Below are 230,686 nucleotides of genomic sequence, written 5' to 3'. Positions count from 1 at the left end.
AAATAACCGTATCGATCAGCGGCAGACACAACTCATGGATTGGGATCGCTACAGCCTATCAAGAGGCTGTGGATGCGATGGAATATAAGATGGTGCTTGGCAAGAGCGGGATCATCCAGCATGAGGATATCCGAATAGAGGGTGTCCTAGAAGATCAATACGGCTACTACTATCCGCTGCAGGTCGAGCAGCAGCTGATTAATCTGATTAAGGCCGGAGAAGTAGATCAAGCGACCGATTATATGAAAGAAATAACAGACCGCAACTTTAACAAGCCGGTAATGTCCTTAACGATTGCTCGGTGTCTGATGTACAACCTTGCTGCAACAATGATGAAGGCGATTAACGAGGTCGATCGGAGCATAATGGAGAGAAATCCGCGCTTCATTGAACACATTACCGATTGTGATACGATCCAGGAGATGCGTAAGGCGCTGGAGTCACTGTTAGAAGAGGTTTGCTCTTATGCAGCAGCCAAGCGTGCACTTAGTATCACGCAGGAGAGAGAAGACAGCCTGATGCGTTTAACGGCACAGGTCACGAGCTACATCGAAGAGAATTACCAGGATATGAATTTGAATGTCAATTCAATTGGAGAGCATTTCGAGCTGAAGGGGAGTTATCTGTCCAAGCTGTTTAGATCGCAGACAGGAGAAGGTCTGCTTGATTGCATCCACAAATATCGGATCGAGCAGGCCAAGAGGATGATTACTGCCAAGCAGGATTCGATCAATGATATCTCCAAGCATGTAGGCTATAACGATGCTGCAACATTCATCAGAGTATTCAAAAAGTACGAAGGGATTACGCCTGGCAAATACAAGGAGCTCTATTAGAAAGGAGGCACATGAATGGGAAGCTGGCTGCTACGATATCAGAGAGGTTGGATCGCTGCTCTAGCTGCTCTAACCATGCTCATGCTGTCCGCCTGTATGCTGAATACAGGAAAAAATGAATTTTCTCTAATGAGTATGGCTGAACTTGATCAAACTGATCCGGATGAGGTCTTGGATGACGAGGCGAGTCTAACGTATTGGGCAGGCCTAAGCAATAACGCAGCAAGTATCAAATCCAATCTGGAGGATATTCCTTTTTTTCAGGAGTGGAAGCGGAGAACGGGCGTGAATCTTACGTATATTAATCCGCCCCTCAATCAAGGAAAGGAAGCATTTAATGTGATGATCGCATCCGGTCATTTGCCGGATATGATCGAGTATGAATGGATGAACTATCCTGGGGGACCGGAGAAAGCGATTCATGACGGCATTATCCTTCGATTGAATGAGCTTGTTGAGGAGCATGCTCCTCATTTCAAACAGTTTCTTGAAGACCATCCGGACATCGATCGTCAAATCAAGACGGCAGATGGAAGCTATTATGCCTTCCCGTTCATTCAGGCAGATGATAAGCTGCGAACCTATCAGGGCCCTATCCTACGGAAGGATTGGCTGGATGAGCTTAGGCTGCCTGTTCCTGAGACGATCGAGGAGTGGCATGCAGTGCTGACAGCCTTCAAAGAGCATAAGGGAGCCCCGGCTCCGCTTACCATCCTCGGTAATTCAAGCCCATTATCGGGAATCGAGGGCGGAGGCTTCGTTGGAGCCTACGGTATAAGAAAAGGCTTCTACATGGAGGAAGGAATAGTGAAATTCGGGCCCATGGAGCCTGAATATAAGCAGTTTCTGGCTTTATTCCAATCGTGGTACGCGGAAGGACTCATCGACAAGCATTTTGCAACAACCGATACCGAGACCCAGGATATGAACATGACCATGGAGAGGAGCGGTGCAGCTATATGGAATGCAGGAGCGGGTATTGGGACGTGGCTGCCGAAGATCAGAGAAGAGACGCCTTCTGCAGAACTGATCGCAGCTCCTTATCCAGTCCTTCGTGAGGGGATGCGCCCCAAGTTCGGGCAGCTTGCTCCTGTGGTGGGCAGCAGCGGCGGGGTAGCGCTGTCAGGCAGCATTCAAAATGCAGAGGCAGCGGTACGAATGCTTGATTACGGTTATGGAGAAGAAGGACACTTGCTGTTTAACTTTGGAATTGAAGGCTTGAGCTATGAAATGATCGATGGATATCCGACTTACACGGATCTTATTCTGAACAATAAGGATAAGCTCTCCCCGTCACAGGCGCTCGCAATGTACACGCGTGCCAGCTATTTTGGACCTTTCGTACAGGACATTCGTTATTTGGAGCAGTATTACACATTGCCTGAACAGAAGGAGGCCATCCAGATCTGGGCAGATACGGATGCCTCACTTCATCTTCTGCCTGCACTGCCAAAGTCGGAGATGGAGAATGCGGAGCTGTCCGCAATTATGCAGGAGGTGAACAAGCACGTTGATGCAGTGTCTCTCAAGATGATCATGGGTATTGAGCCTCTTTCCGAGTTTGACAGCTATATACAGCAGCTGAAATCAATGAATATTGAGCAGGCCATTGCTATTCAGCAGCAAGCGCTTGACCGTTATAACAGCAGTGTGTGTATTCCTTAAAGAAGCCTTAGTTCGTTATTAAACGAATTAAGGCTTCTTTGTTGATTAAATGGTGACTCATAATGTTACTTTTTGCATTTTATTGGACGATATATTATTCATTGGTGCTTATGACAAATGAAAGAGGGACTTCCATGGAACACAATGAACATTCTGTTGACCAATTGCTCGTATTATTCTCGTATCTGATCGCTGTAGTCTCATCCTACAACGTATTGACCTTGGCGGGAACCCTTAACAGGTCGAAGAGAGCAAACCGGGCCTGGCTTGTGTACGGAGCCATTGTCTTGGGGCTGGGTGTATGGTCCATGCATTTTGTTGGTACAATGGCCGGATCTAATCACCTAACCATTAACTATGATTTAATGCTTATTCTGGCTTCTATTGTGGTCGGTATCGGCGCTTCGTTTGTCACCTTGTATCTAGTAGTATATGGATCATTGACCAAAACGCGATTATATCTGGGAGCAAGCATCATTGCAGCTGGGATCGCCTCTATGCATTATATGGGGATGGAGGCTATGGATATAGGTCTTTATTACAACCCGGTTTATATTGTTCTATCCGTTCTCGTTGCTTTTCTGGCTTCTGTTGCTGCCCTGTGGCTCTCCTTTTATTTTGTCAAACATACAAAGTATACGAAGAGCTGGTATTTGAAAAAACTCGGTGGTGCGTTCTTCATGGGAGCTGCGATCTTCGGTATGCACTATATCGGCATGATGGGAACAGAGTACGACATGAATCATACGCATATGAACCGAACGGGAGCCCAGCTCAATCAAACATGGCTTGGTTATCTCATTGCTGGCGGAGCCTTGCTTACACTGGGTCTCTCTATGATCGGGCTGTATGTGTCACGAAGATTCTCCACTCAGGAGATGGAAAGACGGGAACAAGAACGATGGTATAAGTCCCTCTATGATAACAATCAGGATGGAGTAATCTCGGTTAATTTGGACCATTACATTATTGGATTTAATCCTGCGGTCGAGCGAATCACGGGGGTAAGAGGAGAAGAGCTGAAGAACCTGCATATTAAAGAGATTCTTCCCATTTTTGACCCTGGTGAGCGAGAGAGAGTTCGGGAGATGTATAAGAAATCCGTTGCAGGAGAGAAGCTCAGCTACGAATCGGTCATCTATAATCGAATGGGAAGCCGTGTTGATCTTAACATGGTGCATGTGCCTGTCATCATTGAGGGGACAGTTACGGGGCACTACATCATCGTCAAGGATGTTACCTATGAGAAGCAAGTGAAGGAGAGAAATCAATTTCTTGCATTTCACGATGATCTGACCGGATTGCCTAATCGAAGAATGTTTAATAAAGTGCTTGCTGATCTCATTGACAAGGAGAACAGTGAGACACAGCCATTTGTATTAATGGTAATGGATCTCGATCGGTTTAAGATCATCAATGATTCGCTGGGACATTTATACGGGGATCTCCTTCTGAAGGAGATGAGCAAGAGGATTGTTCATCATACCATGGACAAGAGTGTGGTAGTGGGGCGAATCGGCGGAGACGAGTTCTCCATATTGTTGCTTGACTATTCAGATGAGTCAGATGCTGCAGAGCTGGCTGAACGGTTAATGGCAGTGATTAGTAAGCCTTATGATATGAAGGGAAACAGCTATTACGTCTCGACCAGTATTGGAATTACGGCATATCCCGTCCATGGGAAGGACGCTATCCAGCTAATGAAGAATGCCGATACGGCCATGTACGAAGCGAAGAAGAACGGGAAGAACGGCTACCGTTTCTTCTCCTGTGAGCTGAATGCCCAGGTGGAACAGCGGGTAGAGCTGGAAGCTGACCTGCGCAGAGCATTGGAGCGCGATGAATTTTTACTTCATTATCAGCCTCAGATCAGGACCGACGATGAATCCATTATCGGGGTCGAAGCCCTTGTAAGGTGGAATCATCCGACGAAGGGTATACTGCCTCCAGGCCTCTTCGTTCCTGTAGCAGAGGATACCGGATTAATCATGGAGCTGGAGTCTAGGGTATTATACGAGGCGTGCCGCCAAATGCAGTCTTGGCATGAATCAGGTGGGCCGCTGATTTCAGTAGCCGTCAACCTGTCATCTCATCAGTTCTATCATTCGGGCCTGACACAGCAGATTAAGGATGTCATTGAGAAGACCGGACTTGAGGCCAAGTACTTGGAGCTGGAAATTACCGAAAGCCTGATGATGAATCCGGAGATATCCAGCGGAGTGCTCAAGGAACTAGCCAGCCTGGGCATTAAAATAAGTCTGGATGATTTCGGAACCGGCTACAGCTCGCTAAGCTACTTAAAAAAACTGCCCATCAACAAGTTGAAGATCGACCGTTCCTTTATTCAAGATATTGCCCACAATGATAACGATAAAGCGATTGTCGCGAGTATCATTGATATGGCGCATCATTTGAATTTGAATGTCATTGCGGAAGGAATCGAAACGAAGGATCAGCTGGATATTCTATGCCGGCATAATTGCAGAGAGGTTCAAGGGTATTACTTCAGCCGTCCTCTGCCTGCAAGTGAGCTGGAAAGAGTCTATCTTACTCCATGATCGTCAAACCGTTCTCAACAATCAAAATTTTGCATAAATCCATATCAATATAAAAGGTATTAAAGGAAATTTTGAAAATTTTGTAACCTCAGCACTGGTCTGAGTTGGATAAGAAAGTGATTGAACCGCTCACTCAGCTTCATGTGCCTCAAGATGAGCTGTTTGTCCGCAAGCTGGTGAATGCAACGATTATTCGCGGCGAGTTGTATGAGCATACGGCTAACGAATCTGAAGATGGACATCGTCATTTCATCTATGTGAAGAAATTCAACTCGGACGAATACAGCTATGGAAAAGCGCTGTATGAAGCCGCATTCGATGCTTATCAAGTATCGTCTGGCAGTATTGCTTGTGAATATACGTTGTGGAAGGGGCGTTCCTTCCAATCGACAGAGCTGAATATCCCTCGATTAGAGGCGGGAATGAAGCAGCAGGGGTATACATGGGCAGCAAGCTGCTTGGGCTGTGCATTATTGTAGCTATGGTCTCCTTCAGCACGCACTCTAGGGTGGATATGCTGATCTGGTCTGTCGTAGGTATTGTTGTACTTATTCTTGTATATCTTATATTTGATTTTGTAACGCCGAAGTTCAAAGTATGTGAAGAAATTGAGAAAGGCAATATGGCGGTGGCTCAATTACTTCGTTCAATTATTATCGGGGTATCCCTGGTAATAGGAACGTTTTTGTTATAAGTTAGACCTTATCCGGTACAATGGAGTACCGGATTTTTTCTTATTTCATCATCCTGTGGCAGATCGCTTACTGATACATATACAAGCCCATTAGCCATTCGGCTCTTACGCAGGTAATTTTACATATAGGATTTCCTTTTCATTTTAAGGCCGAAGGTTTATATTAAAAAGGAAATAGATACATATTTTTCAAGGGAGGAATGGCACGCATGAAGTACCGGAGATTAGGTGGCAGCGGTGTGAAGGTCAGCGAGATCAGTCTTGGAAGCTGGCTCACGTATGGAGGATACGTTGAGCAGGAGAATGCAGTTCGTTCCATTGAAACCGCATTCGATGCCGGGATTAACTTCTTTGATTCAGCCAATGTATATGAACGCGGAGCAGCAGAAGAGCTGCTGGGCAAGACGCTAAAGAATTACGCAAGGGAATCCTATGTGCTGGCTACCAAGGTATTCGGTAAGATGGGCGAAGGTCCGAATGATCAGGGCCTCTCCCGTAAGCATATTATGGAGCAATGTGAAGCAAGCCTTAGAAGGCTCGGCACTGATTATGTAGATATTTATTATTGCCACCGGTTCCATTCGGAGACGCCACTGCTGGAGACATTAAGAGCGCTGGATGATCTGGTTCGTCAAGGCAAAGTGCTGTATGTTGGAGTCAGCCAGTGGACAGCAGCTCAGATGGAGGCAGCGCTTGGTCTTGCGGATCGTTATTTGCTTGATCGGATCGTTGTGAACCAGCCTATTTATAATATGTTTGAGCGTTACATTGAGGATGAGATTATTCCGCTTGGAGAGCAGAAGGGGATCGGACAAGTCGTATATTCTCCGCTGGCACAGGGGCTGCTGACAGGTAAATATAACGTAACAGACCGCATTCCGGAAGACAGTCGCGCCGCAAAGCTTGGATGGGATGATAAGAAAATGAGCCCTGAGCGGATTGAGAAGGTTCAGCAGTTAATCGACATCGCTGGTGAGCTTAATATTAAGGTGGGGCAGCTGGCCCTTGCCTGGATTCTGCGTCAGCAAAATGTATCCAGTGCACTCGTGGGTGCAAGCCGTCCGGAGCAGGTGAAAGAAAATATCGACGCTTCTGGAATTGAACTGGAGGCGGATGTTCTGGAACGGATCGAAGGAATTCTCACCAGAACGTCAGTAAGTGGTTAATGCATAGAATTGTTCATTAGCTCAGCGTATATAAGCAGAAGCTTCCTGAAATATTCAGGAAGCTTTTTTGTCGTTTTATGAATCCATACATAAAGTAAATACTGGATGGTTAGAATCAGTATATACGTTTTTTGGAAGTGAGGGGAGCAGCATGAAGCGTCATCGTCGCAGTGAATATTTAAAAAAGCTCAAACCGAAATCGTCCAATGACCAACATACGACAGATTCAAGCGGGGATTCAGTCCAAAATAAGGAGCAAGGAACATCTCAGCATATAAGCAGCGATAACAGTCAGGACTATGATCAAAACGCAGCCCAGTCCGCGGAGGCTTCCACGGAGCAGCAGTCTCAGCAGCAGCTGGACGAGTCAGGGAGTCCTGTTATCCCAAATAACGAAGCTTCATCTGGCTCACCAGTTCCTCCAGACTCTCAAGCTCCTCAAGTTAAGCTAGATGAACTCAGCGGAAACCTTAACCAGATGCTTGACGGGATCCTTATCCAAAATGGGAACAGCAGTGATGTCACGGTTCGAAGGCTGGAGGTTGGAAGTCATCCCAGTATCGCAATTGCGATCGTATATATCAGTAGTTTGGTAAAGGAAGAAACGATTAATGACTTTATTATTCGTTCTTTACTGAATACTGAATTTAAGATAAATGAAATCACCGAAGGTAAAGATAGCAAGAGTATTCTGAAGGAAGGGCTGACGAAAAGAGTATTCAGCCTGGGTACTGTGGAGTACTGCAAAGACTGGGCAGATATGATGGACAAGCTGCTGCTTGGAAACACTTTGGTGTTGACCGAGGATAGCACGGATGTGCTTCATATCGTTACAGCCGGCGGAGAATTCCGTGCCATTACAGAATCACAGACGGAGTCCGTAGTCCGTGGACCGAAGGAAGGGTTTGTTGAGACTTTATCGATCAACGTATCCCTTCTGCGCAGAAGAATCCATAGTCCGGATTTGCGAGTTACCTACAAAACGATCGGCTATAAGTCCAACACACGTGTCGCCATTGTTTATATGGACGGAATTGCAGATGAAGATGTCGTGGCCGAGGTATTTCGGAGACTTGATGAAATTCAAATTGACGGGATCTTTGATTCTACCAACATAGAGGAGCTTATTCAGGATAAGGCGGTAACGCCGTTCCCAACGGTGTACAGCACGGAGCGGCCTGACACGACCGCAGTCCGTCTACTTGAAGGGCGGGTCGTTCTTGTTGTTGATGGGAGCCCATTTGTACTGATTGTTCCTACTGTGTTTATCCACTTTTTTCAAAGTGCAGCAGATTATTCGGATCGGAACGATATTGCGACACTGCTCCGCCTGTTGAGAATTATCAGCTTCATCATTTTGCTGCTGGGGCCTTCGCTGTATATCGCCATGACGACCTTTCATTATCAGCTGATTCCAAGCTCGCTCTTGTACAGCCTTATATCTCAGCGCGAAGCAATACCCTTCCCATCCTTCGTTGAGGCGATTATTTTGGAGACCATCTTCGAGCTCCTGCGTGAAGCAGGGGTGCGAATGCCGCGCGTCGTGGGTCAGGCGGCCAATATCGTCGGCGGTCTTGTGTTAGGTCAAGCGGCAGTAGAAGCAGGTATTGTGAGTCCACTACTCACCATTGTTATCGCGATGACAGGCATTGCGAGCTTTGCAATCCCCACCTATACAATGGCAATTGCAGGGCGCATATTCCGCTTCGGGTTTATTGTACTGGCTGCAACCTTTGGCTTGTATGGCATCATGCTTGGACTGATTGCACTGCTCGCCCACATGAATAGTCTGAGATCCTTCGGTGTTCCGTATATGACACCATTCAGTCCCTTCGTGCTTAAGCAGCAGAAGGACGCGGTGCTTAGGCTTCCTGTTTCTCTGATGAAGCAGAGACCTGGCAGCCGGAGTGGTGAATATAACGTGGTAACAGAGGATGGACCTGTTACAGCGGATAAAACGGATGATAAGAATGAAAGTGCAAGGAAAAACAAACAGAAAGGATCTTGATATGAAACGGAAGCTGCTGCTTATTTTCAACCTCATCTTGATGTCTGCCAGTCTAACCGGTTGTTGGGATGCGGTTGAGCTGAAGGATCGCCTGATTCTTTCCGGTTTTGCTATGGATCGTGGCGATGCTCCGGGACTATATGAATTTTCCTTTCAGGCCGTAGTGCCGAATGAGGTGTCAGGCAATAGGGGAATCGGCACAACGCCAGCTTTTATGTTCTCTGACCAAGGAAGATCCATGCAGGAAGTAATCAGTAAAATGTCGCAGAAGATTCCAAGGCGTTCATCAGGCTCTCATGCTGAAGTCGCCATTATCAGTGAGGATATGGCAAGGGATGTAGGGATCGGTAGATTTATCGATCTTATTGAGCGCGATCCAGAAACGCGAATGACGATGCAGATTCTGATAGCAAAAGGCTCCAAAGCTAAAGACGTGCTTGCCGTTACAAGTCCTGTAAGCCCGATTACAGCAAATAATATTGCGGAGAAGGTAAGGTTCTCGTCCAATCAATATTCTCATAACTTCTCTTCTGAGGTGGATGATACGATCCGGGGAATGATCGTTCCGGGCGGTGGACCCACGATCAGCGGTGTTAAGGTAAAAGGGGATAAAAGAGTAGGCACACAGAGAAAAAATACAGAGAGCTCCTATATTTCTGCCTATACGGAATTGGATGGTATGGCCATGTTCAAGGGAGATAAACTGGTTGGCTGGATGGAAGAAGACGAGCCCTTAGGTCTTGCAATTATTAAGAACAGATCGAAGAAATCAATGACCAATCTGACCTGTCATATCGATCCCGCTGAAGTGGTTGCGATTGAAGCCAACTTCTATAAATCCAGTATTAAAGCATCAGTTATCGACGGGACACCCCATTTTCATATTGATGTGAAGCAGGAAGGCACGATTAATGAGGTGACATGTCCTCTGAAACTGGATGAAGGCAAGGTTATAGAGATCTATGAAAAAACCTGGAGTGAGAAGACCAAAGAGATTGTCATGTCAGCTGTAACCGCAGCACAGAAGGCAGGCACGGATGTGCTTGGTTTTGGCTATGCGCTTGAGAAGGAGTATTCTCCTGAATATAAGGCTTGGGAAGAAAGTGATGACTGGTCAGAGAAATTTTCGAAAAGTGAAGTTGAAGTGGATGTAAAGTCGGTCATTATGAACACATTAACACGTACGAATCCATATAGCAGCGGAGGAGAGGATTAAGGGATGAATAGAAACCAGATCAGTACGGGGCAAATGATTTCCTTAATGTTTATGTTCGAAATAGGGGTCGCTGCGGTTCTTAATTTAGGTTTTTCGGCAGGCAGGGATGCATGGCTCGCTTCACTTATCGGTATGTTCTTAGGAGCAGCATTGTTCTGGTCCTATGCATCTATATCCAGGCATTTCCCTACACTTCCCTTGACGGCGATTAGCCGGAAATTGCTGGGTAAATATGTGGGGGTCGCCATCGGTTTATTGTATGTCATCTATTTCATGTACATTGGCTCCCGAAATTTACGGGATGGGTCCAATCTCATAAACATCATTTTGCTGAACAATACGCCCCTTGTCATCATTACAACACTCATGGTTTGCTGTGTGGCTTATGTAACCTATTTAGGCTTTGAGGTATTGGCACGAACAGCAGTACTATTGATGGTTTTTATTTTATCTATTTTCTTCATTATCAATATCCTGCTGTTTGCTTCGGATTCAGTTCATATCGATTATGTCCTTCCGATTCTGGATGATGGGATTGGACCCCTGTGGGAGGCCATTACGACGGATACACTCATCGTTCCCTTTGGCGAAATGATTCTCTTTTTGATGCTGCTGCCTTATATGCGCAGACCTGAGAAAGGAGGCTATATCGGCGTAATTTCCATCATAATCGGAGGTTTGCTCATCTCGCAGACGATGTTTCTGAATATTGCTTCTTTGGGAGTCAATATAGCGAAGGGATCGCCTTTTCCCATATTATCAACAATTAGTACCATTCAAATCTCCGACTTTATCCAGCGGGTAGATATTTTGGTCGTGATGACGATGATTATTACTAACTTTTACAGAGTTGCATTATATTTCACAGCTGTACTGATCGGAGCATCGGATATTTTTAATGTCCCTTACCGTAAGCTTGTCATTCCGGTGGCCTTCATTTTCTTGGTATGGTCCTACGGCATGGCGAGAAACTATATCTTTCAGATCGAGTTCGGTGTACTCGCATTCTACTATGTTCACCCTTTATTTTTGTTCCTTTTTCCCAGCCTGCTGCTTGTAGCCGCTTGGATTCATAAGCGAAGACAGCGGGGGAGCATTGGAACGTAACGGTTTGTTGATTAGTTTAAACAGATATAACAAACCTTTACCTATAGGCTTACCACAGAAGTGTAGGAAGACGACAGCCCCGAAAAGCTTCAGCGTGTTTTTCTCTGCCGGGCGGAGAATATAATTATCAATATTAAAGGCAGAGTCAATTGAACCGTGTCCGAAGAAGAGATCGGTGGCAATATCAAATGCGATGGTAAGCAAGGACAAAACAATAAAAGCGCCTGCAGCTTTGAGCATATGTGCATCTCCTCAATTTGGTTATGTGAATCCGGAAGGTTTGTCAGCCTATTTTTTGTGTTCATAATGGGATTTATACAGGGATTGACTACCTATGATATTAGATTTATACTTAATCTAAAAATAAGTTCTTTTCATATAGAAGGAGATCTGATGATCTTATGGCTAAAACATTAAATTTGACGACGCAGCGTCAAGCGGTTTATGATGTCGTGCGCAAATCACATAGTCACCCTACGGCAGCCGAAGTGATGACGATGCTGTCCCAAGAAGGATATAACCTGGCGTATGGTACGGTGTACAATTCACTTCGATATCTGGTGGAGAAGGAATTGATTCAAGAGCTCAAGCTGGGCGAAACAGCCAGCAGATACGATGCTAGAACAGATGATCATCAACATATTATTTGTGAAGTATGCGGCAAGGTTGACGAAGTGATGACGGATGTGCCTGACAGCTGGACTGAATCGGTAGCGAAAGAGACAGGTTATGAAATTGATTATGCACATGTTGTATTTGGAGGTGTATGTCCAGAATGCAAAAGCAAGCAGAAATAGCGAACGTAAATCAGTATCCTTACGCTTCAATTCGTATATCACAAGACAAGGCCGTTCAAATGTTTAATCTAGCAGAAGAACCTGTGGTGCCGTTCTGTGCTGTGACGAAGCGTATCCTGCTGGTAAGTCCCGTGCTGAATCAAGTTCACGATCTGGTGAAACTGCTGACGGATCGCTGCTTTGACGTAATGATGTTCCATCGGCTCGAACCAGATCTATACGGAAGCATTCCCCATGACCTCTTGATCTATGATGTGACGTCATATGATGAGATGGATGCACTTGATTTGCAGCTCAAGCTGAAGAATTCAACTTCTGGACAGACCTTGTTCTTGGTTAGTGAGAACTTCATTAGAGGAGCAGCTCCGGAGCTGCTTCAGGAAGAGCTGCTTGTTTGGCCTGGGCGTCCCCATGAGGCGCTGTATCATGTTCAGCGGATTATTAGCCGCGGGACACCTCGGAGTCACCAACCAGCCAAGCCGAACAGCAGTGATTGCATCGTCTGCAAGGACCTCAGAGTAGACACGGAACGCATGCTTGTGTATAAGCAGGACAACCAGATTCATTTGACCAAGACCGAATATGATTTGCTGCTCATTCTCATGAATGCGAGGGGTTCTGTCGTTTCTCGCGAGGAAATGCTCTCAAGAGTATGGGAGACGGACTTTACCGGAGGCAGCAATGTCGTTGATGTTCATATCAAGAGTCTACGCAAGAAGCTTGGTGATCAAGCAGTAGCACCTAAATATATCATTACCGTAAGAGGAGTCGGCTACCGGCTTGCCGACTAGAAGGAAGTCTTTAGATGACAGTTCACTCGACTGTTCATTTAAAGACTTCTTTTTATTTTTGTGAACTGGGGATATTCATGAAATTTCCATAATCTTCACCATTCTTCATGTGATACAAATAAGGTTCATGCACCGCTCTCAAAAGTTCATTTGTTCCTCATGCAAGCCGATCGGCAGCCATGCTACAATCTATACATAAATTTAGATCAGATCTAAATACACATATAAATAAACTAAAATTAGAGAGGTGCAGCAGAATGACAAACCAACGTTTAACGACGAGCTGGGGTGCTCCCGTAGGAGACAACCAAAACTCAATGACTGCAGGCCATCGTGGGCCAACTTTGATTCAGGATGTGCATTTGCTTGAAAAACTGGCTCATTTCAACCGTGAGCGTATTCCTGAGCGTGTCGTACATGCCAAAGGCGGCGGAGCATTCGGTACTTTTAAAGTTACAAATGATATGTCCAAGTACACAAAAGCAAAGCTGTTTAACGGTGTGGGCAAAGAAACAGATATGTTCATTCGTTTCTCTACTGTAGCAGGTGAGCTCGGTGCAGCCGATACTCAGCGCGATCCACGCGGATTTGCTGTGAAGTTCTATACAGAAGAAGGTAACTACGATCTGGTAGGTAATAATACGCCTGTATTCTTCATCCGTGATGCGATCAAATTCCCTGATTTCATTCATACCCAAAAGAGAGATCCGCGCACACACTTGAAGAACCCGAACTCCGTTTGGGATTTCTGGTCTCTGTCTCCTGAAGCATTGCATCAAGTGACGATTCTGATGTCTGACCGCGGTATCCCTGCAACTTGGAGACATATGCATGGATTCGGAAGCCATACCTTCAAATGGGTGAATGCTGAAGGTCAAGCGGTATGGGTTAAATATCACTTCAAAACGAACCAAGGGATCAAAAACCTGGATAACGCTACAGCAGAACAAATTGCAGGCGTGAATCCTGATTATCATACAGAAGATTTGTTCAACGCGATCGAGAATGGGGACTTCCCTTCCTGGACGCTGTATGTTCAAATTATGCCGATTGAAGATGCGAATACGTATCGCTACGATGCGTTTGATGTGACCAAAGTCTGGTCTCAAAAAGACTATCCTCTGATTGAAGTTGGAACGATGACGCTTAATCGCAATCCAGAGAACTATTTTGCTGAAGTTGAGCAGGCTACCTTCACGCCGGGTTCATTTGTGCCTGGTATTGAGGCATCTCCTGACAAATTGCTTCAAGGTCGTTTGTTTGCATACGGTGACGCACACCGCTATCGTGTAGGTGCGAACCACAACCAATTGCCAGTAAACGCTCCTAAATGCCCGGTTCATCATCATCAGCGTGACGGCTTCATGGCGACAGGCGATAACGGTGGCCGTTCGATGTATTACGAGCCAAACAGCTTCGGTGGACCATTCGAGGATCCTAGCGCAAAACAAACTCCGTTTGAAGTTACAGGAGAAGCAGCACAAGTATCCTACAACAGTGATGATCATTACTCTCAAGCTGGGGATCTCTACCGTCTGTTAAGCGAAGATGAGCGTACTCGCTTGGTCGCGAATATCGTAGGTTCGATGATGCCGGTAGAATCCGATGAGATCAAACGCCGTCAAATCGAGCACTTCTACAAAGCAGATGCCGAATACGGAGCACGTATTGCAGAAGGACTGGGTTTATCTGTTGAAGTGAAAGTAACCGAAGAAGTTTAATTAAATCTATTAGAATCTATTTCATATATCTCTTGATGATAGCCACTAGTGCATTATGAAATGGACACATTATTAAAATAGCCATGCGGGAGATCCAATTCCTGCATGGCTATTATTGTTTGTCTCATACGGTTGACAACAGATCATATGACATTACAATGAGTAGTGTGGAAGGGGTGTGCCATGAAGATAAGTCACTTCAAAGTTGGAGAGCAGGGACTGAACCGTTTTTTTGGACCGCTGGAAGCAAGGATTATGGATGTATTGTGGAGTCATGGACCGCTTAGCATCAAGGAAGTGCAGATGAAGCTGGTCGAGGATAAGGTAATGAACTTTAATACCGTGATGACCGTCATGAACCGGCTTGTTGATAAGGGTGTGCTCCTGAAGAAAATGCAGGGAAGAACATCGATGTATGCTCCTGTCGAGAGCAGAGAAGAGTTCATGAACACTCAATCCAAGGAGCTTACACAGGAGCTTATGGATCAGTTTGGTTCCATTGCTGTTGCTCATATGCTGGATGCCGTCGAAGAGGCTGACCCAGATCTCATATCACGGCTGGAGCAAAAGATTGAACAGTGGAAGAAGGAGATACAGTGATGTGGACCCATCGTTCTCTCGCCTTATTCTCTGTCGGCATGGCGATCATGGCTGCGATTTTTACTCAGATGGGGCTGTACGGTCTTCATATGTTATGGGATATTCCTATTTCATTTAATTTGTTGACCTGGTGCACGCACTGGATGAATGAGCTTGGCTTATGGTCTCTGATTCACTTGTTGAATGTATTGGTAATGAGCACGTTCTTTCTCATGGGATTCTATATGTTCAAGCATGCTGTAAGAACAATGAATGTGCATAAGTACATACGGTGGCTTAAGGATGATACTATGTCCAAGAAGCTGGTTTCACAGTATAAACATCTTCACTTGGAGCATCAGCTGATCGTCATATCGGGTGCCGAGCCTGTTGCGCTTGCATTCGGTATGTTTCGTAGAAGAATCGTGTTGTCTACCGGGCTTATTGACATGCTGGATGAGCAGGAATTAACCGCAGTACTCTATCATGAATACTATCATCTGCGTCATTATGACCCACTCAAGACTTTTTTGCTTACGCTCAGTGTATCCATCCTTGGATATGTACCTATACTAAAAAACATATTATCTAATTATAAGATTGTCAGAGAGATACTGGCCGACAATTATGCGATCAAGCAGTCAGGCTCTGCCGTTGGAATCGGAGGCGCATTAATCAAGATGATTAAATCTGATGCAGCTCGCCGGGATCACCCCATGTTTACTGGAGCCGTCGTTTCCCCATTCGCTGCAGATGTATCCATTAATGACCGAATCTCCAGAATTTTGGAGCCTGACAAAGAGCTGTTGCTTCCTTATTCCAAACGGAATATCGCAATATCCCTTATTGTCATGACTGCCTTATCCATACTGTTCAATTATGTACATTATTAACAAGCAGAAGGAGGAAATGAAATCAAATGTATAATAACAACAATTATAGCCATACCCGCAACATGGAGATTGGACTGTTGATTACCAGGCTGGTGCTGGGATTAATCTTCTTGGCACACGGAGTTGTCAAATTTCAGGGAATGGAAGGGACGGAGAGCTATTTTGTGACCCTTGGCCTTCCTGGCTTTATGGCAACATTCGTCGCTTTAGCTGAATTTTTCGGCGGGCTTCTGCTTATCATCGGACTGTTTACGAGATGGATCAGCCTCATTTTTGTCATCATTCTGGTTGTGGCTATCTTTACCGCGAAGACGGGTGCTCCGTTTGTAGGCGGGTATGAGCTGGATACCGCTCTAATTGGGATGGCGTTGACACTCGCGGTAGCGGGCAGCAGATATGTAGCAGCGGACAGCCTGTTTAGAAGACGAAGCCGCAGATAATCACATTTTATATAGCGTAATGGGAGACTCTGCATTGGCAGAGTCTTTTTTTTTTTGGTTTTTCATAATTCAATTTTGTTAAGCTATGCAAAATCTCTGTTTGCATAAATTGCTGCTAATGGTTGCATGCTATCTTTCAGAAAATGGATGAAATTTAGAAAATTCGCCGCAACAAGAGAGGTGAGCAGTCATGAGCAGCGAGAAGGACGAAGTGAAGCAAGGCTCCGAGGATCAAGTTTCAGAGAAAGAGAAACAATCAGAGAAGCATGATTCAGGAGAGTCAGGTTCCGAACAGGAGAATTCGAAGCAAGCTGCGGATACCTCAAATGAGGACAAAGGAGTTCCCGAGCTTCCACAGTTGAAATTACCTATTGTACAGGATTTGAAGTCGAACCTTGAGGTTCTTCAAGAGGTGTTCAAGGATTGCTCTGACTTCGTGTTCCGCGAGATCAAGCATGACGGATATCCTGACGTATGTCTTTCGTATTTGGAAGGAATCGTTAACTCTCTTGAAGTACAGGATCATATCATACTGCCTCTCGTAAGAGGAATTGATCTGGCAAATGATCAGGGAGCATCTCAGGACATCGAGCTTGAGAAGGTTCCTATTTCGCTGTCGCATGTGAAGAAGGCCAATATCTGGCGTGAAGCTGTAGATGGTGTAACCAATGGCTGTGTGCTTGTGCTGGTTGAAGGTAATGACGAAGGACTGCTGTTTGATCTAAAGGGTGGGCTTCGGCGTACAGTACAAGAGCCACAGACAGAGGGTGTTGTCAGGGGGCCGCGTGAAGGGTTCACTGAAATGATTCGTGCGAACACGGGGCTGATCCGATTCAAGCTGAAAACGCCCATGCTCAAAATGGAAAATTTCACGCTCGGGACGGAAACGAAGACAAGTGTCGTGCTTGCTTATATTAAAGGGATCGCCCGTGACGAGTTAATCGATGATGTTCGGCAGCGTGTTAAGAAAATTAATATTGATGGGGTGCTTGAATCAGGCTATATCGAGGAATTGATCGAGGATCATCCATTTTCTCCATTTCCTCAGCTCCACTATACGGAGAGACCAGACACGGTGGTTGCCAACTTGCTGGAAGGAAGATTCTGCATTTTGGTAGATGGGACTCCCTTTGCCTTACTCGGACCTGTAACGATGTGGCAGATGCTTCAGGCGAGTGAGGATTATTATGAACGATTCTTTATCAGTAACTTTTTGCGGTGGATCCGTTTCTTCTTCATGATGGTGGCATTATTTCTTCCTGCTCTATATATCGCGATAACAACCTTTCATCAGGACATGCTGCCGACAACGCTGATTATCAGTATTGCGGCTGCCCGTGAAGCCATCCCTTTTCCGGCACTAGTCGAGGCCATGGTCATGGAAATTTCGTTTGAAGCCTTGCGGGAGGCCGGCGTGCGCTTGCCAAAAGCAGTCGGACAGGCCGTGAGTATTCTCGGGGCGCTTGTGATCGGTCAGGCAGCTGTGACGGCAGGCATCGTGTCTGCTCCAATGGTTATCATCGTATCTATGACAGGGATCGCCTCCTTCACCATTCCGAGGTTTAACTTTGCGATTACGCTTCGGCTGCTTCGGTTTCCGATAATGGTGTTGGCTGGAACCTTAGGTCTATTCGGAATCGTTATTGGTACAGTCTTAATCTCGGCACATCTGACACAGCTCACTTCATTTGGTCAACCCTACCTGCTTGGTTTGAGTCCTTACCGTAAAGGCGAAACAAAAGATATCATTATGCGGGTGCCTTGGTGGAAAATGGTGTTTAAGCCGTCTTCTACACCCAATCATGAACGCAAGCGCATGAGCAAGGGAATGAACGGGTCTCCTAACTCGGATGAAGGGTGGTAAGTGGGCTGATGAACAGATTGTCCAAAGCTATAGTTATAGTGCTTCTATGCACATTAGTAACAGGCTGCTGGGATCGCAGAGAGATTAACGATATCGCCTTTGTTGTTGGTACAGCGCTTGATAAAGAGGAGGATAAATATCGGGTCACCCTGCAAATCACCATCCCCGGTATGCTCGCGGGATCAAACGGGGGGAGTGGAGGTGGAGGTGGAAACAAGAATCCATGGTTCCTGAAGTCAAATGTCAGTGAAACCGTAAGGGGAGTAATTTTAAAGGAGCAAACGAGCACATCTCGCAAGCTGTATTTCTCCCATCGCAGATCATTACTGTTTGGAGAGGGGCTGGCCCGTGAAGGAATAGCGGAGGCCCTGGATTCTATTGGGCGCCTTCCGGAGAACCGATTATCCGCTCTTCCTGTCGTAACGGAAGGAAATGCATACGAAGTGCTTAATGGAGAACCAACCATTGAGCAATATCCGGGTGAAGTCGTGCGCGAGCTTGTCTTCTCGTACCTTAGCAAGCCTTGGACGCTCAAGACCGTAGTCAATCTTATGCTTGAAGACGGAATTGATCCGATTATGCCACTTGTGGAAACGGTAAACAGTGTGCCGGAAAAGATAGACAAGCCCCATAAAAATATCGGAATTGGTGGAGTCGCTGTGTTCCATGACGATAAATTGACGGGGATTATCAAGAAGCAGGATACTCATGGCATTCTCGTGGCGATGGATCAGGCCAGAACACTGGAGCTTCCGATAACAGTACCTCGGGGAGAAGGAAAAGTCTTCTTTCTAATCAGAGCAAATCATACGAAAATCAAGCCAATTGTGAACGGGGAAGATATTCATTTTCATATTTACACGGGTGGAAGGATGTCCATGACGACGAATGAATCCAACTACGATACCAATAACGAGGGTAATATTATGGAGCTTGAGCGGAAAATGAATAAACTGATGAAAGAGAAGATTTCTCATGATCTTAAGCTGCTTCAAAACTATAAATCTGATGTACTGGGTCTGGGTCGAATTATTAGGACGGAAAAGCCGCAGGTATGGTCCAAAATACGAGATCGCTGGTACGAAATTTATCCGAACATCACTTTTGATGTAGAGGCAGACTATCGGCTTGAGAATAATGGAGCGGCCACAAGTCCATTTGCTGTGAAAAAGGAGGATATTGAGAGATGAACCTCTTGGCCCTGTCGGCAGTGCTAGTGTTTAGTCTGATTATCGTGCTGAAGGATCACAAGAATTTGAAAAACTATAGGCCGATAAACCGCGTGATCTCTTATGTAATTATAGGATTAAGCATCGGAATATGGATCTATACGCTATCACCGTTTCCGGTAATCCATCCGGCATATCTGATCTCGCAGTGGATGTACCCCTACATTCCCGTCCCATCTGAGTAAGAAGAAAGGTAGGTGCAAATTTAATGAGTGAAACAAAAAAACAGGTCAAGAAAAATGATGCAAGGCCTATAACAGAAAGGCAGCTTGTTCTCATGATCATCATGGTCACACTGCCGATGACCTTGGTTCACTCTCCATCCGACATTGTGCAATTTGGACAGCAGCATGCCTACTTATGCATTATTCTGGTGTATCTCATCCTCCTGATTTGCATCTGGCTGCTGTCGAAGACACAGCGCCGCTTCGGCAGCCAGAATTTGTTTCAGGCTATGATCGGACGCCAGCCATTTATTGGAAGAGTGATTGTAGTGTTGTACATCTTCTATTATTTCTACATTTTGGCAAGGGATGCGAGACTGCTGACCGAATATGTGGATACTACCCTTCTGCCGCTTACTCCAGTCATGATTATTTTGCTGTGCATCTTCTCTATGTCCGGTTTTATTATTAGGGGCGGGATGAAATCGGTTGTCGGCATGACAGAAATTTTTATGCCCATTCTAATCATCACTATATTCACCATACCACTCTTTGTATCTGGAGCACTTGATTTTCACTATTTGAAGCCGTTCTTTCCTGTGGATATGGTCGGAGTCATGAATGGTGCATGGTATTATTTCTCATACGCAGGAGAGGTCATTATATTGCCTTTTATTTTCGGTAGAGAGAGCTTTAAGCTGAAATCTGCTGTAAAAGGCGTCTCCTTCGCTTTTTTCCTTCTTGTTTTAGATATTATTATTATGATTCTGATTATCGGATTGCCGATCATCCCCAGAATCACCTATCCGTCACACGAGCTTGTCCGTCAAGTACAGATCAGTGACTTTTTGGACCGGTTCGACATGTTTCTGGCTGCTGCGATTCTCCCTATACATATGACGAAGGTTGCTTTTAACACGTATGTTATTTGCTACGGTATGGGCAGTCTGGACAAAAATATATCAGGACGCATGATGCAGGGGCCGATTATATTGCTCGGATATGTATGTGCCTTCTGGTTCTTCAAGGATTCCATACAGCTGTTCAAGTTCGATCGGGAATGGTCAGCTATCGTGCTCTTCTTTACTGTAGTCATGCCTGTGCTGATCTTCCTTATCTTCTGGCCGTCCAAGAAGAAAAAGAACGAGACTAATCCGAATAAGCAGTCTGCTCAGAACGAGTCGTCTCAGAACCAGCAGTCCTACCAAAAAGGTAAAAACTCATAAAAAGGGGGCGCAAACCCGGCTTCAGGCTCTCAAGGCTCTTCATGAATCCATATATAACTTCTGGAATTACTTTCTTCTGGGCCAAGCTCCTTATATACTAGATACAAGACTTTGTATAGCTGTATAGAGAAGGGGGGTAAAAAACATGGCTCAGAATTTGCTAGGCAAAAAAGTAGCGCTGGCAGGTCCTCGAAAGTCAGAGGAAATGTCGATGATTATTGAGAAGCTGGGCGGAACTCCGGTGCTGCGGCCGGCGCAAGGTACTGTTTTTCTCGATGACGAGCATCTGGAGAGCAGCATAAAGGCCTGGGTAAAGCATCCGCCGGAATGGACCTTGTTGACAACGGGAATGGGGCTCGATGCTATCTTTAGTAAGGCGGAACAAATGGGCGTAGAGGAGGCTCTTACTGCGGCGCTCTCGAAGTCCCAAATTGCTGCAAGAGGATACAAGACCGTGAATGCTTTGCGCAAAAGAGGGCTTAAGCCGGTTGTAAGGGATGACGATGGAAGCACTTCAGGCCTTATTCGTGAGCTAGCGGCATATCCGCTTGAAGGCAAAAGAGTTCTTGTTCAGCTGCATGGTGAATCAGCGCCGCGCCTTATGGCATGGCTCTCCGATCAAGGGGTACAGGAGATTATTCAGGTCTTGCCTTACCGGCACGTTCCACCTGAGGAGTACGACCTTGCTCTATTGTTATCCGAAATTCTGGATAAGCAGATTGATGCAATCACCTTTACCAGTGCGCCCCAAATCCGTTTTTTGGTGAAATATGCTGAACAGCATGGGAAGCTTGAGCAGATGAAACAGCGGCTTGAACATGACATTGTAGCGGCGGCTGTAGGCAAGGTGACAGCTCAGGCGATGATCGAAGAAGGGGTTGAACCCAAGGTCATCCCGGCTGAGGAGCGAATGGGGAGTATGATGGTTGCGCTGGGCAAGTATTTTGCAGAGCAGAAGAAGACAGTATAAGGAAGCAGGCTTTGTCACATGCTATTCCTTATGACACCTTACCTGATGTTCAAGAGGTGAGGTGTTTTCTCTATTTTTCTTAGTACAGTAATCCTGGTTTGATGACTCAAAGTTTAAAGATCCTGTATTTGTGTTTAGAAATGAGTAAGAATTAGAATTCGATTTCATATTACCTTGAAAAATATACATATTTCGACGGATGACCTGATCTACCCGATATAGGCGCTGTCAGATTTATTGATATCTCTGGGAGGTGCAACCCTTGTTATTTGACATCATCGTCATCCTCGTGCTTCTAGTGGTCAATGCTTTTTTTGCTGCATCTGAAATGGCATTGATCTCCATCAATGATAATCGCATTCGGGTCCTATCCCTGGAAGGAAATAAGCGAGCTCAGAAACTCGAGAAATTAGTAGAGGAGCCGACAGGCTTCTTATCCACGATCCAGATCGGGATTACGCTGGCCGGGTTCTTGAACAGTGCCTTTGCGGCCGATAAATTCGCGTCCTTGCTGGTCAATTATTTGATCTCAATCGGAGTGGATGTTGCTCCTTCTCTTCTGTCTTCGATCTCTGTTATTGTCATTACACTCATTCTGTCATACTTCACGCTTGTATTCGGCGAGCTTGTGCCTAAACGGATTGCGATGAAAAAGGCAGAGTCGATCGCGCTTGCCGTCGTTGGACCGCTTAGTATGCTGTCGAAGATCGTGGCTCCATTCGTCAAGCTGCTCACTGCATCAACGAACGTAACCGTACGTTTGTTCGGAATTGATCCGAATTCGGAGGAGGAGGAAGCTTCTGAGGAAGAAATTCGGATGCTGGTGGATACCGGTCTTGAACGAGGCACAATTCAGCAAAGTGAGAAAATGATCATTCACAATATTTTTGATTTTGATAATAAAACGGTATCCGATATGATGACACACCGTACAGACATGGTTTCCATTTCCGTTGATACGCCTTTTGATGATGTGCTGGATATGGTTCAATCTGAGCAGTATACACGCTTCCCGGTATTTGAGGAACGCATTGATAATGTAATCGGGATCTTGCATGTGAAGGACCTGATTATGCAGTTCAAGAAGGATAATACGAATCCAAGACAGCTTAAGGATATCATTCGGCCGGCTTACTTTGTGTCAGAAACCAAAAAGGGTGATGATCTGCTTGAAGAGCTTCAGCAGAATCATGTGCATATGGCCATCGTGGTTGACGAATACGGAGGTACTGCCGGTATCATTACCATTGAAGACCTCATCGAAGAGATTGTGGGCTTGATATACGATGAATATGATGAGGATGAATCTATTTATGAAGCCATAGATGAGGTGACCTACTCGTTTAACGGAACAGCCCGTCTGGATGAAGTGGCTGATATCGTTAGAGCCAGCTTGCCTGAGGATGAGTACGAGACCCTTAGCGGCTTCATGATTGGAACGCTCGGAAGAATTCCAACCAAGCAGGAGCATCCAGAATTCGATTATCGCGGATTCCGTTATAAGGTCGAGGAAGTGGGCAAGCAGCGAATCCGCAAAATTCTCGTCAAGAAGCTTCCCGATGGTGATGTGGAGAATGAACTCATAGAAGCTTGATGAATTCATAGATATTAAAGGAATAAGGGATTCATTCGCGAAATTAGATACGAACCGGCTAAGGTATAAGCCCAGCTTGGTTCGTATTTTTCATGTGAATCAGCCGAATACAAATGGTGGATTTAGCTTATCGATTGAGGCTATACTAGGCTCTATGGGCTCACGGCTAAGAAAGAGCAAGGAGGAATGAAGAATGGAACGAAAGAAAGCATTGCTGTTAGGAGATTACACACACCCGATGTATCATCCATTGCAAGGCGTGGACGCAGAAATTAGTCATATTTTGCAGGAAGTGATGACGGTTCAGTGCAGTGAGAATCGGAACTTATTGCTCGCCGAGCACTTATCGGGCTACGACCTGCTAATTTCATATCTGGATGATTGGAAGGGAGCCATTGCACCACAACAGACGGCGGGTCTGCTCAGCTATGTAAGCGGAGGAGGGGCACTGCTTGTGCTGCACAACGGAATCTCCATGCACAATCGGTATGAGGCGGCTCAGCTGCTCGGGGGAAGATTTACAGGACACCCGGCACCACGGAAGCTTGAATTTAAAGTGGCCGCAGAGGGTCACTCCATCGTTGAGGGGGTAAATAGTTTTACAATGGAGGAAGAACCGTATCGATTCGAATTTGATCCATTCTCGGAGAAGACGGTCTTGCTTGAATATACAGATGGTGAAGGAACATGGCCTTGTGCCTGGGCCCATGTTTATGGGATGGGCAGAGTCGTATACCTCATGCCAGGGCATGACGTGCCTTCCTTCTCCGCCCAGCCCTTCCGCAAGCTGATTGTTCAGTCCGCGATGTGGGCAACACGTACAAAGATAAGAGTATAAGATGGCAAAAGCAGATATAATAAGAGAGGAAAATAAAGGAGGTCATCGTAATCATGAGCGACTTGTTCAAGAAGGCAGTATCCCTTGGCGTAGGATTTACCCTTTACAGTAAGGAGAAAATTGAAGGTGCTGTAAATGAGCTTGTTAAACGCGGAGAACTTGCTCCGTCCCAATCCAAGGCAGTCATTGATAAGCTGATGGAACGTGGAGCCGAGGAATCGGCCGGGATCAGGAAGGCCATATCGGATCAAGTGGAGAAGGTGCTTGTAGATCTTGGTGTGCCGACAAGAGCGGATGTAGCGAGACTTGAGAAGCGTATCGCTGAGCTTGAAGCTCAGGTTGCACAGCAGAAGCCGGCCGCAGATCCGGATTTGCCGAATAAGCCCCTGCCGGAAACGCCGATGCTTGAAGAAACAACGCCTGACATGCAGCCTCCTACCAAAGAGATCGAATAATGGCTGTTCGCGTGCAAAATGCAGGACGGTACAGAGATATTGCCATGGCGCTGATGCGTCATGGCTTCGGCTATATGGTGGAGGAAATGGGCTTCTTTCAAGCGTTGTCACTGCCTAGACGATGGATTATGCGGGAGGGCATTCCTGAATCGAAATCGCTGGGCGAACGAATACGCCATGTACTGGAGGATCTGGGTCCTACCTTTGTGAAGCTGGGCCAGCTAGCAAGCACTCGCTCTGATCTGCTTCCTCCGGGTATTGTACAGGAGCTGACCAAATTACAGGACCAGGTCCCTCCCTTCTCCTCCGAGATGGCGAAGGGGATTCTGGAGCAGGAGCTGTCTGTACCCCTGGAGCAGGTGCTCAGCCATTTTGATGACGCGCCTCTAGCCGCAGCCAGCATAGGACAAGTCCACGTTGGCAAGCTGGTGACAGGAGAGAAGGTAGCGATCAAGATACAGAGACCGGGCATTTCGCCGATTATAAGGCGAGATCTTGATATACTGAGGGACTTTGTTGCGCTTGCCGAGCGCAGGTGGGAGTGGGTGATCAGGTATCAGCTTCGGGAGATGGTCGAAGAATTCGCGGATTCTCTGCTCGCCGAGCTCGATTACAGCCATGAAGGAAGGAATACAGAAAAAGTAGGACAACAATTTACCGATAATCCGCATATACATATCCCCAAAATATATTGGGACTACACCAGTGCCAAGGTGCTGACGATGGAATATATGGACGGAATTATGCTGAATCAGCGCGAGGTGCTGCTTAGCCGGGGATATGAGCTGAAAGGAATAGCCCAGAAACTGGTTGACTCCATGCTGAACCAAATTTTTATTGAAGGCTTCTTTCATGCCGATCCGCATCCCGGAAATCTCATGATTATGAAGGATGAGACGCTGGCGTATCTCGATTTTGGCATGGTAGGGCGCCTCCATGGCGATATGAAGGAGCACCTGGCATCGCTGATCATAGCCTTGATGCGCAAGAACACAGACAGCATGGTACGAGCCATAGATAAGCTCGGCATGATTCCGGAAGGAATCAATATGAGCGTGCTGCACGGTGATCTGGATCGGCTGCGTGATGAATACTATGACATTCCCTTCTCCAGAATCAGCATAGGCAAGGCACTTAGTGATCTTTTTGGTGTGGCGCAGCGTCATCAAATTACACTTCCTCCGGATATTATCCTGCTGGGCAAGGCGCTGGTCACATTGGAAGGGGTTATCGAGCATCTGGACCCGAACATCAGCATTATTGATATGGCGGAGCCTTTCGGACGCAAGCTGGTGCGTGAGAAGCTCAATACTAGGCGCCTGCGTGGGAAACTGTCCAGTGGTGTGAGTCATCTTGTTGAGTCCATTATTGAATTGCCGGGGCAAGCCCGGCTTCTGACCTCGATAATAAACAAAGGAAAATTAAAATTAGAGGTGAGCGTTCCAGAGGTCGATCAGGTGATGAAGAAGCTTGACCAGATCAGCAATCGGCTATCCTTCAGTATTGTACTGCTTGCGTTCAGTATTTTGATGGTCGGGCTTATCGTCGGGGCTGCCTTAAGTGATCAGAAGTGGAATATTCCGATTGTGGAGATTGGGCTCGTGGTCGCGGGCCTTATGGTGGTATGGTTCATCATCCATATTATCCGTTCAGGAAGATTTTAAAGTAAGGGTGGTTATCACGAATGAACGGGATTAATGAAATTGTACAGAGACAAAAAGATTATTATAGCAGCGGAGCGACTCGCAGACTGGAATTCAGACTGGAGCAGCTGAGACTGCTTAGAGAAGGCATTGTACGGCGCAAATCTGAGATTCTGGAGGCTGTTAGAATCGATCTCAACAAGAGTGAACAAGAAGCGATCATGACCGAATATGGCATATTGCTGGAGGAGATTGATTTTATCAAGAAAAGGCTTAAGGGCTGGATGAAACGAAAGAGGGTAAAAACGAGCTTGAAGACGCACATTGGAAGCAAGGGATATATTGTGGCCGAGCCTTATGGCACAACTCTGATTATCGCCCCGTGGAATTACCCGTTCCAACTGGCATTGTCTCCGCTGCTTGGGGCTATAGCTGCCGGTAATACAGCGGTAATCAAGCCATCAGAGCTGACACCGCACGTTTCCGCTGTCCTTAATTCCTTGATTGGGGAGCTCTATGATCCGGCATACATTACAGTTGTTGAAGGCGCAGTGGAGACCAGTCAAGAGCTGCTGCGCCAGCCTTTTGACAAGATCTTCTTCACCGGCAGTGTAGCGGTGGGCAAGGTCGTCATGAAGGCTGCAGCTGAGCAGCTGACTCCACTCACGCTGGAGCTGGGCGGCAAGAGCCCCTGCATCATTCATCAGGACGCCCATGTGAAGCTCGCGGCCAAGCGGGTTGCCTTCGGCAAGGTAACGAATGCCGGTCAGACCTGTATTGCTCCGGACTATCTGCTTGTGCATGAAAGTGTCAGGGATGCCTTTGTAGAAGAGTATGCGAAGGCGATCAAGTCTTTTTACGGCAAGGACCCTGTGGAGCATACGGATTACGGAAGAATCGTATCTCCCAAGCATTTTGAGCGGCTGCAAGGATTTCTACAGACAGGCTCTATTGTGCTGGGCGGGGAAGTGAACGAAGAATCACTGAAGATTGCACCTACTATCCTGGAAGGGATCAGCTGGGAGGACCCGGTCATGCAGGAGGAGATCTTTGGACCGATTCTTCCCATGATGACATATCAGCACCTGGATGAGGTGGTGCATAGGGTCAATGCGCGTCCTAAACCGCTCGCCTTGTATCTATTTACGGAGAATAAAATGGTGCAGGAACGCATTATCGAACAAATTTCTTTTGGCGGAGGGTGTATTAATGATACACTGATGCATGTTGCCACACCGCATCTTCCTTTTGGCGGAGTCGGAGAGAGCGGGATGGGCAGCTATCATGGGGAATCGAGCTTTGCCGCTTTTTCCCACATGAAGAGTGTGCTTAAGCAGACGAATAAATTCGATATAAAGATGAAATATCCGTCAAAAAACAATTTGAAAATCATACGCAAAGTGATGAAGTAAAGCTTTGAGCGAATGGATATCATGAGGTGACTATTTTGAGTTTTGAACAATTAGGAATTTTGCCGGAATGGAGCGAGGTTCTGCGTCAGCAGGGAATTGCGAAGCCAACGCCGGTACAGGAGAAGTCGATTCCACTGGCCCTTGCGGGCTCGGATGTGATTGCAGAAGCACAGACAGGAACAGGCAAGACCTTTGCATTTATGCTGCCTATTCTGCAGCGTATCCATGCGGAGGATCGCGCCCCGCAGGCGCTCATCGTTGCACCGACCCGAGAGCTGGCACTGCAGATTACGACCGAAGCGAAGAAGCTGACGGAAGCGAACGAAGCGATTCGAGTGCTTGCCGTGTATGGCGGCCAGGACGTAGAGAAGCAGCTGCACAAGCTGAAGGGTGGAGCCCAAATTATTATCGGTACGCCAGGCAGGCTGATTGATCATCTGGGCAGAGGAACCCTTGTACTGGACAAAGTCAAGATTCTCGTTCTGGATGAGGCAGATCAAATGCTCCATATGGGATTCTTGAACGAGGTGGAGACGTTGATCAAGGCATTGCCTTACAAGCGTCAGACGATGCTCTTCTCTGCGACCATGCCGACAGGCATTCGCAGACTTGGCCGCACCTACATGAAGGAGCCAATTGACGTTAAAGTCAAATCCGATTCGGTTATTCCCATTAAGCAGATTCGTCAGCTGGTCGTAGAATGTACAGATCGTACGAAGCAGGAGGCGCTCATTGGAGCGATTGAGCAGTATCGCCCATACCTGGGCATTATTTTCTGCCGTACCAAGCGTCGTGCTTCTGCGCTGAATTCAGCGCTTCAGGACTTGGGATATGCGAGTGATGAGCTTCATGGCGATCTCTCTCAAGCGAAGCGCGAGACGGTGATGAAGGCGTTCAGAAACGCCAAGCTGCAATTGCTCGTTGCTACAGATGTAGCAGCCAGAGGACTGGATGTGGAGGGTGTAACCCATGTGTTTAACTATGACATTCCACATGACCCGGAGAGCTACATTCACCGGATTGGCCGAACAGGACGAGCGGGCGGCAAAGGTCTTGCTCTTACCTTTGCAGCACCGAAGGACAAGCCGGAGCTGGCACGCATTGAGCAGGGAACTGATCAGCGTCTGGATCGTGTGGGTTGGCAGAGCGGTTATGCCGGCGAGCCGGGCTCGCTCCAGAAGTTCAGCGGCGGAGGTACCACCATTGATACGCGGAAGGTTCGTTCGGATGCGAAGCGTGAGGGTGGCCGCTCCGGCGGGCAGGGCAGCGCTCGCAGATCAAGGGACGATGGCGGTGAACGTGGTCGCAAAGATGCAGGCGGGCATTCAGGCGAACGCCAAGATAAATCCCGGGGGTCACGCAGAGATAGCGGAGCCGGCGGCCGTGAAGGACAGAAGCGTGCGGATAAGGATCGTCCATGGCGCGCAGATAGCAAGCCTAGCTCTAGCAGAGGCACTGGCGGTTCTACTGGACGAAATGGAAGAGATGGACGAGGCGGACAGCCTTCATCCGGCCGCTCCGGCAAGCAGGCAGGTGGCCGCTCGGGGCAGCCATCAGCCAGAGGCGGCTCTGCTGCAGGACGTGACAGCCGCAGGGACGGCGGACGTAGAGGCAGGTAATGCCCTATTTAGATGAAATAACGGTGTAATGTGACTGACACACCTTCTAATTCCAGGCTTAAGATGAACTCTTTAGCTCACATTAGAAGGTGTTTTTTGTGTGGGTTCCTATTGCAGCACTTGACAAATGATAATGATTATCAGTATCTTTAAATAGAGTTTTAATTTACATCGATTGAATCAATTACATATCTCAAGGTATTATGAAATTGATTCGTTATCATTAATAATTCATCTTATCTTCATAAGAACTTCATTTCATTTACATACATCCAGGATTTAAGCTTCTGATGACCAACCATTCTAAGGAGATGATCGCTCATGTTTCGTTTAGAAACGACCGGACTGTCCATAGCCTACGAGGATAGACTTATAGTTGAGGATTTGAATATCCAGATTCCGCAGGGGAGAATAACAGCCCTTGTGGGAGCCAATGGATCGGGGAAATCTACGATTCTCAAAACGATGGCACGTTTAATGCAGCCGAAGGCGGGTCATGTATTATTGGACGGCAAATCCATCCATAAGCAATCGACGCGTGAAGTGGCGAAGCAGCTGGCTATTCTGCCACAGAATCCAACGGCCCCGGAAGGTCTGACGGTAACTGAGCTTGTATCCTATGGTCGTTTTCCTTATCAGAAGGGCTTTGGTTCACTCAAGGAGGAAGACAAGAAGATGATAGAGTGGGCGATTGATGCGACAGGATTAAATGAGTTCCATGACCGTCCCATTGATCAGTTGTCCGGTGGTCAGCGGCAGCGTGCATGGATTGCGATGGCACTTGCTCAGGATACAGATATCCTGTTCCTGGATGAGCCGACAACATTCCTTGACATGGCGCATCAGCTTGAGGTGCTTCAGCTGCTGGAGGAGCTTAATATCAGCTCGCAGCGGACCATAGTCATGGTTGTGCATGATCTTAATCATGCTACACGTTATGCGCATCATATGATTGCGATCAAACAGGGTAAGGCAGCGGCGGTTGGATCTCCGCAAGAGGTCATGACGACAGAAGTGATGCGTGAAGTGTTTGGGATCGAGGCGGATATTATTACAGATCCTCGTACAGGTGTTCCGCTCTGTCTGCCGTATGCACTTGCAGGTAGAGACAATGCGGGTCTTGTGGGGGCAACCAACTCGATTCATACACAGATTCGTCAAGTGGCGGGTGTGTAATCAAGGCACAGTTCATTCGCATGGGATAAATATTTAATAAGGCTTTCTTGCCAATGCAGGGAGCTTTTTTTATTTATTGGAATTGTTTTGATATGATTAGAGCTGTAAGACGCACAGGTAATTTGTATTGAGAATAAGAAGGAGGAGTTAGATATGTCAGTATATGATCACACTGCAGTCACGACCGCCAATCAGGAGGTCCCTCTTGATATGTACACCGGGAAAGTGCTGATAATCGCGAATACAGCGAGCAAATGCGGGCTAACGCCACAATATGGTGAGCTTCAGCAGCTCTATGATCATTACAAGGATCAAGGTCTTGTTGTACTTGCATTTCCTTGTAATCAGTTTGGCGGACAGGAGCCGGGAACCAGTGGGGAAGCTGAGGAGTTCTGTCAGATCAATTATGGTGTGAACTTTCCGGTCTTTGCAAAAGTAGAGGTGAATGGAGAGAACGCACATCCATTGTTCCAATACCTCAAAGAGCAGAAGCCTGGTGCTAACGAGACCAGTGATATCCAGTGGAACTTCACGAAGTTTGTCATTGACCGGGATGGACAGGTGGCTGAGCGCTTCGAGCCGAAGCAATCTCCGGAGGAGATGACCCAGCTGATCGAGAAGCTGCTCTAAGATGGTTTAATACGAAGGTGAAAAAGAGGCAATCCCACTGTTGATAGGCTCTTGGGAAACCAGATTCAGTGGGACAGCCTCTTTTTAGTATGATTCGTTTGTATTATTCCCAGTTGAACTGCTCATGCTTACAAGTTCCTGCTCAATATGCGCTCTTAAAGCAAGGTGAGCTGCCAGGATACGCCGAACTGATCGACAAGCCAGCCGAATTTGCGGCTGAACCCGTAGTTACCTAGGGGCATGAGATCAGCACCACCTTCACGAAGCTTAGCATGCAGAACATCGATTTCCTCTTCTGTATCACAAGTGATGTATATAGAGAAAGCAGGGGTAAATGTGAATTCATGCTTGATATTGCTGTCGATACACATGAATTGTTGTCCTTTGAGCGAGAATGAAGCATGCATTACCGTTCCTTCTTGTCCAGGCTCATTGGGAGCGTATCGGGTTAAGCTCTCAATTCTAGAATCTTCAATAATCGACGTATAATAATTCATTGCCTTCTCAGCCGTACCATCTTGGAACATTAGCAAGGGCGTTACCTTCATTCTGCAATCCTCCAGTAATCGTTATTTAGGGAATCCACGCGGGTAACCGTATGTTATCCTTTGTAAGAGATAAATCCTTCTTCAAGCAGCTGTTTCAGGCCCATGAACATAAGGTTCCAGCCATGCTCTGTGCCGTCATGGTATTCGCCAAGTGCCGCAGCAAGATCAGATTCATTCCACTGCTCTTCATGAGGCACCACAATATTTTGAGTAAAACGCATCTCACAGCTCTGGCCCATCGGCTCGATCTCTACAGTGATCGTATCAACCGTGTCGCTGAACTGCGGCATTTCGAAGGTGAAGGCAATCTTGGTCGGGGGTTCAATCTCCAGGTATTCTCCAATAGCCCGGTAGTCTTGCCCACCTCTGTGATCCACGATCTCCCAGCTTCCTCCCGCTCGAGGGTCATTCGTACACACCTTGTTCGTTCCTTCCAAAGTAAAAAACCATTTTCTCATCATTTCGGGATTCAGCCATGCATCAAATACGCGTTCGGCAGGAACCTCGAATTGACGGGTCATTTGAAGTGTCGTTATTGAAGATTCTTTTTTCAAAATTAATGCTCCTCCTTCTTTGCCTTTATCAGCTCTGTTTCCAGAAGATCGAACCGTTTATTCCAGAATTGTTCGTACACCCTGAGCCAAGAGGTCGCCTTGGATAAGGCCTGTCCATCCAGATGACAGATGTGGGTTCTCCCTTGAACCTTCCTATTAAGCAAGTGTGCCTGTTCGAGTACCTTTATATGCTTGGAGATAGCGGCTAGCGACATATCAAAGGGCTCAGCAAGCTCGCTTACGGTTCGTTCTTTGTCAGCCATCATCCTTATCATCTTTCTGCGTGTTGGATCAGCCAAAGCATGGAAGATCTGATCCAGTTCGTTTGTATGTTCATTGTTAACCATGTAGTTAAATATACACAACCGTTTGATAATATTCAACCTTTTGGTTTAATATCTTGCAGATCAACAGATTCATAATAAAAAAGCCCGACAACGATGAATCGATAATGATGATTCACTGGCGATGACGGGCTGTCTAAATAGAGATATGGGTTTCCATATATCGTGTTGAATTGAAACGGCTGATTTGTAAATGCTAATACCGATCCACCTGTTTAAATACGGGTGAAGAAGATTTGGATAGGGCATAATTATTGCTTCTCCTGCTGCGTATGATCATCCAGGCAGCGATGAGAAGCACAAGTCCGTTGAGGACGAAGATCCAGCGGATCGGCATCAGGCTTCCGAGCAGACCGCCGATAATGGGACCTGCCATTGTCGCGAGCTGTGACGCGGATTGGTTAAGGCTGAAGGCCCTTCCTCTAAATGCGGAATCCGTCGTTTCAACGATAAGGGCATTAATGGTTGGATACACAGCGGCAAAAAATAATCCGTAGCCAAACCGAAGCAGGCCGAAGCCGATATAATCGCTTACAAGAATCTGAAGCATATTACCGATACCGCCGCCGACAAGCCCAATTATGAGTATTTTGGAGTAGCCGATTCGCTGTCCAATCTTGGCCCACCTTGGAGCCATGATGATAGTGGCGATACCGACGGAAGAGAAAATAATTCCGGAAGTAAGGGAGGCTTCGTCTACAGATACACCCATCTCCATGACGTATACGGTGAGAAGCGGCTCCAGAATCATGACAGAAAAAGTCGTCACTGCCATAATGGCGAGCAGCGCCATAAATGGTTTATTGGCGGATGCCTGCTTAATATCATCCCGTACTCTTGAACGGGTGGCAGAACGATTGAAATTATGCTCTTTGACAAAAAACGTAGCGATGAGTGCAGAGACCAACACGATCAGGGCAGAGAATAAAAAAGCGTTGCGGTTACCATAGTAATGGCTGACAACACCGCCTATTAAGGGTCCGATGATGCTGCCTGTAGCTCCGGCGGTCGACATGACCCCGAGAGCATACCCGGTTTTGGCTTCTGGCGTGTTCGTGGCCACGAGCGCAATGGAAGCCGGCACGAAGCCAGCGAGCAGACCCTGAAAGATGCGGACTGCAATGAAGACATAAGGATCGTGCACGAAGTAGCTGATCAAATAAAGGAAGGCGAGTGCAAATCCTGATCGGATCAGCATCGGCTTTCGTCCGTATTTATCAGCAAGAGAGCCCCAGTAAGGGGATATCAGTGCACTGGCGAGAAAGGTAATTCCAAAAGCAACACCTGCCCACAGTTCGATATAGTCTTCTCCGACATTTAGCTCGGTATTCATAAAAATGGGCAAAAAAGGGATGGAGATGGAATAAGCTGTGCTGCAAAAAAATACGCCGACCCATAGCACAAACAAATTCCGTTTCCAAGAGAACTTCATAGCATACAACTCCTTTCATAAGAAAATAAACCGTATTTCGCGGCCGATCCGCTAACAGGTCTCATTCTACTCCTAAAATTTGTAATAGCCAATGGACGCAGAGTGAATGTAGATATGTTAAAGAAAGGAATCACTCTAAACGATCCCTTTGTAATCAAGGTTTTTTGGCTCATTTGTTTTCTTTAACAGCGTTATAAACAAAATTTTTTGTAAAAATTTAAACTTAGGCTTGAATTGTGAAATTAGTCACATTATAATAAAGACATAAGACATAGTGAAATTAATCACAAAACAATATGCAGAAATGCTTCAGGGCAGGAATTCTACAGTTAGCACTTTAGCTTGACGAAATGAGAGCCCTGCATTTTTAGTAATATAGTAGTGAATTATTTCACAGCATAGCCATTCCGCTTTTTTCTATCCTTAAGGAGGTATTTTAGAATGAAAGTAGCCGTTATTGGATGTACACACGCTGGGACAGCAGCCATTATTAATACAGCAAAGCTTTATCCGGATGCCGAAATTACAGTTTATGAACGCAATGACAATGTTTCCTTCTTATCCTGTGGAATTGCACTATACGTTGGCGGGGTCGTTAAGGATCCTCATGGATTGTTCTATTCTTCACCTGCACAGCTGCAGGGGCTGGGCGTCAAGATGCATATGCTCCATGAAGTAACCGAAGTGGATACCAAGGCAAAATCGCTCAAAGTGCGCAGCTTAAACACAGGTGAGGAGCTCGTGGACACTTATGACAAGCTGATTGTGACCACAGGATCGTGGCCGATTATTCCGAATCTTGATGGGATCGATCTGAACAACGTGCTTCTGTGCAAGAACTATGAGCACTCCAACACGATTATCGCCAAATCCCAAGACGCACGTCATGTGACCGTTGTAGGAGCAGGCTATATCGGTATCGAGCTGGTAGAAGCGTTTCAGATGAATGGTAAAGAGGTAACGCTGATTGATGCTGAGGACCGTATCCTAAGCAAATACCTGGATGCTGAGTTTACCGACCGTATCCAGTCTGACCTCACAGACAAAGGCATTCAGCTTGTGCTTGGTGAGAAGGTGAGCCGCTTTGAAGGGGAAGAGGGAAGTGTCCGCAAAGTCGTTACTGATAAAGGCACTTATGAAACAGATCTGGTCATTCTGTGCATTGGCTTCCGTCCTAACACCGAGCTCTTGAAGGGGCAGGTTGACATGATGCCGAACGGAGCGATTCTGGTGGACCGTTACATGCGCACGAGCAATCCCGATGTCTTTGCAGCTGGAGACAGCAGCGCAATCTATTACAATCCAACTCGACAAGTGTCCTATATTCCTCTTGCGACCAATGCTGTACGGATGGGTACTCTTGTTGCCCGTAACCTAAAGGCTCCTGTGACACGTTATATGGGAACCCAAGGTACATCAGGTATTAAGATTTATGAGCAAAACATTGCGGGAACAGGCCTGACGGAAGCGGGCGCAGCGGCAGCAGGTCTTAAGGTTGAGAGCGTCACTCTGGAGGACAGCTATCGTCCAGAGTTCATGCCTACGGCGGAGAAGGTTCTGATTAAAGTGATATTCGAGCAGGAATCCCGCCGAATCGTCGGCGCACAGCTGATGAGTGAAGCTGAGCTCACGCAATCCATTAACACCTTGTCCGTATGCATCCAGAATGAGATGACTGTAGATGAGCTGGCGTTTATCGACTTCTTCTTCCAGCCGCACTACAACAAGCCGTGGAACTTCCTGAACAGTGTAGGACAGAAAGCGCTGAAGCCGGTTGATGCTAAGGCTCAAGAGGAGAAGGAAGAGGTCCTTGTTTAGAAAAGGGAATATTCTCTTGCTCTTTAAAAAAGGGTAAGCTGATCATGACGGACCGTCAGAGCATAATGCTCTGGCGGTTTTTTTTCATACACGTCAAATATTTGTGACTTTATTGTAAGTCTCCTGATCGTCACATCTGTAAGTAAAGAATAGTCTTCCAGCACAAGCACATCTGCATTGTGAATTTATTAACAATCGATAATATGAAAAAGCATTACAATGGAGGTAGTATTACCAATCTGATTCGGGGCGCTTGTTTTCCCTATTGGCCTGGTGCTGGTATTGATCGCCGGAGGAGAGCTTCTGACAGGCAATATGATGGCTGTATCTCTGGCACGATTGCGAGGGAGAATCTCTACGCTTCTTCTTATCCGAAATATGGTGCTCGTCACGTTGACTAATTTTGCGGGAGCTCTTTTTGTTGTTTACTTTTTCGGACATGTGCTGGGACTCACAGGTGAAGGCATCTATCTGGATCAAGTGGTGGATATGGCGGGACATAAGCTGGAGGACAGCTTCCTGCAGGCCTTTATTTCGGCAATAGGCTGTAACTGGCTTGTCGCCCTAGCGGTATGGCTGTCTTATGCGGCAGATACGATGAGTGGAAAATTGCTGGGGATATGGATTCCGACAGCAGCGTTTGTCGCGATTGGGTTTCAGCACGTTGTCGCCAACATGTTTCTCATACCCGCTGCGATATTTGAAGGACATTATTCTTGGAGCATGTACCTGGCTAATTATATTCCGGTTTGGCTGGGCACAGGTGGAGCCGTGTTTGTAGCAGGTGCCTACTATTTGGCGTACCTCCATGAACAGCCGCAAGGTAGGAGTCTTGCTGAGGGAGCCAAAGATCATACTAAAATTCGCCATGTCTAGGTTCGGGGGAACGAAACCTTTACATGACGAATTTTCGGGAGTGGTCTATGATACGGCACTTGGAGGAGGGGTCTTCCTAACTCCTAACTGCCTTGATTTTTATTACCCTTGCCTATAGATGATGAAACAAGCGTAAAAAAATATTTCGATTGAAATGTAACGACTTAGAATGAATTCAGCAGGATACGGTGTAAGTGCGCGAGAGGTCGTATTTATACTTGTAAGCAGCTCATGTTTAGCGGTTACCGCCAGTGACGGGAGCTGCTTTTATTTTTTGTCACACTTTGACGATTCTGGAATCCGGAATTATGATAAAGGAACTGGTTTGAGCGAACTTGAAACATAAGAAGTGGCATGGGAAAGGAGAGTAAGACGTGATGAATGAACAGAATGGAATATTTCCTGCCGTCTGTCCGCTGGATTGTCCGGACACCTGCGGTCTGCTCTTGCATAAGAAGGAAGGCAAAATCGTGAAGGTAACAGGCAACCCGGATCATCCGATTACGAAGGGCGCCATTTGTAACAAGGTCCGAAACATGACAGAACGCATCTATGATGAGAAGCGTCTGCGGTATCCTCTGCGGAGAACGGGTCTCAAGGGCGAGGGCAAATTTGAGCGGATTACCTGGGAGGAAGCGATCAGCGAGATTACAGGACGTTTGAAGGCTATATCGCTGGAGTACGGAGCAGAGGCTATTTTGCCTTACAGCTTCTATGGAAATATGGGAATTCTCGGCGTGGACGGGATGGATCGGCGCTTCTTTAATGCGCTTGGTGCAAGTCGGCTGGAACAGACCATATGTAATGCAGCTGGCACCACTGGATGGAAATATACAATGGGTGCGAACCGAGGGACGGTGCCGGAAGAAACAGAGTATGCTGATGTTATTATCGTGTGGGGCGGAAATATTATCAGCACGAACATGCATCAAGTAGTACTTGCAGAGAAAGCGCGTAAAGCAGGCGCCAAGGTCATTGTGATTGATGTCCACCGCAACCGCACGGCACAGTGGGCGGATTGGTTCATCCCGCTGTATCCCGGGACCGATGCTGCACTTGCGCTCGGGATGATGAACGTGCTGTTCGGGAAGGGGCTCGTGGACGAGGCATTCTTGCAGCAATACACGGTAGGTCACGAAGAGCTTCGCGAGCATGTCAAGGCCTATACACCAGAGCGGGTATCTGTTATTACCGGTGTTCCGGTTGAGGATATTGTGAAGCTGGCAGAGACATATGGTCAGGCCAAAGCGGGCTATATCCATATTGGCAACGGTCTTCAGCATCATGATAATGGGGGGATGAATGTACGGGCTGTTGCATGTCTCCCTGCACTAACAGGAGCTTGGGCGAAGCTTGGGGGCGGAGCGTCGAGATCGAACAGTGGGTATGCCAGCTTAAACAGCGACCTACTAGAGCGCCCTGATCTCAGAGAGAACCCGGATGCACGAAGCATTAATATGAACCAGATCGGTGCAGCCCTTCACGATGAAGAGCGGCCGATTAAAGGGATGTTTGTATACTGCTCCAATCCGCTCGTGGTCGCTCCGGATACGAAGCGGGTAGAGCAGGGCTTTGCACGGGAGGATCTGTTTACAGTGGTTCATGATCTCTTCATGACAGACACGGCCAAATATGCGGATATTGTGCTTCCGGCCACCTCTAATTTCGAGAACACCGATTTGTACAGCTCGCCGTGGCACCAATATGTGCATATCCAGGAGCCGGTCATTGCGCCGCTTGGCGAAGCCAAGAGCAATGTGGAGCTGTTCTCGCTGCTTGGACGAGCTATGGGGTTTGATGAAGCAGCCTTCAGTGAAACGGAGCTGTCTATGATCGAGGGAGCGCTGGGTTACCCGGACAATCCGTACTTGAATGGGGTAACGGTGACTAAGCTTATGGAGCAGCGCTTCGTGAAGCTGGACATGTCAGAGTATGAACATTTTCTTGAACACCTGCCTACTCCCTCCGGCAAAATTGAGCTGTATTCCGAGGTGATGCTCGAGGCCGGTTTGTCACCCATGCCTGTCTATGCGCCGCTTCATGAGGGATATGACGGCGAGCATCCGGCAGGAAGGGAAGACAAGTATCCACTTATGTTTCTTTCGCCGCCGAATCATAACTTCTTGAATTCGACGTTTGCCAATGTAGAAAAGCATCAGAAGATGGAGAAGCATCCGATGCTGCATATCCATCCGCGAGATGCAGAGGAGAGAGGCATTGAGGAGGGAGATCAGGTCGTTGTATATAATGACCGGGGAACCTATCAGTTAACAGCCAAGGTAGGTGAAACCATGCTTCCCGGGACGGTCATCAGCCAAGGTCTCTGGTGGGAAGGAGCGGGAGGCAGGCAGCGTGCTAATATGCTAACGCCGGACCGATTGTCGGACATGGGCAGAGGGGCTACCTTCTTCTCAACAACGGTTCAAGTCATCAAGCAAGATAAGTAATCATTCGAAGTTAATGACAACGCGGGAGAACAGAACATGAAATGGCTTGAACAATATCCGAAGGAAGTAAAAATATTTTTGATCGCTAGCCTCGTAAATGCTACCGGCAGTTCACTAATGTGGCCGCTCACCACGATGTATGTATTTGATGAGCTGGGCCGGAGCATGTCACACGCTGGCTTTGTTATATTGATTCAATCGCTGGGCGGCATCTTCGGCCAGCTTCTCGGCGGAGGCTTATATCATAGAGTAGGTGTGAAGAAGCTGATCGTCGGCTCGCTGCTGCTGAATGCCATCGGGCTGTTCACTCTGCCATGGATCAGTGAGGTATGGTGGCTGTTTGTGGTCATGATGGGCTTGATCGGGCTGTTCAATTCCTTGTCCCTGCCTGCCATTCAAGCCTTTGTCGGCTTTCGCTTTGCTGATCGCAGAGGCGAGCTGTTCAACGTCATCTATGTCGCTCAAAATATCGGTGTTGCGCTTGGAACAGCACTCAGCGGATTCCTCGCCGATATATCCTATCATTTAAGCTTTATTATGAACGGTGTCACTTCAGCTATATTTGGCGGCTACTTCTTTATGTATTTGAGCAGGGTTGACCGGGAGCAGGGAACGACATTTGTCCCGACACAGCAGAAGCAGTTGAAGCCGCAGGAGGATAGAACCTGGTATCTGCTTCGCAACGTTCGGTTGTACCTTTTTATCAGTGTGGGTTCCCTATTCATCCTACTCGGTAACTCCATATGGAACACGGGGGTATCGCCCTTCATTATTGAAGAGGGGATGGAGAAGAAGGCGTACAGCCTGCTATGGACGCTTAACGGTATCCTTATTTTTGTGGCTCAACCGGTTACCTCACTTATCAAAAGATGGTTTGCGCAGACTTCGTCTGCCCAGCTGATCGTAAGCGCCGTATTCTACACGGCAGGCTTTGCTGTTATTGCGCTGTTTCAGCATTATCCCGGCATGATTCTGGCGATGATTCTCATTACGCTTGGTGAGATGCTGATCTCGCCTGCTACACCAGCGTTTATCTCTGAGCATGGAGGAAAGGCAGCTCCATTTTACTTAGGTGTATCAGGGGGCATTGCTGCCATTGGACGGGTTGCGGGTCCTTACGCAATGGGAGTCATGTATGATGCAGGAGGACTATCTCCCGTTGCCTGGTTCGCTGCGATTACAGCAGGAATCAGCATTGTCGCTTTTGTCATTCATGCCAAAGTGAATGCTTCAAGTAGACATGCTCTCCAAGAGGAATCAGCAGTTCTATAAAACTCTTGAGCTATATATCATTTGTATCCATCGAATCAGACTGTTTCTGACGAGTCCACCGGACTTCACGAAACAGTCTTTTTTATGCGGGGAATCACACATTTTTCACCCTCTATAGCAATAATTTATCCCTTATCTTCCCTATTGTTTGCTGTTTAAATACTAGGTGAGGATTTGTAAATTCCCTGTAAACTCTGGATGAAGGACCGTCTTAGAATGGAGCGTCCAAGGGAAGGGTCCGATTAATTAATGAAAGGAGTGACGATGTAAGGCCGCATGAGCACGAATAGAGCCCCTATCTTTGCTCGAAAGATTAATAGAATTAGTACAGGAGGGATTTTGCTTGAATCAGGCTGTTCAATTCCGCCGTGTGATGACAATCGCTATGGTCATTCTTCTCATTCTTCCGTGGCTTGCACCAAGAGCTGACGCTGCTGCAGAGTGGCAGGCAGGGATCGCATACAAGAAAGGAGATATTGTCACATATCAGAACAAGAATTATGAATGTATTCAGGCTCATACAGCCCTAACCGGGTGGGAGCCGCCGAATGTGCCGGCGCTGTGGAAGTATATCGGCGATGGATCGGGAGAGAACCCGACCCCGGCTCCGGATACGACACCGCCTTCAGTTCCAACCGGACTCGCTTCAACACTCGTTACGGAGACATCCGTTCAGCTGATCTGGAACGCTTCGACAGACAATGTGGGCGTAACCGGGTATGAAGTGTACCGAAATGGCAGTCTGACCGCCAGTACGACATCGGCCTCAGCCGCAATCAGTGGATTAACCGCCGGTACGACGTATAATTTCACTGTGAAATCCAAAGATGCGGCAGGCAATCTGTCCGCTGCAAGCAGTCCTCTCAGTGTAACCACCTCTACAGGATCTACAAATCCGGGTCCTGCGCCAACCGGCAGCAAATGGCTGATCGGATACTGGCATAACTTCGATAACGGATCTACTAACATTCGACTTCGCGACGTTTCACCAGCCTATGACATCATCAATGTTTCTTTTGCTGAACCTGTCTCCCATGGCAGCGGAACGCTCGCTTTTACACCGTACAACTCCACCATAGAACAATTCAAATCCGATGTTGCTTATCTCCAAAGTCAAGGCAAGAAAGTCCTTCTCTCCATGGGAGGCGCAAACGGGACCATCGAGCTCACCGACGCGACCAAGCGTCAGCAGTTTGAAGAATCACTCAAATCGATTATTTCCACTTATGGCTTTGACGGTCTTGATATTGATCTCGAAGGAAGCTCGTTATCTCTTAATGCCGGAGATACAGACTTCCGCAATCCAACAACCCCTAAGATCGTGAATCTAATCAACGGAGTCAAGGCAGTTAAAGCCCATTTTGGCACTGAGTTTATTCTGACCGCTGCACCTGAAACAGCTTACGTACAAGGCGGATATTTGAGTTATGGCGGTCCATGGGGCGCATACCTTCCAGTAATACATGCCTTGCGTAATGATCTGACCCTCCTGCATGTACAGCATTACAACAGCGGCTCGATGGTGGGCCTGGATGGACGCTCCTACTCTCAAGGAACAGCCGATTTCCACGTCGCCATGGCTGAAATGCTGCTGCAAGGATTTAATGTAGGCGGAAGCGGGGGGCCCTTCTTCAGTCCGCTGCGTCCAGATCAGATTGCCATTGGTGTCCCTGCTTCTCAGCAAGCGGCAGGAGGGGGCTATACTGCACCAGCCGAGCTGCAAAAAGCAATGAATTATTTGGTTAAGGGTGTATCCTACGGCGGTTCATACACGCTCCGTCAACCTGCAGGGTATGCAGGAATTAAAGGCATTATGACCTGGTCTATTAACTGGGATGCCTATACGAACAACCAGTTCTCCAATGCACATCGTCCGTTCTTAAACGGACTTAGCACGCAAACAACGAAGGAGGTCGTATACTAATGCCGAAGTTTCGTAACCGTAACGCATTTGCCAGAGCCGCCAAGCTATTTCTTGGCCTGTCTATGATCTTATCTATTATTGTTCCTTCTCTTGCGTTAACTACAGATAAAGCGGAAGCTGCTGATAATTATAAGATTGTCGGATATTATCCTTCCTGGGCAGCCTATGGCAGAACTTATAACGTATCGGATATTGATCCAACCAAAGTAACACATATCAATTATGCATTTGCTGATATTTGCTGGAACGGTATTCATGGTAACCCGGACCCGACGGGTCCGAATCCGACAACCTGGAGCTGTCAGGATGAGAACAGTCAGACGATCAATGTTCCGAACGGAACGATTGTGCTGGGCGATCCTTGGATTGATACAGGCAAACGGTTTCCAGGTGATGTCTGGGATCAGCCTTATGCAGGCAATATCAATCAGCTGAACAAGCTGAAGCAGATTAATCCGAATCTGAAGACGATTATCTCTGTCGGCGGCTGGACGTGGTCTAACCGTTTCTCCGATGTCGCGGCAACTGCGGCCACAAGAGAGACTTTTGCCAATTCGGCAGTAGATTTCCTGCGCAAGTATAACTTTGACGGTGTGGATCTGGACTGGGAGTACCCGGTATCAGGAGGTCTGGACGGCAACAGCAAGCGCCCTCAGGACAAACAGAACTACACCCTGCTGCTTAGCAAGATCCGCGAGAAGCTGAATGCAGCGGAAGCCGTGGATGGCAAAGACTATTTGCTAACGATCGCAAGTGGAGCTTCTCCGACTTATGCTGCCAATACGGAGCTGGCAAATATCGCATCGATTGTGGACTGGATCAACATCATGACTTACGACTTTAATGGCGGGTGGCAAAAAATTTCTGCACATAATGCACCTCTGTACAATGACCCGGCAGCAGCTTCCGCAGGCGTACCAGACGCTAGCACGTTTAACGTGGCAGCAGGAGCGCAGGGACATTTGGATGCAGGTGTGCCTGCAAGCAAGCTTGTACTTGGTGTACCTTTCTATGGCCGCGGCTGGGATGGATGTACTCAGTCGAATAATGGGCAGTATCAGGCATGCTCAGGCGGTTCATCTGTAGGAACATGGGAGGCAGGCTCCTTTGATTTCTACGATCTGGAAGCAAACTACATTAACAAGAATGGATATACACGTTATTGGAACGATACAGCGAAGGTTCCTTATCTGTACAATGCAACCAATAAGCGATTCATCAGCTATGATGATGTGGAGTCCATCGGACACAAGACAGCTTATATCAAGAGCAAAGGGCTTGGTGGAGCGATGTTCTGGGAGCTGAGCGGTGATCGTAACAAGACACTTCAGAACAAGCTGAAAGCCGATCTGTCTACCGGAGGCACAACACCACCTCCTGTGGATACGACTGCGCCAAGCGCTCCATCGAATGCTCGTTCTACCGCGGTAACGGCAAGCTCTGTAACGCTTGCATGGAATGCTTCGACAGATAATGTAGGTGTTACTGGATATAACGTTTATAACGGTGCTAGCCTGGCAGCAACGGTGACAGGTACCACTGCTAGTGTGAGCGGTCTTGCGGCGAACACTTCTTACACCTTTACAGTGAAAGCGAAGGACGCTGCCGGCAACTTATCTGCAGCCAGCAATGCGGTAACTGCGAAGACTTCCGGCACGACACCGCCTCCCGATACGACAGCTCCAACAGTACCAGCTAATCTGTCATCCACAGCCCAAACGACCTCCAGTATCTCACTGAGCTGGACGGCTTCAACAGACAATGTAGGTGTAACAGGATATGAGGTATACAACGGAGGGGCTTTGGCAGCGTCAGTGACCGGAACTACAGCGACAATCAGCGGCCTTGCGGCAAACACCACGTATACTTTTACAGTGAAGGCGAAGGACGCTGCCGGTAATCTATCTGCGGCAAGCAGTGCGCTTAGTGTGAAGACGAAGGCGGAAACAGGAAATCCAGGCGCAACGCCTTGGCAAGCGAATGTAGCTTATACGACGGGACAGCTGGTGACCTATAATGGCAGCACGTATAAATGCCTGCAAGCCCATACTTCCTTGCCGGGCTGGGAGCCTGCGAACGTACCGGCCTTGTGGCAGCTCCAGTAGCGGCGTAATCATAACCATTAGAGATACTCCCGGATCTTTCTTCGGGGGTATCTCTTTTTCATGCGTGTTAATATAAGGCGTTATCTGTCATTTCATCTGTAAATCTGTCAAAAGCCTGTGATAGAATAAGAAAAAACGCTTATGCTAGTGGCGTGGTTCATTCGAGCTGAAAGAGCGTGAATAGAAGGGTTGGATTCATGTGATCATTATCCAGGAGGCAATAGAGGTCCGGCTTTCGCATCTAAGAGATGCAAGACAGCTTATGGATCTGGATGCGCTTGTATGGGACGAGCATACCGCACCTGGACCGGTTCATTGGGAATCCAGGGAGCAGTATTTGCATGCTTGCCCGCCAGGGAGCCAGATTATTGCGGTTATGGACACTCGTGTTGTCGGCTATGTTGGATTCAGATCACCGACTGGACTGAGGAGCAACTCGCATGTATTGGAGATTCATATCGCCGTCCATCCCGCTTACCAGATGCGGGGAATTGGGAGCATGCTCATGGATTCGGTGAAAGAGCTAGCGAAAGAACAACAAGTGAAGAAGCTCCGTTTAAGAGTGCTGTCCCATAATAAGAGAGCACTTGCTTTCTATCAGAAATGCGGCTTCATTGAAGAAGGCCGGCTGATGAATGAATTCTGTATCGGCGGCAAATACATAGATGATATATTTATGCGCTATTTGTTGAACTAATGGATGGACTGTATTCTTTAATTGGCGTAAAACATTAGGCAACCGTCTGATTCTTTTTGTAAGAAGCAGGCGGTTTTTTGCTGCGGTGAGAAGAAACAGGAGTTTAGGAATAGTTGAAAAATGAACCGATTTTTGCCCTCGATTGTCTATAAAGCATCAGGTGAAGAGAGGAGTGCAGTCATTGACCGAACGAGAGCTGTTTGATTCGTACCATAAAGATGTGTACAGAACATGCTACTACATGCTTCAGCATGCACAGGATGCCGAAGATGCATGCCACGATATTTTTATAATGGTATTTCGTCAGCAATGGAGCAGCGTAGAGCATATCAAGGCATGGCTCATGCGGATCACGATGAATCATTGTCTAAATGTACTGAAGAAAAAGAAGACGAAAAGAGACAAGCAGAAGCTGGTGCAAATCCAGCATGACCAGTCAGCCGGACTAACCAAGACCCCGGATGACATCGTAATAGAGCGGGCGGAGGCAGAGGAATATGCCACGCTGCTTCACCAGCTTCCAGACAAGCTAAGGGCTGTCGTTACGCTTCGCTACAGCAGTGATATGTCTACAGCGGAGATTGCGGAGACGCTCCATATTCCTGCAGGTACAGTCAAGTCCCGGCTTCACAAGGCGCTGAAGCTGCTCCGAAGGGACATGGAAACGAATGATAGGCTTCATATGAAAGGAGAGAAGACACTTGGAATCCATTGAGAAAAAGCTGAAAGATGAAGTGCAGCGTACCCCCGTTTCTTATCCTGATTTTGATCAAATGTTTGAGAGTATTCAGCGTGGAGAGCTTCGTGATAAGGATACAACGCTGGAAGGCACTAGAAGCAGGAGGAAGCGTAAAGCAGCCATAGCGGTGAGCATTGCTGTAGCTCTGACGGCTGCGCCTGTCTACGCTGCAATCAACTATGATTGGACGGATGTTCTCTCTACACGAACGGGTATACAGACAGCGCTGGAACAGGGACTCGGTCAAAGTATAGAGCAGTCGGTGACTAAGAACGGAATAACCTTGACGGTCCATACCGCTTTTACAGATGAGAACCGCACCGTTCTCCTATACAGTCTCAACCCGGGTCAGGGGAACAGCCAGCATATTTACTATGAATCCATGCAACTGGTAGATAGTAAGGGAACGCCAATTGAGGGGAATTACGTACAGCGCTGGAACGAAGAGCTGGGTATGTATCAAGGGTATTTTGAAACAGATTGGGTCATGAGCACGCAGAATACCGAGATGGATTTTGAGCTGAAAAATATCCGCTGGACAGAGGACACATCGTATCCCATCGCTTTTGATCCCAAGCAGCAGAGTAATCAAACCTTCTGGGTACAAAAGGACGGCATTGACACCCTCAGCATCAATGCGTTCGAGCAATCCGAGGATAAGCTGCTAGTGAAATCCTCTGTATCTCTAATCGACCCATCTGACAAAGACTGGTCCTGGTATCGCTTGGAAGCAAGGAAGGGGAGCGGAGAGGTCATTGCAGAAGCAGAGCCATCTGTATTCGGAACGCCGGGTCTAAAGCAGGAATACACGACACAGCAAATTTATAACACGACCGAAGTAAATGAAGAGGGCACTGAGTTTAGACTTGTCTATGACCGAGAGGTCAATAGATCGGATGGAGAATGGACTCTTCATTTCTCTTTGTCCAAGAAACAAATGGAGAGCGGCACAGTGAAGAAGCAGCTGGATATTCCCATTGAAGAGATACCGGGAGGCAGTAAAATTACGGAGATGATTGTCACTCCGACCCAAATTCGTATTGTGCTGCAGCATGAAGAGGAGTACACGAGGGTGCCTTACCTGAATTATCATCTCGATATAGGTGGGAAGCGAATCACGGGCTTTGATGCTTATCAGGAGGACAAATACAAATCGGAGCTTCGGTTTGAATTATCACCTGATATCGAGCTCTCCTCTATTGGAGCAAGTCCGATAACTCTAATCGCGGCACATCGAGCTGACGAGCTTAAGGGAAGCGAGGAGCCGGTGCTGTTAACTGGAATTTCAGAGGAGAAGCAGAGCTTTACACAAGATTATGAAGGTTATCCGGTCACCTGGACTTACTATACGAAGGATAATAATCTATATATCGAATCAGAAAGCAGTGACCTCAAGTTTGGCGGCATTAACCAGACCTATTACGGTCAAGGAAAGGACAAAGTGTATGGGGTCCCTTCCATCCAAGACTTTGCTGGTAATGGGAAGAACAAAAGTATCGATGTATACGAGAATTATACAGGAGCGAGTGAGCTCGAGATTTATGCATTTATGTACCGAACTGAACAGCCTGAAGCTGAGCTCCGCGTCACGCTCACTGACGGAATGTAAATATATTACTTCATAGCTATTTCAGGACGCAACAATAGGGGAAGCAATTCTAATTCAACATGAAGCGAGGCTGTCCACAAGCAGGACAGCCTCATTGTTTATGTCTTATTTTAAGTGTTGCTTATCCCGATATCTTGTTTCGTGCATTGTCTGTAGCAGCCTGCTGAGGTCCGAACTCCACCTTGGCGGAGATCCTTTTGTTTGATGCCTGTGTTTTCTCCGTGTCTGAGTTTAGCTGCGCTTGATTGCTGTATGGACTTGCATTCAGCGCCATTCCCATCGTTAAAGTCATCGCAAGTGAGCTGGACATCACCCATTGCGACATGGTCTTATTCATGTGTTCATACCTTCCCTTCCTAATGTGGGGACATCTATACCTTAACCAAACGGGATGAAGTCAGGATGAAGGGAAGCTTAAGTTCACATTAAAAATATAAGACCTGTGCGGATGTCTGCACAGGCCTTATCATGTTCATTATGTAGTATAGATAGTATAGCTAGCTAACGGAGCAGCTTCCATTCACTTTGCAGCATGCCATAAACGGCATGGTTTACATAACCATGAGGCAGTCTTTCCGCCTCCCGGACAATACCCTCCAGGACAAATCCGAGTCTTTCCGGAATTCCACGGCTCTTGTGATTACCGGTAGCGCAGCGGATCTCCACCCGGTTCAAATCAAGCTTAATGAGCGCATAATCAACAAGTGCGCGGCAGGCCGAGCTCATCAGGCCCTGACCTTCATGATTCTTGCCAAGCCAGTAGCCTATGCTCACAGATCTGTTATTCCAGTCGATCTCATGAAAGCCGATGACGCCGGCAAGCTCGTCTTTGACCCAGATGCCGGCGGTAAATCCACCGTTGTCCGACCCTTGCTTGAGCGCATTTTTGATAAAATTAACGGAATGCTGTTCTTCTACAATCTGATCTACCCATGGCAGCCATTCACGCAGCCGCTCTCTGGATCGATCTGTAAGATTGAATAATGCGCCGGCGTGCTCGAGTGACAGCGGTCTTAATTCAATATCTTCATCGACCTTGTATGCAAACATCATCAAACCTTCTTTCATCCATAGAGTAAAATAGATAGATCATAAATGCAGCGTTAAAATGTTTATAAGATTAGATTCATCTTGATAACGGGATTTTTTTCTCCAGTGCATATATATCGTCTTCCATGGATACCATCCGCTGATTGACGAGTGTGCGGCAGTCGCTGAGCGCCTGATTATATATATAGGGAGAGAGTGATGTCAGGAAGAAATCAAGCATGCTGTCTGCTGCCAGATCACCGATGGTTTCTCCCCGCTCGGCTTCAAAATGCTGCTGGATTAGACGAATCATCTGCTCTTTCTGCTCTTTGGGCAATTTGGTAGCTTTCATCTGATATACTCCTTTTACACCTCATTTTCCTTCATGCTACCTTATATTAGGCGAACCGTCAAAATGACATTTACCGATAATTAAGATGAATATAATTCTGAGAGGAAGTGCCGGATATGCCTATGCGAGCCTCTACGAAAGTACTGCTCTGGCTGTCGATGATTAGTATGCTGGTCACTTTGGTTATGCTGTGGATGACAAGAGGAAATATATTAGTAGTCATATTCATTCCTATGATTGTGGCAGCTCTTTACGCTCCGAACGGCATGCTCAGCAGTATGCTGTCCTGGGTGATTCTTGTATCAGGGTATCTGCTGCTGTTGGCAGTTCTCATACTGGACATGTACCTTATTCGTTGTATCGCCCGTGTGGTGCAAGGGATAATGAGAGGGGGGAATTCCCGCCTATAAAGAAGTGCTGAGTATGTGAGAATCATTGCGGAGCGCTGGAGTTACAGGTATATTTAATAGATCAGGATTATGCATCATTCGATTACTAAGATATAGTCGATTGAATTTACGACAGAGAAAGGTTGATAATTGTGGAGAAGCCTTTAACACCCTCCAATTTTATAAAAAACGTGATCTCCGAGGATCTTCGTGCAGGCAAAGTGAAGGAAGTGGTCACTCGGTTCCCGCCGGAGCCGAATGGATATCTACATATCGGACATGCCAAAGCGATCTGGATTAATTTTGCGCTTGCCGAAGAATTTGGTGGCAGCACTAACCTGCGCTTCGATGATACGAATCCGGCGAAGGAAGACGAAGAGTATGTGAAATCCATTCAGGAAGATGTGAAATGGCTCGGCTATGAATGGAAGGAAAAACGGTTTGCATCGGATTATTTCGAACAAATGTATAATGCCGCCGTTATCTTGATTAAGGAAGGCCTTGCTTACGTCGATGATCTGAGTGCTGACCAAATTCGCGAGCTGCGCGGAACATTGACCGAGCCAGGCAAGAACAGTCCATACCGTGATCGCAGCATCGAAGAAAATCTGGAGCTGTTCACACGGATGCGTAATGGCGAATTCAAGGATGGCGAGCGCGTGCTGCGTGCCAAGATTGACATGGCTTCCCCAAACATTAACCTACGGGACCCTGTAATATACCGAATTGCTCATGTGACTCATCACAATACCGGAGACAAGTGGTGCATTTATCCGATGTATGCTTTTGCTCATCCGCTGGAAGATGCGATCGAGAATGTGACCCACTCCCTCTGTTCCTTGGAGTTCGAGGATCAGCGTCCATTCTACGATTGGGTTATTGAGCACTGCGAAATGAATGCAGAGCCTCATCAATATGAGTTCGGCCGTCTCAATCTGGCCCAAACCGTAACGAGTAAACGTAAATTAAAGCTGCTCGTGGACGAAGGGCATGTCGATGGCTGGGATGATCCGCGGATGCCGACGATCTCCGGACTTCGCCGCAGAGGCTATACACCGGAAGCACTTCGGGAGTTCGTGTATGAAACAGGGATCTCCAAGAGCCAGGGTCTCGTCGATCTGCAAATGCTGGAGCACTTTATCCGTGAGGACTTGAAGCTGAAGGCGCCTCGTACGATGGCTGTGCTTGATCCAATCAAGGTGGTCATTACGAATTATCCAGAAGGCCAGTCCGAAATGCTGGAGGCAGAGAATAACCAAGAGAATGAGGAGATGGGCACTCGCCAAATTCCGTTCTCCCGCGAAATCTACATTGAGCGCGAGGACTTTATGGAGGACCCGCCGAGTAAATATTTCCGCTTGTTCCCTGGCAACGAGGTTCGTTTGAAGCATGCCTACTTCATTAAATGTAATGATGTTATCAAGGACGAAGAGGGCAACATTGTCGAGATCCACTGCACTTATGACCCTGAAACGAAGAGCGGCTCCGGCTTTACCGGCCGTAAGGTGAAGGGTACGATCCACTGGGTGGAAGCAAGCCAAGCAATTCCTGCGGAATTCCGTTTGTTCGAGCCGCTGATCAACAAGGAAGAGCCCGAAAGCGATACCGAGCTTGAGGAGGAAAAAGAAGCTGCAATGGCAGCACCTAAGTCATTCCTTGATGAGCTGAACCCGAATTCACTGACCATCATTCATGGCTATGTCGAGCCGAATATGGTGAATGCCAAGCCGCAGGACAAGTTCCAGTTCTTCCGTCATGGCTACTTTAATGTAGATTCCAAATATTCGGAGCCAGGCAAGCCTGTATTTAACCGGGTTGTGTCGCTGAAGAGCTCCTTCCATTTGCCGAAGGCGTAAAATGGAAGGAGTGAAGTAAATGATTTGCAACAGCAAATGAAAGCTTCAACCGCAGATTGTCCCTAAGGTCACTGTTGCTTTTTGAATTTATGGATTGGACTAAACATGAAGCGGGATAAATTCAAAAGCAAAGGAAACGCCGTTCTCTAACGTACAGAGAACGGCGTTTTTTTGTTAGTGAAGTTGGTTCACCCTAAGCTATGGCATGAGGGTGCTGTAAACAATTATTTAGTTTCCGACCTTATAGTTGGAAGGCAGAGGAGGCTGGTATCCGTATTTTTTCACGATATAAAACATGATGCCAAACCCAATGATTCCGATGACGGACAGGATGACTCCGTATTGATACATAACGGATGCGCCGAAATTCTGGAACATGAATCCCCCGAAGATTCCTGCAATAACGCCGGATACTCCTCCCCAGGAGAGTGTATAGAGCGCTTGCCCGGATGAGCGGTAGGGTCTCGGGATGAAGAGCATCGTTAGCTGGGTGCCTACGTAGAAATATCCCCCGAACGTTACAGAGTGAAGCAGCTGAATTAATGCGATCTGCAGCGGATCTGTGGCCAGCGCCATCAGCTCCCAGCGCACCGCGAAGAGGATGCTGACCACGGTCAGACAGCCCAGCATAACGGTCATCTTCCGCTTGAGAAGCCGATCAAATAAGAGGAACACCGCCACTTCCAATATGGACGACATAAATACGGCAAGTCCAACCATCTGCTTGCTTCCTCCAAGCTCAGTAATGTACAGCGAGACGAAAGCACTGTTCATTGCATTAGGAACGGAGACCAGAACGCCGAGAATAATAAAAGTCATGAAATAAGGATTAAGCGCCACTTGACCGAATCCACGCATACTGACCACCGGGCCGTCGGAGGTTCTCTGCAGCTGAGGCAGAAAAGCAGCAAAGAGGATGGCCGTCAGCAGCAGCACACTGAATACGATGGATATGCCGCGATCACCGAGCCGATCCATCACAGGACCAGCGGCAACCGCGGTCAACGCCCAGCCAAGAGAGCCCCATAGGCGGAACGAGCCAAATTTATGGTTAGTCCCATCGATGTATACCAGGATCATGCTGTTAGTTTGTGCGAATAAGGGACTCTGGAAAAAGTAGAAAAAGATCATCGCTGCGAAAATAAGGCTATACGTCGGAGCAAGGAATACAGCTTGTACGAATAACAAAGTCCCTGTTAACATGAGAAGAACCGTCTTGCGGATATTTTGCGAGCGGTCGCTCATGAAGCCCCAAAAGGGGTTGGCGAAGAGTGACACGAAAGGGCCGATCGCCAGGAGTGTTCCGATCTGAAGCTTGGTTAACCCAATATTCTGGAGATAAATTGAGAAAAAGCTGGTGAACACGGCGACAGCACCGTACACGAAGAAGTTATACAGCTTCAGCTGCGATAATGTATGCAAAGGGATGCCATTCCTTTCATTTCAGGTGGACCTAGACATTTTTATTACACTTTAGCATGTACTTGTAAGGGGATACAATCATTTTGTTGATCAATTGCAATTATTTTCATGAGAAGCAGGTGAGAAGGATGAGGGTTTCAGGAATTATTTTGGCAGGCGGGCTCTCCAGCAGAATGGGGACTGACAAGGCACTGCTTCCACTGGGAGAAGGAAATGTCATTCAGGTGATCGTCTCTGAATTATCTAAAGCCGTTGATGTTGTGAGTATTGCTGTCGGCAAAGGATATAGGGAAGAATTTGCAGAGCTTGGTCATGTGCAGGCGGTTGATCTATACCCGGAATGCGGCCCGCTTGCAGGATTGCATGCAGGCCTGACAGCAAACCGGGGCGCCCGCCCCTCTGGGGCCGGAGGCTGGAGCTTGTCTGTTCCATGTGATACTCCGCTTGTCCGCTCAGAGCTGTTCAAGGCATTAATCAAATATGCAGAGCAGCAGGAGAACTCCTGCTGTCAGGCCATCGTCCCTGTAATTGAAGGGCAGACCCATCCCTTGATTGCAATGTACCAGGATAGCGTCATTCCTATACTTGAGCAGCAGCTTGAGGCGGGTAAGAGAAGGGTCATGGATATTCTCTCTCAGATCAGCGTTAGATACATTACAGAGCATGAGCTGTCAGTAAACGCTGGACTTCCATGGACGGCGCCTAGGGTATCTGAGATGTTTGTAAATATGAATCAGAAGGAGGATTATGAGCGAATCAAGAAGCGCTATGGTCTGAAGGGAATTTAGTAGACAATTCAGCCTTAATTTGCTCTAGAATCTGCTCCTTTTGATCTTCTGCGACAAGGTCGAAATTTAGTGCATACAGATCTCGCAGGACAGCCGCGTGTCCCCGTTACTCAGCTTCTGCTTCACCGTCTGGCATATCAATGATTAAAGCTGTCTTGAACGGGATGCGCATAAATGATCAGATGCTTTATGGTTCGACCTCCTCCTATTATTTTTGAAATAATTAAGGTATAGCGAGAAGAGAAGGGAGATTCGTGATGGAATCCCCCTTCTCTTATTGTTCATATTAGAATCTTCTTACGCTTTAGAAATTGAAGTTGTCTGGATCGGAACCAAAACGTTCATTTTTGTTAAGTCCGTTAATCGTGTCCATATCCATGACAGACAGCTCGAAATCGAAAATATCCGCATTCTCTTCGATCCTGCTTGGAGTAACGGATTTAGGAATCGTGATGGCGTCATTTTGAATATGCCAGCGCAGAATGACCTGAGCTACCGATTTATTATATTTATCAGCGATGACTTTGATCGTAGTGTTATCCAGCAGCTTACCGTTGCCAAGCGGAGACCATCCCTCAAACAGAATGCCCTGTGCTTTGCAGAATGCACGCAGCGGCTCTTGGGAGAGCTGTGGATGAAATTCAACCTGATTGACCGCTGGAACAACAGTGGCATCCGCGAGCAGGTCCTCCAGATGGTGGATATGGAAGTTGCAGACGCCGATGGCACGCACTTTGCCATCCGCATAGAGCTTCTCCAGCGCCTTCCATGTATCTTTATATTTGCCAGCTACCGGCCAGTGAATGAGGTAAAGATCAAGGTAATCAAGTCCGAGCTTCGCGAGGCTCTCATCGAACGCACGCAGCGTGGATTCGTAGCCTTGGTCGCTGTTCCATACTTTAGTTGTAATAAACAACTCTTCACGAGGAACGCCTGAATCCTTGATGGCTTGGCCAACGCTTTCCTCGTTCTTGTAAGCTGCAGCGGTATCAATGGCACGGTAACCGTGTGTAATCGCATGCTTAACCGCATTATAGGCTTCATCGCCTTCCTTTACCTTCCATACACCCAATCCAAACTGCGGCATGTTAACTCCATTATTAAGTGTGACGGTATCTTGTAGATGTGCAATAGTCATTGTTAATCCCTCCGCTTTGTATTTTTGCTTGGAATTCAGCCAGATTGCTCAGCTTATGAGACGAGCACCATAATTCATATTACACTGAGTCAATTTCATAAAACCAGTTAATGGAATTGATTCACCTTATTTTAAGATTTTTAACGAGGAATAGCAAGCAGCTACATTTTCGAAAGCCATCAGAATCGCATGATCATTCATCAGGATACAGCAAGCTCTCGCATAATTCGGGCCAGCGTTACGATTCCTGTTTGAATTTCGGAGAGCGATGCAAAAGCGTAGGACAAGCGGATATAATCCTGCTCCATTCGGTCATATATATTTCCGGGATTGATAAGAATCCTCTCAGCGAGCGCTCTTCGGAACAGTTTGTCTGAACGGATACCACTGCTGAGTCTAATCCACATATAAAATCCCCCTTGGGGGACATTCCATTCTGCCAAGCCTGCAAAATGCAGCTGCAATAGCTCTAGAACATAGTCTCGCCTGTGCCTAAGCCCCATTCGAATTCGATGTAAATGGACATCATGATATCCTTCTCTAAGCCACAGTTCGGCAGCATCCTGTGCGAGGCTGCTTGCACCATAGTCGGTTTGCATTTTTAGATCAGCCAAACGTTTAATAACCGGCAAGGGGCCCGTAACCCATCCGATTCGCAGACCTGGGCTCACGGTCTTAGACAATGTTCCCATATGAAGGACATAACCGCCAGGATCGAGTGCTTTGAGCGAATGGGGAGGCGCTGTATCAAACCATAGCTCGCTATAGGCGCTATCCTCCAATATAGGGAGCCCTGTATTCTGAACTATATTCATTAATTGGCTGCGTCTAGCCGCGCTCATCACCGTTCCTGTCGGGTTTTGAAAGGAAGGTATCGTATAGAGCAGGGAAGGGTGATATTGCTGCACATAATGCTGTACACGATCTGCTCTCAAGCCTTCATGGTCCATCGGCATGCCAATCATGCGTACACCTGCAGACTGAAAAGGATGGATCGAGTACAGATAGGAGGGCTTCTCAACCAGTATTGAAGCACTCCTTGGCAGAAGCCCGATCGCAATGAGCTGCATCGCTTGAATGGAGCCGGACACGACGAGAATGGAGTCAGGGGAAGCCGAGATGCCTTGTGCCGCCAAATGGGAGGATATCGCCTCACGGAGCCCTGGGGAGCCTAGCGGCTCAAGATATCCCAAATGATGAGCCGGTCGTCTGGCCAGCTCTGCGTAGATTTTACTGAATTCGGCGTGCGGAAGAAGTTCGGATGACAATTCCCCTGTGCCGAGTCGATTTATACGGGTACTAAATTCAGTATCATTGATCTCCTGTACTTCAGGAAGGTTAGGATAATGTGTGCCGCTCTCTGCGTAATCCTCCCAATCTGGAATCGTCACAGGCATCCCATTCCAGCCTGCCCGTGATACGAACGTCCCTCCGCCGTAATTTCCTTCGATGAAACCGCTGGCCCGAAGCTCATCCAGTGCAGCGATAATGGTGCTCCGGTTGACCTTGAAGGATACGGCCAGTGCCCTTTGAGAGGGCAGCCGAATGCCCTTTGTCCACTCACCCTGCATGATCTTTTCTTTGATATATTGTTCAATCTGCTGATACAGCGGGATGGGTAGCTCGGGGTCGGGCTGCCAATGGATATCCTGTAATCTCATAAGGGAGCAGGCTCCTTTCGTCATATATGATGTGTAACTATATCATTTGGCTGGGTATAGCATCAACCAAATGGCTGGGTACAATTCAGCAGTGGTGCTGTAGGATGAATGAGAATCAGACAAGAGAAGGGCAGGAGAACAATTGAAATGATGCAGGAAGTCATTATCCATGCGGTGTTATTGGCATTTGGGCTCATATTACCGCTGGGAGCTCAGAATTTATTCATCTTTAACCAGGGAGCAACCCAGCCGAAATGGATCTACGCATTGCCTTCGGTCATCACTGCAGCGCTGTGTGATACCATCCTTATTATTCTTTCGGTTGGAGGCTTGTCCGTCATCTTGGCGGGTCGAGAGGGGCTCACCGAGTTCATTTATATTGGGGGCTGCATGTTTCTATTATACATGGCCTGGACGCTATGGCGGGCAGACAGCAGGCAGGGGGCCGAGAGAAGAGCTTTGTCGTTTCGCAGACAAATCCTGTTTGCGCTGTCCGTATCTATTCTTAATCCGCATGCCATTATCGATATTCTGGGAGTAATCGGCACGAATTCTCTGGAGTATGAGGGGACTGAGCGAATGACGTTTACGATTGTGACGATTCTTGTTTCGTGGATGTGGTTCATTCTGCTGTCTGCAGCAGGGAGACTCATAGGCAGATGGGATGAGAGAGGTAAACTATCATTTTATATGAATAAAGCCTCTTCACTAACCATGGCATTGCTGGCGTTGTATATGCTGTACAAGATTGTCTAGAGGCTCCAACAAATTACAACTTCAGCCGAATCCATTTCATATCTGCTCGATAAGTTATGAAATGGATTCAATGTTAATTAAGATGATCAAAAAAAGGATGGTCGATAAGACCATCCCTTGCTCTATTTATCCGCCAATTTGGGACATTCGTCGAACTGTCGGTGTATGGCTCTGTGCCTGCTGCTCCAGGGCGAGCGCCATCTCGTGGTTCTTCGGCTTGTTGCCGAGTGCCTTCAGAAATAACGCAGCCGTCGCCTCTTGATCTCCGGCCACTTTACGGACATTATATTCATCAGACCAGTAGAGACAGGCTTTGATATGACCATCTGCTGTTATACGCAGCCGGTTGCAGTTATCACAGAAGTGATCGCTGATGGGGTGGATCAGGCCAAAGGTGCCCTGGGCTCCCCGAAGCTTGCGATATTCGGAAGGGCCATTACCGTTCGGACCCGATGTATCCTCTACTTCCCAGCCCTCTTCCGTACAGGCATTCAGTACCGTAGACAGCGGCAAGTAGGATTTGCGCCATGAATCATTGGCATGTCCAATCGGCATATATTCGATAAATCTGACATGAAGCGGAGCATCCTTGGTCAGCGCAATGAAATCCTTGATCTCGTCGTCATTGATACCCTTCATCAGTACGACGTTCAGCTTGATGGGATCAAGCCCAGCCGCTTGGGCAGCTTCAATGCCTCGTAGCACTTTGTTCACGTCACCGCCGCGTGTAATCATGGAGAAACGGTCCTTGCGCAAGGAATCGAGACTAATATTAATTCGGGTCAGACCGGCGTCCTTCAGCAGCTGAGCTTTTTTCTCAAGAAAAATAGCGTTCGTTGTCAGGGCGATATCCTCGATCCCGTCGATTACGGATATCATGGCGACCAGTTTATGCAGATCTTTGCGTACCATGGGTTCACCGCCAGTCAATCGGACTTTACGAAGTCCCATGGGTGCAAGCACCTTAAGAATTTGCGTAATCTCTTCAAAAGTCATAATGTCCTCATGAGGCGCGAATTCCATGCCTTCCTCAGGCATGCAATAAACACAGCGTAAATTACAGCGGTCCGTAACCGAAATTCGTATATAATCGTGAATCCGGCCAAAAGGATCTTGCAGCAGTTCCATCCCAGATCCACCTTCCTTAACGAATATTATTATACGCTTTGTTAAAATCAATCTATAATATTACCATAGCATACAATGCCCCTTCATTTATAGACAAGGATTTTCATTTATGAGGAGTGGGAGAGATAGTGGAACCGATACAAGTAGGCATTTTGATATTTGATGATGTAGAGCTGCTCGATTTCGCAGGGCCGCTTGAGGTGTTCTCTCTGGTCGCTACGACGAAGGCGAGCGGACAAGATTACTTGTTGGAGCCTTTTCATGTGACGACAATCTCACAATACGGGGGACAGGTCACAACTCGAAATGGTCTCAAGGTCCTGGCAGATTATAGACTTGAGGCAGCACCTCAATATGATATCTTGATTGTACCGGGAGGGTATGGCACGCGCAAGCTGGCACAGAATGACAAGGTTCTTGAATGGATTCGCCAGCAAGCCTTTAAGGCGTGCTGGGTGGCTTCCGTATGTACGGGGGCCTTTGTTCTTGCCGAAGCCGGTCTCCTGGATGGTAAACGTGCGACCACAGCTCGAGCGAGCTTGGAGCGGATGCGCATGACCTACCAGGACAGAGATATCCGTATTGAAGATAGCGTTAAATATGTGGAAGATGGAAACATCATCACCTCAGGCGGTATCTCGACCGGCATCCCGATGGCCTTATATCTCGTTGAGAAGGTGCTTAGCATCGAGGCAGCCCTTACTGTCGCAAAGGATATGGAATTCGACCTTACTATATTTGAAGATAGAAGGATATAAAGAACGCAACCAAAGGTATGATGAAAAATGATCCATGCGAGCTTAGAACATCCCTTTACATAAGCTGAACCTTAATCTGCCGCTTAAGCAGCTCCACATCTGCGAGTGTTACGATGCCCGCCTCCTTATGAAGTGCAGCTCATCTTCGGCGATGCAGGGGCCCGCCTCGATGAGCTCGGTCTGGGTGCTCGCCATAGGGTCGAGCACCGTGATGGCAAGCCGCGTTTCTCCAATCGCGGCTGCCACGTGGTCTGCTGCAATCCCTTCGGCCTGCAGCAGATCCAGCAGTTGCCGGCCCGTGTGTCCGGCAACAAATCCGGCCCTAGCGCACCGGAACGGAGAGCGCGCGCAGTACCCGGGCGGCATTGATGCCCTTGCCGCCCGGTACGGTGACCGCGCTGCCGATGCGGTGCACGCGGTCAAGGGCATAATGCGGCACGGTGGTTACCACGCCGTTTCGATAGCTATTCTTCATGTCTCATATAAAAAAGCTCCAAGAAACAGAGGAGACCCTGTTTCTTGGAGCTTATACCAACAGATTGAAATTTCATAAGGATGCGCATGGGCTTGTTCCAGAATGGAATGATAAGATCAATCCAATCTGCCCATTAATCTTCAATCCGTTTTTTCTTGAACTTGGAGATAATTTCATACACAATCGGCACGATGACAAGTGTCAGCAATGTGGAGCTGATCAGACCGCCGATTACTGTAACACCAAGTCCTTTAGAGATAATACCTGCGCTGTTTTCCCAGCCAAAGACGAGCGGCAGAAGCGCACCGATGGTCGCAAGTGCAGTCATCAGGATTGGACGAAGACGAGTTGTTCCCGCTTCAAGCAAGGCATCTCTTGTAGACATTCCTTCATTTTCTTTATGAATAACACGGTCGATCAAGACAATCGCGTTCGTTACAACGATACCAATCAGCATGAGTCCGCCCATGAGGGACGATACATTGAGTGTCTCTCCGGTAATGAGCAATCCAACAAGCGCACCGATAACGGTGAACGGCAGGGAGAATAGAATTGCAAATGGAGCAAGACCTCCGCCGAAGGTAACGACGAGAACGAAATAGACAATGGCAATCGCTGCCAGCATGGCAAGGCCAAGCTGTGAGAAGGTCTCATTAATCTGCTCAGTTACACCGCCGAATTCGACATGAACGCCTTCAGGCAGTTCCATGTTGTTAACGGCTTCTTCTACTGTACCTGAAGCAGCACCGACGTCAGCGGTCAGGATGTTTGCTGTTACCTGTACCACTGTTTCACCATCAATTTGCATAATGGATGCTGGGGCTGTTCCTTCTTCTACAGTAGCCACTTCACCGATTGGAACCTCAATTCCCAGTGGGGAAGTAAGTGTTTCTTCTTCAATTTCAGTAATGCTTGCGTATTGTTTCTCTTCTGTTTCGATATACACATTATAGTTCTTGCCATCAACTTCAATTTCAGTCAAGACAGGACGCTCATTTTGCGGAGCAAGCGCCATTGCCAGCTGACCTGCTGTCAGTCCAAGAGAGCTCAGTTTTTGTTGATCCGCTACAAGTGTATATTGGTCATATCCTTCTTCAAGCGTGGATTCCGCTTTTTCGAAGTTCACGGTATCTGCTTTTACGACTTCGAGAATGTCGTCAGACACAGGCTTGATCTGTTCCACATCGTCACCGAATATGCTGACGGTCAGTGTGTTGCCACCCATGCCGGCTGCCATATCCAGAGTGGACCATTCACCTTCTGGCACACGCTCTTGAAGTCCTTCGATAATAGGTTCTGTCGCTTCAGATACGCTTACGCCATCTTCAAAGATCAGGTAGAAGAGACCGGAGTTGGACGATCCGCCCATAGCTGCCATTGGGTTACCGCCGCCTACGGAGTACTGCATGCTCTCCACGCCTTCAGAATTCAGAATGAATTCTTCGACTGCAAGCGTACGTTCTTCAACCGTTTCTTGTGTTGCACCTGGCTCTGGGCTGTAGGTTACCAGTGTATAGTTCGTGCCTTGTTCAGGGATGAAGCTGGTACCAATGAAGCGGGTCAGGAACAAGCTGCCCACGAGCAGAAGTACAGCTGCAATGATGGTAATGGACTTATGGTTCAGTGTCCAATTCAGAATTTTCTTATATCCGCCAGCCATTTTGCCTGGCTTCTCATCATGATTGACTTTGTTCTTAAGTCCGCCTCTGAAAAGGGAATGAGCCATTGCCGGAACGATCGTAATCGCCACGACCAAGGAAGCCAGCAATGCAAATACCATAGTCAGTGCAAACGGCATAAACAATTCACCAACCATACCGCTGACAAGTGCAAGCGGAAGGAACACGGCAATCGTAACAATCGTTGAAGACATAATCGGCACGAACATTTCACGAGTCGCGGAGAGGATCAATTCACGACCCTTCAGCTTCTCACCGGAAAGCGTAAGCCGTCTATATATATTCTCAATGACGACAATGGAGTCATCGACAACCCGGCCGATCGCTACGGTCATCGCACCCAGGGTCATGACATTAAGCGTGATATCCATCATGTTCAGTACTGTAAGTGCAATAAGCAGGGACAGTGGGATAGAAATGACGGAGATCAGCGTGGAACGCCAGTCGCGCAGGAAGATCAGAATAATGATGATTGCGAAGAGTGCGCCGTATAATGCTTTGGAGAGCATGGTATGAACGGAATCCTCAATCGGTTGACCTTGGTCAAGCAGAACATCCAGGTTAATGTTATCGTACAGGCCTTCAAGATCAGCAGAAGCATCCTTAACGCCATTGACAACATCAACGGTATTGGCATCGTTCGCTTTCACAATGGAGAAACCAAGAGATTCTGCTCCGTTGGTACGAGAGATCGACTCGGCCTGGCCAACAACTTCAATTTCAGCAATTTCACTAAGCTTAACAGTTGGTATTCCGGCTGCAGCGCCAGCACCCGCACCTGAGCCAGCACCCGCACCTGAGTCAGTACCTGCACCTGCGCCAGCACCCGCATCAGTACCTGCGCCCGCACCAGCACCTGCGTCAGAACCTGCACCTGCGCCAGCACCTGCGTCAGTACCTGCACCTGCGCCAGCACCTGCGTCAGTACCCGCATCTGCACCAGCACCACCAGGAACAGCTGGAATTTCAATGTTCTCCAAATCTTCAATACTAATGATGTTGCCGTCTACAACGACTGCTTTCTCGGCATCATCCAGGTTAAAGAGTCCGAGAGGAGCGCGCATAGAGGAAGCTTGAACGATATTTTGCACCGTTTCTTGTGTAAGTCCAAGCTCTGCCATCTTGGCATCATCGAAATTCAGTGTTACTTCTCTGGTATATTGACCGGAAATTTGCACGGAAGCAACGCCATCCACGTCCTCAAAGGCAGGGGCGACGTCATTCTCGGCAATACGGGTCAAGTCCTCCAATGATTCTCCATTCTTACCAGATAAGCTGATGGAAGCAACAGGGAAGGAGTTGATACTGAATTTGGAAATACTTGGCTTCTGCACATCGTCTGGAATCTGAACATCATTCAGCACCTCGCGGACGGCAGCAGTCGCATTGTCCAGATTGGTTCCATAATCAAACTCAATATTAACAGAAGCAACATTCTCCATAGAGGTTGATGTTATATTCTTGATCCCCTCAACATTACGGAGTGTTTCTTCAAGCGGCTTGGTAACTTCTTCGACCACAGCCTCAGGGGCTGCACCCGGATATACGGCATTGACGCTCAGGAAGGGTACGTTGATATTCGGCATCGTTTCCTGCTTCATCGTGAGACCGCTGTACAAGCCGGTTAAGATCAGGATGATCGTCAGAATCCAAATCGCTAATTTGTTTTTTAGCGAGAAATTTATAATTCCTTTCATTCTTTAGTTTCTTCTCCTCTCTCTTTAGCAAAAAGTTGTAAGCATGTTTCTATTCTCTCCACTTCAAATACATATCGAACACTTGATGGAGCTCCTGGACAAGCTCTTGGATGCCCGCCACCTGCTTCAAATTGGCAATCATACCAAGAATGATGGCACGTCTGGGCTTGAGCTCGAAGAACTCGTCTTCCAGTATAGAAAGCGAATCATGCGTGTCCTCACGGAGGCGTTCCTCCAATTCTTCGCTGCTCCGAACCGCATGTCGGATTTCCTTGATGAGGAACAGAGGGTGTTTTCGGGAGTCATGCTTGTGAAGATTTTCTTCCACCCACGGAAGCCATAAGTCTTTTGGAATAAAAGGCTCACGCTGATCGCGAATTTTGGCCTCGGCAATAATATCCAGCGTTTCTACCAAATACTCGGCCATCCGATGAAGATGAATGGACAACAGCTCCGTAACAATCAGCTTCAAGTAAGATCCCATCATACTGTGAAGCTGGAGCGCAAGATCAACCGAGTAAGGAAGCACTTCTGGGCCGTATATATCCACCATCTTCTGGCTGAACAGCTTCATGGCGTGGGCGAGCATACCCTCGGGCCATTTTTCCAGAGGAAATCCCTTATCCCCCCGGTTCGCCATATCCAGCATCTGAGCAATGAAGAACTCTCTCAATTCCAGGAAATTCTCCAGCAGGATCTCAATCTGTCTACGCAGCTTGTCACGCGGGGGCAGCTCGCGTTCCCGTTCCACAATGGCAATCTTGTCGTAGATCGTTTGAATGCAGTAGCTGACCACACTTTCCTGAAGCTCTTCCTTGGATTTGTAGTGGAGATACAGTGTCCCTTTGGATATGCCACACAACTCAGCAATCTCCTGCATGGACGTAGCAGCAGGGCCTTTCGTAGAAAAGAGCTGCAGAGCGGCGATTAAAATATGCTTTTTCTTATCCGTGGTTGAGTTCGACAATAGTTGGATCACCTCTTTTAAGAACTCCACGGTTCTTAATCTGACTAATGGGTCAGGAAAATTATATCTTAAAAACCCAGGAGAAACAACTTTGAATACGTATCGGCCCCCATCAGCAAATAATCAAAAAAAAAGACAAGGGTGCATGCAGGAGAATTCTCCTGTAACGCCCTTGTCATATGGCTGATTCTTAACCGATCAGCTTTAGTCCGACAGCGGAGCACAAGATCATTGCAATAAACAATACGCGCTTCGCTTCTTTTGGTTCCCCAAAAATCAACATTCCAACTATTGTACTTCCGACGGTGCCGATACCAGTCCATACAGCATATGCCGTACCCATTGATAAAGACTGCATCGCATAGGAGAGGAGGGAGAAGCTTAGCAGGAAGCTTACACCCATCAGCAGGAAGTATTTTTTTCCTTTGCCGGATGACATCCCTTTGATCCCGATGACACCCAGTATTTCACTGAGCCCGGCAAAAATAACAGCTGCCCATGCCATTTAGGTCAGGCCTCCTTTCGATTCTTGCTTCGACGTTTGGTCTGTTACGAGCTTGAGTCCGACTACACCGGCTAGCAATAGTGCGATTAAGAGTACTTTGGACAGGCGGAAGGGCTCTCCGAATAAGAGCATTTCCACAATGACTGTACCTGCGGTACCCAGTCCTGTAAATACGGCATAGACCGTGCCGACAGGCAGCCGCTTGGCAGCCTGAATTATAAGCCAGAAGCTCACAGCAATGGCTACAACAGTAGCGATCCACTCCAGCGGTGTTTCTGCATGCTTCAGGCCTGAGACCCAAATGACCTCAATGACTCCTCCGAGGATGACATATAACCAGTTGCGGTTCATGAAGATGACTCCTTTGTATTAAAAAGTTGAAGCCCATGCCAAAACACGGGCCAGGCGGCTTTGACTCGCTTCTGATAACGCTCCATGCCCCCGTACAGCAATTCAACGGTTGTGCCGTCAACCAGTGTCATATAGCTGATTGCGATCTGAGCTGCGTGACTGTGTTCATAAGATTGACGAACCAGGAATTTGGCGAGAGCACTCTCCAGACCATCCAGAAACGGATACACCATATGGGTAACTTCATTATTCAAAGATGGCGGTGGAAAATAGCTGACCCGCATAAGCAGCTTGGCAGCGTCCTGAGACTCGAATTCTTTTCCAAACCAATCAAAAAATCCATGAAGGCATTCTTCAAGCGTACTGTTCTTATTGAATTGCTCCTGAAAATAAGTCAGTATGCGTCTGCGTTCCAACTGGAACACATATTCCACGACATGGATGAACAGGTCGTCCTTATTCTTATAGTGAGCGTAGATTGACGGCTTCTTGATTCCGACTTCATCTGCAATTTTGCGGAGGGAAGCTCCTTCATAGCCTTCGAGCGCAAACTGACTTAGCGCGGCTTCTTTTATCCTATCTGAGCTCATAATCATTCACCTACCTAACGATCGTTAGTCTAATGCAATTTACGTTCCATGTCAACTATTTCAGATGAAAATATATGGAGGATAAGAATTTGAAAAAACCGCCGAATGTTCGTTCAGCGGCTATTCATTGCTCCTGATAAGTGGTCACATGAACGGATGACGTTGTTTCTTCGAAGTCAATGTAGCTGGATAAAGTCGTTATGTCTATTTTTTATCAGAAAGTAGTAAAGCCGAGGGCATACTGGATTTTGTACAGAATGCCGGTCCAGAACGTAGTAGAGTCCTCATAGGCCGACAGATGAAGGGTGAATTCGCCGTCCTGATTGCTCCACAAACGATTAAAATATTGAGATACATCAACGGCGATTTTACTGTCTGAAGGAGCCTCGACCCATAGATTGTTTTCTAGATTGTAGTTATTCAAATTACGGGGAGTGAAGTTGGTTGATCCCCCTAGCATCATATGGTCTCCAGAATGACGCTCCAGATACAGGAGCTTGGTATGATATTGTTCCTTGGTCGTGTTATACCATCTGATGTTGATGCTGCCCTTGGACTTCTCCGTCAGCTCTTCGGCAACCGGGCGGTTAGGAATACCGATCTTCTTCTGTCCAAATGCATTCTCGTTCGGATCAAGTATGATCCTTACCTCAACTCCCCGCTCCGATGCTTCCAGCAGGACATTCTTCACCGCTTTGTCCGCCAAATAAAACATCCCCATCCATAGTGTATCTCCTGACTGAGACTGCTCTATTAAGGATATCGCATGCTTCGCAATTTTCCCTTCGGTCAGATAACGCACACGAATAGGTCCTGACTCGGGGCTCTCTGGTGCGGTATACTCGGGAAGCTTGCCAGCTGAGGATAAATCCATGGCAGCCTGTTCGGTCTTAAGAATATCTCCGATGATCGCACCTGAGACTTCAAAGGCGATGTTGGAGTGATAGACGCTCGCGTCGTGAACATTGGCGGAAGCAACAATGGCTGTCTGTTCGCTGGCTACAAGCTTGCGATGATTGGCCTTCACATTAAGCAGCTTGAGATAGGTGCGTAATGTAACATCCGGACCATCTGTAGCCATGAGGTTCGGCAGCCAGCCGGTTCCCTGTTCACCAAACCATTGTAAATAAGTACGCCATACAGCCGAATAGAAGGGGATCGAATCCCTGAGGGGATCAACATTCGTGACCACGACACGGATTCCACTGGCTTTCATTTGCTCCAGCAAGGCGTTGGGATGAGAGTTATAATTGGTGTTGATTTCATCCGTAATGAATACGATATTTATGTCGGGATTCGCTTGCTTTTTCTTGATCAGCAGATTGGCGAAACGCTTGCTCACTTGGGGAAACGTCTGGTTTGCATGCTCATAATGGTTGAACAGAAACATATCGATGACAAGAAACTGCTCTGCTTCTTGAATAATTTGCTCCATCCGCTTAATAATTTGCTGTTCATGCCGCTCGGTCCCCTCGGATGCTTCCGGATCGGGATACGTCAGATCAGCAAGAAACTCAACATGTTCTACATGATGGACAGGTCCCTCGAAGGATACGCCTTGAGGCAGAGGTTTATTCATTTGGTATACCATGACGCCGCAAAGCCACAGCACGTTAAGAATAACAAACCAAAGCATGAACTTTTTTAGAGAGAATTTTTTCTTGGGAACAGCTGAGCTTGACGCCTGCGAATGATGAGGATGCTGTGGATTGGTCATTTATGAGGACTTCCCTTCATGTGTATAAGATGAGATGATGAGTGACGAATCAGGATTTCTATATCCTGCACATTATTAACACTAACATACGAGGGATGAAGCAAATCAGCAGGCTTACTTGTGGTAGATACATCGACAAGGGTGTTTGGTTTGTGTATAATAACGGTACTTTATCTTCATTTAATGCAAATCAATAATTAACCTACCGGTGTAAATAATTTGGTTATATATCTTTAGAGAGTATATTTTGGAAAGTCTATGAATATTGTCTAGCATAACCGCCAATCTTAATAAATACATAAAAAGGTGTGCCTAATACGATGCCTGTACATAAGAACAAGCAAGCCAGTGTTATTGAAGCAGGGCCCGGCGGTTTGGCAGCAACGATGCTGTTATCAGGGCAAGGCTATGAAGTGGATGTAGTATGAGAAGCAGTCTGTAATCGGGGGGCGTTCTGCAAGACGATCCCTCGGGGATTATAAGTTTGATCAAGGTGCTACTTTCTTGGATGATGCCTCATTTAATTGAAGAGATGTTCACACAGGCGGACGTTCGCTCAAGGGTTATGTAGATATGCAGCAGCTCGACCCGCTCTATACTCTTGGCAAGCTGACAGATTATCTTAAATCAGGTGCAGTCAAAGCTCTGCCTTATTTGCATTTGAACGATACCGTGTACGGAAGATTATCCCGTTACTTCAACGATGAACGTCTTTTCTGGGGCTTCACTTTTCAGGCGAAATATCTAGGTATGTCTGCTTGGGATTGCCCGGGTACCTTTACAATTCTCTCCTATATAGTATAGATACGAGAAAATTCGAAACAAGAAGTATTCTTGTTTCAGGCGCTATGCTCTGAATAAAAAGATTGATCTGGCTCATCATTCTGTTCATTTTGCAGCGGATTATCGGAAGAATGTTGATGAGATGACCGTACACTAAACGCTGTTAACAGATCCTTCTATCTATATACATAACCCTTCTGTGCTGGACCTGACACGGGCTCCTCCGGGAAAATCTTCGCTGTAGGTCATATCGATAAGATGTACTCATTTCGTTATAATAGATCAGGATAATATAGAATGTGAATTAATCTCACAACTCTTTGAAACGATGAGAGGGGAAGAGAGAGAATGCAGAAAAGACCCGATCAGGATCATGATGATAAGAAGAACATGAATGAATTTCGGGTTAGCGAGCATCTGCTGCCTGAGATTCCAACCGGGGAACGGAAAATGGAGCATGTCAGGTTATGCCTGAATGAGGATGTGAACGGTCAGGGAATATCCACCGGATTAGAGAATTATCGATTCCGTCATTTGGCGCTGCCCGAGCTTAACTTCTCAGATATCAGTCTGGCTGCCACCTTTCTAGGAGAAGAGCTGCGTACGCCGCTGCTGATCAGCTCCATGACCGGTGGAAGCAAGACAACAGGCTTAATAAATGAACGTCTTGCTGCAGCAGCAGAAGCCAGAGGCTGGTCACTCGGTGTCGGTTCTATACGTGCAGCAGTTGAGAAGCCAGAGCTTAGTGATACCTTTGCTGTACGAAGATTTGCGCCTACTATACCTGTCATTGCGAATCTGGGAGCTGTGCAGCTGAATTACGGCTTTGGCGCAGAGGCCTGTCAGCGGGCAGTAGACATCGCAGGTGCATCCATGCTGGTGCTTCATCTGAACAGTCTGCAGGAGGTATTTCAGCCGGAAGGAAACACTGATTTTAGCAGCCTGCTGCAGCGAATTGAAGCTCTATGCAAGAAGCTTGAGGTTCCGGTCGGCGTTAAGGAAGTGGGCTGGGGAATTGATGGTAGTACTGCAGCCCGGCTATATTCGGCCGGGGTTTCATTTATTGATGTTGCCGGAGCAGGAGGGACAAGCTGGATTCAGGTGGAGAAGTACCGCAATCAGGATCCGATGCGCCGAGCCGCAGCAGAAGCTTTTGCCGATTGGGGAATTCCTACCAGTGATTGCATCCTGGAGGTTCGAGAGTACAATCCGGCCAAGGCGTTAATTGGGAGTGGCGGGCTGACTAATGGAGTAGATGCTGCCAAAGCGCTTGGACTAGGTGCAGACCTGGCGGGGTTCGGGAGATCCTTGCTTGAATCCGCAGTCCATTCAGAGGAGGCGCTTCATCAGAGGCTGGCACAGGTCGAATTCGAGCTGCGTGCTGCCATGTTTGGTATAGGCGCAAGAACTATTGCAGAACTTCAGGGTACATCAAGACTCATTAAAACATTGAATCAGTCAGGAAGGTGGATTGGATCGTGATTGAGCTTAATGCAATGAATGAATTGGAGTACGAGAAGTTTATGTCCTTTACATTGAAAGAATATGCTCATGAGAAGATTATTGCCGGGACCTGGCTGCCTGAGAATGCCGAGAGCCGGGCATTCGAGGACATGCACCGGATTCTCCCGGACGGCTATCTTACCCCGGATGCCTATTTCTACAATCTGATTGATTCAAGTGCAGGAGTTGGACAGGTCGTCGGATTTATTTGGTTTAATATCTACTTGCGAAATGGAGTAAGAGAGGCTTTTCTGTATGACATACATATAGCCGAGGAATATCAGGGCAAGGGCTACGGCACACAGACGATGGAGCTGCTGGAGAGGGAAGCTCGCAAATTTCATGCTGAACGGATCGGACTTCATGTATTTGGTCATAATGACCGGGCTAAGAGACTGTATATGAAAATGGGCTATGATACCAAGAGCATCACCATGTATAAGGAATTGTAGGCTGCTTCATACGATCAGGAAATAATGTGCAAGCAGAGGACTTAAGCGCTTCTTGTCTTGATGCACTTTGGCATCTCATATATAATTAGTGGGATTGTCACGAAAGTTTATACTCGTAAATTGCATTCATTCGAATGAATTTCATGATATCTTCGTTTATATAACATTATGAAATGCGTTCTTTTCAGCGAACACGCTGCAAACAAATATTTATTTGAGGAGTTGTAGGAATACATGGCTTTGAAAGCAGGGATTGTCGGACTTCCGAACGTAGGAAAGTCGACTCTTTTTAATGCGATTACCCAGGCAGGTGCGGAGAGCGCGAACTATCCTTTCTGTACGATTGATCCAAATGTCGGTGTGGTTGAGGTTCCTGATGAGCGTCTGGACAAACTTACAGAGCTGGTACAACCGAACAAGACCGTGCCTACGGCATTTGAATTCGTCGACATTGCAGGGCTTGTTCGCGGTGCGAGTAAGGGTGAAGGGCTCGGCAACAAGTTCCTGGCTCATATTCGCGAAGTAGATGCGATTGTGCATGTTGTACGTTGTTTTGAAGATGAGAATATCACACATGTTGATGGCAAGGTAGATCCGATATCGGATATTCAAACGATCAATCTTGAGCTGATTCTGGCTGATATCGAGAGTGTCGAGAAGCGTATTGATCGTGCCCGCAAGAATATGAAGGGCGGCAACAAGCAGGGCACTCAGGAAGTTGAAGTTCTGGAGAAGCTGAAGGAAGTTCTGTATGAAGACAAACCGGCGCGCAGCCTGGAGCTGACAGAAGACGAGCGTCTCGTCGTTCGCGATCTTCACCTGCTTACAATGAAGCCTGTACTATATGCGGCAAACGTTAGTGAGGATGAAGTGTCTACTGCGGACGAGAATCCGTATGTGCTGCAAGTGAAGGACTTTGCAGCAGCGGAACATGCTGAAGTTGTACCGATTAGTGCCAAAGTGGAAGCCGAGATTGCCGAGCTTGAAGGGGAAGACAAGGAAATGTTCCTTGAAGAGCTGGGGCTTGAGGAATCCGGTCTTAACCGTCTAATCAAGGCTGCGTATCGCCTCCTCGGTCTGTACACTTACTTCACTGCAGGTGTTCAAGAAGTTCGAGCTTGGACAATCCGCAAAGGTACGAAAGCGCCTGGCGCAGCGGGTGTGATCCACTCTGACTTCGAACGCGGGTTCATCCGCGCCGAGGTTGTATCCTACGATGATCTGATGGCGGCAGGCTCCATGAACGGAGCGAAGGAACGTGGTCAGCTGAGACTGGAAGGTAAAGAATACATCGTGCAAGATGGCGATGTAATGCATTTCCGTTTTAACGTTTAATCATGAAGGGACCCTGTCTTTCCTTATTGGAAAGGCAGGGATTTTTTTATCTGAAACCACAGACAGCAGTATTCCCCCAAACATCCTCACAGCAGTATCTTCTCAAGCGCTTTGCCGTATGATATAATAAAGAGTCGAACAGACTTGTTGTTAATTGATAGATATTTTGCAGCTGCCCGGTGATTGAGCGGTGTCTTGCTGTATATGACGAGTCTGTATGTATAACGTATGATTTTAATAATGACAAAGGATTGATGACGTTGTAGCGATATCCTCATACAACCTTTTGAACCTTATAATATAATGTCGGATACGAACGAATATGAAAGATGCTTAAGAAGAGGTGATTACTATGTTGGATCGTTTACAAGCCCTTGTGGATCGTTATGAGAAGCTTAGTGAGCTGCTCTGCGACCCGGATGTGGCCAGTGACAGCAAGAAGCTGAGAGATTATTCGAAGGAACAATCGGATTTGCAGCCTGCATATGAGGCTTATACAGAATATAAGACCGTCGTTGAAGAGCTGGATGCAGCTAAACAAATGCTGAACGAGAAGCTTGACGATGAGATGCGTGAAATGGTGAAGATGGAGATTGATGAGCTGGCTCCCCGCCAGCAGGAACTTGAGGAGAAGATTCGTATTCTGCTCCTGCCGAAAGACCCGAACGATGACAAGAACGTGATCGTCGAGATCCGTGGTGCGGCAGGCGGAGACGAGGCTGCGCTGTTCGCTGCAGATCTCTACCGGATGTATACGCGCTATGCGGAATCCCAAGGCTGGAGAGTCGAGCTGATGGACGTGAACGAAAGTGATCTTGGCGGATTCAAAGAGGTTATCTTCATGATTAACGGCCGCGGCGCTTACAGCAAAATGAAATACGAGAGCGGTGCTCACCGCGTACAGCGTATTCCTGCGACGGAATCCGGCGGACGGATTCACACCTCCACTTCTACAGTAGCAGTTATGCCTGAGGCAGAGGACCTTGACATTGAAATTCATGATAAGGATATTCGCGTCGATACGTTCTGCTCCAGTGGTGCAGGCGGACAGTCCGTCAACACGACAAAATCGGCGGTACGGGTAACGCATGTTCCTACCGGAATTGTAGCTACTTGTCAGGACGGCAAGTCTCAGAACTCGAATAAGGAAAAAGCACTTCAAGTGCTGCGCACACGTATCTTCGATATGATGCGCCAAGAGGAAGAAGCAAAATATGCAGGTGAGCGGAAGAGCAAAGTCGGTACGGGCGATCGCAGTGAACGGATTCGCACATACAACTTCCCGCAGAGCCGTGTAACGGATCATCGGATCGGTCTAACCATGCATAGACTGGATCAAGTGATGAACGGAGAGATTGAAGAAATTCTGTCAGCTCTGACGATCGCAGAGCAGGCAGAACTCATGGAAAAAGGGGAATAAAGCTTTGATGCGGTTGCATTTTGAACTGCCGCAAGGAAGCAGCAATCGGGAAGCCTTTCTTAAGGCTTCCTCTTTTTTAGAAGACTGTGGTGTGCTGGAGCCGCAGAATAATGCACGTTTGCTGCTGGAGTACGTTCTTAAGCTCGAGGGGGCTGCTTATTATATGGCTCTGCCGGAAGCTTTTCCGGTAGAGCAGATTCCGGCATACGAAGAGGCCGTGAATCGTAAGGGCCGGGGGGAACCGGCCCAGTATATTATAGGGCGGCAGGAGTTCTACGGCCTGCCGTTTAAGGTAAGTCCCGCCGTGCTGATTCCGAGGCCCGAGACCGAGCTGCTCGTCGAAGCCGTTATGCTGCACGGCGACAGGCTGTGGCCAGGCGGAACACCGCTGGCCGCAGATATTGGCACAGGCAGCGGCGCGATTGCGGTGACGCTGGCGGTGAAGCGGACGGGCTGGCATGTTGAAGCAAGCGACATCAGCCCAGAGGCGCTTGCCGTTGCTGCGCAGAATGCAGCGGCGAACGGCGCAGCCGTACGGTTTCGCGAGGGCGATTTGCTCGCGCCCTTCGCGGGGGAGAGGGTCGACATTCTGGTGTCGAACCCTCCCTATATCCCGGCGGATGATATCGCCGGGCTGCAGCGTGAGGTGCGCGAGCATGAGCCGCGCACTGCGCTGGACGGAGGTCCGGATGGGCTCGGCCCGTACCGGACCATGATGGCGCAGCTAGCCTTGCTCGCTGCGCCTCCGCGGCTTATTGGTTTCGAGCTTGGCCAAGGCCAGGCGGAGGATGTAGCCGAGCTGCTGCGCAAGGCCGGCCACTGGGATGAAATCAAGATTGTGCCGGACCTCGCCGGAATTGACCGTCATGTAATAGGGATTCAGAATAAGGGATAGGGATCGATTAAAGGGATTACGAAATTGTAATCCCTCTTGGTTTTCTTTTTCCGAAACTATCCCTTACAATAGATGAAGTGTGTAATATTATGTCGAATTTAATGTTTCAGGTCGGATATTAAAGACAGAATTATTGAATGCGAAAGGTTGTTGAATAGCGCTGATGGGGCGCGTTTTAGGGGGGCGGATTCATGCTGCAGAAGTTTAAAAAGATGGATGCTTCCATCCTGGTCATCATCTGCCTGCTTATGGTCATTAGTATCATGAGCTTGTACAGTGCAACGCACGGCACCAATTTAGAAGGTCATCATCTTCGGATGCTGGCTTATTATGTGCTTGGCTTTGCGGCACTGTTTGCGATTACGCTGGTCGATTATCGGCTGTTGGTCAAATATGCTTTGTATATCTATTTCTTCGGACTGGCTACACTGCTTGCAGCGAACTTCTTCGGAAGCAACTTGAATAATGCGACCGGCTGGATTCAGCTCGGACCGTTGTCTATTCAGCCGGCAGAGCTCTTTAAGCTGGTATTGGTTATTTTCCTCGCCTCTGTGCTTATTAAGCGAGACAAGTCGAAGCTGGATTTCTGGAAAGACGTCGTGCCGATCGGCCTTCTGACTTTTTTGCCGTTTGCCCTTGTCATGCTACAGAATGACCTTGGGAACGCGCTGGCCTATGTTGTCATTCTGATTGCCCTATTGTGGATCGGGAATGTTAAAGCGTCTCATGCGCTCATTGGTTTTGTTATTGTAGCAGTTGTTATAGGCGGCGGCATCAAGCTGTATACCGTATATCATGACTCCATCTACGATTACCTGGATAAATTGGGACGTACCCACTGGGCAGAACGTCTTGACCCTTGGCTCGTTCCCGAGAAGGCGACAGCCAAAGCCTCCTGGCACACCGATAATGCCAAGCTCGCCATTGGTTCTGGCGGGATTACGGGTAAAGGTTTCATGGACGGCTCCTCTGTTCAATCCGGACGGGTCCCTTACACCTACTCCGACTCCATATTTGTCCTGATTGCCGAAGAATTCGGGTTTGTGGGTTCCTCGGTACTATTACTGCTGTACTTTATATTGATTCACCGAATGATCTTGATAGCACTGGAGACAAAGGAGAGGACCGGGCCTTACATTATTGTTGGCGTGGTGGCGATGTATTTGTATCAGGTATTTGTCAATATCGGTGCCTTCATTGGGATCATGCCGCTCACTGGAATTACGCTCCCCTTCATCAGCTACGGGGGGACATCGCTCATGATCAATATGGCAAGTATCGGCTTAATCATGAGTATTCGGGTGCACGGACAGGAGATCGATGATGATATACCGTCTCCTTCCAATAACGAGCAGAAGAAACGCTCTTTTAGCCGCAAGGAAGCAAGAGCCTAGGTATGATGACTGCGATTAGAAGCAGAGCGTTACAATATTAAGTATCAATTAGAGAAGTACGGACTGCGGGCGGGAGAATTGCTCTGCACAGGCTGTACTTCTTTTTCTATATTCACAAATGCTCACTTAACCATTCTATGAACTCTATCGATTTAATCTCTTAAAAATTTCAATTGCTAGGTTTAACTCTAGTAAATGGGGACATACTGATAGACATGAAGAACATTGGTTGAGAGGGAGACGGGGCATGCGGAAGAGTATGAAGCAGTTTCTAATGATCGTGGTGGTAATGATGATTGTCATGATGAGCTGGGAAGGTCAAAAGATGGATGCTGCGCTACATCAAACACTCATTCCGCAGGAGTCCATCCGGCTGCGAATACTGGCGAATTCCGATATGCCCGGTGACCAGCTCGTCAAAAGAGAGATTCGGGATGCTGTCGTCATGCAGATGAATGAGTGGGTCCCCGAGCTCGATAATCCAAATAGTCTGAATCAGGCAAGAGCCATGGTTCAAGAGCATATTCCTCAGTTAAAAGAATTGGTAGGCGAGGAGCTTGCAGCTCGCGGACTGAATTATGATTATAATGTAGAGCTGGCGGTCGTTCCTTTTCCGACAAAGATGTACGGCAAGCTGATCTATCCGGCAGGTGATTATGAAGCGGTTCGAATTACGCTCGGTGAAGGCGAAGGACAAAATTGGTGGTGTGTATTGTTTCCTCCTCTATGCTTTGTAGGCGGCAGCAACGGCGATCTTGCGGATAAGGATGCAGCAGATGCAGCAATTTCAACGGATAGAGATGATCAAACCACAGAGGTAGCTGCTGCAGAGGGCTCTTCTGAGCCGCAAGTCCGATTTTTCTTATGGGATTTATTGGTTAAAGTGTGGAACTGGGCAGGCAGCATGTTTGCTTAACTGATAACGATCAACGAGGAATATAGTTCTGGATGGGGTCCGTCAGATGGCATTGGAATGAACAGGAATCTCGACAACCTGTGATATACTATAAACAATTTAACGAATACAAAGAATGAGACTGGATGATTACAAATGACAATGGATTCAAATAAAAAAAAGACCTCTTATTGGCAGGTGTCGCAGCAGAACAGCAGTGACCAGGGCGGTTGGCAGGAACAAAATACGATACAAGCGATGGAACATCTGGAAGAAGCCGCGAAGCTCCTTCGGGACGGTTTCATTGTTGCGTTTCCTACAGAGACGGTGTACGGGCTGGGTGCCGATGCAAGGAATACGACAGCGGTGGAAGCCGTGTTTGAAGCCAAAGGAAGACCTTCGGACAATCCACTGATTGTACATATCGCGAATCGCGAGCAACTGAGCGAGTTTGTGAGTGAAATAAATGAATTGTCTGAAGCATTAATGAATGCTTATTGGCCGGGACCTTTGACGATTATTTTACCGCTTAAGCCAGAAGTCTTGTCAGCGCGGGTTACTGCCGGGCTAGATACGGTCGGCGTCCGAATGCCGGATCATCCTGTGGCTCTGCAGCTGCTGGCCTTGGCAGGCTGTCCTGTCGCAGCTCCAAGTGCGAATCGCTCGGGAAGACCAAGTCCGACGCTGGCCGAGCATGTTCAAGCTGATCTGGATGGACGTATTGAGGGGATTGTGGACGGCGGGGCTACCGGTGTGGGGGTGGAATCGACGGTTGTACAAGCTGATGCTGATGGAACGGTTACGATTCTGCGTCCTGGTGGAATTACGGAAGAACAGCTAAGGACGGTTGCTTCCGAGGTGCGCATGGACCCGGGTCTTGCAGCGGGTAACAATGAGGGCCTGATTGCTCCGCGTTCACCGGGTATGAAATACACGCACTATGCACCCAAAGGTTCGCTCTGCATCGTCGATGGGGATGCTTCTAAAGTAAAGGATTATATTGCAAGCAGGCTCCATGAAGCCAAGGAACAAGGGGAGATAACTGCAGTTCTGGCCTTTAGTGAGCATATCGATCAGTATCAGGCAGATGGCTTGTTCTCGCTGGGCAGTATGGAGCGGCTGGCTGAGGGAGCTCATCTGCTGTATGCCGCACTGCGAAGCTGTGATGAGATTGGCGCATCCTATATTCTGGCTGAGGCATGTCCTTCAGAAGGACTTGGTGCGGCGATTATGAATCGCCTGTTAAAAGCAGCAGGACATCAGATCATCCATGTGACGTAAGAACCTCATACTTGTCATGTTTTACTTCTTGTCCGCATATCGTGTACAAGACTTAAAGTGAACATGGGGGTATGAATGAATGCTGGTCGCACCTGCTGAACTCGGCCATCTTATCACGATTATGATTATGGCTGTTGCTCTAGGAATGGATGCATTTTCGCTGGGAATCGGAATAGGCATGAAGGGGATTCGGCTTCTGCATGTGCTTCGGCTAAGCTTGTTGATATCACTGTTCCATATTCTCATGCCTTTGATTGGTTTCTACACAGGACAATATGTCAGCTCCTTTCTTGGTCAGATTACTTCATACGCAGCAGGAGGTCTGCTTCTTGCACTCGGTGTGCATATGATATTTAACGCCTTGAGACCTGGAGAGTCAAATTTCATGGACCACCGGACGTTTGCCGGGACGATGATCTTTGCGGTCAGTGTCAGTATTGATTCCTTCTCCGTCGGTGTAACACTCGGTATGTTTAAGAGTGATTTATGGCTGACCATCATTGCCTTCGGCATCTGTGGTTTTGTGATGTCCATGGTGGGTCTATTGATTGGCAGAAGAGTAAGCCGTAACCTGGGTGAATACGGAGAAGCTGTAGGAGGGGCCATATTGCTTGCTTTTGGCATGCTGTTTATCTTTTAGCTTGTTTATTCTCTTTTGCATATTGAGCCAAAGCATCATACAATAGAAATCATCTCATAGGGAACTAAAGTTACAGCGGGTTTTCATCCAGGTATACAGACGACGGAGGTGATAATATGAAGAATATTCTATTCGTATGTACAGGCAATACTTGCCGCAGCCCGATGGCAGAGGGATTATTTCGCAAAGCAGCCGCTTCAAGAGGTATTCAAGTAGAAGTTCGATCCGCAGGAGTATCAGCGATAGATGGAAGTACGATCTCTCGTCATGCAGCTGCCGTGCTGAAGGATCATGATATTCAAGATGTAATAACTTCATCCTTGATAAATCACGATTTGGTTCAATGGGCAGATCTCATATTAACCTTAACGGGAACACATAAGCAGCATGTCATTCATCATTATCCAGATTGTGCTGACAAGATCTACACGCTGAAGGAATATGCAGAAGATGATCCAATAGTCCTGGCTGATCTTAAGGAGCTGGATCGGTTGTATGCAGAATGGGAAATGAAGCGTGCGCTTGGACAGGAACTGCTCGCTTCGGATCGGCAGCGTATTATTGAAATTCAGCAGCGGATTCCAAGCTTTGATATTTCGGACCCATTTGGCGGCAGCAGAGAAGATTATGATATAACGGCGGCGGAGATCCGTTCTGCTGTTGAACGTGTGCTGGATAAACTCAGCTGATTTTTTTGACAAAGAGCTTTAGAAGTGGTTGATTTCTAACATCTGATGTTCTATGATGAAGAAGATAAATGAGATTCCGGTGTAACTGGCGACAAGTGTGGATTAAACCACGATGGAGCATCGGAGATAACGGCCGGTCGCCTGGGCAAAAGAGCATTTCTTGCACGCAAGGTATACTTGTGTGGGAGACTGCTCTTTTTTCGTATTTCGCTAAATTTTCGGTATAATAAGACTTAAATGATCTTGGCAGATCGCAAAATAGGGCGAATTAGACGATTCTCATGAGTGAACAACTCTTTCTTGCGATCGTTTTATTTGTCACAAACGGAAGGGGTTCATTAGGCTATGGAACAGAACAGCAGTCACCCTGAAGCGGATGATATTACGGCCCAGACAGCTGAAGTGCTGGGAGAGCTTGCGAAAGAAGGGAAGCTTGGGCCAGGTAAAGTTGTAGTCATCGGTACCAGTACAAGTGAGGTGGCAGGTAAGCGTATCGGAACAGCCGGAGCCTTAGAGATTGCACAGGCATTGCTTCAAGGTATTAATGAAGTGAAGGATGCTTACGGTTTCGAGGTTGCTGTTCAGTGCTGCGAGCATTTGAACCGCGCCCTGGTGCTGGAGCGTTCACTGCTTGAACGGCTTGGACTGACGGAAGTGTCTGCCGTACCGGTTCCGAAGGCAGGAGGCTCCATGGCAGCAGCGGCTTATCGCTCCCTGCAAGAACCATGCCTTGCCGAAACGATTGAAGCACATGCGGGTATGGATATCGGTGAGACGCTCATCGGCATGCATATGAGAAGAGTTGCAGTTCCTTACCGTACAGCAAGGCGTTATATTGGAGAAGCACGGGTGACTACCGCATTGTCGAGACCGAAGCTCATTGGTGGAGAACGTGCGGTGTACCAGCTTGATGACATCAGCAACACTTCAACTTGTGATTGATAATTCTAAAAACAGATATGATATGGGAGGAATTCAAGTTATGGATCAATTGCGCAAAGCAGACCCGGCAGTACTAAATGCGATGGGATTGGAATTGAAACGTCAGCAAAACAATATCGAGCTTATCGCCTCAGAGAATATCGTCTCCGAAGCGGTAATTGAAGCGATGGGTTCTGTACTTACGAATAAATATGCTGAAGGTTACCCTGGCAAACGTTACTACGGCGGATGCGAGCATGTTGATATCGTCGAAGATATCGCTCGTGAGCGTGCCAAAGAATTGTTTGGTGCAGAACATGTAAACGTTCAGCCGCATTCCGGAGCACAGGCGAACATGGCCGTATACCTTGCTGCACTCAAACCGGGAGACACGGTGCTCGGGATGAATCTTGCGCATGGCGGTCATTTGACTCACGGCAGCCCGGTTAATGCATCCGGTCTTCTATATAACTTTGTTGCCTATGGCGTGCAGGAAGATACATTCCGCATCGACTACAACGAAGTTCGCAAAGCTGCATTTAAGCATCGCCCTCGTCTGATCGTGGCAGGTGCAAGTGCTTATCCGCGCACAATTGATTTTGAAGCACTTGCAAGCATTGCAAACGATGTGGGTGCCTTGTTCATGGTGGATATGGCTCATATTGCGGGTCTTGTGGCGGCAGATCTGCACCCGAATCCGGTGCCTCATGCTCATTTTGTAACGACGACTACACATAAGACGCTTCGCGGACCACGCGGCGGTATGATTCTTACTCGCAAGCCATGGGCTGCTGCGATCGATAAAGCCGTATTCCCAGGCAGTCAGGGCGGACCTCTGATGCATGTTATTGCTGCCAAAGCTGTTGCCCTCGGCGAAGCACTTCAGCCATCGTTCAAAACGTATGCGCAAAATGTAGTGAAGAATGCTCAAGTTCTTGCTGAAACTTTGATTGCAGAAGGTCTGAACATCGTGTCCGGCGGTACGGACAACCACTTGATGCTGATCGATACCCGTAATATCAACATCACAGGTAAAGATGCCGAGCATGTGCTTGATTCCATCGGTATTACGGTCAACAAAAATGCGATTCCGTTTGATCCTACAAGTCCGTTTGTAACGAGCGGTATTCGTATCGGTACGCCTGCAGCAACTTCACGCGGCATGAACGAAGAAGCGATGGTCGAAATCGGTAAAATCATTGCCAAGACACTGAAAAACGCTCAGGACGCAACCGTGCTGGAAGAGGCAAAACGACAAGTAACTGCATTAACTGACAAATTCCCGCTTTACCCAGAACTAAAGTACTAAAACCATATAAAATTTCCCATACTAAGAATTAGCTGACTCGGCTATTTTCTAAAACAAAGGACCGGACTGCTATCACAGTAGATCCGGTCTTTTTTTATAATGTTAGAAGTGCACAGCCAATGAAGGTGCATTTTAAGGATAGGGAATGATATAATATACAGGATTTATCGACTTGCCTGTCTATCATTTCTTATAATGAGGGCTGTTGATGAAGAATGAAGAACCTACCGGAGGGACAAGCAATGGGAAAATTGGTGGTATGTGATCACCCGTTGATTCAACACAAATTGACAATTATTCGTGACATGCGCACGAACACTAAGGATTTTCGTGAACTCGTAGATGAAGTCGCTACTTTAATGGCATACGAAATAACACGCGATATTCCGCTCGAAACCATAACTGTACAGACACCTGTAGCCGAGACAGAAGGCAAGGTCATCTCAGGACGTATGCTGGGACTTATCCCCATTCTGCGTGCTGGGCTTGGTATGCTTGATGGTGTCGTGAAATTGATTCCTGCTGCCAAAGTAGGCCATGTTGGTCTGTTCCGCGACCCTGAGACTTTGCAGCCTGTAGAGTACTATACGAAGCTTCCTACGGATGTAACGGAACGCGAGCTTATCGTAATCGATCCGATGCTGGCAACAGGCGGCTCTGCGATTGCGGCTATTGATGTGCTGAAGAAGCGTGGCTGCACTCAGATCAAGATGATGAACCTGGTTGCTGCACCGGAAGGTGTCAAAGCCGTTCACGATGCGCATCCGGATGTGGACATTTATGTGGCTGCACTCGATGAAGGCCTGGATGATCACGGCTATATTATTCCTGGTCTTGGTGATGCAGGAGACCGCTTGTACGGTACGAAATAAGAAATCAATTTGAATGCAAAGGGGCTCAAACGCGAAATGTCGAAGATTAAAGTTATGACGGTTTTCGGAGTCCGCCCGGAAGCGATCAAGATGGCGCCGCTTATTTTAGAACTGGAACGTCATCCTGATGAAATCGAATCAATTGTATGTGTGACTGCTCAGCATCGTCAGATGCTGGATCAAGTACTGGAAGTGTTCAACATTACACCGGATTACGATCTGGATGTCATGAAGGACCGCCAGACGCTGAACGAAATTACTGTAAGAGTCCTTCAAGGACTTGAGCCGGTTCTGCAGGAAGCAAAACCGGACATTGTGCTGGTTCATGGAGATACCCTGACAACATTCCTTGCCAGCTATGCGGCATTCTTGCAGCAGATCAAAGTCGGGCATGTTGAAGCAGGTCTTCGTACGTGGAACAAGCGCTCACCGTTCCCTGAGGAGATGAACCGACAGCTGACAGGTGTGCTTGCAGACTTGCATTTTGCCCCGACAGATATGTCTGCGAACAATCTCCTACGAGAAAATAAGCCGGAGTCAAGTGTATACGTCACAGGCAATACGGTCACCGATGTGTTTCAATATACGGTACGGGATGATTACACACATCCGGTGCTCGAATTTGCAGAAGGCAAGCGGTTGATTCTAATGACGGCTCACCGCCGTGAATCGCAAGGCGAGCCTCACCGCAACATATTCAGAGCCGTTAAGCGCATCGCAGATGAGTTTGAGGATGTAGCCATTGTCTATCCTGTACATCTGAGTCCTGCGGTCAAAGAGCCGGCCTACGAAATTCTAGGCGGACACCCGCGTATCAAGCTGATTGATCCGCTGGACGTCGTGGATTTCCACAATATCTATCCGCATACGCATCTGATTCTTACTGATTCAGGAGGTATGCAGGAGGAAGCGCCGTCTTATGGAGTGCCTGTCCTCGTCCTTCGTGATACGACGGAGAGACCTGAGGGTGTTGAAGCGGGAACACTGGAGCTTGTCGGCACGAACGAGGAGCAGGTGTATGCCAGAACAAAGGCGTTATTGACCGACTCGGAGCTGTATGCATCCATGAGCGAAGCAGCGAATCCATTCGGTGATGGACGAGCTTCTGAACGGATTGTCAGTGCGATTTTGCACCATTTTGGCAAAAAAGAAGAGCGTCCTGAGCAATTTCACAGAAAATTCGAAAAATAATTATTTTTATTATCTGATGAAGTGAACAGTACAGCATACAGTTAAACTGTACGGTTTACGCGGCTTTGAGAGATATTGTGAGTTTTTTTCACTGTTTTTCAAGGCCTTTTTCACAGCTGGAGCAAGGAATCCACCGATTGACAAACAGTTTACCCATTCAGTAAGATAATTGGGATTGGACAGGCCAGATGCATAATTCATCGTTTTTTCCGGAGTATTGGCGAAGAACGAGAATTTGACTCATTTTCCATATACAGCGCTTTCTAAGGGATGGGTTGTGTCTACGATGAACCAAGATAAACCATGGTTAATTGCTCTTGCAATCGGGGGTTCTGGCATCCTGCTGGCTACTTACATAACCATTGGATTCTTTGCGAGTAGGTGGCTGATGAATCTCATAGACGGACCGGCTTATATTATCGCGATCGGTTGTATGGTCGGGCTGGTGCTGGGGGTTCTGAATATAGCTATGTTTATTAAGAAGTTTTTGGGGGCACAAAATGATTAATTTGTCTTCCATCGTAAATGCTGTGACAAGATTGGCATTCTTCCTGCTTGCATTTGCTTTTATGGGATGGGCGCTGCTTCCGGAATATCGTCCCGTGTCTCTGGGATTTATTATCGGTATAAGCGCAGGATTATTTAACTTCCGTTATCTGTCTATCAAAGTAAAGCAAGTATCTGAGATCGCTGTCGAGACCCAGAGTAAGCGTATTAACTTTGGATTTCTGACCCGGATCTGTATAACGATTCTTGCGATTATGTTTGCAATCCGGTTTGATTCTGTATCAATCTGGGCCACCGTCGCAGGACTTTTTCTGGTGCAGGTGCTTGCTGTCCCAGTAAGTATTATCGAAAGTATCAGAAAAAAAGTTTAGTTTAGCACAATATAACTACGGGAAAGGGGTGAAAAAGTCACGATGCATTATTCACCTATAATTGAAGTCGGGTTTCTGAAGATTGATCTTTCCGCTGTAATGATGCTGACGGTGACAGTCCTTGTCGTATTCTTGCTTGCAAAACTCGCAACACGGAACTTGTCTGTCGAGAATCCGTCTAAGATTCAGAACTTTATGGAATGGGTCGTTGAGTTCGTACAGAACATCGTAGCAAGTGCAATGCCGCTAAGCAAAGGTAAGCCTTACATTACTTTAGGTCTGACATTGATCTTGTTTATTTTTGTAGCTAACTTGCTTGGATTGCCATTCGCGGTTATTACAGAGCACACTACTGTGACCCAGGTATTTGGTCAAACTCTTACAGCCACAGCGCATATTGAGCCAGGTTACAAACCACATATCTTATGGTGGAAGTCACCTACAGCTGATGTGTCCATCACAGCAGGCTTGGCGATTGTAGTGTTTATCCTGATCCACTATCTTGGTCTTAAGCATAATCGTAAGCATTATCTTAAGCACTATGTGGAGCCGTTCCCGGTATTTCTTCCGCTCAATATCATTGAGAACCTGGCGAAGCCAATCGCACTCGCAATTCGTTTGTTCGCAAACATCTTTGCCGGCGAGATCTTAATCTCAACGATATTGAAGTTGTCATTTGTAGGTATCCCAATCTTGGCCGTATGGCAAGGATTTAGTATCTTCGTCGGTGCCTTGCAGGCGTTTATCTTCACGATTCTCTCGATGGTATACATCGCACAGGCTTCCATTCACGAAGAACACTAGCATTACTGATAAACTCTGAATACACATTCATAGAATGCTGTCGAAGAGATTATTATATTTATCAAATTGTTATTAATTAAATTTCAAATATCTGAGGAGGATTTTTTCAAATGGAAATGTTAGCAGCAGCTATTGCAGTAGGTTTAGGTGCCCTTGGCGCAGGTCTTGGTAACGGTATGATCGTAAGTAGAACAGTCGAGTCTATCGCTCGTCAGCCAGAAGCTCGTGGTCCATTGCAAACAACAATGTTTATCGGTGTTGGTATCGTCGAGGTAGTTCCTTTGGCCGCTACCGTTATCGCGTTCTTGATTATGTTCTCTTAATATTAGGTTTACGGTTTGGCGGGGAGGGCGATGCCATCCGCGCCTTCGTTTTGTTAAGGCATAACGTGATAACTGGAAAGGAGTGACCTGAGTGGAAATTTTATGGGAAAATATTCTTCTTGCCATGGCGGCTTTTGTCATCCTCTATGTGCTACTTCATAAGTTCGCTTTTCCAAAGCTATTTGGCATTATGGAACAGCGTCGTGAATTGGTAATGCAGCAAATGGAAGATGCTAGAAAGACCCGTGAGCAAGCTACTGCATATGTAGAAGAGCAGAAGGCTGCCCTTCAAGAAGCGCGCAATGAGGCTCAAGGCATTATCGAACAATCCCGCAAAACGAGTTCAACTCAAGCGGAGCAAATTATTGATCTCGCGAAGCAAGAGGCGGAACGTCTTAAAACTGATGCGGCTCGTGATATTGAGAGCGAGAAGAACAAAGCTGTTGCGGCTCTCCGTGGCGAGCTTGGAGCAGTATCTGTACAAATCGCTTCCAAAATTTTGGATAAAGAAGTTAAGGAAGACAAGGCTCAAGAAGAGCTGGTTCAGAAGTATCTAAATGAAGTAGGAGGCAGACCATGAGTCGGGATACGGTAGTTGCTAAACGATATGCCAAAGCATTGTATGATGTGGCGATCGAGAAACAGTCCGTCCTGGAAGTGGAAGCCGAACTTCGCGCGGTTGCAAGCTCCATTACGGGAGATCGCGACGTTTTGAAATTTATCTCTTCTCCAAATGTGAGCGTTTCTGCGAAACTGAGTATTCTGGATGCTTTGAAAGAGAAAGTATCCGAGCCAGTTCTGAACACGGTCAAGCTGCTCATTGAGCGCGGTCGCGTTGGGATATTGGATGCTGTTGTTGACAGCTACCTGGATCTTGAAGCTTCATCTCTCGGGATGGTTAACGCTCGCGTGTATTCTACTTATGAGCTGAGTGAGGAAGAAAAGCAAGCGGTGTCGAAAGAGTTTGGAGATCGTATCAATAAACAGATCCGCATTGAAAATATTGTCGATAAGAGTTTGATCGGGGGACTGAAGGTCGTAATCGGTGATATGGTTTATGATGGCAGTCTGGCAGGTCAATTGAAACGGATAGAACAGTCTTTTAGTAGACGAGTATAGTTGTGAGGGGTGAGGACACTTGAGTATCAGACCTGAGGAAATCAGTACTCTAATTAAAAATCAGATCGAACAGTACAAGACTGACATTGAAGTTAGCGAGGTTGGTTCTGTAATCGAAGTCGGGGACGGTATCGCCCGCGTATATGGACTCGAGAACGTAATGTCCGGTGAGCTCGTTGAATTCTCAACTGGCGTATTGGGTCTTGCACTGAACGTAGAAGAAAGCAACGTAGGTATCGTTATCTTGGGACCTTACACGGATATCCGTGAAGGCGACCAGGTTAAGCGTACCGGTCAAATCATGCAGGTGCCTGTTGGTGAAGCCATGATCGGCCGCGTTGTTAACGCACTTGGTGAGCCTGTTGATGGTAAGGGTCCTATTGAAACAGAACATTTCCGTCCAGTTGAGAATAAAGCTCCAGGGGTTATGGCGCGTAAATCGGTTCATGAGCCGATGCAAACAGGTATCAAAGCGATTGATGCGATGGTTCCTATCGGCCGTGGTCAGCGTGAGCTCATCATCGGAGACCGTCAAACGGGTAAAACCGCTATCGCTATTGATGCGATCCTGAACCAAAAAGGAAACGGAATGAAATGTATCTATGTTGCGATTGGACAGAAGCAGTCTACGGTTGCACAGGTCGTTGAAACTTTGCGCCGCAACGGTGCCATGGAATACACAACTGTCGTAACTGCATCGGCTTCTGAGCCTTCTCCGCTTCTATACATTGCTCCGTACGCAGGCTGTGCGATGGGTGAGTACTTTATGTACAAAGGCGAGCATGTTCTTGTTGTATACGATGACTTGACTAAACAAGCATCCGCATACCGCGAACTTTCCTTGCTGCTTCGTCGTCCTCCGGGCCGTGAGGCATATCCAGGTGACGTCTTCTACCTGCACTCCCGCTTGCTTGAGCGTGCAGCGAAGCTGAATGATGAGCTTGGCGGTGGTTCATTAACCGCACTTCCATTCATTGAAACACAAGCATCCGACGTATCGGCTTACATTCCAACGAACGTAATCTCGATTACAGACGGACAGATCTTCCTGGAAGCGGACTTGTTTAACGCAGGTCAACGCCCGGCGATCAACGTAGGTATCTCCGTATCCCGTGTTGGTAGTTCCGCACAGATCAAAGCGATGAAAAAAGTTGCTGGTACACTGCGTCTTGATCTGGCTCAATATCGTGAGCTTCAAGCATTCTCCCAGTTCGGATCTGATCTTGATAAATCTACTCAAGCTCGTCTGAACCGTGGTGCTCGCATGATGGAAATCCTCAAACAAGATGTGCACAAGCCATTGGCAGTTGAACTTCAAGTTGTCAGCTTGTACACAGCTGCTAAAGGATATCTTGATGAGATTCCAGTTGGTGATGTAACACGCTTTGAGAAAGAATTCCACAGCTTTATGGTAAGCAACAAGCCGGAAGTTTTGGAATCCATTCGCACAAATAAAGACATCACAGCAGATAATGAATCTGCACTGAAAGAAGCAATCGAGACCTTCAGAAAGAGCTTCTCTACTTCTGTTTAAGGGTTTGGATTGATCGGGCAGATTACTGGTTAAATATAATGATTTTGTGCAAGAAAGGCTGCGCGGCTAACGTACGCCGCAGCCTCTCTTGTATAAAGTTTTATAGATTGAATTGCTACGGATTATGTTTTTGACTTTGTCAAAAATTCAAGCTTATGCTTACGAAGTAAGTTTTTGACTTCGTCAAAACCAAGCTTATGCTTACGATGTTAGTTTTGACTCCGTCAAAACTTTAAGTTTACGCTTACGAAGTAAGTTTTTGACTTCGTCAAAAACTCTAAGGTGGTGAAAAAAATGGCAAAAGGCATGCGCGAAATCAAGCGCCAAATCAAAAGTGTACAAAACACGAAGCAAATCACCAAAGCAATGGAAATGGTCGCTGCGTCCAAGCTGAGAAAAGCCCAAGAGAAGGCTGAGGCTGCAAGACCCTACTCCGAGAAACTGAAGGAAGTGGTTACAAGCATCGCATCCTCCTCCAATGAGGTCAGTCATCCGATGCTTATCTCGCGTCCGGTTAAGAAAACAGCTTACCTGATCATTACTTCTGACCGCGGTCTTGCGGGTGGTTATAATGCCAACATTCTTCGTCAAGTCACGCTCACCCTTAAAGAACGTCACTCATCCCAAGATGAGTATGTTCTGTATGTCATCGGAAGAAAGGGACGTGATTACTTCAGACGTCGTGGGCAGGCCATTGAGATGGATGTAACGGATCTATCCGATTCGCCGGCTTTTGCGGATATTAAAACCATTGCGAACCAAACGGTAAATGGATTTGAAGAAGGCAAGTTCGATGAAATTTACATCTGCTATAGCCGTTTTGTAAATGCAATTACTCAAATTCCGACTGTAGAGAAGCTCCTGCCTATGGAAAGACCCGAACAGCAGTCTTCCAGTGCCTCTGCTCAATATGAGTACGAGCCTTCATCGGAAGCTGTATTGGAAGCTCTTCTTCCACGTTATGCAGAAACTTTGATCTACGGCGCACTTTTGAACGGTAAGGCGAGTGAGCTGGGTGCTAAAATGACGGCTATGGGAGCAGCGACGAAGAACGCTTCCAAGCTTATTGGAGAACTTTCTCTTACTTATAACCGAGCACGTCAGGCTGCAATCACGCAAGAAATTACGGAGATTGTTGCCGGAGCCAATGCTCAATCTTAATAGTAATGTATGGAATACTATAATCGAAGGCTAGACGGGACAGGGATTAACATGATCTATTCATGTTGTCTCTAGAACTGATATAGCTTGTAGGAGGGAACTAAAGATGAATAAAGGACGCGTTGTCAGCATTCAGGGTGCGGTCGTTGACGTCGAGTTCGACCGCGGCGGACTCCCTGATATTAATAATGCGATTACGATCAACACAAAGTTAGACAACGGTACTGAGATTAATCTGACGCTCGAAGCTGCGAAGCATCTTGGCGACAATCGTGTACGTTGTATCGCGATGTCTTCCACAGACGGTCTGGTTCGTGGAACGGAAGCGGTCAATACTGGTGAGGCAATCTCCGTACCTGTTGGTGAAGTGACTTTGGGTCGTGTATTTAACGTATTGGGAGATCCAATCGATAATAAAGATGCAATTGAAGCTGCAGCTCTTCGTAACCCGATTCACCGTGAAGCACCTAAATTTGATGAATTGTCTACACAAGCAGAAATGCTTGAGACAGGAATCAAAGTTATCGACTTGCTTGCGCCTTATGCCAAAGGTGGTAAGATCGGTCTCTTCGGTGGTGCCGGTGTAGGTAAGACCGTTACAATTCAGGAGCTTATCAATAACATTGCGCAAGAACACGGTGGTATCTCCGTATTTGCCGGTGTAGGTGAGCGTACGCGTGAAGGTAATGACTTGTACCATGAAATGACGGATTCTGGGGTTATCAGCAAGACGGCGATGGTATTCGGACAGATGAACGAGCCACCAGGCGCACGTCTTCGTGTAGCGTTGACAGGTCTTACGATGGCGGAATATTTCCGTGATCAAGAAGGCAGAGACGTACTTCTCTTCATCGATAACATCTTCCGCTTTACTCAAGCGGGTTCTGAAGTATCCGCTTTGCTCGGCCGTATGCCGTCTGCGGTAGGTTACCAGCCTACACTTGCAACGGAAATGGGTCAATTGCAAGAACGTATCACTTCCACGAAGACAGGCTCCGTTACTTCCATTCAAGCGATCTATGTACCTGCCGATGACTATACGGATCCGGCTCCAGCTACAACGTTTGCTCACTTGGATGCAACGACCAACCTTGAACGTAAAATTTCTGAGATGGGTATCTATCCTGCGGTAGATCCTCTTGCTTCCAGCTCCCGTATTCTTACACCGGATGTTGTGGGTGAAGAGCATTACAATGTGGCACAAGGCGTTAAACGTATCTTGGCTCGTTATAATGAGCTTCAAGACATCATCGCGATCCTGGGTATGGACGAGCTTAGTGAAGAAGATAAAATGCTCGTAGCACGTGCACGTAAAATCCAACGTTTCTTGTCCCAGCCGTTCCACGTAGCAGAAGCATTTAACGGTATTCCGGGTAAGTATGTTCCTGTTAAAGAAACAGTACGCAGCTTTAAAGAAATCCTCGACGGTAAGTACGATCATCTTCCGGAAGCTGCATTCTTGTTCGTGGGTACTATTGAAGAAGCTGTAGAAAAAGCAAAATCAATGGAATAGTTCTTAAGCCTTAGGAACTAATGATCCACACATGAAGTGAACTATCCCTTGCGGGTAGTGTTCAGGAGGGATGACAGTGAGCACCTTTTTATTGGAAATCGTAACTCCGGAGCGACTCATCTATTCTGAACAGGCTGACAGTCTGGTTGTTCGAGGTCTGGAGGGGGAACTGGGTATTTTACCTGGTCACGTTCCCTTCGTGACTCCGTTGCAGATTGCGCCTGTAACGATTAAAGCGAATGGTAAAGAACAAAGAATCGCCGTTGCCGGTGGTTTTGTTGAAGTTCGCAAAGAGAAGGTCGTAATTCTGGCTGAAAGTGCGGAGCTGGCTAATGAGATTGACATTGATCGTGCGAGAGCAGCGAAAGAGCGAGCAGAAACCCGTCTCTCGAGCAATCGGGATCAGTATGATCACCGCCGCGCCGAGCTTGCACTGCAGAAAGCCATGAACCGACTTAAAGTTTCCGGTCAGTAATCAGTGAGATAGAATGAAGCTTGAGATCATTCTAAATATATATGAAGTGAAGAAGGATCTGGGGCATTTATATATCCCAGATCCTTCTTTTATTTTGATATTATTTCCGAGGAAATGACAGAGAATTACCCGGACAAACAGGAAATGTGTCTGAAAGAGAACAATTTTGACGAAGGTGACTTATATTGGCAGTCAGATATGATGTTTGGCATGTTGACAAGGGGGCGTCTACCGACTATGATTTCTCAGTGTGTGATTTTCTGATGTTATGATAAAGGCGGAGGGTAGGATATGGATCAATTGGTGAACGACCAGCTTAATCAAGCTGTTAGTGTAAATGGTCTGGTAGCGATGATCGTTTCACTCGCCTGTGTTGCGTTAGCCTGGTGGTCATTACAGCATTTGAAATTGGACTTATTCGTTCGTCACCCGCAGAGTCCCCAAGCTAGGATGCTGCAGCTGTTAATCGCAATTGTACTTGGTCATTTTGTGTCTGAGTTCATACTGAAGTATTTGAATTGGACTCAAATGCTGAAATATCTGTTCTAGTGAATTTGACATAAATTCACTTGTCAGAATCAATTTCATATATAGAAAAAATAAATCATTTTGATCTATATAGACTTGATTAAGCAGCTAAAGTTATTATGAAATTGATTCAACCATGTGAGATTTTTCTCGAATGTGCTGGATAGCTAGATATCGATTGGGCGTTACCATGAAGCAAGGTGAAGAATAAATTTATAAAAATCTTGTTTTAAAGATATATAAAGCTGGTTAATCTCTGTTAGGCAAGAACAACACGGCTTTTGTCGAATAACATCATCTTTTTATGTGAACAATGAAAGTAATGAACGTCCCTCTAAAAGAGGGTCAAACGAGGCTTAAAGGAAGCCAAAGCTAGAATATTCTGTCTTATACGAAAAAATGCTTGTCTCCTTTATTTATCAGGTGTTATGATGGAATTTAGGGGATTAGCGATTGACTCGCTTTTTCTTCGATTTGTAGTTTAGTTACGACAAAATTATTCTAATAACAATGAAAACGATTCTTTTCTGAAGAAAGACATCTTGACGAACATTCAATAATGATGTCGAAAATGATGTCGAATTTTCCGATTCATTCGGGCAGCAACGGATGATCTGTTTTACAGGATCTAAGATTGTAAGCAGAAAAGGGAAAAAAACGCGCGGAGGGAACCATGATGAGCAAATTTATCGTCCGCGGAGGCAAGAGATTGACCGGAAGTGTCAAAGTCAGCGGCGCTAAAAATTCAGTTCTTCCGATCATCGCCGCCTCTCTCTTAGGGGAAGAAGGAGTAAGCACAATTATTGATGCGCCTCCTCTCGACGATGTGATGACTATTAACAAAGTACTGGAATCGTTAGGAGCGGAAGTACAATACCAGGATGAGGTAATTACCGTAAATGCAACGAAACTAACTTCGTGCGAGGCCCCTTACGAATGGGTTACCAAAATGCGGGCTTCCTTTTTGGTTATGGGTCCTTTGCTAACTCGGATGGGTTATACAAAAATATCTTTACCAGGCGGATGCGCCATTGGTACTCGCCCGATTGACCAGCATCTCAAAGGGTTTGAAGCCATGGGTGCCGAAATCAGCCTTGGTCAAGGTTATATAGAAGCACGTTCTAACGGCAAGCTGCGCGGAGCTAAGATATATCTGGACGTAGCCAGTGTTGGAGCGACAGAGAATATTATGATGGCTGCTACACTTGCTGAAGGAACAACGACGATTGAGAATGCGGCAAAAGAGCCTGAGATCGTCGATCTTGCTAACTACTTAAATGGAATGGGAGCTAAAGTCCGCGGAGCGGGAACAGGTGTCATTCGTATTGATGGAGTTGACAAACTTCACGGCGTGAAGCACACCGTTATTCCTGACCGGATTGAAGCGGGTACTTATATGGCGGCAGCTGCCATTACAGGCGGCGACGTTTATGTCGAGGGAGCGATCTCGGATCACCTCGGTCCTGTCATTTCCAAGATGGAAGAAATGGGCGTAACCATTATTCCTGATGAGAATGGCGTACGTGTTATTGCGGACGGCCCTCTCAAAGCTGTTGATGTCAAAACCTTACCATACCCAGGCTTCCCTACAGATATGCAGTCGCAAATGATGGCGCTCTTGCTTAAATCGGAAGGAACAAGTGTTGTAACGGAAACGGTATTTGAGAATCGCTTTATGCATGTGGATGAGTTTAATCTGATGAATGCCGAAATTAAAGTAGAAGGTCGTTCTTCTATTATTACTGGCGGTGCGAAGCTGACCGGAGCCAAAGTCACATCGACGGACCTGCGTGCAGGGGCTGCTCTGATCTTGGCTGGCTTAATTGCTGACGGTACGACAGAAGTCGGCGGTGTACATCATATCGATCGAGGATATGTTCATTTGGCTGAGAAGCTGAATGGCCTTGGTGCTGATATCTACCGCATTTCTGTGGAAGAGCCGAAGCTGGAGAACAAGGCTAGCGAGAAGAAGGCTGAAGAAACACCTCTTTTCAAAGTTCAATCCAGTTTAGCTTAAAGAAGGTACAAATATAAGCAACAGTGTGTTCGAACAGAGAACCAGGCTCCTCGTGGCCTTGGTTCTTTTTTTTATATCGATGGATTAATGCATAGTTAAACGCCGCGGCATTCTACGAAATAGCTAGTATACGACTGTGAGTGTATTGTGTTGTGTTGTAACTACTATTAGTAGCTGCTTCTAGTATGAAGGAGTAATAGATGTCCTGTATTGAGTGTTTGAGGATATACATAATAATGGGCATGTATGCATGTTTACGGTTCAGTTCATGCTGTAATTCCATTCTATAAATACCTGCTAGTATCTTCATTTCGATTCTCTTATTTAGTTCTATCAGATGGTGGGGACTCATAAGTATAGCCTATGAAGTCTCTACGAGCCTTGTAATTGACATATTGACAGGCAAATAGAACGGAGGGAACTCGAAGATGAGCGAGACACGCAGCAATGAATCATATAAGAGAGAAGGAGTACGCACCTATCGAAGAAGCCGGATCGTCCGAATCCCATGGCCGACTAGGCATGCTGTAGATTCCATCTCTATTGCACTGGAAGAGGCGGAATCTAGTCCGTACTTCATCTCAAAAAAGAAGCCGAAGGAACCTGACCACGATGCAGCTGAGTCTACATTAATAGATAGCAAAATAAAACAAAAACAAGAAGAGAACGTCGAGCTTGAATCCGCTGAGAAGCATGCAGATCATAATAAGTCAGGGAGTGCGCGGACAGCCTCTGTCAGGCATAAGCTGCCTGAAGTATTTTTCTTCGGTGCGACAAGCAAATCCTCGGCAGAATCGGAGTCGGGGCCGGGGGCGCAGCCGGATCGTTCGCCGGCTGCTCACGGAGAGGACGGGCCGGCTCCCGCCACGGCCCGTTATGTCTGGCGCCGCGGCAGCAGCCCGTGGCGCCCCCCTCGGCGGCGCTTCGCACCTGCCGCCGGCCTCGCGGGGCTGGCCCTCACTGCACTGCTGATCCCAGCAGTGCTCGCATGGCCCCGCGAGGGAACTCCGCCGCAGCCCGCGCCAGCGGCGGTAGAGACCGCGCCTCCCGCCGCCGGCAAAGGCACCGGCGGGAAGGCGCCGCAGGAGGCAGCAGCTCCGCCCGCTGCCTCTCTGCCGGATACACCTGGACCGGCGGTTACGCAGCCGGCCCAGGTGTATCCGGAACCCATGGTGCGCGTCTACCTGGCGGAGACGGGCACCATTGATACGGTGACGCTGGAGCATTACGTCACCGGGGTACTGGCGGCCGAAATGCCTTCGGACTTCGGCCTCGAGGCACTGAAGGCGCAGGCCATTGCCGCGCGCACCTATATCGTGAAGCGTCTCGCCACAGGCGATGCCAGCGGGGTTCCTGTCAGCGGAGCCGATGTCACGGACACGGTGGATCATCAGGTCTATCATCCGTACGGCAGTCTTGAAGACAAGTGGGCCGAGCTTGGTAAGCAGCAGGAATGGGTGAAGCTGGAGCAGGCTGTCCGGGAGAGCAAGGATACGATTATGACATACAAAGGAGAACCGATTACCGCCTCCTTCTTCTCCACTAGCAATGGGTATACGGAGAACTCCGAGGAGGTGTGGCAGGAGGAGGTTCCTTACCTTAGAAGCGTAACCAGTCCATGGGATGCCAAGATCGCGCCTGGATTTCAAGAGAGTGTGACGATGTCGCGTGTGGAATTTATGAATAAGCTGAATGTGATACCGGATCCGGTGCCTGTGTCTACCAATAATGCAGGAGCCAAGCCTTTTATCGAAGTGATCTCCAAGACCGAGGGGAATCGGATCAAAGAGATTCGGGTCGGCAGCAAGATTTTCTCCGGACAAGATATAAGAGAGCTGCTGGGGCTCAGGTCTAGTGAATTCAACTGGTCTACCAAAGGAAGCAATATTACGATTACGACGATAGGATATGGACATGGCGTAGGCATGAGCCAGTGGGGGGCAAACGGCATGGCACTGGAAGGATATACGGCAACAGAGATTCTTAAACACTATTATACTGGGATATCGTTCGGACGAGCCTCCGAGCTCTTATATAAAGAGAAATCCTGAACTCTCAAAAAATTTCATAAATATTTTAATAGGCGAGTATAAAAGAGTTGCGCTCGGTAACACTTGTTACTGAGGTGATAGAATATGAATGAACAAAACAAAAATCAAAACCAAGAAGATGCTCCAAAATCCAATCAAGGAGCACAAAGTTCGCAACCTTCATCCTGGAAAAAGCTGTTGTCCAAAAGGTGGGTATACCCGGCAGCTTACATTGCCGCAGCAGCTATTATACTAACTTTAGTGTGGGTCTACCAGGACACAACCAGACAATCTCTAGTGAATGAGACCGTAAACAGTGAGGTTTCAGAAACAGGAGAATCTGTTCCTACGACTGAAGTGAATGTGGAAGAAGAGCCTGCTAGCAGTGGTGAAGGAGAAGGTACAGCCGAGAATCTCGCATGGCCGGTTGCAAGCGCAGCAGATGTTAGTGTCGTAAAACCTTTCTATAATTCAGAAGGGACAAGCGATGAAAAAGCAAGTGCATTGCTAGAGTATGACCAAACGTTTTTTGCTAATGTCGGTATTGACCTTGCAAGAGCAGACGATCAAGCTTTTGAAGTAAAAGCAGCACTCAGCGGTACCGTAACTCGTGTAGAAACACATCCGGTCAACGGAATGGTTGTTGAAATTACGCATGACAATGATTTGAAGACTGTATATCAAAGCTTGTCCAATGTTACGGTGAAACAGGATGACAAGGTAAAACAAGGTGATACCATCGCCTCATCAGGAACCAGCGAGCTGGAGAAGGATCTGGGCAACCACGTTCACTTTGAAGTATACGAAGCAGGGAAACCGGTTAATCCAGAACAGTACCTGCCACAAAAATAATAAAAGAAGAGTATCTTTATAAGCAGCGGGGAAACCCGCTGTTTTTTCTTTTTTGCCGCTTAAATCGCGGAATTGGACAAACCTGTGGATAATGAAAATGAAAATAAATCAATCCAACGAAGCTTGTCACCCTTTGAAACCGTGAATATCTAGGCACGCCCCTCATATAATGTACCAAACTATCCACAGTAGGGAGGCGGGAGCGTGCACGATTACATCAAGGAACGGACCATTAAGATTGGACGCTGCATCGTTGAGACGAGGCATACGGTCCGGACGATCGCCAAAGAATTTGGCGTTTCAAAGAGCACGGTGCATAAGGATTTGACCGAACGGCTGCCGGAAATCAACCCTGATCTTGCCGATCAGGTAAAGCACATTCTTGAGTATCATAAATCCATCCGTCATTTGCGGGGAGGAGAGGCCACCAAGATCAAATATAAGAAATCGAGCGGCAAAAAACGGGAGGTGTTCGCCTCCGGCAAATCTTGAGATTGCCCTGCCTAAGATAGGACCAGAAGCATACAAATGCATTGAATACCTCCCCTGAAGTATGATATGTTAAAAGATGGGATTACGTCGAAATATGACTAGTATACTATTGAACTTTCACATAAAGTTGCTGTCTTTTGTCGAACAATAGCTATATGAGGAATTAAGCATTCATTTGAGTCATTCGAGTGATGCAAGATTCGATATGCAACAAACAACGTATTTTCATGAGGATTTTGCATAAATCCATGTGCCAGCCATTCACATTATGCAAAATCCTGGACCTATAAAATATCACTTTGGGGGCTCTTTTATATGTTAAGCAAGGATATCGGCATTGATCTTGGCACAGCTAATGTGCTTATTCACGTGAAAGGAAGCGGAGTTGTGCTTGATGAGCCTTCTGTCGTTACGATTGAGAGCGGGTCCAAGAGAGTCCTCGCCGTTGGAGAAGAAGCAAGACGCATGGTAGGACGCACACCTGGAAATATCGTGGCCATCAGACCTTTACGTGACGGGGTTATTGCTGATTTTGACATTACGGAAATAATGCTTAAATATTTCATTAATCGGGTTGGCGGCAAGAATTGGTACAGCCGTCCCCGTATTTTAATATGTGCACCGACCAATATCACTTCTGTGGAGCAGAAGGCTATTCGCGAAGCTGCTGAACGCAGTGGTGCGAAGGAAGTGTTTCTGGAGGAGGAGCCCAAAGCAGCGGCGATTGGCGCAGGCATGAATATCTATGAACCGAGCGGGAATATGGTCGTTGATATCGGCGGGGGAACAACCGATGTTGCTGTGCTGTCGATGGGTGAGATCGTTACATCTTCTTCTATTAAGATGGCGGGAGATAAGTTTGATGAAGCTATACTGAAGTATATCAAAAATAAGTACAAGCTCCTGATCGGAGAGCGGACGGCAGAGCATATTAAGATGATGATCGGTACGGTACATCCGAATGGTGAGCAGGCTGAACTCGATATTCGCGGACGGGACATGGTCAGCGGCTTGCCGAAGACGATTATGGTCACATCAGATGAGGTTCAGGAGGCGTTGTCCGACCCTGTTGAATCGATTGTAGCCTCTGCCAAATTTGTACTGGAGCAGACACCGCCTGAACTGGCTGCCGACATCATTGATCGTGGAGTGATTTTGACCGGTGGAGGTGCACTGCTCAAAGGATTGGACGAGCTGCTCGCGGAAGAGCTCCGAGTTCCGGTTCTGGTGGCTGAAGATCCAATGCACTGCGTCGTGAAGGGGACGGGCCTGATGCTCAATCATTTGGATCGTTCCCTTAAGAAAAAGTTCTAATCTGCCGATATAGCAAGAAGCAGTACATATATACATGAAGCAAATTTTGGACTTATGCTTATGAAGCTTTGATTTAATATAGAGAACATTTAAATGAAGGAGGAGTAAGGTTGATTCGTGGTCTTTATACGGCGGCAGCCGGAATGGTAGCCCAGCAGCGCAGACATGATACCGTAACGCAAAATATCGCAAATTTGAATACTACAGGATACAAGCAGGTGGAGAGTGTTACTCGTTCTTTTCCTGAAATGCTCCTGGAGCGGACGGGGGATGCTTCTTCACCTGGCAATAAGAAGGTGGGTCTGCTCAACACAGGAGTATATGCGGAGGAGAGCTTGTATTCGAATATCCAGGGAGCGCTCACACCAACGGAGAACAATATGGATTTTGCGCTGTATTCCGATCTGAGAGTTATTGACCCGAATACAGGCCAGGCCGTGCCTTTTGATGCTTCAGGTAAATATATAAGCAACAACGGCAGCGTCATCTATCAGCCGCAGGCTTTTTTCACCGTTCAGGACAGTGAAGGCAATGTTAAATATACACGAAATGGTGAATTCAGTGTGGATGCAGAAGGCAGGCTTCTCAGTGCAACCGGCTACGAAGTGCTGTCAGATAATGGCGAGCCGATTGTGTTGACAGGATCCGTAAATCAATTTAAAGTGGACGAGCAAGGACGTCTGGTGAATGCCGTTAACGGTACCCCTACTGGGCTTAATCTAGGTATTTCCATTATTGATCAGCCTCACCAGCTTGTCAGAGAAGGCAATGGTAATTTTGTACTGGATCCTTCAGGTGAAGGGACGGCCAGGCTGCTGGCAGATGGGGATAATGTACAAGTTCAGCAAGGATTTCTGGAGCAGTCTACGGTTGATGCGTCTCAGTCTATGGTTGACATGATGGCGGCGCTGCGACTGTACGAAGCGAATCAGAAGGTAATTCAATTCTATGATAAGAGTCTTGAAAAGGCTGTAAATGAGATTGGCCGTGTCTAAATGGTGATATGGCTGCAGGCAGTACATATCTCTTAAGTTTGGGGGGATAATTTATGAATAATTCGATGATTAGTGCACTCGTCTCTATGCAGAGCCTCCAGCAGCGCTTGAATGTGATTGCCGATAATGTTGCGAATGTGGATACGGTTGGATATAAGAGCAAGCAGGCTTCTTTTGAGGATGTGCTGACAACCTTTCAGCAGCAGGCTTCACCGCTGGGTCGGGATGGCCGTGCTACTCCGCTGGGATTCACGCAAGGCTACGGCATTCAGATGGTTTCACTTGCACAGGATATGACGCAGGGTGAGATGAATGCAACAGGCAATCCGACCGATCTGGCTATAGAAGGCAACGCACTGTTCGCTGTTGAAGTGAACGGAGAGAAGGCCTGGACCCGGGCAGGGAATTTTCAATTTGTTCCCGATCCGGCAGATAACGAGCGGATGAGACTTGTTACCTCAGAAGGTTACACTGTACTCGGCAGAAACGGAGAAGGAATTACCGCCCCGGTGAATTCATCTGCTGCTGTGGATGCAAGCGGGAATTTGCTGGTTCGTATAGGTAACTCGCCTAACGCAGCGATTGCAGGTCAGCTGCAGTTTGTAGAACCGATGAGACCGGAGGGTCTCTCTGCGAGTGTGGACAACCTCTATACACTCACACCAGGTGCAACGGAAGCAGAAGTCTTCGGAGAGAATGCAGCAGCACGTATTCCTGGCAGCAGCTCCATTCGTTCTGGGTACCTGGAGACTTCGAATGTCGATCTGACCGCGGAGATGACCAAGATGCTGGAGGTACAGCGCACATACCAGCTGGCTGCGCGTGCCCTCAGCTCCAGCGATACAATGTTGAATCTCGCGAATAATATGAGGGCATAGGTGAACGTAATGACTCAAGAAGATACAGCAGTGGTGAAGAAGAAGGGACCTGCGAAGAAGGTCCTGCGCTGGTTGCTCATCCCAATGCTGCTCATTCTGGCACTTGTCGGCGGTATGGTTGCGGGTTATGTAGTCGTTGGCGGGCAGGATATTGGCTCCGCTTTTGATTATCGAACCTGGAAGCATATTTTTGATTTGGTATTTGCACCATAGACGGTTAAACATTTAAAATACGAGAAGCTCCTGGATTAGCAGGAGTTTTCTTTTTGTTCCCGAAAAATGTATAATGATGGGGGACTTTGTGGGGGACTTTGTGCGTAAAAGCAAGTGCTCAATATGACAACAACAAAAAAGGGCTTCTCTTAGGAGAAACCCCTTATCTTAACCTTCACTACTGCAGATGATGAAGGATAAGAATAGTTTAGACGAAAAGCTGAGATGTTATGCATAGAATGGAAGGAGATTTACCAAGAATGCTGGATATTAATCAAATTCAAGAGATTATCCCACACCGTCCTCCGTTTTTGCTGGTGGACAAGATCGTGGAGATGGAAGAGGGCAAGCGTGCGGTCGGCATCAAGAATGTGACCATGAACGAACCGTTTTTTACAGGCCACTTTCCTGGTTATCCGGTGATGCCAGGTGTGCTGATTACGGAAGCACTGGCTCAGGTCGGAGCAGTTGCGATTCTAAATGTTGAAGCTAACAAAGGGAAGATCGGATTTCTGGCTGGACTGGATAACTTCCGGTTCCGCGGACAAGTTGTGCCCGGCGATACACTTGAGCTTGAGGTGGAGATTACACGTCTGAAGGGCTCCATTGGTAAAGGAAAAGCAACGGCTCGCGTTGAAGGCAAAGTGGTTGCCGAAGGCGAAATCATGTTTGCGTTATCAGATCCTAGGTAATTTGGTTAATGATTATATAGTAATAGCAGCTCTAATGGTTGTACTTACTGGATAAACACATAGAGAAAAATAATGATCATGGCCGGAGGGAGAAATGATGGTAATGTTAAGTGAAACAGCAGAACGCAGTTTGAATCAATGGCTTGCGGATCCTTCAATTGACGAGGAGACGAAGCAGGAGCTTAAAGCTCTATCGAATGACTATAAAGAATTAGAGGACCGCTTCTACCGAGAGCTGGAATTTGGTACAGGGGGTCTCCGTGGTGTAATTGGAGCAGGAAGCAACCGCATGAACCGTTATACGGTCGGTAAAGCGACGCAAGGATTTGCCAAATATATTCTTGAGCAGCATCAAGGTGAAGGAATGCCTTCTGTTGTCATCGCACATGATTCACGTCACTTTTCACCTGAATTTGCCCTGGAGGCTGCGTTGGTGCTCGCGGCGAATGGAGTTGTAGCTAAATTGTATCCATCACTGCGCTCTACGCCGCAGCTGTCTTTTAGTGTAAGACATCTTGCTGCAACTGGCGGTATTGTCATTACAGCGAGCCACAATCCACCGGAATATAACGGCTACAAAGTATACAATAACTCAGGTGGACAGCTGATACCGGATGAGGCGGAACGTGTCATTAGCTACATACAGGAGATTTCATCACTGACTGAAGTGAAGAAATTGACTCAGGCTGAAGCCGAAGCTGAAGGGTTGCTGGTATGGCTTGGCGAAGCGGAGGATGAAGCTTTTATTGAAACGGTTGCTTCCGTGAGCTTGAACCGAGAACATATCGCCTCTGAATACGCTAAGGATTTCAACATTGTATTCACACCGCTGCATGGGACAGGCCATCTTCCTGTTCGCCAAGTGCTTGAGCGGATCGGGTTTACGAACCTGCATGTTGTACCTGAGCAGGCTGAGCCGGATGCCGAGTTCTCTACAGTGAAATCTCCAAACCCGGAGGAGCGTGAAGCCTTCACCCTGGCAATCAAGCTTGGAGAACAAGTAGGAGCGGATATTCTGATCGGTACTGACCCCGATGCAGACCGGATGGGAGCGGTCGTAAAGGATAAGAACGGCAAATACTTTGTACTATCCGGTAATCAATCCGGCGCGATTATGACCCATTACCTGCTCAGTCAGATGAAGGAGCGGGGAGAGCTGCCTTCGAACGGTGCGGTTGTCAAGACGATTGTCACGAGTGAGATGGGGGCAGTGATTGCTGAGCATTACGGCGCAGAAGTGTTCAACACGCTGACCGGATTCAAATATATCGGTGAGAAGATGGATGTTTTTGAAGCGACGGGCAGCCACACGTATCTGTTCGGCTATGAAGAAAGCTACGGCTATCTTGCTGGCAATTATGCCAGAGACAAGGATGCAGTCCTTGCAGCGATGCTGATCTGTGAAGCGGCGGCTTATTATAAAGCACAAGGCAAGACGCTTTATGATGTGCTGCAGGAGCTGTATGAGCAGTTCGGCTACTTCCTTGAAGCACTGCAATCCAGAACCTTGAAAGGTAAAGACGGTGTAGCGCAAATTCAGTCCAAAATGACCGATTGGCGTACTTCCGCGCCTGATCAGGTTGCAGGCATCAGAGTGGCAGAGATGCAGGATTACTCCAAGGGCCTTAACGGTCTGCCAAAAGAAAATGTACTGAAATTCATCCTTGAGGATGGATCCTGGTTCTGTCTTCGTCCATCAGGGACGGAGCCGAAAATTAAGGTTTATTTTGCGGTACAGGGGACTTCTGGCGAAGATGCACAAGCACGGATTGATCGTTTGATGGAAGCCGTAATGGCACGTGTGGATGCATAAGGTCAAGGAGTTAACATAAGCTTCACTTTAATTGTAGAGAGCCTTTCCGCACCGTTACGGGTTGTTTGGCGGAAAGGCTCTTCCTATGTCAACAGGTTGTAAGTTTGGATGAGAAGGAGAATTTTTTGGTTCCTTAGGGTATGATATGGAATGTATAAAATGAAGAGGCTATTCTACACCTTATACACTTATTACCCCTTAATGAACGATATAGCCTGCGGACATAGAAATTTTTTATTTTTTATTTTCTCCATCGAATCAATTTTATCGTTTTGATGAGTTATGAATTTGATTTCATCTGAATCCATTCTTTAATTTCTTACCGTCTCAGTACATTATCTTTAATTTATTTTGTTTAGGAGGTACTTTTTGTGCGTCAAAAATGGCAGTATTGGAACACAGTATCCCGCAAATGGCTCTGGATCCTCGTTATCATCGGACTCATCGCCTCAATTCCCATCATTGCGGATCGTGTGAAGACAGAGTCGAGCTCGAAGAACGTGGAGCTTGCATTTGATTATCGGGATCTTGTTGAAGTAGCAGCTTATCAGGTACATCCACAGGATTTTATTGACCAGAAGCTGACTGAGCTGAAGGATGCTGGCGTCATCACGATGGCCGTGTACGAGAGCACACTGGAAGAATTCCGCAAGTCAGAGAGAATCACCATCCTTGACAGCGTACAAGCGGCCAACTTAACGGGCCAAATTCCACCGGTCAATGAGAACTATACGTATATTCTCTTCACATCGGATGATAGCCGGGAAGCATTGTCTCCGATTATCGAAGATACCTTCGAAAGACTCGAAATTCCAGTGAATCAATGGACCTATCTGAATGGGCGAGGTCTGGTTCTCCAGACACCGCCTGAAAATGCGAAGCTGAAACCGATGGCTCCAGACCCGATTGCGATGGCTGATCTCCATGAGCGCGGCTTTAACATCATGCCTCGTCTGGGAGATGCACTGCCGTATGACCAAGAAGCAGCTGCTGCCATGATGGAAACTTTCGAGCAATATGGTGTATCGCGGATTTTATTTGATGGCGATAAAGTAAAGGGTTATAACGATAACGAAGATATGAAGAGTCTGTCTGCCTTCGCAGAATTGATGAACGAGCATAGCATTGGGCTTGCTGCAATTGAGAATCTGAAGAAGCCCCAAAGCGGCTTCAGTACTCTTGCTTACCTGACGGATTATAATGTCACTCGTCTATATTCACTCAGTGAGTCAGATGCGAATCTGGATGTGAAGGTGATCTCAGATCGATTCGCACTCGCAACGAAGGATCGGAACATCCGAATGCTGTATCTGAATGCTGCTCCGGCAAGGAGTGTGCTTACCGCCCAAGTAACGGATCCTTTGGACAACCTTATTGATGCATTAGGAGCAGAAGGAAATGCGATTCAGCGAATGGAGGACAATGGATTTGTGATGGGCAAGGCAGAGCCATTTGATGTTGCAGAAACTGGGGGCGAGCGATACTTTAAGGCCGTCGTCGTTGTCGGCAGCGTGGCGATGATTGCGCTGATGATATCCTACTTTATTCCGTTCCTGACCCTGCCGGCATTTGTTCTCGGGCTGATTGGAAGTGCTGGATTATTCCTGCTGAGACCAACACTGCTTGAACAAGCCTTAGCTTTGCTCGCAGCCATTAGTGCACCAACCGTTGCGATGATATTGGCCGTTAGAAAGATCAATGCTGCACAGGCGAGAACGCCTGACTTGTCTGTGAAGAGCCGGATATCGAAGAGCATCCTGCTGTATGTATGGACATCCATTCTGTCCTTTGTTGGCGTTCCGTTTATGATTGCACTGCTTAACAACATTACGTATTCTTTGGTCATTGATCAATTTAGAGGCGTAAGCTTACTGTATTCCGGACCTGTTCTGCTCGTTGCAATCTATGTATTTTTCTACCTGAAGTCGATGTCAGTCGCTTCAATTCGCCAATTGCTGAACCGGCCGATCACGATTTTGATGATAGTGGCAGTGGGTATTGTCGGTGTGGTAGGCTATTATTATATGACTCGAACTGGGAACGCCGGAACGGTACTGCCGTTTGAAGCACAGCTGCGTACTTTCCTTGAGAATACGTTCGGGGTACGTCCGCGGAACAAGGAATTCCTGCTGGGCCATCCGATGTTCGTTGCAGGAGCATTTATTGCTCTTAAATATCGTCATGGGATTTACTTGCTAATCATTGCAGCCATTGCACAGCTATCTATGGTGGGCACGTTCGCTCACATTCATACACCAGTACATCTGTCGCTTATTCGTGGATTGATTGGCCTCGGACTGGGTCTGATTGTTGGACTGATTGCAATACTGGTGTGGCAAGTTCTGGAGGGATGTTGGAAAAAATGGTCACCAATACTACTAAGAAAATAGTTATCTCAGGTTATTACGGCTTTCGAAACAGTGGGGATGAAGCGGTACTTAAGTCGATTCTTACTGCGCTGGAAGAACAAAGCCAGCGCACGTCGATTGAGGTTGAGCCTATCGTCTTATCAAGCGATCCTGAATGGACTCAGCAGACGTATGGTGTTAGAGCTGTACATCGGATGAAGCTTGGAGAAGTTCGGCGCGCCATCAAGGAGAGCGACGGTCTGATCAGCGGAGGCGGCAGCTTGCTGCAGGATGCAACCGGCTGGAAGTCCATTCCTTATTACTTAGGCATTCTTAAGCTGGCACAGAATATGAAGAAGCCGACGTTTATTTATGCGCAGGGCGTAGGGCCTGTACACCGGAAGATTTTTCACCCGATGATCCGTGGTGTCTTCAGACACTGTGAATATATCTCTGTACGTGACGAGGATTCGGCCAAGCTTATTCAGAGCTGCGGAATTCAGTGGAATGATGTCAAAGTCGTGCCTGACCCTGTGATGGGTCTGCCACTGCCGGATGAATCCAAGATGAAGAAGGCGGCTGCATATGGCGGAGGAAGCGCAAGAAGAACGACACCGAGGCAGGAAGAGGAAGATCTTCCTGTGATCGGGGTATCGGTTCGTTTCTGGGACAAGGAGAGAAGAGAGCTTGATGCCATCGGCGAAGGACTCAAGAAGCTGGCGGAGCAGCGCAAGGTTCATATCCGGCTGCTTCCGTTCCATCTTCCTTCGGATGAGGAAGCCTCCGCTTATGTGAAGAATAAGATCGGACATTTGAATGGGACAGGCAGCAAGGTGAGTACCTGCTCTCAGCAGACTGATCCGCAGCTGATGCTGCTGGAGGTATCCCGCTGCAAGCTCGTCCTCGGGATGCGTCTGCACAGTCTGATCTATGCTGCATCTCAGCGAGTACCGCTCGTAGGTGTATCTTATGATCCCAAGATTGATGCATTTCTGCAGCGTCTGCACAGTGAGCCTGTTGGCAACACCGATTCGCTGGATGCAGACAAGCTGCTTGCTACACTTAATGACATGCTGGATTCCCATGCAGAATGGCTTGCTGACAAGGAAGAGGCAATTGCTGCCCTGAAAGAGCAAGCTCAAGAGCCTGCAGCTCACATTCTAAAATTTATTAGCGGCAAAGGATGATTGAACGTCATGACAGAGCGTAAGGAAGAGGTGCCGGTGGGCCCAACAGATAGTACACAGTCAAGCGGACGAACCGCGCCGACGGCATCAACAACACCAACAGCGCAAACAGCAAGTACTGTGCATACAGCAGTGACCGAGCCAAACGCACGCACCGTGCCAACGGTACCGATCTTTGGCATTCCGTTTTCGCGTATGAATATGAAGGACACCGTGGCTTATTTGACTGAAGCGATTGGGGCGGGCAAGCCGCATCAGATTATTACTGGAAATCCGATTATGGTCATGACTGCACTGAATGATCCGAAATATATGAAAATTATGAAATCCGCTGAACTGGTCGTACCAGATGGTACCGGCGTGGTTTGGGCAGCTGAATATTGCGGTGTTCCTGTAGCAGAGCGTGTTGCTGGATTTGATCTGTTACATGAACTCATGCATGTTGGTGAATCCTATCAGTGGAGAGTGTATTTGCTCGGTTCTACAGGAGAAGTGATTCAAGAGACAGCAAGCAGGTTACAAAAGCAATATCCTGGCATTGTGGTGTGCGGATATCGCGATGGCTTCTTCGGTGAGTCCGAAGATCCGGAAGTCATTGAGCAGATTCGCGCAGCCAATCCCCATCTGCTGTTTGTAGCAAGGGGTGCAGATACCCAGGAGCCATGGATCGGTAAATATAAGGAGCAGCTTGGCGTTCCACTGATGATGGGCGTGGGGGGCAGCTTCGATATTATCTCTGGCAGATCCAAGCGTGCCCCGGTCGTATTCCAGAAGCTGAGAGCGGAATGGCTGTACCGTCTGCTCAAGGAACCGAAGCGGGCGAAGCGAATGCTTGCCTTACCACAGTTCGTATTGAAAGTGAAAAGAGAGAAAGAAAACGTGACAAAAACAGTGTAAATACAGGAAGATCTGTTAAAAACAATGATTTTTGCTAGAAAAAAAGAATAGTAATTCAGAGGTCAAGAGAGTATAATGCTTTTCAGTTGGGTCATGAACAGATTCGTACAGGATTCTTTGTTTTTTAAAAATTGGGGGTTGAATGAACAAATGTACATGTTCTATATCTTGGGATTTATCGTGGCTCTCGGACTTGCGGTAGGATTGACGCCTCTAGTGAAGAAGTTTGCGGTAAATGTGGGAGCCGTGGACGTGCCTGATGCACGTAAGGTTCATACCAAGATTATGCCTAGACTTGGCGGTCTCGGTATTTTTCTTGCTTTCATGGTCACGATGCTGGCGTTACTTCCGTTTGTTTCGGAATACTTCACTGCAAGAGATTCCCGATTCATCCAAGCTTTTATGATTGGCGGTACGATGATTGCCCTAATCGGTGCGCTCGATGACCGATTTCAATTGTCAGCCAAGGTTAAATTTCTGGCTCAGATTATTACGGCGTGTGTCGTTGTGTTCGGATTTCAGATCCGTATAGATTTTGTAAATATTCCTTTTGTTGATGCTTACTCATCACTTGAACTATGGATTTCGATTCCACTGACGATCTTTTGGATTGTTGGTGTGACGAATGCGATTAACCTGATTGACGGACTCGACGGCCTTGCCGCGGGTGTGTCTGCCATTGCGATTGGAACGATTGCGGTGATGTCCTTTATTATGGGGAATATTACGACTGCACTTATCTGTCTTGTGCTGCTCGGCAGCATTATCGGATTCTTGTTCTTTAACTTCCATCCGGCCAAGATCTTCATGGGAGATACAGGCTCCTTGTTCCTGGGCTTCAGTCTTGCCATGCTCTCGCTTCTTGGTTTTAAACAGATTGCTGTCGTATCCTTGATTACACCGCTGATCATTATCGCTGTACCATTGTCCGATACGCTCTTTGCGATTCTTCGCCGCTTCCTGAACAAGAAGCCGATCTTCGCACCGGATAAAGGCCACTTGCATCACCGTCTGCGTGAGCTTGGATTCAGCCACCGTCAAACGGTGCTAATTATCTACGGTATTGCCGCATTCTTCGGCGTGCTTGCTGTTATCCAGTCTTCTGCAACGATGCATGAGGCGAACTGGGTTACGTTTGTCGTGATCTGTGTCATGATGTTCTTCCTGCAGATCGGTGCAGAGGTCATCGGCTTGATTGACAAAACGAAGCGTCCGCTGATCAACTTCTTCATGAAGCTGAGAGTGAAGGCATCTGAGTCTCGCACAAAATCTTAAGTGAAGCTTACAGCTATTATATAATCTATAATTTAAACCTTTGAATTATTATTAACCAGCCTTGTTCCTATTTAGGGAATAAGGCTTTTTTTGTGGAAACTTCTTCATATTTAACGCAGGCCTTCCGATATAAGAGGTAACTATATTTAAAGGAGAGATTATATGCAGCGCATCAAACGGCCGATGGTATGGCTGCTGTTAGTAACACTTATTGTTTCACTGTTCCCCCCTGGTTTGGTTAATAAGGCAGAGGCAGCAGATAATGTATCTACGAGTTATTTTGCTCCGGATATTGAGACTCTAAAGAATACGGTACAGTTGAAGCTCGAAGGAACGGATAAATTACTGAGTAGAGACAATGCATATAAAGTAACAGAGAAAATGCTGACCGTAACGGGTACCTATACCAAAGTTACAGGCTCTACACTCAGTGCCAGCATTCAGCAATTGACATGGGATCCACTCACTTCAAAGTGGACTCGTGATACTTCCAAAGTAACTCCAGGTACCATCCAGCTTGATTTGGATAGTCCGGATAACCGTTTCACATCTACACTTACGCTGTATCCAGGCATGAATGAAATTACTTTCTCTGGGACACAAGGCAATATGACTCGGTCAGAGAGCTTCTATGTATTGTTTGACCAGGTTCCATATGTAGAGAGTCTTAGCGTTCTAGGATTGTCTCAACCAGTAACCTTGAATGAGGGAACTCAGGTGGTCATCCCGAGAAAGGATATTACCCTTCAAGGTAAAATTCAAAATGCGACGAGAGCAACGATAGCACTGAATGGCGGATCAGCACTAGCAACGACATTATTGTCAGATGGAACGTTCTACTCTCCGCAACTATCGCTAAATCCTGGACTTAACAATATCGTGCTCGTTATTGAGAATGGTTCAGATCGGATTACGGTGAATCACTCGTTGTATTATTTTGATACTAGCAATCCGATTGTTTCTATGTACTTGGCAGACTCAAGTCTTAATGCAAATAATCTATTAACAGGAACACCGACATGGACAGGAGCGGAAGATACAGCGACTTTGTATGTACAAGCTCTAGTTCCCGATGAAGGCGATGCTGTGAGTAAGTCAATTAAGCTTAATGGTATTGATGTAACTCCGGTGTATTTCTCTTCCCTGTCACTAGACAGCTCAGGCAAGCTGGTCACTGCAGGCAATAGCGATGTTGTCATTCAAGGTGTCGAGGGAGCAACCTCCGCGTACCGACTGATTACTTTTGCAGTTCCGAATTTTCCTTTTCTTGACGATGCAAGTGGAACGACAGCAAAAAGCCAAAGGCACTCGTTAAATATCACCTACGGTTCGACGATGGTGAACAAGGCTGCTAATTTCAATTTTGCTCAAGGTGAAGTCGTAATTAGTCAGCTGTATCATTTGAAAGGATATACAGTGGGTACAGATGGTAAAGCAACATATTCCAAAGAGAATCTCAACGGAGCAAATGTAGATTCCAGTGATTTCTATATTTCCGTGAAGACGAATTCTCCTGTCACAGACCCTAATGCCTTAACAGCAAAATACTTACCTGTAGGCAGCAACATGTCAATCAGTTATGTGGGGCCGGTGGAAGGATCAACAACAGAGTATATCTACAGAATTTCTGGCTTTCAGAACGGGAATCAAACCGTTCGTTTCCAATATTCCGGCTCCACTCAGTATAAGGACGCTGTCATTTCATTTGTCTCCAAGACCTATATTTACGTCTCCAACCTGACCGACGGACAGACGGTGACGATTGATTCGAATCAGACAACGAACCTGCAGGTTTCAGGGGAGTACATCGGGTTTGATCTGAACAGCACGGCTTTCAAAGGAGAAGTGTTTGTAAACGGAACAACTCCAGCTGGTCTTGGAACTTCATGGCTGACGAATGGAAAGTTTAATTTGAATCTTCAAGTCAATGCAGACTCAGGGCCTTTATATTATGGTGAGAACAGAATTGTATTTACCGGGACGGTAGCAGATGATAACAACCAGTACCGGGTTGTAAGAAAAGAAATCCGAGTCTATATTCTGGATGAGAATGTTTCCAATATTGATAAATTCCAGCCGGCTGTAGGCAACAACAGAGTTACTTTCCCGCTGGAATATACAGATAATGAACAATGGGCCAAGATTTTTAACCTGACTCCTGATTTCATTTACAATGGTGGTACCTATACAACGAGTCTCCAAGAGCATGATATCGTTATTCGTGGTAATGGAGCATCCAAGGTGAACTTGAATCTCGGATCACAAAATTTGTTCTCATTGGATGTTACAGACACAGTAATTAAACAGACTAGTGAGTTTACTTACAATAATAAGACTTATGCATATGAATACTTCGGCAGTTCTGCTGAATTTGTCATTCGTGTACAAAATTTGCCTGCTGAAACGCCTGGAACCTATGTTTATAACCTCGAATTGATTAATAGTACAGGTGCGAAGACAAGTCAGCAGCTCCAGTTGGTCCGTGAGGTTAAGCCTTATCGATTGTTAGCACCACAGCCAACAGTTGATGGAGCCTATGTTGTAAATAAGAACTTTGTTCGTTTTGATATTGAGGCCGAAGGTGCAACTGAAGTATTGATTGATGGCGAACCTGCTGTAAAGAGAACGGATCTGGGTGATGACCGTTTCTTGTATGATTATGTAGGGCTCAAGCAAGACAAAGCGAATGATATTGATATTGAGATCGTACGTGGAAGTACAACTCTTGAAGACACCATATCCGTGTATTATACAGGTGCCGTTGCCGTTGATTCCCAATACATGGCTCCTAAAGTAGCTAATAAATACAGTGTATTTAACAAGAGCCTAGAGCTTGAGTTTCCTAAGGGAACCATCATGCAATCTACAGATACAAGAGGAATTAACAAATACTATCCTACCACACAGCTGTTATTCGGTCTCGCTGATCCAAAAGACGGCGTAGTTGAACGTAGAAATGATTATGGCAACATTATTGGTTTCCCTAATAACGGTCTTTCTAATGACGAAACAGGATTACCAGTATGGGATATCCCGGATGAGTACTTCTTGCGTTTCGGAGCTTCTTCTGGAGATAAACAGAACTTTACGACGATTTCTAATGTTTACTGGATCAGTGGAGGTCTAGGGGAACGTGGAACACTAGGTTCTGCTGATTACTTGCCGCCTACGAATGGACTTGCGCCATATTCAATTGAAGGCTTGTATGGTGATCCGACAATTGCAGCTGAACGTGAGGTTACTCCATCACAGCGAGGGGAACTGACACTCACTTATAACAGCAGTGTAGTTGACGAAGTGGGATCCACAATCACGGTATTTAAATATACTTCTGATCGCGAATGGGTAAATGTTGGTGGTATTGTCGATGCGAAGAACCATACCATTACTGTTCCTTTTGATGAGTTCGGATATTATGTGGTTATGAAGCTGAGCCGAAGTTATACAGATATTACGAATCATAACTGGGCTCGTAACGTCCTGAACGCAATGTATTCGAAAGGCTTGATGGAGAATATCCGATTTGATCAGTTTGGTACTGACGATCGCACATCACGCGGTGAATTCGCAACATTGCTCGTTAAGGGTATGAATCTGCCTCTGAACTACGACAATAATCAAACATTCGTGGATCTGGTGCCTGGGGCACGAAGCGAAACATGGGATTATGAGCATATTGAAACAGCAGCAAGAGCAGGAATTGTAACAGGATTAACAGAAGGGGTGTTTGCACCGAGCCAACCTCTGACTCGTGAGCAAGCGGCTGTTATGATCGCCCGTGCAATGAAACTCAAACTAGCTGCTAATGACAGCAAGCTTACGGACAATCTGGCGAAGCTGTATGTGGATTCCGGCAGTATTAACTATTATGCGAAGCCTGCGGTCCTTGCAGTAAACAAAGCAAAGATTATGACAGGGAATGCAATTACCGTTGCTGGACAGAGCAAGCCGCAGTACAGCTTTAATCCGCAGGGCTTCCTGACACGTGCAGAAGCAGCTAAAATCGCTGTGGAGCTATTCAAAAAGAGCAACAAACTTTTTCCAAATAATTTAAGTTAAAATCTTCTAACAGAGAAAGAACTGCTCCTCTGAGGCGCAGTTCTTTTCTGTCTATAGGAAGAATCATTCACTAGATTTTGTAATTTAATAGATTATAAGATACAATAGCGTTAAAATACACATTTTGCTAAAGGGTGAAGGTATCTGATGAAAGCAATCTATTCGAAAGCTCAGCTTGGCTACATGAAGGCAAAGACACAGTTTGAGAAACAAGCGGCGATTCTGGAAGTAGAGATTGAGAAGGCACGCAAGACTCAGGAGATCTCGCAGGAAGTTATGGAAGGTCTTGTTATGAAGACTGGATTCCACGATGCATATAATAACTTGATGGCAGCAGAGAATGAGCTTATTGAATGGTCCCATGTCACGATCAAGCACGAGAAGACATACCGTGATAACAAGAAACCGATCGAGGATATGTACGAGAATTTGAATACCGATCCAAAACTGCGTGCTCGCATCATCGAGCTGGCAATGAAGATTAAGTAAACCCACTGGATAATTAGAATGAAGGTGCCGAGATTCGGCACCTTTTTTATATTTTTATAGTTCAAGTGGTTACGTTGTTATTTCTTCTGAAGGGATTTTCAAATTTTTTTGAATTATCACTTGAATTGAAGGATATTCCAATATTGTTTGTGGTTACATATAACTTAGAGTTACCGCGCTATTCATTATCAATTAATTGGTACCGATATTGTATATTGAAGGATGAATCCCATCATTTTTTAATTAGTGGAAATTTTTTTTCGAAACTTCGCAACTTTTTTGAAACTAATGCGTTTAAGATGTAGAGCCAAACGATGGAGGATTTAGGAAAGAGATTTGTGGAGAATTTTGTCTATTTATTAGAAAAATTTTCTTTACGTCTTCTAAACCACATTGTATAATACGATAGGTAGGATTAGGAAACTACTCTATTTTTTCTTACCCTGGCTTATATTTACTAGTTTCTGTGATCTATCACAGACATCATTTTATATGGATTTACTTGCTCAACTCTGGAAAGGGGGTGTATCGGCTAATGAGTAACACGGGCAACCAATTTACTAGTACTAGTAATCATAAAGAAAATAATCATGTGATGATTTCTCGAGGAGGAGAAAAAAAGGTTATGAAGAAAATTTTATCCGTGGCTTTGTCTACAGCAATGGCATTCTCCATGTTTGCTTCTGTAGCGTTCGGTCAAACTGGTCTTACTGATGTAAACGCGCAATACAATTACTTGAAAGATAAAGGTATCTTCTCTGGATTCCCAGACGGTCAAGCACACCTTGACAGACAAATGACTCGCGCTGAGTTCGCTAAAGTCATCACTAAGACTTTGGGTCTTAAAGAAGTAGAAGGTGTTTACTCCTTCAAAGACAAAAACTACGGTGAGAACCACTGGGCAGCTCCTTATGTAGAAGCAGTTTACGCAGCAGGTATCATGGAAGGCGTTAACTCTACTAAGAAAATCTTCGGAGTTTCTAACCCAGTAACAATTCAAGAAATGGCAACTGTACTTGTACGTGCGCTTGATCTTGAAGTACCAACTGAAACTAACAACTCTGCAACAACATGGGCTAAAGGTTATGTTCAAGCAGCAATCAACGCAGGTCTGGTTGACGCTAACGCTAACTTCCAATCCAACGCAACTCGCGAACTTCTTGTAGGCGCTGCTTACTCAGTTGATCAAGAACTGAGCCTGTCCGTTGAATCCTACACAGTTATCGAGTCCGGTAAAGCTGTAGAATTCAAAATGACTGACGGCGAAACTGTAAAAGTAACTTTGGATACAGCTCTTGAAGCTAACAAAGAAACTGAAGTTAAATTTACTTACCAAGAAAAAGAATTCACTGAGAAAGTTACTTATGTAGTAACTGCAGCTACTAAAGTAGAAGCAGCAACTGCAACTAACTACAAAGAACTTCAAGTTAAATACGATGGCGATGTAGATGCTACAACTGCTACCAACGTAGACAACTACAAAGTGTCTGGAGTTAACTTCGAGTCTGCAACACTTTCTGCTGATAAGAAAACTGTAACTCTTCTTGTAAAACAAGAAGATGCTAGCAAATTGCCACAACAAAAAGAAACCAATCTTACAATCAGCGGTGTGAAGAATGCTGATGGTTCTAAAACTTTCAGTGAAACAGTTAAATTCACAGCAGTTGATACTCAATTGCCAGAGGTATCTGAAGTTACTGGATTGGGTACTAAAGCTTTGAGAGTAGAATTCTCCGAGCCAGTTACTGCTCAAACTGCTAACAACTTAGCAAACTATAAAGTTGATGGTCAAGTGATTAGCGGTAGTGTTAAATTCACGTACCCTAACGTTGCATTTATCACAACTAACCTGCCTGTAGGTGAGCATTCTCTGACTGTTTCAAACATTAAAGATTATGCAGGTTTCACTATTGCTACTTCTGCTAGCGACTTTACAATTGCAGAAGATACTGCTGCTCCAGAAATCACTTCTGTAACTACAAGTGATCTGAGAGAAGTGAAAGTTACATTTAATGAACCAGTTAAATCAGTGAAGAGTGCTTATCACACATCTTCTAACAAGTCTGCTACTGTAACAGTTAAAGACAATGTAGTAACACTGCAATTCTCTGAGCCTAACAAACTTAGCCTGGGAGCTAATACTGTATACCTTACTGGTGTAACAGATTACAGTGATAACAGTGCTGACCGTAATGCAACAGTTACTCCTGAATTAGATACAGTGCGCCCAACAGTTGTTGAAGTGACTGCAGATTCTGATGAAGCAGGAACAGACATTATCGTTAGCTTCTCTGAAAAAATCTTGCCAGCAGATATCACGGTTAAATCTAACTACGTCTTGAAGAAATCTAATGGTGATGTTTACACGGGTCAAGGATTCTCTACAAAAGGAAATCCTTCTGTAACTCCTAAGTATGGCACTACAAACGGTAAAGAAGATCAAACTAAAGTTGTACTTAGCACTGTAGGCGGACCATTGCCAGCTGGTGATTATACACTTGAAGTTTCAGGTGTTCGTGACCAAGCTACAATTGGTAATGCAATTATTCCTCAATCTGTCGCTTTCTCAACTACTGTTGTAGGTAGCTTGAAAGTAGTAGATGCATGGTATAGCTCTGTAGATGCTGATAATTATGAAGTTTACGTTGAATTCGCTAGACCAGTAGCTACAAGTGGTTCTGGTTCAGCTCTTGATGTGAACAAATACGATTATGTAACAGGAGCAACTTATACTCCATTCCAATCTGCTTCTACAAGCATTGCACTCTATAATACGAATACAGTAGTATTGACTGTTCCTAAGGACAAAGCTACTGGATTGACAGGTGCGAATGCTATCCGTGTCGTTAACGTTGCTGATACAAACGGAAACTATGTGGGTAACGGAAGTGTGGATCTGAAGAGCCAAGCAGATTCCCACATCGGATTTGATGCTGATACTATTAAAGCAACAGATCGTCAAACAATCACTGCTGAGCTAAAAGGTAATCTGACATATGTAGATCCTTCTGATTTCGTAATTACTGTAGGAACATCTACTTATGACTCTTCTGATTTCACTCTAAGCTCCAGCAATGCAACAGGAGTAACTGTGCTTACATTTACTCTTGACGAAGAGGATGTTATTCCTTACAACGCAGAAAACGTAAAACTGACTACTTTGACTAATATCAATGACATTAGTTCAACTGATTCTGTAGGTCGTAAATTGCAACCTTCTTTCGTTGGTGAAGTTGCGGATGGTATCACAGCAGTTGCTGATGAAAAATCCCTGAATGCTAGCGGAAGAACAATCACTTTGAGCTACTCTGAAGCTCTTGATGTTAACTATACTCCAGCGGCATTCACAGTTACTGTTGATGGTACTGCTGTAAAAGTAACAAATGCTACAGAAGGCACTGGCTCAGTATTGACTCTGACTCTTGAAAAAGCTGTAACGGCTAATCAAAATGTTGAAGTTGAGCTTAATGGTAATGCTTCTGGTTCTTATGTAACTGATGTAGCAGGAAATAAAGTAGCAGACTTCTACTACACTACACCAGCTAAATAATAACCTTAGATAAAAAAGAAGAGGTGGTTTCCGCCTCTTCTTTTTTATTTTTAAGAAACTTTTCTAGCCAATGCCGCGTCTATATAGTAACTTCAAAAAAAGGAAACAATTGGAGGTACAGACGTGGATCATAAACATACTCAAAAAGCCTTACTTTGGATCACTGCTGCCGTTCTTATTATCGGGCAAGGCACTTCCGTAGGCGCTGTGTCCGATAAATCAAACGATTTAACAAGAACGCAGAATACTTCACTTACTCTACAAGATCAAGTAGTACAAGCTCTGCCTATTCATCCTTTAACGTCAACTTATTTAGCCGCATCTACATTAACTCCATCGCACTTACTGTATAGCGGGCAGGAGCCAAGAGTACAGCTGCTTGGAACAGGATTGATCAACCGAAATTCCGATCTAAATCAAATCGGAGCCTCGCTTAGTAGCCCGAAATCATCAACATCAAAGAACTCCTCAACAAGTAAAAGCTCCAATTCATCCTCGGCAAAAAGTGACAAACCCATACATACACTTAATAACCTCAAACCCGTTAAATTAACCTCTAAGAGCACCGTTAAACTCACAGATCTCAATGTACTCACGCAAGAAGATGGCAAGACCCTTACCTACACCCTGACCTATCAGAATGATAACAGCAAGACGTTAATGCTTATTGATTATTGGACCAAAGTGAAGACCAAAGGCGGTACGTTATATTCTCCGAACCTCATCGCACGCGATCAGGATAAGAAGAGTGTAGCTGCTGGCTCGTCCCTTGCCGTTACCTATATCGTTAAGGTTGGAAAGAACGTAAAAGTCAGCGATCTCCTGTTTCAGATCGTCAAATGGGATTTTAGCAAACCGAACTATGAGAGCCATTTAGGGCATTTTAATGTGCCTGCATCTTATACGTTGTCTACACCTGTCAAACAATCCAAGACCATTCGTCTCAACGATATTCCGATCAAGATTAAAGTATCGAAATTTGAGCTTCACTCGGGCTCGGATTACAACTATGCAGAGGTAAGTGTAAATCTGCATAATACGGGCTACAAGCTGCTGGAGAATCCTACAGCAAAATGGATCCTAAGAACAGCAGGAGGCAGCAACTATCCATTGCTGCTGGATTCGGCAGAAGCTACCTTTAGTATTCAACCACAAGAGAACAAGACATTGAAGCTGCTCTCAAGTATTCCGAAGTCGGTCAAGCTGGCAGGAGCGGAGCTCATTGTAGTGGAAGAGGAAGGTGAAGCCAAGACCGTACTGCCACTCGCTACCTTACAGCTGCCTACGGCGAGTACAACACAGACCGTAGCGACAGCACCTTTTATACCAAGAGAAATAGCAGTGGAGAATCTAAAGCTTGAAACGACACTGGAAGCTGCGACCGTCAGTCAAAGTTATGGCAGCAATGATTTATCCTTAACCTTCAAATTCAAGAACATCAGTAAAGAAACCATTACGGTACCCAAATATCAATTCTTATTAAAGAGCGGAAATGGAAACTCATATCCTATCTCAACTAAGGCGCTGGAGAATCTATCTTTACAGCCGGGTGAAGAGAAGTCGATCAAGCTGGATATTTCGGTGTCCTATGAAGTTGCTCAAGGTGCACTTAAGCTGATCATGAATACTCCTAAATCAGAGGATCCGGAGAGCAAAGCACCAGCTTACAGTTATCCGGCAGGGGTATATATACTTCCTCAGCCATCCTCATTGCAGAATACACTTGGACAAGAGATTACTGTGAAGAATGATAGCGGAACTTATGGTGTGACATGGTCTTCCATTCAACGTTTGCCTTGGACAGACGGGGATCTGCTCTCTGCCAAGCTGACAATTAAGAACACTTCGGTGAAGACCCTTCGTCTTCCAGATCTGCAAGGTGTATATACCATTGATGCAGCTAAGGATGCAAACAGTACTAAGCTGATTAAGAGTCAGGCTGCTTCTTTGCTTGGACCAGGGCAAGCGGTTGATATGTATCTTGTAACGAAGATACCTACATCACTAGATATTGCTCAGCTGCAGGTAGCCCTTGAAGAGAAGGTAGGGGAAGAGTCTACAGAGTGGATTAAGCTGACGAATATTGGGGCCATCCCAGAGGTGCCGGAGATTGAGAAGGATGAAGCATATACCTTAACAACGCTAGGGAAAAAAGCAGAGATTAAAACAAGAAAATCCGTCGTCTATCCAGGGACAACGACTGATCTTGTGTATACAGAGCTTGAGATGACCAATATGGAGAATCGTCAGGCGGATCTGTCTCAGCTCAGTGGATACTATATGTCTTCCAGCGGCCTCTATTTCAAAGCAAATGTCAAACAGATTGATTATCCCGCCGGACCTGAAGACAAGAGCATCGTAACCATGTGGACAAAGATCCCTAAACGAGTAACCGTTTCCGATATGCGCCTTATCGTGGGTGAAGGAGTTACGGAGGATAAGCTGACACCGGTCAAAGAAGTGTCTACTGGCTACGTTAATGCGGCATCCCTTGAGCTCAGTCCTCAGCAGGTTACGGCATTAGCCACAATTAAGAGTTTTGAATTATTTCCTTATCAAGTGCAGACACACACCTTTGATGCATACCTGTCTGGCGGATCCAATGTATCTATAGAATGGTACTATACGCTTAGCCAAAACAACGAGTATAGTCTTCCTGAGAATGAGCATAAGTTCATTGTTGAGATCACCGACTCTTCGGGCAGAGTCTTTGCCAAGGAGCTCGTTCCAGGCACGGACATGAAGCTCGGAGCGAACCAGCTTCTATCCTGGTCGATAGATGATCGGATCTTCGAGGACCGCAGAGCCGGAACCTACCAATTATCAGTCTATGACGAGTTCCAAGGGGAGAAGTTAAAAATCGCAGGCCAGTCCATGTACTATAACCCAAATCGGCTTCCTGCTGTAATTCCGGAAGAATAGACTTCAGTTACCAAGTTCTTCTTGTCTATATAGCAAAATCACTCTATCATATTAATTATGGGATTTGATAGATTAGAGGAGGAACACATCATGAAGCGCATGTTGAAATTAGGTATGGCTGCCGTCGCGATCGGCGGTGGCATATGGATCGGATCGGTCATGAATATTACGGCAGACGGTGCATCGGTTAATTCTCAGCCGGGAACAGCAGATGATCCTGTCGTTACGAAGAGCTATGTAGATCAAGCGATACAAAATGCACTGAACGGTGGAGGAAGTGCAGGACCATCTGAACCATCCACCCCAAGTGCAGGGGAAGAACTGAAGATCGTTGTGGTGAAGCCTGGACAACGCCTTGTTGCGGGAGCTGGCACGGAGTTTATCGTTCGTAGTGGCAAGGCCGTTATCTATTCTGCAGATGCGAACGGTGTAGCAGATCTGACTGTAGGACAGGACTTGACCAATGGAACAGCGATTACGAACAACCATCTCCTCTCTTTCCCTCGTGAGGGTAGAGGCATTGAGGTACAGCAGGGAAATAAGTACAATCTAACGGTTATGGTTCGCGGTAATTATAATCTCTTCTTAGTTCCTTAGCATTTGGTAATTAGGAAATTACAAAACAAGGTTATATTTCTATAGCTCGTTAATTCTAAGTATGCGACGTTTTGCTTCATATTATATATGAGGCGGAACGTCTTTTTTCTTAAGTTTCGGTGTGCGTCGATGGTTGTTTCTTATTGTGTGTCAATTTTCCATAAGTAACAATGATTCGCCAGTCTACAAAGCTCCTGAGGTGCAAACAATATGCCTGCAAGACCAATACGCAGGAGGTGCATAGATCACATGGCAAGAAACAAAAGCAAGCTGGTTCCGGAATGCCGTCAAATGCTGGAGCAAATGAAATATGAAATCGCAGCGGAGTTTGGTATATACACAGGAGGTTCACATGCAGGAGGGGCCGACACAGAATTCGGTGATGAGCTGGGTTCTACAAATGGCCAATCTTCGTTTACTGGATGGGGTTACCTGACCTCAAGAGAAAACGGATCTATTGGCGGTGAAATTACGAAACGCCTTGTCCGATATGCGGAGTCTAGTTCTTTCCAGATACCTAATCTGTAGTAAGCATAACTGCATTCTGTCTGTAAACAGGCAATAAAACCGTAATATCCGAGTGGAATATTCATACTTTATCTGATTGACACGGATTGACAAATACGTTAACATGTCGTATGAGGATGTATTGCAACCTTTTCCATGGTGGAAAAGGTTCGTTTTTTGTTTAAGGATAAACGTATGGGGGAAAGACCATAATATCCATATATGTGGGAGGTTGATTACTACAATGTCTGTTAAAGGGCGTCACTTATTCACATCAGAGTCCGTAACTGAAGGACATCCAGATAAAATCTGTGATCAGATATCAGACGCAGTTCTGGATGCATTTCTTGAAGCCGATCCAAATGCCCGTGTAGCTTGTGAAGTATCTGTCGCGACCGGACTTGTGCTGGTTATCGGTGAGATTACTTCTACAGCTGACTATATCGACATTTCGGCAATTGCGCGTAACACCATTAAAGAGATCGGATATACACGTGCGAAATATGGTTTTGACTACCAGACTTCTGCTGTACTCACTTCCCTGAACGAGCAGTCCAAGGACATTGCTCAGGGCGTAAATGCGGCACTAGAGAACCGTGACCCGGCTCTAATGGAGAAGGAAACGGAAAATATCGGCGCAGGTGACCAAGGTCTGATGTTTGGTTTTGCAACAAATGAGACACCAGAGCTTATGCCACTCCCAATTGCTCTGTCTCACCGTATCGCTCGTCGTCTGGCTGAAGTTCGTAAGGATGGCACACTTGGCTACCTTCGTCCGGATGGCAAGACCCAAGTCACGATTGAATATGACGGCAACAAGCCGGTACGTGTGGACACCATCGTAGTATCTACACAGCATGCCGAAGATATTACGCTTGAGCAGATTCAGGCTGACATTCGAGAATATGTGCTGTCTCCTGTCGTTCCTGAAGAGCTGCTGGACAATGAAACGAAATACTTCATTAACCCGACAGGACGCTTTGTTATTGGTGGACCTCAAGGGGATGCAGGACTTACAGGACGTAAGATTATCGTGGATACGTATGGCGGCTATGCTCGTCATGGCGGCGGTGCTTTCTCCGGTAAGGATCCTACCAAAGTAGACCGTTCTGCAGCTTATGCAGCACGCTATGTAGCGAAGAATCTGGTTGCAGCGGGACTTGCTGACAAGGTGGAGATTCAGCTTGCATACGCGATTGGCGTAGCGAATCCGGTATCGATCAACGTCGATACATATGGCACAGGCAAGATCAGTGAAGAGAAGCTGGTTGAACTCGTACGGAATAACTTCGACCTTCGTCCGGCTGGCATTATTCGTATGCTGGATCTGCGTCGTCCGATTTACAAGCAAACGGCGGCATATGGCCACTTTGGCCGTACTGATATTGATCTGCCTTGGGAACGCATTGACAAAGCAGATGTATTGAAGAGCCAGGCAGGTCTATATTAACAATTGCAGACGGAAAGAACGGAATAAAACAAGCTCGTAACAAGCTCGGAATAAGAGAGCTGCCTAATTTAAGCCTTCGATGGATTACCATCGGGGGTTTTTTGGTATGGAGAAATGGTGTTTAGCTGAATTCGGACGTTGAAGCCTTCACAGCTAAACTATATTTTCCAATTGACCGATGAAAAGAAGGAGGTCTGTATTCATATCTAGGTAAGTTGCTCTTGATCTTTAATGCTGAAAGGAGGAAGTACAGTTCAATGAGGAAAAAAATTTCGCTACTGCTGACGGTTGCTTTATGCGCTCAAGTGGGATTCAGCTGGGGCATGGAGAAGAACTACGCAGCAGAAGCAGCAGTGACACAAGCATCTACACAAATTGAAGATGTAAAGGATATCAGTCCATATTCCGGACAAGTAGAAGTGGCTCAAAACCCGAGCCTAACGATGGAGTTAACCCAGCCAGTCAGAAAAGGGGAAGGCTCTATCCGAATTAGGTCTTTGTCTGATAATAAGGAAGTGAAAGCATTTGATTTAGCGACAGAAGTAACGATTTACGAGACCAAAGGTGGCAACGAGATTTCTCCTGAGAGGTACGGTACATATATTACGATGAATTTGGGCGCTACTCAGCTGCAAAGCGGCGGTTATTATGTGCTGATTGATGCAGGGACGTTCATGAAAGAACAGGGAGCACCTTTTGCTGGAATTCAGGATGCGGGCAAGTGGCGTTTCTGGACCGTGGGAATGGGCGAAGTATCTGTCGTTGAGAAAGTGCCGGCGAACGGAGCATCAGGAATACTACCATCTTCAACACTGACACTCAAATTTGCTAAGGAGATGTATCCGGCGGCGGGTGCAATTCAGATCATTAATTTAAAGAGTGGTCAGACCGTAGAAACCATTTCTTCCACCTCCTCTAATGTCAGTGGGGGCGGTACCAATACCATCAAGATTAAACCAGCAACGCCATTTGAAAATAATACATCTTATGAGGTTCTCGTAAGCGCTGGTGCGTTCTGGGACGCGCAGCAGAATAGAAGTGCCGAGATACGTGGGGGAGATTGGCGGTTCCAGGTATCAACCGATACGACCGCACTCACGGTCACATCCTTATCTCCATATGACGGGAATATGAGCGCACCGGTGGATCAGCCGATTACCTTAACTTTTAATAAAGCGCTGGATACGAATTACCCGGGGAACGTCACTTTACGCAAAGCGGGTGGCAGCGTCGTTAATACGACAACCGTCATTAATGATAAGAACCCCAGGCAGCTCGTGATCAGCCCTTCTGCTCAGCTCGAGCATAATACTACATATCAGGTTGATGTACCCGGGGGTGTATTCAGAGATGCGGCTGGTAATACATTCGCGGGGCTTGTCGGCAGTAGTTCATGGAGCTTCAAGACCTTTGCAAGAGATACCTCCGCTCCTGTGCTGCAGACTTCCAAAATGTATACGAATACGCTGATACGTCTTACTTATGACGAATGGTTGAATTCGAATACGAGACCGTTACTATCGAGCTATTCGGTGACGGTCAACGGCGAGACCAGAGGTATAAGTGATGTCAGTATTTCAGGAGACAGTGTCTATATTATGCTTGATACGGGAGTAGCCGTAGGCCAAGTCGTACGTTTATCCTATACGCCGGGCATCAGGCCGCTGCAGGATGATGCGGGGAATGCTGTTGCCGCTTTTTCAAGCAGAGAAATAATAAATGATCTGGATTCTGTGCTTTCTAAACCGAGAGAAGGTACGATATACGGAAATACACTCTATTTATATTTTACGGAGAGTGTAAAAGTGACCTCTTCGTCGGCCAAGGATCAGTTTGTTGTCACGGCGGATGGCAGCAGCATCGGAATTAACAGTATCTCTATAAGTAATGGTTCTGTCGTAACGCTGACTCTTGACCGATCGGTAAGAGATGGTGAAGTTATCCGGGTAAACTACACTCCTGGATCCTATCCGCTGAAAGATAACAGGGAGCAGTCACTTGCAGGGTTTACTGATTTTTTTGTAAGAAACAATAATGACACAAAAGCTCCGGAGTTTGTAGAGGTGACAGCTAGCGGGAATAAAATGTACATCAGGTATAATGAAGCTCTTCGTACGAATGATTTACCTTTAAAAAGTCAGTTCTCTGTGCTTGTGAATCGGACGCCGTTGTTTGTTAACGCGGTGGAAGCAGAGGAAGATACGGTTACCCTCACTTTAGCTAATACATTACAAATGAATCAAGACGTGACTTTATCGTATATTCCGGGTGTAAAAAGGCTCACGGATCTTAATTATAATCCGGCTGGCTATATAAATCTGGTGCCTGTCACGGTGTATGGCAGCGGCAGTGTTAGGCAAGGTGAGGTTCAAGGTACAACAGTGGTGCTGACGATGACAGAAGCCATGCAGAGTTCGGGAACGGTTGCTGCTTCCCAGTTCACTGTGAATGCGGGAGGACAAAATATACAGGCGACAACGGCCGCAGTACAGGGGCAGACCCTAACCTTGACGCTATCTAGTGCTGTAGTGACTGGACAAGCGGTGACCATCATGTACACACCGGGTACAACACCACTTCGAACAGCAGCAGGAGAATTGATCACAGGTTTTGGGCCAATCACTTTGCAGAATAAAACAACAGGTAGTACCGTCCCTGGCAGCGGCAACAATGGAACGGCTGGAATGCCAAGCGGGTTGTCCGTGCTAAACTCCGGGTTGTTTAATGAAACGGGCTACGCGCTTAGCACGGCGGCTACCAAGAGAACGACAGCTTTATCAAAATATAACCGTGCTGTAGGTTCATATAGCGTAAGTGCAGAAACATTGAAGCAGACATTTGCGTTTGCAAGCTCGGCTTCTGGAGTATCCAAGACACTGGTTGTAGAAGTTCCAGAGACAGAGGCTTCCGCTATGGTTGGCTTTCCATCACAAGCGCTGGACGAAATTAAACGTCAATATCCTGATGCAGTGATTGGTGTTAGATATGGTGATCGAATATTCACTGTAGGAGTGTCCGATCTGGATCTCGGCTCTATGGCTGCAAGAGTGTACAGTGATATCACGAAGACGATGCTATATCTTCAGATTGAAGATGTACCATCTAGTTCATCAGTAACGATTGATACCATGCTATCCCAAGCATCAGCAACAAAGCTGTCCACTTATACGGATGTCAGCTCCTTCATCGTAAGTGACACATCTACTAAGGCAGAGGTAGCAGTAAAGGGACAGTATAAACTCAGGCTCAGCAGCATGACAAATGGCAGAACGCTTGGAGTAGTGAAGCTGGATAACACGATTCAAAGACTTAGCCCGGTGCCGAATAAGATTTCGCAAGCAACAGACGCGGTGCTAGTTCAAGCGAATCTTTCAGAGAACCAGGCTTTGATTGCAGCTAACCATCCCGTTCAGTATATGGGCCTGTATGGACACTGGGGCAAGGAAGCGGTTGAAGGGCTGGCAGCAAAGTGGATCATTGATACTGCAGCAGGTGCAGAATATGGTCCGAATACAGCGATCACGCGTGCTGAATTTGCTGGCATGATAGCAAGAGCACTAGGTCTGAATGGGAGCTGGGATACAACGCAGCAGTTTGGAGACGTATCTTACAACGTATCAGGTGCCTATATTGGTGCAGCAGCAAAAGCAGGAATCATTACAGGGCATCAGGATGGTACCTTTAAGCCTAATCAGCTGATTACGCGTGAACAGATGGCGATTATGATGGTTCGTGCGCTGCACTACGGCGGTCATGAATCCGCACTTAACGGTACACCAAACAGCATCCTGAGCAAGTTCAAGGATCGTGTGTACATTCAAGCACCAGATATCGTGGCAGAGGCTGTCCAGCAAGGAATTATAGAGGGGATGACACAGAACACATTTATACCGGGTGGCAATGCAACACGCGCTCAGGCAGCTGTGATGATTACTAGAATGCTAAGCATTTATACAGAATAATCGGACTTCAGCTTTATGACTTGACAAAGATGAGCAATCCTCTTAGATGTTGTTTTCAACAAAATCAATGGATATGTTCAACTTGCTAGATTCTGTTTATAAAGTTAGAGAAAGAGCGTAACTTTTTCCATTTTTAGTAGTCTATTATTGAGAGGATGTACATGTCTTCAGCTCCGTAAGTCTCGATCAAGAGATAAGCGGGGCTGAACTCATATAATAGAAACGCACATAAGATGGGAGAGGCGCTTTTTTTATGAGTAAAGAGAGGAAGCAAGCGGGGAAACTGGCGGCAATGTCAGGCAAGAAGTGGATGATTGTTACGATTGCAGGAGTATTATGGGTTACCCCTGTTCTTGGTACAGGACAGGTGCTGCAGAATACCCTTCAAATATCAAGTGTAGCCATGGCGGCAAGTACAACCAAAATATCTGAAGAGATGATCACGGCGGGAGCCAAAATGATCAATTATCGATATACAACAACGCGTTCGGGGGCTTCATCAAGCGTACTGGCGAATGTGATTCAAGTAGATCTGAACAATCCGAATGTGAAACTGGATGTGATGACAGGTAAACAAGGCAAGTTCAACAGCAAGCAGAGCACTGGGGGAATGGTGAAGGAAACCGGCGCAGTAGCCGGAGTGAATGGTGATTACTTTAATGTAAGCGGAGAAGGCGCGCCGATTGGCGGTCAGGTAATGGATGGAGTGCTGATGTCGACCCCTTCTGAGCTGACCGGAATGCATGCTTTAACGGTAACCAAGGACGGCAAGCCGATGATTGATGAATACAGCTTTGATGGCTCCGTTACCGCTGCGAATGGATCAACCTTCAAGCTGAGAGGAATGAACAAGGAGGATTACACCCTGGAGTCCGGATCGGTCAAATACAGTCATGCAAACTCGATGTATATTTATACATCAGCATGGACTTCACTGAAGCGTCCGAATGATCCGGCAACAGCTGCCGCTACAGAAGTGCTGGTACAGAACGGTATAATTCAGCAAATCTCCTATAAAACGCCACTGAACACGTCCATTCCAGAGGGAGCGTACATTCTGCGAGCTCATGGTACGGCAGGAGAGTGGATCAATACGAATCTAGCAGTCGGACAATCCATTAGTGCAGATTATAAGCTGATCGCGAAGACCACGGGACAAACCGTGAATCCAGACAACTTGGATATGATGATTGGCGGGCATACGCTTCTGGTGAATGGCGGTAAAGCAGCTTCCTTCTCAAGAGATGTATCCAGTATTGGAGGGTACCGAGCTCGTACGGCAGTGGGGTATTCTCAAGACGGCAGATATGTGTATCTAATCGCAGTTCAGGACAACAGCTCAAGCTCGGGAATGTCACTGTCTGAGCTGCAGAAGTTCATGGTAAGCATTGGCGTGTGGAAAGGGATGAACCTTGACGGCGGCGGATCGACAACGATGATTACGAGACCGCTTGGTGAAATGAACACAGGGCTTGCTTTTGCAACGGAATACGGGACAGAGCAGCGTGCTGTCATTAATGGTCTTGGTGTATATTCCCTGGCGCCACAAGGGCAGCTGAAGGGGTTGACGATCAGCGGTACGTCCTCCATGCTCGTTGGACAGGAAGGAACTTACAGCCTCAAGGGCTACGATACGTATTATAATCCTTATGACATGAGCAGCGCTTCAGTGACTTGGAAGTCCAGTAACGGCAATGTCATCAGCACAAGCGGCGGCAAAATAACAGCCAAAGGCGGCGGTACAGCAACCCTAACCGCAGTGAGCGGCTCGGCAAGTGCCAAGATGCAGATCACGGTTGTGGGGGCAGGCAATTTGAAGTCACTTCAAGCGGGCTCTGGTGCGGGTTCACTGCAAAGAGGAGCGGCCATCGCTGTGCCGATCACGGCAACGACCAAAGACGGACAGTCTGTCTCGCTTCCTGCAGACAGCTTGAAGTGGGAATTCGTTGGATTTAAGGGAAGTGTATCTGGTGATACGCTCACGGTATCCTCTGTCAATTCGGGAGCTTCGGTGGGGTATGCCATCGGCCGATATGATGGCTTCAGCACGGTTGTGGTCCTGACGACTGCGGGACAAACGATGTGGGAAAACTTTGAGAATGTAAGCTATCCGATCAGCTTCACGACGAATGCATCCGGTGTTACCGGATCAGCAGGCGTTGTTAACGGAACTGGCGAGAAGTCCGGCTCCAAAGTGCTGGAGCTGAGCTATGATATGAACGGCGGAAGTGGTAAAATGTATGCTTATGCACAGCTTAACGGCACTTCCGGTAAACAAATCGAATCCAGCGCAACGGCGCTGTCTATGGACGTACTTGGCGATCACAGCCTGAATTGGCTGCGGGCAGAGGTACTTGATGCGAATGGCAAAACGGTATACATTGATCTTGCGCGCAATATTAACTGGACTGGCTGGAAGAACATTAGTGTTGATCTAAGCGGTTCAGGCATTGCTTATCCGGCGAAGCTGAAACGGGTATATGTCGTCAATCTTGAGGAAGGTCAAGATGAGAGAGCGATGGCAGGAACGGTAGCCTTCGATAATATTGCGCTGACGATGCCTTCCCTATCTAGTGAAGCAGGATTACCAACAGGAACCGCCAAGTTTGTCATTGGACAGAAATCGGTGACCTTCAATGGAACGAAGAAGGCGATCGATGCGGCACCTGTGCTGAAGAACAACACAACCTATGTACCAATCAAGCATGTGCTGGATGTGTTCGGAGGCAGGGCCACCTGGGACAGCAAGAACCAGCGTGTGACGATTCTCCGCGGCGGCAAGCTGATTGATCTTACAGTAAACGAGAAGGAATTTATCCTTAACGGGCAGCGCCTTAGCGCGAGTGTGGCTCCGTATATTTCCGGTGGTAGGACTTTGGTCCCGCTCAGACTAGTATCTGAACAACTTGGCCTTACCGTAAAATGGGAACAGAAAACGAAGACCGTCACTATCGACTCGTGATATGGTATGATATATCCTGGAAACGTTAGGAATGGAGTCGAAAATTTGTGGACTTTCAAGCTGATGCTATTGACCGCGTCATAAAAAACGCCATGCAGGTCATGGAAAGTAGTAAATATCAGATTTTTGAAATAATGGACTCAGCTCGAACCGAGCTGAAGACGCTCAATCAGGAGATTCAATCCATCCTGAAAGAGACGGCGGAAACGATCGAGAAGGTCGATCAGCTTGAACTCAATTTCCGCCGGTCCCGAATCCGGCTGACAGAGGTCAGCCGGGATTTCGTCCGCTTTTCCGAGCATGACATCAAACAAGCTTATGAAAAGGCGACACAGCTTCAGCTGGATTTGATGATTTACAGAGAGAAGGAAATGTATCTTAAAGCACGTCGTGACGATCTGCAGAAGCGTGCGAAAAGCATTGAGGAATCTGTGGAGCGGGCAGAAACCATCGGTTCACAGATGAATGTTGTCATGGAATATCTATCAGGGGAATTAGGTCAGGTGACCCGAATCATCGAGTCTGCCAAGAATCGACAAATGATCGGTTTGAAGATTATTCTGGCCCAAGAGGAAGAACGCAAAAGAATCGCCCGGGAAATCCATGACGGCCCTGCACAAATGCTTGCAAACTTAGTGCTTAGGACGGAAATTGTAGAAAGAATGCTGGTTAAGCAGGATTTTAAGATGGTACAGGCCGAAATAGTAGATTTGAAGAAACAGGTTCGTTCAAGCCTTGGGGAAATGCGCAAAGTTATATTTAATTTGCGTCCAATGGCACTGGATGACCTGGGCTTAATTCCCACGCTTCGAAAATACGTGCAGGATTTTGAAGAAAAAACGAAAATTCGTGCACTTTTTGAAACGAGAGGGAAGGAACACCGTTTGTCTTCGGCTATGGAGGCTGCCATTTATCGTTTAGTGCAAGAAGGCTTGTCGAATGCAGCCAAGCATGCATACCCGACCTATGTGGTTGTGGAGATCACTTTTCAGGCACAGCTCGTCAAGATTGTTGTACAGGACAACGGGCTTGGCTTTAAGCCCGAACTTCTGGAACAGAAGAGCAAGGACCATTCACACTTTGGTCTGATTGGTATGCGTGAGAGGGTCGAGCTGCTCGAAGGCCGGATGGAAATTGAATCAGGAGAGAATCAAGGCACCAAGATTGTGATTCATATCCCGACAAACGTGGAAAAGGGAAAGGAGTAGCAGGATGGAAAACCAGAACATAATGAGGGGTAACATTAAGGTATTATTGGCTGATGATCATCAGCTGTTTCGTGAGGGTTTGAAACGAATCTTGAACATGGAGGACGATATCGAGGTTATCGGCGAATGCGGCGATGGTATTCAGGTATTGGAGTTCTGTAACCAGAGCAAGCCGGATATCGTTCTTATGGACATCAATATGCCTGTGGAGAACGGGGTTGAAGCGACGGAGAAGCTGAGAGAGCTGTTCCCGGACGTGAAGGTTATTATTTTGTCGATTCACGATGATGAGAGCTATGTATTTGAAACATTGCGCAAGGGCGCGAATGGTTATCTGCTGAAGGACATGGAGGCAGAGTCGCTTATTAACGCAATCCGTTCCGTGCATGAAGGATATGCCTTTATCCATCCAAAAGTAACAGGCAAGCTCATTTTGCAGCTGCGCCGGATGACATATTTAAATGAGACAGGCGCTATGAATGAAGGCGGCGTGAAGGAAGCTGGTGTCAAATTCGTTGCAGGCGATAACAATCCGTTGACCCGCCGTGAAGCAGAAGTGCTACGTCTGATGGCGGAAGGCAAGAGCAATAAGATGATTGGTGAGTTCCTCTTTATCAGTGAGAAGACAGTGAAGAACCATGTCAGCAGTATTCTGCAAAAAATGGAAGTGGATGACCGTACGCAAGCCGTAATCAACTCCATTAAATATGGATGGGTTACGCTCTAAAGACGACATGAGTCTTCGGCATAAGGGAAGTCAGTATATGGCTTGCCCTGGGGGAACTGCTGAAGTAATACGTACAGTTAGTGGTCTCTGGTGCTACATAGAAAGCATGTGCGGGGGAACGTTTCATGTGCTGTGTACTCCTCATACAGCGTTGAAACGTGAGAAGATATAAGTTGATCTAAAGTTAAGGGCACTGACGTTGATTTGTCGTTTCTGATTCTGAATCGAATGATACGGCAAGGAACAAATTAGTTTTTACTTTAGTTCGTTTGTATAGTTATGGAATTTTTGAAAGCGAAAGAAAAAACAACATTTCTTTTCATAAAGATAGAATGTTACATTTCTATAGTATAGTAAAGAACTAAAGCACAGAACGAAGGATGCTTTAGTTCCATGTATGCTTGATAGAATGAGCTAGAGGACGCACATTATTGTCTTTATTCGATTTGTTCATATTGGCTCGCACCCAATAATAACGATTCTTCCTGCGGTTCATCTGTTCAGTATATCGTGTTAGTAAAAAATAAGTTCTATTCTATGTTCTGAAGATCCATTTGACTGTGTCACCGTCCCGGGTATCCGCATATATTGGCGGTATAAATAAGATCCGCCGGCTGGTCATTCACACGGCTGCTGTGAAATGAGTAGTTTTGCGGGCAATTGCATCCATGGATGCAATAGGGAGGTGTAGTCGTATTTGATCGAACATTTGATATGGATTGCGCTTGTCTATGGCTTAACAGCCTTATGCGTTCGGTATTTGTACGCACGTTCACAGACGAAGCAGCAGCCTGCCGCCATACCCGTTCACTATGTTCTCATCACATGTAACCATGGACTTCAGCTGGAGTGGATTATCCGTGGGTTGTCCATCGACGCTATGTTTCGAGGTACTATTCATAAAGTAACTGTGATGGATCTTGATTCCAAAGATGAAACTCTTTCGCTTCTATACCGGCTCGGGGGTATTGCAGGCTTGGATTTGAGTATTGTCGCAGCAAGCGAGGAGCCGATGAGCACCTTATCTGCATTACAGCCAGCAGTGTACGAAGACGTCAAGTTCATTGATCTTCGCAACGATGTAATTTTAACGGAATTTCCGTTCGTCACTAAACATTAATCCTATTATAAGACGAATATATCGTTAAAAAGTTGCGGTATTGTCATTAATATTGTAAATATAGGCACTCTTTGGTTTAATTTAACTGTAGAAGAAAAGTATGAAGCACATACTTCGGCAAATACGCCGGGTATGTGCTTTTTTTTGCGTTCATAGATGGAGGTTTGGCTGAAATTGGAAGGTTAAATACTGAGGAAAATGAGGGGATTAGATGAAAATCGGTCTATATGCGATCAGATCATGCACATCGTCTGGAGAATGCAGTGATTGGAGGATATATCTATCTCTTCACTTGAGTGTAGATTGGCTGTGGTGGAGAGAGCAGCTTCGTGAATTATCTTCAGCGGGAATATGGCAGGTAGTCTTGATATCAGAAGGTATGCCTTTATCCTGGGCGTATCGGGTGCAGAAGGGATTATTTATAGATGGGGCAAGGACATTGGGCTTTGGAGGATCAGGCAGAGCTGGAGTTGACTGGTGGGAGAGTATAAAGTTTTTGCTTGCCCCTTTGATCAGGGCAGAGCCTGGTGAGCAAGGAGAGAGGATGTTTCGAGCGTGTGTGGAGATAAGGGAGCTTCAGATTGGGCTTAGCGGGATGGAGGAATGGGGGGAGAGACAAAAGGCTAAGTCAGAGGATGAATTATTTAGGGAGGTTGCGATAACAGAGCATGTAGATCAGAGAAGAGCAGGTTGCATAGGGTTTAATTCGGAGGATGAGTTATATCTGCTGAGAGTGAGGGCAGAGAGAGCGGCACAGCAGCTGGCAGGAAGACAGCTGCTCATGCCGGAGGCCCAGGCACTGCTTGCCGAGACCGCTCCCGCGATAGGGAGCGAGTGGCAGGCTGCAGTGCAGCTGGCGTATTTGGCGGGGCGGGTGAAATATAGGCCCGCCCTTGCCCCGCCGCAGGCGGCGCGCTCTTCTCGATTCGACTGGCCTTGGGCCAGACGAGAGCAGCTGCGCTGCCGCCGATGCGGCAGCATGGCCGCACAGCAGAGTGCGTGTGCGGCCTGCGGATCTGCGGCGTGCGCCTATTGCGAGGCCTGCCTCGCGCTCGGGCGCAGCCGCTCTTGCGCGCTGCTGCTCGAAGGCGCAGCGCTTCCGGCCGTGCGGGGCACGGCCGGGGGTTCCCCCACCGATCTGGTGAGTCGGTGGGGGCTTAGCCCAGCGCAGAGCGCAGCCACAGGCGCGGCGCTGGCGTATTTGGCCCGGCGACGTGAGGACGCCCGGGCGAAGGGCCGGTTCTTGCTCTGGGCCGTGACCGGCGCAGGCAAGACCGAGATGACCTACCCGCTGCTGGATTACATCCTCGCGAGCGGCGGCAGCGTGCTCGTCGCCACACCGCGCCGCGATGTGGTGCTCGAGCTCGCACCGAGGGTGGCCCGCGCCTTCCCGAATACGGCGAGGGTCACCCTCTATGGCGGAAGCAGCGAACGCTGGCAGCGAGGGCAGCTGACCCTCGCTACGACCCATCAGCTGCTGCGCTTCCGTCACGCCTTTGACCTGGTCATCATCGACGAGCTCGATGCCTTCCCATATCACAATGACCCCATGCTAGGCTATGCCGCCGAAGCATGCTGCAAGCCGGGAGGCAGCTTCATCTATTTATCTGCCACCCCACCTGCACAGCTGCAGCGGGAAGCAGCCCGGGGCAAGCTTGCTCATGCCAGAGTGCCTGTTCGCTTCCATCGGCACCCGCTGCCTGTTCCGGTATATATGAAGCTTCCGTACGTAGCGCAGCAGCTGAAGCAGCGCAAGCTGCCACGCGAGCTTCAGCTGAGGCTTAAGCAATCCTTGGAGCGAGGAGCGCAAGTGTTTCTATTCGTTACTCGGATCGCACAGATTGAGTCCTTCGTTGCCCTTCTTCGAGCAGGCCTGCCAGGTATTCGTGTCGAAGGCACTTCTTCAGAAGACCCTTTACGGGGGGAGAAGGTAATATCTTTTCGCGATCGCAAGATTCGTTTGCTCGTAACAACAACCATCCTGGAACGCGGTGTGACCGTACCGAAGAGTGATGTATATATTTTAGATGCTAACACCAGGTTGTTCGATGATGCATCGCTCGTGCAGATGGCAGGTCGAGCAGGTAGATCCAAGGACGATCCTGCTGGAACCGTCATTTTCGGCGCTCCAGAAGTAAATCGTGCCCAGAAAGTCGCGGTCCACCAGATCAAACGCATGAATACCATCGCTCGCCGTAACGGTTATCTGGTAAAGTAAGCGCGCGCCGTGTCTCTTTGCATGCGGTGTTGTAGGGAGATGTCACAGGCACCGGATGCCAGAGGGGCTCCGTCGTCGAACGTTTCAGCAAGATTACATTCAGCTAAAAACAGTTAACCTTTACAGCCACATAACAACACCATGCTCATAGACCAATGAAATGAGGGAAGCCCATGAGAATGAACATTTTGAACCGCATATCTGCATTTATACATAGCTTGGCAGCTCCTTCAGGGAATACTTGTCTCGCCTGCGGCACACATGCTCCGCTCTCTAAGGAACTGCCCGGAATCTGCCATCGCTGCGTTCATTCTATTCCTTGGATTACTCAGATTCGCTGTGTAAAATGTGGACGGACAATAGGCTGCCCGGACTGCTCAAGAGAAGATTATAACCGCCGCTCCTTTGAATGTAACCGAAGTGCTGTAGCATACGACGCGTTAATGAGAGAATGGCTGGCGGTATATAAGTATCGGGGGAAAGAAAGATTCGCTCCCTTATTCGGGGCGATGCTCAATAAGGCGTACTTGGGAATGCAGAGAGAATATTCAGCAGCAATGTTTCAACACGACACCTGCAAGATGGGTAACCGTCTGAGCGTAAACCAATCTATTGATATCGAAGCCAAGGTTTCGGGAATTAACCCCCGTGAACTATCCGTAAACAAGTACAAACCAGATATCTGGCGAGCAGATGCGATAACCTATGTGCCTGTAAGTCATGAGCGACTGATGGAGCGAGGATTTAATCAGGCCGAACGGATGGCAGTCGAGCTATCGAGGTATCAGGGGCTGCCCGTAGTTCCTTTACTGCAAAGAACCAAGCACACAGAGAAGCAGAGCTTCAAGGGACGAAGAGAAAGGGAAGTCTCCATGCGACATGCTTTTAATCTGCGTCCGGACACAGATCAAATCTTCAGTGAACTAATCAATCACAAATTGAACAGCAATCTATATGGAGATAAGAACCACACTATTAACGATAAGATACAGATGAATATCCTATTGGTAGATGATGTTTACACGACAGGCAGCACTCTGGAAGCATGCTGTAAAGTGATTCAAGAGTGGGGAGCACACAGAGGCGTTCATATTTTAATGTATACCATTACGTGGGCTAGATCTTAAAAAGAAGAATATTTGGTAATCATCATTTCTAAGCTTATTTTCTGAATCCCGTTACCGATAAATAAGGTAGGGAGTAGTCAGAGAGACCGAGTTATACTTGTAGAAGTACAGAGAGAATGAGATTCAGGAAAGAATCGATTTTACACAATCATGCAATTGTTATATGTATGTAATGGAGTATTCCTATACAGATGACAAGCTATTTTAAGGTAGGTTATAATGACGGAAAGTAAATGGTTTTCATGCAGAAGGGGGCGTATAGAGGATGAATGTCGGTAACTGTCCTCGCTGCGGCAAGCTGTACGTGTTAAACATGTTGGAGGCTTGTCCTTCTTGTCTAAAAGAGGTTGAGCAGCAATATTATGAATGTGTGGAATATTTACGCAAAGAGAAGGGCGCGAACATACAACAGCTATCGGATGATACAGGTGTATCCATTAAACAGATAACGAAATTTATCAAAGAGGGACGCATATCGGTGAAGGATGCACCCAATTTGACCTATCCCTGCGAGGTGTGTGGTACTTTTATTCGAGAGGGCCACATGTGCGACGGCTGTCGTGCGCGCTTGACTAAGGAATTGGCCGGTGCAACCCAGGAGGTAAGTCAGGGGGAGGCATCTGGTTTAGGCTCTGGTGCCTACAATGCAATCGACAAATTTAAGCGTTCTTAGGAGGCATGGCTCAATTCTAGGGTGCTCTATAAACAATGTTTCAACCTCTACCGATAACTTTAGTAAAGATTATCGGTTTTTTATTTTAGGAGATTCTTGATCCTAAATTCTTATGAAAGCAGGTGTTCATTATGAAGATTAATGAATCCGGACGAATTGGAGCGATTAACTCTTATTCGAGAAATATAGAATCCGGTCAGCAGACCGAAAATAAGAAGAGCAAGCGTAAGGATGAGGTATCGATCTCGCCCGAAGCTATGGAAATGCTCAAGCAGCAGGAACAGGTAAATAACAGCGAACGTGCACAGCGTATTCAGGAGCTGAAGCAGCAGGTCGCTTCAGGAACATATAAGGTTGACACAGAACAGCTTGCAGAACGCATGATGCCGTATTTTAATCCGAGCTCGGAGAAATAGGAGAAGCCATACAATATGTCCTTAAATCAATTGATTGATGCACTCCAGAAATTAATTGTCACTCATCGTCAAATGCTGCAAACGGCCGAAGTAAAAAGAGAAGCCGTTATGAAAAACGATACGGATACGCTAATCAAGCTATTGAATCAGGAATCAATGATTCTGAAGCAGATTCAGAGTCAGGAGGCTGAGCGGAGCGAGGCTGTAGGCGCTTTTTTGTTGGAACGGGGAATCAAATCGAAGCTGAATCTTAACATTTCCGAAATCTCGCGTCTCGTATTTGATGTAGAGGATAAGAGAAGACTGCAAGAGGTTCAGAATGAACTCAGCAATACGTTAAGAGAGCTCAAAGAAGTGAATGATCTCAATCAGAGACTGGTAGAGCAGTCCCTTGCTTTCATTGATTATTCGCTGGATGTGCTCGTAGATAAACCGACCCAGGCACCGGTATACCAGCACCCGGATCATCGTCAGAGTACGATGGGCCAATTCGGATTATTTGACTCTCGTGCTTAAATAGGAGGATTAAACGATGGTTTCAACCTTTCATTCAATAGAAACAGCCAAGCGCAGTTTGTTTACCCAAACGGCTGCACTGAATACAACAGGCCACAATATTTCCAATGCCAATACGGAGGGGTACTCAAGACAAGTTGTCAAAATGACAGCCTCTTCCCCGATGGAACCGCTTGCGTTTCTTAGGTCCACCAATCCGGGTCAGCTTGGATCAGGGGTAGAGTTCTCCGCGATTGAGCGTATTCGCCAAGGATTCTTGGACAGCCAATACCGCAGCGAGAACTCTAGCCTTGGGAATTGGGAAGTTCAATATGATACGCTTGATAAAATTCAGGGCATTATGACGGAACCTTCTGATACAGGACTTCAAACGGTATTGGATAACTTCTGGGGGGCATGGTCTGATCTAAGTAAAGATCCCGAGAATTTAACCGCCCGTAATATTGTAAAAGAAACTGCTCTCGCTCTGACAGATGCCATGAATCTGATGAGCAACCAGCTGAATGGGCTAAGTCAGGATCTTACGAATAGTGTTGGCGTGAAGGCTCAGGAAATTCAAGGATATATTACTTCCATTGGAGAGCTTAATCAAACGATTAGCCGGATTGAATCGCTGGGAGATAATGCAAATGATCTTCGAGATCAACGTGATCTGTTAACAGACAAACTTTCCAAGATTGTAGATGTGACGGTAACTGAGAATGATCAAGGGTATAATATCTCCATTGGGGGACAAGAACTTGTAAATGGTACGGCCGTTACGCAGGTGACTAGCGACCTTCTTACCGATGCTTACGCTGCTGGTGATCTTACAGGCGGGGAAGTCTACGGGATGATCGTATCCCGGGATCAATTTGTAACCGGCTTCCAAAATGATCTGAATCAGCTGGCAAATACCATTGCAAATGGCGATGTAACGATAAAATTGCCTGCCGGTTCTTCCATTCGTGAAGGCACGTTGGCACAGGCAGATACAGTGATTACCGTGAACGGAGTAGAATCTACCGTTCTTGCAGGACAGGCCTTTCCGGCCGGAGCAGTGCTTAAGAATGAAACACCGCTTACTGTACAAGGGATTAACGGTCTGCACCAATTGGGTTATGCACTGGATGGGTCTGCAAGTGCAGGTATACCATTCTTCACATCGACGGACGGTGGTCCGATCACCGCAGCAAATATTACGCTGAATCAAGTTATTCAGTCTAACCCCAACGCAATTGCTTCGTCACTTCGTGTGGATGCTAACGGCAATGCAATTAAGGGGAACAACTCCTTAGCTAACCTGATGGGAAGCTTGAAGGATCAGGCTTTTACGGTACCCGGTGGAACAGACTCCACAACGATTAACGATTATTACAAATCCATGGTCGGCGAGCTCGGAATTCAGACACAGGAAGCTTACCGCAAAGCCACGAACTCCACATCTCTCGTGATCCAAGTAGAGAATTCAAGACAATCCGTCAGCGGCGTGTCTTTAGATGAAGAGATGAGTAATATGATCAAATTCCAGCATGCATACAGTGCATCTGCTAGATTCATGACCACTTTTGATGAGCTGTTAGATAAATTGATTAATAGTACAGGAACAGTAGGAAGATAAGATATAGATTTATAGGAGGGCTTTTCGATGTTTAGAGTGACCTCGAATATGATGTCCAGTACACTCATGAATAACATTAACCGCAACGCGAAGCAGTTGAATGACACACAGATTCAAATGTCTACAGGAATGAAGATTAATAAGCCCTCAGATGATCCAGTAGGTCTTACATATGCTCTGCGATATCGGACGGAGCTAAATTCTAATGAGCAGTATCAAAGCAATGTGGATTCAGCAGTATCCTGGTTGGATTATACGGATACGGTAGTATCCCAAACCAATGAAGTGTTGCAACGGATGCGCGAGCTGACCGTAATGGCCTCTAATAGTACAAACCCCCAGGATGCTCGGGAAAGTGTTCGTCTGGAGATTGGCCAGTTGAAGGAACAGCTTATAGAAATCGGTAACAGTCAGCTGAATGGAAAATATATTCTGAACGGTCAAACGTATAACCAACAGCCGTATAATTTTCCAAGAGATGCTGAAGGGATATCAGATACGTCTGGATTTGCTTCTGACATGATCGACACTGGCGATGTAAATTATGCGGTTGGCAGCGGGATTGAACTGGCGATTAACGTCAGTGGTAATGCCATCATGGGCTCTGCCGAGGAAGAGGATAACGTATTTGCAATCGCCGATCGTTTAAACCAGGCTTTGGCTGATGGGGATTTGGAAGGTATTTCAGATGAATTAGCTCAACTCGATTCGCGAGTAGATAAACTGCTCGCTGCACAAGCTGGCGTTGGTGCGAAGATGAACAGGGTTGAACTGATGCAGAATAGACTCGGAGATATGGAATATAACCTGACTAGTCTCCAGTCGAAAACGGAAGATGCTGACTATGCGGAGCTTGCCGTACAATCACAGATTCAGGAAAATATCTATAACGCAACACTTTCTGTCGGTTCTAAGATTATCTCATCTTCTTTGGTTGATTTTCTAAATTAGATTCACATAGATAGGGGGATTTATATTGAGCTCGATCCCTATACTTCAAATTAGACAGAAGCCGGCTCTTCTCGGCATTGATGCCGATTTGGGGCAATATTCGATAAGACAGCCTGAGGCAGATCTTCAAATTAAGACAAGCCCTGCCACCATTCGTATAGATTCTCATGAGCCGGAGCTGGTCGTCGATCAATCAAGGGCTTTTGCAGCAATTACGGGGGGACCCCATTTAGAAATGACACAGCGGCTCTATTCAAATGTGAAGCAAATTTTTTTAGAGGGTATCGCGAAAAGAGTGGAGCAGGGAAACCGAATCGCGGAATTTTTCAAGCCAGGCAATTCGATCACTGAGGTGTATGGTAAAGATACGGGAGAGGTCTCTTTTGCGGAATATAGAGGAGAGGCCTCGATAGATAATGTAGACGTGCATTTCAATATAACGCCAACGGATATCAAGATTGAGAAGAGTCCGATAGAAATTGATGTGCAGGTAAACAAGCCAGAGATTGAGTATCGCCGTGGTAAGCTTCAAATTTATATGCTGCAATATCCCTCAATTCAATTTATTCCACCAAAAGTGGACCAAACCGTGTAACATAGAAGCTATAGAGAGGCATTTAAGCCAGATCTGTAGCTTTTTTTATTGGTAAATTTATAGATGTGTGTTAGAGAATTAAAGGAGAGATGAACAGTGATTATTGAGACCTCTTCATGGGGAATTTTAGAAATTCAAGAAGATCAAATATATGTGTTTAATAAAGGAATTCCAGGCTTTGAGGATGAGAAGGAGTTTGCAATTATTCCTTACGAAAACAGTCCGTTCGGTATTATGCAATCCATGAGCGAGCCGGGGCTTTCATTTTTGCTGGCAGATCCATTCCTGTTTGAGCCGGAGTATGAATTTGAACTGCCTGATCATGAGACTACAGAGTTAGATATTGAGTCGAGCGTATGGGTAAGATGTATAGTCACTCTCCAGAGCTCTATCGAGGAGTCCAGTTTGAACTTATTGGCTCCCATAGTCATTAACCCTGATAATAATAACTGTAAGCAAATTGTACTTCATCAGTCCGGATATCAAACGAAGCACAAGATGAAGACTTTATCTGCAGCAGGACAGCTTTTCGCAAAGGGCGGTGAATAAAATGCTTGTTCTATCCAGAAAAAAAGGCGAAAGCATCGTCATTGATGAACAGATCGAAGTCACTGTGCTCGGAGTGGAAGGAGACACAATTCGGATCGGTATCCAGGCTCCTGCAGAAGTAGATATTTTCCGCAAAGAAGTACATTTGGCCATCCAGGAAACCAATAGGCAATCGGCTGCACCTAACGTCGAAAATATTCAAGCTTTAATGCAGCAGTATCAGCAGACGATAAGAAGAGAAAAATAATAAAGTTTTATTTGTCTTTGCTATAAATAAAAGAGTAATCCCAGACGATAAATAATGTAGACGCTAAGAGGCAAGGGCGGCCGACCTTTCGCCTTTGGCGTTCCACATGGACGTGGACATTATCTATTTCAGGGAGGAAATATTAACATGATTATTAATCACAATATTGCGGCTCTTAACACTTCTCGTGCACTGAACAGTGCTTCTGAAGCACAAAGCAAATCTATGGAGAAATTGTCTTCCGGTCTTCGCATCAACCGTGCTGGTGATGACGCTGCGGGTCTTGCAATCTCCGAAAAAATGCGTGGACAAATCCGCGGTCTTGACATGGCTTCCCGTAATGCTCAAGACGGTATTTCCCTGATTCAAACTACTGAAGGTGCTTTGAATGAAACACACAGCATCCTGCAACGTATGCGTGAGCTTGCGGTACAATCTTCTAACGATACAAACACGGATGCAGACCGTGCTGAACTTCAAAAAGAAGTCGATCAATTGTCCCAAGAAATCTCCCGTATTGGTGCAAACACTGAGTTCAATACTCAAAAGCTTCTTGACGGTTCTTTTAGCGGTACATTCCACATCGGTGCAAACTCCGGTCAAAACATTTCCGTATCGGTTAGCAACATGACTGGTAATGCATTAGGTGTTACTGGCGACGCTAAACTTGCTCAAACTGTTGCGATAACAGATGGCGGAGATACAACACAAGATATTGCTGCTGGCACTTATAAAATTGATGGTAACGACTTGAAAGACGCCGATGGTAATGTTGTTGCTAGCACAACTGACGAAGGAACAACTTGGGCAACAGCAAACGGCGATGATACAATCGTGTTCGCTAACCCAGTAACTTCTGGTGAAATCACTATTGCTGGTACTAACGCAACAGGAACAACAAATGTAGCTGATACAGGTCTTCAAGCTGGTGAATATAATGTTGACTACACTTCTGCAACTGACGTTAAAATCACTGATGCTAACGGTAAAGTAGTTGCAACTTCTGGTGATGGACAAAACTTCACCGACAAAAACGGCGAAACATTTAATTTAGGTTTCGCAATCGGTGCTGACACTACATTATCTGTTGGTGGTACTGATATTACTAACGCTAAAAATGCTGACGCGGCAATCACTGTATTTGATAAAGCTATCGAAACTGTATCCGCTGAGCGTTCTAAACTTGGTGCGGTGCAAAACCGTCTTGAGCACACAATCAACAACTTGGGAGCTTCTTCCGAGAACTTGACTGCTGCTGAATCCCGTGTTCGTGACGTGGATATGGCTGCTGAAATGGTTGAGCAAACAAAGAACTCCATCCTTTCTCAAGCTGCTCAAGCAATGCTTGCTCAAGCAAACCAAAAACCACAAGCAGTACTGCAATTGCTGCAATAGTATTAACCATATTCTTAATCAAAGCCCTGGGCATAAGCCTAGGGCTTTTTCTCTATTTAACCGCTAATATACTCCCATATTTAAGGATATCTCTTAAGCTGTACTCATTAAAAACCGATAAAAGTAGTAATAATCCTATTCGAAGTCGGAGGTTGTCATTTAATGAATATACAATTCTCTTTGTCAGCTAATGTTTCGGCTAATCTAGGTCTAGGAAATGGTTCGAACCCACCCACAAATGGTCGTGAGATAGAAGCCGATGGTTTAAACAATTCTGTGGGACAATCCACACAATCCAAGAACTTGGAGCAGCAATTACGCCAGCTGGAGAGTGTGTCTAAAGAGTTGTCTGCCAGGGGGACGACGTTGGACATTAGTGTCCATGATAAGACGCACCAAATTATGGTGAAAGTGCTTGATAAGGAAACAGGTGAATTAATAAGAGAAGTACCGCCGGAAAAGATCGTAAATCTCGTAGCAAGTATGATGGAAATGGCAGGAATTATCGTAGATAAAAAGTTATAGATTTAGGGAGGTATATACTAAAGTGAGAATAAGTGGATTAGCATCAGGAATGGATACGGACACAATTGTCAAACAGATGATGTCGATTGCGCGTCTTCCACTAGATAAAGTCAATCAAAATAAACAGGTATTAGAATGGCAGCGTGAATCCTACCGCGAAATTAATAGTAAAATCGTAGACTTCCGTAATAACAAGCTTAGCAGCTGGAGAATGTCTCAAACATTCAATTCCCAAAAAGCAACGGTTTCAGGCGATACTGCTGCATTGAAAGCGTCAGCGACCAGCTCTGCGAATGGTGTTTCGATGTCTGTACGTGTTGAACAACTTGCGACAAAGACGGGTATGGAAGGCACGTTAACTTCTTCAAGTGGAAGAGTAACTAATACAACGACTCTTGGCTCATTGACTGGTTCAGGCTCAGACAAATATGATCTTAAAATTAATGATAAAACTTTTTCATTTTCCAAGAATGATTCTATCGCCACTGTAGTAAGTAAAATAAATAGTAGTGGAGAGGCAACTGCTATTTTTGATGAAGTAACTGGAAAGCTATCTATTACAGCTAAAGATTACGGTGTAAAAACGGAAGATTTTGAAGTTAGCGGTACATTCGCCAATTTGATAGGCAGTACTGGAGTCACTGAAGGACAGCAAGCGATAGTTCATATAAATGGAACGGAGATGAATTTTGATAGTAATTCGATCAATGTCAATGGGGTCCAAATGAACCTGACAGCTGTCTCCAAAACTGGTGAAACGACAGATATTGTTATAGAACAAGATAGTACAAACGTCGTGGAAACTGTGAAGTCTTTTGTAGAGCAATATAACGAACTGCTTAGTCTCCTCAACAATAAGACGAATGAAGAGAAGTATCGGAATTTCCCACCACTCACAGACGCTCAAAAAGAAGAGATGAGCGAGGACGAGATTGAAAAGTGGACTGAGAAAGCGCAAAGTGGTCTGTTAAAAAATGATGATATGTTAAGATCTGCTGTTTCTTCTATGCGAAATGTTATCACAAGTTATTTGGGCAGCAGTCCTGGGGGAATAAGCTTAGCGGATATCGGCATAACAACAGGGAGTTATACAGAGAACGGAAAATTGTATCTTAACGAGGACAAGCTTAAGAAGGCAGTTGAGAGCAATCCAACTGGCGTTATGGAACTATTTCAAGGATCTGCAACGGATAACTCGGTAGATGGATTGTTTGATGAGTTGTATACAACCATGGGTAATACCCTGGACCGAATTGCGGAGAAGGCAGGCACCAATAAATTGTCTACGGACGTAACGGCTGCGTTTAATACAACAGGAGCAATGCACAGACAATTACAAAATTACGAAAGACAAATTACATCGCTAACTAATAAAATGACAACCTTGGAAGAACGGTATTATGCGCAGTTTACAGCAATGGAGAAGGCCATCTCTCAATTAAATACCCAAACGAATAGTCTAGCCCAGTTGTTTAATACGGGAAGCCAATAGTAAAGGATGATAAATGATGATCACATCACCATATGATAAATATCGGAGTTCAGCTGTTTCTACAGCTTCTCCTGCAAAACTGCTGCTCATGCTCTATGATGGAGCCATTCGATTTATAAATGCGGGGATTGAAGGCATTACGAATTCGGATTATCAAACAGCCAACACAAATTTAGGCAAAGCCCAATCCATCATCAGTGAATTGAATGCTACACTGGATCGTTCTATGCCGATCTCAAGTAACCTTGAGGCTCTGTATGAATACATTTCACACCTACTAATGCAATCGAATGTAGACAAGAATGAAACGCCTGCTAAGGAAGCATTAGGATATTTAAAAGAAATGAGAGAGACTTGGGCTGAAGCTAGTAAATTAGCTTTAGCGTCAGGTGGAATGAAAAATGGATAATCTTATAATGGAATTGGAGCAACTGACTTTCTCGGTTACGACGAATCTGAATCAGCTGGATTTCGAGCAAATGCAGCAATTTGTTGAGGATCGCCAGCTTATCGTTGATGAGATGAACATAGTTGGGGCAACAAGCCAATTGACCCACGAACAGTCAGGTAAATTGGCTAATATCTTAAAGAATGATGTGGTCATTTCACAACGAATGGAATCTTTAAAAGAAGAAGCAGGGTCATGGCTACTTCAACGTCAGGCAGCGAAATCTCAGCGTGGAGCTTATGAGGCAAGCTATACTCCAGACAGTATATTAATGGATTATAGAAAATAAAGGAAATAAAAATTGCATAATGGTGATACGAAGGAACAAAAAAATGACCACTTTAGGGTCTTTTTTTGTTAGGAATTGATGGAATTAAGAAGTAATCGGTGGAGAACTTATCAATGAGTATCATATCGTTTTTACTTCAAATTTTCCTTATTTTTAATATTGTATTTCTAAAAGATTTAAAAAGGTGATTTCTCATTACTTAAGTGATTGTGTCTAGATGTATTATCATAGGCTACATTTTTCGACAAAATATTAACTTTATTATGTCATATATTTGAAGGTAACCATTTTCTTTTCCAATTGACAATGGATAACTTTGGATGGTATAGTCGGAGTTGTGAGCCAAGCTCACTTCATTTGATGACGAAGGGAATGTTCGTGCATGCAAGGTAAAGTTAAATGGTTTAACGCAGAAAAAGGTTATGGTTTCATCGAGACTGAGGAAGGCGGCGACGTATTCGTACACTTTTCCGCAATCCAATCCGAAGGCTTCAAGACTTTGGAAGAAGGTCAATCTGTAGAATTCGAAATCGTCGAAGGCGCACGTGGACCACAAGCTGCTAACGTAATCAAATTATAATCATCTCGGCTTAGCCCGACCTACATATAACGGTTAGATGGTTAACAATTGAGTTTAGCTAGCGTCAACCTTGAGACAGTTGTCTCAAGGTTTTTTTTGTTATCTCCAGCGGGCTTCATTTATTCCCATCGCTGTAATGGAGCACGATGCTACGCGTATACTAGACTAGTCCATTCAGCTTCTTCATTATTGCCCGGTGCAACACACTCGTAATTATTCAAGGTTGCATTGTATATATTTCATCGCATTATATATTTCACTTTACGCATATTTCATCCTAGAATTTGTTCTTTCCCAAGATCTCAGCCCCATTTAGGGCGACACCAAGCTTTTTCACCAAGATCTGAAGTTTATTTTTTTGCATCCCCAGATTTTTTTATTTCGTATTTTATTAAGTTTCCGACAAAACAAGCGATAATCTCCGCCAAAATCTGCACAAATCTTCTCGACATTCATGCATGAATAACACAATATTTTAACCGATTCCTGCTCACCTCAAACGCTCCTCATACAATTGTCATCACTTTGTGTTATATGTGTGTAAAACACCTTCATTATTTTTACATTCGCCTAACAAACATGTTATAATCGAGGTGCAAAGGAAAAGGAGGAATTGCCCTATGAATTTGAGTATTCGAGGTCAACAAATCGAGGTTACCGATGCTTTGAAAGATTACGTCGACAAGAAACTTAGCAAGCTAGAGAAGTATTTCGATGAACCTCTAACCTCTGATGGCAATGTGACACTAAGCGTGAATGTACACCGCGGGTTCCACACTGTTGAGGTTACGATTCCGATGAAAGGTCTGGTCCTTCGTGCAGAAGACGAGAGTACTGACATGTACGCTTCCATTGACGCTGTGGTGGAGAAGCTTGAACGTCAGATCCGGAAGCATAAGACGAAGATCAACCGCAAATTCCGTCAAGATGACAATTTGAAGACGTTTTTTGTAGAAGATGTTCCAGCCAGCCCGTCCCCAGCCTCAGATGAGGAGCTGGACAGTGAGTATGATGATCTGGAAGTGGTCCGTACGAAGAGATTCTTCCTGAAGCCGATGGATGTGGAGGAAGCCATTTTACAGATGAACATGGTCGGCCATAACTTCTTTGTATTCTCCAATATTGAGAACAATGAGGTCAATGTCGTGTACAAACGTAATGACGGCAAGTATGGCTTGATCGAGCAAGAGTAAGCAAGTAACATTAAATTTTTGACTAAATCTCATTGTATTTCAAATTATTTGATTTCAACAACTCGGAGCTAATGTGAAGTGAACTTTAACTTATGAAAAATGATGATGAAGGAACCGCACAGTATGTCAGCTGTAAGGTATTAATCAAGGAATCAAACTAACTGGAAAATAACCAAGAGAAAGGGTGAATGTGGATAGCCTGATAAGGGATATTCATCTGCCTGAGTCGTTTCTCATTGGAACCCGTAGCCGCTACCGTCAGTTCAAAGACTTTGGCAATCGACGAGCCAAGGGTGCCCTTACGCCTTGTCGCAGACCATATCTATGGGAAAAGCAGCAGTTATGCCGCGTTCATTGACGTGCAGACCTGCTTCAACAGCCAGCACATTCTCGGGACGAACGCCAATAGACAGGAGCGTCATATCGGTGGACACAAGCAGGCCGCTGGAAAGCTCGATCCGGCTCCCTCCATCGTGAAAGGCTCGAACACCATCCTCCAGAATTAAACGGACCCCTTGTTCCATCAGATGTGAATGTACGATGGAGGCCATCTCAAGACCTATAAATCCACCCCCAACGACAACGGCCTCCTTCGGCTTTTCTTTCTCTATATATTGTTTGATCCGGTCGGTATCCGGGATATTGCGCAGTGTGAATACGTTGCGGGATTCCGACAGGCCGGGTATGTCCGGCACGATGGGCTTCGCGCCAGGCGAGAGAATCAAATAATCGTAACTTTCGGTATAGATATCCCCGGCTCTAAGGTTCTTAATGGTAACCTGCTTCTCTTGCCGCTGAATGGACGTAACCTCGCTTAAATTCCGTATATCCAATTGATACCGGCCGGCTGCTGAGACCAGGTACGGTTTGAACCAACAGCTTACTGCATTCCTGAATCGTTTCTCCTATATAATATGGCAGACCACAGTTGGCAAACGAAATATATTCTCCCCGTTCCACTAAAATAATACTCGAACTCTCGTCAGTCTCCGCAGCCTGGCAGCTGCCGAAGCTCCTCCGGCTAAACCGGCAACAATGATGATTTTGTTGCCCATAGTATATTCCTCCCTATATTGGTGAATATTATGAGTTTTTTATATACCCTATGGGGTACCATAGCATAGAGCAGACATGAAGTGTGTGACAAAAATTAAAAAGGGGATAAGTTCAATTGGATTCCAAATGAAACTTCATCATGATGATGGAGATATCCCTACACTTGACTCTATACCCTTATGGGTATATATTTTATGTAAAACGATAAGAATTATAGGGTAATTGAATTCGTATACAGACAGGAGGATTTGAGATGAATTACAATGATCAGATGAAAAATCGGATGAAGCGCATTGAGGGTCAGCTGCGGGGCATTCTGAAGATGATGGAGGAGGATAAGGACTGCAAGGATGTGATTACCCAGCTATCGGCAGCGCGGACGGCGATTGATCGTACGATTGGCGTCGTAGTCAGCTCAAACCTTGTGGAATGTGTACAGAAAGCCGAAGAAAGCGGACAAGATACAGAGAAGCTTGTGGTTGAAGCGGTGAACCTGCTCGTACGAAGCAGATAACCGACGTTATTTTTTGTTGGAGATCAGGTTGGATCCGATCGAAAGCAGGAGATGAAGGGAATGGAAACAGGCCAGGTCTGGAGATTTATACAACGGATCCACGCGAAGAGTGATTTGACGGCATGGGCCAAGTCGACTGGCAACGAATTGCTGGAACTTCAAGAAGACAGTAATTTATTGAAATTTTGGATTAAGAAGGGATGATTTTTTTTGAATGTTTATATACCCATAGGGGTATGTGTAAAATACAGTGAAATCTAACATTATGAATTACAAGGGGAGATCACGAGGTGACAGAAGCTATGTTCGGAAAAATGATGCCGCGCGGGGCAGACACCATGGGACTCTCCAGAATGAATTTTGCGGGGATGGGTCCTAAAATGATTAAAGATGGTATCAAGAAGCACAATGCTGTTCCGCTGCCACATTTTATTGAACTGGCTAAGGAGCAAGACGTGAAGCTGGTTGCTGCACGATGACGTTGGATCTCCTTGGTTTGCAAAAGAGGAGCTGTTTGAGGATATTGAATATGCGGGTATAGTCGGTTATCTGGGTGATGCCCAAGATGACAACGTAAACTTGTTCATTTAATGAGCCAGGGTGATTGTACCTCAATATCAAGGGGGAATTCATGATGAATATGTTAAATATCGTGTTGATTGCACTTATTATTGGATTTATCCTATGGAGAATTCTTCCGGCGAAGGGAGTCAGGCAGATTACGGCAGCCCAGCTGAAGGATGAACTGGCGAATCTGAACAAACAATTCATCGACGTCCGTTCACCGCGTGAATTCAAGGCAAATCATATTCGAGGTTTTCGCAATATTCCGCTGGATCAGCTTCGGTTAAGCAGTGACTCACTTTTGAAGGAACAGGAAGTGGTATTGATCTGTCAGAGCGGCATGAGAAGCAGTAAGGCGGGTGCATTTTTGAAGAAATCAGGTTTTGAGAAGGTAACGAATGTCAAAGGCGGTATGAGTTCGTGGTCCTGAATATTATTATGAAGAGGGAGTGTATACAGGTATGAGAGAGATTTCTCCTAAAGAAGTAGAGAAGAAGCTGGAAGAGGGAACAATCCTGCATATTATCGATGTGCGAGAGACGGAAGAAGTTGCAGAAGGAAAAATTCCAGGCGCAGTCAACATTCCACTTGGTTTGGTTGAATTTCGCAAGCAGGATTTGGATCAGTCGAAGGAATACATTGTGGTATGCCGATCCGGCGGTCGCAGCGGCAGGGCGACGGAATACTTGGAGGGTCAGGGCTATCAAGTCATCAACATGACGGGCGGCATGCTCGCATGGGAAGGCAAGACCGAGTAGGATGGTTTTTGGTATAACCGTAACAGGTGTGTTTGCCGCACCTTTTTTTTGAAATGAAATATACCCTCGGGGAGATCAAGAGGTGCTCGTGGTATGCGCCAAGGAAGGCTCTTCGGTAATGGTGGCTGAGATGCTGGCCGAGCATGGCCGGATTGTGGCTTATCTGAAGAGCGGCATGATAGCTTGGAGTGAATATCTGGTTCCGCTGAAGGTCGGAAACCTCGCAGACGGCGGTGAGCTCTATCAGTTTGTTCGGATAGGAAAAGGGTGTTTGTCTTATATGGCGGTATCTAGCTGTGTTAATCCTGACGACGGCCATCAAAATTGGGCTGGACATTTTATGATAGGCAGACTCTGGTCTCTATGGAGATCCATGATCGTTTCTGACGTTCCTTAAGCGGCACATCATTTCCTTATTCCTGCACTCATATAATGTTCATCATGAGGCAACGATGGAGGTACGAGAACATGAATGATGTACAGAGTGCGGTAGAAGAGGAAATAAGCAAGCTGACTGATTTTTTCATACAACGGCAGCATCAAGACGGGTCCTGGCATTTTTGCTTTGAGAACGGGATCACGCTGGATGCCTATGTCATAATCCTTTTTCGAATATTGGAGATTCAGAATGAAGAGCTTATCAGAGAATTGCATGATCGCATCCTTGCAGAGCAGCAGCCGGAAGGCTGTTGGCGCTGGTATCACGACGAAGAAGGAGGCAGCTTATCGGCTACTGTTGATGCCTATTATGGGCTGCTCTACTCCGGATTCAGCAAATGGTCCGACAAACACATGGAACTGGCCAGGCGATACATTCAATCGCAAGGCGGGCTGGGTAAATCCAAGAGCGTTTTGACAAAAGCGATCCTGGCTGCAACGGGCCAGCGAAAGTGGCCAGCGTCTATATCGCTCATACCGCTGGAGATCATTCTGTTTCCTGCCTATCTGCCCATCAATCTATATGAATTCTCAGGGTACTCCCGCATTCATCTCATTCCCATGCTGATTATGGCGGACCGGAATTTCTCCATATCTACGGAGACGGCTCCCGATTTATCCGATCTGAGTGATTCCCGCGATGATGACGATGATACGTTACCCCAGGAAAATCGGGAGATTGGGGAAAGCATACGTATGGGTCTCAGCAGACTTCTGGGAACTCCTCGTTACATCCATGAAGCCGCCTTAACCAAGGGGGAGAAATTCATGCTGGACCGGATCGAATCGGACGGCACCCTCTATAGTTATGCGAGCAGCACCATTCTTATGGTATTTGCCCTGCTTGCACTGGGCTATGATAAACGGCATCCCATCATCATGAATGCGGTTCAAGGGCTGACCGCGCTGCAGTGCCGCGTGGACGGCAAGGTCACGATTCAGAATTCGCCCTCGACGATTTGGGACACGGCTTTGATTTCCTATGCGCTGCAGGAGTCCGGCGTCGCCGGGGATCAACAGTTGACACAGCGGGCAGCAGCCTATCTCTTATCCAGACAACAGGATGAAACGGCGGATTGGAGCATTCATAACCGGGATACGGTTCCCGGCGGATGGGGCTTTTCCGAGTCCAATACCTTGAATCCTGATGTGGATGACACGACTGCGGCTTTAAGAGCGATCCACTCGTTGTCGCATACCACGCCCATTTATCAGCATTCAACCAATCGGGGACTGAACTGGGTGTTATCGATGCAAAATAAAGATGGCGGATGGCCCGCCTTCGAAAAAAACACCGATAAGGAAATGCTGACGTGGCTGGCGATAGACGGTGCGAAATCCGCCGCCATTGACCCCTCCGGGGCCGACCTTACCGGACGCACGCTTGAATATCTCGGAAACTTTTGCGGATTCGGCATGAAGCATGATTTTATCAAACGAGGAACCGAATGGCTTATCACTCATCAGGAAAAAAACGGATCATGGTATGGAAGATGGGGGATCTGTTACATTTACGGCACCTGGGCAGCATTGACAGGTTTAGAGGCTGCCGGTCTGCCGGCGGACCATTCGGCGATTCAAAGAGGAGCCGCATGGCTCCTTGAGACACAGAATCCGGACGGGGGCTGGGGTGAATCCTGCACCAGCGATCGTGCGATGCAATACATGCCTCTAGGCCAAAGCACGGCATCCCAAACCGCGTGGGCACTCGATGCACTCATAGCGGTTCAGGCAGAGCCGTCCACTGCCGTTAACAGAGGGATAAACAGGCTCATCGAATTGCTTCATGAAGACGACTGGACGGCCTCCTATCCGATGGGTGCCGGGCTTCCGGGCAGCTTCTATACTCACTATCACAGCTATCGGTACATATGGCCGCTCTTGACTTTAAGCCATTACAAGAAGAAATACGGGGTCATGAGGGGGCTCGCTGCAACCTTGCCTCAGCCATGGTAATATGGTATTAGACTCGGTTGGTACAGAGCTGGTACAGATTCAGGCTGGAGGATAAAGTGAACGACGAAAAAGAGGTGTGAAACGATGAATCCATGGAATGAACGGTTTCAGGGGGGAGATTACGTATTTGGAACAGAAGCGAATGTATTCATTGCCGACATGCATAAGAAACTAGCACTCTCAGGTGATGCACTCGCTATTGCCGAGGGAGAAGGGCGAAATGCGGTTTATTGGGCTCGTGAAGGCATGAAGGTAACCGTGTGGGATTACGCGGAATCGGGCACCGGCTAAAGTCTTCGTTCTCAGTTCCTTAGGAAAATGCCAGAGTCCCGTTGTCGTATGAGTCCTCTCTTTGATGAGCAGGGGCTCTTTTTTGTATTTTCCCACATAATGTCTTCGTAATATAGCGAAACTTAATATTAGGCTCATGCGTCTATATATACAGGGTCTTGCCGGAGGATGGGATAGGGCTGTGATGAGTTTCATTGCTCATTTCAATAGCGGAATTCGGTGAAAATAAAGGACTTGTCGTGTTGCGACAGCCTTGACAAACTGTTACAATTTAGGCAAAACCATTTTTATGTATACCGCTGAATCAAATTCCTCGTTTTATGGAGTGATGGAATGGATTCACCGCATTTTAATATGCATAAAGATCTTATGAAGGATTCGATATAACATCAGCTTGTGCATGTAAGAACTTTGAATGACAGATGAACCACTCAAGTTCCTAACTTTTACCCTTTGCATGCCGAGTTTGATTCTAACATCTGTTTTGCACGAAAGGGGTTAACCATGCTAGGACTAGTGAAGAAGATCTTCGGCGACACCAACGAGCGTGATGTCAAACGTCTGATGAAGACGGTCGATGCTATTAATAAAATGGAACCGGAATTTACCGCGCTTTCCGACGCTCAGCTTAAGGGGAAGACAGAGGAGTTCCGTGCACGGATTGAGAAGGGGGCAACCCTTGAAGAGATACTGCCGGAAGCCTTTGCTACGGTACGGGAAGCATCGAAGCGTGTCTTGAATAAACGTCATTATGACGTACAGCTGCTTGGCGGTATTGCGCTGCATGAGGGCCGGATTGCCGAGATGAAGACAGGAGAAGGGAAGACGCTCGTTGGAACGCTGCCCGTCTATCTCAATGCACTTCTTGGCAAGGGGGCTCACGTGGTTACGGTCAATGACTATTTGGCTCAGCGTGACAGCCAGGAGATGGGACAGATTTATGAGTACCTCGGCATGACGGTTGGGATTAACCTCAGCGGCATGGACCATGCGTCCAAGCAGGCAGCATATGCCTGTGATATCACGTACGGAACGAACAACGAGTACGGGTTCGACTACCTGCGTGACAACATGGTTCTATACAAGGAACAAATGGTACAGCGTCCGCTCTATTTCTGTATTATTGACGAAGTGGACTCCATTCTTGTTGACGAAGCGCGTACACCGCTCATCATTTCCGGACAAGCCCAGAAATCGACTGAGCTCTATTTTGCAGCCGATCGTTTCGTGAAGAAGCTTGTCGCTGAGGAAGACTACACTGTAGATATCAAGGTGAAATCCGTAGCGCTGACCGAAGCAGGGGTTGCTAAGGCTGAGCGTGCTTTTGGCATTGATAACTTGTACGACCAAGCCCATGTAACGCTGAACCACCATATCGTGCAGGGTCTGAAGGCAAATGTCATCATGCGTCGTGACGTGGATTACGTCGTTGCAGAAGGCGAAGTTGTCATTGTTGATGAATTTACAGGCCGTCTGATGGCGGGACGTCGTTACAGCGATGGTCTGCACCAGGCGATTGAAGCGAAGGAAGGCATTGAAGTCCAGAACGAGAGCATGACGCTTGCGACGATTACCTTCCAGAACTATTTCCGGATGTACAAGAAGCTGGCGGGGATGACCGGTACGGCGAAGACGGAGGAAGAAGAGTTCAAGAAGATTTATGGACTTGAAGTACTTCAAGTACCGACGAACCGTCCGAACCAGCGTCAGGATATGGCGGATGTGGTCTACAAGAGCGTAGACAGCAAGTTCAGAGCCGCGGTGAACGAGATCGTAGAACGTCATGCGAAGAAACAGCCGGTACTCGTGGGTACGGTGTCCATTGAGAACTCCGAGGTTCTGTCTGATATGCTGAAGCGCAAAGGCGTGAAGCACCAAGTATTGAATGCGAAATACCATGCGGAGGAAGCGCAGATTATCTCTGGTGCAGGTCAGGCGGGAGCGGTAACGATTGCGACGAACATGGCTGGACGCGGTACAGATATTATTCTGGGTGAAGGCGTAGCGGAGCTTGGCGGTCTGCACATCATCGGTACAGAGCGTCATGAATCGAGACGGATTGATAACCAGCTGCGTGGTCGTGCCGGACGTCAGGGTGACCCGGGTTCGACGCAGTTCTACCTGTCACTTGGCGATGAACTCATGAAGCGCTTCGGTGCGGACAACGTACTGAACATGATGGAGCGCCTTGGCTTCGAGGAAGATCAGCCAATCGAGAGCAAGATGATTACGCGTGCCGTAGAATCGGCTCAGAAGCGTGTTGAAGGCAATAACTTTGATATGCGTAAAGTCGTTCTCCAATATGACGATGTCATGAACCAGCAGCGTGAAGTCATTTACAAACAGCGCCGTGAAGTGCTGGAGTCCGAGAACATCAAGCAGATCGTCATGGAGATGATCCGTGGAACGATTCAGCGTAATGTGGAAGCCCACTGTCCGGACGATATCCCAGAGAACTGGGAGCTGCAGGAAGTGGCAGATTATATGAACAGCAAGATGCTGGAAGAAGGCGCCATTACTCGTGATGATCTATGGGGCAAAGAGGTTGAAGAGATCGTTGAGTTCATCTTTAGCAAGGTGCAGGAGAAGTATGACGCCCGGGAAGAACGCATCGGGGAAGAAATGGTGCGTGAGTTCGAGAAGGTTATTGTGCTTCGTGCTGTCGACAGCAAATGGATGGATCATATTGATGCGATGGATCAGCTGCGTCAAGGGATTCACCTTCGCGCATACGGCGGTACAGATCCGCTTCGCGAATATCAGTTTGAAGGATTTGCCATGTTCAACGAGATGATCTCCACAATTCAGGAGGAAGTCGCGACTTATGTCATGAGAGCGCAAATCGAGAGCAACCAGGAGCGTCAAGCGGTTGTGGACGAGAAGCAGATCTCGACAAGCGGTGAGCCTGCGGAGAAGCGTCCCGTGAAGGTAGCAGACCAAATCGGACGCAACGATCCTTGTCCTTGCGGCAGCGGCAAGAAATATAAACATTGCCATGGTCAAACTTCTTAATTCGGCATAGAATATAAAATAGAGGATTTTGCTCTGAATCCCACCTGTGTGATGCGCAGGATTCGTGGGATGGCGTGATGCATAATCCGAAATAGGTTTATTTTTATAATACAGCTCCTTGAGACTTGTCCTTGTTACTGTAATCGGGCAGGTCTCATTGGGGCTTTATCTACAAGTAAAGAGAGGAATCTGTAAATCATGATTGAACCAAGCATTAAGCAGGATTTGCGCGAGATCAGCAAGAAATTAACCAACCTTAGGGGGTCTCTTTGACTTAGATCTGAAGAATGAAATGATCGCTAACTTTGAGGAGAAGATGTCAGTCCCTGATTTTTGGGATGATAATGATAAAGCACAGTCCCTAATCTCTGAGATGAATGCGGTCAAAGGTTCTGTCGATCTGTACAAGAAGCTGCAGCAGGAATATGATGATGCGAGCATGATGATCGAGCTGGCGGAAGAGGAAGGCGATGAGAGCATCGCGGCAGAAATCGGTGAAACGATCAAAGCCCTGGTGAGCAAGCTGGAGGATTTCGAGCTGCAGCTGTTGCTGGATCAGCCATATGACAAAATGAATGCCATTCTGGAGCTGCATCCAGGTGCCGGCGGCACAGAGTCCCAGGATTGGGGGCAAATGCTGCTTCGGATGTATACCCGCTGGGCAGAGAAGCGCGGCTTCAAGGTCGAAGTGCTGGATTACCTTCCTGGGGATGAAGCGGGAATCAAGAGCGTGACCTTGTCCATTAAAGGCTATAATGCTTATGGTTACCTCAAAGCCGAGAAGGGTGTACACCGTCTGGTGCGAATCTCGCCATTCGATTCCTCCGGCCGCAGACATACCTCCTTCGTATCCTGTGATGTTGTACCGGAGATTACAGAGGACGTGGAAGTGGACATCCGGACTGAAGATTTGAAGATCGACACGTACCGTGCGAGCGGTGCCGGCGGTCAGCACATCAATACGACGGACTCCGCTGTACGGATTACACATATTCCGACCGGTGTCGTCGTTACATGCCAGAATGAGCGCTCTCAGATCAAGAACCGTGAGCGTGCCATGACGATGCTTCGCTCGAAGCTGTACGAGAGAAAACTGGAAGAGCAGCAAAAAGCACTGGATGAAATCCGAGGAGAACAGTCGGAAATTGCCTGGGGCAGCCAGATCCGCTCCTATGTATTCCATCCCTATAGTATGGTAAAGGATCACCGCACATCCGTGGAGACGGGGAACGTAGGCGCAGTAATGGACGGCGATCTCGACGCTTTCATTGATGGATACCTCCGCAAGCAAATTAAGCTGGAGTCTGAATAATTTATATGGAATTCCTACATGGTAAGGTTGAGTATAGCCGTGTAGGAATTTTTTTGGTTGTCTTTAGTTATGAAATTGATTCATCGATCATCTAATTAAGGGGAGACAGTAATCAAGATGCAGCACGCACAAGAGCGCAAGAGCAGGAACAAAAGAGCTTCAAATCTCATTCCGGTGGACGGTCCGAAGCGAGTGGTCGTTGATGCCTTTTTCATCATATTCGGGGCATTCGTCATGTCCATTGCCTTCAATCTGTTTCTCGTGCCGAACCTGATCGCCTCCGGCGGTGTATCGGGTATCTCGATTCTGGGGCAGGCTGCCTTCGGATTCGAACCAGCGTTTACGCAGTGGGCACTGAACATTCCATTATTCATTGCAGGGTATTCGATACTGGGAAGACAATATGCCATCCGGTCTCTGCTAGGAAGTGTGATGCTTCCGCTGTTCGTATTTCTAACCAAGGATTGGACGGTGCCTACCAGCAACCCGCTGCTGGCTTCGATCTTTGGGGGGATTGGCGTGGGACTCGGAATTGGTATCGTGTACCGCGGACGAGGCTCTACCGGGGGACTGACCATTCTTGCACAAATTATTCAAAAATACAGTGGTCTCCGGCTGTCCCTGAGTGTCATGCTGCTGGATGGAGCCGTTATTGTTCTGGCAGGGATGCTGCTGTCATTGGAGAACTCGCTTTATGCACTCATCAGTTTATATGTCACGGGAAAAGTGATCGATGCGGTTGAAATGGGATTTGGCACCTCCAAAGTCGCTTACATCATATCCAATCATACGGAACCGATTACGAAGTCCATTCTGCACGATCTGGACCGAGGAGTAACGAAGCTCTCTGCCCAAGGCGGTTATACGGATGATGACCGTACGGTGCTGATGGTTGTTGTGGGTCAAAGTGAGATTGCGAGATTAAAGACGCTCGTTCGTGCGGTGGATCCGAATGCTTTTGTGACCATTACCAATGCGCATGAGGTGCTCGGGGAAGGCTTCAAGAAGACGTTCTAAACAGAAGAGCGTTAGCTGTTTGATAGGCATTAGTTTTATTTAGGCGTACTGTGGATAAACGAAGTTCATGAACTCAACCGTAGAACAGCGAGTACAGATGCAGAAGAATTATATGAATAGCTATAGAGAAGTAGAGAGTTACATGAACAGCTAATAGAGATATACATGAGTTTTATGTACAGCTACAGAGATGTGAAATTTTAAGTACAGCTAATAGATGTAGAGATGCAAGCTGAGTCGCTGAAGAATAGGACTAATGAATAAGTGAATAAGTTAAAAATGAAGTAACAAAAGGGAGTGACCCATAAGCTTGCTGGAGTCACTCCCTTTTGTGTGTTGTCAAGCTATAAAATAGGCGACAGCAGCCTGGATATGGATTCCTTGAACCGAATCCAGAGTGAGCGCTGCCTGTAGTGTTCTGCCGTCATCTCGGCAGAGAGCTGCATATCTTTTTCAAATGCATCCGTCAGCTCCAGCGCAATCTTGGAATCGTAAATAAAAGCATTGATCTCGAAGTTAAGCCTGAAGCTGCGGACATCGAAGTTGGCTGTACCGATCGTAGCCATTTTCTTATCCACGACGATCATTTTGGTATGCAGGAAGCCGTTATCATAGATATAGATCTTGGCGCCGACCTTGATAAGCTCACCGACGTACGATGTTGTGGCCCAGTAGACAAACATATGGTCCGGCTTATTCGGAATCATAATGCGTACATCAATTCCTGACAGGCAGGCAATCCGTACCGCATCGAGCATACTGGCATCGGGAATGAAATACGGTGTCTGAATGATGATGGATTTCTTCGCAGCAGAGATCATCTTGATGTAACCGTTCTTGATATGTTCGATCTCGGCATCGGGTCCGCTCGTTACGATCTGCATACCGATGTGATCCTTGCCTTCCGGCTCGGGGAAATGTTCAGGTACAAACGTAATGTCATGATAGCGTGACGCTTCATTCCAGTCCATAATGAACCGGGCCTGCAGTGTGGAAACCGCAGTTCCTTGAATCCGCAGATGGGTGTCGCGCCAATATCCAAACTGCTTATCCTTGCCGAGATATTCGTCCCCTACATTAAACCCGCCTGTATAACCGATAATTCCATCAATGATAACCAGCTTGCGGTGATTACGGTAATTAAGCCGCAGGTTGATCAGCCTGAACTTCGATGGGAAAAAGACCTCGACCTTCCCGCCGGCCGCAACGAGCTCCTTGAAGAAGCTCTTCTTCATGCTCCGTGAGCCGAGCGCATCATACAGCACCCGTACATACACGCCTTCTCTGGCTTTCTTTATCAGCGCATTTCGTATGCTCCTCCCGAGCCCATCTCCTCGAAAAATATAGTACTGGATATGAATATGATCCTGTGCATTTTCAATGTCTTCCATCAGCTTGTTAAATTTATGATGTCCGTCGCAGAAGATTTCGACACTATTGTCTTCCGTGAATAACGCACCATTCTGAATTAAATGCATATAAATAAAATCCTTGTACTCTAAAGTGTCTTGTTTGCGGAATGGGAAATCCTTCTCCTGCAGGTGGCGAATCTGATCGATGACCATCTGGTCGATGTTAAGCTTGGCGCGTTCCTTCCATTGAAACAGACGGTATCTTGTAAGATTTTGCCCGAGCAGGAGGTAGAGTATGAATCCCACAATCGGGATAAAGGTAAGAACGAGCAGCCAAGCCCAGGTGGAAGAAGCATCTTTGCGTTCCAGAAATATAAGAGCGGCAGCCAGTAACATATTGATGATGATTACTACAATGTAGCTGATATGGTTGATATCCAAGTGAGTAGTTCCTCCAAATTCGATGATATCTATGCAGCTAGGCATATTAGCCCAGTCTATCTATGATCTTAATTAACCCTATTATGCATCATATCACTCAATCGGAATCAACGAAAAGAGATTTCATAGCATGTCATCATTTTTTTGGCCAAGGGAAGAATCAGGAACGAATAATAACAAATAGAAATCATGCATAAAGTGTTGTATTTATATAAGTCTGGATGTATAATAATTCACATCTATTAAAGAGAACGTATCGTTAAATGTATTGAGGAATTCGAAAGAATAGTGAGGAAAATTCAGAATTGCAGACATTACAGGCACAGTCGAATAGAGTGCTGCATACATAGAGAGTTGCATGAACTAAGCTCAGCTTAAGAGAGAAGGGGAGAAATTGTGAATAACAAATTAAAGGTAGCAATCGTGGGTTCCACTGGGTACGGAGGTGTGGAGCTCATTCGTTTTTTACAGCATCATCCGAATGTAGAGATCGCCTCGGTCATTTCATCTTCAACGAGCGGAGTATCCATTGCGGAAGGGTTCCCACACTTGAATACCATTATGGAGCAGACACTGGACGGCATCGACGTAGCCAATATGGCGGCGAACGTGGATCTTGTATTCACAGCTACTCCATCCGGGGTAAGCACACAGCTCGTTCCTCAGCTCATTGATGCGGGTCTCAAAGTCATTGACCTGTCGGGCGACTTCAGGTTAAAGGATGGGACGGTGTATGAGTCATGGTATAAGCATGCTCCTGCAGAGGATCGGTATTTAGAGCAGGCTGTTTACGGACTCAGCGAAGTGTATGGAGAGAAGGTGCAAGGTGTAGACTTCATCTCTAATCCGGGCTGTTATCCGACAGCTACGCTGCTTGGTCTGATTCCTGCGATCACAGCAGGCATGATTGATCCTGCAAGCATCATTATTGATGCGAAATCTGGTGTGTCCGGAGCAGGTCGAGGCACAAGCCTGACTTCACACTATGCCGAGATCAATGAAAATTTCAAAGCTTATAAGGTGAATAAGCACCAGCACATACCGGAGATTGAGCAGATACTTACAGATATAGCAGGTCATAAAGTAAACGTCACGTTCACAACACAGCTCGTTCCGATGACAAGAGGTATCATGAGCACGATTTATGCATCCTTGAACGGGGATTATGCAGACCAGGATTTCATTGATGCTTATAACCAGTACTATGAAGGCAAGCCGTTCGTTCGAATCAGGCAAGCGGGCAGCTGGCCAGCGACGAAGGAAGTGTTCGCATCCAATTATTGTGACATTGGCTTCTCAGCCGACTCCCGTACAGGAAGAGTTACCATCTTCGCTGTCATTGATAATGTCGTGAAGGGTGCTGCAGGGCAGGCCATTCAGAATTTGAATCTGATGATGGGCTGGGATGAAGTGACAGGGCTTCAATTCTCACCAGTATACCCATAAATGTAATAAGCATAATCCGTGCATGTCCGGCTTTTCATATTAACTAGGATAGGATGGGGAAGAAATCATGGGACAGGTTGCAATTCAGGCTTTTAGCATCGTGGACAACGGAACGATCGTATCGCCATTAGGCTTCAGCGCAGGAGGTTTGCATTGTGGACTCAAGAAGACGGATCGCAACGACCTTGGCGCCATTAAATGTGATGTAATCGCGAATGCTGCTGCCGTGTATACAACAAATGCATTCCAGGCGGCACCGCTTCAAGTGACAAGAGACAGTCTGAAGAACGGCAAGCTTCAAGCCATTATCGTGAACAGCGGTAATGCGAACGCCGTGACTGGCAAGCAGGGAGAAGAAGATGCTTATGCGATGAGAGCAGCCGCTGCGCGTGAGCTGGGTGTGGCCGAAGTGGATGTAGCTGTTGCTTCAACTGGCGTCATTGGCGAACTGCTCAAGATGGATTGTGTGCATGCCGGAATTAAGGCGATGCCTGCGAAGATGGGCAAGGGCGCTGAGGTAGCGGGTGAGTTCTCTCAAGCGATTTTGACAACCGATCTTGTGAAAAAAGAAATCTGTGTCACGACACAGGTGGATGGCAAACAAGTAACGATTGCGGGAGCAGCAAAGGGCTCGGGGATGATTCATCCCAATATGGCGACGATGCTTGCTTTTGTAACCTGTGATGCAGCGATCGAACAGCAGGCATTGCAAGGGCTGCTGGGTCAATCGACAGATGCGACCTTCAATATGATCACAGTGGATGGCGACACTAGCACGAACGATATGCTGGTTGCGATGTCCAGCGGGCTGGCAGGCAACGATACACTGACACCGCAGCATAAAGACTGGGAGACTTTTGCGGAAGCTTTCAGCTATGTATGCGAGGTGCTGGCCAAGGCGATTGCAAGAGACGGGGAAGGTGCAACGAAGCTGGTTGAAGTAAACATTCAAGGAGCTGGCACCGATGATTCCGCCAGAGCGATCGCGAAGACCGTCATTGGTTCCAGTCTGGTCAAGACGGCCATGTTTGGCGCAGATGCCAACTGGGGACGGATCATTGCTGCAGTGGGTCGTGCAGGCGTGCCGGTGAATCCGGAGCAGGTTGATGTGAAGCTGGGAGATCTATTGGTGCTGCAAGGCTCTCGCCCTGTTGCTTTCAGTGAAGATGAAGCGCTTGTCTATCTTCAAGGCGATACAGTTCAGATCTTTGTTGATCTTCATGGCGGCGCGGGCAAGGCTACTGCCTGGGGCTGTGATCTGACCTATGACTATGTACGGATTAATGCTGCATATCGGACGTAAGGATACTTGGGAAAGGGGAGAGGAGAAATGACACAGGCAAGTGCAGAAGTGCAGAAGAGCGCGAGCGAGAAGACGGCAGGGGCCTTTGTAATGAAATGCGGGGGCAGTACACTTGCAGCGCTGCCGGCTTCTTTTTTCGAGGATTTGCGTGATCTTCAGGCCGAAGGCGCAGCGCCAGTTATCGTTCATGGCGGCGGTCCGGCGATTTCAGACAATTTGGAGAAGCTCGGAATTGAAACTGAATTTGTGAATGGACTGCGCAAGACGACAGAGGCAGTGCTGGATGTCGTGGAAATGGTGCTGGCAGGCAGCATCAACAAACAGATCGTGCGTCTTATTCAGGGGACTGGAGCAAGGGCACTCGGGCTGTCCGGCGTAGATGGCGGTCTCATACAGGCGAAGCCGGTCAACAATAGCGCTGAGGTTGGTCATGTAGGAGATGTCACCCAAGTAGAGGCTTCTATTATAGAAGGAATCGTTAACCTGGGGTATATGCCAGTAATCGCGCCTGTAGGCGTAGATGCTGCGGGACAGCGCTATAATATCAACGCAGACACAGCGGCTGGCGCTGTCGCTTCCCATCTGGGTGTAGACCGCATGATTGTCGTTACCGATGTACCCGGTATTATGAAGAGCGTTGACGGAGTGAAGAAGGTGCTTCCTTCGGTAACGGTGCAGCAGATTGAAGACATGATCCAGAGCGGCGAAATATACGGTGGAATGATTCCGAAAGTGAGAGCCGCCATTAAATGTATTCAAGGCAAAGTGAAAGAGGTTGTCATTGTGGACGGCAGCGAGCCGAAGATCTTGAGCCGGGTGCTTAAAGGAGAAGTTATTGGAACAAGAATCGTTCGGATGTAACAGTAACAGCCAGGGTGAACGAAATAAATAATAGCTCGCAAGAATAGCAGTGTATAATTTTCAAAAAAAGGCGCATGCGCCAAAATCGGATGGGAGTGTAGATGATGACCGTTACAAATCAATCACAGCAGATACAAGCGGGGACACCTGACACGCAAGTGACGAATGAGGCGGGGAGCTCGCTTTTTCCAACCTATGCACGGTATCCGCTCAGCCTGGTCAAGGGCAAGGGCAGCTACCTGTGGGATGACAAGGGCAATAAATATTTGGACTTCATGAGCGGTCTCGCTGTCACCAATCTGGGGCATGCGCCAGATAAGATCATAGATAAAGTGAAGGAACAGCTGGATGAGCTGTGGCATGTATCGAATCTGTTTAATATACCTGGACAGGAGCAGGCAGCGAAGCTGCTTACGGCGAATACTTGTGCTGATGCCGTATTCTTCTGCAACAGCGGAGCCGAGGCTAACGAAGCAGCGATTAAGCTGGCACGCAGATATCAGCAAAAGGTGCTTGGCAAAGGCAAGTTTGAAATTATCACCTTCAAGCAATCCTTCCATGGCCGGACATTGGCGACGCTCACTGCTACAGGACAGGATAAAGTGAAGGAGGGCTTCCTTCCACTGCCCGAGGGCTTTGTTCATGTGCCATTGCATGATATCCCTGCACTGGAAGCAGCAATTACACCACATACGGCGGCGATTATGCTAGAGCTGATCCTGGCTGAAGGCGGCATTCATGTCGTCGATCCGAAATTTTTGAGAGAAGTGAAGGCGCTCTGTGAGGAACATGGCTTGCTGCTGATTGTTGATGAGGTACAGACAGGCATGGGCAGAACGGGCAAGCTGTTTGCTCATCAGCATTATGATGTGGAGCCGGATATTTTTACCTCAGCCAAAGGTATTGGCAGTGGATTCCCAGTCGGTGCGATGTTGGGTAAAGGTTATTTACGCGACGCCTTTACGCCGGGAAGTCATGCGACCACGTTCGGCGGTACACCGCTCGCCATGGCAGCAGTCAATGCAACGATAGAGACGATCATTGAAGAAGAGCTGCCTAAACGAGCACAGCAAATGGGAGATTACTTGATCGAATCCTTGCGCAAGGAGCTAGAGGGCATTTCATTTGTAACCGAGGTGCGCGGCAGAGGTCTAATCGTAGGTATTGCTTGTGAGGGACCGGTTGGCGACATTATTGCGGCAGGCCAGGCGAGAGGCTTCCTGTTCGTGAATGCGGGTCCTGACGTGATTCGCTTCCTGCCGAACCTGTACGTGACCACAGAAGAAATTGATACAGCGGTTGCTCTAATCAAGACTTTGATTGAGGAACACATCGCTGCGAATGCATAAATCCTTTTGAGGCCAGCCCTGCAAGGGACGCACTCAGTTGGAGGATAGAAGAAGTTTGAGCATGGAAGATAGATTTGAAGGAGGATGAAGACATGACAATTACACAGCTGAACCTCAAAGGCCGGGATTTTATTGAATTTACGGACTACAGCAAAGAGGAGATTGAATATCTTCTACAGCTTGCCATTGATATCAAGAAGAAGCAAAAAAGCGGTGAAGTCTATCAGCCGCTGAAGGGAAAGACGATCGGACTTATTTTCGAAAAATCATCGACTCGTACGCGCGTATCGTTTGAAGTAGGGATGTTCCAGCTGGGCGGGCATGCGCTATTCTTAAGCAAAAATGACATTCAGATTGGACGCGGCGAGACCATCAGCGACACGGCTCAGGTGCTCTCACGTTACCTGGACGGTATTATGATTCGGACGTTTGCGCACAGCAATGTGACTGAGCTTGCCAAGTATGCAGACATTCCCGTAATAAACGGGCTGAGCGACGATGCCCATCCTTGCCAGGTGCTGGCTGATTTTCAGACGGTGCTGGAGCACAAGGGACAGCTGAAAGGTCTCAAGATGGCGTATGTAGGCGACGGCAACAACATGGCTCATTCCCTGATGCTCGGTGCTGCCAAGCTAGGCGTACATGTATCAGTGGCGAGTCCTGAAGGATATGAGCCGAATCCAGCGATCGTGGAGCAGGCGAAGAGCATTGCGCAAGAGACAGGTTCCCAGGTTGTGGTGACCCGCAGTCCAGAGGAAGCCGTTAAAGATGCGGACATTATCTATACGGATGTGTGGGCAAGCATGGGCTTTGAGGAAGAGCAGCAGGCCCGCGAAGCTGCCTTTGCAGATTATCAGGTTAATGAAGAGCTCGTTAAAGGGGCGAAAAAGGACTACATCTTCCTGCACTGCCTTCCAGCGCACCGCGGAGAAGAAGTAAGTGAAGGCGTTATTGACGGACCGAACTCGGCTATTTTTGACCAAGCGGAGAACCGTCTGCATGCCCAAAAAGCACTGATGGCTGCACTGATGGGATAATGAAATCAAGTCACTTTGATCTATATATACCCTTGATTTAAGCAGCAAAAGGTTTATGAAATTGATTCGTTGATGTTAAAATAAATTGAAGATTTTGGATTCCATATCGATTATGGTTCAAGCGACTTAAGGAGGACATTATGGCAAAAGAGAAAATTGTACTGGCCTATTCCGGCGGACTGGATACTTCCGTCATTCTAAAATGGCTCAAGGAAACCTATGACGCAGAGATTATCGCCTTCACAGCGGATATTGGACAGAAGGAAGAGCTGGACGGACTAGAGGAAAAAGCGCTCGCAACAGGTGCCTCCAAAGTGTACATCGACGATCTGCGTGATGAGTTCGCAAGCGACTTCATTTACCCAATGTTCCAGGCAGGTGCCTTGTACGAAGGCCAATATCTGCTCGGTACCAGCATCGCGCGTCCGCTAATTGCTAAACGGATGGTCGATATCGCCATTGCCGAAGGCGCGACAGCCATTGCACACGGTGCAACAGGCAAAGGAAACGACCAGGTTCGTTTCGAGCTGAACGCTGCTGCGCTGACACCAGACATCAAGGTGATTGCGCCATGGCGTATGGAAGAATTCCGCAATCAATTCCCGGGACGCGCGGAAATGATCGCTTATGCAGAGCAGCACGGCATTCCGGTAACTGCGTCGGCTGCAAAGCCGTATTCCATGGACCGTAATCTACTGCATATCAGCTATGAGAGCGGAGTGCTTGAGGATCCTTGGTTTGATGCGAGTGCGCCGGAGAATAAGGAAATGTTCCTTCTTAGCAGCTCGCCGGAGGATGCTCCAGATGAAGCAGAATACTTGGATCTTGAGTTTGACAAAGGTAACTGTGTAGCTCTGAACGGTGAGCAGCTTAGTCCGCTTGAAGTGATGGAGAAGCTGAATGTGCTCGGGGGCAAGCATGGAATCGGCCGTGTAGATATGGTAGAGAACCGTTTCGTTGGCATGAAGAGCCGCGGCGTGTATGAGACACCAGGTGGAACAATTCTGTTCACTGCGCATCGCAAGATGGAATCCATCACGATGGACCGTGAAGTCATGAACCTGCGTGACAGCTTGATCACCCGCTACAGCACGCTTGTATACAACGGCTTCTGGTTTGCACCGGAACGTTTGGCGCTGCAGGCGCTCGTGACAGAGAGCCAGAAGAATGTAACAGGAACGGTTCGCGTGAAGCTGTACAAAGGCAATATTATTGCGGCTGGCGTGAAGAGCCCTGTCAGTCTGTACAATCCGGACATCGCCACGATGGAGGCTGATCCTACCCAGGCTTATGACCAAGGAGATGCAACGGGCTTCATCCGCCTGAATGCGCTTCGTCTTAAGGTCGGATCTGGTGTAGCACAGAACCAGTAATGAAGCGCTCTAGTAGTATAGTGGCATGATTATAGATGAAGCAGCTGTAAGCTGGTAAGGAAGCTAAGGCCGTTCCTTGAAGAGATCTCAGGAGCGGCCTTTATCCATGAGATGTGAAAGGGAGGAAAGCACAGACATGAGTAAATTATGGGGCGGGCGTTTCACAAAACAGACGAATCATTTGGTTGAGGAATATACAGCATCGATCAATTTTGACAAGGCACTCGCAGAGGAAGATATTCAAGGTAGTCTGGCACATGTGACGATGCTGGGCAAATGCGGGATTTTGCCACAGGATGATGTGGAGAAGATCAAAGAAGGGCTCCACACGGTCCTCGGCAAAATTCGTGAAGGCAAGATTGAGTTCTCTGTCTCGGATGAAGATATTCATATGAATATCGAGAAGAATCTGATTGAGGAGATCGGATCGGTGGGCGGCAAGCTTCACACGGGACGCAGCCGGAATGATCAGGTAGCGACAGACATGCATCTCTACTTGCGGTCTCGCGTTATTGAGATTGTCGGTATGCTGCATGCCCTGCAGGAAGCGTTGATCGGACAAGCCAAAGAGAATCTGGATACGATTATTCCGGGCTATACCCATTTGCAAAGAGCGCAGCCGATTCTATTCGCCCACCATTTGATGGCGTATGTGTCCATGTTCCAGCGGGATGCGGAGCGTCTGATCGACAGCTACAAACGGATTAATATGCTTCCCCTGGGCGCAGGCGCACTGGCAGGCACAACCTTTCCGATTGACCGTCATTTTGTAGCCGAGCAGCTTCAGTTTGATCGCATATATGAGAACAGCCTTGATGCGGTAAGCGACCGTGATTTTATCGTTGAATTCCTGGCCGATGCTTCCCTTATTATGATGCACCTGTCTCGTCTGAGTGAGGAGCTGGTACTATGGAGCAGTACGGAGTTCAGTTTTGTTGAGCTGGACGATGCGTTCTGCACAGGCAGCAGCATTATGCCGCAGAAGAAAAACCCGGATGTGCCGGAGCTTGTCCGCGGGAAGACAGGACGTGTGTACGGTAACCTGATGGGTCTGCTCACCGTGCTTAAATCCCTGCCGCTTGCGTACAACAAAGACATGCAGGAAGACAAGGAAGGCATGTTTGATACCGTGGCAACACTGGAAGGTGCACTGCAGCTGTTTGCGCCAATGATCGCTACGATGAAGGTGAACAAAGGACGCATGCGTGAAGCCGTGAACCAAGACTTCTCCAATGCGACCGATATTGCAGACTTCCTCGTAGGCAAAGGCCTGCCTTTCCGCCAGGCGCATGAAGTTATCGGTAAGACGGTGCTGTACTGTATCCAGAACGGAAAATACCTGCTTGATCTATCCCTTGATGAGTTCAAGCAGTTCTCCGAGCTGTTCGATGATCAGATCTATGCAGTGCTTCAGCCGGAAGCGGTCGTCAATGCGCGTAATGTATATGGAGGTACGGCTTCAGTCCAAGTTGCCGATGCGATTCGCCGGAGCGAAGCGATGCTGGGTCTGACGACACATTGGCTCAAAGAGCATACAGAGTGAATCAATTACAACTTGGCTCTATTGATAAGTTGAATTTGTTTCTGAGTAAGTAATCGTTTTATATATAAAAAGGGATTGCCAAGAGGAGGCGAATGCTGCCGTCCTCAAGGCAATCCCTTTTTTAAACACAGTCTGTTATTTTTGCAAAGGAAGCCAGTTCAGAACATCCTGAATGCGTGCATCCCAGTATCCCCACTCATGCTCTCCCGGACCTTCGGTATAGGTGAAGTCAAGACGGGTTTGTTCAGCCGCCGAACGGAAGCTGAGATTATCCTCATAGAGAAAGTCCTCGGTTCCGCAGCATTGGAACAGCTTAGGCTTAGGACCTGGCTGCTGATCGCATTCCTTAAGCAGAAGCAGCAGATCATTCTCCGTGCCCTCAATCTTATCCCCGAATATCCGCTTGAATTCCACGCTGCGCGCTTCTTCGTGAACTTTAAGCTTGTCATAATGGGCCGCCATATCGACAGCACCGGAGAGACTTGCTGCCGCAGCATATTCCTCTGGTCTGGACAGCGCAATCTTCATTGCACCATATCCACCCATGGAGAGCCCGGCAACGAAGTTGTCCTCACGTGCGGAAGACAACGGGAAGAAGGATCTGGCCAGCTTCGGAACCTCTTCCGTTATGTACGTGTAATACTTGCTCCCTTCAGCCATATCGGTGTAGAAGCTGCGGTAACCATTCGGCATAACCACCGCGATTCCCATAGCAGAAGCGTAGCGTTCAATGGAAGTCCGGCGCAGCCAGATCGAGTCATCATCGGAGAGACCATGCAGCAAATAGAGTGTCGGATAGGGCCCGTGTCCCTGCTTCGTATCCACTCCAATCTGAGAGAAAGTCTGCTGGGGAAGGATGACGTGCATCGTTGTATTCAGTCCTAATACTTCGGAATAAAAGTGACATTGCATAAAGGCCATGTAGAGGAACTCCCTTCAAATAGAGTTGAAATATAGTCACTTTTTATTATATAGCATATGCGAATAAAAAGCGGTTTCATTTTCAACGGAGTGTATCATCTTAAGCAGTGTCGATACCTTGAATGGTGGCAAACGTATGAGTATGTTCAAAAAGGTGCTTCATCTCGGCCCGGAGGCTACGTGAGCGCTGAACGAGAAGTTATCAACAGAGACCACAATGTTGATAACTTTCTATAGAAACTTTAATTTTGGAGACTTATACGTATTTCAGGATAAATTATATCGTTTTCATGTGCATAACATTGTGTTATACACAGGCTGCTAGAAATAACGACAATTTTTTCGCTTTTATGCACATATCTATTCACATTACTCACAGACAAGTAGAGAGACCGCCCATTCTCTACGCAAAAATGTGGATAGAATTAAAGTATATGCATGTTGTTCACGGGGATCCGACACTTAGAATACCTATCCCGCAGGCATCCTAACCACATTAGGGACAATGTACTGCTCTATTTTATTTACAGCGTAACAATGTTATGTTACATTGTGTTCAGGAGGTTGGTTTCACATGCAGGAGGACTTGATATCAAAGAAAGATCTGCTGGAGATCACCGGTATTTCTTACGGACAGTTATACCGATGGAAGCGGAAGAACTTAATTCCGGAGGATTGGTTTATTCGCAGATCTTCCTTTACAGGGCAAGAGACGTTTTTCCCCAGGGAGAGCATCTTATCACGAATTCACAAAATAAAAAACATGAAAGATGATCTATCTCTGGATGAACTCGCAGATATGTTTTCTCCTTCAGTCAGTACACTTCTTCTGACACAAGAAGAAATCATGCATCGACAGCTGGTTACACCGATTACCATGCAATTGTATATAGACCAAGCGGAGCTGCATGAGACAGAGCAGCTGGAGTTCGAGCAGCTCCTGTGCCTCTACGTTCTGGATCAGGCATTGTCCAGCGGACAAATGACCAGGGATGAGGGGGTGCTTCTCCTTCGCACTTTTCATAGTGAATACAAGAAGTTCGAGGATAAGGGATGTGATATCATTCTGATCCGCAAAATGGGCGTACCCATCCTTATGATGGTCAGTGCGGGAAGCGGGATTTATTACGATATGGGCGTAAAGGAAGCACTGAGATTACCGATTGCAGTCTATATAGAACAGCTAAAGGTACATTTAAATCGATCTGGAGGTTATCGCTATGAGTGAAGCAGAAAGACGGAATCGGAGTATTGCCGGTATCGGCACCTCTTCAGGGGGGATATACCAGCATGTTAGAGCGGATGGTCTTGCCAAATTTACCAGTGATATCGACTGTATCAGCTATGAAGCGAATGGTACCGTGAGTCTGAATGGCGCTCTGAAATGTAATCGTTATGTGGTGAATGGGATATCTAAGGTCGATGGTGATGTCTCGGCAGAGGAAATCATCGTTAACGGAACAAGTAAAGCGAAAGGGAATGTGAGAGCTAACCGTACTAGAGTGGATGGCGTGTTCTCTATTAGAGGACAGCTGGAGACGGAGTCTCTTGCTGTTAACGGCAGAGCTAGCTTAGGAGGCAAACTCATTGCAAGCAGCGTAGAGGTGGCAGGAACCCTATCAGCAGACCAGGATGTGGAATGCGAGAAATTTGAGGTGCAGGGCGGCTTCAAGATCCATGGGCTGCTGAACGCAGGCGATGTTGATATTATGCTGCATCTGGGCTGTGAAGCTGAGGATATTGGCGGAGAGCGCATTCATGTGCGCCGCGATCGCAAGGTGAAGCTTCTCGATGGATTTGTGCCAGGACTTGCGCCTAAGCTGAAGGCTAAGCTCATTGAAGGAGACGACATCTACTTGGAGCAGACCTATGCTCAAACGGTGAGGGGAAACCGGGTGGTTATTGGCCCGGGCTGCCAGATCGGTCTTGTTGAATATAAAGAGTCCTATCATCAGGATGAGGATACGGTTGTCGATCGATACATTCAAACTTAAAGGGGTGAAATAGATGTGATTCCAGTTAACCATGAGCTTAATAGCGATAGGAAAAGCGACGTTAGAATGATTGGCGAAGGCAGCTCATCTGGAGGTGCATTCCGAAAAATACGTATCATGGGTCAAGGCCGACTTGATGGAGAGGCGAGCTGCCAGACGTTTCGCTGTACAGGGGATTCCTCCATACTAGGACAATTAAGTGCTTCCTCATTTAAACTGTTGGGAAATATGCACATAGAGGGCGGTTTATCCGGTGATTCTGCATCCACGCTGGGGGAGCTTCGTGTAGATGGAACATTGCAGGTTCGCCTCATGAAGCTGATCGGGGCAATGAGAGTAGGGCAGCATCTTCGCGGTGAGAAGCTAAAATGCACAGGACAGCTGGAGATTCAAGGGGACAGCACTGCCGAACAAATACGCATTCGCGGGGTGATTATGGCAGGAGGGGCCGTGAACGCGGAGCATATCCGAATTAAATTAAATGGACCCAGTCATGCAAGGGAATTATGCGGGGCACAGATTGATGTTCAGCAAGCGTTCTTGTTCTGGTTTCCGAGCTTCCGCAGCAGAAGGATCAGCAGAACCCTGACGGTTGACCTGATAGAGGGTGATAACATTAGGCTTGAGCATGTGGAGGCCAAGGTTGTGCGGGGCCGGCGGGTCACGATTGGGCCTGGCTGCCAGATCGGACTGGTTGAATACACGGAGAAATACAAGGAGCATCATACCGCGAAGGTTGGAGAAAGTGTGCGTCAGTAATGTACGCGCTAGTAATAAGTGAGAGAACTCTAGCCCGGCGAGAAGTGTTCGCCACTATTGGTATGAGGCAGCTCTTTCTGGAGCTAAAATGTTAAACTCATGAACCTGCATCATACAGGCCCATGAGTTTGTTTGTTTTTTAGGATGCAGCTCGGCAGAAGCTCCTGTGGCTCGCATCAATAAATATCAGTTTCCGTTGGTTTCTTGTGTGCGTACGCCGTCCTCCACTGGAGGGGCAGGGTCAGATGGAGTATGTTCTGAGCGGTCTTCTTTTTCAGAGGAATGGTTGTCTGAATTTACAGCAATAAGACGCGCTTGTGGGCGATAGGTGTCCTTGGCGATCGAAGTGCGGGAGACGATTTCTCCGTTTATTCTCTTGATCTGATATGATTCCACAATATATCCAGGTGCCCCTTCTTGGACGATGGCTTGAGTATTTACCGGCAAAGAGGAGTCATTCGTATACTCTGTCGGTGCAGGGAGTGTTTCAAGGAGAAGGGTTTCGAGCTCATAACTTACATTCTCTGGCATGGTCCCAAAAAACTTTACAACCAGTTCGTGATCCCTGACTTCTGCTTTGATTAATAGAGATTTGCCCGTCGTATTCTTGAATCTGAAATTGATATAGTCCGTCGCGAACGTAGCATCGAGGCCTTTCGGCATATAGCTCACCGGCAGCGAATGATTTCTTCGCTCCACAATTTGCAGCCCTGTCCTCAGTGCCGCGTTATAGAGGGTGCTTGAGACCTGGCAGATTCCTCCGCCGATTCCTGGCACAAGCTCTCCGCCTACAATGACAGGTGCTTCCTTGAAGCCGCTGTGTTGCTCTGCCATTTTGACGATTTGTCCGTAGTTCAGCTCATCTCCTGGCTTAAGTATCATACCATCCACCGCATTGGCGGCGGCGGTTACGTTGTGTTCTTCCTTCTCCACTAGTCCCTAGCGGGGTAGAGACTTGAATGATTTTTCGATGAATTCCCGAACGTCTAAGAGAGTCAATCGTCACCGAGGGGTTCATCACTTGAAGAGGAAGGTCGATAACAATAGTAGGTCTGGGCTCTATCGGATTCATAAGCATTGAAAAATCGGCGGGAACAGCATCCTTTAAACGCCGGGTCATCTCTGCCCAGTTAAGCCTGCTCGCGCTGTGCTCAGGTATAAACTCAATTTCATCCATCTCCGTAATATGGATCTTAGCAGGAATAATGTCACCAAACTCAGATTGTTCCCAAGCGGGAGATAAATACCTTTGCAATTCAGTACGATCATAGCTGTAGGAGATGCTCCAGTCTTTTTGGAAACGGAGACGGCCAAGCAGCCTTTGAATCATGTTTCCTTCGGACAGACCCGCTGCTGCCTGTTTAAACTCGTTTGCGCTATACCTCACTCCGGCATGATGCAGTGTCAGCTTAGGGGTGGATATTGTACGATTGCCTGCCTTTAGATGTAGAGGGAGGTCTTCCAGTGCTTGAAGCTTCTGATCAAGATCTTTAATTACGGAATGAATATCTTGGCCGCCGACAGCTAAGCCGGAGATGGTTATCTTCGAGGGGAGCTTCGTTTGATGAGTGTACATATAAATCCACACCAAAAGGGTGGTGAAAAAGAGAGTAAATAACACGGAAATGATGGCGAAAGTGTGAATTTTTTTCATGGGTAACTCCTTTCCTGCTTCTTGTTTCCCCGGATTAGAAACACTTTACATGTATATGTTCTGGGAGTGGAAATCTTTCGGCTACTCAAAAGGTAACAAATTTGTTACAATGGGAAACATCTTGATGAAATTCGAGAGATTTTAAAGGAAATCAATGGAAAGTGTCGAAATGATAAAGGCTACTATGCAACGGGAAGTGATCATGTGATTGAATTACAGGACGTGTGGAAGACCTATCCGAATGGGGCACATGCCTTGCAAGGTGTGTCGGTAAAGATCGACCGCAACGAATTCGTTTATATTGTCGGACCGTCTGGTGCGGGGAAATCGACATTTATGAAGCTAATTTACAGAGAAGAAATTCCGACAAAAGGGCAGATCTCAGTTAATGGATTTAATATCGGCAAGCTGAAGCATCGCAAAATTCCTTATGTTCGGCGTAATATCGGCGTTATTTTTCAGGATTTCAGACTTCTTCCGAAGATGACGGCGTATGAGAATATCGCTTTTGCGATGGAAGTTGTCGAGGCACCAAAGAAACAGATCAAGAAAAGGGTGATGGAAGCCCTGGACCTTGTCGGTCTTAAAAACAAAGCAGATCGCGAGCCAACCCAGCTGTCAGGCGGGGAACAGCAGCGTATTGCGATCGCAAGAGCGATCGTGAACAATCCTTCTGTCATCATCGCGGACGAGCCTACAGGTAACCTTGATCCCGAGACGTCATGGGGGATTATGCAGCTGCTGGATGAGATCAATTTCCGAGGAACAACCATCGTCATGGCAACACATAACCGGGATATCGTTAACACCATGCGTAAACGGGTTATTGCCATTGAGCAGGGACATATCGTCCGAGACGAAATGAGAGGGGAATACGGCTATGAATTTTAGTACCTTCTTGCGCCATTTGCGGGAAGGATTTAAGAGCCTATTCCGCAACGGCTGGATGTCGATTGCATCCATTACGTCGATCATTGTCTCGTTATTGATTCTGGGCGTGTTCGTTCTGCTCGTAGTGAATGTCAATTCCATGGCGGATCAGGCAGATGATCAGGTGGAGATCAGTACATTCCTGCAGCTTAACGTAGATGAGGCTCTGCGAGGCAAGCTTCAGGACGAGATTGGAGCCATGCCGGAAGTGAGCAAGATTGAATTTGTTCCTAAGGAGCAAGGCTTGGCAGATTTTAAAGAAGAGCTTGGAGAAGACGGTCAGGAGCTGCTTGAAGGCTTCGACGAGGATAACAATCCTCTCCCGGATACTCTGCGGGTAGAGGTTATTGATCCGAGCACAGTTAGTTTTGTAGCTGAGAAGATTGAAGCTCTGAACGAGGAATACCAGGAGCAGCCAATCATGAAAGTCAATTATGGAAAAGACACGGTGGAAACCTTGTTCAAGATCACCCGTCTGATCCGAACGATCGGCGTTGTTTTTGTAGCAGGGCTTGCACTCATGTCTATGTTTTTGATCTCGAACACGATTCGCGTCACGATCCTGGCACGCCGCCGGGAGATCAGCATCATGAAGCTGGTAGGAGCGACAAACTCCTTTATCCGTTGGCCGTTCTTCGTTGAAGGAGCCTTGATTGGATTCATTGGATCTATTATTACGATCGCTATTCTATTTATCGGATATAACCAGCTGCTGAACTCGATTCAACAGGATATTATTATTCAGATGCTTGATCTGGTGCCATTGTCCGGCATATGGACCTGGTTTGGCGGATCACTGCTCATTATGGGGATGCTCGTGGGCATCCTGGGAAGCACGTTGTCTATTCGCAAATCTTTGAAAGTGTAAGGCTTTCATAGATTCAGTCGTTTGTAGTTTAGTATAATCATGTGGCTGTCCTATATGGGGCAGCCGCTTAAGTAGAACATAACTCGTCATGGATTGATATATAAAATACTTATGAAGAAGGATGGGAAACGAACTTGAAAAAGACGGCCACTGTAATTGCGTTAAGTTTACTTACAGCCACAGTACTTAGTCCTGGATACGGAATCGCTGCATCGAGCATCAGCGATATTGATAAAGAGCTGGATCAGCTGGAGCAGCAGTCCGAATCCGCGAAGTCCCAGCAACAGAAGGCGGAACAGAAGAAGCAGGAAGCAGAGCACTACAAGCAGAAGCAAGAAGCATATCTCGAAACGATTATGGAACAAATCGAAGCTGTAAGTAATGAGCTTGCAACCGTGTCTTACCGCATTGAAACAACGGAAGAGAATTTGCGGAACACGAAGAAAGAGCTGCAAGCAGCAGAAGAAAGAATTGCTGCCCGCGAGGAGCTGCTCGAATCTCGTGTGCGTCTAATGTACACAGATGGAACAGTCTCCTACCTGGATGTATTGCTGTCTTCTACAAGCATTTCCGATTTTCTGGAGCGTGCGGATTCACTCAAGATGATTGTGGATCAGGATCAGAACCTGCTCGTTGAACATAAGAAAGACAAGCAGCTTGTTGTAGACAAGAAGGCAGAGCTGGAACAGCAATATGCAGAACATAAACGTCTATATGCCCAGAAGAAAGAACGCAAGGCAGAGCTGGACAGCAAGGAGCAGGAGAAACAGAAGCTTATTGCAGGTTATGAGCAAGAGATTAATGTAAATGACGAACTTAGCGCAGAGCAGGATCGGATGTTGGTAGAGATTGCATCCAAACGTTCAGCGCTGGTTCAAGAGAAGAACGAGCTGAAGGCAGAGCAGGCAGCGGCGGCAGCAAGAGCGAAGGCGGCAGCGGAAGAAGCGGCAAGAAAGGCTGCTCAGAAGAAAGTAGCCAGCTCAAACATAAGCTCAGGCTCAGGCTCAGGCTCGAGTGCCAGCAGTTCATCTAGTAATACTTCTACAGGCAGTGGTGTACTCGCTACGCCAATATCCGGATCGTACTATATTTCTTCTCCTTTCGGTCCGCGGGTTCATCCGATCACAGGTGTAGTCGGCAAAATGCATAACGGAGTAGACTTTGCTGCGGTACAAGGAACGAGTATTGTCTCAGCAGAAGCTGGTGTAGTTATCATGGCTGAATGGTACAGTGGTTACGGTTATACGGTGATAGTTGATCATGGTGATGGACTTTGGACGCTGTATGGACACATTCGCGAAGGCGGCATTATGGTGAGCGAAGGCGATTCTGTAAGCCGTGGTCAAAAAATTGCTGAGGTTGGCTCAACAGGTAACTCTACTGGACCTCACTTGCACTTCGAGGTTCGTGAAAATGGTAGTCCGAAAAACCCGATGAATTATTTGTAAGCAGAGGTCTATTCTGGACATATTCCGTACAAGCTTTACATATACTCTTGCTGGTATATGGTTTTTAGGGCTGAGACACTGATCGGAAACAAACCCCGTTTAGTGACTCAGCCGGGGCTGAAACACTGATCGGAATTAGCACCTGTTCAGTGTTTCATCTGTCAGCGAAATATGATACAAGTAAATAAGGAGTTTCTTTCATCTTCAGATGAAGCAGGACTCTAAATGTACTTGTATCCTATTTACATCCAAAGCAAGTAAGTCGGAATAGAAAGGGCGGTGACGCTCATGATGAAGAAGCGCTCTGCTATACTGCTGGTTGTTCTCGCGCTTCTGGGTGGGAGCTTGCTTACACTCGCTGTCGTAAATTACCAAGGGCTGAGCAGCCAGGGTGGAGAAGGGCTGCTTGCCAGTGTAACAGGCAGCAATCAGAAGAATGAACTGCAGAAGATTGAAACCGCACTTGATCTGATCGAGGCTAACTATTATCAAGATGTGGACCGTACCAAATTAATTGATGGCGCTATTAATGGAATGATGGAGTCACTTGGAGATCCTTATTCCAATTACATGGGTCAGGAAACGGCTGCCCAATTCGAAGAGTCGATTGAAGGTTCATTCACAGGTATAGGTGCAGAGGTATCCTCACAGGACGGCAACGTCGTGGTGGTATCCCCGATCAAAGGTTCTCCCGCTGAAAAAGCAGGAATACAGGCTAAAGATGTGATCTTGTCTGTCAACGGTGAATCCTTGCAAGGACTTGATCTCAATGATGCTGTCTCCAAGATCCGTGGACCGAAGGGCAGCGAAGCCAAGGTACAGGTTCAACGTGCTGGAACCTCTGAGCCGCTTGATTTTAGTATTATACGAGATGACATTGATCTGGAGACCGTGTATGCGGAGATGAAGGATGATGGTGTCGGCGTTATTACAATTACGCAGTTCTCTTTGAATACGGGTGAACGATTCAAGGAGGAGCTTGCCAAGCTTGAGAGCCAGAACATGAAGGGGCTTGTCATCGACGTTCGTAATAATCCGGGCGGCGTACTGTCTGTCGTCATCGATATTGCAGAACAGTTTGTTCCTTCTGGAGAACTGATCGTTCAAGTGGAAGACAAGAACGGGAATCGGGAAACGAATGAATCCAAAGGTTCAGCGAAGGATTACCCAGTAAGTGTCCTGATGAACAAAGGTAGTGCGAGTGCATCTGAAATATTGGCAGGTGCACTGCAGCAATCCGCCGGGGCGACACTGCTTGGTGAGCATTCCTTCGGTAAAGGAACGGTGCAGACCAGCTTTGAACGTCAGCTTGGTGACGGAAGCCTTGTGAAGATTACGATAGCCAAATGGCTTACGCCAAACGGTGATTGGATTCACGAGAAAGGGATTGAGCCTGATATCAGTGTAAGTCAACCTGACTATTTCTCTGTGGCACCGATCAATAAGGATAATCTCCCATTGAAGTACGATACCAACAGCACGGACGTGAAGAATGCACAAACGATGCTCGAGGGCCTCGGATATAAGACGGATCGCAAAGACGGTTATTATGATGATAAAACCGTAGAGGCCGTCAAAGCTTTCCAGACCTCACAAGGATTGAGCGTGAGCGGAAATATCAATGAGGAAACGGCAGCAGCACTGGAGACCGCGCTCATTGAACGAATTGGCGATCCTGCATACGATACGCAGCTCAAACAGGCTGTTACCGATATGAAGCAGGAGATCTCTTCTGCAGCGTCGAACTAAGAGAGAAAAACGACCCGAACATCAAGCGTTCAGAATAAGTTTTTCTTGTCGATATTAGAAAAACAGATGAAAGAAGGCTGCTTGTTCAGCCTTCTTTTTTTACTGGATAATGTATTTGGAGAGGGCAAACAGCAGTTGAATTATGAGGGGGGCGTGAGCTAACTTGAATGAAGTCATCACATGGCTATGGCTTGTCGTGGATGCATTAATCGCTTTGCTGACTCAGCCATTTTATTACATAGCCATCGTATTATTAGCGCTCAGTTACCGTCGTCAGGGGATGCTGGAACGAAGATTGCTCCACACGCGCCTTAATGGGTGGCCGCTGTTAACACTGCGAGCTATTTTTACAGGTATATTGGTTGGTCTAATTGTATCTGTTGTTTATGTATTTCTGGGAATTGAAATGACAGCACAGGCAGTGCTGGCGATATGGATAACATCCATTATACTGATGCTGTTCCGGATCAGATACTTGAACGCTGTATATGCAGTGGGTTTGCTTGGTATTGTACAATGGCTGCTTAAGCTGTTTGACAGCTGGGAGCCTCAAGGCTTCCTCGAAGCCATCGTCTCTGCAATCCGTGATCTGCCGATCCCTCAGCTGCTTGTGCTTGCAGCAGTGCTGCACCTGACACAGGCTATGTTCGTCAGGCTGCAGCAGGAGCAGAACGCATCTCCTGTTTATTTTAAAGGGAAGAGAGGTAAGCTTGTCGGCGGTTATCAGCTGCAATACTATGCACCCGTGCCGCTTATGCTGCTTGTGCCCACGACTTCGGGCAGCGGGGCAGGTCTTGCATGGAGTCCGTTACTTGCCGGTGGCGCCGATATGTATATGCTCTATGCTGTTCCATTTATCATTGGATTTAGTGAGATGACAAAAAGCATGCTGCCAGAAGACAAGTCAGCCCTTACCACGAAGCGGCTCCTGCTATATGGTGTCATATTGCTCGTCTTGAGTCTATTGTCCGTATGGTGGAATCCGCTGTCACTGGTGGCTGTGTTGTTTGCTCTTATAGGTCTGGAAGCGATATACTGGATCAGTTCATCGGAGGAAGAGAACCGCAGCCCGATCTATGTACATCCTAAGCAGGGACTTCAGGTTTTGGCCGTATTGCCGGGCAGTCCCGCCGAGGAGCTGGGGATACAGGCTGGCGAAGTCATTTTTAGAGTAAATGGACAGTATGTCAACTCACAAGCTGAGCTGCACAGCGCGCTTCGTATGAACCCTGCATTTTGTAAATTGGAAGTACGCAATATTGAAGGCGAGAGTAAATTTCTGCAGCGTGCGATATACGAAGGAGAGCATCATCAGCTCGGCGCATTGCTTGCGCCGGATCCGGATTCAGGCTTTGCGATCGACGAGCGTCCCGCCTCGTTCTTTCAGATCGTCGGGATGAAGCTGGATACACATCGTACCGAAAAGCCTGCACCAGATCCTTTCAGTCACGAAGCATGAGGGGATAGAAGCTGAAATTCCGCTGAGCAATAACGCGATAAGATGAACCCGTGAAGTGAACGGCTGAGTACAGCTGCTCTGCACAAAAATAACCTCCATCCTGCATAAAGAGCGGGGTGGAGGTTTTCTTTTTATAAGCGAATAATCGGTTCATTCGCCTTGCAGCTGGCGCAGAACAGTGATTTCCACTCTGCGGTTTTGTTGTCTGCCCGCTTCGGTCGTATTCTCTGCTGCAGGCCTGTTATCTGCATATCCGGCATATTGGAAGCTGTCCGGATCCAGGCCTTCATGCTCGATAAAATAACGAAGCACAGAGAGTGCGCGCTCACCGGATAATTCCCAGTTGTCTCGATATTTGGAGCCAGATGTTACTGGAGTATTGTCGGTATGCCCTTCGATCGAAATGGTTGTCGCAAGATCCCTAAACAAGCTGGCTAATTGAGAGAGTACAGGTCCAGCACCCTCCATCAATTTGGCATCCCCGGTGCGAAACAGAAATTGTTCACTGAGCGTGATAGAAATCCCTTGAGGCTTGTCCGCTACAAAAATAAGATCCTCAAGCTCATGATCTTTAATGTAGTTCTTGATCAAGCCCATCAGATCTTGAAGCTCCTGTTCTTGTTCGCGAAAGGCAGTCTCCCGTTCTGTCATAGGTCCACTGTCCGCCTCTGAATCGGTTTCACCCGAACCGGGCTGGTTCGCTTGGCTGCTTGTATCTCTATTCTGGCCAGAGGGATGGTCAATTACACCCGTGCCTCCGTCAAGAATTCCGCTTGAGCTCTGAAAGGTGGTCTGCAGGGAGTTGGTTACTTTCTCATACTTGCTTGCATCAAGCCGGCTCATCGCATACATCATCACGAAGAAAATGAGCAATAGCGTAATGAGGTCCGCATAGGTAATCATCCAGCGATCATGCTGAGAGCCGGAGGAATGTGCACGTCCTGCATTCCGTGTTCGCCTATTCCGCTGTCTCATGCGTGACATCCTTCCTTGAGCTTAATGGATTCGGCTGTAAGGTGATATAAGTGTTCAGCTTTTTACGAACGAGTAGGGCATTATCACCATTTTGTACAGACAATACACCTTCGAGAATCATTTCCATCACCGTGATCTCCTCTGCGCTCTTCGCTCTGATCTTGGATGCGATGGGCAAGAAGATCAGATTTGCGCTGGCAACCCCATATAAGGTCGCGATAAAAGCAACGGCGATCGATGGACCGAGCTGACTCGGATCTGACAGGTGCCCAAGCACCTGAATGAGTCCCATGACCGTCCCGATAATTCCCATTGTTGGCGCATAGGAGCCTGCGGATTCGAATAACTTGGCATAGTTATCATGCTCCTGCTCTTTGGCATCGATATCCAGTTCCATAATCTGGCGGACGATCGGCTGATCGGTTCCATCCACGACCAGCTGAATTCCTTCTCTTAAGAAAGCATTAGGATGGTCGACCACCTTCTGCTCCAAGGCTAGAACGCCTTCGCGCCTTGCAACCATGGACATCTCTACGATATCCTCCAGCCATTCATTTGCTTCAGATCGATTGGGCTTGAAGGCCATTCTAATGCCCGCAGGCAGCGTGCGGATACGATGCAACGGATAGCTGATGAGCACGGCTGCAATCGTACCGCCGAAGACGATAAGAGCAGCTGTCCCCTGAAATAGTCCTGTTATTTTTCCCCCTTCCCATAAAAATCCTCCAATGATAGCGACAGCTCCGGCTACAAGACCGATTAGGGTCGCGATATCCATCAAATCATTCCCTCCAGTCAATTGTCTTCTATATTTGCATCCAGGACATGAACCGAGTATAATAAACGGGAACAAACATTCTTATAACTGCTTTTGCTTAACTCACGAACGAAGAGCCGATGAAACAGCCTAATGAAGAGCTTCAGTCAACTTTTTGAGAGGGGTTCTTTTTTATTTCGGCTGAGGGACTTCATTTGTTTATGGGTACGGAAATAAGCAATCCAGCATACAAAATGGTTTCCGATATGTTATATTTTCGGTAAATCTCGACATATATAAGGATATTGCACATCTTTCTTTGCGCAGTTCTTACATGAATATCTAGGTTGATTTGAAGTTTTGAGTGTAAGTATGTACATTGATGACTTCATTCTATCTGGATATTTGTAGTTTCTTAGCGAGTGAGATCGAAATTTGCATAATCCTGGTGTAAAACTATTTTAGACGATGAAGGTGAGGTTGGGCAATGAGCGATATTGTCATGAGCAATAAAGGATTTGAACTCGTATCGGAATTTGAACCTCAAGGGGATCAGCCGCAAGCGATTGTTGAGCTGGTAGAAGGGATCCGGCAAGGGAAGAAGCATCAGACATTGCTTGGTGCTACAGGTACCGGTAAGACGTTTACCATTGCTCAGACCATAGCGAAGTTAAATAGACCTACGCTTGTTATTGCACATAACAAGACGCTTGCGGCACAGCTCGCAAGTGAGTTCAAAGAGTTCTTTCCTAACAATTCGGTAGATTACTTTGTAAGTTATTACGATTACTATCAACCGGAAGCTTATATTCCTTCATCAGATACGTACATTGAGAAGGATTCAAGTATAAATGAAGAAATTGATAAGCTCAGGCATTCGGCGACCAGCTCCTTGTTCGAGCGTCGCGACGTCATCATTGTTGCGAGTGTATCCTGCATCTACGGCCTCGGTTCTCCGGTTGAATATTCCAATATGTTATTGTCACTCCGCGTAGGGATGGAGAAGTCTCGCAAGGAGATTTTGTCACGTCTGGTGGATATTCAGTATCAGCGCAATGACCTTAATTTTGTACGGGGGACGTTCCGTGTGCGCGGTGATGTAATTGAGATTTTCCCGGCTTCCAAAGATCAGCATGCGATGCGAATTGAGCTATTTGGAGACGAGGTTGAACGCATCACGGAGATTGATGTACTGACTGGCGAGCTGATAGGTGAGCGCGATCATGTGGCGATATTCCCGGCATCTCACTTTGTTACACGTGAGGAGACGATGAGAGTAGCGCTGGTCAATATTGAGCGTGAGCTTGAGGAGCGTCTTGCTGAACTGCGTGAGCAGGGCAAACTGCTGGAGGCACAGCGTCTGGAACAGCGGACACGATACGATATCGAAATGATGAAGGAAGTCGGCTTCTGCTCCGGGATCGAGAATTATTCTGGACCGCTGACCTTCCGTGAGACAGGAGCAACGCCGTATACACTGCTCGACTATTTCCCTGATGATATGCTGGTTGTCATAGACGAGTCTCATGTGACACTGCCTCAAATTCGCGCGATGTACAACGGTGACCGTGCGCGGAAGACAGTTCTGGTTGAGCACGGATTTCGATTGCCGTCAGCACTAGATAACCGGCCGCTGCAATTTGAGGAATTCGAGAAGAAGACGAAGCAGCTCGTATACGTCTCTGCTACTCCAGGACCTTATGAGATTGAGCATACCGAAGGGGATATGGTTCAGCAGATTATCCGCCCTACAGGTCTGCTTGATCCGATCATTGAAGTGAGACCGACCAAAGGACAGATTGATGATTTGATCGGAGAGATTCGGGACCGTGTAGAGAAGGATGAGCGCGTGCTTGTTACAACGCTGACGAAGAAGATGGCGGAGGATCTGACGGATTACTTCAAGGAAGTCGGCATTAAGGTCAGATATATGCACTCTGATATTAAGACGCTGGAGCGTATGGCGATTCTGAGGGATCTCCGGCTAGGCACATTCCATGTTCTTGTCGGAATTAACCTGCTGAGGGAAGGACTTGATCTTCCTGAAGTATCCCTTGTCGCTATATTGGATGCTGACAAAGAGGGCTTCCTGCGTTCCGAACGCTCGCTTATCCAGACCATTGGACGTGCAGCCCGAAACAGCGAAGGTAAAGTTATTATGTATGGTGATAAGGTTACGGACTCCATGGACAAGGCGATTAAGGAGACAGAACGTCGTCGTGCGATTCAGGTAGCTTATAATGAAGAGCATGGTATTACCCCGCAGACGATCCGCAAGAAGATCCGTGAGGTTATTGAGGCAACGAAGGTGGCTGAGGCGAAGAGCGATTATCTGACAGGCGGCGCAGAGAAGATGTCGAAGCGCGATCGTCAGTCGTTGATGCAGCGTCTTGAAGCTGAAATGAAGGATGCGGCGAAGAATTTGCAGTTCGAGCGCGCCGCAGAACTGCGTGACGCCCTGCTTGAACTGAAGGCTGAATAAAATAAGAAGAGAACGGCCGAGGGGTCGTTCTCTTCTTAAAGAGTTCATATGGAATGTTGCTGACTCTGTACTCTTTACTTATGTAATTGTATTTCGGTTTTTAACGTTGAAAGCTGATAATAAGGGCTATACTTATTGATAAATTGATATATTGTTTAATTTAATAGAACAAGCTTAAGGACCGAGCTCGAAGAGCAATGGTCCACCCGTGGGATGAGGCGAAGCGATCCCACGCAAGGAAGATGCACTTCAAGGACCGAGCTCGAAGAGCAATGGTCCGCCTGTGGGATGAGGCGAAGCAATCCCACGCAGGAACATGCACTTCAAGGACCGAGCTCGAAGAGCAATGGTCCCGCCTGTGGGATGGGGCGAAGCGATCCCACGCAAGGAAGATGCATTTCAAGGACCGAGCTCGAAGAGCAATGGTCCGCCTGTGGGATGGGGCGAAGCGATCCCACGCAAGGAAGATGCACTTCAAGGACCGAGCTCGAAGAGCAATGGTCCGCCTGTGGGATGGGGCGAAGCAATCCCACGCAGGAACATGCATTTCAAGGACCGAGCTCGAAGAGCAATGGTCCGCCTGTGGGATGGGGCGAAGCGATCCCACGCAAGGAAGATGCACTTCAAGGACCGAGCTCGAAGAGCAATGGTCCGCCTGTGGGATGGGGCGAAGCAATCCCACTCACGATCCCGCGTCGTATGGAAGCATGTTCTAGACAACCAGATGGGTTGTCTAGAACGAATGCGTTCCAACCACAACAACCCAGCTATAAATAACCACGAGCCCAACTACTTCGGCCAATTTCCGGTTTCCAAAGGGAGGTCCCTTTGGGGTCCTCCCTGTCAGGGAGGATTTAGGAGGGTTCTTTTAAGGAGATGAGAGTGTGGCGAACGAGAATATAGTCATTAAAGGCGCGAGGGCGCACAATCTGAAGAATATCGATGTGACGATCCCGCGCGACCGTTTTGTCGTCCTGACCGGACTTAGCGGATCTGGCAAATCATCGCTGGCATTTGATACGATATATGCCGAAGGTCAGCGCAGATATGTAGAGTCACTGTCCGCCTATGCTCGTCAATTTCTAGGGCAAATGGAGAAGCCGGATGTAGATTCGATAGATGGGCTCTCTCCTGCGATTTCGATAGATCAAAAAACGACAAGCCGAAATCCGCGCTCAACGGTAGGAACCGTTACCGAAATTTACGACTATTTGCGTCTGCTCTTTGCACGCATCGGTCATCCGCATTGCCCGGAGCATGGTGTGGAGATAACTTCCCAGACCGTTGAACAGATGGTTGATCGGATCATGAGCTACCCGGAACGGACAAGGCTGCAAATTCTGGCTCCTGTTATTTCGGGCCGCAAAGGTGAGCACAAGAGTCTGCTTGCAGATATATCGAAGCAAGGCTTCGTCCGGGTGCGGATTGATGGCGAGCTTCGTGACCTGTCGGAGACCATTGAGCTTGAGAAGAACAAGAAGCATACGATTGAGGTCGTAGTGGACCGAATCGTCGTGAAGGAAGATATTCAGTCACGCTTATCCGATTCCATTGAAACCGCGCTTAAAATTTCCGGCGGTCAGCTGCTGGTGGATATTATTGGAGAAGAAGAGCTGAGATTCAGCTCCAACTATGCCTGCCCGATATGTGGATTCAGCATGGAGGAGCTCTCCCCGCGAATGTTCTCGTTCAACAGTCCATTTGGTGCCTGTCCGGACTGTGACGGCTTGGGAACTAAGATGATTGTCGATCCTGATCTGCTTGTTCCTGATCGCAGCAAGTCGATCGAGGGCGGTGCATTTGAAGCTTGGGCTGGGGGAACTTCGAATTACTACCCGCAATTTTTACGTTCCGTATGTGAGCATTACGGAATTCCGATGAATGTTCCCGTCAGCGAGCTGTCACCTGATCAGATGAACAAGCTCCTTAGAGGGACTAATGGAGAGAAGATTCGTTTCCGTTACGAAAATGATTTTGGTCAAAGAAAAGAAGCTTATGTTGTTTTTGAAGGGATCATCCCCAACTTGGAGCGGCGGTATCGTGATACGGCATCGGAAGGCATTCGTGAGTTTATCGAAGGCTTTATGGGCGAGAAGCCATGTGGAACATGTAAAGGACATCGTCTCAAAAAAGAAGTGCTGGCCGTTACAATCAACGGTAATAACATGGCGTACGTGACTAATCTTTCGATTGGAGCTGCCATGGAATTCTTCAGCAATTTGCAGCTGTCCGAGAAGGAACAAGCAATAGCCCATTTGATTCTCAAAGAGATCAACAGCCGTCTGGGATTCCTTGTGAATGTTGGACTGAACTATCTGACCATGAGCAGAGCTGCTGGAACATTATCCGGCGGGGAAGCACAGCGTATTCGACTGGCGACACAGATCGGCTCCAGTCTCATGGGTGTACTCTATATTTTGGATGAGCCAAGCATCGGACTGCATCAGCGGGACAACGACCGTTTGATTGCAACACTGGGTCATATGCGCGACCTCGGAAATACGCTCATTGTCGTAGAGCATGACGAGGATACGATGATGGCGGCAGATTATATCATTGATATCGGTCCGGGAGCCGGAATTCACGGCGGACAGATCATGTCGCAAGGCACGCCGCAGGAAGTAATGGATGACCCTAATTCACTGACGGGCAGCTATCTCAGTGGACGCAAGTTTATACCTGTTCCCGCAGAGAGACGGAAGACGGATGATCGCTGGCTGGAAATTCGCGGTGCGAAGGAGAACAATCTCAAGAACATTAATGTGAAGATCCCGCTAGGTGTATTTACAGCTGTTACCGGTGTATCCGGTTCAGGCAAATCTACCCTCGTGAATGAAATCTTGTACAAAACACTGGCACGGGATTTGAACCGTGCAAGAGTACGCCCAGGGCTGTATAAGGAAATGAAAGGCCTGGAGCATATTGATAAAGTCATTGATATTGATCAATCTCCAATCGGTCGTACGCCACGATCCAACCCGGCAACATATACCGGTGTATTTGATGATATTCGAGACCTGTACTCTCAGACAAATGAAGCCAAGCTGCGCGGCTACCAAAAAGGGCGCTTCAGCTTCAACATCAAAGGCGGCAGATGTGAGGCGTGTAAGGGCGATGGAATTATCAAGATCGAGATGCACTTCCTGCCGGACGTCTACGTACCTTGTGAAGTTTGCAAAGGGAAACGGTATAATCGGGAGACGCTCGAGGTTAAATATAAAGAGAAGAACATATCGGAAGTATTGGATATGACGGTCGAAGATGCGGTTGAATTCTTCCGGAACATTCCCAAGATTCATCGCAAAATCCAAACCCTGCTGGATGTCGGTCTAGGATACGTCAAGCTCGGACAGCCGGCAACGACACTATCCGGTGGAGAGGCGCAGCGTGTCAAGCTCGCATCCGAGCTGTACCGCCGCAGTACCGGTAAGACGATGTACATTTTGGACGAGCCAACAACCGGTCTGCACGTGGATGATATTGATCGTCTTCTGACAGTACTTCACCGGCTGGTTGACTCTGGGGAATCCGTGCTTGTGATCGAGCACAATCTGGATGTAATCAAGACGGTCGACCATATTATCGACTTGGGACCGGAAGGCGGAGACGGCGGCGGTACCATTATCGGCACAGGTTCACCAGAACAAATCGTAAAAGTGAAAGAATCCTACACGGGTAAATATTTGAAGCCGGTGTTGGAACGAGATACCGAGCGCAGTCAAACACTGGTGTTAAATCGTTCATAGCTGCTACATGAAGAGCTGGAGGAGATACATTTATCTCATCTCCAGCTTTTTTTAAAGTGATCCGTCTTCATCGGAGTGACGTGGCTATATAGAATCTCTATTTTGATGCAACAAAAAAGCCATTGGAACGGAGGTCTTCTGTAGTGAGAAGTGAACAAGAAATGATGAACATGCTTATCAATTTTGCCGAATATGATGATCGAATTCGATTAGTAACTTTGGAAGGGTCACGTACAAACCCCAATATTACCCCTGATACATTCCAAGATTATGACCTGTCTTATTTTGTGACGGATATGAACTCTTTCAAGGAGAATGATCAGTGGCTTCACATATTTGGTAAACCTGTTATGATGCAAAAACCCGAAGATATGGAGCTTTTTCCTTCAGAATTAGGTAACTGGTATTCATATTTAATCCTTTTTGTGGATGGAAATAAATTAGACCTGACACTTATCCCAATTCACGAAATAAACGATTATTTTACCCATAGCGACGGTTTAGTTGAAGTGTTGCTTGATAAGGATCATCACGTTAAGCACGAAGTGATCGCAAATGATCGTCAATATTGGATTAAAAAGCCGACGGCAAGAGAATTTGATGATTGTTGCAATGAGTTCTGGATGGTTTCAACTTACGTAGTAAAAGGATTAGGGAGAAAAGAAATACTATTTGCCATTGACCATTTAAACGAGATAGCAAGACCGAATTTATTGCGAATGATGGCTTGGAAAATCGGATCAGAGCAAGGATACAGCTTTAGTGTGGGGAAGAACTATAAGTTTATAAATCGGTACCTCCCAGATGATGATTGGGAAAAACTCCTGTCAACCTATTCCCAGAGTGGGTATCAGGAAATGTGGCAGTCTTTATTCACTTGTTATGAGTTATTTAGAACATACTCAAAAGCTGTGTCAGAAAGTCTTGGATATAAGTATTCAGATTACGATGAAGTGATTACGAAGTATACAGAAAGTATTTATATTTCATTGTCGTGAACCAATTGGATTATTTTAGATTTTCTGGATGAAAAGTCTTGCTAAACCGGGGCGATGAAGATAACATAGAAGAAGGTGTAAACGCTTGTACGTGTACGATATCTCGTCATAAGGGGGCGCATGTATGCTGCTATTAGCGGAAGCTGGAGGCACAACTTCTAAATTTAACGGATTTGATATTTTCGTCATCTTGTTTACAATTATTATCTTCATCGGTGTGGTTCGGCTTATCAAAGCACCCAAGAAGAATCTGTTTGCCATTGCCTTTGGTGTTGTCAGCTTAATCGTATTTTTAATTACCGATTATGCGATGATCAAGCATTGGTTGAGTTAGGGTTACATACAGCATAAGTTAGCTCTGCAGAACACTTTCCCCTGTGTGAAGGGAAGGTGTTTTTTAATCCTCTTTTGAAGAAGAAATAACAGCTGGCGTATGAATTCATAATGTCACATAAGAGCGCGGGAATGATAGATTAAGAGAGGAATCGGTGAAGCCATTTGAAACGTAATAGTATGAATAGTACCAGAGATAGAAACGAAAATAACGTTAGAAATAACGATACAAATACCAATCTATATAGGGTAAGAACTAGAATCACAGCAGCAACTGTTGCAGCAATCATAGCAAGTGCGATTAACCCTGCTGTGATAGAAGGAGCCAGCGTCAAGCTGAATGCCAAGCTCCAGGATGATCAAATATACATAAATTCAAAAGACCTTATTAAAGCGTTAGGCGGCACAGGTCAGTATGACGCGAAGACAGGAACGTTTATTTATACCGCGCAGGATGAGATACCGGAGGTAGTAGAGGCTGTATCCCCATCTGTTGTTGGGATTATAGGGCGCCCGGATGCAGGTGAAGAGGGAGGCGGCTCAGACCGCTATAATTTGACGCATGGAACGGGTGTCATAGTGAAGTCCAATGGATGGATTGTGACGAATGCCCATGTCATCGACGGTTTAACCAATGCAGTTGTAGTCACATCTGACGGTAAGACTTATAAGATTACCGACAGCTACAGCGATCCGACCAGTGATCTTGCACTGATTAAGATCAATGCGAAATCACTGAAGCCCGCGAAGCTTGCCAGCTCCTCTTCCAATATGCGGGTGGGCGAGACGGTCATTGCGATTGGAACACCGGTGTCTTTTTCACTGCGTAATTCAGCTACAGTGGGTGTGGTCAGCGGGCTCAATCGAGGGGTGAATGCATCCTATCGTCTGATTCAGAGCGATACAGCCATTAACCCGGGTAACAGCGGCGGACCGCTCGTGAATTTGAAAGGTGAAGTGATCGGGATTAACACGATGAAGTATGCAGCCGTTGGCGTGGAGAATACAGGCTTCTCGATCCCTGCTGAGACGGTGCATTATGTATTAAATCATTACTTTAAATATGGAGAAGTCAAGCGCGCAAGTTTGGGGCTTACGCTGGAGGAGAGCTGGTCGGCCATTGTGGGGCTGCCTACTGACGATCCTTTGACCGTAACGAGTGTCCACACAAATGAAGCAGACAAGGCCAAAATCCAAGAGGGTGACGTGCTGTACAGCATAGACTGTGTCCGGGTTACTTCGGTAGTTGATATTAATGAGCTGCTTAAGAAATATCTGCCTGGCCAGAGAGTGAAGCTGCTCATGCAGTCAGATGGAGACATCGTAACACGATATTTGGTATTGACGCAGGGTGAGAATACGGTCGTTTCAGTCGAAGACGAAGCATGGGATGAGGTAGAACAATGAATACTAGAACGGTACGTACCCTTACAACAGCGCTGTTGACAGGCACAATCGTGTTAAGCAGTGTAGTTCAGCCGGCTGCAGCTTCAGGTCTTACTGAAGAGCTTAGATTGAAGACGGGAAGCCAGACGGCAACCATCAATGGAGAGAATCAAACGATTCAAATGCCCTACAATGAGCAGGGAACGCTGATGGTCCCGGTTGGGGTGTTCAAAAAAGCTTTTAATAGCGAGATTCGTCTATCCGGGGAGGATGTCGTCAAAGTGATGGATGGTCCTCATACGGTTGCTCTCACCATCGGCAGCAAGATCGCCTGGATCGATGGGGAAAAAGTAGAAATGACTGCTGCTCCTAAGATGGTGAAGGATGTGCTCATGGTGCCACTGCGTCCTGTAGCTGCCGGAATTGGAGCCTCGCTTCACAAGTCAGATCATGGTGAGCTGGTCATTCGCATGAAGGCGAACGGTGCTGAAGCCCCGAATGAGAGCGAAATTGATACGGATCTAGGCAAAACAAAGATAGGGAACAGTTACTATGAATGGTCTATGAACTATCCAACCGGACTTATTGTGGGCGGTTCTTACAATGAGAGTGAGGATTTTACGAGCTTCATGAACGCGGAAGGAACATATTATCTTGAAGTTCTGGTCAGCGATCAGGAAGTAGAGCTGGATGCCGAAGATATGCTGCAGCAGCTTGTTCAGGACGCCAAAGACATGGGTGAGATTGTAATGGACCGGGAAGCCTATGGAGAGGCTGTTACCCCTTATGCCCGTATCGTGACCAAGGATGGGGACGGTATGTTCTGGGAAGCGAGACAATACTATGATAATGGGCGCTTGTATGAAGTCTATTTTTCCGATTATGAGGCTGTTAATTACAAGGATTTGCAACAGTATGCCCCACTGCTGAATTCCTTCCGTACATCATTCAACACATCGGATACGACAATGAAGGACTTGTCCACGGTTGAGAATGGCATGACGAAAGTGTACAACGAAGATTATGGCATCGCCTTGTCAGTGCCTGCAGAGTGGGACAAGGATAATCAGTCCCTGGTATACGAGAGCGAGGAAGGAACACATTTATCCCTCCAAGTGACCTCGGTACCGGAAGGGGCATCGCTCAAGGATTGGAGCGACAAGCTGAACCAGTGGATGCGGGATGTGTTCGTAGAGGATGCTCACCGGGAAGTCGATTCCTATACGCTGAACGTAGCAGGCAAGGACGCTCAGGTGAACCAGTTCCAATACGATTTTGGAGATGGCTGGACAACGGAGTATAATGTGCTGATTCAAGAGAACGGATATCGCTACTATTTGGAATATGCTGTACCCGAAGCGGCAGCAGGGGATGAGGACTTATTCGAAGAGATTCTGGCTTCGCTTGAAATTGATTATGATACAGTCTCTGAAAATTTCGGCAAGCTCGGCGAAGATCCTTACTTAGTGAATAAGTCGAGCATGATCACCCGGACTTCCAAAACATACGGCTACACGCTTGATATACCGAGATACTGGACACCGGTGGAGAACCGATTTGAGTCCACGATTGTAGCGTATCAGTTTACAGGAGGGTTTTTCTCCATACATGTGGATAAGGAAGTATCTGTAGAGATGGCAGTCAGTCAGCTCCGTGAATCTTATGCTGAAGCGGCCCAGAGCCGCAAAGATTTCCGTGTGACCGATACGAAGAATGTGACCTTTGCCGGAGAACCGGCGACAGAGTTCACTTATCATGAAGTCGAGAAGGATGTTCCTATGCAAGGCAGGCAGCTTGTATTTGAGCATGACGGCATTACTTACACCGTGACCGCGGTATTAAATGATGCGAATCGAACGGAAGTACAGCTGAATGCCCTCTCGAAGACGCTTGAATCTTTTTCATTTAATAAATAGTTGATGTGGTGAAGGACTGGCAGAGCTTTTTTTGGCATGCTGGTTCTTTTTTTATAGATTTAGAGAAAGCTTTTCAATACACTATTAATAGAAAAGTCCATGGAGAATGGACGGAAATTTCGGTTTTTTCAGGAAGTAGTAGAGGAAAGAACAAGGATTTGATACACTATTATAGTTGTTTATAGGAATGGCTACACTGATAGAGTATATAGTTAATGAATTGGACGTTGTATTAGGATATTGGCAAAGTAAAAAAAGCCTGTTTGGATCAGGTTTAGGAGGATATATGAATACAAAAGCATTGAGAAGAGAAGATGTCGAGCTGTTAGCACCTGCCGGCGATTGGGATTGTATGCGTTCAGCAGTAGCGAACGGCGCAGATGCGATCTTTTTCGGTGTGGAAAAGTTTAATGCCCGCGCAAGAGCAAATAATTTTCGGATGGAAGAGCTGCCGGAGATTATGGCTTTTTTGCATAGCTATGGAGTCAAAGGCTTTTTGACGTTTAACATATTGGTATTTGAAAATGAACTGGCGGACGCAAAAAAATTAGTCGATGCTTGTGTGGATGCAGGCGTGGATGCCGTAATTGTACAGGATCTGGGTCTTGTGAAGCTGATTCGCGAAATCTCACCGGATTTCCCCATTCACGGTTCAACACAGATGACGATTACTTCACCGGAGGCGGTTGAGTTTACGAAGCCGTTTGATATTGAACGCGTCGTACTAGGCCGTGAGAACAACCTGAAGCAGATTCAAAAAATCGGGGAACAAGCCAAGCTGCCGATGGAAGTATTCGTGCATGGTGCACTCTGCGTCTCTTACTCGGGTCAATGCTTGACTTCTGAGATGTGGGGCGGACGCTCTGCGAACCGCGGTGAGTGCGCGCAGGCCTGCCGTCTTCCCTATGATCTGATGGTTGATGGTGAGCAGAAGCCGATGGGCGATGTTGCTTACCTGTTGTCTCCAAAAGATCTGGCTGCAATCGACATTATGCCTGAGCTGATTGAAGCGGGTGTAACTTCCTTCAAGATTGAAGGGCGTCTAAAGACACCGGAATATGTGGCGAATGTGGTAAGCAAATATCGTAAAGCAATTGATGCTTATTTTGACGGGGTTAAAGATCCGATCAGCACTGAGGAAATTCGTGAGCTGCAGCAGAGCTTCTCCCGTGGCTTCACGCATGGCTTCCTTGAAGGAACAAACAACAAGAAGCTGGTGGACGGAACGTTTCCGAAGAGCCGTGGTGTATATTTGGGTCGTGTGGAAAAAATACTTCGCGACGGCGTTGTATGTAAACTGGAAGCTCCGCTGAAGCGTGGAGACGGTATCGTGTTTGATGCCGGCGACCCGACCAAACGCGAAGAAGGCGGACGCGTCTATGATATTCGCCGTAAAGGCGTCAAGATCGAAGGCGAAGCTGGCGAAGGCTGGATTATCGATATCGTGCCGGGCCGCAGTGACGTGGATCTGCGTCGTCTGCACGAAGGTGACCGGATCTGGAAGACCAATGACCCGGCGCTCGACAAGCGCCTTCGTCAAAGCTATGAGACAGAGAAGCCATATCGTGTCTTCCCGGTTCATGTGAAGGCAGTAGGTAGACCGGGGCAGCCACTTGAAACCTGGTGGACCGATGTGCAGAAAGGTACCACCGTTCAGGTGAATTCCGAGATGGAGCTCGAAATGGCGAAGAAACGCCCGATGAACGCGGAGCTGCTCGAAGAGCAATTTGGACGACTGGGTGGTACAGTGTACCAGCTGGAGGAGCTGGATGTGCAGCTGCATGGGGACATCATTATTCCGATGCGCGAGCTGAACAACATTCGCCGTCAGGCGGTGGAAATGCTGGCAGGTGAGCGTCCGAAGCCGCCAGTGTACGTTAAGCGTGAAGTGGAGGTTTACGGTGACTCCGTTAAGCCAGCTCCAGCGGTGAAGCGCGGTGCAGCGGAGCTGACCGCTTTATGCCGCAGCCTTCCTCAAGTAGAGGCTTGCCTTGAAGCCGGTGTAGACTTTATTTATGCCGACTTTGAATTCATCAAGCAGTTCCCGGCAGCGGTTGAAATGGTGCATGCAGCAGGCAAGAAGATCGCACTCGTTACACCACGCATCCACATGCCTGGTGAGAACGGCTACCATAACAACATCCTGCGTCTGAAGCCAGACGCGGTGCTGGTTCGTAATACAGGCGCACTGTATTTCTACCTGCGTCATCGTATGGAGAATCCGGAGGCGAATCATCCGGAGCTGATCGGTGACTTCTCGCTGAACATCGCCAACCATAAAGCGGTTGAGCTGTTCCTCGAAGCAGGCTGTGATGCGGTTACTCCATCTTATGATTTGAACATTCAGCAAATGGTCGATCTGCTTGAGCGTTCCCGTACGGACAAGATGGAAGTTGTTATTCATCAGCATTTGCCGATGTTCCATACAGAGCACTGTGTGTACTGTACATTCCTCAGTGAAGGAACGGATTACACGAACTGCGGACGTCCATGTGAAGATCACAGCGTATCTCTGCAGGACCGTATTGGCATGTCCCATCCGGTGCGTGTCGATGAGGGCTGCCGGAACACGGTATATAATGCCGTTGAGCAATCCGGTGCCGAGTACCTGACGAACTTCATGGATCTTGGTGTATCCCGCTACCGCGTGGAGTTTCTGGAAGAGACACCAGAGCAGGTGCGTGAGGTACTTGGACTGTACAACCGTGCACTTCGCGGCGAGATCAGCGGTACACAGGTATGGAAGACACTCAAAGCAACCAACCAGCTCGGCGTAACACGCGGGCAATTGGTGAAATAAATTAAATTAAATTAAATGGAGCCATTCTCTTCAAATGAAGAGAGGGGCTCTTTTTCCTAGTGAAATGTTTATTGCATGAACATCATTATGTAGAGATATTAATATCATCAATTGAAAAGTTTCAAGTGCTGAATCAATTCCCTATTCGTTGTTTTAAAAAGTTATGAAATTGATTCTGATTAGAGAAGTTTCCAGTTCATTCCGTTATAATGAATTTATTCTAGTATGAAGGAGAATTATGGAATGAAGATTCGAAAAGCAATAATACCTGCAGCTGGTTTAGGCACGCGATTCCTGCCAGCGACCAAAGCTATGCCCAAGGAAATGCTGCCTATCGTAGACAAGCCTACGATCCAATACATAATTGAAGAGGCGGTGGCCTCCGGAATTGAAGATATTATTATCGTGACAGGTAAAGGAAAAAGAGCAATTGAGGATCATTTTGACAACTATTTTGAACTGGAGCATAACCTGGCATCGAAACAAAAATGGGGATTGCTTGAAGAAGTTCGGAAGTCCTCTGAAATGGCAGATATCCATTATATCAGACAGAAGGAGCCTAAGGGACTCGGGCACGCAATCTGGTGTGCTCGTAAATTTATAGGTAATGAGCCGTTTGCCGTATTGCTTGGAGATGATATTGTTGAATCCGATCCGCCTTGTTTGCAGCAAATGATGGGAATCTATGAGCAATATGAGCAGCCTGTAGTCGGGGTTCAGCCCGTTCCTTGGGAACAAGTATCGAGGTATGGGATTATAGAGGGAAATCAAATTGAAGACAGAGTATATACAGCGAATAATTTAGTGGAGAAACCTCCGGTAGGGAGCTCCCCATCTAATCTTGCGATAATGGGAAGATATATATTGACCCCGGATATATTTAATATTTTGGAGAATCAACATACTGGAGTGAATGGAGAAATCCAGCTGACGGATGCCATCGCGACACTGGGTGCAAGCAAGGACATTTTGGCATACCATTTCGATGGGACTCGTCATGATGTCGGAGAGAAGCTAGGATTTATTCAAACGACCCTTCATTACGCGATGCAGCGTGAAGAACTTCGTGAAGGATTGAGTGAATATCTGGAGGAGCTCTTGAGATCTTATCGGACTTTGAAATAAGCAGATATCATGGTTTTAAAAAAGCAGCGAGTTGAAGAAAATCCTTCGACTCGCTGCTTTGTTGTAGTGCTAGAAATTTAAAGAGGCTAACTGATCGATTTGCTCATCAGCTTCGGGCTGAATTCCAATTAACTGATTGTAGACCTGCTCATCTGTTTGGCCTGCTTTTTGCAATGATGCCAGATACCACCGTGCTACTTCTTGATTGGCAGGGTCACTCATATCTTCTGTCAAACCTTGCTTCAAGGTAGCCGCGGCTTCAGCAGATTGATTCATCATAAACTCTATTTTACCTGCATTCAGAGCAATAGCTGGTGTGATTTCAAATGCACGCCCTTGAAGCTGTCCTTCAGGCAGGGTCTTCAAATGCTCGATACCCTCTACTACATGCTGGTAAGCTTGCAGTCCTGCCTCGAAGTATTCGTCCTTCTTAGCTGTATCCTGATTGCCAAGAGCTTGGTAACCATATTCGAAGGCCTGGCTGATTAGCGTCTCGTGCCAATCAATATCCCAAGCAAAATTGACGGCTTTTTCTTCCTGGATAGCAAAAGCTTGCTCATTCTCCCCTTTTGCCTGTAGAAGAGAAATTTTACGCTTCAGCATGTTTTTATTATAGGGCTCATCTTCAAGTCCTTTGTTAATCCATGCCAGTGCCTCATTGTAATATTGTTCATCTTGAGTCTGCGAATAGACCTGCTGGTAGATCTCAGCCATCAACAGTAAGGAATCCGGATGAGTGTCACGGATGGATAGATCCTTATCGAGTGCTGTCTTGATTTCATTAAAATCCTGGCTCGTCTGAACCACTTGCTGAGCATCTACAGCAGCATAGCTGGACTGCAAGTAACGAACCGAAGTAAATAGAACAAAGATAGACAGAATACCTACGGCTCCGACATATAGATAGCGAGTACCGGCTCCTTTGAAACTGAATTTCTTCACTGGCTTATTATCCATGACAGCCGCCATTCCGCCGAATCCGAGAAAGACGAGTATTCCCATAAATACATAACTCATATTAAAGTCCAGAATACTGTGAACTAAAATAGAGAACGTAATAATGAAGTATAGGAAATGGGACTCCCGGTTTTCTTCAGACTGACGAATGTATCCTTTAATATATTTCCAGATAATAAAGATCATAAAGGCCATAAAAATAAGGAATCCCAGGATACCGACCTCTACGAGATATTGCATGAAAAAGTTATGGGCTTGGCGACTCGTGTACGGGTTATTTTGATAGGTCTCGTATAAGCTTGCCCATGCTCCACCGCCGGCTCCAATGATAGGATAATCGGCAAGCAGCTTTAGTGCATCCCGATAGAACGTAAATCGTTCGAGCACACTGTGCTGATTAAAGTTGATGTTCTCCAGGCGGACTTGAATGCTGTCTGGCAAAATGTTTTTGAGACTCGTAAACAGAAGCAGCAGGGCTGCAATAATGGCAACAATGGAAGAGCCAATTGGAATCCATAGGCTGGATAACTTGCGATCAGACCAGCGCTGCAAGCCGTTTGTTAAACGAGAGGCAGCATAGCTTTGAATTACCCAAGCAAGAACAGCCACAGCAATAGATGCAACAATCAGATAGATCCAGCCGTTTGGAGCTGTAGATGCTGAGTATTGTTCATGTAATGCCAGACCTGCTGAAGTAATAGGATTAAGTACAATTACCGTCGCCGCGCCTGCTATGAGACAGTAAATAATCCAAAGTATTTGTTTTGCAGGCTTCAAAAATAGCAATAATACGACAAAAACAATCGGTAGAAGGACAAGGCCTGTTCTCGACAAAGTCAGCATAATGGAGACGATAATCGGAACAAGCATAAATCCATGAGTCAACTGACCATACCATTTTTTAGATCTAACTAAGCTAAAGATGGTTGCAAAGAGCAGTGCCATTAGGAAAGCTGCGTATGTATTGGCATATTGGAACACAGAGGTTAACCGCGGTCCATTAGAGTCCACCATGACGGCATCAATATATTTCCCATTCTGTACAGCACTCGTAAACCAGCCGACAAGATTCGCTGCCAGATTCGACCCTCCAAGCCAGTTCAATAGACCAAATCCTACAATAACATATGAAATACCCTTAATTGCCAAATGTATAATATTATTAATTTGTTTGTTTTGGAGAATAAACACTCCAATTACAAATACAACCGCATAAATACACTGAATAAGTATCATATTCGTTGCTAGATAGTAGGAGGCTGCAGATATAAGAGAGAGAACATAAGTTAATGGGAGCAACAAGACAGCTACAAGCAGCCAATCCCTTTGTGATTCAAGCTTGACTTCTTTATAATAGCTGGCTATCCATAGGAACATTAATAGCGTTGAGATGAGGACTGCCCAATAGATTGGCTTTTCGAAATTAAGCATTTGTCCATTGAATAGAGCAATCTGGAACGGAGCCCAGAGTATAAATAAGATAAAGCCGACGACTAGAAACCATCGTTGGACACTGATTTGGTTCTTTGGATCAATACCGCTCGATGGTTTAGCGGATTTTCCGTATACTTGATTCGACACAGGTAGAATTCTCCTTTTCTAGTAGATACGACAAATATTTTAGCATAGTATTTTAGAAAATTGGAACTATTTAAGGTAGTTACCCGATGCAGTATATAATAAAATTTTTGTGTTACAACTTAAAGTTAATAATCAAAGGTACACGATAGTTTTTATTGACTATAGTTGTTGAGTAGAGTATGGGTTTCTCATTATATAGTGTAAACAAAATTGTTATTAGCGTTTATTAAAAGAGGTGCTTTTGCGTCCTTATCAGATAATATCGGCGTCATATTTGACGGCCAAGTTACATTAATGTCGGGATCATTCCATAGAATGCTTCCATCAAGCTCAGGAGAGTATACCTCATCGCACTTGTACTGTACTTCTACGTCATCAGTAAGTGTTATAAAACCATGGGCGAACCCTTTTGGAATCAAGAGTTGGGTCTTATTCGACTCACTCAGTTCTAATCCGTACCATTCTCCATAGTTCGGGCTACCTTTGCGAATATCTACAGCCACATCAAAGATAACACCGCGTGTACATCGGACAAGTTTCGATTGGGCTTTAGGATTTAACTGATAATGAAGTCCGCGAAGTGTTCCTTTCCCAGCGGAATAAGACTGATTATCTTGTACAAAATTTATTTCTATCCCGTATTTTGCAAATTTAGAATGATTATATGTTTCCATAAACCATCCACGATGATCACCAAACAAGTCAGGCTGAATGATCAATACACCATCCAGTTTTGTAGGTGTGATTTTCATAGTAGTAACTGCACTCCTTAATATTTTATTTGCCCAGTTGCAACCTTAATTAAATACTCTCCATATGAGGTTTTAGCGAGTTTTTGACCATGACTTAGAAGCTGCTTCTTAGTAATCCATCCATTAATATATGCAATTTCCTCTAGAGCTGCGATTTTAATTCCTTGATGATCCTCGATTGTTTTAACAAAGTTTGTTGCATCTGCCAAACTTTGATGCGTTCCTGTATCCAGCCAAGTAAATCCACGGCCGAGAAGTTGAACTTCTAGTGCATTGAGTTTCAAATATTCCTCATTAATTGACGTTATTTCTAATTCTCCGCGTTTTGAGGGAGAGACACCTTTTGCAATTGAAACTACCCTATTATCATAAAAATATAATCCAGTTACTGCGTAGTTTGATTTGGGATGAGGAGGTTTTTCTTCCAAGCTGATAACCTTACCGTCTTGATCAAACTCGATAACGCCAAAACGTTCCGGGTCTGGGACATGATAACCAAATATAGTGGCTCCTTGATTTTTTTTGAAGGCACGGATAAGTAATTGCCGCATACCAGCCCCGTAGTAGATATTGTCCCCGAGTATCATGGCAACGGAATCTCTCCCAATAAAACCTTCGCCAAGAATAAAGGCCTGTGCTAAGCCATCAGGAGTAGGCTGAACCATATATTCCAAACTTATACCAAACTGGGAACCGTTGCCTAATAGGCTTTCGAATCTTGGCGTATCTTCGGGAGTTGATATGATCAGGATTTCCTTAATTCCTGCGAGCATTAAGGTGGATAAAGGATAGTAAATCATAGGTTTATCATAGATGGGCAGTAATTGCTTACTCGTTACCATGGTTAAGGGATATAAGCGTGTCCCACTACCTCCTGCTAGAATAATTCCTTTCATTCAATACATTCTCCTTAAACTAACTAAAATGGATTTGGAAATATTAACTGTTATAGTTTACGCTCATTGCCATATCAATGTCCATTTTTACCGTTCAAATCTATTTTATGTAATTTGAATGAGATTTAGTGAGAAATAATAACATAGATTGACAAAATGTAGTTAGAAGAAAAGAGGATCACTTAAGTAGAAAATATCGTCTGAATTTTCCAAGATTTCTCGACTCAACTGATTTTTTACCGTATACTGGTTGAGATGCCTTTTAAATCTGCTAATTCTCTATTATTTATGACAAGATCTGCTCTTAATTTCTTGGATTTTAATTAAAATATGACTTTTAATGGTTTTTTGATTGAGGGGAAGATTAGTGAAGAATATAAGCTCATACTTCTTTAGAGGATTGTACCGGTTAGCCGTTGCCTCCAAACCGATTATAGTAAAATCCGTCCCTTTTTCTATAAGACAAAAATTAAAAAAGAGGATGCTTAAGAAAGCTTTCCCTATTGATCGTCCAAACAGACAAATGATTAAAACAGAACTATCGGGAGTTAATCTGATTGGGTATGCACGAGCAGAAATGGGAATCGGAGAATCTTGCAGAATTGCGGCTAGGAGTTTAAGTACTGTAGATGTGCCATTTGGCATCATTAATTTTATAGGGACAAATCCTGCCAGAATGAATGATGCGTCATGGATCCATAAAGAAATAACTGAGTACAAATATAATGTAAATATATTTCATATTAATGCCGAACAAATGATGGAGATCTATGCTCATCATGGTAACGAAATTTTTCAGGATCGCTATAATATTGGTTTTTGGCATTGGGAACTTCCCGATTTCCCAGACGAATGGGAAGAAAGTTTCAGTTTAGTAAATGAAATATGGGCTCCATCCACTTTTGTGGTTGATTCTATTTCAATGAAAAGTCCTGTTCCTGTAATCAAAATTCCCCATAGCATTGAGGTTAAGATAGAGAAATTGAGAGATAGAGAATTTTTTGGTGTACCGGATAACCAGTTTCTTTTTCTTACAATGTATGACTTGAAGAGCTATCAGGAAAGGAAGAACCCTCAAGCAGCAATTCATGCTTTTAAGAATGCATTTAGATCAAATGATTTGAATGTTGGCTTGGTTATTAAAGTGAATAGTGCCAGTAGCAATCCAAATGATCTTGGAGAACTGCATGAATTGATAGGCGGCTATCAGAATATTTACTTAATAGAAAGAACGTTATCTCGAAATGATACCAATGCATTAATTTCAGTGATTGACTGTTATATATCCCTTCATCGAAGTGAGGGGTTCGGATTGGGACTTGCGGAGGCAATGTATTTAGGTAAACCAGTAATAGGTACTAACTGGTCTTCAAATACAGATTTTATGACTTCGGATAATTCCTGTCTTGTTGATTACGAACTAATTCAATTAAATCATGATCATGGTCCTTATAAGTCTTATCAGTATTGGGCTGATCCAGATGTGAATCACGCTAGTGAGTATATGAGAAAGCTTTATGACGACAGAGAGTTTTATCTTAAGAAGGCATCGAAGGGAGAATCACATATTAAGAAACATTTTTCTCCACAAGTTGTTGGCAGTTTGATTGAAAAGAGACTAAAATACATTGCTTTGAGGAATCTTGGAGGTTGACATGACGATTACTAGCGTAATAATGGCAGGGGGGAAAGGAGAAAGGTTTTGGCCGAAAAGTCGTACCAATCTCCCTAAACAGTTTTTAAATATTTCTGGGAATAAGTCTATGATACAGCAATCCATTGCTCGTTTAGAGCTGCTTATGGATATAAGCCAAATATTCGTTGTGACTAACGAATTGTATGCTGAACTAATTAAAGCGCAAATCCCTCACTTGCCACATGAGAATATCATTATAGAGCCTGTAGGAAGAAATACAGCTCCTTGCATTGGACTTGCTTCAATCCTTATTGAGGAAAAATTTCCGGATAGCACAATGGTGGTTATTCCATCAGACCACATAATTGAGAACGAAGAAGGATTTATCAAAATTTTAAAGACTGCTATTCAAGTTGCAGAAGATAATAGCAATCTAGTGACTTTAGGTATTCAACCGAAATATCCAGAGACAGGATATGGGTACATTCAGAGCACTGATGAACTTACAGAAATGAATGGCTTGAATGTATATAAAGTAAATAAGTTTGTTGAAAAGCCTGATCTTGAGACGGCGCAAGCTTATTTGGCTTCAGGCAATTTCTACTGGAATAGTGGTATATTCGTTTGGAAGACCGCTACTATTAGAAGATACATACAAGAGCTAATGCCTGAAATGCATGATATTATGGAGACGATGAAAGCGGGAATAAATTCTGGAAATCGCGAAGATGTAATTCGCTCCGAATTCAAAAAAATGCCTGACCAATCCATAGATTACGGGATTATGGAAAAAGTGAATAACATTTATGTTATACCTTGCGTTTTTGGTTGGGATGATGTTGGTAGCTGGACAGCACTAGAACGCATAAATGAATTAGATGATCATGGGAATGTAATCAAAGGAAATATTCTGAACTTAGACACAAAGCGCTGCATTATAGAGAGTAATGGTAAGTTAATAGCAACCTTGGGCATAAAAGATTTAATCATCGTCGATACAGAAGATGTAACACTGATATGTACCAAAGATAAAGCTCAGGAAGTTAAACTGTTGCTTAAAGAATTGCGTATGCAGAAGCTTGAGCAGTACTTATAAAAAATAAAGGGAGAATTTACCTCATGACAAAACACGCACTTATTACTGGAATTACTGGACAAGATGGATCTTATTTGGCTGAGCTATTGCTTTCTAAAGGATACAAGGTTTTTGGTTTGCGCCGCAGAACAAGTGTGCCGATTATGGAAAATATTGAGCACATTAAAAACGAAATTGAATTCATTGACGGTGATTTGCTAGATCTTGGTTCATTGATCAATGCAGTTCGAATCGCTAATCCTGATGAGGTATATAATTTGGCGGCACAGTCCTTTGTTGCAACATCATGGGTCCAGCCGGTTGCTACAGGACAAGCCACGGGGATGGGCGTTACAAATATGCTTGAAGCGGTTAGATTGGTTAAGCCAGAAGCAAGATTCTATCAAGCTTCAAGTAGTGAAATGTTCGGAAAAGTAGTAGAAACGCCACAAAAAGAGACAACTCCTTTTTATCCTCGCAGTCCTTACGGAGTAGCTAAAGTCTATGGACACTGGATTACTGTAAATTACAGAGAAAGTTACAATATGTATGCATGTTCCGGGATTTTATTTAATCACGAATCACCACGTCGTGGGATTGAGTTTGTAACGCGTAAGGTGACAGACGGAGTCGCGAGAATCAAGCTTGGGCTTCAAAATGAATTGCGCATGGGAAATCTAGATGCTAAGAGAGATTGGGGCTTTGCGGGAGACTATGTGAAGGCAATGTGGTTGATGCTGCAGCAGGATAAAGCAGATGATTATGTGATTTCCACTGGTGAAACTCATACCATAGAAGAGCTAGTCGAGATCGCATTCAGCCATGTTGGTCTTAATTGGAGAGATTATGTTGTAATTGACCAGAAATTTGTAAGACCAGCTGAGGTAGATCTACTTCTCGGTGACTGCACGAAAGCAAAAGAAAAGTTGGGGTGGGAGCTTGAAGTTGGATTTGAGCAATTGGTTAAAATGATGGTTGATAGTGATTTGGAGAAACTCAAATAAGGCTTTCAAAAAGAAGGAGGCTTAAAAATGAGAGCTCTAATTACAGGTGTGAACGGATTTGTTGGCAAACACTTGGAAGCATATTTGCTATCAAATCATATAGAAGTATGGGGGACTACTCGTAATACATCAAATATTCAAGATGGGGCTAAGAATAGAATAGCAATGGGCTTTTCTAGCGAAGCAGAAATGATTGAGGTTTTAAATCATATTAAACCGGATATGATTTTTCATCTTGCTGCCCAAAGTTCTGTTAGAAAATCATGGGATAAAGTAGTGGAAACTTTGGAATCAAATGTGATTAACTCAGCTAATTTTTATGAGGCGATCCTCAAGTCGGACATTGGGGGAAAGGTGCGCATCCTCTCCGTAGGGTCCTCAGAAGAATACGGAATGGTTCTTTCTGATTCCATGCCTATTGATGAAGAATGTGCTTTAAATCCGATTAGCCCTTATGGTATTTCTAAGGTGTCTCAATATATGCTTGCAAAAATGTATATGAAACTGGGTTTGCAAATTGTTCATGTAAGGCCGTTTAACCATATCGGACCAGGACAGGATCTGGGGTTTGTAACTTCGGATTTTTCGTATCAAATTGCAAAAATAGAGTCGGGAATGTCAGAGCAAATGATGAAAGTGGGAAATCTCTCTGCAAAGAGAGATTTCCTTGATGTTAGAGATATTATCAGAGCTTACAGTGAAATCATTAGAAAAGGTATTCCAGGAGAAGCATATAATATTTGTTCAGGCGAGCCAGTATCCATTGCTGATATTCTGACATCATTGGTTGCTTTATCAGATAAAGAAATAGATATCGTAACAGAACCATCGCTACTCAGAGCCATAGATATTCCTCTTTATATAGGTTCAAATGAAAAAATCACTAGTACAATTAGTTGGAAACAACATATAGGTATTGAAGAAACGCTAGGGGATGTGCTTAATTATTGGCGCAATAGAGTAAAGATTGAAGGAAGAGTATAACTGTGAAAAATATTCTAATAGAACTGTTTAACTATAAACAAATGATAAAAAGCTTAGTGCTCTCCGATCTACGAACTAGATACAAGGGGTCTATCTTGGGATTCCTATGGACTTTTCTCAATCCTTTGTTGATGCTTTTGGTATATACTATTGTGTTCTCTACAATTATGAGATTTGATATGGATAACTACACAATATACATGTTTATAGGTTTGCTGCCTTGGTTGAATTTTTCCTCTTCGGTCCAAGGTAGTGCCAGCATCATCATTCGAAATTCTAACCTCATCAAGAAGATTTACTTTCCGCATGAAGTTCTGCCATTGTCAACCGTGTTCGGAGGTATGGTGAACTATATATTCGGACTTATTATTATGTTTGCTGCTATTTTTATTAGCGGGATGACCCTGTCAGTTCATGCTTTGTTTTTTCCGGTTATTCTTTTTTTACAGTTCCTGCTTACGTATGCCCTGACTTTGCTTTTCAGCTCTTTGAATGTTTATTTTAGAGATCTGGAACATATTTTAGGGGTAATTGTGATGGCATGGTTCTACTTTACACCTATTATATATCCCTCGAGTATGATTCCGGAGCAATATCAATTTATATTTGATTTTAATCCTATGAAGCCAATCATTGAGTCTCTGCAAGATATATTTTACTATCAGCGTAATCCTGAATTTATAAATTTATTAAAATCATTTGTCTATAATCTAATTTTGTTGTTATTTTCTTGGATTATTTTCAGGAAATTGAGTAAACGATTTGCTGAAGAAGTGTAAAGGAGAACGAACGTCCTATGTCATACTCCATTGAGGTAAGTAATGTATCAAAAAAGTTTAGAAATTATATCGATAAACAAAATACGTTAAAAGATAAAGTGTTGAGATTCGGGAAACAAACAGTCAAAGAGGATTGGATTCTAGAAGAAATTAATCTGATGATCAATGAAGGGCATACCGTGGGATTAGTTGGAAGAAATGGATCAGGGAAAAGTACACTTCTGAAACTTATGACCAAAATACTCCATCCGGATGTAGGTTCAATAAAAACAAATGGAAGAGTCTCCAGTCTTTTAGAATTAGGTGCAGGATTTCACCCGGAATTTACGGGGATTGAAAATATTTATATGAATGCTTCGATATTAGGTCTATCAAAGAAAGAGATTGATGCCAAATTAAATGAAATTATTGCGTTTTCAGAACTTCATGAATATATTCACCAGCCTGTGAGGATATATTCATCTGGAATGTATATGCGCTTAGCTTTTTCTGTTGCCATAAGTGTAGATCCCGATATTTTGCTGATAGATGAAGTTTTAGCTGTGGGTGATAGTGCATTTCAAAACAAATGTCTTGAGAAGATAAAAGAGTTAAAGGGAAAAGGGAAAACAATTGTTGTAGTTACACATGACAATAGCATGGTCGAGAAAATTTGCGACCGGGCTGTTTGGATTAATAACGGAAAAGTAAGGGCTGATGGTTCTCCTAGAGATATCATTATGCAATATATGGCTTTTCTATCAGAAGAAGAAAATAAAAGATTGATCGAAGATCAAAAGTTAGAAAACAATGAAATACCGTTGAATGAATCACTTGAACTGTCGAATATAACGGAACCGGAAGAAAACCGAAATCATATCAGAGTGGGAAATAAGAAGATAGAAATACAGGATGTTTGGTTTAGTGACTCTCAAGAACAGATCAAAAGAAATTTCAATACTGGGGATCAAATGATCATCAATATTCAATATAAGATCAATGAAAAAGCCAGCAGTGTAGTATTCGGAGTTGGCTTTTTTACAAGCGATAATACTTATTGTTATGGAACCAACACAAATATTGATCGTTCCATTCCTCCGGAATCTTTACCAAATGAAGGCCATATCAGATTTAATATTAGCAAGCTAACTCTTCTGCCAGGTATCTATAAGCTGGATGTAGCGGTACATCATGAAAATGGGGAACCATACGACTATCTAACCAGCGTCTATTCATTTCAAGTATCTTCAGATATAAATGACGTAGGCATTGTTCGTTTGGATCATACCTGGGAATTGAAAGGATGAGGACTATGGAAATTGAAATCAATGATGATGAGATAGATGTGCGAGAAATTATTTCAAAGATGAAAAAAGAGCTGAACAAGCACAATATCACAGAAAAACTGCATGAGGTTTCTTTAAGTAAAGTTGAGAATAATTACACTCCGGAGAGCACTTTGGATCTAAGGGCATTACATGAGAAAGTGGATATCTTAAATCGTTCATGGAATACAAATCCGGAGTTTAATATAACATCACATAGAAAATACTTAGGGCCAATAATAGTTAAAGGTAAAAAGTTAATTCGTAAATTATTGAGATGGTATATAAATCCATATGCATCAGGACAAAATGAGTTTAATGCAAATCTAACAAGAACGGTAAATGAATTATTCTCCCAATATATGACAGTATGCAAACAATTCGAACTAAATGAGGCGAATTATAGCAGCATTCAAGCCGAACTGGAGAATAAAAATGAACAAATCAGATTATTAAAAGCCCAAGTATATGAGCTGTCTGAAAAATACAAGAACGATCAGCGTGAAGATCAGGCTGGTATTGCCAATGCCAATGCTTTATATAGAGAGATGGATGATAAATTAACTGCTGTTAAGGAAGAGTTAACAGAAATAAAAGGCACACTCTATAATAAACTATCCCATATTGAACAATTGAATCAAAGTCATCTTGATGCAGAGCTGATTACTTTGAAACAAACTACTCGGGTTGCTAATGAACGCCTAAGGAGAATAGAACGGAAATTAAGATCTGTCCAAACAGACGATTATGGTCATAACGAACTTGTTACAGCGAAAGATCAATATAAAGAAGAGTCTCAGAGTACCGGACTTGATTTTGATTATTATTTGTTTGAGGAATATTTCAGAGGAAGCAGGGAGGAGATAATTGAAAGACAAAAACAATACCTCCCTTACTTCTCCCAAGCTTCCAACGTGCTCGATCTTGGATGCGGCCGTGGGGAGTTTACAGAATTGATGTGGCAGCAAAATATTAATGTTGTCTCAATAGATATTGATGACGATATGGTTGAATATTGCCGTGAACGAGGATTTAACATTAAAAAGGCTGACTTGATATCATACCTTCAGTCCTTGGAGGATAATTCCGTGGAGGGTATTTTCCTGGGCCAAGTTATCGAGCATATGAAGCCGGAAGATATCATCAATATGGTTAAGTTAGCCTACAAAAAACTAAAACCGAATTGTTGGCTTATTGCCGAGACACCTAATCCACGAAGCTTATCTATTTTCGCTCAAAGCTTTTATTTGGATTTGACTCATAATAAGCCTATTCATCCGTTTACAGCTCAGTTTATATGGGAATCAGAAGGGTTTAGAGAGGTAGAGGTCAACTATTTCTCTCCTAACAATCCTATTGTTCAACTGCCGTCCTTGTCCATCCCGACGATGGATCCGGAAGCTCTGACTAGATTTAATACGGGGTTACAGCATTGGAATGAAGTCGTGTTTGGAAATCAGGATTATTTTGTCGCAGGCAAAAAATGAGGAGTACGGTGATACGATGATTATAAATCAACTTTTACCCGCTATGAGTTATGGCGATGCGGTCAGTAACTCAGCAATAAATATGAAGGTGGCTATGGAGAAGATGGGGATTAAATCAAAGATTTATGCCGAGCATATCCATCCCAAAGTTTCTCATCTTGTACAGCCTGCCCACAGTATACCAAAAGATCAGCCGCTTATTTATCACTTGGCCATTGGATGTGATCTGGCTTACGAAATACCGAAATTCACAGATAAACGAATGTTATTATATCATAATATAACGCCAAGTCATTACTTCAGAGGCTATGACGATCAATCGGCTGATCTATGTGATAAAGGGAGAAAAGAACTGCTCTTTTTGAAAGATTTTATTGATATTGCTTTTGCGGACTCTGCTTATAACAAAGCAGAACTTGATGAGGTCGGATATTCCAACACCCATGTAACACCGATCATCATTAATTATGAAGATTATGATGGTAAATATAATGCAGCGCTTTTTAAAAAACTTCAACAATCTAAAATAGGGACTGATTTTCTGTTTGTCGGAAGATTAGCCCCGAATAAAAAACAAGAGGATATTATCAAAACTTTTTATATTTATAAAACGTATTTTGATAAAGATGCCCGCTTACATCTAGTTGGTTCTTACACTCGAATGGAGAAGTACTACGAGCAGTTAAAGGGACTAATTAAAGAACTGCAGTTAGAAGACGTCCACTTAACGGGCCATATACCTTTTGGAGACATTCTATCCTACTACAGGAATGCAGATATGTTCTTGAATATGAGCGAGCATGAAGGTTTCTGTGTGCCGATTCTTGAAGCGATGAAATTCCAGATCCCCATTGTAGCTTACAAGGAGGCAGCGGTTCCCGAGACATTAGGGAATGGAGGTATTTTGTTCATGGACAAGGAGTATTCTTCCGTAGCCTCCTTAATCAAGGTAATGGTTGATGATCATGAACTTCGAGAGAAAATTTTAATGAACCAGAAAAGACGTCTGGAATATTTCTCTAAGGAAAATACAACTGAAATCTTTATGAGTAAATTAAAAGGCGAAATGGCCGCAGTTAAATAGATGAGCTTGATTTTACCATGGAGGAAGTATGAAAAAGAAAATTGCTTTTGTTGTGCAAAGATACGGTCTAGAGGTGAATGGTGGTTCAGAGCTGAGTTGCAGGCTGATTGCTGAAAAATTAAGCCGAATATATGATGTAGAGATATTGACTACGAAAGCTTTGGACTACACCACCTGGGAAAATCACTATCAGGCGGATGTCGAACAAATCCATAACCTGACGGTCAGAAGATTTAAAACGGATTTTCCTAGAGAAATGAAGAAGTTCAATAAGGTAAATGAGCAAGTTTTTACAAAAGCTGATAGAAACGTATATGACGAACTGGAATGGATGAAGGCACAGGGACCTGTATCGTTTGATTTGATTAACTATATTAAGAGTAATCATCATCAGTATGAAAAAGTGATATTTTTTACATATCTATATTTCACTACTTTTTGGGGATTACAGCAAATTCCAGAGAAAAGTATTTTAGTTCCTACTGCTCATGATGAACCTTATATATATTTTTCTATCTTTAAACCGTTTTTTCATCTTCCTCAATCCATCATTTTCTTAACTGAAGAAGAGAAAGATTTTGTTCTTAAAACTTTTCACAACGAACATTTACATAGCGTTGTTGCAGGAGTGGGTGTTGATGTTCCTGACAAGGAGATAGATATCCAAGATTTTAAAGACAAATTTAATATTAATGAGGACTACATCTTATACGTCGGTAGAATAGATGAATCGAAAGGATGCAAGGAATTATTTGATTATTATTTAAGATATAAAAAAACAGTCTCAAAACCTCCTAAGTTAGTTTTGATAGGTAAATCTGTGATTGATATCCCAAATGATCCCGATATAATCCCGCTGGGCTTTGTGACGGATGAAGAAAAATTTGCTGCGATGAAGAACGCTGAAATTTTAATGATGCCTTCTAAATTTGAAAGCTTATCCATGGTTGTACTCGAGAGTTTGTATTACGAAACACCGGTTATTGTTAATGGGCATTGCGATGTATTAGTAGGACATTGTGAACGAGGAAACGCAGGCTTATATTATACAGATTATAGTGAATTTGTATATTGTCTAAATATGATGCTGGAGAACGATAATTTAAGAAAAAAGATGGGGTTAAGCGGAAAAGAATACGTAATGAAACACTTTGATTGGGAAATTATTTTAGGAAAATTTATTGAATGTGTTAATCGATGAGGAGCTAGATTCGATTATCAATTACCTCGTAGATCTTGCCAGGTAGGTGAACTTTACAACTGTTTTTGAAATATAGACGAAATAAGATCCCTGATGTGATGATCCTTTCCATTGGCTTTTAAGTTTATATGTATCGGAATTAGTCGATGGGGAAGGTTCCTTTATGTTAATAATGCAGAAGGAGTTTTCAAATAATGTTGCCAATTTTCCTATCAGTTCTTATGATTCTGATATTTTCTATTTCGGGCTTGTTATGTTTTAAGTTAATTAGATTGGATAGAGGGTTGTTGTCTAACCTGGGTTTTTCCGTCTTCATTCCATTGCTGGGAGCCATTTCAATGACGTGCGTCATTCAAATTCTTTCCCTTGTGCTACCAGTAAAGGCGACTGCTCTAATTCTTATAGTTCTGCTAATATACGCCCTGTTATTTATAATAAGAGATGTTAGTCTGATTTGGCTGAGAACGATGTTTTCAGATAAATTTTTATTACTAATTATATTTATAGCAATCGTTATATTACAATTTCCAATTCTATTTAAAAATGAACTATTGAGCTTACAGAATGGTAATAATGATATTGCCTATTATCTATCAAGTATGGATTGGCTGAAATCCCATAGATTCACTGAGTCAATCCCTTTTTCCTCTGAGATGCCATTTAACTCGCTTGCTCATTATATGGTAAATAACACGAGAATCGGAACTGACCTGTTGGGGGCATTCTTCATGAGTGTCTTTCAACTGGATTCGCATGAAGTATATTATTTGTTAACCGGTACACTTGCTACATTGACTATTTTTTCAGCTTATTTTTTTCTTTCCTATTGTTTAAATGTTAGTAGGAAAGCCTCTTTATGTGCTGCTGCTATATTTGCAGCAGGTGGATTGTGGGCATTTCTTGTGTTTTCACAGTATGCGCCCCAAATTTTCGGTATAACATGTCTAATCAGTTTCACAGGTTTGTTCATACGATTGGACAGACAAAAACAACATAAGGGCTTTGTCTTCTTATCGGCATTATTTCTAGTAGGAACATTGAGCGTATATTCTGAGTATGCGATTTATTTATTATTTATTTTTATTGCTATTGCTGTGAGCAAATATATAACAGCTAGTAGTGAAACTAGAATTAAAATTTTGATTGATTCACTTAAGGTTGGGGCACTCTCTTTTATACTCAATCCAGTGGGAATGTTTATTGCAGCCAAATTTAATATCAATATACTCACAAGGGTTTTAGATGATGCAAGTAGTATAGACCCTTATTCAGGAAATCTAATGAGTAAGGATCAGATTATGAGTATCTTGTATGGTGGGCCTAATCTTGAAAGTTTAGGACATGAGCTAAACTTATTAGGAATCAACTCTCAATATTTCATAACAGGCTATACCATTTTGAAATTCCTCCTTCTTTTAGTATTTATTTCAGCTGTTTTTATCGGCATGTTTTTAAAAAAAGAATGGTACAAATATGCGATACTTAGTGTTTTTATTTTCTTTGCCGCAAATGAACTGTATCTAAGATCCAGTGCAAGCGCATATGCGGAAATGAAGCATATTACAACGATTGCCCCGTTTATAATCCTATTCTTCGTATATTTTGCTGATGGTTGGAAACTTAACGTAAAGGGATTATATATTAGGAAAATTATATTCGGAACAACCGTTATATTCGTTGCTGGTTCAAATATAGTAACTGCCTATCAGAACTACAAAGGGGGGGACATATATTATTTCGATCATTCTGTTATGGAATTAAAAGATGCCGTGAAATTAGTTCCGCCCGATGAGCCGATAGGAATAACGAGCAGTTCTCCTGCTGATAAGCATAGTATTGTTTATGCTTTAAAAGAGGTTCCCATAAAGCACAATAAAACTTATGAGTTTGATAATTCCTATTTCGGTTTTCTCGTTCCACATGAGTTCGAAAACACTAAATATTCTATAGTTTCAAAGCAGGATTATTACTCGTTTTTATCTCAAACAGAAGAAGTGCTGTGGCATAACGATAAGTATGTTTTGTTACATGCTCCCACAGCAGCAATCAGGCCGATTAGTGGGCTTTATAATCTTGAACAGGATGGGATTGGTTATTTTAGATGGACAAGCTCTAATGAGTCGGAGCTATCTGTATTTAATGGAAGCGATAATAAACAAACATTAAGTATATCTTTACAGACTGAGAGTGGAATATTTTCTTCCCGCCCTATTAAGGTGTATGCTAATGGCAATTTAATTGGTCAAGGGATGTCTAGCAATGTTATTGAAACAGAGACGATAAATCTTTTGCCGAACGAAAGTTTAAGCATAACGGTTATTTCTGAAGGAGATTTAAACACGGTAGATACGGGAGATAATAGAAAATTTGGGTTTATTCTTAGGCATCTAGACGTTGATTTAAAATAACCAAATTTGTGAGAGTATCTAATTATTGGTGGTGTAGGATGTGGATTCACTGGGGTCTGATTTTGGAAATCAAAATACAAAAAGAAGTATAATCGAGCTGGTGAAATACGGTTTTTGGGGGGCGGTTACGACCGCTCTCAATCTTTTTGCTTTCTTTTTGTTGGAAGGTCTAGGGATGTATTACATAACTGCGAATGTATTAAGTTATATTTTTGCGGTCATCATTAATTATATTTTAAATCAAAAATTTGTTTTCAAAAGTTCCTCACAAAATGACTATAAGCAATTCGTCAAATTTATAATCGTAAGAATTGTGTCTTTATTAATTGATAGCGGTTTGTTTTATTTATTAGTATCTATTTTGAGTTTCAATGTGAACTTATCACGTATTCTTTTAAGCATTACAATTATTGTGGCAACCTTTGGTGTAAATAAATTATTTGTTTTCAATACAAAGAAGAGGTAAAGAAATGAGACTAAAGATATTAATTGTTCTAAATTACTACTACCCGTATATAAGCGGACTTTCAGAATGTGCTAAATCCTTAGCTGAGGAGTTGGCTAAAAAGCATGATGTGACCGTATTGACGGCGAGGCACAAAAAAGAACTACCGAAGTCCGAAGAAATTAATGGAGTCAAAGTAAAGCGTGCAGATGTGCTGTTCAATATAAGTAAAGGATATATTAGCTTAGAGTTCCTAAGATTGTTTAAAAAGTATCAAAAAAATGCAGACGTAGTTAATTTACACCTTCCAATGGCAGAAGCAGGTATGATTAGCCATTTGACAAGTAAAGACAAATTATTTCTAACTTATCAGTGCGATGTTAATCTTCCAAAATCTCTGGTTAACTCTACTATTGTGAAACTAATGGACATTTCCTCTAGATGGAGTTTTAAAAGGGCAAGGAAGATAATTGTGAGCTCTTATGATTATGCAGAAAGTTCAAGAATACTTCCAGATTTTAGAGGTAAGTGGGTAGAGATTCATCCTACCTCTTCATTCTATAAAGAATTTAGCAATTCAGACCCTCGTTCCGAACATGAAAATAGATATATAGGGTTTTGTGGCAGGATTGTTGAGGAGAAAGGGATAGATATCTTGCTTCAAGCAGCCCCAATCGTAAAGAAAGCTGTGCCAGATGCTCAATTTTTAATAGCTGGTGACTACAACAATGTTGCAGGCGGTAGTGTCTACGAGGATTTAAAGAGTAGGATAGGTTGGGATGATACCTATGTGAAATTTCTAGGGAGATTATCGACACAAGAACTCATTGATTTTTACTACTCACTTGATCTCTTTGTTCTCCCGAGTACAAATTCGCTCGAAGCCTTTGGAATGGTTCAGGTTGAATCAATGCTTGCAGGTGTACCGGTTGTAGCTTCTGACTTGCCTGGAGTAAGGGTTATAACGAGAAAAACAAAAATGGGAGAAACAGCACCGCCTAAAGATGTGGAGCAACTTGCTCAAGAAATAATTAAAGTTTTGGAAAATAGGGATCAATATATACAAGATTCAGAAATGATTAGAGAAATATTCGGAGTAGAAAGCGCAGCACTGAAATATATGGATTGTTTTCAACAATAGACCTAGTTGGAATACGAATAGGAGATCGTACTGATGAATTATTTCTTTGTTCCTTTTATTGCTTGGTTTATTGCAGGCTGCTTGAAGTATTTAATTAATAGAGTTCGTTTTGGACAAAAAGCGAACACATATATTGGAAACGGTGGATTTCCTAGTAATCATACAACTGTGGTTACTACAATTACTTGGCTAATTGGTTTAAGAGAAGGATTTAATTCTCCTGTTTTTGGCTTGGGAGTGGCATTGGTGATGATCGTCATATTCGATGCGACCGGTTTGCGTAAATATGTCGGAGAACACGCCAAAAACATCAACATACTAAGTATAGGGGATTCAGGTAAGTTAAGAGAAAGAATAGGGCATACAAAGGCTGAAGTGGTTGGAGGAATAGTCTTGGGGATTTTAATAGGTTATGTGATAAATCTTTTTTAGTAGGAGTGTATCATTTTGGAACATCAAATGGTAGTACAGAAGAAAAGAAAGTTATTTCATGTATTAATTGATTTGCTTACAGAAATGCGTGTTAAGCAATGGACAAAAAATCTACTTGTATTTGCATCGGCTATATTTTCAGGGGCTTTTCTTGACCCCGGCATCTTATTAAAAGCATTTTTAGCCTTTCTTTCATTCTCCTTTATGGCTAGCACAATCTATATTATTAATGACATTGTTGATGTAGATAAAGATCGGCTTCACCCAGAAAAAAGATACAGACCCATTGCATCTGGTGCAATAAATATTCCTGTATCCATTATTTTATTATTATTTACTTTTTTATTTGCAGTTGGAATAGCGATCTCTATTAATAGTCATGTCTTAATTGCTGTTCTTGTTTATTTTTTTATGAATCTTTCTTATAGTCTTTATTTAAAGCATATTGTCATTATAGATGTTATGATAATTGCGGCAGGATTTGTTCTCAGAGCTGTAACGGGAGCGATTGCTGTTGATGGCACTTTAACTTCATGGTTTATTCTATGTACATTAGGTCTTTCCTTGTTTTTAGCATTAGGCAAGAGAAGGCACGAATTGCTCTTGCTGAAGAATAAACAGATCAGTCAACGGAAAGTTTTGAAATTCTATAGTGTTGAATTACTTGATCAACTTATGACGGTGATTACCGGTGTCCTGATTATGTTCTATTCAATGTACTGTTATTCTGAAGGAACAGCAATGATGTTTACAGTCCCTTTTGTATTATACGGGATATTTAGGTATTACTACCTCATACACATGGAAAATGCCGGTGGAAAACCGGAAGAGGTACTGTTAAATGACAAGCACATCTTAGTTACTGTTATCTTATTTTCTATCTTAGTTGTTATAATTAAAAATTTTACTTAATATACATATTTATTGATTCAGAACAGAGCCGTAGATATTGTTAGTTACAGATTAATAAGGAACTAGAGGGTGGTGAAGATTTTATATGAAACTACTTGTAACGGGCGGCGCCGGCTTCATAGGCAGTAATTTTGTATTATACATGTTAAGAGTACATCCAGAATATGAAATTATTAACGTGGATGCGTTGACTTATGCCGGAAACTTGGAAAATTTAAAATCAATCGAAAACAACCCTAAACATACGTTCGTGAAAGCAGGCATTACAGATGCGAAAGCTATGGACGAATTGATTCAGCAGGATGTAGATGTTGTTGTCAATTTTGCAGCAGAATCTCATGTGGACCGCAGCATATTGGAACCAGACGTTTTTGTGAAGACAAATGTGCTTGGGACGCAGGTGCTGCTCGATGCGGCGAAGAAATATAACGTATCCAAATTTGTTCAGGTATCCACGGATGAGGTATATGGATCTCTTGGAGCTACGGGACTATTTACGGAAGAAACTCCTTTGGCGCCAAATAGTCCTTATTCTGCGAGTAAAGCGGGCGGTGACCTGCTAGTCAGAGCCTATCATGAAACGTTTGGGCTGCCTGTAAATATTACGCGCTGTTCTAACAATTATGGACCTTACCAATTTCCAGAGAAGCTCATTCCGCTGATGATTTCCCATGCTCTCTCGGACAAATCCCTGCCCATCTACGGAGATGGATTAAACATAAGGGATTGGCTGTATGTCGAGGACCATTGCATTGCCATCGATTTGGTCATCCATCAAGGTAAGCTTGGCGAGGTGTACAATATTGGCGGTAACAATGAACGGACGAATATAGAGATCGTCGAGACGATTCTGGAGGAGCTTGGGAAGCCCAAATCCTTGATTACGTATGTGAAGGACCGACCGGGGCATGATCGGCGCTACGGCATTGACCCGGAGAAAACGATGACGGAGCTTGGTTGGAAGCCAAAGCACTCATTTGAGACGGGAATCAAGGAAACGATCCGGTGGTATTTGGACAATGAGGAGTGGTGGACCCGCATTCAATCCGGAGCCTACCAACAATACTATTCCCAACAATATGGAGAGCGACTGGGGGACTAATCGATGAAAGTTCTGGTTACCGGAGCGGCAGGTCAGCTCGGGAAGGATGTCGTAATGCTGTTGCAGAGTAAAGGCTGCGAGGTCCTTGCTTGTGATCGTCAAACACTTGATATCACAAATTCAGAACAGTGTGAAGCTGTGGTGGCCGAATTCAAACCACAAGCGATCATTCACTGTGCAGCCTATACGGCAGTGGATGCGGCAGAAACGGATGTAGAAGGTGCTTACTTAGTTAATGCCACAGGAAGCCGTAACCTGGCCGTTGCTGCTGAGAAGATTGGGGCCAAAATCGTCTATATCAGCACAGATTATGTATTTAATGGCCAATCTTCAGAACCTTATCATGAATATGACAATACGGACCCGCAAAGTATCTACGGTAAATCCAAACGAGCCGGCGAGGTTCTAACTCAAAGCTTATCCTCACGTTATTTTATTGTACGTACTTCCTGGGTTTATGGCCTTCACGGCAATAATTTTGTTAAGACCATGCTGAAGCTGGGGCAGGAGAAGCCGCTGCTCAATGTGGTAAACGACCAGAAGGGATCTCCTACCTATACCGTAGACCTGGCAGCATTTCTGTATGAGTTGATTCAAACGGAAAAGTACGGAATCTATCACGCTTCTAATAGTGGTTCTTGCACGTGGTATGAATTTACTCAAGCGATACTGGAAGAAGCAGCTCAGGTGCTTGATATGAAGGTAACAGCATCCTTGGAGCCTTGCACGACAGACATGTTTCCACGGCCTGCCCCCCGCCCTCAAAATTCGGTGATGGAGCATCTGGCTATTCGAACAAATGGTTTAACAGATCTTCGACCATGGCGGGAAGGATTAAACGACTTCTTGGCAGAACTGAAAGCAATAAGTGTCAGAACAGAATAGATGACAAGAAGGTCTCGTTCTATCTTTTCCAACTGGGAAAGGGTGAGAAGGGACCTTTTTGCTTTGTATCGCATGTCATCTTGAACCAACATGGTTTATTATAGAATCAGAACACTAAATATACTATATGAGAAGGACAACTTTACAAAATGAAGGAAACCTTAGCAAAACCAAAGAAGATACGAAGTAATGAACAACGGTATAGCACAGTCAGTGTGCATATCGTTACATATAACAGTGCAGACGATATTAAGGAATGTATTGATCATGTTCTTCGGCAGAGCTATTCCGTTCGCTCCATTGTCATCGTAGATAACAACTCTACGGACCAGACCACAGACAGGGTCAGACAGCATCCTGCCTATCGCGAAAATAAGGTTAAAATACAGCTCATTGAGAATGAATCTAATACAGGATTTGCTCCTGCCCATAATCAGGCGATACAAGCGACGACGACAGACTATGTGCTTGTGTTGAATCCGGATGTTTCCCTTGAACCTGATTACATTCGATACTTAGTCGAATTTATGGATCATCATAGCGAAGTCGGAAGTGCTGCAGGCATGCTTAGACTAAAAGCAGATCCATCCTTAATTGATAGTACGGGACTAACGATGAACAAGACCTATAGAGCGTTTGATCGGGGAGCAGGGGAATCAGCAGATAAATGGACGTCCTCTAATGAGGTGTTTGGTGTCTCTGGCGCTGCAGCAATGTATTCTCGAAAAATGATTGACGACATCAGTATCGACGGGCAGTTTTTTGATAGTGATTTTTTCGCCTATAAAGAAGATGTAGATGTAGCTTGGCGAGCTCAGGTGTTTGGCTGGAAATCCTTCTATATTGCTGAAGCGGTGGCTCTGCATGAACGGGGATGGAAAAAAGACAATCGAAAATCCATACCCTTATTTATTCGCCAAGTCTCTTATATCAATCGTTACAAGATGATCTATAAAAATGAGAGTATCGGCAAGTTATTAAAGAACTTGATTTTTTTCTTACCTTTTGAACTGGCAAGTAATTTTTATTTTCTATGGAAGGAAAGAGATGTTCTGAGTGCTTGGAAGTCATTGTATAAATGCCGTTCGGAATTAAAAGCAAAAAGAAGATACATTCAGACGGCTCGTAAAACCTCTCCTAAAAGTTAAATCCAGGACATTTCAGGAAAAATATATCTCTATGTGCTATAATTGTCGATAGATTAGTACATTTTGTCAGGAGATTTCTTATGGATCTTAGCATTATCATCGTGAATTACAATACGAGGCAGCTAACGCTGGATTGCATCACGTCTGTGTATGAATCCAGAACGGAGTATGCCTATGAAATCATTTTAATAGATAACCATTCTAGCGATGGTACCGTTGAAGCCGTAGCTGAACAGTTTCCAGAGGTGCGTCTGATTGCCAATCAAGAGAATACAGGCTTTGCAAAAGCGAACAATCAGGGACTGGCGATAGCTGGAGGAAGATATTCACTTCTGCTCAATTCGGATACGGTGGTACAGCAGGACACTTTGCAAGCGATGCTATCCTTCATGGATGCACCTGAGAACAAGAAGGTGGGAGCAGCGGGCTGCAAAATTATTTTGCCGGATGGATCGCTGGACAAGGCCTGCAAGAGAGGGTTTCCGACACCTTCCGCATCATTTTATTATGCATTCGGTATCTCGAAGCTCTTTCCGGATAACCCGAGATATAATCAATACCAGCTGGGACATCTGGACCCGGATCAAGCTTATCCGGTCGATTGCCTGGTAGGGGCCTTTATGCTGGTAAGGCAGGAAGTAATAGAACAGGTTGGAGGTCTGGACGAGACCTTCTTTATGTACGGCGAAGATATAGACTGGTGCTACCGAATCAAGCAAGCGGACTGGGACATTCACTACTATCCATATACATATATTATTCACTACAAAGGCGCCAGTTCCCGAAGAAAGCCAGCCAAGATCATCTACGAATTTCATAGAGCCATGTGGGTATTTCATCAGAAGCATTACCAAGCGAAATATAATCTATTAACGAATGCAGCCGTATATAGCGGAATTGGAGTCAAACTCGCATTATCTTTCATGAAAAATGGATTAAACCGGTTCAGCAGCAGGGGCGAATCTGAGCCTCGGATAACCGGGAAGTCTTCTTCTAATGAGGTGAACTTATGATTCGCAGAAATCAGCAGGTGTTAACTCAGTTGTATGTCGGTGTTGATTTCTTTATTATACAGCTTTCCTTTTTACTCGCATGGTGGATAAAGTTTGAGAGTGGCTTACTGCCATACGAGGTGTCCGTACCTCTCGAAACCTATACGCTGTGGAGCCTTGTATATGGAGGAATTGCCATTATCGTCGGGTTTTTTGTTTCCTTATACACGCCGAAGCGAAAGAAACGGTTTGCAGAAGATTTTTGGAAAATCATCGAGATTCATTTGATCAGTTTATTCATTTTGTTAAGCTTGATGTTCTTTTTCAAGGAAGTCAATATTTCCCGTTCCTATCTAGGGATCTACATGATTGGAAACATTTCATTCACGCTGTTTTATCGCTATATCTTAAAGCAAATTCTAAAATCCTTACGCCAAAAAGGCTACAACCGTCAGTTCATGCTGATTCTGGGAGCAGGTTCACTTGGCAGAACATTCTATAATAATTTACGCCAGTATCCCGACTTAGGTTATGAGATCATTGGCTTTCTGGACGATTACCGGAAGTGGGATGCAGACGAGCAGAAGCATTTCAAACCGATTCTAGGATCAATGGACGACCTGTCAGCCATTCTTTCTAAACATATGATCGACGAGGTTGTACTCGCTCTTCCACTGGATGCACACAGCAAATATCCAGAGATTATCAATACATGTGAAAAAGCAGGCGTACGTACCTTAATCATCCCGGACTTCTTCGATTATTTGCCTGCGCGTCCGATGTTTGATTATTTTGCCGGCATGCCGCTCATCAACGTAAGAGACATTCCGCTCGATCTGACGATGAACCGTTTGGTCAAGCGGGTGTTCGATATCATCTTCTCCATACTGGCCATTATCATTACCTTGCCGGTGATGCTGCTCGTAGCGCTGGGAGTGAAGCTGACTTCACCTGGACCGGTTATTTTTAAACAAGAGCGTGTAGGACTGAATCGCCGAACCTTCCATATGTACAAGTTTCGTTCGATGAAGCTGCTTCCGGAGGGAACAGTGGACACCGGCTGGACTACTCGTAATGACCCGAGACGCACCCGATTCGGCTCCTTCATAAGAGCTACAAGCCTGGATGAGCTACCGCAGTTCTTCAACGTGCTGTTCGGACATATGAGTGTGGTTGGTCCCCGTCCGGAGCGTCCGTACTTTGTGAACCAGTTTAAGGAAGAAATTCCGAAATACATGATTAAGCATCATGTCCGTCCAGGCATTACGGGACTTGCCCAGAGCCAGGGGCTCCGGGGAGATACCTCCATTGAGGATCGGATCGAACAAGACATTTTCTACATCGAAAATTGGTCGCTGCTCTTTGATATCAAGATCATTTTTAGAACCATTCTTAACGGCTTCAAGAACGCGTACTAAATGCAGAAAAAAGATGGCAGACTCTTGCTCCAAGAGAACGCCATCTTTTTCTATACCGTCGTTATGACTTGCTGCAAATCCCAGCCTATTAGCGTATTTCGTTCTAACCTTACCTCAGGCTGTCCGCCAGATCCACTTCCAGTATAATGCCCTTCTTTGCAAGATTATCGAGGCACTCCTTCATGTAGGCATCGTCATGCTCATCATAACGCGCTTGGGCCACTATATCGTATTCATCCTCCCAATCCCATGGATCGGTCTGCTTTCCGCGGTAAGCGGGATGTTCCCATAGGCTATCTACGTTGTATCCCCGGTTTTTCATTTCTTCTATAATTAAGATATGGTAACGCATCAGCTTCAGTGGATGATAGTCATATACATAATTAACAGTCGCGTGCTTCTTTCCCCATCCGCCGCCCCGCAGCGCGCAGCATTCCCGGTGCTGTCCAAGCAGCTGGGGTCTCGGGAGCATACTAATTAGATCCTCATGCCATAAACGCATCAGTAATTCTCTCCGTAATCGTTTATTTCTGATTATATAAGCATAGGTGAGAGGATTTAAGCAGGTCAATGGCAAACATCCTATGTTATTGGAAATCTGTAGGTCTTTTCGACTGACATTGCTTATACTGAGGGAATTGTTTATCTGAATCCATTTCATAGTCACTTTTTTAATGAGTTATGATAATGATTTTATCTATTTTAATTACATATGCACAGGGAGGTTCGTGGAAATGACAACCATTATGGAACAACTCCGGAAAGAAACGGCGGAGGATCATGATCAGATCGAACAAAATGCTTACGCCAAGGCCATTATGAACCATACCCTTACCAGAGCCGAATATCAGGCGTACTTAGAGAAAATTTACGGTTTTATTCTGCCGATAGAACAGAAGATTGCACAGCTTGATGGTGTCCAGGAACTCGGCATCGATATGAAGCATCGTGCGAAATCGCCGCTGCTGGAGCAGGATCTGGCATTCATCTCTTCAAGTAGACAGCAGGTTCCCATTTGTGGTGAAATTCCCGAGATCGCTTCGTCCGAACAACTGCTGGGATATTTATATGTCATTGAAGGCTCCACGCTGGGAGGACAGATTATTACCCGTAAGCTGAGAAATCATTTAGCTCTGGAGCCTGGAATGGGACTTTCGTATTTTAATGCATATGGACAGGATACACGCACGCAATGGAAAGAATTAAGCGAAATCATGAACAAGGCTGTAGAAGCAGGCGCGGATCGCGAGGTAATCGTTGGTACGGCAAAAGAGACCTTCCGATTGCTTAATCAATGGCTTATCTGCAATACCAACGGTGGCCAATCATAAAGGGAGGATCTTACAGACGATACACATTCCGGGAATGGATTCGCCTCATGGGGTGGGAGTCGCTGTAAGAGCTGATTGACCGCAATTTAAGCGCCAGTGATACGTCAGACAGATTTACAATATATGAGTGTAAAGATCAAGAACGCAGAGACGGAAAAGGACTTCGACTTTTTTGGCATCGCTCTTTCGAGCGAAGATCTGATTATATTGGAAGTTGAGTGCAGAGTATCCCCCCGCAAGTCATTTGAAAAATGGCGAGAGGTGGTTGAATCCACCTCGTATCCTTGGCTGAGCAAGGAGCTGAATATTCTGCCTGAGCTAAAAAGCATCGTTCGGAGCCAGACAGAGAATCAGCTCAGGCAGATGGAAGTAGAGGCGATCCAAAATACCCGCATACTTCGAGAGAATGAGCACCGTTATTTGCAGCTTATGGAGCTTTCTCCGGTCGGATTTTTCACGGTTATTCATGGCAGGATCATATACTGTAACAGCGAAGCCGCTCAGCAGCTTAGCTAAACAGAATCCATTTCATACTTCATTAAAATGATAAATTTGTGTTCTTCTATAAACTTTTGGAAGTATTTTGCAGATAATTAGCTTAGGGCTGTCATTAAGCACACAATTCAGACTCGCTTGGAAGGCCGCTTTGACAGTGCCTCTTAGCGGGTCTTTTTGATGTTAGCCCGGATGAATCATTAAATTACATAAGAGTAAGCGAGGTTTTTCGATATGGCAAAAGCAACCCGAAGACCCAAAGAATTTACGCAGGCCCAGCTGTATGAGCTCAAACATAATCCGAACGTGTCCAGTATAGAGGGCAGGAATATCACCTATACGTCTGTTTTTAAAATCGCTGCGATTCGTGCAGATCAGGATGGGGTTCGGCCAAGGGAGATTTTTATACGCGGTGGATTCTGCTTAGAAGCGATTGGTACCGATACTCCGAAGAGATGCTTGCAGCGATGGAGGGCGATCTTTGATAAGTATGGCGAGAAAGGACTTATGAATGAGGGGAGACAGCGACATAATCGTAAGCACTGGACTTTGGAGGAGAAGCTGCAGGACAAGATTCATGTGGCAGAGGAGCAGATTCGGTTACTGAAGGACGAGAATGCTCAGTTAAAGCGGGAGCTGAGAGAATTGCAGAAGCTATACGCAGAGAAGCCCAAACGATTATATGTTCGCAGTCGGGTAAGTGAGTATTAAAGTATTTTGAAGCCGAATTTTTGGTAGATGCGAATGATTTAATCAATGAATGTTTTAGAGCACAAATGTTTAATCTAGTTAAATTAAATACATGACTGAATCAATTTCATAAATCATTAAATAGGTAAATTTGAAACTATATATAGACAAGTAAAGTCATTTTGATCTATATATACCCTTGATATAAGCAGCTAAAGGTATTATGAAATTGATTCGACTGCGTAATAAATGCAGCTCTCTAGCTGCCCATGCAAACCTGCTCTTTCATAAGAAAGCTGCAGGTTTTTTGGTATTCCATCCTCCGTTTCCAGCGAAAAATCTTGTTCGCCTCGTATACGAACATTGACTTACCTTAGCCCACTATCATAGACTTGTTTTAGTAGTGATTTGCTCGCGTGGAGGAATGGAATTTTGAAGGAAATGATCAAGGCATGGAAGCATATTTTCAAACTCGATCCTGACCGTGAACTGACGGATGAGGCACTTGAAGCTGTGTGCATGTCCGGTTCGGATGCGATTATGATTGGCGGCTCTTCCGGCATCACGTACGATAACACGGTGGACCTGCTGTCTAGGGTGCGGAGGTACGAGCTTCCATGTGTACAAGAAATTTCTGATCTTGAGGCGGTTGTGCCCGGATTTGATCTTTACATGGTTCCTATGGTGCTGAACGCACAGGATACGCGCTGGATCACCGGACAGCATCAGGCCGCCATTGAACATTTCGGGTATATGATTCCTTGGGAGCTTATCGTTTGTGAAGGGTATATTGTACTGAATCCTGATTCAACGGTAGCACGGCTGACCTCTCCGAATACAGCGCTTGAGGCTGAAGGGGTTGCTGCTTATGTACAGGTAGCGGACAGACTGATGAATCTGCCTGTGGTGTACATTGAATACAGCGGAACCTTTGGTGATATGGAAACAGTAGAGTCAGCTCGTAATGCGGCGTACCAGTCTCAGCTATTTTATGGCGGCGGGATTGTCGATTATGATACAGCAGCTCAGGCAGCAAAGGTAGCGGATGCGATTGTTGTGGGCAATGCCGTTTATTATGATTTGCCGTCAGCACTTGCTACGGTTCAGGCGGTAAAACCGGGTGAGACCAAACCAACCTCGAATAGAGGATGATGCACTTTTTTACTTCAATAACGAAAGGGGCTTGCATGTATGCAATCCATTAATATACAGGACGCTGTTGCACGTCTGAACCCTCCGCAGCGGGAGGCGGTTATTACAACAGAAGGACCACTTCTCATTATGGCCGGCGCAGGGAGTGGTAAGACGAGAGTGCTGACGCATCGTATCGCTTACTTGATTGCCACTAAAAAAACAGCACCTTGGGGCATTCTCGCCATCACATTTACGAATAAGGCAGCACGGGAGATGCAGGAGCGGGTATCGAAGCTCGTCGGTTCGGAAGGGCGCGATATATGGGTATCTACGTTTCACTCCATGTGTGTTCGGATTTTGCGCCGCGATATTGAGCGGATCGGATTCACCTCTAACTTTAGTATTCTCGACTCGGCGGATCAGCTGTCCGTTATTCGTAACTGTATGAAGGATCTGAATATCGATACGAAGAAATTTGAACCCAAAGCGATTCAGTCCGCCATGAGTACGGCAAAGAATGAGTTGGTAACTCCAGCACAGTATGAATCAAAGATCGGCGATTATTTTGAAGGTATTGTGGCGAAAGTATACACGATGTACCAAAAACGCCTGAAAGCAAACAACTCGCTTGACTTCGATGATCTCATTATGACGACCATTCAGCTCTTCAAAGAAATGCCGGAAGTGCTTGATTTCTATCAGAAGAAATTCCAATACATCCATGTGGACGAGTATCAGGATACGAACCGTGCGCAGTATATGCTGACCCGGATGCTCGCGGACAAGCATCATCGTATATGCGTCGTGGGTGACAGTGACCAGTCGATCTATCGCTGGCGCGGTGCAGATATTAGCAATATTTTAAATTTCGAAGAGGATTATCCGGAAGCCCGCACGATCCTGCTGGAGCAGAATTATCGTTCGACTTCGAATATCCTGGATGCGGCTAATGCCGTCATCGCACTGAATTCGGGACGCAAGCCGAAGAAGCTGTGGACGGATAAGACCGGCGGGGACAAGATCAAGGTCTACCGTGCGGACTCTGAGCATGACGAAGGATACTTTGTAACTTCCGAGATCAGCAAGAATGTGAACAAGGGCAAGAGCTATCAGGACCATGCGATATTGTATCGTACCAACGCACAGTCCCGGGTTATCGAGGAAATTTTGATTAAGTCGGATATTCCTTACCAAATTGTCGGCGGGATCAAGTTCTATGACCGTAAAGAGATCAAGGACGTCCTTGCTTATTTGCGCCTCCTATCGAACCCTGATGACGATATCAGCCTCACGCGAATTATTAATGTGCCTAAACGTGGCATCGGTGATACGACCGTTGGTAAGCTCGCTGCCGCAGCGGGGGAGAGAGGCGTGTCCATTTTCAAAGTGCTTGAGGTGGTTGACGATCTGGGTTTTGCTGGACGTACACGCAATGCGCTGGTTGAATTCTATGATATGATTGCGGCACTTCATCGAATGGTTGAATATTTGTCGGTAACTGAGCTGACTGAAAAAATACTCGAAATGAGCCAGTATCGTCTCGAGTTCCAGAATGAGAATACGCTGGAGTCCAAGGCCAGACTTGAAAATATTGATGAGTTCTTGTCTGTAACGATGGAGTTCGAGAAGAATAACGAAGATAAGTCGCTCGTATCGTTCCTTACAGATTTGGCCCTTATTGCTGACATTGACAGCATGAATGATGATGAGGAAGAGCAGGACGATGCGGTCGTTCTTATGACAATGCACAGTGCCAAGGGACTTGAGTTTCCTGTTGTCTTCATTATCGGGATGGAGGAAGGCGTGTTCCCGCATAGCCGGACCTTTATGGATGAGGAAGAGCTTGAAGAGGAACGTCGCCTTGCTTATGTAGGGATTACCCGTGCGGAACAGCAGCTCTTCTTGTCCTGTGCCCAAATGCGGACGTTGTTCGGACGGACGACAGCGAATCCACCTTCCCGCTTCCTGGATGAGATTCCGGAAGATCTCAAGGAGGATACGAAAATTGCCCAGGACCGCTATCGCCGCGGGGGAGGCAGCAACGCTGGAGGCTCCTATGGCGGACGCGGATTTACTGGAGGAGGAAGTAACTTTGGGGGCTCTCGGGCCAGCACCGGCTTCAGTGGTTCTACAGCTTCAGCAGCATCTAAAGTATCTGTTACAACAGGGAGAACAGGTGCAGCTGCAGCCGCAGCCGCAAGTGCAGCAGGCAGTGGCTCGAAGGATTTCTCTGCAGGCGACAAAGTACAGCATGGCAAATGGGGAACAGGAACGATTGTCTCCATTAAAGGTGCGGGCAACGATATGGAGCTGCAGATTGCTTTTCCTGCGCCGGTTGGTGTTAAACGTCTGCTCGCAGGTTTTGCTCCGATAACCAAAGTGGAATAACAATGCACTACTGAATTTAACATCATTGGTGTGAGCACACCTTATATAGAGAAGGTACCCGTGAGGAGACTAATGTTAAAACGGAATACGCTGAGAGAGATATCAGCATATTTGAGCAATACATCTAAGAGCAGTATATCTAAATTGGCCTCTCACGGGCCTTACATATTTTTCTAAAATTATTATTCACGGAGGGATAGCCCTAAATGGATCCAATGCATCGATTGGAGCAGCTCGTAAAGGAGCTGAATGAGTACAACTATCACTATTACACATTGGACAAGCCGAAGATTAGTGATAAAGAGTATGATGTCTTGTACGATGAGCTGGTGTCGCTTGAGACGCAAAGCGGGATTGTACTGCCCGATTCTCCGACTCAGCGTGTGGGAGGCGAGCTGCTCAAAGGTTTCAAGCCTCATCGTCACCTATCTCCTCTCTGGAGCCTGGACAAAGCACAGAATATAGAGCAGCTTCGCAGCTGGAACGGCAGAGTGCAGCGTCTTGTTCAGGATTACAACACCAAGAATCCAGACACACCGCTTCCTGATCCAGGCTATGCGATTGAATTGAAGTTTGATGGTCTCACTTTAAATCTGACCTATACAGATGGACAGCTTGTTCAAGCCTCGACCCGGGGGAACGGTGTTACAGGTGAAGGGATTTTGGCACAAGTAAAAACGATCAAGTCTGTACCGCTCACGATCCCATACACGGACGGTACGATTGAAGTGCAGGGGGAAGGGATTATGAACCTTTCCGTGCTTAACAAATACAACGAGACGGCAGTCGATCCTCTCAAGAATGCACGCAATGCCGCAGCAGGAGCCCTTCGCAATCTGAATCCCAAAGTAACAGCAGAACGCAGGCTGAGTGCTTTTTTCTATAATGTGGGCTATTCGGACGCCATTCAGTTTGAGAGTCATGAAGAGATGATGCAGTTTCTGCGGGACAATCACTTCAAGGTAAATCCTTATATCAGCTACTTCCAAGAGTTTGACGATGTGATGGAGCGTCTGGCCGAAATCCAGGAGAACCGTGACAAGCTGGACTATCTTATTGACGGAGCGGTTATCAAGCTAACAGACATGCGTACCCGGCAAGTGCTGGGCTATACTGACAAATTCCCGCGTTGGGCCGTTGCTTACAAGTTTGAGGCGGAGGAAACAACGACGGTGCTGAACTCGGTCAGCTGGAATGTGGGCCGAACAGGAAAAGTCACGCCGCTGGCTCGTGTTGAACCGGTAGAACTGGCAGGAGTGACGGTATCCAACTGTACGCTGAACAACGTTGGTGATATCGAGCGCAAGAACCTGAAGTATGCACTTGGAACACGTGTCTTTATTCGGCGATCGAACGATGTAATACCTGAAATTCTGGGCAAGGTGACAGAAGAAGCAGATGGAGAAGAGATTGTGTATCCTACGGAGTGTCCTTCATGCGGATTCCCGCTGGAGGAGCGCGGTGCGCATTTATTCTGTAACAATAAAATGAACTGTAAGCCGCAGATCGTAGCCCGGATCTCTCATTTTGCTTCCCGTGATGCCATGGACATTGAAACGTTCAGTGATAAGACAGCTATACAGCTCCATGATGAAAAAGGTTTGAAAGAACCGGCCGAGCTCTACACCCTGACCTATGAAGATCTCATTGGGTTGTCCCGATTCGGTGATAAGAAGGCAAAGAATTTGCTGGCAGCTATTGAAGAAAGCAAAGGCAGAGACCTAGCCTCCTTCCTGTATGCATTGGGCATTCCGAATACAGGGAAATCAACCACCAAGATGCTTGCGGACCACTACCGCGACCTTCACCGCATTATGAATGCGTCAGTAGAGGAGTTGGTGGAACTTCCGGATGTAGGACTTATCGTAGCAGAGAGTATCGTATCCTTCTTCCAGGATCCATTTATACAAGCGAGTATCGAGAAGATGCTGTCTCTTGGAGTCGAGGCCAAAGCGCCTGAAGAAGCTCAAGTCGTTGTGACCGACTCATTCTTTAATGGGAAAACTGTGGTGCTCACAGGAACCTTGCATCAGCTAACGAGAGAAGAAGCTACCGAAAGACTTGAAGCTCTCGGTGCAAAGGTAACGGGAAGTGTATCGAAAAAAACAGATCTCGTCATAGCAGGAGAAAAAGCAGGAAGCAAACTGTCTAAAGCTCAGCAGCTCGGTATAGACACAATTGAAGACGAGGATGAATTCGTTAAGCTCTTGCAGCTTAAGTAGAATGGCAGCTTAAAGTAGAACGATCTAGTTATATGTAGAAGCGCAGTTTGTCGTATTAAGTTTTGTCGACAGCTGCGCTTCGTTAATTCATGTTTCATTTGAAGAAATTAATTTTATAAAAAGGGTTGTCAAAATAATTTTGACGTGTTATATTATTTCTTGTCGCTTCGAGCGATGCAAGAATATTGTCGAATGATGCTGAAAAACATCGAAAAAAGATGTTGACAACATCGACAATAAAATGATATGATAAATATCCAGTCGCGAGAAATTGGCGGTTGAGATAAAGAATCAAGTTCTTTGAAAACTGAACAAATGGATGATGAAATTAAGAGAACATAATGTTCTCGTCAGTTTTTCTAAATGAGCTTATCGCTCTTTTCAATCGATGTTGCTAGACAACATTTTTTATTGGAGAGTTTGATCCTGGCTCAGGACGAACGCTGGCGGCGTGCCTAATACATGCAAGTCGAGCGGAGTCGATGAGGAGCTTGCTTCTCTGAGACTTAGCGGCGGACGGGTGAGTAACACGTAGGTAACCTGCCCATAAGACTGGGATAACTACCGGAAACGGTAGCTAATACCGGATAGGTTCTTCTCTCGCATGGGAGAGGAAAGAAAGACGGAGCAATCTGTCACTTATGGATGGACCTGCGGCGCATTAGCTAGTTGGTGGGGTAA

At 45.9% G+C, this 230,686-nt stretch carries 195 protein-coding genes, 1 rRNA gene, 6 pseudogenes and 1 riboswitch (1 of these 203 cut by a window edge); of the genes and pseudogenes, 172 read left to right on the top strand and 30 right to left on the bottom strand.

What is annotated here, in order from left to right; translation table 11 throughout:
• The 9 genes and pseudogenes from BM415_RS19695 to BM415_RS19655 all read left to right on the top strand — a co-directional run.
• Positions 1-836, top strand: the 3' portion of a protein-coding gene (locus BM415_RS19695; RefSeq protein WP_091160930.1) for a helix-turn-helix domain-containing protein. Its footprint begins 1,501 nt before the window's first position; 836 of the gene's 2,337 nt are visible here — the last part of the coding sequence; its start codon lies beyond the left edge, outside the window; the stop codon is at positions 834-836.
• A gap of 15 nt (positions 837-851) precedes the next feature.
• Positions 852-2,501 (top strand): extracellular solute-binding protein, encoded by a 1,650-nt coding sequence (locus BM415_RS19690; protein WP_091160928.1) that lies wholly within the window; start codon positions 852-854, stop codon positions 2,499-2,501.
• A 134-nt stretch (positions 2,502-2,635) separates the two neighbouring features.
• Positions 2,636-5,059, top strand: coding sequence for an EAL domain-containing protein (locus BM415_RS19685; protein ID WP_170862565.1), 2,424 nt, complete (start codon positions 2,636-2,638; stop codon positions 5,057-5,059).
• Between the two features lie 104 nt (positions 5,060-5,163).
• On the top strand, positions 5,164-5,538 hold the full coding sequence (locus BM415_RS19680) for a hypothetical protein (protein ID WP_139237027.1): 375 nt from the start codon (positions 5,164-5,166) through the stop codon (positions 5,536-5,538).
• Positions 5,478-5,753 (top strand): annotated as a pseudogene (locus BM415_RS19675) (DUF350 domain-containing protein); the annotation flags it as partial. The gene BM415_RS19680 and the pseudogene BM415_RS19675, both read left to right, overlap by 61 nt.
• A 209-nt stretch (positions 5,754-5,962) precedes the next feature.
• On the top strand, positions 5,963-6,919 hold the full coding sequence (locus BM415_RS19670; protein ID WP_091160922.1) for an aldo/keto reductase family protein: 957 nt from the start codon (positions 5,963-5,965) through the stop codon (positions 6,917-6,919).
• A 151-nt stretch (positions 6,920-7,070) separates the two neighbouring features.
• Positions 7,071-8,927: a spore germination protein gene (locus BM415_RS19665; RefSeq protein WP_091160920.1), complete on the top strand. Its 1,857-nt coding sequence runs from the start codon at positions 7,071-7,073 to the stop codon at positions 8,925-8,927.
• Positions 8,890-10,143, top strand: a complete 1,254-nt coding sequence (locus BM415_RS19660) for a Ger(x)C family spore germination protein (RefSeq protein ID WP_244533602.1) — start codon at positions 8,890-8,892, stop codon at positions 10,141-10,143. The genes BM415_RS19665 and BM415_RS19660 overlap by 38 nt, the downstream gene beginning before the upstream one ends.
• 3 nt (positions 10,144-10,146) lie before the next feature.
• On the top strand, positions 10,147-11,250 hold the full coding sequence (locus BM415_RS19655; RefSeq protein ID WP_091160917.1) for a GerAB/ArcD/ProY family transporter: 1,104 nt from the start codon (positions 10,147-10,149) through the stop codon (positions 11,248-11,250).
• On the opposite strand, the gene BM415_RS24825 is transcribed toward BM415_RS19655, so the two are convergent.
• The gene (locus tag BM415_RS24825) at positions 11,167-11,490 is read right to left on the bottom strand and encodes a hypothetical protein (RefSeq protein WP_139237026.1); all 324 of its coding nucleotides are present in this window, start codon (positions 11,488-11,490) and stop codon (positions 11,167-11,169) included. The two genes, BM415_RS19655 and BM415_RS24825, sit on opposite strands and share 84 nt — an antisense overlap.
• A gap of 161 nt (positions 11,491-11,651) precedes the next feature.
• Between BM415_RS24825 and BM415_RS19650 the strand changes: the two genes are divergently transcribed.
• From BM415_RS19650 to BM415_RS19560, 19 genes are all read left to right on the top strand, one after another.
• Entirely contained in the window at positions 11,652-12,047 is a 396-nt protein-coding gene (locus BM415_RS19650; RefSeq protein WP_091160915.1) for a Fur family transcriptional regulator, read from the top strand.
• On the top strand, positions 12,026-12,838 hold the full coding sequence (locus BM415_RS19645) for a response regulator transcription factor (RefSeq protein ID WP_170862563.1): 813 nt from the start codon (positions 12,026-12,028) through the stop codon (positions 12,836-12,838). Before BM415_RS19650 ends, BM415_RS19645 begins: the two co-directional genes overlap by 22 nt.
• 257 nt (positions 12,839-13,095) lie before the next feature.
• A complete protein-coding gene (locus tag BM415_RS19640) occupies positions 13,096-14,559 on the top strand; it encodes a catalase (RefSeq protein WP_091160911.1) in 1,464 nt (487 codons plus the stop codon).
• A gap of 183 nt (positions 14,560-14,742) precedes the next feature.
• Positions 14,743-15,159 carry a BlaI/MecI/CopY family transcriptional regulator gene (locus tag BM415_RS19635; RefSeq protein ID WP_091160910.1) on the top strand — a complete coding sequence of 139 codons (417 nt, stop codon included), beginning with the start codon at positions 14,743-14,745 and terminating at the stop codon, positions 15,157-15,159.
• The gene (locus BM415_RS19630) at positions 15,159-16,031 is read left to right on the top strand and encodes a M56 family metallopeptidase (protein WP_091160909.1); all 873 of its coding nucleotides are present in this window, start codon (positions 15,159-15,161) and stop codon (positions 16,029-16,031) included. Before BM415_RS19635 ends, BM415_RS19630 begins: the two co-directional genes overlap by 1 nt.
• A gap of 26 nt (positions 16,032-16,057) precedes the next feature.
• Complete coding sequence (locus tag BM415_RS19625) at positions 16,058-16,471, top strand: DoxX family protein (RefSeq protein ID WP_170862562.1); 414 nt, start codon at positions 16,058-16,060, stop codon at positions 16,469-16,471.
• 190 nt (positions 16,472-16,661) lie between these two features.
• Positions 16,662-18,335 carry a spore germination protein gene (locus tag BM415_RS19620; protein ID WP_091160907.1) on the top strand — a complete coding sequence of 558 codons (1,674 nt, stop codon included), beginning with the start codon at positions 16,662-16,664 and terminating at the stop codon, positions 18,333-18,335.
• A gap of 8 nt (positions 18,336-18,343) precedes the next feature.
• Positions 18,344-19,525, top strand: a complete 1,182-nt coding sequence (locus BM415_RS19615; protein WP_091160906.1) for a Ger(x)C family spore germination protein — start codon at positions 18,344-18,346, stop codon at positions 19,523-19,525.
• Positions 19,522-19,749: a hypothetical protein gene (locus BM415_RS19610; RefSeq protein ID WP_091160904.1), complete on the top strand. Its 228-nt coding sequence runs from the start codon at positions 19,522-19,524 to the stop codon at positions 19,747-19,749. The genes BM415_RS19615 and BM415_RS19610 overlap by 4 nt, the downstream gene beginning before the upstream one ends.
• A gap of 23 nt (positions 19,750-19,772) precedes the next feature.
• On the top strand, positions 19,773-20,954 hold the full coding sequence (locus tag BM415_RS19605) for a GerAB/ArcD/ProY family transporter (RefSeq protein WP_091160903.1): 1,182 nt from the start codon (positions 19,773-19,775) through the stop codon (positions 20,952-20,954).
• A 145-nt stretch (positions 20,955-21,099) separates the two neighbouring features.
• Complete coding sequence (locus BM415_RS19600; protein WP_091160901.1) at positions 21,100-21,924, top strand: uroporphyrinogen-III synthase; 825 nt, start codon at positions 21,100-21,102, stop codon at positions 21,922-21,924.
• A 262-nt stretch (positions 21,925-22,186) separates the two neighbouring features.
• On the top strand, positions 22,187-23,518 hold the full coding sequence (locus BM415_RS19595) for a hemolysin family protein (protein ID WP_091160899.1): 1,332 nt from the start codon (positions 22,187-22,189) through the stop codon (positions 23,516-23,518).
• Between the two features lie 193 nt (positions 23,519-23,711).
• Positions 23,712-24,356: a ThuA domain-containing protein gene (locus tag BM415_RS19590; protein WP_091160898.1), complete on the top strand. Its 645-nt coding sequence runs from the start codon at positions 23,712-23,714 to the stop codon at positions 24,354-24,356.
• 53 nt (positions 24,357-24,409) lie between these two features.
• Positions 24,410-24,811 carry a phasin family protein gene (locus BM415_RS19585; protein ID WP_091160896.1) on the top strand — a complete coding sequence of 134 codons (402 nt, stop codon included), beginning with the start codon at positions 24,410-24,412 and terminating at the stop codon, positions 24,809-24,811.
• Positions 24,811-26,475: an ABC1 kinase family protein gene (locus BM415_RS19580; RefSeq protein WP_091160894.1), complete on the top strand. Its 1,665-nt coding sequence runs from the start codon at positions 24,811-24,813 to the stop codon at positions 26,473-26,475. Before BM415_RS19585 ends, BM415_RS19580 begins: the two co-directional genes overlap by 1 nt.
• A gap of 20 nt (positions 26,476-26,495) precedes the next feature.
• Entirely contained in the window at positions 26,496-27,866 is a 1,371-nt protein-coding gene (locus tag BM415_RS19575) for an aldehyde dehydrogenase (protein ID WP_091160892.1), read from the top strand.
• A 32-nt stretch (positions 27,867-27,898) separates the two neighbouring features.
• A complete protein-coding gene (locus BM415_RS19570; protein WP_091160956.1) occupies positions 27,899-29,485 on the top strand; it encodes a DEAD/DEAH box helicase in 1,587 nt (528 codons plus the stop codon).
• A gap of 321 nt (positions 29,486-29,806) precedes the next feature.
• The gene (locus tag BM415_RS19565) at positions 29,807-30,661 is read left to right on the top strand and encodes an ABC transporter ATP-binding protein (protein WP_091160890.1); all 855 of its coding nucleotides are present in this window, start codon (positions 29,807-29,809) and stop codon (positions 30,659-30,661) included.
• 153 nt (positions 30,662-30,814) lie between these two features.
• Positions 30,815-31,291 (top strand): glutathione peroxidase, encoded by a 477-nt coding sequence (locus BM415_RS19560; RefSeq protein ID WP_091160889.1) that lies wholly within the window; start codon positions 30,815-30,817, stop codon positions 31,289-31,291.
• Between the two features lie 155 nt (positions 31,292-31,446).
• On the opposite strand, the gene BM415_RS19555 is transcribed toward BM415_RS19560, so the two are convergent.
• From BM415_RS19555 to BM415_RS19540, 4 genes are all read right to left on the bottom strand, one after another.
• On the bottom strand, positions 31,447-31,839 hold the full coding sequence (locus BM415_RS19555; protein ID WP_091160887.1) for a VOC family protein: 393 nt from the start codon (positions 31,837-31,839) through the stop codon (positions 31,447-31,449).
• Positions 31,840-31,892: 53 nt separating this feature from the next.
• Positions 31,893-32,360, bottom strand: a complete 468-nt coding sequence (locus BM415_RS19550; RefSeq protein ID WP_091160954.1) for an SRPBCC family protein — start codon at positions 32,358-32,360, stop codon at positions 31,893-31,895.
• Positions 32,361-32,395: 35 nt separating this feature from the next.
• Complete coding sequence (locus BM415_RS19545; protein ID WP_091160885.1) at positions 32,396-32,740, bottom strand: ArsR/SmtB family transcription factor; 345 nt, start codon at positions 32,738-32,740, stop codon at positions 32,396-32,398.
• A gap of 193 nt (positions 32,741-32,933) precedes the next feature.
• Entirely contained in the window at positions 32,934-34,169 is a 1,236-nt protein-coding gene (locus BM415_RS19540; protein WP_091160884.1) for an MFS transporter, read from the bottom strand.
• A gap of 441 nt (positions 34,170-34,610) precedes the next feature.
• On the opposite strand from BM415_RS19540, the gene BM415_RS19535 reads away from it, so the two are divergent.
• The 9 genes and pseudogenes from BM415_RS19535 (at position 34,611) to BM415_RS19495 (ending at position 47,656) form a co-directional block, all read left to right on the top strand.
• Positions 34,611-35,987: an FAD-dependent oxidoreductase gene (locus tag BM415_RS19535; RefSeq protein WP_091160882.1), complete on the top strand. Its 1,377-nt coding sequence runs from the start codon at positions 34,611-34,613 to the stop codon at positions 35,985-35,987.
• A gap of 224 nt (positions 35,988-36,211) precedes the next feature.
• Positions 36,212-36,863: pseudogene (locus tag BM415_RS19530) on the top strand (formate/nitrite transporter family protein); the annotation flags it as partial.
• A 377-nt stretch (positions 36,864-37,240) separates the two neighbouring features.
• Positions 37,241-39,310, top strand: coding sequence for a molybdopterin-containing oxidoreductase family protein (locus BM415_RS19525; RefSeq protein ID WP_091160880.1), 2,070 nt, complete (start codon positions 37,241-37,243; stop codon positions 39,308-39,310).
• Between the two features lie 36 nt (positions 39,311-39,346).
• A complete protein-coding gene (locus BM415_RS19520) occupies positions 39,347-40,582 on the top strand; it encodes an MFS transporter (RefSeq protein WP_091160879.1) in 1,236 nt (411 codons plus the stop codon).
• 343 nt (positions 40,583-40,925) lie between these two features.
• Entirely contained in the window at positions 40,926-42,506 is a 1,581-nt protein-coding gene (locus tag BM415_RS19515; RefSeq protein ID WP_311286714.1) for a carbohydrate-binding protein, read from the top strand.
• The gene (locus BM415_RS19510; protein ID WP_091160877.1) at positions 42,506-44,611 is read left to right on the top strand and encodes a glycosyl hydrolase family 18 protein; all 2,106 of its coding nucleotides are present in this window, start codon (positions 42,506-42,508) and stop codon (positions 44,609-44,611) included. The genes BM415_RS19515 and BM415_RS19510 overlap by 1 nt, the downstream gene beginning before the upstream one ends.
• 199 nt (positions 44,612-44,810) lie before the next feature.
• On the top strand, positions 44,811-45,308 hold the full coding sequence (locus tag BM415_RS19505; protein WP_244533600.1) for a GNAT family N-acetyltransferase: 498 nt from the start codon (positions 44,811-44,813) through the stop codon (positions 45,306-45,308).
• 181 nt (positions 45,309-45,489) lie between these two features.
• On the top strand, positions 45,490-46,023 hold the full coding sequence (locus tag BM415_RS19500; protein WP_091160875.1) for an RNA polymerase sigma factor: 534 nt from the start codon (positions 45,490-45,492) through the stop codon (positions 46,021-46,023).
• Positions 46,010-47,656 (top strand): DUF4179 domain-containing protein, encoded by a 1,647-nt coding sequence (locus tag BM415_RS19495; protein ID WP_091160874.1) that lies wholly within the window; start codon positions 46,010-46,012, stop codon positions 47,654-47,656. Before BM415_RS19500 ends, BM415_RS19495 begins: the two co-directional genes overlap by 14 nt.
• 121 nt (positions 47,657-47,777) lie before the next feature.
• On the opposite strand, the gene BM415_RS19490 is transcribed toward BM415_RS19495, so the two are convergent.
• The 3 genes from BM415_RS19490 to BM415_RS19480 all read right to left on the bottom strand — a co-directional run bounded on the left by BM415_RS19490 (position 47,778) and on the right by BM415_RS19480 (position 49,037).
• Positions 47,778-47,993, bottom strand: a complete 216-nt coding sequence (locus tag BM415_RS19490) for a hypothetical protein (RefSeq protein ID WP_091160872.1) — start codon at positions 47,991-47,993, stop codon at positions 47,778-47,780.
• 164 nt (positions 47,994-48,157) lie between these two features.
• Complete coding sequence (locus tag BM415_RS19485) at positions 48,158-48,706, bottom strand: GNAT family N-acetyltransferase (protein ID WP_091160871.1); 549 nt, start codon at positions 48,704-48,706, stop codon at positions 48,158-48,160.
• A 76-nt stretch (positions 48,707-48,782) separates the two neighbouring features.
• Entirely contained in the window at positions 48,783-49,037 is a 255-nt protein-coding gene (locus tag BM415_RS19480; RefSeq protein WP_091160870.1) for a DUF2164 domain-containing protein, read from the bottom strand.
• Positions 49,038-49,153: 116 nt separating this feature from the next.
• On the opposite strand from BM415_RS19480, the gene BM415_RS19475 reads away from it, so the two are divergent.
• Positions 49,154-49,447: a hypothetical protein gene (locus tag BM415_RS19475; RefSeq protein WP_091160868.1), complete on the top strand. Its 294-nt coding sequence runs from the start codon at positions 49,154-49,156 to the stop codon at positions 49,445-49,447.
• A 131-nt stretch (positions 49,448-49,578) separates the two neighbouring features.
• Complete coding sequence (locus tag BM415_RS19470; RefSeq protein WP_091160866.1) at positions 49,579-51,282, top strand: glutamine--tRNA ligase/YqeY domain fusion protein; 1,704 nt, start codon at positions 49,579-49,581, stop codon at positions 51,280-51,282.
• A 228-nt stretch (positions 51,283-51,510) separates the two neighbouring features.
• Here BM415_RS19470 and BM415_RS19465 read toward each other — a convergent pair whose 3' ends face one another.
• Complete coding sequence (locus BM415_RS19465) at positions 51,511-52,704, bottom strand: MFS transporter (protein ID WP_244533599.1); 1,194 nt, start codon at positions 52,702-52,704, stop codon at positions 51,511-51,513.
• 128 nt (positions 52,705-52,832) lie between these two features.
• Here BM415_RS19465 and BM415_RS19460 point away from each other — a divergent pair, with 128 nt between their 5' ends.
• Entirely contained in the window at positions 52,833-53,492 is a 660-nt protein-coding gene (locus tag BM415_RS19460; protein WP_139237025.1) for a molybdenum cofactor guanylyltransferase, read from the top strand.
• A gap of 304 nt (positions 53,493-53,796) precedes the next feature.
• Here BM415_RS19460 and BM415_RS19455 read toward each other — a convergent pair whose 3' ends face one another.
• Together BM415_RS19455 and BM415_RS19450 are read right to left on the bottom strand one after the other, a co-directional pair.
• Positions 53,797-54,630, bottom strand: a complete 834-nt coding sequence (locus BM415_RS19455) for an aldo/keto reductase (protein WP_091160861.1) — start codon at positions 54,628-54,630, stop codon at positions 53,797-53,799.
• A gap of 200 nt (positions 54,631-54,830) precedes the next feature.
• Entirely contained in the window at positions 54,831-56,291 is a 1,461-nt protein-coding gene (locus BM415_RS19450) for an aminotransferase-like domain-containing protein (protein WP_091160859.1), read from the bottom strand.
• Between the two features lie 150 nt (positions 56,292-56,441).
• Between BM415_RS19450 and BM415_RS19445 the strand changes: the two genes are divergently transcribed.
• Positions 56,442-57,047: a LysE/ArgO family amino acid transporter gene (locus BM415_RS19445; RefSeq protein WP_091160949.1), complete on the top strand. Its 606-nt coding sequence runs from the start codon at positions 56,442-56,444 to the stop codon at positions 57,045-57,047.
• A 126-nt stretch (positions 57,048-57,173) separates the two neighbouring features.
• On the opposite strand, the gene moaA is transcribed toward BM415_RS19445, so the two are convergent.
• Positions 57,174-58,175, bottom strand: a complete 1,002-nt coding sequence (gene moaA / locus BM415_RS19440; protein ID WP_091160857.1) for a GTP 3',8-cyclase MoaA — start codon at positions 58,173-58,175, stop codon at positions 57,174-57,176.
• A 128-nt stretch (positions 58,176-58,303) separates the two neighbouring features.
• On the opposite strand from moaA, the gene BM415_RS19435 reads away from it, so the two are divergent.
• On the top strand, positions 58,304-58,933 hold the full coding sequence (locus tag BM415_RS19435) for a DJ-1/PfpI family protein (protein WP_091160855.1): 630 nt from the start codon (positions 58,304-58,306) through the stop codon (positions 58,931-58,933).
• A 322-nt stretch (positions 58,934-59,255) separates the two neighbouring features.
• Here BM415_RS19435 and BM415_RS25210 read toward each other — a convergent pair whose 3' ends face one another.
• The 7 genes from BM415_RS25210 to BM415_RS19400 form a co-directional block, all read right to left on the bottom strand.
• Positions 59,256-59,408 carry a hypothetical protein gene (locus BM415_RS25210; protein ID WP_170862561.1) on the bottom strand — a complete coding sequence of 51 codons (153 nt, stop codon included), beginning with the start codon at positions 59,406-59,408 and terminating at the stop codon, positions 59,256-59,258.
• A 133-nt stretch (positions 59,409-59,541) separates the two neighbouring features.
• Positions 59,542-62,784: an efflux RND transporter permease subunit gene (locus BM415_RS19425; protein ID WP_091160852.1), complete on the bottom strand. Its 3,243-nt coding sequence runs from the start codon at positions 62,782-62,784 to the stop codon at positions 59,542-59,544.
• A gap of 49 nt (positions 62,785-62,833) precedes the next feature.
• Entirely contained in the window at positions 62,834-63,751 is a 918-nt protein-coding gene (locus BM415_RS19420; protein ID WP_170862560.1) for a TetR/AcrR family transcriptional regulator, read from the bottom strand.
• 190 nt (positions 63,752-63,941) lie between these two features.
• Entirely contained in the window at positions 63,942-64,256 is a 315-nt protein-coding gene (locus BM415_RS19415) for a DMT family transporter (protein ID WP_091160848.1), read from the bottom strand.
• Positions 64,257-64,607, bottom strand: coding sequence for a DMT family transporter (locus BM415_RS19410; protein WP_091160847.1), 351 nt, complete (start codon positions 64,605-64,607; stop codon positions 64,257-64,259).
• On the bottom strand, positions 64,604-65,197 hold the full coding sequence (locus tag BM415_RS19405) for a TetR/AcrR family transcriptional regulator (protein ID WP_091160845.1): 594 nt from the start codon (positions 65,195-65,197) through the stop codon (positions 64,604-64,606). Before BM415_RS19405 ends, BM415_RS19410 begins: the two co-directional genes overlap by 4 nt.
• Positions 65,198-65,411: 214 nt before the next feature.
• Positions 65,412-66,914 carry a phospholipase D family protein gene (locus BM415_RS19400; RefSeq protein ID WP_244533598.1) on the bottom strand — a complete coding sequence of 501 codons (1,503 nt, stop codon included), beginning with the start codon at positions 66,912-66,914 and terminating at the stop codon, positions 65,412-65,414.
• A 573-nt stretch (positions 66,915-67,487) separates the two neighbouring features.
• Here BM415_RS19400 and BM415_RS19395 point away from each other — a divergent pair.
• The 69 genes from BM415_RS19395 (at position 67,488) to raiA (ending at position 146,199) form a co-directional block, all read left to right on the top strand.
• Entirely contained in the window at positions 67,488-67,718 is a 231-nt protein-coding gene (locus BM415_RS19395) for a hypothetical protein (RefSeq protein WP_091160844.1), read from the top strand.
• A gap of 369 nt (positions 67,719-68,087) precedes the next feature.
• Positions 68,088-69,179 carry a type 2 isopentenyl-diphosphate Delta-isomerase gene (fni, locus tag BM415_RS19390; RefSeq protein WP_091160946.1) on the top strand — a complete coding sequence of 364 codons (1,092 nt, stop codon included), beginning with the start codon at positions 68,088-68,090 and terminating at the stop codon, positions 69,177-69,179.
• On the top strand, positions 69,176-69,652 hold the full coding sequence (locus tag BM415_RS19385; protein WP_244533596.1) for a GNAT family N-acetyltransferase: 477 nt from the start codon (positions 69,176-69,178) through the stop codon (positions 69,650-69,652). The genes fni and BM415_RS19385 overlap by 4 nt, the downstream gene beginning before the upstream one ends.
• 234 nt (positions 69,653-69,886) lie before the next feature.
• Positions 69,887-70,987, top strand: a complete 1,101-nt coding sequence (gene ychF, locus BM415_RS19380) for a redox-regulated ATPase YchF (protein ID WP_091160842.1) — start codon at positions 69,887-69,889, stop codon at positions 70,985-70,987.
• 352 nt (positions 70,988-71,339) lie between these two features.
• Complete coding sequence (gene prfA, locus BM415_RS19375; protein ID WP_091160840.1) at positions 71,340-72,407, top strand: peptide chain release factor 1; 1,068 nt, start codon at positions 71,340-71,342, stop codon at positions 72,405-72,407.
• A 7-nt stretch (positions 72,408-72,414) separates the two neighbouring features.
• Positions 72,415-73,302 carry a peptide chain release factor N(5)-glutamine methyltransferase gene (gene prmC / locus BM415_RS19370; protein WP_091160839.1) on the top strand — a complete coding sequence of 296 codons (888 nt, stop codon included), beginning with the start codon at positions 72,415-72,417 and terminating at the stop codon, positions 73,300-73,302.
• 191 nt (positions 73,303-73,493) lie between these two features.
• Complete coding sequence (locus tag BM415_RS19365; RefSeq protein WP_091160837.1) at positions 73,494-74,696, top strand: FtsW/RodA/SpoVE family cell cycle protein; 1,203 nt, start codon at positions 73,494-73,496, stop codon at positions 74,694-74,696.
• A gap of 247 nt (positions 74,697-74,943) precedes the next feature.
• On the top strand, positions 74,944-75,612 hold the full coding sequence (spoIIR, locus tag BM415_RS19360) for a stage II sporulation protein R (RefSeq protein ID WP_091160835.1): 669 nt from the start codon (positions 74,944-74,946) through the stop codon (positions 75,610-75,612).
• A 237-nt stretch (positions 75,613-75,849) separates the two neighbouring features.
• Complete coding sequence (locus BM415_RS19355) at positions 75,850-76,872, top strand: L-threonylcarbamoyladenylate synthase (protein WP_244533607.1); 1,023 nt, start codon at positions 75,850-75,852, stop codon at positions 76,870-76,872.
• A gap of 79 nt (positions 76,873-76,951) precedes the next feature.
• Positions 76,952-77,512 (top strand): manganese efflux pump MntP, encoded by a 561-nt coding sequence (locus tag BM415_RS19350; RefSeq protein WP_091160832.1) that lies wholly within the window; start codon positions 76,952-76,954, stop codon positions 77,510-77,512.
• A gap of 116 nt (positions 77,513-77,628) precedes the next feature.
• A complete protein-coding gene (locus tag BM415_RS19345; protein ID WP_091160831.1) occupies positions 77,629-78,201 on the top strand; it encodes a low molecular weight protein arginine phosphatase in 573 nt (190 codons plus the stop codon).
• A gap of 71 nt (positions 78,202-78,272) precedes the next feature.
• Positions 78,273-78,355, top strand: a riboswitch (ZMP/ZTP riboswitch).
• 191 nt (positions 78,356-78,546) lie between these two features.
• A complete protein-coding gene (locus tag BM415_RS19340) occupies positions 78,547-79,143 on the top strand; it encodes a TIGR01440 family protein (protein ID WP_091160829.1) in 597 nt (198 codons plus the stop codon).
• Positions 79,144-79,183: 40 nt separating this feature from the next.
• Positions 79,184-80,431: a serine hydroxymethyltransferase gene (gene glyA, locus BM415_RS19335; protein ID WP_091160828.1), complete on the top strand. Its 1,248-nt coding sequence runs from the start codon at positions 79,184-79,186 to the stop codon at positions 80,429-80,431.
• A gap of 242 nt (positions 80,432-80,673) precedes the next feature.
• Complete coding sequence (gene upp / locus BM415_RS19330) at positions 80,674-81,303, top strand: uracil phosphoribosyltransferase (RefSeq protein ID WP_047912401.1); 630 nt, start codon at positions 80,674-80,676, stop codon at positions 81,301-81,303.
• 36 nt (positions 81,304-81,339) lie between these two features.
• Positions 81,340-82,494, top strand: a complete 1,155-nt coding sequence (gene wecB / locus BM415_RS19325) for a non-hydrolyzing UDP-N-acetylglucosamine 2-epimerase (protein ID WP_091160826.1) — start codon at positions 81,340-81,342, stop codon at positions 82,492-82,494.
• 286 nt (positions 82,495-82,780) lie between these two features.
• Complete coding sequence (locus BM415_RS19320; protein ID WP_091160825.1) at positions 82,781-83,002, top strand: ATPase F0F1; 222 nt, start codon at positions 82,781-82,783, stop codon at positions 83,000-83,002.
• Positions 82,995-83,372 carry an ATP synthase subunit I gene (locus BM415_RS19315; RefSeq protein ID WP_091160823.1) on the top strand — a complete coding sequence of 126 codons (378 nt, stop codon included), beginning with the start codon at positions 82,995-82,997 and terminating at the stop codon, positions 83,370-83,372. Before BM415_RS19320 ends, BM415_RS19315 begins: the two co-directional genes overlap by 8 nt.
• Before the next feature lie 42 nt (positions 83,373-83,414).
• Positions 83,415-84,176: a F0F1 ATP synthase subunit A gene (gene atpB, locus BM415_RS19310; protein WP_091160821.1), complete on the top strand. Its 762-nt coding sequence runs from the start codon at positions 83,415-83,417 to the stop codon at positions 84,174-84,176.
• Positions 84,177-84,286: 110 nt separating this feature from the next.
• Positions 84,287-84,499, top strand: coding sequence for a F0F1 ATP synthase subunit C (gene atpE / locus BM415_RS19305; protein WP_091160819.1), 213 nt, complete (start codon positions 84,287-84,289; stop codon positions 84,497-84,499).
• A gap of 91 nt (positions 84,500-84,590) precedes the next feature.
• Entirely contained in the window at positions 84,591-85,079 is a 489-nt protein-coding gene (gene atpF / locus BM415_RS19300; protein ID WP_091160817.1) for a F0F1 ATP synthase subunit B, read from the top strand.
• Positions 85,076-85,618 carry a F0F1 ATP synthase subunit delta gene (locus tag BM415_RS19295; RefSeq protein ID WP_091160815.1) on the top strand — a complete coding sequence of 181 codons (543 nt, stop codon included), beginning with the start codon at positions 85,076-85,078 and terminating at the stop codon, positions 85,616-85,618. Before atpF ends, BM415_RS19295 begins: the two co-directional genes overlap by 4 nt.
• Before the next feature lie 19 nt (positions 85,619-85,637).
• Positions 85,638-87,152, top strand: a complete 1,515-nt coding sequence (atpA, locus tag BM415_RS19290) for a F0F1 ATP synthase subunit alpha (RefSeq protein ID WP_091160813.1) — start codon at positions 85,638-85,640, stop codon at positions 87,150-87,152.
• Positions 87,153-87,446: 294 nt separating this feature from the next.
• Positions 87,447-88,313 (top strand): ATP synthase F1 subunit gamma, encoded by an 867-nt coding sequence (gene atpG / locus BM415_RS19285; RefSeq protein WP_091160812.1) that lies wholly within the window; start codon positions 87,447-87,449, stop codon positions 88,311-88,313.
• 106 nt (positions 88,314-88,419) lie between these two features.
• A complete protein-coding gene (gene atpD / locus BM415_RS19280; RefSeq protein ID WP_091160810.1) occupies positions 88,420-89,826 on the top strand; it encodes a F0F1 ATP synthase subunit beta in 1,407 nt (468 codons plus the stop codon).
• 76 nt (positions 89,827-89,902) lie between these two features.
• A complete protein-coding gene (locus BM415_RS19275) occupies positions 89,903-90,301 on the top strand; it encodes a F0F1 ATP synthase subunit epsilon (protein ID WP_091160809.1) in 399 nt (132 codons plus the stop codon).
• Between the two features lie 291 nt (positions 90,302-90,592).
• Positions 90,593-90,850 (top strand): DUF1146 family protein, encoded by a 258-nt coding sequence (locus tag BM415_RS19270; RefSeq protein WP_091160807.1) that lies wholly within the window; start codon positions 90,593-90,595, stop codon positions 90,848-90,850.
• A gap of 655 nt (positions 90,851-91,505) precedes the next feature.
• On the top strand, positions 91,506-92,846 hold the full coding sequence (gene murA / locus BM415_RS19265) for a UDP-N-acetylglucosamine 1-carboxyvinyltransferase (protein ID WP_091160806.1): 1,341 nt from the start codon (positions 91,506-91,508) through the stop codon (positions 92,844-92,846).
• 428 nt (positions 92,847-93,274) lie between these two features.
• Complete coding sequence (spoIID, locus tag BM415_RS19255; protein ID WP_091160802.1) at positions 93,275-94,897, top strand: stage II sporulation protein D; 1,623 nt, start codon at positions 93,275-93,277, stop codon at positions 94,895-94,897.
• Positions 94,898-94,981: 84 nt separating this feature from the next.
• On the top strand, positions 94,982-95,728 hold the full coding sequence (locus tag BM415_RS19250) for a M23 family metallopeptidase (protein ID WP_091160800.1): 747 nt from the start codon (positions 94,982-94,984) through the stop codon (positions 95,726-95,728).
• A gap of 204 nt (positions 95,729-95,932) precedes the next feature.
• Positions 95,933-96,220 carry a sporulation transcriptional regulator SpoIIID gene (gene spoIIID / locus BM415_RS19245; protein ID WP_091160798.1) on the top strand — a complete coding sequence of 96 codons (288 nt, stop codon included), beginning with the start codon at positions 95,933-95,935 and terminating at the stop codon, positions 96,218-96,220.
• A 315-nt stretch (positions 96,221-96,535) separates the two neighbouring features.
• The gene (locus BM415_RS19240) at positions 96,536-97,534 is read left to right on the top strand and encodes a rod shape-determining protein (RefSeq protein WP_091160797.1); all 999 of its coding nucleotides are present in this window, start codon (positions 96,536-96,538) and stop codon (positions 97,532-97,534) included.
• A 110-nt stretch (positions 97,535-97,644) separates the two neighbouring features.
• Positions 97,645-98,529 (top strand): flagellar hook-basal body protein, encoded by an 885-nt coding sequence (locus BM415_RS19235; protein WP_091160795.1) that lies wholly within the window; start codon positions 97,645-97,647, stop codon positions 98,527-98,529.
• A gap of 53 nt (positions 98,530-98,582) precedes the next feature.
• On the top strand, positions 98,583-99,407 hold the full coding sequence (locus tag BM415_RS19230) for a flagellar hook-basal body protein (RefSeq protein WP_091160794.1): 825 nt from the start codon (positions 98,583-98,585) through the stop codon (positions 99,405-99,407).
• Positions 99,408-99,416: 9 nt separating this feature from the next.
• Positions 99,417-99,620, top strand: coding sequence for a DNA-directed RNA polymerase subunit beta (locus BM415_RS19225; RefSeq protein WP_091160942.1), 204 nt, complete (start codon positions 99,417-99,419; stop codon positions 99,618-99,620).
• Positions 99,621-99,880: 260 nt separating this feature from the next.
• Positions 99,881-100,312: a 3-hydroxyacyl-ACP dehydratase FabZ gene (fabZ, locus tag BM415_RS19220; RefSeq protein ID WP_047912381.1), complete on the top strand. Its 432-nt coding sequence runs from the start codon at positions 99,881-99,883 to the stop codon at positions 100,310-100,312.
• Positions 100,313-100,409: 97 nt separating this feature from the next.
• Positions 100,410-102,125, top strand: coding sequence for a phospho-sugar mutase (locus BM415_RS19215; RefSeq protein WP_091160792.1), 1,716 nt, complete (start codon positions 100,410-100,412; stop codon positions 102,123-102,125).
• A gap of 371 nt (positions 102,126-102,496) precedes the next feature.
• Complete coding sequence (locus tag BM415_RS19210) at positions 102,497-104,515, top strand: DUF5693 family protein (protein WP_091160790.1); 2,019 nt, start codon at positions 102,497-102,499, stop codon at positions 104,513-104,515.
• Positions 104,488-105,660: a polysaccharide pyruvyl transferase CsaB gene (csaB, locus tag BM415_RS19205; RefSeq protein WP_091160789.1), complete on the top strand. Its 1,173-nt coding sequence runs from the start codon at positions 104,488-104,490 to the stop codon at positions 105,658-105,660. The genes BM415_RS19210 and csaB overlap by 28 nt, the downstream gene beginning before the upstream one ends.
• Positions 105,661-105,855: 195 nt before the next feature.
• On the top strand, positions 105,856-106,557 hold the full coding sequence (locus BM415_RS19200) for a WecB/TagA/CpsF family glycosyltransferase (RefSeq protein ID WP_244533606.1): 702 nt from the start codon (positions 105,856-105,858) through the stop codon (positions 106,555-106,557).
• 150 nt (positions 106,558-106,707) lie between these two features.
• Positions 106,708-107,832 (top strand): glycosyltransferase family 4 protein, encoded by a 1,125-nt coding sequence (locus BM415_RS19195; RefSeq protein WP_091160786.1) that lies wholly within the window; start codon positions 106,708-106,710, stop codon positions 107,830-107,832.
• A gap of 162 nt (positions 107,833-107,994) precedes the next feature.
• Positions 107,995-111,891 carry an S-layer homology domain-containing protein gene (locus BM415_RS19190; RefSeq protein ID WP_091160784.1) on the top strand — a complete coding sequence of 1,299 codons (3,897 nt, stop codon included), beginning with the start codon at positions 107,995-107,997 and terminating at the stop codon, positions 111,889-111,891.
• Positions 111,892-112,038: 147 nt separating this feature from the next.
• Complete coding sequence (locus tag BM415_RS19185; RefSeq protein ID WP_047912375.1) at positions 112,039-112,380, top strand: hypothetical protein; 342 nt, start codon at positions 112,039-112,041, stop codon at positions 112,378-112,380.
• A gap of 535 nt (positions 112,381-112,915) precedes the next feature.
• Positions 112,916-115,930, top strand: a complete 3,015-nt coding sequence (locus BM415_RS19180; protein WP_091160783.1) for an S-layer homology domain-containing protein — start codon at positions 112,916-112,918, stop codon at positions 115,928-115,930.
• 123 nt (positions 115,931-116,053) lie between these two features.
• Positions 116,054-118,852: a DUF4352 domain-containing protein gene (locus BM415_RS19175; protein WP_091160781.1), complete on the top strand. Its 2,799-nt coding sequence runs from the start codon at positions 116,054-116,056 to the stop codon at positions 118,850-118,852.
• Positions 118,853-118,942: 90 nt separating this feature from the next.
• Positions 118,943-119,449 (top strand): hypothetical protein, encoded by a 507-nt coding sequence (locus BM415_RS19170; protein WP_091160779.1) that lies wholly within the window; start codon positions 118,943-118,945, stop codon positions 119,447-119,449.
• Positions 119,450-119,698: 249 nt separating this feature from the next.
• Entirely contained in the window at positions 119,699-119,977 is a 279-nt protein-coding gene (locus BM415_RS19165; RefSeq protein ID WP_091160777.1) for an alpha/beta-type small acid-soluble spore protein, read from the top strand.
• Between the two features lie 223 nt (positions 119,978-120,200).
• A complete protein-coding gene (metK, locus tag BM415_RS19160) occupies positions 120,201-121,406 on the top strand; it encodes a methionine adenosyltransferase (protein WP_091160775.1) in 1,206 nt (401 codons plus the stop codon).
• Positions 121,407-121,663: 257 nt separating this feature from the next.
• Positions 121,664-125,368: a SwmB domain-containing protein gene (locus tag BM415_RS19155; protein WP_091160774.1), complete on the top strand. Its 3,705-nt coding sequence runs from the start codon at positions 121,664-121,666 to the stop codon at positions 125,366-125,368.
• A 253-nt stretch (positions 125,369-125,621) separates the two neighbouring features.
• On the top strand, positions 125,622-128,330 hold the full coding sequence (locus tag BM415_RS19150; RefSeq protein ID WP_091160772.1) for a stalk domain-containing protein: 2,709 nt from the start codon (positions 125,622-125,624) through the stop codon (positions 128,328-128,330).
• A 47-nt stretch (positions 128,331-128,377) separates the two neighbouring features.
• Positions 128,378-129,538: a sensor histidine kinase gene (locus BM415_RS19145; RefSeq protein WP_091160771.1), complete on the top strand. Its 1,161-nt coding sequence runs from the start codon at positions 128,378-128,380 to the stop codon at positions 129,536-129,538.
• A gap of 4 nt (positions 129,539-129,542) precedes the next feature.
• Positions 129,543-130,265 carry a response regulator transcription factor gene (locus BM415_RS19140; protein ID WP_091160769.1) on the top strand — a complete coding sequence of 241 codons (723 nt, stop codon included), beginning with the start codon at positions 129,543-129,545 and terminating at the stop codon, positions 130,263-130,265.
• Between the two features lie 697 nt (positions 130,266-130,962).
• Positions 130,963-131,385, top strand: coding sequence for a hypothetical protein (locus tag BM415_RS19135; protein ID WP_091160768.1), 423 nt, complete (start codon positions 130,963-130,965; stop codon positions 131,383-131,385).
• A 211-nt stretch (positions 131,386-131,596) separates the two neighbouring features.
• Positions 131,597-133,603, top strand: a complete 2,007-nt coding sequence (locus tag BM415_RS19130) for an ATP-dependent helicase ComFA (RefSeq protein ID WP_091160766.1) — start codon at positions 131,597-131,599, stop codon at positions 133,601-133,603.
• Positions 133,604-133,776: 173 nt separating this feature from the next.
• A complete protein-coding gene (locus BM415_RS19125) occupies positions 133,777-134,730 on the top strand; it encodes a ComF family protein (protein WP_091160765.1) in 954 nt (317 codons plus the stop codon).
• A 265-nt stretch (positions 134,731-134,995) separates the two neighbouring features.
• Positions 134,996-135,403 (top strand): TIGR03826 family flagellar region protein, encoded by a 408-nt coding sequence (locus tag BM415_RS19120; RefSeq protein WP_091160763.1) that lies wholly within the window; start codon positions 134,996-134,998, stop codon positions 135,401-135,403.
• Positions 135,404-135,534: 131 nt separating this feature from the next.
• A complete protein-coding gene (flgM, locus tag BM415_RS19115; RefSeq protein WP_091160762.1) occupies positions 135,535-135,819 on the top strand; it encodes a flagellar biosynthesis anti-sigma factor FlgM in 285 nt (94 codons plus the stop codon).
• A 15-nt stretch (positions 135,820-135,834) separates the two neighbouring features.
• On the top strand, positions 135,835-136,335 hold the full coding sequence (locus BM415_RS19110; protein WP_091160760.1) for a flagellar protein FlgN: 501 nt from the start codon (positions 135,835-135,837) through the stop codon (positions 136,333-136,335).
• A gap of 16 nt (positions 136,336-136,351) precedes the next feature.
• Positions 136,352-137,935, top strand: a complete 1,584-nt coding sequence (gene flgK / locus BM415_RS19105; RefSeq protein ID WP_091160759.1) for a flagellar hook-associated protein FlgK — start codon at positions 136,352-136,354, stop codon at positions 137,933-137,935.
• A 27-nt stretch (positions 137,936-137,962) separates the two neighbouring features.
• Positions 137,963-138,886 (top strand): flagellar hook-associated protein FlgL, encoded by a 924-nt coding sequence (flgL, locus tag BM415_RS19100; RefSeq protein WP_091160757.1) that lies wholly within the window; start codon positions 137,963-137,965, stop codon positions 138,884-138,886.
• Between the two features lie 25 nt (positions 138,887-138,911).
• Positions 138,912-139,481 (top strand): DUF6470 family protein, encoded by a 570-nt coding sequence (locus BM415_RS19095; RefSeq protein ID WP_091160755.1) that lies wholly within the window; start codon positions 138,912-138,914, stop codon positions 139,479-139,481.
• A gap of 96 nt (positions 139,482-139,577) precedes the next feature.
• On the top strand, positions 139,578-140,030 hold the full coding sequence (fliW, locus tag BM415_RS19090; protein WP_091160754.1) for a flagellar assembly protein FliW: 453 nt from the start codon (positions 139,578-139,580) through the stop codon (positions 140,028-140,030).
• Between the two features lies 1 nt (position 140,031).
• Positions 140,032-140,277 carry a carbon storage regulator CsrA gene (gene csrA / locus BM415_RS19085; RefSeq protein ID WP_091160752.1) on the top strand — a complete coding sequence of 82 codons (246 nt, stop codon included), beginning with the start codon at positions 140,032-140,034 and terminating at the stop codon, positions 140,275-140,277.
• 147 nt (positions 140,278-140,424) lie between these two features.
• Positions 140,425-141,672 (top strand): flagellin N-terminal helical domain-containing protein, encoded by a 1,248-nt coding sequence (locus tag BM415_RS19080; RefSeq protein WP_091160750.1) that lies wholly within the window; start codon positions 140,425-140,427, stop codon positions 141,670-141,672.
• Between the two features lie 162 nt (positions 141,673-141,834).
• Positions 141,835-142,197 carry a flagellar protein FlaG gene (locus BM415_RS19075; protein ID WP_091160748.1) on the top strand — a complete coding sequence of 121 codons (363 nt, stop codon included), beginning with the start codon at positions 141,835-141,837 and terminating at the stop codon, positions 142,195-142,197.
• Positions 142,198-142,219: 22 nt separating this feature from the next.
• Positions 142,220-143,689 (top strand): flagellar filament capping protein FliD, encoded by a 1,470-nt coding sequence (gene fliD / locus BM415_RS19070; RefSeq protein WP_091160746.1) that lies wholly within the window; start codon positions 142,220-142,222, stop codon positions 143,687-143,689.
• Between the two features lie 13 nt (positions 143,690-143,702).
• Positions 143,703-144,098 (top strand): flagellar export chaperone FliS, encoded by a 396-nt coding sequence (gene fliS / locus BM415_RS19065; protein WP_348272334.1) that lies wholly within the window; start codon positions 143,703-143,705, stop codon positions 144,096-144,098.
• A complete protein-coding gene (locus BM415_RS19060) occupies positions 144,091-144,426 on the top strand; it encodes a hypothetical protein (protein WP_091160743.1) in 336 nt (111 codons plus the stop codon). Before fliS ends, BM415_RS19060 begins: the two co-directional genes overlap by 8 nt.
• Positions 144,427-144,808: 382 nt before the next feature.
• Complete coding sequence (locus BM415_RS19055; protein ID WP_007132290.1) at positions 144,809-145,006, top strand: cold-shock protein; 198 nt, start codon at positions 144,809-144,811, stop codon at positions 145,004-145,006.
• 620 nt (positions 145,007-145,626) lie between these two features.
• Complete coding sequence (gene raiA, locus BM415_RS19050) at positions 145,627-146,199, top strand: ribosome hibernation-promoting factor, HPF/YfiA family (RefSeq protein ID WP_091160741.1); 573 nt, start codon at positions 145,627-145,629, stop codon at positions 146,197-146,199.
• A 175-nt stretch (positions 146,200-146,374) separates the two neighbouring features.
• Here the strand turns inward: raiA and BM415_RS19045 are convergent.
• Positions 146,375-147,254 (bottom strand): annotated as a pseudogene (locus tag BM415_RS19045) (FAD-dependent oxidoreductase); the annotation flags it as partial.
• A 254-nt stretch (positions 147,255-147,508) separates the two neighbouring features.
• Here BM415_RS19045 and BM415_RS19040 point away from each other — a divergent pair.
• The 11 genes and pseudogenes from BM415_RS19040 to BM415_RS18990 all read left to right on the top strand — a co-directional run bounded on the left by BM415_RS19040 (position 147,509) and on the right by BM415_RS18990 (position 157,117).
• Positions 147,509-147,769, top strand: a complete 261-nt coding sequence (locus tag BM415_RS19040) for a metal-sensitive transcriptional regulator (protein WP_006209596.1) — start codon at positions 147,509-147,511, stop codon at positions 147,767-147,769.
• 60 nt (positions 147,770-147,829) lie between these two features.
• The gene (locus BM415_RS25200) at positions 147,830-147,973 is read left to right on the top strand and encodes a sulfurtransferase TusA family protein (RefSeq protein ID WP_170862556.1); all 144 of its coding nucleotides are present in this window, start codon (positions 147,830-147,832) and stop codon (positions 147,971-147,973) included.
• Positions 147,974-148,065: 92 nt separating this feature from the next.
• A pseudogene (locus BM415_RS19030) lies at positions 148,066-148,360 on the top strand (DsrE/DsrF/DrsH-like family protein); the annotation flags it as partial.
• Positions 148,361-148,403: 43 nt separating this feature from the next.
• Positions 148,404-148,763, top strand: a complete 360-nt coding sequence (locus BM415_RS19025; protein ID WP_091160740.1) for a rhodanese-like domain-containing protein — start codon at positions 148,404-148,406, stop codon at positions 148,761-148,763.
• A 31-nt stretch (positions 148,764-148,794) separates the two neighbouring features.
• Positions 148,795-149,091, top strand: a complete 297-nt coding sequence (locus BM415_RS19020; protein WP_036637497.1) for a rhodanese-like domain-containing protein — start codon at positions 148,795-148,797, stop codon at positions 149,089-149,091.
• 73 nt (positions 149,092-149,164) lie between these two features.
• A pseudogene (locus tag BM415_RS19015) lies at positions 149,165-149,383 on the top strand (MBL fold metallo-hydrolase); the annotation flags it as partial.
• Between the two features lie 176 nt (positions 149,384-149,559).
• Positions 149,560-151,485: a squalene--hopene cyclase gene (shc, locus tag BM415_RS19010; RefSeq protein ID WP_091160738.1), complete on the top strand. Its 1,926-nt coding sequence runs from the start codon at positions 149,560-149,562 to the stop codon at positions 151,483-151,485.
• 84 nt (positions 151,486-151,569) lie between these two features.
• Positions 151,570-151,767, top strand: a pseudogene (locus tag BM415_RS19005) (SAM-dependent methyltransferase); the annotation flags it as partial.
• 513 nt (positions 151,768-152,280) lie between these two features.
• Positions 152,281-154,788, top strand: a complete 2,508-nt coding sequence (secA, locus tag BM415_RS19000) for a preprotein translocase subunit SecA (protein WP_091160737.1) — start codon at positions 152,281-152,283, stop codon at positions 154,786-154,788.
• Between the two features lie 198 nt (positions 154,789-154,986).
• Positions 154,987-156,100 (top strand): peptide chain release factor 2 gene (gene prfB, locus BM415_RS18995; RefSeq protein ID WP_139237024.1). Its coding sequence is split into 2 segments (ribosomal slippage): positions 154,987-155,058 and positions 155,060-156,100, totalling 1,113 coding nucleotides; the frame shifts between segments, so codons are not numbered across the junction.
• Between the two features lie 117 nt (positions 156,101-156,217).
• Positions 156,218-157,117: a YitT family protein gene (locus BM415_RS18990; protein WP_091160734.1), complete on the top strand. Its 900-nt coding sequence runs from the start codon at positions 156,218-156,220 to the stop codon at positions 157,115-157,117.
• Positions 157,118-157,461: 344 nt separating this feature from the next.
• On the opposite strand, the gene cls is transcribed toward BM415_RS18990, so the two are convergent.
• The gene (cls, locus tag BM415_RS18985) at positions 157,462-158,910 is read right to left on the bottom strand and encodes a cardiolipin synthase (protein ID WP_280142886.1); all 1,449 of its coding nucleotides are present in this window, start codon (positions 158,908-158,910) and stop codon (positions 157,462-157,464) included.
• Between the two features lie 396 nt (positions 158,911-159,306).
• Here cls and argC point away from each other — a divergent pair, with 396 nt between their 5' ends.
• The 7 genes from argC (at position 159,307) to argH (ending at position 167,822) form a co-directional block, all read left to right on the top strand.
• On the top strand, positions 159,307-160,356 hold the full coding sequence (gene argC / locus BM415_RS18980) for an N-acetyl-gamma-glutamyl-phosphate reductase (protein ID WP_091160730.1): 1,050 nt from the start codon (positions 159,307-159,309) through the stop codon (positions 160,354-160,356).
• A 67-nt stretch (positions 160,357-160,423) separates the two neighbouring features.
• Positions 160,424-161,659 (top strand): bifunctional ornithine acetyltransferase/N-acetylglutamate synthase, encoded by a 1,236-nt coding sequence (argJ, locus tag BM415_RS18975; protein WP_091160729.1) that lies wholly within the window; start codon positions 160,424-160,426, stop codon positions 161,657-161,659.
• A 27-nt stretch (positions 161,660-161,686) separates the two neighbouring features.
• Positions 161,687-162,520, top strand: a complete 834-nt coding sequence (gene argB, locus BM415_RS18970) for an acetylglutamate kinase (protein WP_091160727.1) — start codon at positions 161,687-161,689, stop codon at positions 162,518-162,520.
• Between the two features lie 104 nt (positions 162,521-162,624).
• On the top strand, positions 162,625-163,869 hold the full coding sequence (locus BM415_RS18965; RefSeq protein WP_244533604.1) for an acetylornithine transaminase: 1,245 nt from the start codon (positions 162,625-162,627) through the stop codon (positions 163,867-163,869).
• A 92-nt stretch (positions 163,870-163,961) separates the two neighbouring features.
• The gene (argF, locus tag BM415_RS18960) at positions 163,962-164,906 is read left to right on the top strand and encodes an ornithine carbamoyltransferase (protein ID WP_091160724.1); all 945 of its coding nucleotides are present in this window, start codon (positions 163,962-163,964) and stop codon (positions 164,904-164,906) included.
• 140 nt (positions 164,907-165,046) lie between these two features.
• A complete protein-coding gene (locus BM415_RS18955) occupies positions 165,047-166,279 on the top strand; it encodes an argininosuccinate synthase (RefSeq protein WP_091160722.1) in 1,233 nt (410 codons plus the stop codon).
• Positions 166,280-166,415: 136 nt separating this feature from the next.
• Positions 166,416-167,822, top strand: a complete 1,407-nt coding sequence (gene argH / locus BM415_RS18950; protein ID WP_091160720.1) for an argininosuccinate lyase — start codon at positions 166,416-166,418, stop codon at positions 167,820-167,822.
• A 135-nt stretch (positions 167,823-167,957) separates the two neighbouring features.
• On the opposite strand, the gene BM415_RS18945 is transcribed toward argH, so the two are convergent.
• Positions 167,958-168,743, bottom strand: a complete 786-nt coding sequence (locus BM415_RS18945; RefSeq protein ID WP_091160718.1) for an alpha/beta hydrolase — start codon at positions 168,741-168,743, stop codon at positions 167,958-167,960.
• 574 nt (positions 168,744-169,317) lie between these two features.
• Between BM415_RS18945 and BM415_RS18940 the strand changes: the two genes are divergently transcribed.
• From BM415_RS18940 to BM415_RS18930, 3 genes are read left to right on the top strand one after another with little or no spacing between them, the layout of a single operon-like run.
• Positions 169,318-169,971, top strand: coding sequence for a YhbD family protein (locus BM415_RS18940; protein ID WP_091160716.1), 654 nt, complete (start codon positions 169,318-169,320; stop codon positions 169,969-169,971).
• On the top strand, positions 169,964-170,737 hold the full coding sequence (locus BM415_RS18935) for a polymer-forming cytoskeletal protein (RefSeq protein ID WP_091160715.1): 774 nt from the start codon (positions 169,964-169,966) through the stop codon (positions 170,735-170,737). Before BM415_RS18940 ends, BM415_RS18935 begins: the two co-directional genes overlap by 8 nt.
• 15 nt (positions 170,738-170,752) lie before the next feature.
• Complete coding sequence (locus tag BM415_RS18930; protein ID WP_139237023.1) at positions 170,753-171,496, top strand: hypothetical protein; 744 nt, start codon at positions 170,753-170,755, stop codon at positions 171,494-171,496.
• 186 nt (positions 171,497-171,682) lie between these two features.
• Here the strand turns inward: BM415_RS18930 and BM415_RS18925 are convergent, their stop codons facing one another.
• Both BM415_RS18925 and BM415_RS18920 read right to left on the bottom strand, forming a co-directional pair.
• Entirely contained in the window at positions 171,683-172,378 is a 696-nt protein-coding gene (locus tag BM415_RS18925; protein WP_091160712.1) for a VanW family protein, read from the bottom strand.
• Positions 172,368-173,150 (bottom strand): VanW family protein, encoded by a 783-nt coding sequence (locus tag BM415_RS18920; protein ID WP_091160709.1) that lies wholly within the window; start codon positions 173,148-173,150, stop codon positions 172,368-172,370. The genes BM415_RS18925 and BM415_RS18920 overlap by 11 nt, the downstream gene beginning before the upstream one ends.
• 204 nt (positions 173,151-173,354) lie before the next feature.
• On the opposite strand from BM415_RS18920, the gene ftsE reads away from it, so the two are divergent.
• From ftsE to BM415_RS18895, 5 genes are all read left to right on the top strand, one after another.
• Entirely contained in the window at positions 173,355-174,041 is a 687-nt protein-coding gene (gene ftsE, locus BM415_RS18915) for a cell division ATP-binding protein FtsE (protein WP_091160707.1), read from the top strand.
• Complete coding sequence (ftsX, locus tag BM415_RS18910) at positions 174,031-174,948, top strand: permease-like cell division protein FtsX (RefSeq protein WP_091160706.1); 918 nt, start codon at positions 174,031-174,033, stop codon at positions 174,946-174,948. Before ftsE ends, ftsX begins: the two co-directional genes overlap by 11 nt.
• A 134-nt stretch (positions 174,949-175,082) precedes the next feature.
• Complete coding sequence (locus tag BM415_RS18905; protein WP_091160704.1) at positions 175,083-176,396, top strand: murein hydrolase activator EnvC family protein; 1,314 nt, start codon at positions 175,083-175,085, stop codon at positions 176,394-176,396.
• Between the two features lie 288 nt (positions 176,397-176,684).
• A complete protein-coding gene (locus BM415_RS18900; protein WP_091160702.1) occupies positions 176,685-178,145 on the top strand; it encodes a S41 family peptidase in 1,461 nt (486 codons plus the stop codon).
• A 163-nt stretch (positions 178,146-178,308) separates the two neighbouring features.
• Positions 178,309-179,604 carry a PDZ domain-containing protein gene (locus BM415_RS18895; protein ID WP_091160701.1) on the top strand — a complete coding sequence of 432 codons (1,296 nt, stop codon included), beginning with the start codon at positions 178,309-178,311 and terminating at the stop codon, positions 179,602-179,604.
• A gap of 150 nt (positions 179,605-179,754) precedes the next feature.
• Here the strand turns inward: BM415_RS18895 and BM415_RS18890 are convergent, their stop codons facing one another.
• Positions 179,755-180,579 (bottom strand): flagellar motor protein MotB, encoded by an 825-nt coding sequence (locus tag BM415_RS18890; protein ID WP_091160699.1) that lies wholly within the window; start codon positions 180,577-180,579, stop codon positions 179,755-179,757.
• Entirely contained in the window at positions 180,563-181,357 is a 795-nt protein-coding gene (locus BM415_RS18885; protein WP_091160698.1) for a flagellar motor protein, read from the bottom strand. The genes BM415_RS18890 and BM415_RS18885 overlap by 17 nt, the downstream gene beginning before the upstream one ends.
• A gap of 466 nt (positions 181,358-181,823) precedes the next feature.
• Here BM415_RS18885 and uvrB point away from each other — a divergent pair, with 466 nt between their 5' ends.
• The 9 genes from uvrB to galU all read left to right on the top strand — a co-directional run bounded on the left by uvrB (position 181,824) and on the right by galU (position 196,122).
• The gene (gene uvrB / locus BM415_RS18880) at positions 181,824-183,818 is read left to right on the top strand and encodes an excinuclease ABC subunit UvrB (RefSeq protein WP_091160696.1); all 1,995 of its coding nucleotides are present in this window, start codon (positions 181,824-181,826) and stop codon (positions 183,816-183,818) included.
• Positions 183,819-184,031: 213 nt separating this feature from the next.
• Entirely contained in the window at positions 184,032-184,595 is a 564-nt protein-coding gene (locus tag BM415_RS18875) for a hypothetical protein (RefSeq protein ID WP_139237022.1), read from the top strand.
• Positions 184,596-184,702: 107 nt separating this feature from the next.
• A complete protein-coding gene (gene uvrA / locus BM415_RS18870) occupies positions 184,703-187,564 on the top strand; it encodes an excinuclease ABC subunit UvrA (RefSeq protein ID WP_091160693.1) in 2,862 nt (953 codons plus the stop codon).
• A gap of 143 nt (positions 187,565-187,707) precedes the next feature.
• Positions 187,708-188,562: an aminoglycoside 6-adenylyltransferase gene (gene ant(6), locus BM415_RS18865; RefSeq protein WP_091160692.1), complete on the top strand. Its 855-nt coding sequence runs from the start codon at positions 187,708-187,710 to the stop codon at positions 188,560-188,562.
• A gap of 124 nt (positions 188,563-188,686) precedes the next feature.
• Positions 188,687-188,896 (top strand): hypothetical protein, encoded by a 210-nt coding sequence (locus tag BM415_RS18860; protein WP_170862559.1) that lies wholly within the window; start codon positions 188,687-188,689, stop codon positions 188,894-188,896.
• 164 nt (positions 188,897-189,060) lie between these two features.
• Positions 189,061-190,302 carry a S1C family serine protease gene (locus BM415_RS18855; protein ID WP_244533594.1) on the top strand — a complete coding sequence of 414 codons (1,242 nt, stop codon included), beginning with the start codon at positions 189,061-189,063 and terminating at the stop codon, positions 190,300-190,302.
• Positions 190,299-192,197, top strand: a complete 1,899-nt coding sequence (locus BM415_RS18850; RefSeq protein WP_091160688.1) for a stalk domain-containing protein — start codon at positions 190,299-190,301, stop codon at positions 192,195-192,197. The genes BM415_RS18855 and BM415_RS18850 overlap by 4 nt, the downstream gene beginning before the upstream one ends.
• A gap of 286 nt (positions 192,198-192,483) precedes the next feature.
• Positions 192,484-194,997 carry a U32 family peptidase gene (locus BM415_RS18845; protein ID WP_091160686.1) on the top strand — a complete coding sequence of 838 codons (2,514 nt, stop codon included), beginning with the start codon at positions 192,484-192,486 and terminating at the stop codon, positions 194,995-194,997.
• 243 nt (positions 194,998-195,240) lie between these two features.
• Positions 195,241-196,122 carry a UTP--glucose-1-phosphate uridylyltransferase GalU gene (gene galU, locus BM415_RS18840; protein ID WP_091160684.1) on the top strand — a complete coding sequence of 294 codons (882 nt, stop codon included), beginning with the start codon at positions 195,241-195,243 and terminating at the stop codon, positions 196,120-196,122.
• A gap of 69 nt (positions 196,123-196,191) precedes the next feature.
• Here galU and BM415_RS18835 read toward each other — a convergent pair whose 3' ends face one another.
• The 3 genes from BM415_RS18835 to rfbA form a co-directional block, all read right to left on the bottom strand.
• Positions 196,192-198,660 (bottom strand): O-antigen ligase family protein, encoded by a 2,469-nt coding sequence (locus tag BM415_RS18835; RefSeq protein ID WP_091160682.1) that lies wholly within the window; start codon positions 198,658-198,660, stop codon positions 196,192-196,194.
• Between the two features lie 191 nt (positions 198,661-198,851).
• Complete coding sequence (gene rfbC / locus BM415_RS18830; RefSeq protein ID WP_091160680.1) at positions 198,852-199,412, bottom strand: dTDP-4-dehydrorhamnose 3,5-epimerase; 561 nt, start codon at positions 199,410-199,412, stop codon at positions 198,852-198,854.
• Positions 199,413-199,429: 17 nt separating this feature from the next.
• Positions 199,430-200,308, bottom strand: coding sequence for a glucose-1-phosphate thymidylyltransferase RfbA (gene rfbA / locus BM415_RS18825; RefSeq protein WP_091160678.1), 879 nt, complete (start codon positions 200,306-200,308; stop codon positions 199,430-199,432).
• A 367-nt stretch (positions 200,309-200,675) separates the two neighbouring features.
• Between rfbA and BM415_RS18820 the strand changes: the two genes are divergently transcribed.
• The 19 genes from BM415_RS18820 (at position 200,676) to BM415_RS18730 (ending at position 221,745) form a co-directional block, all read left to right on the top strand.
• Positions 200,676-201,962, top strand: a complete 1,287-nt coding sequence (locus BM415_RS18820; protein ID WP_091160677.1) for a glycosyltransferase family 4 protein — start codon at positions 200,676-200,678, stop codon at positions 201,960-201,962.
• 1 nt (position 201,963) lies between these two features.
• Positions 201,964-203,040 (top strand): mannose-1-phosphate guanylyltransferase, encoded by a 1,077-nt coding sequence (locus BM415_RS18815; protein WP_091160676.1) that lies wholly within the window; start codon positions 201,964-201,966, stop codon positions 203,038-203,040.
• 23 nt (positions 203,041-203,063) lie between these two features.
• Complete coding sequence (gene gmd, locus BM415_RS18810) at positions 203,064-204,023, top strand: GDP-mannose 4,6-dehydratase (RefSeq protein ID WP_091160674.1); 960 nt, start codon at positions 203,064-203,066, stop codon at positions 204,021-204,023.
• A gap of 27 nt (positions 204,024-204,050) precedes the next feature.
• On the top strand, positions 204,051-205,007 hold the full coding sequence (locus tag BM415_RS18805; protein ID WP_091160673.1) for a GDP-mannose 4,6-dehydratase: 957 nt from the start codon (positions 204,051-204,053) through the stop codon (positions 205,005-205,007).
• Between the two features lie 41 nt (positions 205,008-205,048).
• Positions 205,049-205,786: an ABC transporter permease gene (locus tag BM415_RS18800; protein ID WP_244533603.1), complete on the top strand. Its 738-nt coding sequence runs from the start codon at positions 205,049-205,051 to the stop codon at positions 205,784-205,786.
• A gap of 17 nt (positions 205,787-205,803) precedes the next feature.
• Positions 205,804-207,072, top strand: a complete 1,269-nt coding sequence (locus BM415_RS18795; protein WP_091160670.1) for an ABC transporter ATP-binding protein — start codon at positions 205,804-205,806, stop codon at positions 207,070-207,072.
• Positions 207,073-207,077: 5 nt separating this feature from the next.
• Positions 207,078-208,577 (top strand): class I SAM-dependent methyltransferase, encoded by a 1,500-nt coding sequence (locus tag BM415_RS18790; protein WP_170862558.1) that lies wholly within the window; start codon positions 207,078-207,080, stop codon positions 208,575-208,577.
• Positions 208,578-208,593: 16 nt separating this feature from the next.
• Positions 208,594-209,661, top strand: coding sequence for a glycosyltransferase family 4 protein (locus BM415_RS18785; RefSeq protein ID WP_170862557.1), 1,068 nt, complete (start codon positions 208,594-208,596; stop codon positions 209,659-209,661).
• A gap of 28 nt (positions 209,662-209,689) precedes the next feature.
• Positions 209,690-210,862, top strand: coding sequence for a glycosyltransferase family 4 protein (locus BM415_RS18780; protein WP_091160665.1), 1,173 nt, complete (start codon positions 209,690-209,692; stop codon positions 210,860-210,862).
• 338 nt (positions 210,863-211,200) lie between these two features.
• The gene (locus BM415_RS18775) at positions 211,201-213,270 is read left to right on the top strand and encodes a hypothetical protein (RefSeq protein ID WP_139237021.1); all 2,070 of its coding nucleotides are present in this window, start codon (positions 211,201-211,203) and stop codon (positions 213,268-213,270) included.
• 40 nt (positions 213,271-213,310) lie between these two features.
• A complete protein-coding gene (locus tag BM415_RS18770; RefSeq protein ID WP_091160661.1) occupies positions 213,311-213,736 on the top strand; it encodes a GtrA family protein in 426 nt (141 codons plus the stop codon).
• A gap of 4 nt (positions 213,737-213,740) precedes the next feature.
• Positions 213,741-214,856 carry a glycosyltransferase family 4 protein gene (locus BM415_RS18765; RefSeq protein WP_091160659.1) on the top strand — a complete coding sequence of 372 codons (1,116 nt, stop codon included), beginning with the start codon at positions 213,741-213,743 and terminating at the stop codon, positions 214,854-214,856.
• Between the two features lie 33 nt (positions 214,857-214,889).
• Entirely contained in the window at positions 214,890-215,288 is a 399-nt protein-coding gene (locus tag BM415_RS18760) for a divergent PAP2 family protein (protein ID WP_091160658.1), read from the top strand.
• Between the two features lie 15 nt (positions 215,289-215,303).
• Positions 215,304-216,200, top strand: a complete 897-nt coding sequence (locus tag BM415_RS18755) for a decaprenyl-phosphate phosphoribosyltransferase (RefSeq protein WP_244533592.1) — start codon at positions 215,304-215,306, stop codon at positions 216,198-216,200.
• 85 nt (positions 216,201-216,285) lie between these two features.
• Positions 216,286-217,302 carry a dTDP-glucose 4,6-dehydratase gene (rfbB, locus tag BM415_RS18750; protein WP_091160656.1) on the top strand — a complete coding sequence of 339 codons (1,017 nt, stop codon included), beginning with the start codon at positions 216,286-216,288 and terminating at the stop codon, positions 217,300-217,302.
• Positions 217,303-217,305: 3 nt separating this feature from the next.
• The gene (gene rfbD / locus BM415_RS18745; RefSeq protein WP_091160653.1) at positions 217,306-218,187 is read left to right on the top strand and encodes a dTDP-4-dehydrorhamnose reductase; all 882 of its coding nucleotides are present in this window, start codon (positions 217,306-217,308) and stop codon (positions 218,185-218,187) included.
• Positions 218,188-218,336: 149 nt separating this feature from the next.
• Positions 218,337-219,335, top strand: a complete 999-nt coding sequence (locus tag BM415_RS18740) for a glycosyltransferase family 2 protein (RefSeq protein ID WP_091160652.1) — start codon at positions 218,337-218,339, stop codon at positions 219,333-219,335.
• 80 nt (positions 219,336-219,415) lie between these two features.
• Positions 219,416-220,348, top strand: a complete 933-nt coding sequence (locus tag BM415_RS18735) for a glycosyltransferase family 2 protein (RefSeq protein ID WP_091160650.1) — start codon at positions 219,416-219,418, stop codon at positions 220,346-220,348.
• A complete protein-coding gene (locus BM415_RS18730) occupies positions 220,345-221,745 on the top strand; it encodes an undecaprenyl-phosphate glucose phosphotransferase (protein WP_091160649.1) in 1,401 nt (466 codons plus the stop codon). The genes BM415_RS18735 and BM415_RS18730 overlap by 4 nt, the downstream gene beginning before the upstream one ends.
• Before the next feature lie 109 nt (positions 221,746-221,854).
• Here the strand turns inward: BM415_RS18730 and BM415_RS18725 are convergent, their stop codons facing one another.
• On the bottom strand, positions 221,855-222,247 hold the full coding sequence (locus BM415_RS18725) for a TIGR02328 family protein (RefSeq protein WP_091160647.1): 393 nt from the start codon (positions 222,245-222,247) through the stop codon (positions 221,855-221,857).
• Positions 222,248-222,479: 232 nt separating this feature from the next.
• On the opposite strand from BM415_RS18725, the gene BM415_RS18720 reads away from it, so the two are divergent.
• From BM415_RS18720 to BM415_RS18690, 7 genes are all read left to right on the top strand, one after another.
• Positions 222,480-223,076 (top strand): biliverdin-producing heme oxygenase, encoded by a 597-nt coding sequence (locus tag BM415_RS18720; protein WP_091160646.1) that lies wholly within the window; start codon positions 222,480-222,482, stop codon positions 223,074-223,076.
• Between the two features lie 123 nt (positions 223,077-223,199).
• Positions 223,200-223,592, top strand: coding sequence for a GAF domain-containing protein (locus tag BM415_RS18715; RefSeq protein ID WP_091160644.1), 393 nt, complete (start codon positions 223,200-223,202; stop codon positions 223,590-223,592).
• A 213-nt stretch (positions 223,593-223,805) separates the two neighbouring features.
• Complete coding sequence (locus BM415_RS18710) at positions 223,806-224,282, top strand: hypothetical protein (RefSeq protein WP_091160642.1); 477 nt, start codon at positions 223,806-223,808, stop codon at positions 224,280-224,282.
• A gap of 411 nt (positions 224,283-224,693) precedes the next feature.
• Positions 224,694-225,413, top strand: coding sequence for a heptaprenylglyceryl phosphate synthase (locus BM415_RS18705; RefSeq protein ID WP_091160641.1), 720 nt, complete (start codon positions 224,694-224,696; stop codon positions 225,411-225,413).
• A gap of 39 nt (positions 225,414-225,452) precedes the next feature.
• A complete protein-coding gene (gene pcrA, locus BM415_RS18700; protein WP_091160639.1) occupies positions 225,453-227,783 on the top strand; it encodes a DNA helicase PcrA in 2,331 nt (776 codons plus the stop codon).
• A 206-nt stretch (positions 227,784-227,989) separates the two neighbouring features.
• A complete protein-coding gene (gene ligA / locus BM415_RS18695; RefSeq protein ID WP_091160636.1) occupies positions 227,990-230,005 on the top strand; it encodes an NAD-dependent DNA ligase LigA in 2,016 nt (671 codons plus the stop codon).
• Between the two features lie 408 nt (positions 230,006-230,413).
• A 16S ribosomal RNA gene (locus BM415_RS18690) occupies positions 230,414-230,686 on the top strand; the annotation flags it as partial.

The sequence above is a fragment of the Paenibacillus sp. 453mf genome, assembly GCF_900116105.1.
In the GTDB taxonomy this organism is placed as follows: domain Bacteria; phylum Bacillota; class Bacilli; order Paenibacillales; family Paenibacillaceae; genus Paenibacillus; species Paenibacillus provencensis.
This window is presented reverse-complemented; position numbering and strand designations above follow the sequence as displayed.

Coding starts and splice junctions, on each gene's coding strand:
- BM415_RS19690 (WP_091160928.1), top strand. CDS start 852: ATGGGAAGCTGGCTGCTACGATATCAGAGAGGTTGGATCGCTGCTCTA.
- BM415_RS19685 (WP_170862565.1), top strand. CDS start 2,636: ATGGAACACAATGAACATTCTGTTGACCAATTGCTCGTATTATTCTCG.
- BM415_RS19670 (WP_091160922.1), top strand. CDS start 5,963: ATGAAGTACCGGAGATTAGGTGGCAGCGGTGTGAAGGTCAGCGAGATC.
- BM415_RS19665 (WP_091160920.1), top strand. CDS start 7,071: ATGAAGCGTCATCGTCGCAGTGAATATTTAAAAAAGCTCAAACCGAAA.
- BM415_RS19660 (WP_244533602.1), top strand. CDS start 8,890: ATGAAAGTGCAAGGAAAAACAAACAGAAAGGATCTTGATATGAAACGG.
- BM415_RS19655 (WP_091160917.1), top strand. CDS start 10,147: ATGAATAGAAACCAGATCAGTACGGGGCAAATGATTTCCTTAATGTTT.
- BM415_RS24825 (WP_139237026.1), bottom strand. CDS start 11,490: ATGCTCAAAGCTGCAGGCGCTTTTATTGTTTTGTCCTTGCTTACCATC.
- BM415_RS19650 (WP_091160915.1), top strand. CDS start 11,652: ATGGCTAAAACATTAAATTTGACGACGCAGCGTCAAGCGGTTTATGAT.
- BM415_RS19645 (WP_170862563.1), top strand. CDS start 12,026: ATGCAAAAGCAAGCAGAAATAGCGAACGTAAATCAGTATCCTTACGCT.
- BM415_RS19640 (WP_091160911.1), top strand. CDS start 13,096: ATGACAAACCAACGTTTAACGACGAGCTGGGGTGCTCCCGTAGGAGAC.
- BM415_RS19635 (WP_091160910.1), top strand. CDS start 14,743: ATGAAGATAAGTCACTTCAAAGTTGGAGAGCAGGGACTGAACCGTTTT.
- BM415_RS19630 (WP_091160909.1), top strand. CDS start 15,159: ATGTGGACCCATCGTTCTCTCGCCTTATTCTCTGTCGGCATGGCGATC.
- BM415_RS19625 (WP_170862562.1), top strand. CDS start 16,058: ATGTATAATAACAACAATTATAGCCATACCCGCAACATGGAGATTGGA.
- BM415_RS19620 (WP_091160907.1), top strand. CDS start 16,662: ATGAGCAGCGAGAAGGACGAAGTGAAGCAAGGCTCCGAGGATCAAGTT.
- BM415_RS19615 (WP_091160906.1), top strand. CDS start 18,344: ATGAACAGATTGTCCAAAGCTATAGTTATAGTGCTTCTATGCACATTA.
- BM415_RS19610 (WP_091160904.1), top strand. CDS start 19,522: ATGAACCTCTTGGCCCTGTCGGCAGTGCTAGTGTTTAGTCTGATTATC.
- BM415_RS19605 (WP_091160903.1), top strand. CDS start 19,773: ATGAGTGAAACAAAAAAACAGGTCAAGAAAAATGATGCAAGGCCTATA.
- BM415_RS19600 (WP_091160901.1), top strand. CDS start 21,100: ATGGCTCAGAATTTGCTAGGCAAAAAAGTAGCGCTGGCAGGTCCTCGA.
- BM415_RS19590 (WP_091160898.1), top strand. CDS start 23,712: ATGGAACGAAAGAAAGCATTGCTGTTAGGAGATTACACACACCCGATG.
- BM415_RS19585 (WP_091160896.1), top strand. CDS start 24,410: ATGAGCGACTTGTTCAAGAAGGCAGTATCCCTTGGCGTAGGATTTACC.
- BM415_RS19580 (WP_091160894.1), top strand. CDS start 24,811: ATGGCTGTTCGCGTGCAAAATGCAGGACGGTACAGAGATATTGCCATG.
- BM415_RS19575 (WP_091160892.1), top strand. CDS start 26,496: ATGAACGGGATTAATGAAATTGTACAGAGACAAAAAGATTATTATAGC.
- BM415_RS19565 (WP_091160890.1), top strand. CDS start 29,807: ATGTTTCGTTTAGAAACGACCGGACTGTCCATAGCCTACGAGGATAGA.
- BM415_RS19560 (WP_091160889.1), top strand. CDS start 30,815: ATGTCAGTATATGATCACACTGCAGTCACGACCGCCAATCAGGAGGTC.
- BM415_RS19555 (WP_091160887.1), bottom strand. CDS start 31,839: ATGAAGGTAACGCCCTTGCTAATGTTCCAAGATGGTACGGCTGAGAAG.
- BM415_RS19550 (WP_091160954.1), bottom strand. CDS start 32,360: ATGACCCGTCAATTCGAGGTTCCTGCCGAACGCGTATTTGATGCATGG.
- BM415_RS19545 (WP_091160885.1), bottom strand. CDS start 32,740: ATGGTTAACAATGAACATACAAACGAACTGGATCAGATCTTCCATGCT.
- BM415_RS19540 (WP_091160884.1), bottom strand. CDS start 34,169: ATGAAGTTCTCTTGGAAACGGAATTTGTTTGTGCTATGGGTCGGCGTA.
- BM415_RS19535 (WP_091160882.1), top strand. CDS start 34,611: ATGAAAGTAGCCGTTATTGGATGTACACACGCTGGGACAGCAGCCATT.
- BM415_RS19525 (WP_091160880.1), top strand. CDS start 37,241: ATGAATGAACAGAATGGAATATTTCCTGCCGTCTGTCCGCTGGATTGT.
- BM415_RS19520 (WP_091160879.1), top strand. CDS start 39,347: ATGAAATGGCTTGAACAATATCCGAAGGAAGTAAAAATATTTTTGATC.
- BM415_RS19510 (WP_091160877.1), top strand. CDS start 42,506: ATGCCGAAGTTTCGTAACCGTAACGCATTTGCCAGAGCCGCCAAGCTA.
- BM415_RS19490 (WP_091160872.1), bottom strand. CDS start 47,993: ATGAATAAGACCATGTCGCAATGGGTGATGTCCAGCTCACTTGCGATG.
- BM415_RS19485 (WP_091160871.1), bottom strand. CDS start 48,706: ATGTTTGCATACAAGGTCGATGAAGATATTGAATTAAGACCGCTGTCA.
- BM415_RS19480 (WP_091160870.1), bottom strand. CDS start 49,037: ATGAAAGCTACCAAATTGCCCAAAGAGCAGAAAGAGCAGATGATTCGT.
- BM415_RS19475 (WP_091160868.1), top strand. CDS start 49,154: ATGCCTATGCGAGCCTCTACGAAAGTACTGCTCTGGCTGTCGATGATT.
- BM415_RS19460 (WP_139237025.1), top strand. CDS start 52,833: ATGAGGGTTTCAGGAATTATTTTGGCAGGCGGGCTCTCCAGCAGAATG.
- BM415_RS19455 (WP_091160861.1), bottom strand. CDS start 54,630: ATGACTATTGCACATCTACAAGATACCGTCACACTTAATAATGGAGTT.
- BM415_RS19450 (WP_091160859.1), bottom strand. CDS start 56,291: ATGAGATTACAGGATATCCATTGGCAGCCCGACCCCGAGCTACCCATC.
- BM415_RS19445 (WP_091160949.1), top strand. CDS start 56,442: ATGCAGGAAGTCATTATCCATGCGGTGTTATTGGCATTTGGGCTCATA.
- moaA (WP_091160857.1), bottom strand. CDS start 58,175: ATGGAACTGCTGCAAGATCCTTTTGGCCGGATTCACGATTATATACGA.
- BM415_RS25210 (WP_170862561.1), bottom strand. CDS start 59,408: ATGAAGAATAGCTATCGAAACGGCGTGGTAACCACCGTGCCGCATTAT.
- BM415_RS19425 (WP_091160852.1), bottom strand. CDS start 62,784: ATGAAAGGAATTATAAATTTCTCGCTAAAAAACAAATTAGCGATTTGG.
- BM415_RS19415 (WP_091160848.1), bottom strand. CDS start 64,256: ATGGCATGGGCAGCTGTTATTTTTGCCGGGCTCAGTGAAATACTGGGT.
- BM415_RS19410 (WP_091160847.1), bottom strand. CDS start 64,607: ATGAACCGCAACTGGTTATATGTCATCCTCGGAGGAGTCATTGAGGTC.
- BM415_RS19405 (WP_091160845.1), bottom strand. CDS start 65,197: ATGAGCTCAGATAGGATAAAAGAAGCCGCGCTAAGTCAGTTTGCGCTC.
- BM415_RS19400 (WP_244533598.1), bottom strand. CDS start 66,914: ATGACCAATCCACAGCATCCTCATCATTCGCAGGCGTCAAGCTCAGCT.
- BM415_RS19395 (WP_091160844.1), top strand. CDS start 67,488: ATGCAGCAGCTCGACCCGCTCTATACTCTTGGCAAGCTGACAGATTAT.
- fni (WP_091160946.1), top strand. CDS start 68,088: ATGAATGAATTTCGGGTTAGCGAGCATCTGCTGCCTGAGATTCCAACC.
- ychF (WP_091160842.1), top strand. CDS start 69,887: ATGGCTTTGAAAGCAGGGATTGTCGGACTTCCGAACGTAGGAAAGTCG.
- prfA (WP_091160840.1), top strand. CDS start 71,340: ATGTTGGATCGTTTACAAGCCCTTGTGGATCGTTATGAGAAGCTTAGT.
- prmC (WP_091160839.1), top strand. CDS start 72,415: ATGCGGTTGCATTTTGAACTGCCGCAAGGAAGCAGCAATCGGGAAGCC.
- BM415_RS19365 (WP_091160837.1), top strand. CDS start 73,494: ATGCTGCAGAAGTTTAAAAAGATGGATGCTTCCATCCTGGTCATCATC.
- spoIIR (WP_091160835.1), top strand. CDS start 74,944: ATGCGGAAGAGTATGAAGCAGTTTCTAATGATCGTGGTGGTAATGATG.
- BM415_RS19355 (WP_244533607.1), top strand. CDS start 75,850: ATGGAACATCTGGAAGAAGCCGCGAAGCTCCTTCGGGACGGTTTCATT.
- BM415_RS19350 (WP_091160832.1), top strand. CDS start 76,952: ATGCTGGTCGCACCTGCTGAACTCGGCCATCTTATCACGATTATGATT.
- BM415_RS19345 (WP_091160831.1), top strand. CDS start 77,629: ATGAAGAATATTCTATTCGTATGTACAGGCAATACTTGCCGCAGCCCG.
- BM415_RS19340 (WP_091160829.1), top strand. CDS start 78,547: ATGGAACAGAACAGCAGTCACCCTGAAGCGGATGATATTACGGCCCAG.
- glyA (WP_091160828.1), top strand. CDS start 79,184: ATGGATCAATTGCGCAAAGCAGACCCGGCAGTACTAAATGCGATGGGA.
- upp (WP_047912401.1), top strand. CDS start 80,674: ATGGGAAAATTGGTGGTATGTGATCACCCGTTGATTCAACACAAATTG.
- wecB (WP_091160826.1), top strand. CDS start 81,340: ATGTCGAAGATTAAAGTTATGACGGTTTTCGGAGTCCGCCCGGAAGCG.
- BM415_RS19320 (WP_091160825.1), top strand. CDS start 82,781: ATGAACCAAGATAAACCATGGTTAATTGCTCTTGCAATCGGGGGTTCT.
- BM415_RS19315 (WP_091160823.1), top strand. CDS start 82,995: ATGATTAATTTGTCTTCCATCGTAAATGCTGTGACAAGATTGGCATTC.
- atpB (WP_091160821.1), top strand. CDS start 83,415: ATGCATTATTCACCTATAATTGAAGTCGGGTTTCTGAAGATTGATCTT.
- atpE (WP_091160819.1), top strand. CDS start 84,287: ATGGAAATGTTAGCAGCAGCTATTGCAGTAGGTTTAGGTGCCCTTGGC.
- BM415_RS19295 (WP_091160815.1), top strand. CDS start 85,076: ATGAGTCGGGATACGGTAGTTGCTAAACGATATGCCAAAGCATTGTAT.
- atpG (WP_091160812.1), top strand. CDS start 87,447: ATGGCAAAAGGCATGCGCGAAATCAAGCGCCAAATCAAAAGTGTACAA.
- atpD (WP_091160810.1), top strand. CDS start 88,420: ATGAATAAAGGACGCGTTGTCAGCATTCAGGGTGCGGTCGTTGACGTC.
- BM415_RS19270 (WP_091160807.1), top strand. CDS start 90,593: ATGGATCAATTGGTGAACGACCAGCTTAATCAAGCTGTTAGTGTAAAT.
- murA (WP_091160806.1), top strand. CDS start 91,506: ATGAGCAAATTTATCGTCCGCGGAGGCAAGAGATTGACCGGAAGTGTC.
- spoIID (WP_091160802.1), top strand. CDS start 93,275: ATGAGCGAGACACGCAGCAATGAATCATATAAGAGAGAAGGAGTACGC.
- BM415_RS19250 (WP_091160800.1), top strand. CDS start 94,982: ATGAATGAACAAAACAAAAATCAAAACCAAGAAGATGCTCCAAAATCC.
- BM415_RS19240 (WP_091160797.1), top strand. CDS start 96,536: ATGTTAAGCAAGGATATCGGCATTGATCTTGGCACAGCTAATGTGCTT.
- BM415_RS19230 (WP_091160794.1), top strand. CDS start 98,583: ATGAATAATTCGATGATTAGTGCACTCGTCTCTATGCAGAGCCTCCAG.
- BM415_RS19225 (WP_091160942.1), top strand. CDS start 99,417: ATGACTCAAGAAGATACAGCAGTGGTGAAGAAGAAGGGACCTGCGAAG.
- fabZ (WP_047912381.1), top strand. CDS start 99,881: ATGCTGGATATTAATCAAATTCAAGAGATTATCCCACACCGTCCTCCG.
- BM415_RS19215 (WP_091160792.1), top strand. CDS start 100,410: ATGGTAATGTTAAGTGAAACAGCAGAACGCAGTTTGAATCAATGGCTT.
- csaB (WP_091160789.1), top strand. CDS start 104,488: ATGGTCACCAATACTACTAAGAAAATAGTTATCTCAGGTTATTACGGC.
- BM415_RS19200 (WP_244533606.1), top strand. CDS start 105,856: ATGAATATGAAGGACACCGTGGCTTATTTGACTGAAGCGATTGGGGCG.
- BM415_RS19195 (WP_091160786.1), top strand. CDS start 106,708: ATGTACATGTTCTATATCTTGGGATTTATCGTGGCTCTCGGACTTGCG.
- BM415_RS19190 (WP_091160784.1), top strand. CDS start 107,995: ATGCAGCGCATCAAACGGCCGATGGTATGGCTGCTGTTAGTAACACTT.
- BM415_RS19185 (WP_047912375.1), top strand. CDS start 112,039: ATGAAAGCAATCTATTCGAAAGCTCAGCTTGGCTACATGAAGGCAAAG.
- BM415_RS19180 (WP_091160783.1), top strand. CDS start 112,916: ATGAGTAACACGGGCAACCAATTTACTAGTACTAGTAATCATAAAGAA.
- BM415_RS19170 (WP_091160779.1), top strand. CDS start 118,943: ATGAAGCGCATGTTGAAATTAGGTATGGCTGCCGTCGCGATCGGCGGT.
- BM415_RS19165 (WP_091160777.1), top strand. CDS start 119,699: ATGGCAAGAAACAAAAGCAAGCTGGTTCCGGAATGCCGTCAAATGCTG.
- metK (WP_091160775.1), top strand. CDS start 120,201: ATGTCTGTTAAAGGGCGTCACTTATTCACATCAGAGTCCGTAACTGAA.
- BM415_RS19155 (WP_091160774.1), top strand. CDS start 121,664: ATGAGGAAAAAAATTTCGCTACTGCTGACGGTTGCTTTATGCGCTCAA.
- BM415_RS19150 (WP_091160772.1), top strand. CDS start 125,622: ATGAGTAAAGAGAGGAAGCAAGCGGGGAAACTGGCGGCAATGTCAGGC.
- BM415_RS19140 (WP_091160769.1), top strand. CDS start 129,543: ATGGAAAACCAGAACATAATGAGGGGTAACATTAAGGTATTATTGGCT.
- BM415_RS19130 (WP_091160766.1), top strand. CDS start 131,597: ATGAAAATCGGTCTATATGCGATCAGATCATGCACATCGTCTGGAGAA.
- BM415_RS19125 (WP_091160765.1), top strand. CDS start 133,777: ATGAGAATGAACATTTTGAACCGCATATCTGCATTTATACATAGCTTG.
- BM415_RS19120 (WP_091160763.1), top strand. CDS start 134,996: ATGAATGTCGGTAACTGTCCTCGCTGCGGCAAGCTGTACGTGTTAAAC.
- flgM (WP_091160762.1), top strand. CDS start 135,535: ATGAAGATTAATGAATCCGGACGAATTGGAGCGATTAACTCTTATTCG.
- BM415_RS19110 (WP_091160760.1), top strand. CDS start 135,835: ATGTCCTTAAATCAATTGATTGATGCACTCCAGAAATTAATTGTCACT.
- flgK (WP_091160759.1), top strand. CDS start 136,352: ATGGTTTCAACCTTTCATTCAATAGAAACAGCCAAGCGCAGTTTGTTT.
- flgL (WP_091160757.1), top strand. CDS start 137,963: ATGTTTAGAGTGACCTCGAATATGATGTCCAGTACACTCATGAATAAC.
- csrA (WP_091160752.1), top strand. CDS start 140,032: ATGCTTGTTCTATCCAGAAAAAAAGGCGAAAGCATCGTCATTGATGAA.
- BM415_RS19080 (WP_091160750.1), top strand. CDS start 140,425: ATGATTATTAATCACAATATTGCGGCTCTTAACACTTCTCGTGCACTG.
- BM415_RS19075 (WP_091160748.1), top strand. CDS start 141,835: ATGAATATACAATTCTCTTTGTCAGCTAATGTTTCGGCTAATCTAGGT.
- fliS (WP_348272334.1), top strand. CDS start 143,703: ATGATGATCACATCACCATATGATAAATATCGGAGTTCAGCTGTTTCT.
- BM415_RS19060 (WP_091160743.1), top strand. CDS start 144,091: ATGGATAATCTTATAATGGAATTGGAGCAACTGACTTTCTCGGTTACG.
- BM415_RS19055 (WP_007132290.1), top strand. CDS start 144,809: ATGCAAGGTAAAGTTAAATGGTTTAACGCAGAAAAAGGTTATGGTTTC.
- raiA (WP_091160741.1), top strand. CDS start 145,627: ATGAATTTGAGTATTCGAGGTCAACAAATCGAGGTTACCGATGCTTTG.
- BM415_RS19040 (WP_006209596.1), top strand. CDS start 147,509: ATGAATTACAATGATCAGATGAAAAATCGGATGAAGCGCATTGAGGGT.
- BM415_RS25200 (WP_170862556.1), top strand. CDS start 147,830: ATGGAAACAGGCCAGGTCTGGAGATTTATACAACGGATCCACGCGAAG.
- BM415_RS19025 (WP_091160740.1), top strand. CDS start 148,404: ATGAATATGTTAAATATCGTGTTGATTGCACTTATTATTGGATTTATC.
- BM415_RS19020 (WP_036637497.1), top strand. CDS start 148,795: ATGAGAGAGATTTCTCCTAAAGAAGTAGAGAAGAAGCTGGAAGAGGGA.
- shc (WP_091160738.1), top strand. CDS start 149,560: ATGAATGATGTACAGAGTGCGGTAGAAGAGGAAATAAGCAAGCTGACT.
- secA (WP_091160737.1), top strand. CDS start 152,281: ATGCTAGGACTAGTGAAGAAGATCTTCGGCGACACCAACGAGCGTGAT.
- BM415_RS18990 (WP_091160734.1), top strand. CDS start 156,218: ATGCAGCACGCACAAGAGCGCAAGAGCAGGAACAAAAGAGCTTCAAAT.
- argJ (WP_091160729.1), top strand. CDS start 160,424: ATGGGACAGGTTGCAATTCAGGCTTTTAGCATCGTGGACAACGGAACG.
- argB (WP_091160727.1), top strand. CDS start 161,687: ATGACACAGGCAAGTGCAGAAGTGCAGAAGAGCGCGAGCGAGAAGACG.
- BM415_RS18965 (WP_244533604.1), top strand. CDS start 162,625: ATGACCGTTACAAATCAATCACAGCAGATACAAGCGGGGACACCTGAC.
- argF (WP_091160724.1), top strand. CDS start 163,962: ATGACAATTACACAGCTGAACCTCAAAGGCCGGGATTTTATTGAATTT.
- BM415_RS18955 (WP_091160722.1), top strand. CDS start 165,047: ATGGCAAAAGAGAAAATTGTACTGGCCTATTCCGGCGGACTGGATACT.
- argH (WP_091160720.1), top strand. CDS start 166,416: ATGAGTAAATTATGGGGCGGGCGTTTCACAAAACAGACGAATCATTTG.
- BM415_RS18945 (WP_091160718.1), bottom strand. CDS start 168,743: ATGGCCTTTATGCAATGTCACTTTTATTCCGAAGTATTAGGACTGAAT.
- BM415_RS18940 (WP_091160716.1), top strand. CDS start 169,318: ATGCAGGAGGACTTGATATCAAAGAAAGATCTGCTGGAGATCACCGGT.
- BM415_RS18935 (WP_091160715.1), top strand. CDS start 169,964: ATGAGTGAAGCAGAAAGACGGAATCGGAGTATTGCCGGTATCGGCACC.
- BM415_RS18925 (WP_091160712.1), bottom strand. CDS start 172,378: ATGATACTTAAGCCAGGAGATGAGCTGAACTACGGACAAATCGTCAAA.
- BM415_RS18920 (WP_091160709.1), bottom strand. CDS start 173,150: ATGAAAAAAATTCACACTTTCGCCATCATTTCCGTGTTATTTACTCTC.
- ftsX (WP_091160706.1), top strand. CDS start 174,031: ATGAATTTTAGTACCTTCTTGCGCCATTTGCGGGAAGGATTTAAGAGC.
- BM415_RS18900 (WP_091160702.1), top strand. CDS start 176,685: ATGATGAAGAAGCGCTCTGCTATACTGCTGGTTGTTCTCGCGCTTCTG.
- BM415_RS18890 (WP_091160699.1), bottom strand. CDS start 180,579: ATGAGACAGCGGAATAGGCGAACACGGAATGCAGGACGTGCACATTCC.
- BM415_RS18885 (WP_091160698.1), bottom strand. CDS start 181,357: ATGGATATCGCGACCCTAATCGGTCTTGTAGCCGGAGCTGTCGCTATC.
- uvrB (WP_091160696.1), top strand. CDS start 181,824: ATGAGCGATATTGTCATGAGCAATAAAGGATTTGAACTCGTATCGGAA.
- BM415_RS18875 (WP_139237022.1), top strand. CDS start 184,032: ATGAGGCGAAGCGATCCCACGCAAGGAAGATGCACTTCAAGGACCGAG.
- BM415_RS18860 (WP_170862559.1), top strand. CDS start 188,687: ATGCTGCTATTAGCGGAAGCTGGAGGCACAACTTCTAAATTTAACGGA.
- BM415_RS18850 (WP_091160688.1), top strand. CDS start 190,299: ATGAATACTAGAACGGTACGTACCCTTACAACAGCGCTGTTGACAGGC.
- BM415_RS18845 (WP_091160686.1), top strand. CDS start 192,484: ATGAATACAAAAGCATTGAGAAGAGAAGATGTCGAGCTGTTAGCACCT.
- galU (WP_091160684.1), top strand. CDS start 195,241: ATGAAGATTCGAAAAGCAATAATACCTGCAGCTGGTTTAGGCACGCGA.
- rfbC (WP_091160680.1), bottom strand. CDS start 199,412: ATGAAAATCACACCTACAAAACTGGATGGTGTATTGATCATTCAGCCT.
- rfbA (WP_091160678.1), bottom strand. CDS start 200,308: ATGAAAGGAATTATTCTAGCAGGAGGTAGTGGGACACGCTTATATCCC.
- BM415_RS18815 (WP_091160676.1), top strand. CDS start 201,964: ATGACGATTACTAGCGTAATAATGGCAGGGGGGAAAGGAGAAAGGTTT.
- gmd (WP_091160674.1), top strand. CDS start 203,064: ATGACAAAACACGCACTTATTACTGGAATTACTGGACAAGATGGATCT.
- BM415_RS18805 (WP_091160673.1), top strand. CDS start 204,051: ATGAGAGCTCTAATTACAGGTGTGAACGGATTTGTTGGCAAACACTTG.
- BM415_RS18800 (WP_244533603.1), top strand. CDS start 205,049: ATGATAAAAAGCTTAGTGCTCTCCGATCTACGAACTAGATACAAGGGG.
- BM415_RS18795 (WP_091160670.1), top strand. CDS start 205,804: ATGTCATACTCCATTGAGGTAAGTAATGTATCAAAAAAGTTTAGAAAT.
- BM415_RS18790 (WP_170862558.1), top strand. CDS start 207,078: ATGGAAATTGAAATCAATGATGATGAGATAGATGTGCGAGAAATTATT.
- BM415_RS18785 (WP_170862557.1), top strand. CDS start 208,594: ATGATTATAAATCAACTTTTACCCGCTATGAGTTATGGCGATGCGGTC.
- BM415_RS18780 (WP_091160665.1), top strand. CDS start 209,690: ATGAAAAAGAAAATTGCTTTTGTTGTGCAAAGATACGGTCTAGAGGTG.
- BM415_RS18775 (WP_139237021.1), top strand. CDS start 211,201: ATGACGTGCGTCATTCAAATTCTTTCCCTTGTGCTACCAGTAAAGGCG.
- BM415_RS18765 (WP_091160659.1), top strand. CDS start 213,741: ATGAGACTAAAGATATTAATTGTTCTAAATTACTACTACCCGTATATA.
- BM415_RS18760 (WP_091160658.1), top strand. CDS start 214,890: ATGAATTATTTCTTTGTTCCTTTTATTGCTTGGTTTATTGCAGGCTGC.
- rfbB (WP_091160656.1), top strand. CDS start 216,286: ATGAAACTACTTGTAACGGGCGGCGCCGGCTTCATAGGCAGTAATTTT.
- rfbD (WP_091160653.1), top strand. CDS start 217,306: ATGAAAGTTCTGGTTACCGGAGCGGCAGGTCAGCTCGGGAAGGATGTC.
- BM415_RS18740 (WP_091160652.1), top strand. CDS start 218,337: ATGAAGGAAACCTTAGCAAAACCAAAGAAGATACGAAGTAATGAACAA.
- BM415_RS18735 (WP_091160650.1), top strand. CDS start 219,416: ATGGATCTTAGCATTATCATCGTGAATTACAATACGAGGCAGCTAACG.
- BM415_RS18730 (WP_091160649.1), top strand. CDS start 220,345: ATGATTCGCAGAAATCAGCAGGTGTTAACTCAGTTGTATGTCGGTGTT.
- BM415_RS18725 (WP_091160647.1), bottom strand. CDS start 222,247: ATGCGTTTATGGCATGAGGATCTAATTAGTATGCTCCCGAGACCCCAG.
- BM415_RS18720 (WP_091160646.1), top strand. CDS start 222,480: ATGACAACCATTATGGAACAACTCCGGAAAGAAACGGCGGAGGATCAT.
- BM415_RS18715 (WP_091160644.1), top strand. CDS start 223,200: ATGAGTGTAAAGATCAAGAACGCAGAGACGGAAAAGGACTTCGACTTT.
- BM415_RS18710 (WP_091160642.1), top strand. CDS start 223,806: ATGGCAAAAGCAACCCGAAGACCCAAAGAATTTACGCAGGCCCAGCTG.
- pcrA (WP_091160639.1), top strand. CDS start 225,453: ATGCAATCCATTAATATACAGGACGCTGTTGCACGTCTGAACCCTCCG.
- ligA (WP_091160636.1), top strand. CDS start 227,990: ATGGATCCAATGCATCGATTGGAGCAGCTCGTAAAGGAGCTGAATGAG.